The sequence below is a fragment of the Bradyrhizobium sp. LCT2 genome (assembly GCF_009931255.1).
Taxonomy (GTDB): Bacteria; Pseudomonadota; Alphaproteobacteria; order Rhizobiales; family Xanthobacteraceae; genus Bradyrhizobium; species Bradyrhizobium diazoefficiens.
On the sequence record NZ_CP034432.1, the window covers coordinates 1485324 to 1716009 of the forward strand.

Here is a 230686-nt window from a genome sequence, read left to right on the forward strand (position 1 = left end):
GCTGATCTCGTCGGACTTCGCGCCGGTGCAGGGTTTCGTGCTGACCATGGCGGTCATGTACGTGCTGCTCAATCTGGTGATCGACATTTTGTACGGCGTGATCGATCCGCGCGTCAGGTTGGAGGGCTAAATCATGAGCTCCGTTGCGCCTGCGGTTGAACCGGTCGGTCCCGCCCGTACCTCGGGACTGGTCGCGATCCTCGAACAGACCCGCTACGTTCTCGGCGAAAACAAGGTCACGGGTTTTGCTTTCGCGCTGCTGATCGTGATCCTGATCGCGGCGATCTTCGGTCCCTATGTGGTGCCGTATGATCCGCTCGCCTCCGACACCGCCGCGGCGTTGAAAGCGCCATCGGCCGCGCACTGGTTCGGGACCGATCAGCTCGGCCGCGACATCTTCAGCCGCGTCGTCGTGGCGACGCGGCTCGATACGTTCATCGCGGTCGCCTCCGTCGTGCTGGTGTTCCTGATGGGCGGCCTCGCCGGTATCGCAGCGGGCTACTTTGGCGGCTGGACCGACCGCATCGTCGGCCGCATCGCCGACACCATCATGGCGTTTCCGCTATTCGTGCTGGCGATGGGCATCGTCGCGGCGCTCGGCAACACGGTGCAGAACATCATTCTTGCGACCGCGATCGTGAACTTCCCGCTCTATGCCCGCGTCGCGCGTGCCGAGGCCAATGTCCGCCGCAATGCCGGCTTCGTGCAGGCCGCGCGCCTGTCCGGCAACGGTGAATTCCGCATCCTGCTGGTGCACATCCTGCCCAACATCATGCCGATCATGATCGTGCAGATGTCGCTGACCATGGGCTACGCCATCCTCAATGCCGCCGGCCTGTCCTTCATCGGCCTCGGTGTCCGCCCGCCGACTGCCGAATGGGGCATCATGGTCGCGGAAGGCGCGGGCTTCATGGTCTCTGGCGAATGGTGGATCGCACTGTTCCCCGGCCTTGCTTTGATGATCGCCGTGTTCTGCTTCAACCTCCTCGGCGACGGCCTCCGCGACATCGTCGATCCGCAGCGGAGGACGTAGGTGATGGTTCCTTCACCTCCAAATTCCCCGTCGAAATTGTCCAATGAATCCAACGCCCTTCTACTGTGCATGGGGTTGTTTTCGACCTTTTTGAGTGACGGGAGCCATCCATGACCGCCCAGCCGCTCCTCGACGTCCAGGACCTCACGGTCGAATTCACCACCCGCCGCGGCATCGTGAAGGCGGTGCAGCACGTCAACATCTCCGTCGCCAAGGGCGAGACGCTGGCCATCGTCGGCGAGTCCGGCTCCGGCAAGTCGGTGACGTCCTATGCGGTGATGCGCATCCTCGACCGGGCGGGGCGGATCGCCGACGGCTCGGTGATGTTCTCCGGCATCGACGTGAAGGCTGCGACCGAAGACCAGATGCGCGACCTGCGCGGCCGCGAAGTCTCGATGATCTTCCAGAACCCGCGCGCTGCACTGAACCCGATCCGCAAGGTCGGCGACCAGATCGAGGACGTGCTGCGCACCCATGTGCAGCAGGCCCAGGTCGCCGATCACGGTGAGAAGGCGATCGAGGCGCTGGAGCAGGTCAAGATCGCCCGCCCGCGCGAGCGCTACCACGCCTATCCGTTCGAACTGTCCGGCGGCATGTGCCAGCGCGTCGTCATCGCGCTGGCGCTGGCCTGCAACCCGCAGCTCCTCATCGCGGACGAGCCGACCACGGGCCTCGACGTCACCACCCAGAAGGCGGTGATGGATTTGATCGTCGAGCTGACCAGGCGCCGCGCGATGTCGACCATCCTGATCACGCATGATCTGGGTTTGGCCGCCGCCTATTGCGACCGCGTCGTGGTGATGGAGAAGGGCCGCGTGGTCGAGACCGCCGCGGCCGCCGATATCTTCGCCAATCCGCAGCACCCCTATACGAAGAAGCTGATGCGCGCGACGCCGCGGCTCGGCGTGAGCTTGCGGGATCTGTTGCCGGAGGAGGAGGGGGCTTCCTTCGCCTCTCCCCGCGTGCGGGGAGAGGCCGACGCGCAAAGCGCGGCGGTGAGGGGGACTCTCCAAGCACCGTGCTCGCGGAGACTCCCCCTCACCCCAACCCTCTCAGCGCGAGCGAAGCTCGTCGCGACCCCGCAAGCGGGGAGAGGGGGAAGAGCGAACAGCCTCTCCTTCTCATCGAAAAGCTCGTGAAAGAGTATCCCCGCCAGGGCGCCACGGCCACGCTCGGCAAATTGTTCGGCCGCAAGCCGCCGGTGGAGCCGGATGTATTCCGCGCCGTCGACGGCATCAGCTTCTCGATCGGCCATGGCGAGAGCGTCGGGCTCGTCGGCGAATCCGGCTGCGGCAAATCGACCACCTCGATGATGGTGATGCGGCTCCTGGAGCAGACCTCCGGCCTGATCCAGTTCGACGGCGAGGACATCGGCGGCATCGCGCCGGCCTCGTTTGCCCGGCTGCCTCAGCGCAGCCGCATCCAGATGGTGTTCCAGGACCCGACCGACAGCCTCAATCCGCGCTTCACCGCCGCGCGCGCCATCGCCGACCCGATCATGCAGCTCGGCGACGTCAGGGGCCGCGACGCGCTGCGCGCCCGTTGCGAGGAGCTGGCCACCATGGTCGGCCTGCCGCACAATCTGCTGGATCGGTTCCCGCACCAATTGTCCGGGGGCCAGAAGGCCCGTGTCGGCATCGCCCGGGCGATTGCCCTGCACCCGAAACTCGTCATCCTGGACGAGCCGACCGCGGCGCTCGACGTCTCGGTCCAGGCCGTGGTCCTCAATCTGCTCCAGGACCTCAAGGCGCGGCTAGGTATGAGCTATCTGTTCGTCTCGCATGATTTGAACGTAGTGCGCTTGCTGTGCGATCGTGTCATTGTGATGCGGACGGGTCGAATCGTCGAGGAAGGCTCTTCCGAGAGGGTTTTGAGCGATCCGCAGGACGACTACACCAAGGAGCTGCTGACGGCGATCCCGCATCCGCCGTTGCCGGTACACTGATTGTTTGGGAGCGTGATGGCCGAGCCGCTGGACGACTATATCGACGCTGTTTCCAAAGCGCTGGCACTGCCGGTCGAGGAAGCCTGGAGGCCGGCGGTTCGCGCCAATCTCGAAGTGTCGCTGCGGCTCGCCCGCCTCGTCGACGAATTCGCGCTGCCGGACGAGACCGAGCCGGCGCCCATCTTCTCCGTCTGACGTCGCCATGACCACCAAGCCAGAGATGAGTGCTGTCGATATCGCCAAAGCGGTGGCTGGCGGCAAGATGTCCGCCCTCGCTGCCACCGAAGCCGCGCTTGCGCGCATCAAGCAGCACGACACCATCCTCAATTCCTTCACCGACGTCACCGCCGAGCGCGCCCTTGCGAAAGCGCATGCGATCGACGCCGACATTGCCGCCGGCAAGGAGGTCGGCCCGCTCGCCGGCGTGCCCTTCGCGGTGAAGAATCTGTTCGATGTCGCGGGCCTCTCGACCCGTGCCGGCTCGAAGATCAACCGCGACCTCGCGCCCGCCAAGCGCGACGCCACCTTGATCGAGCGGCTGGAAGCGGCCGGCGCGGTTCTGGTCGGCGCGCTCAACATGGGCGAGTACGCCTACGACTTCACCGGCGAGAACATTCACGACGGTCCATCGCGCAATCCGCACGACACGACGCGCATGAGCGGCGGCTCCTCCGGCGGCTCCGGCAGCGCCGTCGGCGGCGCGCTAGTGCCGATCGCGCTGGGCTCGGACACCAACGGCTCGATTCGCGTACCGTCCTCGTTCTGCGGCATCTTTGGCCTGAAGCCGACCTATGGCCGGCTGTCGCGGGCGCGGTCGTTTCCGTTCGTCGCGAGCTTCGATCATCTCGGCCCGTTCGCGCGCTCCGTCACCGATCTCGCGCTCGCCTACGATGCGATGCAGGGGCCGGATGCGGGCGATGCCGCCTGCACCACACGCGGTCTGGAGCCGACGGTGCCGCTGCTCGCCAATCCGGTCTCGGACCTGCGTATCGCGATCGCCGGCGGTTACTTCCAGAAGAACGTGTTTGCCGAGGCGGTCGAAGCCGTCAGCCGCGTCGCCAAGGCGCTCGGCGCGACGCAAATCGTGGATGTGCCCGAAGCCGCGCGTGCCCGCGCGGCGGCTTACGTCATCTCCACCACCGAAGGTGCCTCGCTGCATCTCGACCGCCTGCGCAAGCGCCCGAACGATTTCGACCCCGCCGTGCGCGACCGCCTGATCGCGGGCGCCATGGTGCCCGCGCCGCTGGTGGATCGCGCGCAAAAATTCCGCCGCTGGTATCGCGCGCAGTTTTCCGAAATCTTCAAATCGGTCGACGTGCTGCTGGCGCCGGCGACGCCGTGCACTGCGCCAAAGCTCGGGCAGGTGAATTTCAATCTCGACGGCGTCGAACTGCCGGTGCGCGCCAATATCGGCATCCACACCCAGCCGATCTCCTTCATCGGCCTGCCCGTGGTCGCGGTGCCGGTGCCGCTCGAGCCGCTGCCGATCGGCGTGCAGATCATCGCCGCGCCCTGGCGCGAGGACATCGCGTTGCGCGTCGCGCATACGTTGGAACGGATGGGCGTTGTCGCAGCGCCAGCCCCGAGAGGATTCTGAGATGGAGATCGATCTCCCAGAGGTGATCGCGGAAGTCAAAGCCGCATTCGATCGTTATGAGCAGGCCCTAGTCACCAACGACGTAACCGTGCTCAGCGAGCTGTTCCGCAACGATCCCCGCACGCTGCGCTACGGCATCGGCGAGAACCTCTATGGCTATGAGGCGATCTCCGGCTTCCGCGCCGGCCGCTCGCCGGTCGGCCTCAACCGTCGCACCGCGAAAACCGTCATCAGCAGCTATGGCCGCGACACGGCCGTCGCCTCCACCCTGTTCTATCGCGACACGGCGCCCGGCAAGGTCGGCCGGCAGATGCAGACCTGGATTCGCTTCCCGGAGGGCTGGCGCGTCGTCGCCGCCCATGTCAGCATCATCGACGAGTCGAAAGAGACCTGATCGAATGACGCTTGACGACCTTCCGCAGGGAACTCTGCCGGCCGAGCCGGTGGTGCCCCGCGTCGACCGGGCTCTGCCGTCGGTGCAGAAGGTCACGCGCGCCGAGGAGCTGCGCCTTCAGCTCGCCGACGAGATCGTGCGCGGAGCCCTGGCTCCCGGCTCGCCGCTGGACGAGACCGACATCGCGCGGCGTTTCAACGTCTCGCGCACGCCGGTGCGCGAGGCCCTGCGCCAGCTGGTGGCGAGCGGCCTCGTCGAGGCCCGGCCGCATCGCGGCGCGGTGGTGGCGCAGCCGTCGATCGAACGGCTGAAGAGCATGTTCGAGGCGATGGCGGAGCTGGAGGCGCTGTGCGCCGGCCTTGCGGCCGAGCGCATGTCCGCCGCCGAACGCCACGGCCTGGAGGCCATCCACGAAGAGCTGCGTGTCCTCAGCTACACCGGCAATCCCGATCGCTTCCACGAGGTCAACGAGCGCTTCCACAACGCGATCTATGCCGGCTCGCAGAACGGCTACATCGCCGAGATCACGCTGGGGACCCGCGTCCGCGTGCAGCCGTTCCGCCGTGCCCAGTTCCGCAACCTCGGCCGTCTCGCCAAATCGCAAGCGGAGCACGACAGCGTCGTCGTCGCCATCATGCGCGGCGACAAGCAGGGCGCCGCCGCCGCCATGCGCGCGCATATCGAGCTGGTGCGCGGGGAGTATGAAATCTACGCGGTGTCGGTGTAGGCGACGCGCACTCCGTGCCGTAGGGTGGGCAAAGGCGCAAAGCGCCGTGCCCACCACCTGGCTGGTGGTAATGGTGGGCACGCTACGCTTTGCCCACCCTACGAGAGCTACGCCGTGGCCGCCTCCGCCATATACGCGCGCCAACCGCCGTAGCTTGTGATGTCTCGCGCTTCGCCGAGCACTTCCGGCTCGACGAGAAAGCCCTTCACGCTGCGGCCGTCGGCGAGCCTGATGGTGCCGATCGCCATCGGCGCCGGAATCGCGTTGACGAACTTGCCGAACGCAGCCGCAGAAAGCGACCAGATCTCCAGCTCGATGGCCGCGCCTTTGCCGGCTGCGACGCGCAGCATGCCCGGCTTCGGTGGTGTGGTCGGAAGCGCATAGAGTTTGTAGTCCGCCGCCGTCCTGGTCGCCTCGATCAGCTTTCCGTTCAGCGCCTTCAGCTCGCCGTTCAGCGCCATGCCGGACAGATGCGCGCCGACGACGGCGATCGGAATCTCGTCGATGCCGCCTGCGGCAAGCGGCGCGAGCGCGGGTTGCGCGACGCCCTTCGCGCCGACGCTCAGCCTGGTATCCGCATGGAACACGCGGCCGATGCTCGCAAGCAGCGCATCGCGGCCGGCCGGCGCCAGCAGCGTGATCCCGAACGGGATGCCGTCGGCGCGCATCGATGCCGGCACGGCGAGGCCGCAGAGGTCGAGCAGGTTGACGAAATTGGTGTAGGTGCCGAGCCGGCTGTTGAGCTCGATCGGGTTGGCCAGCACCTGCGCGGTCGTATACGCGGTCGGCGCCGTCGGCAGCACCAGCGCATCGATATTGGCAAAGGTGCGCTCGGCGATCTTGCGCAGGCCCTGCAGGCGATAGAGCGCGGAGAAGGTGTCCGCCGCCGTCAGCCGCGCACCGGCCGCGGTGATCTCGCGCGTCACCGGATGGATCATATCGGGCGCGGACGCCAGCAGGTTCTTGATCACGAGATAGCGCTCGGCAACCCAGGGCCCTTCGTAGAGCAGTCGCGCCGTCTCGTAGAACGGCTCGAGGTCGAATTCGACCAGCGTCGCGCCGAGCGCAGTCCAGCGCTTCAGCGCCTCGCCATAAGCGGCTTCCGCCTTCTTGTCGCCGAAGAAGATCAGCTGCCCGTTGCGCGGCACGCCGAGGCGCAGGTTTGCGGGGAACGGCGTCAGCGCGCCGAGCGGCCGGTCGCGCGAGAATGGATCGGCCTGGTCAGGTCCCGCCATCACGGAGAGTGCGAGTGCAGCATCGTCCACCGTCAAGGCGAATACCGAGATGCAGTCGAGCGTGCGGCAGGCAGGCACGAGTCCCGCGGTCGAGATCATGCCGAGGCTTGGCTTCAGCCCGACGATGTTGTTGAGCATGGCCGGCACGCGGCCGCTGCCGGCGGTGTCGGTGCCGAGCGTCAGCGGCACCAGCCCGGCGCCGAGGGCGGTCGCCGAGCCCGAGCTGGAGCCACCGGGAATCAGATCCTCGCGAATCGAATTTTTGGGAATGCCGTAGGGCGAGCGTACGCCGACGAGGCCGGTTGCGAACTGGTCGAGATTGGTCTTGCCGATGATGATGGCGCCGGCCGCGCGCAGGCGCTCCACCGCGGTCGAGTCATGGGTCGGTGTGTAGGAGAAGGCGGGGCAGGCCGCCGTGGTCGGAAAGCCCAGCGCGTCGATGTTGTCCTTCACCGCGACCGGGACGCCATAGAGCGGCATGCTGGCGGCATCCGGGCGCGCGGCAAGCTTTTCAGCTTCCGCGATCGCGTCCTTCTCGTCGCGCAGGCTGATGAAGACGGCGGGATCGTTGTGGTCGCGGATGCGCTGGTAGCTGCGCGCGATCGTCTGTGCCGGCGTGAGCGTGCCCGCGCGATGCGCGGCCACAATCGCGGCGATCGTTTCAGGCTGTTCAGCCCCCATTTTCAGCCCTCATGGCGACAAAACTCCGGCAACATGTCCTCACCCGGATTGAAGCAAGCGATGTGCCATTGTGTACAGAATCCGGGCAGCGCGGCTGCTCCGGATATTATCGGGAGATCAGTAGGTTGGGGGATATTTCGGCGGCCGGGCGGGGCATCGCGCCAACGCCTTGTTCCGGGCATTTGCGCAAATTTTGGGCAGTCTGGATCAGGTGAAGCCAGCGAGGATCTGGAGCAGCCGCTCCCGGTTCTCCTTGCCGATCTTCGCCTCGACATGGCGCTCGTGCTCGTCGGCGAGCCGCTTGAACTTCGCCAGCGCCGTCTCGCCCTGGGCGGTGAGGTGCAGGGCGTGGGAGCGCCGGTCCGCCTTCGACTTGACCCGTTTCACCAGCTTGCGGTGTTCGAGGCTGTCGAGCAGATGCACAAGCCGGGCGCGCTCGATGCCGAGGCGCTTGGCCACCGCCATCTGCGACAGGCCCGGATTGGCGCCGATTACCGTCAGCACCGAATATTGCGTCGGCCGGATGTCGACCCCGCCCAGCGTCTTGATGAAGTCCTGAAAGATCCAGATCTGGAAACGCCGCACCGCGTAGCCGGCGTGTCCGACCAGCGCGTCGAGCCCTATCTCGTCCGCGTCGTTCCGCCGCGCCGCGCCGTTGCCGGCGCGTTTGCGTGGGGAAGTTTGGGCTACCGTGGCTGTCACGTCGCGTCTCCTGCCATGCATCCCTTGTAGCGCCTCGGACGGCCGTGCGGAAGATTGTTGTTGACGACAACAATTGTCGTGCCCAACATTATGGCCAAGGCAGAATGGCCAAGGCAGTCCGGAACGAGGCTGCGGCCGATCCGGACATCCGGGCGGAGGAGGAAACACATGACAGCCGCCTTACGCGGTGACGCGTCAAGTCTGTTCGCAGCGCCCAAGACGATCGCCGAGCATCGCGCCGACGGCAGCATCGTGCTGCGCTCGCCGGAGCCGTTGCACGACAGCGCGCGCTGCATCGGCGACTGGCTGGAGCAATGGGCGCGGCAGACGCCCGATGCGATCTTCCTCGCCGAGCGCGGCAATGCCGAAGCGCCATGGACCACGGTCACCTACGCGCAGGCATTGCGGCAGGTGCGTGGCGCGGCGTCATGGATCCTGTCGCAAGGCCTCAGCGCCGAACGCCCGCTCGTGATCCTCTCCGACAACAGTATCGACCATGCGCTGCTCGCGCTTGCGGCGCAGCATGTCGGTGTGCCCTCCGCCGCGATCTCGCCGGCCTATTCGCTGATGTCCAGGGATTTCGACAAGCTCAAGAGCATGATCGCGCTGCTCGAGCCGGGCGCGATCTACGTCTCCGCGACGAAGCCGTTCGCGGCGGCGCTGGCCGCGATCGGGCCGCTGCACAAGGCGCAGATCATCAGCGGCAACGGCGCTGACGCCGACGCACTCGCCTTCAGCGCCGTTGCGGCAACGCCCGAAATTGCCGACGTCGCAAAAGCCTTTGCCGCGGTGACGCCGGACACGATCGCAAAATTCCTGTTCACGTCAGGCTCGACCGGCACGCCGAAAGCCGTCATCAACACCCAGCGCATGCTGACCTCGAGCCAGCAGGCCAAGGCGCAGACCTGGACCTTCCTCGAACAGGCTGGCAGCGATCTCGTCATTCTCGACTGGCTGCCCTGGAGCCACACCTTCGGCGCCAACCACAATTTCAACCTGGTGCTGCGCAACGGCGGCTCACTCTATATCGACGGCGGCAAGCCTGCGCCCGGTCTCTTTGCGACGTCGCTCGCGAACCTGAAAAGCGTGATGCCGACGGTCTATTTCAACGTGCCGCGCGGCTTCGACATGCTGATCGCGGCATTGCGCGGTGACGAAGCGTTGCGCCGCCGCTTCTTCAGCGAGGTGAAGTTCGCCTTCTACGCGGGCGCAGCGCTGCCGCAGAACCTGTGGGACGCGCTCGAACAATTGTCCGTCGAAACCGTCGGCCGCCCGCTGCCGATGGTGTCGGCCTGGGGCTCGACGGAAACCTCGCCGCTGGCGACCGACTGCCATTTCCTCGCCGAGCGCTCCGGCAATATCGGCGTGCCGATACCCGGTACCGAGCTGAAGCTCGTCACCTCCGGCGACAAGCTGGAAGTGCGCGTGCGCGGCCCCAACGTCACGCCGGGTTACTGGAAGGCGCCCGAGCTGACCAGGCAGGCGTTTGACGACGAGGGCTTCTATCTCATCGGGGATGCGGTGAAGCTTGCTGATAGCGCGCGGCCGGAGCGCGGCCTGTTCTTCGACGGGCGTGTCGCGGAGGACTTCAAGCTCAATTCCGGCACCTGGGTCAGCGTCGGCACGCTGCGGCTCGCCGGCATCGCCGCGCTGGCGCCGCTCGCGCAGGACATCGTCGTCGCCGGTCATGGCGGCGACGAGGTGCGCTTCCTGGTGTTCCCGAACATCCCGGCGTGCCGTGGGCATGCCGGTTTGCCGGAGACGGCCGATGTGAATGATGTGCTGGCACATGACAAGATCAGGGGTGCGATCGCTCAGGGGCTTGCGAAGCTGAAGCAGCAGGGCGCCAATTCCTCCGGCCACGCCACGCGCGCGCTGCTGCTCGCCGAACCGCCATCGGTCGACGGCGGCGAGATCACCGACAAGGGCTACATCAACCAGCGCGCGGTGCTGACGCGACGCGCGGAGGCGGTGGCGCGGCTGAATGACGATGCGGCGGGGGAATGGATTGGCTGCGTCGGGTGAATTGACCCCGGAGGCGGCGCCTCATCGAGACGATGACGCAACCGCGTAATAGCGCAGTCCAGGTCGTCTCGCTATCATTCCGGGGCGCGCCTCTTGGCGCGAACCCGGAATCCATTTCACCGCAGGGGCTGTTGCACGATGGATTTCGGGTTCGCGCTACGCGCGCCCCGGAATGACGAGCTTGGCGCGAGACAGAGTGCCAATAGGCCAGCCAACCTGCCGCAATATCCTGCTCGATTCTTTTGTTGCCTAAGCAACTAATTTGTGCGAACCGTTCCGGACAAGGATGACGGTGGACGAACCGCCGCGTCTGATCTCGGAGGAAACGATGCTCGGCAGGAATGGTGCCGCGGGCAAATGCCGGCGCATGCCTGAAAGCGGCGATGCGGCGCGCTTCACGCGCGGTGCGTCAGGCGGTGCTGCCGCCCGTCACCGCGCCGAGATTTTCGTGCAGCCGGCGGAGCAGATCGATCAGCACCTCGCGCTCGTCCTTGCTCAGGCAGGACAGCAGGCGCCGTTCGCGCTCGAACGCTGCGACGATCACCTTGTCATGGGTGGCGCGTCCTCTCGCCGTCAGCGCGATCGAATGGGTGCGACCGTCATTCGGGTCGGTGCGGATCGACACCAGCCCGCGCTTCTCGAGGCCGGCAAGCGTCCGGCTCACCGGCCCCTTGTCGAAGCCGATGACGTGGCAGATGCGCGAGGCGGGAATGCCGGGCTCGATCGCCAGCAGCGACATGATCCGCCATTCCGTGACGTTGACGCCGAACTCGCGCTGGTAGAACGCGGTCGCGCTGTTCGAGAGCTTGTTGGCGATGAAGGTGATGAAGGCCGGGACGTAACGATCGAGATCAAGCGTCGGGCCGGTCTCGGCGGGCGCGGGCTTTTGGCGGGCTCTGGTCGAGGACGGCGGCATATCGGGCTTCTGACTCGCGTGGTGCCCGAAGACCTAAGGGCAAGCGCGGCCCTTTCACAAGATCAAAATGAGGGAGGACTTCCATGAGCGTACCCGGCTCCGCCGCATCAGGCGTCCCGCATCTCGACGTCGATCCCTTCGACATGAATTTTTTTGCCGACCCCTATCCCACGCACGAGCTGCTGCGGGAGGCGGGGCCGGTGGTCTATCTCGACAAGTGGAACGTCTATGGCGTGGCGCGCTATGCCGAGGTCCACGCCGTGCTGAACGATCCCGCGACGTTCTGCTCCAGCCGCGGCGTCGGCCTCTCCGATTTCAAGAAGGAGACGCCGTGGCGGCCGCCGAGCCTGATCCTCGAGGCCGATCCGCCCGCGCACACCCTGACCCGCGCCGTGCTGTCAAAGGTGCTGTCGCCGACGGTGATGAAGCAGGTGCGCGACCGCTTTGCCGCGGCGGCCGAGGGGCGGGTGGACGCGTTGATCGAAAAGCGCAGCTTCGATGCGATCGCCGACCTCGCCGAGGCCTATCCGCTCTCGATCTTCCCGGATGCGCTCGGGCTGAAATCCGAGGGGCGCGAGCATCTGATTCCCTACGCGAGCGTCGTGTTCAACGCGTTCGGGCCGCCCAACCAGTTGCGCCAGGAGGCGATCGCGCGCTCGACGCCTCATCAGGCCTATGTCGCCGAGCAATGCCAGCGCGAGAACCTCGCGCCCGGCGGCTTCGGCGCCTGCATTCATGCCCAGGTCGACGAGGGCGCGATCACCGCAACTGAAGCGCCGCTGCTGGTGCGCTCGCTGCTCTCGGCCGGCCTCGACACCACCGTCAACGGCATCGGCGCGGCCGTCTATTGCCTCGCTCGCTTTCCGGAGCAATGGCAGCGCCTGCGCGGCGATCTCTCGCTCGCGCGCAGCGCCTTCGAGGAAGCGGTTCGTTTCGAAAGCCCGGTGCAGACCTTCTTCCGCACCACCACACGTGAGGTCGAACTGTCGGGCGCGACGATCGGCGAAGGTGAGAAGGTGCTGATGTTCCTTGCCGCCGCCAATCGCGATCCGCGCCGCTGGGACAAGCCCGACAGCTATGACGTCACCCGCCGCTCGTCCGGCCATGTCGGATTCGGCTCCGGCATCCACATGTGCGTCGGCCAGCTCGTCGCGCGCCTCGAAGGCGAAGTGATGCTGACGGCGCTGGCGCGGCGCATCGCGAAGATCGAGATCACGGGCGAGCCGAAACGCCGCTTCAACAACACGCTACGCGGGCTCGACAGCCTGCCTGTGACCATCACCCCGGCCTGACGAGGAGCCTCGATGCCTGCCATTACTTTCATCCATGCCGACGGCAAGTCCGACCGTGTCGAGACCTCGGGCGGCGAGAGCGCCATGCAGGCCGCGACCCGCCATGGCCTCGACGGTATCCTGGCCGAGTGCGGCGGCAATGCCATGTGCGCGACCTGCCACGTCTATGTCGATGAAGCCTGGCTCGCGCGCCTGACCGCGATGGCAGATGACGAAGACGCGCTGCTCGACGGCACCGCCACCGAGCGACTGCCGAACAGCCGGCTGTCCTGCCAGATCATGATCACGCCCGCGCTCGACGGGCTCGTGCTGAGACTGCCGGAACGACAGGTCTGAATTCCAAACGTGCCGGCGACGACCGGCGCGACACACATAAGGGGAGGGAACGATGAAACACCTGAAATGGACGCTCGCGCTGGCCGCAAGCCTCGTGAGCGGCGCAGCAAGCGGCGAAATCTCCGACAACGTCGTGCGCATCGGCGTGCTCAACGACATCTCCGGCATCTTCCAGGACACCAACGGCATGGGCTCGGTCGAAGCCGCGCGCATGGCGGCCGAGGATTTCAACGGCGGGGGTAAGAACATCAAGGTCGAGATCGTCTATGCCGACCACCAGAACAAGGCCGATGTCGGCAATGCGATTGCGCGCAAATGGCTCGATGTCGAGGGCGTCGATGCCATCGTCGACGTGCCGAATTCTGCGGTCGGCCTCTCCATCAACACGCTGCTGCGCGACAGCCGCATGACTTTCCTGGCGTCGTCCACGGCGAGCTCGGATCTCACCGGCAAGGCCTGCTCGCCCAACACCATCCAGTGGGTCAACGACACCTGGGCGACCGGCAACACCACGGCGGCCGCGATGGTGTCGCGCGGCGGCAAGGACTGGTACTTCCTCACGGTCGATTTCGCGCTCGGCAAGGGTATCGAGGCCGAAGCGCAGAAATATATCGAGGCGCATGGCGGCAAAGTGATCGGCTCCTCCAAGCACCCGCTCGGCACGTCTGACTTTGCCTCCTTCCTGTTGCAGGCGCAGAGCTCGAAGGCGCAGGTGATTGGCCTTGCCAATGCCGGCGGCGACACCATCAATGTGGTGAAGCAGGCCGCCGAGTTCGGCATTCAGCAAAGCGGGCAGAAGCTCGTCGCCTTCCTGCTCTTCATCAACGACGTCCACGGCATGGGCATCAAGGTCGCGCAGGGGCTCCAGCTCATGGAAGCCTTCTACTGGGACATGAACGACGACACCCGCGCGTTTGCCAAGCGCTTCGGTGCGCGGCCGGGGATGAACGGCAAGATGCCGAGCGGCAACCAGGCCGGCGTCTATGCCTCCACGCTCGCTTATCTCAACGCGGTTGCCGCCACCGGCAGCGACAATGCGAAGGACGCCGTGCCCGAGATGAAGAAGTTCAGGGGCAAGGACAAACTATTCGGCGACACCGCCATCCGTCAGGACGGCCGCGTCGTGCATCCCATGTATCTGTTCGAGGTGAAGAGGCCGGAGGAGTCAAAATACCCTTACGACTATTACAAGCTGGTCTCGACGATTCCGGCGGAGCAGGCGTTTCGCCCGCTTGCGGAGGGCGGTTGCGAGTTGGTGAAGTAGCTGACGTGAGTACGCTCTCCCTTCACCTCTCCCCGCTTGCGGGGAGAGGTCGGATCGCTCTTGCGATCCGGGTGAGGGGGTACAAGTCTCTCGGAGATCTCATGCGTGGAGAGGGGCCCCTCACCCCGACCCTCTCCCCGTAAGAACGGGGAGAGGGAGAAGAGGCGTCCCTACACCACCTTACTACTCCCCTGCGTAATCAGCCTCGCCGCGCGCTGATCTCGCGCGTAGATCCAGAGCCAACTCAGGGCGACGCTGAGGCGGTGGCGGAGGCCGATCAGGAAGTAGATGTGGGCGATGCCCCAGATCCACCACGCGATGGTGCCGCGCAGCTTGATGCGGCCGAAATCGATCACCGCGAGGCGCTTGCCGATCTGCGCAAGGCTGCCAGAGTGCTTGTAGCGGAACGCTCCCTTCGTCTCTCCGCGCAGGCGCGCCTTGACGGTCTCGGCGACGTGCCGCCCCTGCTGTTTGGCGGCGGGCGCGATTCCGGGCACCGGCTTGCCCTCCCAGGCACTGATCGTCACGGTGTCGCCGATGGCAAAGATCTCGGGATGGCCGGGGATCGTCAGGTCGGCCTCGACCTGCACACGGCCGGCGCGATCGGCCGGCACGCCTAGCCATTCGGCGGCGGGCGAGGCGCGCACGCCCGCGGCCCAGATCTTGGTCTTCGCGTCCAGGCGCGTGCCGCCATAGACCACGCCGTCGCGGTCGATCTCGGTGACGGGCTGGCCGAGCACGACCTCGACGCCGATCTTCTCCAGCGACGCCTGTGCATAGGCCGAGAGCTCGTCGGCGAAGCCTGCGAGCACGCGCGGCCCCGCCTCGATCAGCACCACGCGCGCCTTGGTCGTATCGATGTTGCGGAAATCTTCCGGCAGGGTGTGATGCGCCATTTCGGCGATGGTGCCGGCGAGCTCGACGCCGGTGGGGCCGGCGCCGACGATGACGAAGGTCAGCCGCGCCGCGCGCCGGGCAGGATCGGTCTCGCGCTCGGCGCGCTCGAACGCCACCAGGATGTGACGGCGCAAGGTGGTCGCGTCTTCCAGCGTCTTCAGGCCGGGCGCGAACTGCTCCCACTCGTCATGGCCGAAATAGGCGTGACGCGCGCCGGTGGCGAGCACCAGCGTGTCGAACGGCACCTCGCTGCCGTCGTCGATCAGCACGCAGCGCCTGTTAGCATCGACGCCGCTGACCGTCGCAAACAGCGTCGTTACCTCGCGCCGGTCGCGCATGAGATGGCGGACCGGCCAGGCGATCTCGCTGGTCGCAAGCGATGCGGTCGCGACCTGGTAGAGCAGCGGCTGGAACAGATGATGGTTGCGGCGGTCGATCAGCGTGATGTCGACCGGGCGCCCGCCAGCCGGTAGGTCGCCTCCAGCCCGCCGAAGCCGGCGCCGACGATGACGACACGATGGGGTGTGGTGGTCATGATGCGCCCTCGACTCTTGCTGCTTCTCCGCTTCATTTAAGTGCGGAAAGTGACCCGCGGTCCAATAGCCGTCATCAATCGCGGAATAGGCTGGCGCATCGTCATGCCGCGAAAAAGCGCCGCAGCCTCCACCGAAGTGAGTAGAATTATATTTCTTGCCATCGCCGATGGGGGCGAAATATGGTGCAGGGACGGGCGCTGAGCCATTGGCGGCTCGACAGATTTTGCGTTCAATAGAGACAGGCCCGGGGCGGCGATCACCCCGTTTCCGGGATCAATAATAAGGAGGGGAGTGGTTATGAGGACGGCATTCTGGCTGGCGGGCGCAGCGGCGCTGGTGCTGGCAAATCCGGCATTCGCCGGCGACACCATCAAGATCGGTTTCGTCTCGACCTTCAGCGGCCCGACCGCCGTGATCGGCAATGACATGCGCAACTCGTTCGAGCTGGCGCTGGATCATCTCGGCCGCAAGATGGACGGCAAGCCGGTCGAGGTGATCTACGAGGACGACGGCCAGAAGCCCGATGTCGGCAAGCAGAAGACCGAGAAGCTGGTGCAGTCCGACAAGGTCGATTTCATCGTCGGCTATATCTGGTCGAACGTGCTGCTGGCTTCCTTGAAGACCGCGGTGGACTCGCAGACCTTCCTGATCTCGGCCAATGCCGGCCCGTCGCAGCTCGCCGGCGAGCTCTGCTCACCTTACGTGTTCTCCACCTCCTGGCAGAACGACCAGACGCCGCAGGCCATGGGCCTCTACATGAACCAGAAGGGCGTCAAGAGCGTCTTCCTGATCGGGCCGAACTACGCGGCCGGCAAGGACATGCTCGCGGGCCTCAAGAACACCTTCAAGGGTGAGATCAAGGGCGAGGAATACACGGTCTGGCCGAGCCAGCTCGACTTCTCCGCCGAGCTCTCCAAGGCCCGCGCTTCCGGCGCCGAGTCGATCTTCGTGTTCTACCCCGGTGCCGCCGGCGTGCAGTTCCTCAATCAATATACCCAGGCCGGCCTGAAGAGCACGATGCCGCTCTACACCGCCTTTACCGTCGACGAGCTGTCGTTGCCGCTCCAGAAGGAGAACGCGTTAGGGGTTCCCGGCGCGCAGCAGTGGGTGAACGACCTGCCCAACGAGCAGAACAAGCGCTTCGTCGCCGACTACCGCAAGAAGTACCCCAATCTGCGTCCGACCTATTACGGCGCCCAGACCTACGACGCCGCCCAGCTCATCAACAGCGCCGTCGTCGCGGTGAAGGGCGACACCAGCAAGAAGGACGCGATGAAGGCCGAGATGGAGAAGGCCAACTTCAAGTCGCTGCGCGGTGCGTTCAAGTACGGCAACAACCACATCCCGGTGCAGAGCTTCTATCTCCAGGACGTGGTCAAGGACGCCGATGGCCAGCTCGCGCTGAAGACGGTCGCCACCATCGTCGAGAACGACCAGGATCGCTTCCATCAGAAGTGCGCGATGAAGTGAGCTGGTTGGGCGAGCTCTCTCCTCTCCCTCTCCCCGTTCTTACGGGGAGAGGGGCGGGGTGAGGGGCTGTCTCCGCGAGGACGGAGCGAGTCGAATTCCTCGAAATTCCCCACATCGTATTGCGAGCGCAGCCAGAGCCTTTCCGCGGAGGGATTCTGGATTGCTTCGCTGCGCTGGCAACGACGTATTGAGAGAGTGGTGCTCCCGATTGTCATGTCTCTCGCGGAGACTCCCCCTCACCCGGAATCCGCGCTACGCGCGAATTCCGGCCTCTCCCCGCGAGCGGGGAGAGGTGAAGAGCTACACCCGCGGCATGCTCGCGGGCCGCACTTCGCGCGATTGCGCCGCGAGCCTGATCCCGGCATTGGCCGCGCCGAAGCCCTGATAATCCCTTCGTTCGACGATCTCGAAGAAGAAGCGCTCGTCGAAGATGTGGGTGTAGACCTGGAAGAACTCGCCGTCGCCCTCGCGGTCGTAGAGGATGTGGTTGGCGCGCAGCTGCGCCATCAGGTCGGGCGCGAGGTCGTATTTGGCTTCGATGTCGTCGTAGTAATTGTCGGGAATATCCAGAAAGCCCGCGCCGCGGGCGCGCATCGCTGCGACCGCTGCAAAGATGTCTCGGCACGCAAACGCGACGTGCTGCACGCCTGAGCCGAAGAACTCCGAGATGAAGCGGGCCGGCAGGGTGCGGTTGGCGGAGGAGCCGTTGAGCACGAAACGCAGGCTCTGGTCGCCGTTGATGACGGCCTGGCTCTGCACGAGGCCCCTGGGATCGGCGATCTCCATCTGCGGCAGGCGCTTGAGGTCGAGGATGCCGGTGTAGAACAGCAGCCAGGACAGCATCTCGTCATAGGGCATCGACTGCGCGATATGGTCGACGGCGAGCAGCGCGTCCGCGCTCGCCTCGCTCGCAACCGGTTCGAAATCGGTGTCCCAGTTCTTGCCGGCCTGGTCGAGGAAATAAAGCAGGCTGCCGCCGACGCCGTGGATCGCGGGAATCTCCAGCTCGCCCGGCCCGACCGGCTGATAGAAGGTGCGCGCCTTCAATGCTTCGGCGCGCTGCATGGCAAGGCCCGCATTGTCGACGTCGAGCGCGATGGCGCAGACGCCGGGGCCGTGCGTGACGTAGTGCGAATGCGCAAAGCCGTCGGTCTCGCAATTGATGACGAGCTCGACCTTGCCCTGCGACCAGCGCTCCACCGCCTTGCTGCGATGCTCGCCGGTCTTGCGGAATCCGAGCTGCGACAACAGGCGGGCGAGTTCGCCGGCCTTGGTCTCGTTGACGGCAAACTCGATGAAGCCGGTGCCGTGACTTTTGGCCTTCGGCGCCAGTGGTTCGCTGACGAGCTTCGGCCAATCCGGTGCAAGCTGGTCCTCCAGCAGGATCAGCGACCGCAGGCCGTCGATGGCGGTCTGGGCGGCCGAGCCGGCGCGGAACTGGTCGTTGAAAATCTCCAGCGACAGCGGTCCGGCATAGCCGGTCGCCGCGACCGCCGCCATGAATTCGCCGACCGGCAGATCGCCCTGGCCGGGGAACGAGCGGAAGTGCCGGCTCCAGGACAAGATGTCGAGCTCGAGCTTTGGTGCGTCGGCGAGCTGCACCAGAAAGATCTTGTCGCCGGGGATCGAGGCCATTGCGCGGACCGGAAAGCCCGGGGCGAGTGCATGAAAACTGTCGAGGATGACGCCGATCGCGGGATGATCGGCGCGCCGCACGATCTCCCAGGCATCGCGGTAGTCGTTGACGTGCCGTCCCCAGGCCAACGCCTCGTAGCCGACGCGCAAGCCCCGCTTGGCCGCGCGATCGCCGAGCTCGCGAAAATCGTCCGCGGCGCGGTCGATGCCGCCGAGCGAGTTGGGGGAGACGTTGGAGCAGATCAGCAGCAGGTCGGTGCCGAGCTCCTGCATCAAGTCGAACTTGCGCTCGGCGCGGGCAAAGTTGCGCGCGCGCTGCGGCTCCGGCATGCCCTCGAAATCGCGGAACGGCTGGAACGCGCAGATCTTGAGGTTGAGATCGCGGCAGAGCTTTGCGATGTCGCGCGGGCCCGCGCCGAACGACAGCAGGTCGTTCTCGAAGATCTCGACCTCGTCGAAGCCGGCGGCTGCGATGGCGCGCAGCTTTTCGTCCAGCGCCCCTGAGAGAGAGACGGTCGCGATCGAGCGCTTGTTCATGCTGCTGTCTCCTCCATGGCTCCCCCGAGGAAGAGCTGGCCGATGCGGGGATCGTTCAGGATGCGCTTCGCGCCGTCGACCATGCGGGTCTGGCCGAGCTCGAGCACGATGCCGATATCGGAGATCTCCAGCGCCGAGCGCGCGTTCTGTTCGATCATCAGGATAGTGACGCCGCGGTCGCGCAGGTTCTTGAGGATGTCGAAGGTCTGCTGCACCATCAGCGGCGACAGGCCGATCGAGGGCTCGTCGATCAGCACGAGCTTCGGCTCGAGCAGCAGCGAGCGGGCGATCTCGAGCTGCTTCTGCTCGCCGCCCGAGAGCGTCGATGCCTGCTGTGCCGACTTGCGACGGAGCGCCGGAAACAGGTCGAGTGCCGCCTCGATCCGCTTGGGCAGGTCGAGACCCTTTCCGGCGGCGACGCCGCCGAGCTCGACATTGTGGCGCACCGACCGCTCGGGGAAGATGTTGCGGCCCTGCGGAACGTAGCAGATACCGGCATTGAGCAGCGCGCGCTGGCTTAAGTTCGTGACGTCGCGACCGGCAAAACTGACCTTGCCCTCGCGCAGCTTGAGCAGGCCGAAGATCGCCTTGAACACGGTCGACTTACCGGCGCCGTTGGGGCCGATGATGGTGGTGATGGTGGCCTGCGGAACGGAAAACGTCGTGCCGTTCAGGATCGTCATCTTGCCGTAGCCGCCGACGAGATTGTGAACCGAGAGGATCGGGTCGCTCATGGCTCGTGCCCTCAATGTCCCAGATAAGCTTCGATCACGGCCGGGTTCTTGCGGACCTCGTCCGGCCGTCCCATCGCCAGCACCTTGCCTTCCGCCATCACCATCACGCGTGAGCACAGCGACATCACGAACTCCATGTTGTGCTCGATCACGACGAAGGTCGCGTTCTTCTCGCGGTTGATCGCGACCAGCCGGTCCTTCAGGTCCGCCAGCATCGACGGGTTGACGCCGCCGGCGGGCTCGTCGAGCAGCACGAGGCGCGGTCCGCCCATGAAAGCCATGGCGGCATCGAGCAGCTTCTGCTGGCCGTAGGAGAGGCCGCCGGCAGGTTCAGCCGCGAGGTGATCGAGCTTGAAGAAGCCGATCATCTGGTTGGCGGCCTCCGTCAGCCCGGCATCGGAGCGGCCGACCAGGCGCGAGGCCATGTTGCCCTGGTGCTCCTGTCCCGCGAGGATCAAATTCTCGCGCACCGACAGTTTTGGAAACACCTGCAAGAGCTGGAAGGTGCGGCTGACACCGAGCTTGTTGAGCTCGGAGGGGCGCATCCCCGTGACCACCTTGCCGTCGAGCTTCACTTCGCCGCCGGTCGGCGTGAGCTGGCCGAGAATGCAGTTGAATAGCGTGGACTTGCCGCAGCCGTTCGGTCCGATCAGACCGAGGATCTCGCCCTCGCGCACGTCGAAGCTGACGTCGGCGACGGCGCTGATGCCGCCAAAATTCTTCTTGATGTTGGTGACTTCGAGGACCGCAGTCATTGCACCGTCTCCAGCCGGGATTTTGCCACGGCGCGCAGCGCGGAGGCCGCCTTGGTGCGGCGCTCGGCGAGATGGCGGTCGAGGATTCCCAAAATGCCGGTCGGCGACCAGATCAGCAGCAGCATCACCGCGATCGCATAGAGCATCAGGTAATACCCTTCCGTGAAGCGCAGCCATTCCGGCAGCAGCACCGCGATCATCGCGCCCAGGAAGGGGCCGAAATAGAAGCCGGCGCCGCCGACGATCACCATCATCAGGAGATCGAGCGAGAGCGACAGGTTGAACGGCACCGGATCGATATATTGCGTCAGCGGCGCGTAGAGCGCGCCGGCAACGCCGCCAAGCGCCGAGCCGATCGCAAACGCCATCAGCGTGTAGCGCCTTGTGTCGATGCCGAGCGATTGCGCGCGCAGCGGGTTTTCGCGCAGCGCCATGAAGGCGCGGCCCCAGGGCGAGCGGATCAGCCACCACACCGCGAGCGAGACGATCGCGAGCGAGCCGAGGCAGACATAGTAGAAGGGCAGCGGCTTGTTGGTCGCGATTCCGAAGAAATGCGGGCGCGGAATGTTGGAGATGCCGTAGATGCCGCCCGTCAGCCAGCTCTCGTTGCGGAACACGAGGAAGGCCAATGTCGAGAAGGCGAGCGTGACGAAAGCGAGGTAGTGGTGCTGCACGCGCAGCGCGGGATAGCCGAGCACCCAGCCGACGCCGAAGCTCAAGACGATCGCAACCAGGATCGCGACCGGCAGCGGCCAGCCATGGGTGGTCATGATCGCCGCCGCATAGGCGCCGATGCCGACGAAGGCGCCCTGGGCAAGCGAGACCTGGCCGGCATAGCCGAGCGTGAGGTTGAGGCCCATCGCGGCGATGGTCATCACCGCCCACTGGCTCAGGATGAACAGGCCGTAGCGGTTGAAGTTCATGGGGACGATGATCAGGCCGGCGATGACGATGAGGCCGAGCGCGATTTTCAGGGGTTTGCCAAATCCCTTCATACCGTGCGCTCCTCGGCGCGGCCGAGCAGTCCTTGCGGCCGGAACAGGATGACGACGATCAGGAAGATCAGCGGCACGGCAGCGCGGTATTGCGTCGAGACGTAGCTTGCCGCGAGATTGTCGAGCACGCCGATCAACAGGCCGCCCGCGATCGCGCCGCGCACCTGGTTGAAGCCGCCGACGATCGCCGCGATGAAGGCGGCCTGGCCCAGCACCTCGCCGGACGAGAATTTCGCGAGGTAGATTGGCGTGATCAGCAGCGAGGCCAGCGCGACCAGGAAGGCGTTGATCAGGAAGGTCAGGAGGATCATGCGCTCCACGGGCACGCCGATGATGCGCGCCACCGTCGGGTTCTGCGCCGCCGCCTGCATCTGGTGGCCGAGCGAGGTGCGGTTGAGGAGCGAGGTCAGGCCGAAGACTGCAAGAATGGCGACGACGAGGACGCCGATGCTTTGCAGCGAGACGGCGTGGCCGAGGATGGAGATATCGCCGGTCGGCACGATCGAGGGGAAGGGCGAGGCCTCCGCGCTGAAGAACTGCTTCACCGATTCCTTGATGCCGATCGCCAGCGCCATGGTCGCGATCGCCAGCGGCAGCACGCCATGGCGCATCATCGGATCGACCAGCAGCATCTTGAAGGCGAGGCCGAGCAGGATCATCGAGAGCAAGATGCCGAGGATGATCGCGAGCCAGAACGGCGCGCCGGCATGCATCGTCGCGAGCATCAGGAACGCCGGCAGCATCACGAACTCGCCCTGCGCGAAATTGATGGTCTGCGAGGTTTGCCACAGCAGCGTGAAGCCGACCGCGACCAGCGCATAGATGGCGCCGGTGGCAAGTCCTGCGACCAGAAGATCGAACAGATTGGACATTTTCCCCTCTCTCCTCTCCCTCTCCCCGCTTGCGGGGAGAGGGTCGGGGTGAGGGGGAGTCTCCGCGAAGTCAGTGACAGTTGGACTCGCGGAAGCTACCCGCCGCGCTTCGCGCGTCGGCCTCTCCCCGCGTGCGGGGAGAGGCAAAGAAGCCTCACTTCACCTTCGGCAGCACCTGCTTCACCACCTGCTTGCCTTCGACCACTTCGACCAGAAAACTCTGGCGGTCGATGTCGCCGGTCTCGCTGAAGGTGACGTCCATCAGGATGCCCGGCTCGTCGGCGGCCTTGATGGTCAGGCCGTGCAGCGTGTCGGCGAACGCCTTGGAATCGACCTTGCCCATCTTTTCGGTGGTGGCCTTCACCATGTAGACGGCGAGGTAGCCCTTCAGGCCGTTGTGGTCCGGCACGTAATTGTACTTCTTGGAAAACTTCTCGCGGAACGCCTTGATCAGGTCGACCGGTGCGTCCGTGGTGAGGCCGACATGGCCGCGCGCGCCGTTGGCGGCGTCGCCGGCAAGCTCGATCACCTTCTGGCCGATCAGCGTGGTCTCGCCCATCAGCGGCGCGGTGACGCCCTGGCGCTTCAGCTCTTTCAGGATGCGCGCGCTCTCTTCCTCGTTGAGATAGACGAATACGGCGTCGGGATTGGCAGACTTGATCTTGCCGACGTCGGCGGCGAAGTCGGCCTGGCCTGCTTCGGTGGAGAGATCGGCGACGACCTTGGAGCCGAGCCGGTCGAGCTCCTTCACGACGACGTCGCGTCCGCCGCGGCCGAAGTCGTTGTTGACCCAGACCACCGCGACCGACTTCGCCTTCATCTCGTCGTGGATGTATTTCGCGACCTTCGGCATCGAGGATTGCTGGCCGAACGAGGTGCGGAACAGGAACTTGTTGCCGGCTTGCGTCAGCTCGGCGGCTTCGCCGCCCATGATCTGCGCGATGCCGGCTTCGGCCGCGAGCGGTGCGGTGACCTTCACCGAGCCGGAATAGCCGGGTCCGAGCAGCACATAGGGCTCGGCATCGAGTGCCTTCTGCACTTGCGCGCGGGCAACGCCCGGATTGGATTGCGAGTCGGCATGGGTGACCTCGAGCTTGCGGCCGAGCACGCCGCCCTTGGCGTTGATCTCCTCGATCGCGAGGTCGATGCCGTTCTTCCAGTTGGTGCCGACGGTGGCGCCGCCGCCCGACAGCTCGGCGACGTCGGCGAGCTTGATCGCCTGTGCGTGGACGCTGGTTGCAGTCGCGAAGGCAAGCAGGGCGCCTGCCAGAATAGTCGATTTCATCGTCTCTCCTCCCGTTCCCTCTGATGTTGTTGTCCGCGGCCTTGTGTCCGGCCGCTTCGGTTACGCTGCGTGATAGGCTGAGCTTCGTGCCGCCATCACCTCGTCAAAAGCCTCTCCCATGACTTCGGTCGATGGGGCAAGGCCGGTGAACAGTTCGAAAGCGTCGGCGGCCTGGTAGATCGCAAGCTCCCGCCCGGTCATGATCTTCGCGCCGCGCTCCTGCGCCGCGGCCAGCAGCGGCGTGATCAGCGGCGAATAGACGGCGTCGGCCACCCAGAGCTTCTCGTGCAGCAGCGCAGCCGGAACAGGCATGCCGCGGTTCGGCAGCATGCCGACCGGCGTGCCGTTGACGAGGCCGGTCGCGCCGTCGAGCGCGTCCTCGACGCTTTTCGCGACCCTGGCGCCGCCATGCTTGGCAAGCAGTGCGGCAAGTTTTTCGGCCCGCGCCGGTTCGGAGTCGAAGATGCGGAGGTCGGCGACCTCAAGGCTCGCCAGTGCGAAGGCGATCGCCTTGCCGACGCCGCCCGTGCCGATCACGGCAACCGCATTTCCAGACGGCGCCAGCAGCGGCGCCACCGCGCGCGCAAAGCCGGTGGTGTCGGTGTTGTGGCCGGTCAGGCGGCCGTCCCTGACAACGACGGTGTTGACCGCGCCCATCGCGGCGGCGCCCGGCGCCAGTGCGTCGAGCAGTGGGACCACCGCTTCCTTGTAAGGATAGGTCACGTTGACGCCGGCAAAGCCGAGCCGCCGCACGCCTTCGAGCATCAGCCTCAGTCCGGCCGCGTCGGCGCCTGCGACCTCGATCAGCTGGTAGTGACCGCGCAGGCCGAGCGCCTCGGCGGCGCGCTCATGCATGGCGGGGGAAGCGGAATGCGCGATCGGCGCGCCGATCAGGCCGGTGAGGAGTTTCTTGCTGGCGGCGTATCCGCGCTTCGACATGGTTCGCTATCGTCTCGTTGGGAGCGTTCGGTCCCGGCCATTAGCGGGGAAACCTGCGCAATTCCAAGGGGGCTTCCGCGTACGACGATAGCCTTTCCGTCGCCTAACACAATTACCCTTATGCCCCGCAAACCTAACATCATGTTATTTCTTCCGTCCGCGTGCAGGCGCAGCCCTGCCGTTGCCGCGGGACGGCTCGACCGCGCGCATCTCGGCGCGCAGGGATTCGATGAAATACTCGACGTGAAGCGACAGCGGTGCGCCGCGCTTCACCGCGATATAGGTGTCGAACCGCGTCGGCTCGGTGATCTTGAGCAGCTCGATGCCGGGATAGCCGCCATGGGCCACCGTGAACTGGTCGATGACGGCGATGCCGAGCCCCGCTTTCACCAGCGCGCAGACCGTGGTGCCGAAGCGCGCGCGGATGGTGATGTTGTACTCGAGCCGGTTGCGCGCAAAGATCCCGGCCATGATCCGGCCGTAGGGATCGTTCGGATCGATGCCGATCAGCGGGTAGCGGGTGATCTCGGCCGCCGACACCTGCTTGCGGCCGGCGAGCTCGTGGCCGGGCGGCACGATGCAATAGAGCTCGCCCGAGGCGAGCGGCAGGAAGTCGAGCCCGGAATGCTCGAGCCGGTAGCTCATCGCCACGCACTCGCCGCGGCCGAGCAGGAGATAGTCGATGGCCTCCTCGAGCTTGAGGATGTTGATGTCGATGCCGAGATCGGGATAGCGGCGCCGGACGCGCTCGATCGCGCGCGGCACCATCACCTGCGAGATGCTCGGCACCGAGCCGATGCGCAATTCCGACAGGCCGCCGCGGCCGATCTTGGAGATGATCTCGGAGAGGTCGTCGACCTTCTTGTAGACGCCGTTGATCTGCTCGAAGATGTTCTCGGCTTCCGGCGTCGGGAAGTAGCGGCCGTTCTGGCGCTGGAAGAAGCGGATGCCGAGCGAGCGCTCGGTGTATTTGACGAGGCGGCTGATCCCCGGCGCCGAGACGTTGAGCAGCTTCGCCGCACCGCCAATGGTGCCCGTCACCATCACGGCACGGATCACTTCAACCTGGCGCAGCGTCATCATGTCCCGGGCTTCCGAAAGAGGATCGTGCGGCGATCATCTCACGAGAGAAGCGAGGTCAGCCAGCGGCAAATGGCGAGCCATGGCAGCGCAGCGAGCGATTCCCATGCCCTCCAGGGAGGGTAAGGGCGCCGCTCATTCGCTGACGATGATGGCGGAGTAATTTCGCGGTTGGCGTGTTTCGACTAAAATCTGCGCGTTCAAATGGAAGGGCGGCGGCGTCGCGCGATCTGTTGCATCGGCGTCGCTAGCTCGCCGGCCCTTCGGGCGATACGCTGTTCGCGAACTCGGCGCGCTCGCTCTGTAGCACCTCGCGCGCGAACTCGATGATCCTCTGCTTGTTTGCCGTTTCACGGACGGCGAAAAACACGCGGTTCAATTCCAGGCCGAGCACGCTGTTGAGGGCGATGTTCTCGTCGTCCATCGTGGTTTTCCCGCTTTGTACGTCACAGGTGTAACTTGACGTCCCTTCTTCCACAAGTAGATTAAAGCTTCGGAGCAGGCGGATACCGGAGAACTACGGAAGCAGCGAATTGAGGCAGCCCCCAAATACGTGCTATAGCGGACGACGAGGGTCAGGAAACGCACCGATGTCCGCCGTCGATTATGGCCGGGAAGCGCTCGACTTCATCGAAGGCCTGGGTGTCTATCGCAAGGTACCGGACGCCATGAGCGCGCTTGAAGCGGCCTTCGGCCGTTTCGGCTTCGAAACTATCATTGTGACGGGATTGCCGAATCCCGATCAGCGGTTTGCGCAGATGGTGCTCGCCAAGCGCTGGCCGGCGGGATGGTTCAATCTCTACACTCAGAACAACTATGACCGCTTCGATCCCGTGGTGCGGCTGTGCCGGCAATCGGTCAATCCGTTCGAGTGGTCGGAGGCGCCCTATGATGCCGAGCTCGAGCCGAGCGCGGCCGAGGTGATGAACCGCGCCGGCGATTTTCGCATGTCGCGCGGCTTCATCGTGCCGATCCACGGGCTCACCGGCTATGAAGCCGCGGTGTCGCTCGGCGGCGTCCATCTCGACCTCAATCCCCGCAGCAAGCCGGCGCTGCACCTGATGGCGATGTATGGCTTCGACCACATTCGCCGTCTGCTCGAGCCGACGCCGTATCCGTCGACGCGTCTCACCCCGCGCGAGCGCGAGGTGATCTCCTGGGCCTCGCAGGGCAAGTCGGCCTGGGAGATCGGCGAGATCCTGCACATCACGCAGCGCACCGCCGAAGAGCATCTTGCAACTGCTGCGCGCAAGCTCGGCGCGGTCAACCGTACGCATGCGGTTGCGCTGGCGATTCGCCACAAGATCATCAATCCCTAAGCGACGTACTGGGAAATTTCCCAATATCGAACCTGCCTCTTTTCGCAGAGGCTGCCCCCCATTGAGGCTGAATGGGGGTTTCCATGATTCACGCAATTTCCGCGGTCAATCGCCACTTATACGAGGACGTAATCGAGCAGCATTTCCGGCTGCGTCATGACATCTTTGTCGAGGAGCGGCACTGGGAGACGCTGCGCAGGCCGGATGGCCGCGAGGTCGATTCCTATGACGACGAGGATACCGTCTATCTGCTTGCGCTGGAGGGACGACGCGTCGTCGGCGGCCATCGGCTCTACCCCACGACCAAGCCCTCGATGATGAGCGAGGTCTTCCCGCATCTGGCGGCGGTTCGCGGCTGCCCCTCGGATCCGCTGATATGGGAATGGTCGCGCTACTTCGTCGTCCGCGATCGCCGCGACGGCGCGCTCAACCTGCAACTGATGGCGGCGGTGCAGGAGTTCTGCCTCGACCAGGGAATCGCGCAGGTCAGCGCGATCATGGAAACCTGGTGGTTGCCGCGCTTCCACGAGGCCGGCTTCGTCGTGACGCCGCTCGGCCTGCCGGCTCTGGTCGAGAACGCCTGGACCATGGCGGCCACCGTCGACATTCGTCGCCAGACGCTCGATGTCCTGCAGGATCGCATCGGCATGCCTTCCATCGTGCAACAGGACGGCCCGCGTCTGGACGCCGTCGCCCGTGCCAACCTTTGCGGCCTCGCTGCCGCGCAACGAAAGAGCGCCTGAAATGTCGAATATGATGCGGGACAGCCAGATCATGGCGCAAATCAAGGACGAGAATCTCGGCTACATGTCCGACATGGCGCTCGAGCTGGCGCAGATGGCGGACGACTCCGGACTGACGACGCTTGCCTATCTGTTCCGGATGGCCGCACTGGAGGCCTCGACGGCAAACAGCGTGCTCGCCGAGCCGGACGATCTTCCCCGGCAGATGACGTCGCACTAGACGCAACCTTCTTCACTTCCTTCATTCTGACGACGTCCTCACCCTCTCCCCGGCCTACCCGGGGGGAGGGTGATCGTTTGGGTGCGGCAGGTTGCCCCATGCTGCGCGGCAGCCTTCTTGCATCGCAGGACAGGTTTCGGCCGTGTGCGCCGGGATGCAACAAAGTGCATGTTTGGTGTCAAATCGCTCTTGCCTCTGAACGATACTGCCATTACCCATTTTTCGGCCTTGAAGAGGCAGGGGGAGCTCTTTCACTGATGGCGACCGTGTTCGAACATCGGCGCGACGCTGCGTGCGCCTGAAAGAGTCTTGATGCTGCTCGTCGTCGAACAGTTTTTGAACGGATTGCAGTTCGGCCTGCTGCTGTTCCTGCTCGCCGCCGGCCTGACGCTGGTGTTCGGGATCATGGATCTCGTCAACCTCGCGCACGGCTCGCTCTACATGATGGGCGCCTATTTCGCCGCGACCTTCGCGGCCTGGACCGGCAGCTTCCTGCTCGGTGCGCTGATGGCGCTCGGCGCAACGCTCGTGCTCGGCATCGTGCTCGAGATGACGGCGCTGCGGCATCTCTACGGCCGCGACCATCTCGACCACGTGCTCGCGACCTTCGGCCTGATCCTGTTCTTCAATGAAGCCGTGCGGCTGATCTGGGGCCCGGCAGGCCTGGCGCTGCCGCTGCCGGCCTGGCTCACCGTGCCGGTGCCGATCCTGCCCGGCATTCACTATCCCGCCTATCGCCTCGCCATCATCGTGGTGGCGCTGATGGTCGCGCTGCTGCTCTATCTCGGCGTGATGCGCACCCGCATCGGCATGCTGATCCGGGCCGGCGCCTCCAACCGCGAGATGATCGGCGCGCTCGGCATCAACATCAAGCTGCTCTACACGCTGGTGTTCGGTCTCGGTGCCGCGCTCGCCGGCCTTGCCGGCCTGATGCAGGCGCCGATCCTCACCGTGCAGATCGGCATGGGCGAGAACATCCTGATCCTGGCCTTCGTCATCATCGTGATCGGCGGCATCGGCTCGATCCGCGGCGCGTTCCTGGCCGCGATCTTCGTCGGCATGATCGACACGCTCGGCCGCGCCTTCCTGCCGAACCTGCTGCGGCAGGTGCTCAGCGGCGCCGCTGCCTCCACCGCCGCGCCCGCGCTGTCGTCCATGCTGATCTATCTTGTGATGGCGATCGTGCTGGTGGTGCGGCCGGAGGGGCTGTTTCCGGCCAACCGTCGATGAAGGCTTTCACGGTGAGCAAGGCCGTCACGGCCCTGATGCTGGCGGGCCTCGTGCTGCTGCCGCTCTATTCGCAAGCATCCGGCAACGTCTTCATCCTGACGCTGTTCACCCGCATCGTCATCCTGGCGCTGGCCGCCGCGAGCCTCAACCTCATCATGGGTTTTGGCGGCATGATGAGCTTTGGCCACGCCGCCTATCTCGGCATCGGCGGCTACGCCGTCGGCATGCTCGCGCAGGAAGGCGTAGGTTCCGGCTTCATCCAGTTTCCAGTCGCGCTGGCGGCCTCCGCGATCTACGCGCTGGTGATCGGCGCGCTCTCTTTGCGCACCCGCGGCGTCTATTTCATCATGATCACGCTGGCCTTTGCGCAGATGGCCTATTACGTCGCCTCGGGGCTGGCGCGTTACGGCGGCGACGACGGCCTCACCGTCTACAAGCGCAGCGACTTCTCCGGGCTGATCAATCTCGGCAATCGCGTGCAGTTCTATTATCTCTGCCTCGCCTGTCTTCTCGGCGTCCTGTTCCTGATCTGGCGCATCGTCAATTCGCGCTTCGGTCTCGTCGTGCAGGGCCTGCGCTCCAACGAGCAGCGCATGCAGGCGATCGGCTTTCCCGCCAAGCGCTATCAGTTGGTCTGCTTCGTCATCTCCGGCATGATGTGCGGACTTGCCGGCGCGCTGCTCGCCAACAACACCGACTTCATCAGCCCGGCCGTGATGTACTGGACGCGTTCCGGCGACCTCATGGTGATGGTGATCCTCGGCGGCATGGGTACGCTGTTCGGCCCGGTGATGGGCGCGGTGGTGTTCCTGCTGCTGGAGGAGTTCCTGTCGCAGATCACCGAATATTGGGCGCTGATCATGGGGCCGCTACTGCTGCTGATCGTGCTGTTCGGGCGCGGCGGCATCATGGGCATGCTCGGGAGGGCTGGCCGTGGCTGAACCCTTGCTCCGCGTCGAGAAGCTGGTGCGCCGCTTCGGCGGCATCGTTGCAACGGACAACGTCTCGCTCGACGTCGCGGCCGGCGAGCTGCACGCCATCATCGGCCCGAACGGCGCCGGCAAGACCACGCTGATCAGCCAGCTCACCGGGCATCTCGAACCGCATTCCGGCAGCGTCTCGCTCGGCGGGCGCGACATCACCTACCTGCCGGCCTATCGCCGCTGCGCGCTGGGGCTGGCGCGGTCGTTCCAGATCACCTCGCTGCTGCTCGACTTCACCGCCGCCGACAACGTCGCGCTGGCGGCGCAGGCCCATGCCGGCACCTCGTTCCGCTTCTTCGCCAGCGCGCGCAAGGAAAAGGGCCTGCGCGACGCCGCCCATTCCGCGCTCGATCGCGTCGGCCTGTTGCATCGCGCCGACGTCGTGGTGTCGAGGCTCAGCCATGGCGAGCGCCGCGAGCTGGAGCTTGCGGTCGCGCTGGCCAGCAAGCCGAAATTACTCCTGCTCGACGAGCCCATGGCCGGCCTCGGCGTCACCGAATCCCAGCGCATGGTCAAGTTGCTCCAGGAGCTGCGCAGGGAGGTCTCGATCGTGCTGGTCGAGCACGACATGCCGGCGGTGTTCGCGCTGGCCGACCGCATCTCGGTGCTGGTCTATGGCCGCGTCATCGCCTCGGGCGATCCGGCGGCGATCCGCGCCAACGAGGACGTCAGGCGCGCCTATCTCGGCGACCAGCATGTGGTGACGCACCATGGCTGACCTGCTGCTCGACGTTGACGGCATCGAGACCTGCTACGGCCTCTCCCAGGTGTTGTTCGGCCTGTCGCTGTCGATCAAGCCGGGCGAGATGGTCTCGCTGATGGGCCGCAACGGTATGGGCAAGACTACGACCATCCGCTCCATCATGGGCCTGACACCGGCGCGCGCCGGGAGCATCCGTTTTGCGGGCTCCGAGGTGCGAACGCAGCCGTCCTACAGGATCGCAAAACTCGGCGTCGGCCTGGTGCCCGAGGGACGCCAGATCTTCCCGAACCTCACCGTGCGCGAAAACCTGGTCGCGGCGGCGGCCGACCGCTTCGGCAGCAGCAATCCCTGGACGCTCGCGGCCATCTACGTGATGTTCCCGCGCCTCGCCGAACGCGCGTCGAACATGGGCAACCAGCTCTCCGGCGGCGAGCAGCAGATGCTGGCGATCGGCCGCGCGCTGATGACCAATCCGAAGCTCCTCATTCTGGACGAAGCGACCGAGGGCCTTGCGCCATTGATCCGCGAAGAAATCTGGAACTGCCTGTCGCTGCTCAAGAGCCGGGGCCAGTCGATCCTGGTCGTCGACAAGAACGTCGATCACCTCGCCCGCATCTGCGATCGCCACTTCATCATCGAGCGCGGCAAGACGGTGTGGAGCGGCACGTCGGATCAGCTGATGGCCGAGCCGGATCTGCAGCACAAATATCTGGGGATCTAGCGAGCTCGGCGAGGTGAGGGGCAGAGCGCTCCCGCCCATCTCTCGGTGTCGTCCTGGCGAAGGCCAGGACCCATACCGCGAGGTCTATCTATTTCATGCGGTATCAGTTCCGAACCGGCAGTCTTCGCCAAACCCCTCCCTGGGGTAATGGGTCCTGGCTTTCGCCAGGACGATGCCGGGGAGAAAGCATCGCACCTCGATCACCAATAAATCCCATGCCGGTGCAGCTCGCGGATCACGCGGGCCTCGGTGGACGGCTGGCGGCGCTTTGGCTTCGCCGTTTCGGTCGTGCTGGCCACCGGTGCGGCAGTGAACTGAGTGGGGGGCGTGGCAACCGGGGCGGTCGCGACCGGTGCGGCTGCTGTCGGCGGCGTCGTAGCAGTGATTGCGGCTGGCGGTGTTGAGGTCGGCGCGGTCGTCGCCGTCTGCAGATTTGGCGCCTGCGTTGCCGCCGGAGCCTGCGTCGTCTGCGCCGGCACGGTTGCCGTCGCGGCCGGCGGCTCGGTGGCCTGCTGGTTCGAATTGGTTGCCGCAAGGCTCAGGCTCCGCGGACCACCGGCATAGGCCTCGGTTGCGACCAGCGACATCACGGCGATCAGGATCAGCTTGCGCATGAGAACCCCCGTTATCTGGCCAATATGTCTTACCCAATTCGCACGCGCCGGCGCCTAACGCGACAGGTGGTGCGTGCCGATTTCGATCAGGGTGGCCCGGCAGGACAAGCGATAGATCAGACTGAACAATCGACCCAACATGACCGAACTCCGTTGTTGATCATCGGCAGGGACTCTAGACCCCGTGTCTTTCCGGCTGTTTTCGAGGGGGGAGGAAAATGGCTTCGTCGGATGGTGGGGAGATGTCGTCGGAACAGGCGGGACGAAGTCGCCTCACAGCGGCGTGAGCCGTGCGCTATGGTGCTCCCCAAGGCCGCCCGTCGAGAGGGGTGTCAGAACATCTCGAAATATTCGCGGTGCTCCCAGTCGGTGACCTCGGCGAGGAAGCGGTCGATCTCGGCGTTCTTGATGTGGGTGTAGTAGTCGACGAACTCCGCACCGAACTTCTCGCGGAAGAACGGATCCTCCTTCAGCGCCGCAACCGCATCGCGCAGTGACTTCGGCAGCAGCGGCGCCTTGGTTTCGTAGGGCGTGTCGGCCGACGGGCCGGGATCGAGCTTGCGATCGACGCCGTCGAGGCCGGAGAGGATTTGCGAGGCCATGTAGAGATAGGGATTGGCAGCCGGCTCGCCGATGCGGTTCTCAAGGCGCGTGGCGGCATCGCCGGCAGCCCCGAGCACGCGGATCATCACGCCGCGATTGTCGCGGCCCCAGATCGCGCGGTCGGGCGCCAGCGAATAGGAGCGGTAGCGCTTGTAGCCGTTGATGGTCGGGGTGGTGAACACGGCGGACGCGCGGGCGTGGTCGAGCAGGCCGGCAAGGTAGGCGCGGCCGAACGCGCTGAGCGGCTCGCCGCCTGCCTGCGCCATGAACTGGTTTTCGCCGCTGGTGCGCGAGACGATCGACTGGTGCAGATGCCAGCCGCTCGCGAACAGGTTCGGCAGTTTGGGGCGGCACATGAAAGTGGCGTGATAGCCGTGGCGCCGCGCGATCTGCTTCACGGCCGAGCGGAACAGCACCATGTTGTCGGCGGGCTCGAGGCCCTTCCTCGGCGCGAAGGTGAACTCGCACTGGCTTGGCCCGAACTCGACCTCGACCGAGCGCAAGGGCAGGCCGAGTGCGACGACGTCGCGGCGCAGGATCTCCAGCACCGGCTCCATCTGATCGAAGCGCTGCTCGGTGAGGTACTGGTAGCCGTGGCTGAGCAGGCTCACCGAGGGCGGCGTCCCGGGCTGGCCGGCGTCCTCCGCACGCATATGCGGATCGTCGAGCTTGAAGATGTGGAACTCGACCTCGAGCCCGGCGACGAAATCGTGGCCGCGGCCAGCAAGCTCATCGAGCACCTTGCGATAAAGCCCGCGCGTTGCGAACGGCACGGGGCGGCCGTCATTGAAATGGAGATCGCACAGCACCCAGCCCGTGGTCGGCGCCCATGGCAGCACGCGGAAGGTGGTGGGATCGGCAACCATCAGCACGTCGGCTGCGCCCTCCATCTCCTTCATGCCGAACCCGCCGCCCGATGTGAACACCGGGAACACCGTGCGGTGCGAGGTGTCCTTGGCGAGCATGGTGGTGGTGATGGAGCAGCCGCTCTCCAGCGAGGCGATCGCCTCCGCGGCGATGATGGTCTTGCCGCGCAGGATGCCGTGCTGGTCGGGGAAGGCGAGGCGGATGACCTCGAGGTTCTTCTCCTCGACGATGCGGCGCATGCGTTGCGCCGCGTCCTTCTGTTCATCCGACCACAGCGCATGACGCGCGACGAAAGTCACTGCTATTGCTCCCCGATAGCTGTCGTTCCGGGATGGTCCGAAGGACCAGACCCGGAACCTCGAGATTCTCAGGTGCGCAAGTGCGCACCATAGTACGATGCTATCGCATCGCCCCGGAATGACGATGCCCCAAAAATCACTCCGCCGCCGTCAGCCGATGCACCTTGCCGTCGATCTCCTTCGGCACCGGCGCGGTCCACGGCGCGCCGCGGCGGCGCTTGACGTCGACTTCCATCCAGTAGGTCTCCCAGCCCCGCGTCGGCCCGATGCCGTCCATGGTCGCCGGTCCCTGGATGCTGCGCGCGTTGGCCTCGTCGAGGAACAGCATCGGCTTCTCGCCGCCGCCGACCTTCTCGATCTCCTGCCGCAGCAGGCGGCGGTATTGCACGATTGCCTTGTCGCTCTGGCCGAGGTGCTCCTTGGTGCGGTCCTGGATCGCGCCCATCGACTCCACCGCCCACTGGTCGTGGACGTTGATGTCGTTGCCCATGCCGGTATAGGTCGCGGTCTGCTGCTCGTGCGGATCGAAACCGTAGTCGTTGCCGCTGTTTTTGCGCGATTTGTAGTCGGGCAGCTCATAGAGCTCGAGCCGCTGGTCGCGCATCTTCTGCTTGTCGACCGGATTCGAATAGCTGGTGAAGATCGCGTACCAGTAGCAGTTCTCGTCATCGATAGGCACGTGCCACTGCGTGATCGTCATCTCCGTGCTCATGGGGATGACGAAGCCGTGCGGGAACAGCTGGTTGGTGACGCGCACATGGGTGCGCTCCTCGTCGATCTCGCGCAGCGCTATCAGCCGGAGGCCGTATTCGGTGTGCTCGACATTGATGATCGGACGGTCGTATTCGCGCAGGATCTTCGTCATCGGCAGGTCGCTGCCCGCGGAGGCGCCGCGGAACTGCTTGCCGTAGGCGGTGGAGGTGTCCTCGTCCTCGAAGAAGCGATGCAGGTAGGATGCGTGCGCGGGATCGATCCCGACCTCGAGCGCCTGGAGCCAGTTGCAGGCCATGTGGCCCTTGAACGCGAACGTGTGAGTATCAGGCGCGACGAAGCAGTCGATCTCGGGGAATGCAGGCGGCTCACCCTCGCCGAGATAAGCCCAGAGGATGCCGCTCTTCTCCACGACCGGATACGAGCGCTGGCGGATGTTCTGGCAGAGCTTTGAATCCTTCGGCTCTGCCGGCGTCTCGATGCACTGGCCGGTGGCGTCGAACAGCCAGCCGTGGAAGGCGCAGCGCAGGCCGCCATGCTCGAGCCGCCCGAAGGCGAGGTCGGCGCCGCGATGCGCGCAGTGGCGATCGATCAGGCCGTAGCGCCCTCGCTCGTCGCGGAACAGCACGAGGTTTTCGCCGAGCAGTCGTACGGGGCGGATCGGTCGCGCGCCTTCCAGCTCGTCGACCAGCGCCGCCGGCTGCCAGTAGCTCCGCATCAGCTTTCCGCAGAGGTCCTTGGGCCCGGTGCGGGTGATCAGGTCGTTCTGCTCCTGGCTCATCATGGCGAGTGCATCCCATATCTCGGAGTGGCGTTTGTTCGCCTATTGAACGAATGGGCGAATTATGACATGCCTAGGATCGGCAGCAAGCACTATTTTGCAGGAAAGTCCCGGCGCCATGCCCAAGCTGAAGCGAAGCGAGACCGATGAGCGTGCGACGGATTTCGTCGAAAGCCTCGATCGCGGCCTGCGCCTGCTTCAGTGCTTCGGCTCGACGGTCGGCCCGATGACCTTGAGCGATCTCGCCCGCGCCGCCGATCTTCCGCGCGCCACCGCCAGGCGGATGCTGTTCACGCTCCAGCGCGGCGGCTTCGTCGGTGGTGACGGCAAGCTGTTCACGTTGACGCCGCACGTGCTGACCCTTGCCGCATCGTATCTGCGGTCCAATCAGCTCGTCACGGTCCTGCAACCGGTGCTCGATCGCGCCGCGACCGCGGCGAACGAAATCTCGTCCCTCGCAGTGCTCGATGGCGACGACGTCGTGTTCGTCGCGCGCAGCAGTCCGGGGCGGATGTTTTCAGGCGGACTCGAGATCGGCTATCGCCTGCCGGCCTTCTGCACGTCGGTCGGCCGCGCCATGCTCGGCCAGCTCGACGATGCCGAACTTGCTGTGCGGCTGAAGGCGATGACGCGCGAAGTCCTGACGCCGCAGACGGTGGCCGATCCCAAGGCGCTGCTCGCGCGCATCACGGCCGACCGCGCGCAGGGCTATTCGCTGGTCGACCGCGAGGCGGAGCCGCATTTCCGCTCGATCTCGGTTCCCGTGCGGCGCTATGATGGCGTGATCGTCGCCGCCATCAACATGGGCGCCCATGTCGACCGCGTGCCGGCGCAGGAGCTGATCGACCGCTTCCTGCCGCTGCTGCGCGAGGGCGCCGAAGCAGTGCGTTCGCAGTTGCTGTAACTACAGCGCACTTCGCTCTTCCTGCCTGGCAGGCTATAATGCGCGCGGCACAAGAGAACAGGGAGGATGCCATGCAACATACCATGGTTCCCAGTGATCGCGTGGAGCACGTCGCCGTCTACGGGCGCGACGGCACGAAGCTCGGCACGATCGAGCGGCTGATGCTCGACAAGGTCAGCGGAATGGTCGCCTATGCCGTGATCAAGACCGGCGGGCTGCTCGGTGCTCATCACCATTATCCGGTGCAGTGGAGCGCGCTGAAATACGATCGCGGCCGTCAGGCGTTCCAGGTCGAGCTGACAATGGACGAGTTCAGCAGCGGTCCATGCGAGTTCGATGGCGACGAGTTCGATTGGGGCGACCGCTCGCGGTCCTACCCGCATCCGAATTACTGGTCGGTCTAGAGAGCAGGACGGGTTCGCAGCCGCATCGCTCTTGCGGGCTCAATTGAGCTTGCCGCGCCCGCCGAGCGGCATCCGAAGCAACCGTCTGGCCTATCCCGGCAGCGACTCTTCGCCGACCTTGGGCCAATAGGTTCCAAAGCTCCAGAGGCCGCCCTCGGGATCGCGCGCCGCGAAATCGCGGCTGCCATAATCGGTGTTGTAGGGCTCCATTTCGATCGTCGCACCGGACGCCTTCACCTTCTCATAGAGTGCGTCGGGATCATCGACAGCCAGATAAATGGCATCCGTACGGTGGCCGCCGATGTCGCCGACCCGCTTTGCGTACGCATCATCGCGATGCGCACCGAGCATGAGGATCGACGATCCAAATGCCAATTCGGCGTGAACGACCGTGCCCTCCTTGCGATAGACCACGCGCTCGGCGAAGCCGACAACGTTTTTCAGCCAGGCGATCATCGCCTCCGGATCCTTGCAGCGCATGGTGTGGTACAGGCGCGGCGCTTCATAGCCATTCTGCTGGTTCATGAAATTCTCCAGGAAATTATCCAGGTCTTTTGCAACACCGACCCTAGTTCGGATCGCGCCAGCCGGGCTTGAACAAATGGGACCGGACGCTACCCCCCGCCGTCCCGCATCAGGCGTGGATCCGCAAGATCGAGCCGCGCGGCCCATCCGGTCGGCGTCTCGCCGCTGAGTAACCGGAAGTCGCGGGCAAGATGCGCCTGGTCGGCATAGCCGGCGTCTGCCGCGACGGCTGCCCAGCCGCCTGTCCCGTCCGTGCGGGCCAGTGAGCAGGCCCGATGAAAGCGCAGCATCTGGGCCATTGTCTTCGGCGGAACGCCGATCTCGTTGTGGAAGCGGCGCGTGAGATGCTTGCGGCTCCAGCCTATGTCGGTGGCAAGCTCGGTGATCCGGACCGCGCCTGCCCGTCGCCAGAGCGTATCGAGGGCGAAGGCGATCGCCGGCGAGGGCTCATGCACGGCGCGACGATGCACGAAGTCTTCCACGATCTCAAATCGTCGCTGCCATCCGACCGCCTCGGCAACCCTGGCGCGGAGGTTCTCGCCATCCCGTCCCAGAATGTCGTCCAGACCGACCATGCGCGCGGTCAGATCCGGCACTTCTCCTCCGAAGAAGCGATACGCTCCAAGCGGGGTGAAATCGACCTGAACGCATTCGGCGCGGCCATCGGATTCGATCAGGACCGGTCCGGGAAAGAGGCCCGCCGCGAAACTCGGCTGAGCGTCGGCAACATCCGGCTCGCGCCCAAGCGCAATGCGGAAGGGTGTCCCCAAATTCACGAGAAGAGGCAGCGCAAGCGGCGCTGCGTGCCGGAAGCCGGCCAACCCGACGCCGCGCTCGCGATAGAACGAGATGCTGGAGACCAGCCGCGCAAGGCGTGGCGAGGCGGGCCGACGGATGACATCGGGGTTTGCGGCAGCGTCCATCGCGCGCAGCATAGCGCCGCAGCGGTGCCCCTCCAAGTGGACGGCGCGCCCCGCCTTGCCCGTGTGGTGGCTAGCGGTTGCGCATCCAGTCGGCGAGGCCGGACAGCGCCTTGTCGAGGTCCTGCCGCGCGGCAGCGTCCGTGACCGTCTCCTCCAGCGCGCCGCGCATGCAGGTGAGCCACGCATCGCGTTCGGCATCGCCGATGGCAAAGCCGATGTGACGCTGGCGCAGCCGTGGGTGTCCCTTGTCGACGGAATAGAGTCTTGGGCCGCCGGTCCATTCGGTGAGATAGCGCTTCAGCACGTCCCTGATCAGGCCGAGATCGGCTGCATGCATGGCGCGGATGACTTGCGCCTCCGGCAGCGTATCCATCCGTTCGTAGAAGCGATCGACCAGAAGGTCGATCGTGGCACTGCCGCCGATCCGCTCGAACATGGAGATTGCGACGTCGCTATCGGTCATCATTTGTCTCGAGGCTTGCTTGCTGGTCGTTGATACAGTGTTGCCGGAGGTCGCGCAAAATCCTTGCTGTCGTCCCGGACAAGCGCAGCGAAGCGGAGCGCTGATCCGGGACCCATAACCACAGGGGGTAGTTTTGCGATGACTCGTGGTTACCAGCTCGCGCAACAACTTCTCCCTGGGGGTATGGGTCCCGGATCGGCGCGCGCTTGTGGCGCGCTTGTCCGGGACGACAGTGGAGTGTGTAGCTGTAGCGAGCTCGAAACGACCTACAGCGCCACGCTGCGCAGACCAAAGCTGCGCGCTTCGTTCTGGAGCACCGGGCGCACCGCGTCGATCAGGCGCGCGGCGGCGGCATCGACGGAGAGGCCCGCCGTGTCCACCACCGCCGTCGCACGCGAGTACAGCGGCTCGCGGCTCAAGAGGATGTTGCGCAGCTCGGCCATCGCGGAGCGGTCGTCCGCCATCGGGCGCAGGTCGCCCTGGCGGCGGACGCGAGCCATGTGCTCCTCGGGCTCGGCCTTCAGCCAGATCGTGTAGAACGACGACAGGATCTGGTCGAAGGTCAAAGGCTCGGAGACGATGCCGCCGCCGGTCGCCAGCACCATCAGCTCGTTGCGCGCGAGCAGCTGTTGCAGCGCCGCCTGCTCCATGCGGCGAAAGCCTTCCTGGCCGTACAGCGCGATGATCTCGGCGACCGAGAGGCCGTTCTGCTGCTCGACCTCCTTGTTTAGCTCGACGAAGCTCCAGCCGACCTTCTTCGCCAGGATCTTGCCGAGCGTGGACTTGCCGGCGCCGCGCAGGCCGATCAGCGCGATGCCGCAGAACGGCGCGCGCCGCGGCGCGGATGCGCTGCCGCCGGCGAGCACGTCCTTGGCCTGCGCGATCTGCGCGGGCGTCGCCTTGCGCAGGAGATCGCGAAACATCTGCCAGTCCGGCGTCGGATCGGCGCTGGGCAGCAGATCTTCGAGATGCGCGCCCATCGCGTCGGAGACGCGGCGGAGCAGCACGATCGAGACATTGCCCTTGCCGCTTTCGAGCTGCGCGATGTAGCGCTCCGAGATTCCTGATACCTTGGCGAGCACTTTGCGCGACATGCCGCGCAGTGCGCGCGTGGTGCGCACACGCTGGCCGAGCTGTTCGAGGAAGCGGGATTCAGCGTCGGGACTGTCGGTCATGAGCCTTCTTTACAGATGTCCTGCGGCGCGTTTTAATGAAACATAATGCCTGCTGGCATTGACAGCAAGCCGCCGCGGTGTCTTTCTATGAATTATAATTCTAAATTCAGGGGAGAAGTCCGTGAGCGAGGGATCCTATAACGCGGTGACCTGGCTGCTCGACCGTAACGTCGAGGAGGGGCGCGGCAACAAGCTCGCCTTCGACGACACCGTCTCGCGGCTGACCTATGGCGAGCTCCAGCGCGAGAGCCGCCGCGCCGCCAACATGCTGCGCCGTCTCGGCGTCCGCCGCGAGGAGCGCGTGGCGATGATCATGCTCGATACGGTCGATTTCCCGATCGTGTTCCTGGGCGCGATCCGCGCCGGCATCGTGCCGGTGCCGCTCAACACGCTGCTGACCGCGGACCAGTACGCCTACATCCTCGCCGACTGCCGTGCCCGCGTGCTGTTCGTTTCCGAAGCGCTCTATCCCGTCATCAGGGACGTCGTCGGCCGCATGCCGGATCTCGAGCATGTCGTCGTCTCCGGCGCCAAGCAGAATGGCCACAAGCAGCTCGCCGAGGAGCTCGCTGATGAGAGCGACCAGTTCACCACCGCCGCGACTCATCCGGACGAGCCGGCATTCTGGCTGTATTCGTCCGGCTCGACCGGCATGCCCAAGGGCGTGCGCCATCTGCATTCGAACTTGCAGGCGACTGCGGACACCTACGCCAGGCAGGTGCTCGGCATTCGCGAGAGCGACGTCTGCCTCTCCGCCGCAAAGCTGTTTTTCGCCTATGGTCTCGGCAATGCGCTGACCTTCCCGATGTCGGTCGGCGCAACCGTCGTGCTGAACAGCGAGCGCCCGACTCCGGCGCGCATGTTCGACCTGATGAACCGCTATAACCCGTCGATCTTCTACGGCGTGCCGACCTTGTTCGCGGCGATGCTCAACGACGAGACGATGAAGAGCGAGCGTGGCGGAAAGAGCTTGCGCATCTGCACCTCGGCCGGTGAGGCATTGCCCGAGTCTGTGGGCAACAGCTGGAAGGCGCGCTTCGGCGTCGACATTCTCGACGGCGTCGGCTCGACCGAGCTCTTGCACATCTTCCTGTCGAATGCGCCCGGCGACATCAAATACGGCTCCTCCGGCAAGCCGGTGCCGGGCTATGCGGTGCGGCTCGTCAACGAGGCCGGCCAGGACGTCGCCGACGGCGAGGTCGGCGAGCTGCTGGTCGATGCGCCCTCCGCCGGCGAAGGCTATTGGAACCAGCGCCACAAGAGTCGCCGCACCTTCGAGGGCCCGTGGACCCGGACCGGCGACAAATATGTCCGCGACGCCGAGGGCCGCTACACCTTTTGCGGCCGTGCCGACGACATGTTCAAGGTCTCCGGCATCTGGGTCTCGCCGTTCGAGGTCGAGAGCGCGTTGATCACGCACCCGGCGGTGCTGGAAGCCGCCGTCGTGCCCGAGGCCGATCCGGAAGGCCTCTTGAAGCCGAAAGCCTTCGTCGTGCTGCGTCAGGGCGCGAAGACCGCGAACTTGCAGGAGATGCTGAAGGAGCACGTCAAGCAGAAGATCGGCCCGTGGAAATATCCGCGCTGGATCGACGTGGTGGACTCGCTGCCGAAAACGGCGACGGGGAAGATCCAGCGGTTCAAGCTGCGGGAAGGGGCGAATTGATTGGCTTCGTCATTCCGGGGCGCGCGAAGCGCGAACCCGGAATCTCGATCCGCAGACTGCAATCTCGGGATTCCGGATCAACTCGCTTTGCGAGTTGTCCGGAAATGACGGAATGAATGGAACCGACAGCATGACCAACCTCACCCCCACGGGCTTCCTCAGCGTCAGTGGCGCCAGCCTCGAATATAAATGGCTCGCGCCGCAATCAGCGGAGGCGCCGACCATCGTCATGCTGCACGAAGGTCTCGGCTCGGTCGGGCTCTGGGGCGACTTCCCGGAACAGCTTCGAGAGGCGACCGGTGCCGGCATCTTCGTCTATTCGCGTGCGGGCTACGGGCAGTCGAGCCCGGTCGCGCTGCCGCGGCCGCTGGATTACATGCACCGCGAGGCGCTGGAGGTGCTTCCGAAACTGCTCGATGCGATCGGCTTCAGGCGCGGCCTCCTGCTCGGCCATTCCGACGGTGCCTCGATCGCGACGATCTACGCCGGCGCGCACCAGGATCATCGCCTGAACGGCCTCGTGCTGATCGCGCCGCATTTCATCGTCGAGGACATCTCGGTGAAATCCATCGCCGCGATCAAGACCGCCTATGAGACCACCGATCTCAAGCCGAAGCTCGCGCGCTGGCACAAGGACGTCGACAACGCCTTCTACGGTTGGAACGGCGCCTGGCTCGATCGGAAATTTCGCGACTGGGACATCTCCGAATACCTCGCCTATATCCGCGTCCCTGTCATGGTCCTGCAAGGCGTGGACGACCAATATGGCACACTGCACCAGGTCGAAATCGCGCAGGAAGAGTGTTATTGTCCGGTAGATTTGAAAATTATTTCAGGCGCGGGCCATTCCCCGCATCGTGAAGCGCCGGGGGCGACGCTTGACGCAATTGAGCAATTTGCAAAGGCGGCCCTGCGCGACGATCAGGGACTTCAGGGACGCGCCGCATGATGTTGCGGAGGCGCACCTCGCATGAGTGCGCCGCCGAATGCGAGCGGCCCGCTGCCGTGGCCGCAATGGGCCTATGTGCCGGGCGAGGCCGGGCTCGATGCCGACTACGAGACGCTCGCCATGGCCAAGGCGCTGGTGCCTTCGGCGTTTCGCGGCCATGTGCCGGCGCGCCATCCGGCGCTGCGCTACGGGCTCGCGCTCAACGACCGCGGCTATTTCTGGGAAGCGCAGGAGGTGCTGGAGGCGGTGTGGGCCGCAGCGCCCCAAGGCGGCCGCGAGCGCATTCTGCTGCGGGCCTGCATCCGCATCGCCAATGCGAATTTGCGGCTGCGCATGCAAAGGTCGCATTCGGCGGCACGGCTGTTTGGCGATGCGCTGGCGGAGCTGCGCGCGCTGAGCTCGCGCAAGGCGGCGGCCGGCGACGGCTTTGTCGAGAGCTTTCCCATTGCTGCGCTGACGGCCTTGCTCCAGGCCAAGCTCGGTCGTCCCCAGCTCTCCAAGGCCGACTGGATCGCACTCGGCGCCATCGTGCGTCCTAGACACTGGCATGAAACAAAGTGCATGTATTGGCTGTTAAGGACTAGACGCGCTCTGAAATATGCACTATTGTGCATCTAACGGTAAAACCAAGACGAACTCAAGGGTGGCCCATGGCCGGGGAAGATCGGCGCCTCGCAGGCGGCGCGACATTCATCGATTTCCAGACCGAACCGTCCCGCTACAAGCACTGGAAGCTCGCGGTCGACGGCGACGTCGCGACCCTGACCATGGACGTCGACGAGAACGGCGGCCTGTTCGAGGGCTATCTGCTCAAGCTCAATTCCTACGACCTCGGCGTCGACATCGAGCTTGCCGATGCGATCCAGCGGCTGCGCTTCGAGCATCCGGAGGTGAAGGTCGTGGTGATGCGCTCGGCCAAGAACCGGGTGTTCTGCGCCGGCGCCAACATCCGCATGCTCGCGGGCTCGACCCACGCCCACAAGGTCAATTTCTGCAAGTTCACCAACGAGACCCGCAACGGCATGGAGGATTCGTCCGAGAATTCCGGCCAGCGCTTCATCACCGTGGTGAACGGCTCGGCCGCGGGCGGCGGCTATGAGCTTGCGCTCGCGACCGACCACATCATCCTCGCCGACGACGGTGCCTCTTCGGTGGCGCTGCCCGAAGTGCCGCTGCTCGCGGTGCTGCCGGGCACCGGCGGCCTCACCCGCGTCGTCGACAAGCGCAAGGTGCGCCGCGACCATGCCGACTTCTTCTGCACCATCGAGGAAGGCGTGAAAGGCAAGCGTGCCGTGCAGTGGCGTCTCGTCGACGAGATCGCGCCGAACTCCAAGCTGGAAGGCAAGATCACCGAGCGCGTCAAGGAATTTTCCGCGGCCTCCAGGCGCAGCGGCAGCGGCAAGGGCATTGCGCTGACGCCGCTCAGGCGCATCATCGACGAGACCAGCCTACGCTACGGCTTCGTCACCGTCGACGTCGATCGTGCCGCCCGCATCGCCACCATCTCGATCAAGGCGCCGGAGGCGGCGCCGCCGGCCGACATCGACGGCATGATGGCGCAGGGCGCCTCGTTCTGGCCGCTCCAGGTTGCGCGCGAGCTCGACGATGCGATCCTGCATCTGCGCATCAACGAGCTCGAGATCGCCATGCTGGTGTTCAAGAGCCATGGCGACCGCGCCCATGTGCTCGCATCCGATGCCTTCCTTGAAGCCAACAAGGCGCACTGGCTGGTCAACGAGATCAGGCATTACTGGAAGCGCGTGCTCAAGCGTATCGACGTCACCTCGCGCACGCTGGTGACGCTGGTCGAGCCCGGCTCCTGCTTTGCCGGCACGCTCGCCGAGCTCGTCTTCGCCGCCGACCGTTCCTACATGCTGATCGGCACCCGCCAGGGCGACAACCGCCCGCCGCCCTCGATCGAGCTCTCCCCGATGAATTTCGGCCCGTATCCGATGAGCCATGGTTTGACGCGGCTTCAGTCTCGCTTCCAGGCCGACCCGGCCGATCTGGAACGCGCCGAAGCCACCATCGGCACGAGCCTGGACGCCGAAGAGGCCGAGGAGCTCGGCCTCGTCACCTTCGCGCTCGACGACATCGACTGGGACGACGAGGTCCGCGTGTTTCTGGAGGAGCGCGCCAGCTTCTCGCCCGACAGCCTCACCGGCATGGAAGCGAGCCTGCGCTTCGTCGGCCCGGAGACGATGGAATCAAAGATCTTCGCGCGCCTCACTGCCTGGCAGAACTGGATCTTCCAGCGCCCGAACGCGGTCGGCGAGGAGGGCGCGCTCCGCCGTTACGGCAGCGGCCAGAAGCCGAAATTCGATATGACAAGAGTTTAGGGAGAAGCACGGCCATGAACATGAACATCATGAACGTCGACTACTCGACCAAGATTCCGAACAACGTCAACCTCGCCGAAGACCGCCAGGTGCTGAAGGCACTCGAAGGCTGGCATCCCGGCTACATGGACTGGTGGAGCGACATGGGGCCGGAAGGCTTCCAGGAGTCGCTGGTCTATTTGCGCACCGCTTATTCCGTCGATCCGCGCGGCTGGGCCAAGTTCGACTATGTCCGCATGCCCGAATATCGCTGGGGCATCCTGCTTGCGCCGCAGGAGGAAAACCGCGTCGTTCCGTTCGGCGAGCATTATGGCGAGCCGGCCTGGCAGGAAGTGCCGGGCGAGCATCGCGCCATGCTGCGCCGCCTGATCGTGATCCAGGGCGACACCGAGCCCGCCTCGGTCGAGCAGCAGCGCCATCTCGGCAAGACGGCGCCCTCGCTCTACGACATGCGCAACCTGTTCCAGGTCAACGTGGAAGAGGGCCGTCACCTCTGGGCGATGGTGTATCTGCTCCAGAAATATTTCGGCCGCGACGGCCGCGAGGAGGCCGACGATCTGCTCCGCCGCCGCTCCGGCGATGCGGACGCGCCGCGTATGCTGGGTGCCTTCAACGAGGCGACGCCGGACTGGCTGTCGTTCTTCATGTTCACCTACTTCACCGACCGCGACGGCAAGATGCAGCTGCACAGCCTCGCGCAGTCGGGCTTCGATCCCTTGTCGCGCACCTGCCGCTTCATGCTGACCGAAGAAGCGCACCACATGTTCGTCGGCGAGACCGGCATCACCCGCGTCGTGCAGCGCACCTGCGATGCGATGCGCGGAGCCGGCATCACCGATCCCACCGACATCGCAAAAGTCCGCGCGCTCGGCGTCATTGATCTTCCGACCATCCAGAAGAAGCTGAACCTGCACTACACGCTGTCGCTCGACCTGTTCGGCTCGGAGGTCTCGACCAACGCGGCCAACGCCTTCAATGCCGGCATCAAGGGCCGCTATCACGAGACCCAGATCGAGGACGATCACCAGCTCAAGAACGCCACCTATCCGGTGCTGAAGTTCATCAACGGCGAGATCAAGCTGGTCGACGAGCCGGCGCTGACTGCGCTCAACATGCGCCTGCGCGACGATTATAGCCAGGATTGCGTCAAGGGCATGCTGCGCTGGAACAAGGTGATCTCGACCGCGGGCTACGACTTCAAGCTGACCTTGCCCAACGTCGCCTTCCACCGCCACATCGGCGAGTTCAAGGACGTCCATGCGACGCCCGATGGCATTTTGATCGACGATGCGACCTGGGCGAAGCGCAAGGACGAGTGGCTGCCTTCGACAGCCGACGGCGACTTCATCACCTCGCTGATGCAGCCCGTCACCGAAACCGGCAAGTTCGCCTCCTGGATCTCGCCGCCGAAAGTCGGCATCGACAACAAGCCCGGCGATTTCGAGTACGTGAAGATCGAGTCGTAGGCGCGGCCTCATACTCAGCTGTCGTCCCGGACAAGCAAACGCCTGGCAACGCATAGCGTTGCCAGGCGTTTGTGTAGATCCGGGACCCATAACCCCAGGGAGAGGTCGTAGCGCGAGCAGCCAACCACGAGCCTTCGCCAAACCACTCCCTGTGGTTATGGATCCCGGATCTGCGCTCGCTTTGCTCGCTTGTCCGGGACGACACTAAATATGAGGTGAGGGCGTCGCGTCTATCAACCAGCGCACTCGCTCTCTTAGTCCCCCGGGTTCAGCTACCCCGCGATCTCCAGCCCGGCATTGGCGTAGACCACGCCGCCGTCGACGGCGATGGTGTTGCCGACCACGTAATCGCCCGCACGCGAGGCGAGATAGATCGCGACCCCTGCCATGTCCTCGTCGGTTCCGATGCGCCGCGCCGGAATGCGCTTGGCGACGTCGTCCGCATGGTCGCGCGCGGCCCGGTTCATGTCGGACTTGAACGCGCCCGGCGCGATCGCGGTGACGTTGATGTTGTCCTTGATCAGTTTCGTCGCCATGCGCCGGGTCAGATGGATCACGGCGGCCTTGCTGGCGGCGTAGGAATAGGTCTCGCTCGGATTGACGAAGATGCCGTCGACCGAGGCGATGTTGATGACCTTGGCCGGATGTTCCGCGCTTGCCGCCGCGCGCAGCGGCTTCGCCAGCGCCTTGGTCAGGAAGAACAGCGACTTGACGTTCAGGTCCATCACCTTGTCCCAGCCGCTTTCCGGGAATTCGTCGAACTCAGCGCCCCAGGCGGCGCCGGCATTGTTGACGAGGATGTCGAGCTTCGGCTCCAGCTTGATGATTTCGCCGGCGAGCTTGTCGCAGCCTTCGACGGTCGAGATGTCGATCGGCAGCGCGATGCACTCGCCGTCATAGAGAGCCGAGAGCTCTTTCGCCGTCGCCTCGCACGGGCCGGCCTTGCGCGCGGTGATGTAGACCTTCGCCGCGCCTTGCGCGAGGAAGCCCGCCGCGATCATCTTGCCGATGCCGCGCGAGCCGCCGGTCACGAGTGCGATGCGGCCTTTGAGCGAGAACAGATCGTTGAACATGGTACCTCCCTTTGGTGGTGCTCGTTTTGGGCGGGGAGGGGGAGGGAGTCAATCTTGTCGTCGACCTGGCCTTCGCCAGGACGACGGCAGAGATTGCGGTGACAGCGGTGGACGACAGAAACTTAAGCCGCCGCAATCCGGCGAAAGCCGTTCCACATCGCGGTCGCGGCGCCCGAGGTCAGCACCGGCAGGATCCGCGTGTCCTGGTAGTTGCCGTTGAGCGAGATGCGCGGCAGCGCGGTCATGTGGCCGGCGTTCTCGGCGAACAGCATGCCGGGCCGCGTCGTCACCGCGGTCTTGAAGCCGGCCGATGCGGCCAGCGCAAATTCGCGCATCCCGGCCGCCTCGCGGTCGCCATAGGGATAGGCGAAGTGCAGCACGGGACGCTCCAGCACCCGCTCGATCCGCGTGCGGCTCACCGCCATCTCCTGCGCGGCGATCTCCTCGCTCTGCCTGGCGAGATTGCAATGGCTGATGGAGTGCGCGCCGATCGTGACCAGCGGGTCTGCGGCCAGCTGCTTCACCCCGTCCCAGGACAGGCAGAGGGTGTGGCACAGCGCTTCCATGTCGACGCCGTGCCTGGCGCAGAGCGCTGCGATCTCGCGCGCGAGATCGTGCTCGCCCGGCAGCGCGCGCAGCCAGTCATGCAGGCGGTCGAACGCCGCCTGTTTCGCGGCAGGCGTCGTCGCGTCGAGCCGGAGCGCGGAATTGCCGATCTGCACCTCGATCTGCTCGGCCCTGGCGATCACGGCTTCCAGCGCGGTCCACCACAGCCGCCCCGTGCCCTCGGCGAAATCGCTGGCGACGTAGACCGCCAAAGGCGCGTCAAATTCGCGCAGCACCGGCAGCGCATAGTCCAGATTATCGCGATAGCCGTCGTCGAGGGTGAAGGCGGCGAAGCGGCGGGTGAACCTGCCCTGCACCAGCCGCTCATGCAGATCGTCCATGCTGACGATGTCGATGTCGCGCGAGCGCAGATGGCTCAGCGTCGCGCGCAGGAAATCCGGAGTGACTTCGAGATGTCGGTTCGGCTGGAACGTGGCCTCGCGAGCCGGCCGCACGTGGTGCAGCATGAAAATGGCGCCGACGCCCGACAAAAGCGGGCGCAACAGGTGGTGCGCCCCGCTGAAATAGAGTGCTCCCAGCCCGGCGCGGATGACGTTGTTACGAAGTTGTTTCATGACCCGCTGGCGGACTCTGGCATTCCGTCCTCAACTTACGGAAGAACCCTTGAAGAAAAAGTTATTCCAATTGTCCACGCAAAGGCCTTGCGAGGGCCGCCATTTCCGGTTTGACAGCCTGCCAAGGGTTTGTTTTGTCTCCGGTTCCAGAGTTCGGGTCGTCGAATGCAGAAGCTTTTCAGGTGGGCCAGCAAATGGTGGCCAGGGCTGATCCCCCTGGCCGTCATGTGGGGATTTGCGGCCTGGAATAACACCTTACCGGTCGAGGCGGACCTGTCCGCCCGCAGCTCGGCGGCGCTCAAGGAGACCGTTCTGGACAAGACCCGGATCGCGGTGGACGGCCGCGATGTCAGCCTGGCCGCGGACGCCTTTTCCGAGGAAGGGCGCCGGGACGCGGTAATGGCGGTCGAGATCGTCCCGGGCGTGCGCCTGGTCGATGACCGGACCCGCCTCGTTGCCGAGGCAAAACCCTTCGTCTGGAACGCCGAGCGTGACGTGGTGCGGGTGACGCTGTCGGGCTCCGCGCCCTTGCCGTCGATCAAGGCCCGCCTGACGGAGGCGGCACGCAAGGAGGTCGGCGGCGTCGAGGTCGCCGATCAGATGGGGCTGGCACGTGGCGCGCCGCCGCGCTTCGAGGCCGCCGCGATGCTGCTGCTCGACCAGATCGGCAAGCTCAAGGACGGCAAGATCACGATCTCCGACACCAAGATCAACCTGTCGGGCATGGCGCGCGATCTCGGCGGACGCGAGGCGATCGCGGCTGCGCTGAAGAACTTGCCGGAAGGGTTCTTGATCGCCGCCAACGACATCAAGGCGCCGCCCTATATCTTCCAGGCCTACAAGGATCCGGTTGCCGCGACCGTGACGCTGACCGGCTATGTTCCCGACAACAACGTCCACGCGGCGATCGCAACCAGCGCGTCGCGAAAATTCTTCAACGAGAAGGTCGTCGACAATCTCAAGCCCAGCCTCGGCGCCCCCGGCGCCTTCAACCCCGCCGTGGTCGCAGCGCTCGGGGCGCTGTCGCGGCTGTCGACCGGCACGCTCGTGGTGTCCGATCGCGAGGTGAAGCTGTCGGGCGATGCGCTCTATGAAGGCGCCGGCAACGACATCCGCGCGGGCCTTGGCAAGGACTTCCCGAAAAACTGGCAGTACAAGCCGGAAATCACGGTGAAGCCCGCGGCAGGCCCGGTCGACGGCACCGTCTGCCAGCAATTGTTCTCCGAGCTCCTGAATAAGGGCAAGATCCGCTTCGCCACCAAGCGCGCCGACATTGATCCGGACTCTGCGGGAATTCTCGACCATCTGATCGAGACGGCGCTGCGCTGCCCCACCACCAATATCGACGTCGCTGGGCACACCGATGCCGACGGTGAGGACGCGTTCAACCAGGCACTCTCGGAGAAGCGCGCGCAGGCGGTGATCGACTATCTGGTCAAGGCCGGCCTGCCCGCCAGCCGCTTCACCGCGATCGGCTACGGCAGCACGCAGCCCGTCGCCGGCAACGACACCGACGACGGCAAGGCGCAGAACCGCCGCATCGAATTTCTGGTGAGGTGACGATGCCCTATCTCGTTTCGTTCCATCTGGGCTGGCTGATCGGATCGCTGGTGCTGGGCTTTTGCATGGGCTGGATCTCGGTGGTCCAGCGCGGCAACGGCACCTCGAAGGTCACCGCGCGCTGGCTCGCCGCGCTCGCCGTAGCGCTGGTCGCGGCCTCGCTCGCGCATGTGGTCCCCGGCCGCTTCGGCTACTGGCTCGACCTCGGCCTCATCATGTTCGCCTGCTACCTGGTCGGCTGCACCATCGGCGCCTGGTTGCGCGACCGGGTGGTCTCGCGGAGCCAGCCGGCGGCTTGAGTCCTTGGTTCGCGTGAGGCCATCGCTCTCTCGCTCCCTCCCCCCTTGCGGGGGAGGGAGCGTACCGCCATCGGCGCGCTAGGCGAGGCTCATCCCATCAGTTCCAGATCCAACATTGCGATAACAGCCTGATCGGAGTGCGTAATCGCCGAGCGATGAAACTACGCTTGACATTAATACGTACGTACGTATTATTTTGCTCATGCCAAAGCCTTCGCTCAAAGACGCCATCCTCGACGCCGGCCTCAAGGTCATGTTCCGAACCGGCTATCACGGCACCAGCGTGCGCGACGTCACCGCTGCGGCGGGCGCGCCGCAGGGGTCCTTCACCAACCATTTCCGCTCCAAGGAAGCGTTCGCTTCGGAGGTGCTCGACCGCTACTTCGACGTCACCAGGGGGCTGGTCGCAGAAGCGCTTGAGGACACGACGCTGACGCCGCGCGCGCGCCTCAAGCGCTATCTCGACATCATCACCGGCCGGCTCGAGGCCGACGGTTATGGTCGTGGGTGTCTGATCGGCGATCTCAGCCTGGAGGCGACCGGCAGCAGCGAAATGCTGCGTACGCGCCTGACCGAGATTTTTGCCGAATGGCGCGTGCCGTTCGCGGCCTGCATCGCCGAGGCTCAGGCGCGCGGCGAGATCGCATCCGATTTCGAGCACGGGGAGCTTGCCGACTTCCTGCTCGCGTCCTGGCAGGGCGCGATCCTGCGCATGAAGGTCGATCGCAATCCGAAAGCGCTCGAACGTTTCAAGACCATCGCATTTCAGACCGTGTTCAAGGAGCTGACATGAGCAAGCCAATCGAGATCGAGATTCGCAGAGCGCCCGTGCTGGGAAGCAGCATGGCTTACCGCGAGACGGGTGCGCAGGATGCGCCGGTCGTGCTGTTCCTGCACGGCAACCCGACCTCGTCGCACATCTGGCGCAACATCCTGCCGTTGGTGTCACCGGTCGCGCATTGCATTGCGCCCGATCTCATCGGCTTCGGCCAATCCGGTAAGCCTGACATCGCCTACCGCTTCTTCGACCATGTCCGCTATCTCGATGCGTTCATCGAACAGCGCGGCGTCACATCGGCCTATCTCGTCGCGCAGGACTGGGGCACGGCGCTCGCATTTCATCTCGCCGCGCGCCGGCCGGATTTCGTACGCGGATTAGCCTTCATGGAATTCATCCGCCCGATGCCGACCTGGCAGGATTTCCACCATACCGAGGTCGCGGAGGAGCAAGATCATGCCGAGGCGGCGAGGGCGGTCTTTCGCAAGTTCAGGACGCCGGGCGAGGGTGAGGCTATGATCCTCGAGGCGAATGCGTTCGTCGAGCGCGTTCTGCCCGGCGGAATCGTCCGCAAGCTCAGCGACGAAGAGATGGCGCCCTATCGCACGCCGTTCCCGACGCCTGAGAGCCGTCGCCCCGTTCTTGCGTTTCCCCGCGAACTGCCGATCGCAGGCGAGCCTGCCGATGTCTATGAGGCGCTCCAATCCGCCCATGCGACGCTGGCCGCATCTTCCTATCCGAAACTGCTGTTCACGGGCGAACCGGGCGCGCTCGTCTCGCCGGAATTTGCCGAGCGGTTTGCGGCCTCGCTGACGCGTTGCGCGTTGATCCGGCTCGGCGCGGGATTGCACTATCTGCAGGAGGACCACGCTGACGCAATCGGCCGATCGGTGGCCGGCTGGATCGCCGGCATCGAAGCGGTGCGTCCGCAGCTCGCCGCGTGAGGAGGATGAGATGTCGGATGTGACGATCGTCTATTGCCGTCTCTGCGGCTACGAGAAGCGTGCGAAGGAAGCCGCCGCAGCGCTGCGCCGGCAACTGGCGCTGGAGGCGGATCTCGTGGCTGGCAAGGGCGGCGTCTTTCAGGTCAAGCTCGGCGACAGGATTGTCGCCAGCCGCAGCAAGGGCCATTTTCCCGGCACCGACGAAATCGTCGCAGCCGTCACCGCGGCGCGGCATTGATCCGGGGAGGCACGCAGATGCCGGTCGTCTGGAACGAAGATCCGGCGGCAATCGACTGGAACGAGCTTTCCGCGCTCTACCGCACCGCACCGCTCGGCAACAAGACACCAGCCGATCTCGCGCTCGTGTTCGGCAACAGCATGTTCTGTGCCTTCGCTTACGACCAAGGCCGGCTGGTTGGTGCCGGCCGAGCGCTGGCGGACGGCCGCGACTGCGCCTACCTCTGTGATGTCGCGGTGCGCCCGGACTGTCAGGGGCAAGGCCTCGGCCGCGAGATCATCGAGCGGCTGCTGGCGCGATGCCGCGGACATCGCAAAATCATCCTCTATGCGGTGCCTGGCAAAGAGGGCTTTTATGAGCGTCTCGGCTTCCGCCGGATGACGACGGCCATGGCGATTTTCGACGACCAGGCCAGTGCCTATCAGCGCGGCTATCTGACCGCCCCTTAAGCTACTGTTGCGCCGCACCTGTTTGGTGCATCGGAAAATCCGTCCAGAACGACCCCGTCGCCCCTCTTTCAACAGCCGGGCGCGGCCCATAGATTGACGTCGGCTTAAAACGTGACGGAACATTGCGCGGCCGAAATCATCAAAACTTCATGGCGTCTGCGCAGGATTGCCATGGAGATTCGCGTCAGCCTTGCCGCCGAAAGCGCCAAACCGTGCATCCAGAGCCCGCAACCCTGCCTAAAATATTGAAGGCACGTGATTTTGTTCGAATTGGCGAATTCCACTCCGCCCCAAAACGCGCTAGTGGAGGGTTAGGGGGCATGCGCGATGCCGGAGCCGGCGGCGAGGGTTCGTTGAGTGCCTGTGCGTCGTTTGCCTGTTCGCCGGCCGTCCTGGCCGCTGAAGCGTTGTTCGAGGTCTAGATGCTGGAAGCCATACGCAGGGCGATGACGTTTCTGCGCCAGAAGCAAGTCCTGCATAAGCTTGGAGTTGTGATCAGCGTCGCGGTCATCGGCATCGCTTGCTATGTGCTCTACCACATGCTGCGCGGCATCGACTTCAACGAGGTGATCGAGGCGATCAAGAGCACCGAGCCGAGCCAGATTGCGATGGCGGCGCTGTTCGTGGCCGCGGGCTATTTCACCCTGACCTTCTACGACCTGTTCGCCGTGCGTGCGATCGGCCACGCCCATGTGCCTTACCGCATCAATGCGCTCGCCGCCTTCACCAGCTATTCGATCGGCCACAATGTCGGCGCCAGCGTCTTCACCGGCGGCGCGGTACGCTACCGCATCTATTCGGCCTATGGGCTGAACGCGATCGATGTCGCAAAGATCTGCTTCCTCGCCGGCCTGACCTTCTGGCTCGGCAATGCCGCCGTGCTGGGCCTCGGCATCTCCTACCATCCGGAGGCGGCGGCCTCGATCGACCAGCTTCCGCCCTGGCTGAACCGGACGCTGGCGCTGATGATCATCGTGGGACTGGTCGGCTATGTGGTCTGGGTTTGGACCCAGCCGCGGGTGGTCGGCCGCGGGCCCTGGACCGTGGTGCTGCCGGGCGGACCGCTGACGCTGCTCCAGATCGCGATCGGCATCATCGATCTCGGATTCTGCGCGCTCGCGATGTACGTGCTGGTCCCGGACGAGCCCAATCTCGGCTTCGTCGTGGTTGCCGTGATCTTCGTCTCGGCCACCCTGCTCGGCTTTGCCAGCCACTCGCCCGGCGGCCTCGGCGTGTTCGACGCCGCCATGCTGGTCGGCCTCTGGCAGATGGACCGGGAGGAACTCCTGGGCGGCATGCTCCTGTTCCGTGTCCTCTATTATCTGTCCCCCTTCGTCATATCTGTAATCTTGCTGACGTTTCGCGAAGTTATAATCGGCGCCCGATCGAAGCGTTTGCAGCAGGCGGCGCTCAAGCTCGACCCCGGCCCGGCGCGTGAAGCCGCCTATGTGAGAGAGCGCAGCGACGGCACCGCCTGACGGCGTCAAGCCTCTAGGACCAAGCCTTTAGGACAAAGCCTTTAGGACAAAGCCGTTAGGACAAGCCCCTAGGAGAAGCCCGCCCCGATGGCGATCGACGCCCCATCTTCTCCCACCGCGCAGCCCTGGTCCGACCGGCTGCGGCACTCGACGATCATCCTGATCGCCGCGGCGCTGGCGCTGTCGGTCGTGGTCTCGCTCGGCGAATTGTCGGTGTTGCACGCCGTTGCCGTGTTCCTCTGCATCGCCGCTGCGGCGCTGATCCCCTGGCGGCTGCACGACACCGCCGCCTCGCGCGACGATGTCAGGCGCATCAACCCGGTCGAGAGCGCCGCGGTGGCCGCGGTCGTCGCCGGCATGCCGGATCCGGCGGTGCTGCTCGACCGTGCCGGCCGTGTCATCCATCTCAACGCGGCCGCCGCCCAGCTTGCGCCGGCGCTGCGCAGGAACGAGCTCGCCCAGTTCGCGCTGCGCTCGCCGGAGATCATCACCGCGCTGCGCGAGTCGATCGCGACCACCGAGCCGCGGCGCGCGACCTATCTCGACCATGTCCCGGTCGATCGCTGGATGGAGCTGATCATCACGCCGGTGCCGGTGCCGACCACCTTCGGCGGCGCCGACAAATGCATGCTGATGACCTTCCACGACCAGACGCCGCTGCGCCGGGTCGAGGAGATGCGCGCCGACTTCGTCGCCAATGCCAGCCACGAGCTGCGCACGCCGCTCGCCGCGCTGTCGGGCTTCATCGACACGCTCCAGGGCCAGGCCAAGGACGACCCCAAGGCGCGCGAGCGCTTCCTCGGCATCATGCACAACCAGGCCACCCGCATGGCGCGCCTGATCGACGATTTGCTTTCGCTGTCGCGGGTCGAGCTGTCGGCCCATGTGCGCCCCGACACCCTGGTCGACCTGCTGCCGATCATCCGCCAGGTCGCCGACGGGCTCGAGCCGCTGGCGCGCGAGCGCCAGGTCGAGGTCGAGATCCATCTGCCGGAGCCGCCGGTGATGATCGCGGGCGACCGCGAGGAGCTGCTCCGCCTGTTCGAGAACCTGATCGAGAACGCGCTCAAATACGGCGCCTCGGGCGGACGCGTCATCGTGTCACTGACCTCAGGCGCCGCCACTGATGGAACTCAGGAAATCCGGGTCATGGTCCGGGATTTCGGCCCCGGCATCGCGCCTGAGCACCTGCCGCGGCTGACCGAGCGGTTCTACAGGGTCGATGTCGGCGACAGCCGCTTGCAGGGCGGGACCGGGCTCGGATTATCGCTGGTGAAACATATTCTTAACCGGCATCGCGGCCGGCTTTTGATCGAAAGCGTGCCCAAACAGGGCGCCACTTTCACCGCCTGTTTTCCCCAGATCAGGCCCCCGGTGACAGTCTGAAATTCAAGCGATTTCAATCGCTTGGGGCTGTCATCCGACTGTCACGAAACCTTCGTAAAAGCACAGCCGACCGCTCCTAAAGGGGCGGCACGGGGAGCGCGATCGGGCGCGGATGGCGCTTCGCTCCCCTGTATGGAGACCAGCATGAATTTCCTCAAAACGATCGTCGCTGCCGGCTTGGTCGCCGCATCGACGACGGCAGCCTTTGCTGCCGATATCACCGGCGCCGGCGCGACGTTCCCGTTCCCGATCTATTCCAAGTGGGCTGACGCCTACAAGAAAGAGACCGGCAACGGTCTGAACTACCAGTCGATCGGCTCGGGCGGCGGCATCAAGCAGATCCAGGCCAAGACCGTGACCTTCGGCGCCAGCGACGCGCCGCTCAAGGCCGAGCAGCTCGAGAAGGACGGCCTCGTCCAGTGGCCGATGGTGATGGGCGCCATCGTTCCGGTCGTCAACATCGAGGGCGTGAAGCCGGGCGAGATGGTGTTCGACGGCGAGACGCTCGCCAGCATCTATCTCGGCAAGATCACCAAGTGGGACGATGCCGCGATCAAGAAGCTCAATCCGAGCCTGAAGCTGCCCTCGGAGGCGATCACCGTCGTCCGCCGCTCCGACGGTTCGGGCACCACCTTCAACTTCACCAACTACCTCTCCAAGGCCAGCGCGGACTGGAAGAGCAAGGTCGGCGAGGGCACGGCCGTCGAGTGGCCGGTCGGCGTCGGCGCCAAGGGCAACGAGGGCGTGTCCGGCAACATCGGCCAGACCAAGAACTCGATCGGTTACGTCGAGTACGCCTATGCCAAGCAGAACAAGCTGACCTACACCGGTCTCGTCAACAAGGCCGGCAAGCCGGTGCAGCCGACCGTCGAGGCCTTCCAGGCAGCCGCCTCGAACGCCGACTGGGCCAAGGCGCCCGGCTACTACGTCATCCTGACCGACCAGCCCGGCGAGAAGTCCTGGCCGATCACGGCGGCGACCTTCATCCTCATGCACAAGGATGCCACCGACAAGGCGGCCTCGCAGGAAGCCATCAAGTTCTTCCGCTGGGCCTTCAAGAACGGCGGCAAGGCGGCTGAGGAGCTCGACTACATCCCGATGCCCGAGGGCGTCGTGACCCTGATCGAGAAGACCTGGGCTGCCGAGATCAAGAGCTAAGCGCTGCTGTCCCGGCCTGGGTGCCGGGATCTCAAAAGACCTCCGCTCCGGATCGGCCCCGTGCCGCATCCGGAGCGCAAGACCAACAACAAGCGTATATAACGGGTACAGGGGATCGGCGTGGCAGAGATGGCCGTTCAGAGCGATGTAATCGACGACGCTGGACCGTACGATCGCGCCAAGGCCTTGAGCGCGTTCAAGCTCGGCGACGTTACCTTCTACTGGATCACGCGGCTCTCCGCGATCTCGGTGCTGCTGATCCTCGGCGGCATCATCGTTTCGCTGATCGTCGGCGCTTTCCCGGCGATCAAGGAATACGGCTTCTCCTTCCTGTGGACGCAGCGCTGGGCGCCGTCGGCGGATCCGCCCGTGCTCGGCGCGCTCGGGCCGATGTACGGCACGCTCGTCACCTCGTTCATCGCGATGCTGATTGCCATTCCCGTCGGCCTCGGCATTGCGATCTTCCTCACCGAGCTCTGTCCGCAATGGCTGCGCCGCCCGATCGGCATGGCGATCGAGCTGCTCGCCGGCATTCCCTCGATCATCTACGGCATGTGGGGCTTCTTCGTGCTGGGCCCGTTCCTGGCCAACACCTTCCAGCCCTTCATGATCAAGATCTTCGACGGCGTTCCTGTCTTGGGCGCGATCTTCGCGGGTCCCCCGTCCTATCTCAGCCTGTTCAACGCCGCGCTGATCCTCGCCATCATGGTGCTGCCCTTCATCACCTCGATCTCGGTCGACGTGTTCAAGACGGTGCCGCCGGTGCTGAAGGAGGCCGCCTACGGCGTCGGCTGCACCACCTGGGAAGTCGTGCGCAGCGTGGTGATCCCCTACACCCGCGTCGGCGTCATCGGCGGCGTCATGCTGGCGCTGGGCCGCGCGCTCGGCGAGACCATGGCGGTGACGTTCATCATCGGCAACTCGTTCCGCATCTCCTCCTCGATCTTCGCGCCGGGCACCACGATCTCGGCGGCGATCGCATCCGAGTTTGCCGAGAGCGACGGCCTGCACCAGTCCGGCCTGATCCTGCTCGGCCTTCTGCTGTTCGTGCTGACGTTCTTCGTGCTCGCAGCGGCACGGCTGATGCTGATGCGGCTGGAAAAGAAGGCGGGGAACTAACGCCATGAACCCGATCTATTCACGCCGCCGCCGCAAGGACATCGTCGTTCGCGGACTCTGCATCGCCGCCGCCGCCTTCGGCGTCACCTGGCTTGCGCTGATCCTGATCACGCTGCTTTACAACGGCATCGCCGGTCTGAACCTCGAGATTTTCGTGGCAGACACGCCGCCGCCGGGCTCGACCGAAGGCGGCCTGCGCAACGCCATCGTCGGTTCGATCATCATGACCGTGCTCGGCGTCGGCATTGGCGCGCCGCTCGGCCTGTTCGCCGGCACCTATCTCGCCGAATACGGCCGCAACGACCGCCTGACCTCGGTGATCCGCTTCATCAACGACATCCTGCTCTCGGCGCCCTCGATCATCATCGGCCTGTTCATCTACGGCGCGGTGGTGGTGCCGATGCGCGGCTTCTCGGCGATCGCAGGCAGCCTCGCGCTCGCCGTCATCGTCATCCCGGTGGTGCTGCGCACGACCGAGGACATGCTGCTGCTGGTGCCGAACGCGCTGCGCGAGGCGGCGTCCGCGCTCGGCCTGCCGCGCTCGCTGGTGATCAAGCGGATCGCCTATCGTGCCGCCCGCTCCGGCCTCATCACCGGCGTGTTGCTAGCCACCGCCCGCGTCGCCGGCGAGACCGCGCCGCTGCTCTTCACCGCGCTGTCGAACCAGTTCTTCAGTCTTGGCCTGAACAAGACGATGGCGAACCTGCCGGTCACCATCAACAACTTCGTCCAGAGCCCCTACGCCTATTGGAAGCAGCTCGCCTGGAGCGGCGCGCTGCTGATCACGATTACCGTGCTTGCCCTGAATATTGGCGCGCGCATCCTTGGCGCCGAGAGGACCGCAAAATGAGTGAGCTTTCCGTATCGATGAGCGCGGCCGGTGGGCTGCCCCAGGCGCCGCTGCTGCCGGAAGCGCCGGCCAAGGTGACGGTGCGCAACCTCAACTTCTATTACGGCGAGCACCACGCGCTGAAGAACATCAACCTGACGCTCGGCACCAACCGCGTCACCGCGTTCATCGGCCCGTCCGGCTGCGGCAAGTCAACCCTGCTGCGCATCTTCAACCGGATGTACGACCTCTATCCGGGGCAGCGCGCCACCGGCCAGCTCATGCTCGACCAGACCAACATCCTCGACGGCAAGCTCGACCTCAACCTGCTGCGCGCCCGCGTCGGCATGGTGTTCCAGAAGCCGACGCCGTTCCCGATGACGATCTACGAAAACATCGCCTTCGGCATCCGCCTCTACGAGAAGATCTCGAAGTCCGAGATGGACGACCGCGTCGAGAAGGCGCTGCGCGGCGGCGCGCTGTGGAACGAGGTCAAGGATAAGCTCAACGCCTCCGGCCTGTCGCTCTCCGGCGGCCAGCAGCAGCGCCTCTGCATCGCCCGCACCGTCGCGGTGCGGCCCGAGGTGATCCTGTTCGACGAGCCCTGCTCGGCGCTCGACCCGATCTCGACCGCCAAGGTCGAGGAGCTGATCCAGGAATTGTCCGAGAACTACACGATCGCGATCGTCACCCACAACATGCAGCAGGCGGCGCGCGTCTCCGACAAGACCGCGTTCATGTATCTCGGCGAGCTGATCGAGTTCGACGACACCAGCAAGATCTTCACGTCGCCGAGCGACCGGCGCACGCAGGATTACATCACCGGCCGGTTCGGCTGAGGAGACGGGACATGGGTTCTGAACATACCGCAAAGGCCTTCGACACCGACCTCCAGGAGCTCACCCGGCTCGTCGCCGAGATGGGCGGGATCGCCGAGCGCATGATCGTCGATTCCGTCGACGCGCTGATCCGCCGAGACGTCGCGCTCGGCCAGCGCGTCGTCGCCACCGACACCGAGCTCGACGCGCTGCAGAAGCGCATCGAGGAGCGCGCCGTGCTCACCATCGCCCGCCGCCAGCCGATGGCGGTCGATCTGCGCGAGATCGTCGGCGCCATGCGCGTTGCGACCGATCTCGAGCGCATCGGCGACCTCGCCAAGAACATGGGCAAGCGCGTCGCGGCGCTGGAGACGGATTTTCATCCGCTCAAGCTGTTCCGCGGCCTCGAGCACATGACCGACCTCGTGCAGCAGCAGGTCAAGTCGGTGCTGGACGCCTATGCCGCGCATGATCTGCCGGCGGCGATGGCGGTGTGGAAGGGCGACGAGGAAGTCGACGCCATCTGCACCTCGCTGTTCCGCGAGCTCCTCACCTACATGATGGAGGATCCGCGCAACATCTCGTTCTGCATCCATCTGATGTTCTGCGCCAAGAACATCGAGCGGATCGGCGACCACGCCACCAACATCGCCGAGACCGTGTTCTACATGATCGAGGGCCAGGCGATCACCGACAAGCGGCCGAAGGGCGACATGACGACCTTCGCCACGACGGTCCCGAATACCTGAAGACTTAAGGAGCGACGACACCATGGGCGCACGCATTATGGTGGTTGAGGACGAGGAAGCTCTCACCGAGCTTCTCCGCTACAACCTCGAAGGCGACGGCTATGATGTGGAGACGGTGATGCGCGGCGACGACGCCGACACCCGCCTCAAGGAACACATCCCCGATCTGATCGTACTCGACTGGATGCTGCCGGGACTGTCAGGCATCGAGCTGTGCCGCCGGCTGCGGACCCGGCCCGAGACCAAGCAGCTCCCGATCATCATGCTCACCGCGCGCGGCGAGGAGAGCGAGCGGGTGCGGGGTCTTGCGACCGGCGCCGACGACTACATCGTCAAGCCGTTCTCGGTGCCGGAGCTCCTGGCGCGCGTGAAGGGCCTGCTGCGGCGCGCAAGCCCGGAGCGGCTCGCAACGGTGCTGGCCTATGGCGACATCGAGCTCGATCGCGACAAGCGCCGCGTCGCGCGCTCGGGCCGGCCGATCGACCTCGGCCCGACCGAATATCGCCTCTTGGAGTTCTTCCTGGAGCATCCCGGCCGCGTGTTCTCGCGCGAGCAGCTGCTCGACAGCGTCTGGGGCCGCGACATCTACATCGACGAGCGCACCGTCGACGTCCACATCGGCCGCCTGCGCAAGCTGCTCAATCTCGGCCGCGAGCAGGATCCCATCCGCACCGTCCGCGGAGCCGGCTACGCGCTGGATGATCGCTTTGCGAAGGCGGAGCAGACGTAAGCTAGGGGCGAGTTGGTTTGGCGAGCTGTCGCCACGATATCGGTGTCGTCCCGGCGAAGGCCGGGACCCATAACCCCAGGGCGCAATTGTTTGCGCGACAAGGGTAACTCCGTGTCCCCGTAACCACATCTGCTGGTGGTTATGGGTCCCGGCCTTCGCCGGGACGACATCGGAGTGTGTCGATCCGTCATCGCGTGACGGCGCCGTCTTTGCAATCAGCTAGAGCGACAAACTCACCGCGAGGGCTTCGCCGGTGCGCGCCGGCGATCCGCGGCGGGCTGATATGCCACGCGCGAGTGCTGCGCGCAGTAGGGCAGGCCCGACAGCGCCCTGCCGCCGCAGAAGAAGAAATCCGGGCTCGAGGGATCGCCGACCGGCCAGTGGCAGGTCGCCTCGTTCAGCTCCAGCAGCGACAGCCGCTGGCTCATCGGCACCACGTTGTCGTAGGTGACCGGTTCGGCCTCCACCTCGACCTCGAAGGCCTGCGCCAGCGCGGTGTTGCCGCGCGCAATGGGGCGGCTCACCCGCATCATGTGCTGCGCGGGGCGCGCCTTGCGCGGCCGCGGAGCCGCCGATGAGGGGCTCTTGGCGCGGCCGGATAGGCCGAGCCTGTGTACCTTGCCGATCACGGCATTGCGGGTCACGTTCCCGAGCTCGGCTGCGATCTGGCTGGCCGATAATCCGGCCTCCCAGAGCTTTTTCAACTGCTCGACGCGATCGTCGGACCAGGTCAAAACCGTCATTGCACCCTTTCCCTCGCCGTGCGGCTGCCATCCTGGCGCCTCGCGGCGAATGCCTAAGCCTCGAAAAACCCGTGCCGTCAGAATCCCTTAAGGCTCGCCGGGCGCGCCGATAACGCCCGAACGTCTACGCCGGTACATGAGGACTTAGAGGATCAGAAACACTGCACGAGATGTCGTATCTGACAAGCCAAACGCTACAATATGGCGTGACTCACGCGCAAGAGTCCGCCGACTCGCTTCCACATGTTCCGTGGCGAAAACCCCGCAATTTCGGCTCCGCAAGACTACGGATTCAGCGTTTCGCGAGGCTTTCGGGCGGCATTGACACCGGTTTCACCAGGCATAAGATAGTGTCACGTGCCGCCCTTAAAAGGCGGCACGTTTCGTTTTCCGGGCCGGTCAATGGTGCGCTGCGTGAGCGTGTTCAGGCCGTCCGCAACATCAAGTGATCGTCATGACTAACAGCGCAGCGCCGCATTTGCTTCCCGTTTTCGCCAGATCCGACCTCGGTTTCGAGCGCGGCGAAGGCTGCTGGCTGATTGCGACCAATGGCGATCGCTATCTCGATTTTACCTCGGGCGTCGCCGTGAACGCGCTCGGCCATGCCCATCCCGCGCTGGTCAAGGCGCTGCAGGAGCAGGCCACAAAACTCTGGCACATGTCGAACCTGTTCCAGAGTCCGGACGGCGAGAAGCTCGCTGCGCGCCTGTGCAATGAAAGCTTCGCGGACTTCGTGTTCTTCTGCAATTCCGGCGCCGAGGCGCTGGAAGGTGTGATCAAGCTGGTCCGCCATCATCACTTCTCCAAGGGGCATCCGGAACGTTACCGCATCATCACCTTCGAAGGCGCCTTCCATGGCCGCACGCTGGCGACGCTGGCTGCGACGGGATCTGCAAAATATCTCGAAGGTTTTGGTCCGCCGATGGATGGCTTCGACCAGGTCCCGCATGGCGACATCGAGGCCGCGAAGAAGGCAATCGGTCCGCAGACCGCCGGCATCCTGATCGAGCCGATTCAGGGCGAGGGCGGCGTGCGTTCCGCAACGCCTGCGTTCCTCAAGGCATTGCGCCAGCTTTGCGACGAGAAGGGCCTGCTGCTCGCCTTCGACGAGGTGCAGACCGGCATGGGCCGCACCGGCGATCTGTTCGCGCATCGGCGTACCGGCGTCACACCTGACGTGATGTCGCTGGCCAAGGCGCTCGGCGGCGGCTTCCCGATCGGTGCGATCCTGGCCACCGCGGACGCGGCGGCCGGCATGGGTCCCGGCTCGCACGGATCGACCTTCGGCGGCAATCCGCTCGCGATCTCGGCTGCGAATGCCGTGCTCGACGTCATGCTGAAGCCCGGCTTCTTCGATCACGTGCAGAAGATGTCGCTGCTGCTCAAGCAGAAGCTCGCCTCCGTGATCGACCGTCATGGCGATGTCGTCAGCGAGGTGCGCGGCGAGGGCCTCCTGATCGGCATCAAGGCCGTGGTGCCATCAGGCGATCTCGTCGCGGCGCTGCGCAACGAGAAGCTGCTCACGGTCGGCGCCGGCGACAATGTCGTGCGTTTCCTGCCGCCCTTGATCGTCACCGAAGCCGAGATCGAGGACAGCGTCGGGCGGCTCGAACGCGCCTGCGCCGCGATCTCGTCCAGTCAGACCAAGCGGGCGGCAAGCTGATGAGCAAGTCGCCGAAGCACTTCCTCGATATCAACGAGCTCCCGCTGTCGGAGCTCAAGAGCATGCTCGATGCCTCCTCCGCCATGAAGGCGAAGCAGAAGGCGCATCAGCCGGTGAGGCCGCTCGAAGGCAAGACGCTGGCGATGATCTTCGAGCGCCCGTCGACCCGCACGCGGGTGTCGTTCGACGTCGCCATGCGCCAGCTCGGCGGCGAGCCCATCATGCTCACCGGCGCCGAGATGCAACTCGGCCGCGGCGAGACCATCGCCGACACCGCGCGCGTGCTGTCGCGCTATGTCGATGCCATCATGATCCGCATCCTCAACCACGACGCCCTGCTCGAGCTTGCGGCCAACGCGACCGTGCCCGTCATCAACGGCCTGACCCGGCGCTCGCATCCCTGCCAGGTGATGGCCGACCTTCTGACCTATCAGGAGCACCGCGGCCCGATCGAGGGCCGGACGGTGGCCTGGACCGGCGATGACAACAACGTGCTGGCGTCCTGGGCGCATGCCGCGGAGCGCTTCAAGTTTCAGCTCAACGTCGCAACGCCTCCGGAGCTTGCGCCGAAGAAGGCGATGCGCGACTGGATCAAGGCTTCAGGCGCGCCGATCATGCTCGGCACCGATCCGGAAGCCGCCGTGCGCGGCGCCGATTGTGTCGTCACCGACACCTGGGTGTCGATGGGCGACAAGGAAGGCGAGCACCGCCACAACGTGCTCAAGCCCTACCAGGTCAATGCCAAGCTGATGTCGCTGGCCAAGCCCGACGCGCTGTTCATGCACTGCCTGCCCGCCCATCGCGGCGAGGAGGTCACCGACGAGGTGATCGACGGCCCGCAATCGGTCGTGTTCGACGAGGCCGAAAACCGCCTGCACGCGCAGAAGGGCATTCTGGCCTGGTGTTTTGACGCGGTGAAGTAAGTTTGGGGTAGGCTTGGCGGCCGCCTCGCATGCAACTGTCGTCCTGGCGAACGCCAGGACGACGCGGAGGTTGCCGTCCTTGCATACGTCCATTCTGCATTGCCGGATGCAGCCGGAACCCCTTCCATTTCCCACCCACCGACCCCAGATAGACGGCCATGGATTCCCAATCCCCTGACATGAAAACCAGGCCAGAAGGCCCGGTTCGCGCACCATCAGCGGTTCCGATCGACGACGCCGTGCTGCCCTACGAGGTCGACGCGCTCGACGTGCGCGGCCGGCTGGTGCGGCTCGGTCCGGCGCTCGACGACATCCTGACCAAGCACGATTATCCCGCGCCCGTCGGCAAGCTGCTCGGCGAGGCCATCGTGCTGACGACGCTGCTCGGCTCGGCGCTGAAATTCGAGGGTCGCTTCATCCTCCAGGCCCAGACCGACGGCCCGGTGTCGTTCCTGGTGGTGGACTACAAGGCGCCGGACCAGCTTCGCGCCTATGCCCGATTTGACGCCTCGCGCCTGGGCACGGCGAAGGATTCCGGCGCGCTGCTCGGCCGCGGCCATCTCGCCATGACCATCGACCAGGGCCCCGACATGAGCCGCTACCAGGGTCTGGTCGCGCTCGACGGCGGCAGCCTCGAAGACGCCGCCCACGAATATTTCCTGCGCTCCGAGCAGATCCCGACGCGCGTGCGTCTTGCGGTCGGCGAGGAGTGGCGCTCGAACGACGGCGGCAGGCATCGCTGGCGCGCCGGCGGCATGTTGATGCAGTTTCTGCCGAAGGCGCCGGAGCGCGCGCGGCAGGCGGACTTGCATCCCGGCGATGCGCCCGAGGGCGCCGAAGTGCACGCCGTCGCCGAAGATGACGCCTGGGTCGAGGCGCGCTCGCTGGTCGAGACCGTCGAGGACGTCGAGCTGATCGATCCGGAACTGTCCGGCGAGCGGCTGCTCTACCGCCTCTTCCACGAGCGTGGCGTGCGCGTATTCAAGCCGCTGGTCCTGAAGGCGCAATGCTCCTGCTCGCGCGATGCGGTCGCCGCGATGCTGAAGAGCTTCTCGCCGGACGATCGCGCCGCGATGGTCAAGGACGACAAGGTCGTTGTCACCTGCGAGTTCTGCTCGTCGGTGTACGATTTCACGCCCGATGAGGCGGGCGTGGAGGGCGCGTAACTCTATCCTCCGTCATTGCCAGCGCAGCGAAGCAATCCAGAGTCTTTCCGCAGTGGCCGTCTGGATTGCTTCGCTGCGCTCACAATGACGACGGGGAAGCAGCCTGCCAAGTGCTCGGACATCGTAGGGTGGGCAAAGCGTAAGCGTGCCCACCATCTTTCTGCGTCACCACCGAAATGGTGGGCCCGCTTCGCTTTGCCCACCCCACGGCCCCGCCCCTAGTTCAACACCCGCTTGTTGTCCGGGCTATCCAGCGAAAACGTCGGCACGTCGATCTCGAAGCGTTCGCCGCTTTCGCTGACCATCTGGTAGCGGCCGGTCATGAAGCCGGAGGCGGTCGAGAGCGGCACGCCGGAGGTGTATTCGAAGCGCTCGCCGGGGGCCAGGGTCGGCTGCTCGCCGACCACGCCCTCGCCCTTCACCTCCTGCTGGCGGCCGGTGGCGTCGGTGATGATCCAGTGCCGCGTCTTGAGCTGCACGGTCTCCTCGCCCGAATTGGTGATGACGATGGTGTAGGACCAGAAGTAGCGGGAGCGGTCGGCCGACGACTGTTCCGGAACAAAGTTCGGCTCGACGGTCACTTCGATCTGGCGGGTCACGGCGCGGTACATGGCTGCCATCATAACGAAAACCCGGCCGGGAACCAAACGCCGCAAGCGGCTTTCGCGACATCGTCCCGCCAGAATTCGCGGAGAAAGACACCCCAAAGAAAGACACCCTTATGTGATCCGGCCGCTTTGCGAGACGACGGCCGGACCGGTACAATCCTTATAACGTCGCGATTTGTGTGAGGGTTTCCAGGCCCCGATGACCATTGCGGACCAAGTGACGGGATCGACGATCGCGGGGGCCAAGCCTGCGGATGCAAAGCCGCGTGCGGCCGCGCCGGCCATCTCGCTGCCCGCCATCGGCGAGCGCGAGCTCCGGCTCGACCTGTTCCGCGGCCTCGCGCTGTGGCTGATCTTCATCGACCATCTGCCGTCGAGTCTTTTGACCTGGTTCACGATCCGCAATTACGGCTTCAGCGACGCCACCGAGATCTTCATCTTCATCTCCGGCTACACCGCCGCCTTCGTCTACGGCCGCGCGATGCTGGAGAGCGGCGTCGTCATCGCCACCGCGCGCATCATGCGCCGGGTCTGGCAGATCTATGTTGCCCACGTCTTCCTGTTCACGATCTTCCTCGCCGAGATCTCCTACGTCGCGACCAGCTTCGAGAACCCGCTCTACACTGAAGAGATGGGCATCATGGACTTTCTCAAGCAGCCCGACGTCACCATCGTGCAGGCGCTGCTGTTGCGCTTCCGTCCCGTCAACATGGACGTGCTGCCGCTCTACATCGTGCTGATGTTGGCGCTGCCTTTGATCCTGTGGTCGATGAAGTGGAAGCCCGATGTCACGCTCGGCCTCTCGGTCGTGCTCTACGCGGTCACCTGGGAATACGACCTCTACTTCTCCGCCTATCCGAACGGCTTCTGGGCGTTCAATCCGCTGGCCTGGCAATTGCTGTTCGTCTTCGGTGCATGGTGTGCGCTCGGAGGTGCGCGGCGCATGTCGCGTATTCTGGCTTCACCGGTGACGATGTGGATCGCGATCGCCTATATCGTCGCGGCGTTCTACGTGACCCTGACCTGGTATGTGCCGCAGCTCTCGCATCTGATGCCGAAGCGGCTCGAGCAGTGGATGTATCCGATCGACAAGACCGACCTCGACGTGCTGCGCTTCACGCATTTCCTGGCGCTGGCAGCGCTCACCGTGCGCTTCCTGCCGCGCGACTGGCCGGGCCTGAAATCGCCCTGGCTGCGGCCGCTGATCCTGTGCGGCTCGCATTCCCTGGAGATCTTCTGCCTCGGCGTCTTCCTGGCCTTCGCCGGTCATTTCATCCTGGCCGAGGTCTCCGGCGGCGCCGTCATGCATGCGGTGATTAGTCTCTCCGGAATCCTGATCATGTGGGGCGTGGCCTGGGTGATTTCGTGGTACAAGCGCGTAGCTGACAAGAGCGGTGCGAAAACCAAGAACGCCGTCGGCAACGCCGATCTGGCGGGAGGGGGCTGATGAAGGCGAAGGTTCTCCTGAGCCTGATCCTGCTATGCGGTGGCCTCGCCGCGCCGTCGGCGCGCGCGGAGGATGCTGCGCCGCCCGCTCCGGCCGCGCCCGCAGCCTGCGAATTGCCGTCCTATCTGCTCACCAGCGAAAGCCAGCTTCCCAAGGTCGCCGACGCCATCAAGGCCGGCAAACCGCTCGAAATCCTGGTCATCGGCAGCCGTTCGACCACGATTCCGGCCTCCGAGGACGCTTCCTATCCGGCACGCATGCAGGCCATTTTGAAGGACAAGCTGTCGCCATCGGAAGTTGTGCACGTCTCCGTAGAAATACAGAGCAAGAAGACGGCAGAGGAGGCGGCCGCCAGCTTCGTTAAGCTGATGGAAGCAAAAAGGCCTACTTTGGTGATCTGGCAGACCGGGACCGTGGATGCTATCCGAGCAATCGATCCCGACGATTTTCGCGGTGCGGTGACCGGAGGGGTTTCCGCATTGCAAAATGCAGGGGCTGACGTCGTGTTGATGAACTTGCAGTACAGCCCGCGTACCGAAACCATGATCTCGGTGCCGCCCTATCTCGACAATATGCGGGTGGTGGCACAGGAGCACGATATCCCGCTGTTCGACCGTTTCGCGATCATGCGGCAGTGGAATGATCAGGGTCAGTTCGACCTGTTCAGCCCGTCCCGCGGGCCTGAGCTCGCGAAACAGGTCCACGATTGCCTTGGCCGGGCGTTGGCACAGTTCGTGATCGACGCAGCCCATCTGGGGCCGGCCCAGCAGCAAAATTGAGGTCTAGTGTTAATGAGTTCTATCCGCCCTTTTTGCCTGACGTCATGGCTGGCTGCACCCGTGGCGGCGGCGCTGCTGTTGCTGACTCCTGTTTCGCAGTCGCGCGCGCAGGCGCAGGCCGCGCAGGCAACGCCCGCGCCCGCGCAGGCCGCTAATCCCGCTCCGGCATCGCCCTCCCAGACCACCGTCGCCGCGACGTCTCCCGAACAGCGCGGCATCACCGCGCGCGCCATCGACAAGGTGAAGCAGGTCGCGAAATCCGCCGGTGACGTCTTCAACCGCGTCCCCTGCCTGCCGCCGAAGGGCGGCGCGAAGGCGATGGGGTCGCTGCCGCATGTCGCAAGCAAGCTCGTCGCCGGCAAGCCTGTCGTGATCGTCGCGTTCGGCTCGTCGTCGACCGCCGGCTACGGCGCAAGCTCGCCCGATTTCAATTATCCGAACCGTCTTGCGGCGCAGTTGCGCCGGCAATATCCGACCGCGGACATCACCGTCATCAATGCCGGCGTCGGCGGCGAGGACGCGCCCGAGATGATGAAGCGCCTCCAGAAGGAGGTGATCGACGTGCATCCGGACATGGTGATCTGGCAGGTCGGCACCAACGCCGTGCTGCGCAATCTCGATCCCGGCGACACCGCCAAGATGGTCGAGGACGGCATCGCCCGCATCCAGGCCGCCGGCGGTGCCGATATCGTGCTGGTCGATCCGCAATATTCGCCGGCCGTCAACCAGCGCAAGGAGAGTGCCGGCAAGATGGTGAAGCTGCTCGGCAAGGTCGCTGAGCTCCGTCACGTCGGCATCTTCCCGCGCTTCGAGGTGATGCGCGACTGGCACGAGAATCAATCGATCCCGGTCGAGAGCTTCGTGATCGCCGACGGCCTGCATATGAACGATTGGGGCTATGCCTGCTTCGCCCAGCTCCTCGGCGACGACATCATCCGCTCCGTCGGCCAGATCAAGCTCGGGGTCAACGTGCCCGGGGACGTGCGGGCGTACCGGCCGATGTAGTTCGGCTGCGTAGCCGTAGGGTGGGCAAAGGCGCGCTCTTCGCGCGCCGTGCCCACCATCTATCGCCAGCTCGGTGGTGAATGGTGGGCACGCTTCGCTTTGCCCACCGTACGAGAGCTCGATCGCCTCACGCCTTCTCCAGCGCCGCCGTCAGGTCCTCGATCAGATCGTCCGCATGCTCCAGCCCCGCGGAGAAGCGGATGAAGCCCTCGCTGATGCCGAGCGCGGCGCGGTCTTCCGGCTTCAGGCGCTGATGCGTCGTGGTTGCCGGATGGGTGACGAGGCTCTTGGCGTCGCCGAGATTGTTCGAGATCTTCGCAAGCTTGAGCTCGTTGAGCACGCGGAACGCGGCCGCCTTGCCGCCCTTGACCTCGAAGCCGACCAGCGTCGAGCCGCCGCGCATCTGCTTCTTCACCAGCGCTGCCTGCGGATGATCGGCGCGGCCGGGATAGATCAATCGCGAGATCTTCGGATGGCCGGCCAGCACTTCCGCAACGCGTGCCGCGGTGTCGGTCTGCGCGCGCACGCGCACGGCCAGCGTCTCCAGGCCCTTGAGCAAGACCCAGGCGTTGAACGGCGAGATCGACGGCCCGGTCTGGCGCATGAAATTGTGGAGGTGCTCGGCGACGAAGGCTTCCGACGACAGGATGATGCCGCCGAGGCAGCGGCCCTGGCCGTCGATGTGCTTGGTCGCGGAATAGACCACGACGTCGGCGCCGAGCGCGAGCGGGCTCTGCCAGATCGGCGTCGCAAACACGTTGTCGACGACGAGCCGCGCGCCGCCCTTGTGCGCGATCTCGGCGATGCCGGGGATGTCGAGCACGTCGAGCGTCGGATTGGTCGGGCTCTCCAGGAAGAACGTCTTGGTGTTCGGCCGCAAGGCCCGCTGCCACTGGTCGAGATCGAGGCCGTCGACCAGCGTGGTCTCGATGCCGTAGCGCGGCAACAGATCCTGAATGACGTAGAGGCACGAGCCGAACAGCGCGCGGGAGGCGACCACGTGGTCGCCGGTCTTCAGCGGCGCCAGGATCGCGGTCGTCACCGCGGCCATGCCGGTCGCCGCCGAACGCGCCGCTTCGGCGCCTTCTAGCTCGATCATGCGGCGCTCGAACATCGAGATGGTCGGGTTCGAATAACGCGAATAGATGAAGCCGGGATCCTCGCCCTTGAACCGCGCCTCGCACTCCTCGGCGCTGTTGTAGACGTAGCCCTGGGTCAGGAACAGCGCCTCCGACGTCTCGCCGAATTGCGAGCGCAGGGTGCCGGAATGGACCAGGCGGGTTTCGGGACGGTAAGTGGCAGGCGACTTCGACATAGGTACCTCCGACATGACCGTCTCGTCGAAAACGGTCACAAAAAAACCGGCCTGGATATATCCACGGGCCGGGATCACAGAGGTCCCCGGCCTGTTTAGCGACTTATTTAACGTGGCTGCAAGCCGGCCGGCTCAAATCACCACGGGATAAGTGATGCTCATATTCCGCAATGGCCTTTCCGTCAAGGCGTCCATCGGATAGCCGTAAAAGGCTAGTATTTCCCGCACGTCCGGATGCGTTTGACCCCTGACGAGGACCCCCGGTTGAGCTTCACGATCGCCGCCGACGCCAATGGTATCCTGCCCGACCGCATGATCGCGGCGATGGCGGAGGCGGGCCTCATCCTGCCCGCATACGATTTCGTCGAAAGCCAGATCCAGCCGGCGAGCCTCGACCTCCGCCTCGGTGACATCGCCTATCGCGTCCGCGCCAGCTTCCTGCCTGGTCCCGGCGCCACGGTGGCCGAGCGCATCGACGAATTGAAGCTGCACGAGTTCAGCCTTGCCGACGGCGCGGTGCTGGAAACCAACTGCGTCTACATCGTGCCGCTGCTCGAGAGCCTGGCGCTGCCGCCGGAGATCGTCGCGGCTGCGAACCCCAAGAGCTCCACCGGCCGCCTCGATGTCTTCACCCGCGTGATCGCCGACGGTACCCGCCGCTTCGACATGATCGGTGCCGGCTATCACGGCCCGCTCTATGCCGAGATCAGCCCGAAGACATTTCCGGTCCTGGTGCGCGAGGGCTCGCGCCTGTCGCAGGTGCGCTTCCGCACCGGTGACGCCATCCTCAATGCCGACGAGCTCGATGCGCTGCATGCGTCCGAGCGCCTCGTCGACATCGACGATGCCGATCTGTCCGGCGGCGTCGCCGTCTCCGTCGATCTCTCCGGCGAGAAGGCGAGCGGCTTCGTCGGCTACCGCGCCAAGCGCCACACCGGCGTCGTCGACGTCGATCGCCGCTCCGGCTATTCCGTCGAGGACTTCTGGGAGCCGATCTCGGCCCGGCCCGACGGCAGCCTGATCCTCGATCCCGGCGAGTTCTACATCCTCGCCTCGAAAGAGGCCGTGCAGGTGCCACCCGACTTTGCAGCCGAGATGGTGCCGTTCGATCCGCTGGTCGGCGAATTCCGCGTGCACTATGCCGGCTTCTTCGATCCCGGCTTCGGCTATGCCGGTGCCGGCGGGTTGGGATCGCGCGCCGTGCTGGAGGTGCGCTCGCGCGAGGTGCCGTTCATCCTCGAGCACGGCCAGATCGTCGGCCGCCTCGTCTACGAGAAGATGCTCGCCCGCCCCGACGCGATGTACGGGCAGCGCATCGGCTCGAACTACCAGGCGCAGGGATTGAAGCTCTCGAAACATTTTCGGGTGTAGCGACATCTCCAACTGTCATGCCCCGGCTCGACCGGGGCATCCAGTACGCCGCGGCGTCTCGATTCAATCATAACTGCCTCTGGAATACTGGATCGCCCGGTCTTCGCCGGGCGATGACACCGAGTCTGTGGCTGGTTGCGCCGCCCCAGCCGCGATGACACACTCCCGTAAAACAACAAGCCGGGAGCGAACATGACCGCCGCAGCTGACTCCGCGCAGGAAGCCCAATGGAAGCGCTGGCGCGCGGTCGCCGATCTCTATCACGCCTATTTCACCGGCCTTATCCTCACCGTTGTCACGCGGCGCGGCACCGCGGATGCCGCGGAGTTCGTCTTCCGCGTGTTCCGCCGCCAGCAGCAGGAGCGTTTCCTGCCGGGGCTTGAGAAGCTCGGCCTCAGCCATCTGCCGCCGGCGGTCGCTGCTGCGCAATATCACTACCTCTCCAACTGGATCGGCGGCGTGCATGTCGAATACATGTACGAGAGCGACACCAAGGCCTGGATCCGCTATCCGCCGCCGCGCTGGATCTGGAAGGGCACCGCGATCTGCGGCGTGCCGGGCGAGGTCTCGCGCGCGATGCTGCGCGGCTGGCACGCCAACAACGGGGTTGCGCTCGGAGATCTTCGCCTCGGCTTCGTCTGCACCAAGCAGAGCGTCGACGGCCAGGACGGGCTCGAAGGCTATTATCATCAATACGACCATCCGCTCGAACTCGACCAGCGCCTGGTGTTCGCGCGGCATCTGGAAGCGCCGCTGTTCGATGCGAAGGCCGCGCCGGCGCTGCCGGTCGCGAGCTGGCCGAAGCCGCGGCTTGAAAAAGCCTATCGCAACTATGCGATGGAATATGTCCGCACCGCCGCGCCCGTGATGGTGCAGCTGTTCGGCCCGGAGGACGCCGGTTATCTGCTGCATCTCACCGGCAAGCTGATCGGGATGCAGTATTTCGACGAGGCCGCGGCCGCACTCGCGACGAGCCGCGGCGGCGCGAGGGAATTCGCATCGTTCCTGAACGCGCTGTTCGCTGCGCAGGATGATGCCGCCGAGACGGCGCAGTCCGAAGGCGCCTTCGAAATCCGACAGCAGAGCTGGAAGCTGATGGACGACGTCGCTGACTATCATCGTGCCTGCGCCAAGGTGCTGGAGGGATTGTTCGAGGGATTGGCTGCCGGCTGCGGCCGGCATATCGGCGTCCACATGCTCCCGGCCGCAGGCGGCCGTCCGCCGCTGGTCTGGACGATCGCGTAATTCCACCCACTGAAATGCGCTGCCGCAGGGCACGCCTGCATCAGGCGCAGGAGGAATCGGCAATTGCCGTGCTAACAAGCCTCTCGCCGCGCTTTCTGCGCGAAGAAATTCATTGGCACACCTAGTCATTGCCGCGCCGCAAATGGCGCTCGTGCCCGGGAGAGGACATGTCCGACATCGCCGAAATCCCGGTCGATGAACAAGAGCGCCCGCTGCCGCCGCCTCCGCGGCCGGTGAGGAGCTCGCTGACTGACGGGCCGATCCTGCGCACGCTGCTCGGGCTTGCCTGGCCGAACGTGATCGCGCTCTCGGCCGGCACCTGCACGGTGATCGCGGAGACCTCCTATATCGGCCGGCTCGGCGTCGAGGCGCTGGCCGCGATGGCGCTGGTGTTTCCGACCGTGATCCTGACCATGACGATGTCGGGCGGAGCGATGGGTGGTGCGGTGGCCTCCGCCATCGCACGCGCGCTCGGCGCCGGCGACCGCGAGCGCGCCGGCACGCTCGCCGCGCATGCGCTGCTGATCGGCGTCACGTTCGGTCTCGTCTTCATGCTGGGCATGCTGATCTTCGGGCCCAAGGTGCTCGAGATGCTCGGCGGCCGCGGCGATGTGCTGACGCACGCGATCGCCTACACGCAGGTGTTTTTCGGCGGCGCCGTGCTGCCCTGGCTGCTCAACACCATGGCGGGCGTGCTGCGCGGCACAGGCAATATGAGGCTGCCCTCGTTCCTGATCCTCAACTCCGCGGCCTGGCAGATCGTGCTCGGCGGCACGCTGGGTCTCGGACTTGGACCGGTGCCGCAGTTCGGCATGCGCGGCGTCGCGGCCGGCGCGCTGATCGCCTATTGCATGAACATCGGCGTCATGGGCTGGTACCTGTTCTCAGGCCGCGCGCGCGTCGTCCCGAAGCTGCGCGGCCTGCGCATCCAGTGGGCCATGTTCTTCGACATCCTGAAGGTCGGCGCCATCGCCTGCTTCTCGCCGCTGCAATCGGTGCTGACGATCTCGATCTTCACCCACATGCTGGCGAAGTTCGGTACCGCGATCCTCGCCGGCTACGGCATCGGTGCGCGGCTCGAATTCCTGCTGACCTCGATCGCGTTCTCGTTCGGCATCGCCTCGGTGCCGATGGTCGGCATGGCCGTCGGCGCCGGCCGCATCGCGCGCGCCCGGCGCATTGCCTGGATCGCGGGTGCGAGCGCATTCGTCGCCGTCGGTGCGCCGGCGTGCCTCGTCGCGCTGTTCCCCGATCTCTGGGTCAACATCTTCACCGACAGCGCGACCGTCCGCGCGGCCAGTCACCAATATCTGTCGACGGTGGCGCCGTTCTACGCCTTCATCGGCCTTGCCTCGACGATGTACTTCTCCTCGCAAGGCGCGGCCAAGGTGATCGGCCCGGTGCTGGCGCAGACCGCGCGGCTGATCTACATCTCGGCGACCGGCTGGTGGCTGTCGACACATGAGGCGACCGCGCAGAGCTTCTTCTGGCTGGCCGCGAGCTCGATGGTCGTGCTCGGCCTGCTGTCGTGCTCCAGCGTGGTGCTGACGCGCTGGGGACCGCGCAAGAACAAGCCCGCGATCAGGCCGGCTCTCTCAGGCGTCGCGGATTAGCGATGCTTGTGGCGGCGATGGCCGCCACCGCCGCCGACATTGGCGAGCCGCATCAGCTGCGGGATCATCGCCATCATGTCGCCGCCACTGGTGCCGCCGAGCATGCCCATGATGTCGCCGCTGCCCATGCCGCCGAGCCCCGTTGGCATATAGCCGCCTCCGCCCATCGGGGTGTAGCCGCCATAATTGGGCGCACCAAAGCCGCCGCCGAGATTGCTGCCGCCGAGGCCACCGCCGCCCATCATGCCGCCGAAGCCGCCACCACCATTCTCCATCATGCGGCTCATCATCGGGCCCATGGTCTGCATCAGCATGGCGAAGCGGCGCTTGCCCATCTTCGCCTTCATCATCTCCAGCATCGGCGCCATCTGGGTCATCATGTCCTCGCCGCCGGCGCCTCCGCCGCCACCGAAGCCCGCGAGCTGCGCCTCCGCCGGCGTGCTCGCGACCGAGAACAGCAGCAGCACGGCGGCTGCCTGGCAGATCACGTTGTCCGCACCTCTCATGGCATGCTCCTCGCGTGCGTGGCTTCGCCGGAAGAGCGGAGCCAACCGGACGCACGCGGCCATGGTTACGGCCGAGGAGGCGAGGGCTCTGTGAGAAAAGTCACAGAGGTCAGTTAGACCGCCGATGGAAACGCCTTGTGCATGGCGGCCACGGCTTCCTTCGTCTGCCCCTGGACATACGGCGCAAGCTCGTTCGGCAGCATGTCGATGATCCAGACCAGGCGGCACCGCGCATCGCCCTCGGCGATCACCTGCACCGAGGCGCTGTAGTGCTTCAGCCGCTCGTTGTTGATGGCATAGACGAGGCGCTGCCGCGCATCATTGCAATCGACCAGCACCTCGCGCGCGACGGAGCCGTTGGCGAAGGTGACGATGCGTGCATCGCCATCGAGCGTGCAGGCCGTGACGAAGCCCGGCACCAGCCGCTGATGCAGCGCGCCGAAATCGCGCACCGCGTCCCAGACCTCGCGCGCAGGGGCGTTGAGGGGAATGTCGTTGTGGATGGAGGCCATAAGGAGTCCTTGGTTGAAGGGGGCGTAGGGTGGGCAAAGGCGCGCTCTTCGCGCGCCGTGCCCACCATTCATCGGCACCGTCGCACGTGGCACCCTACGAATGCTCGTGCGTGGGGCGCCTGCTCACACGCAAACCGCCTCGACATTGTTGCCGTCCGGATCGATCAGAAACGCCGCATAATAGGTCGGGCTGTAGTCCTTGCGCGGGCCCGCGCCGCCATTGTCGCGTCCGCCGCTCTTGAGCCCCTCGCTGTGGAACGCCTTGACCGCATCATGATTCCCGGCGCGGAACGCGATATGCGCGCCGTCGGCCTTCCGCCCCTTGTTCAGGTGCAGCCACAGCGCCGGCGCGCCCTTCGGCCCGAAGCCGGCATAGCCGTCGCCGCTCGAGCACAGGACGTAGCCGAGCGGCGCCAGCACCGCGGTGTAGAAGCGCGTGGCGGCATCGAGATCGGCTACGCGAAGTCCGATGTGGTCGTACATGTTCGTCTCCATTGCAAAGCGCGCCGCGCGTGGCGCACGCCGGAGACGAACCTAGTCAATTGAAGGCAAGCCGCTCTTGGAGAATCTTGCGCATCTCGCGGAACGGTTGGATCGCGATGCTAGACCGGGTAGCGCCATTTCAAGGCGCGGCGCAGCAGCAGGATAATGACGGTCAGGATGCCTACGAGCGGCCAGAAGAGCCATGGAATCGGTCCCTGATGCCCGAGATGGACCATGTACAGGACCAAGCCGAGCAATGTCATTGTGAGCGTCGCGGCCGACCAGTACAGCGGCGAGCGCAGCATTCCGGTTGCGGCATGCTCGCTGGCTTGTTCGTGAACTCGCCTCGTAACCCAGACGAAGAGCGCGAAAACGCCGATGGTCAAAACCAATCCCATGGCGGCGCCCGGCTAGTTCGCCGGTGCCTCCGCCTGCCAGCGGACCACCCGTCTCAGGTGATAGACCTGCACCCACATGTTCGTTCCAATCACGCTGATCGTCGCGACGATCAGGGCTGTGAGCTTCTGCGGTGCATGAAGGGCGAGGACGAGCAGGAACATGGAAAGGGCCGCCGTGACGCCGAAGCTGAACCAGAGCCCAACGAGGCGTGGTGCAAACCAGGCCGGCTGACCGTCAGTGTCCCACTGCATCGGAATCCTGCGCAAGCTGATCTGGCGGCCGTAATAGACGGCACAGCCCGCGATGAAGGCGAGGCCGACGACAAGCGCGATCAGCGTGGCCGCAATCACGTCACTCGAGGTACTGTCCATCTGCCGGCTCGCCGCCTTGAAGGCGCAAAATCGCCCTTCGGTTGTAATAACGCGCGATGTGCCGCAAGCGCCAGTGCATCGCACCCGTCTGGTCAACAGACTGTTACCCTGCGATGCGGCCGGTGTGTCTCAGTTGAGGACGAGGCGTTCCCCGAAGATCCTGCGCTCGCCCTTCGACGCCTGCCGGAACTTCGTCGGCGACACGCCGGCGGCGCGATGGAAGGTGCGGACGAAATTGGAGAGATCGCCGAAGCCGACGTCATAGGCGATGTCGGTGACCGCGATGTCGTCCTCGGTGAGCAGGCGCGCGGCGTGCCGCAGCCGCGAGCGCACCAGATATTGATGCGGGGTGACGCCGAGCACGGCCGAGAACAGCCGCAGGAAATGGAATGGGCTCAGTCCCGCGTGCCGCGCGGCCTGTTCAAGGTCGACCTCGGCATGCGAGTTGGCGTCGATCCACAGCGCGGCTTCGACTGCGCGGCGGCGGTCGCGTGCGGTGGGCGTGGCCGGCTTGCGCGCCTTGCCCGAGACGACGTCGACGAAACGGCCGGCGAGGATCTGGCCGATCTCGTCGAGGCCCAGGTCGCTGTTGCCATCTGCCGCCGTCTGGGCGAGCTCGCCCAGCACCATCAGCTCGGGCAACGGCGGTGTCGCGCCGACCTTCCAGATCTCGTGCCGTCCCCCGAGGGCATCGACCAGGTCCTCGCTGAAGAAGAAGCCCAGGCAGATGTCGCCGCTGACATGCTCATGCGTGCAGGTGTATTCCTCGCCGGGGGCGCCGACCAGGATCGAGCCTGCCACCAGTTCGAAGAAGCCGGCGCGGCAATGGCAGCCGAAACTGCCGGAGCGGACATAGGCGATGGAATGCCCGGTGCGGCACTCCGCGAACGGCGTGTCGTCCGGCCCCGCATCGCAGCGGAACTCGGAGACCGTGATCGAGCGTGTCGTCAGCAGCGTGGTCGCATCCATCCCGCCTATCTAGGCACGATCCGGACAAGTGTGTAGCGGTTGTCCGACAAGATCGTGCCCAAAAAAACAAAGCCAAGATGCGATTGCGATCGCGCCTTAGCTGGGCCTCGGCGGGGCAACGGGCAGCAACACCTCGAACAGCGTCTTGCTGGCGACGGGATGGGCACCCTCGAGCGCCAGCAGCCGCCGCTTGGAGATCACCCCGCCATAGGGCGAGAGACGGTCTGTGTAGTTGCCGGCCTCCAGCACCCGGTGGCAGGGCACGATCAGCGTGTAGGGATTCTTCGCGACCGCCTGCGCCACCGAATGCGCCGCGCCGGAGGCCCCCAGCGCCTTGGCGATCTCGTGATAGGTGCGCGTCTCCCCGCGCGGGATCGTGCAGGTGTACTCGTAGACCCGCCGGTTGAAGCCGGGCACGCCGCCGGCATCCAGGCTGACGTCGGAAAAATCGGGATTGCTGCCCTGCAGCAGGCCCACGATGCCCTCGATCGCAAGCTCGGCATTCAGCGGAGGCTGCTGCTCGCGCGCACCGGGATGGACTGCGAAAATCCGGCGGCGGGTGTCGATCTCCCGCGCCTCCGGCAATTGCACGGCCACCACGCCGGTGCTGCTCCAGATGATGCCGCAGCGCCCGATCGCCGTGTCGAATATCGTATAGCCACGCCCCACCATGCACACGCCCCACTCAGTGCACGTCACTCCCCCGACAGCTTGATCATAACACCGCCACAATCCGGCGCACCCAAAATCTTGCGAGGACGTTAACAACCGTCCGGCTAGGTGCGCCAAACCGCTTGGCGAGACGCGCCGTCTCGGCTAATCAGGACGGGCGTGAGCAGCGCATCCGCGGGCGTAGTTCAATGGTAGAACGGCAGCTTCCCAATCTTTTGTGAAGCCTCTCCACCGTTCCACATAGTGCCCGTAAACCCCTTGTTTTACAGTGGTTTCCGCGACTCGACCCTCATATACTTCGGCATGGTTATCCGCCTCAATCCACGTGAAAGGCGTGCCAAATCGTGCCAATTCTTGGACTCACAGATCTCACCGTTCAGTCACTGAAGCCGGGTCTTTACATGGACCGGAAGACGCCAGCTTTTGGCTTGCGCGTCGGCAAGCGTCGCAAGACCTGGATCGTCCTCAAAGAGCCCAACCGCACCAAAATCCGGCTCGGTCACTATCCTGATCTGAAGCTTGCAGAAGCGCGCCGCCGCGCCTTTGTCGCGCTCGGCACTCCCGTCGGGGAGAAGGAAATCAGCATCGAGTTCGAGCAAGCAAAGCTCGTATTCATCGAGGAGAATTACAAAGGCAAAGCCGAGCGTACGAAATCTGAGACGCTCCGGCTTCTCAATCGCTTGAAATTTAGATGCACTCTCGCTGACCTCGACGATGCGGCGATTGAGCGCGAGCTCGGAAAACTCGCCGACGTACCAAGTGAGCAGCTTCACGCATTCCGCGCGCTCCGGACGATGCTCCGGTGGTGCACAAAACCTCCTCACCGCTACATCAAGCGCAGTCCGCTCGAAGGCTATCCGGCTCCTGGCAATGACAAGAAACGCAGCCGCATCCTGAACGACGACGAACTCAGAAAAATCTGGCAAGCATGTGAGGGCTTCTTCGGCGACATGGTCCGCCTCATCGTCTTGTGGGGATGTCGGAACGGCGAAGTAGGACGACTGCAGCGCGCCTGGCGAAACGGGCGTGTGCTCACGATCCCGGGTGAATTCACGAAGAACGGACGGGCGCACGCTATTCCGATCCTTCCGATGGCGCGCGCGATTCTCGATCGGCAGGAAAAGCTGGGTGACAATTGGCGAGACAAGAACACTGATTACTTCTTCCCCGGTCACATTAAGGGTACGCACTTCAACGACGGTTCGTGGGGAAAGTTGAAAAAGGAGCTCGACAAGAAATCGGGCGTAACCGGATGGCAAGTGCGGGACCTGCGTCGGACATTTCGCTCGACGCTCGCGCGCGTAGGTGTCTCGCGTGAGGTTGCCGAGATCATGCTCAACCACGTAACCGGAGGTGGCAAAACCGATCTCGATGAAATATATGACAGATACGATTACCTAGCTGAGAAGCGCGCTGCGCTGCAAAAACACGAAGCTCACCTGAAAAAGTTGCTCAAATCTACGTCAATTTAAGATAGCATCGCTCGTCGGCTGACTAACAGCCGTCGCGACGGCTCCAACCCTACGGAGTCTAGCGATGTCTGCTAAATCAGTGGTCACATTCAAACGTCTGCGTTCAGATTTTGGAATTCCTTATAGTCGTACTCACCTTGACCGCTTGGAGAAGGCGAAAAGATTTCCGCAGAGCTTTAAGCTCTCGAACTATCGCGGTTCGCCACGTGTCTGGTGGTCGCATGAGGTTTCTGAATATCTGGAGAGATGCGCGAAGGCCAGGTCCGACGCTCCGAAGTAAGAGGAGCGGGCGGTCAGATAAGGCCAGTTTCCAACGCTGACCCAATGCTGATCGCCTCCTCTCGGGAGGACATCAGATGCTCGCGAATTCGCAGCTACTCCGAACACTCATAGGTATGGCGGGCCTCTTCGTCGCCTTCGTCGGTACGATGTACATCGTGATGCCTTGGTGGTTCGAAAGCACTCGAACGACAGGCTACGTCATAACCGGTGTTGGCGTACTTATGTGGCTTCAGGCCATACCCGTACTCAAGGCTTCTGAAAGAACCGAATTGAAGCAGAAATTCCTCGAGGAGCTCAATCGAAGGAAATAGTCCGCATGACTAATATGGGCCTTCTTCGATGTTTGATCGGTATGGCCGGTGTACCAATCTGTTTTGTAGGGCTCGTCGGCGTTTGGGCAAGTTGGATAGATAGCAAAAGTCAGGCAGGGCCACTCGCCCTCGCAATCGTCGGCGCGCTGATGTGGCTTCAGGCGGTGCCCGTTTTGAGAGCGTCAGAACGAGCTGAAATGAAACAGCGATTCCTTGATGAATTGAATCGAAGGAAATAGCCATGCCTATTGCGGAAGATAGGTGTTTGACTTGTGGCACTCGTTATCGACCCGGTAATCTCGACACGAGTGTTTCTTCCTGCGAGGCGATTGACCCAGACGGTACGTTCTTTGGCATGCCGTATTGGTTCTGCTCTGTTGATTGCTACAAGAAGGCTGTGAGCAAATACATCAAAGACAAGCGGTACGGTTTCGACAAAACTCCCGGCGATGATGAAGCCTGCCAGGCTGCCATCAAAGATGCATACGCGGAGCTCATGGTGGAAATGAGTGGCGGCTTAATTGCCAACTTGTTCAACCGAAAACTGCGTATGTCTGAATCAGAATTTATCCAGGCTCACATAAAGCCAACGGTCGACACTTTCTACTCACTTCAAAGCGATCAGATATTCAACGCTGAAATAGAGCTACAGCAGCATCTGAATGCCGAATGGATGCACCAGATCGATCAAGACATAGCCCAGCGTGAAAATGAGCGAGCCAAACTCCATGAGCAGTTCGACAAAGACTGGCAGAAGCTAAAGCAGAAAAAAGCGAAGGAGGAGGCTGAGCAAGAAGCCAAGCGACAAGAAGAAGAACGCTGGCAGCCGAAACCATTTAAGCTATGAGTGAAGCGAGGTTCTCAGGTCACTGGATTGTCGCCGGCCAGGGCCTCGGCAAATCAAATCTCCTGCTTCACATGATTTCGGAAGATATTCCAACGGATGCCTCGGTTATCGTCGTCGATCCCAAAGGCGATCTTACTAACTCCATCAGAAATCTCGCTCTCGGCAATCTCCTCGTCACCCTTGATCCGACGTTCGTTCCATTCGCCATCAATCCGCTTGACGTGCCTAAGACGGATACGAAACGTGCCGTAGATCAAATCGAGTACATATTCGGTGCAATCCTCGGTACCGGCATCACACCCAAACAACAAGCGCTCCTGCGATCACTCCTGCGCGCCTGTATCCTGTGTATCCCGAACGCGACACTTCTCACCGTCCAGGATCTTCTGATTAGAGGCCCAGAATCCCAACGCTCTCACTTCCAGTCTCTTCCACCTGATCTTCAGTACCTCTTCGATACGAGTAAGAACGGGGGTTGGAGCACATACGACTCGACCCGGAATGAGCTGAATTGGCGGGTCCAGCTTCTTCTTGAGATCGACATTATCAGGACGATGTTTTCGGCTCCCAAGACGCGGTTCAACATCGCGGAATCTATGGACGACGGCGATATCGTTTTGATCGACAACTCGTGGGACAAACTCCACATCGAGGGATCAAAATTTCTCGGTCGCTACATCATGGCTCAGATATGGGCGGCGGCCACCGCACGCTCATCGAGACCCCGCCATGAGAAAAGACCGGTCTACGTCTATGTCGATGAGGCGGACACTATCATCGACAGCACCGTAGCGGAGATTATCTTTCGTTGCAGATCGCAGAACATCGGTCTTATCCTCGCCCACCAATCGTCCTCGCAAATCAAAGATCCGGCCGTCCTGAGTGCGTTGGAGAGCTGCGCAATCAAAATGGTCAACGTCGATGCGGAGGCAAAATACTTCAGCAAACTGCTCCACATCCCGGAGGAGCGTATGAATATGCTCCCACGAGGTCAGTTTGCTATGCATGTACGCGGCGAGCAGCCTGAGATCGTCGAGATCCCGCACGCCGAGAGTCCTCTTAGAGCCATGTCACCAGGTGAGCGGCACGAACATCGAGAACGCATGCAACTCCTATATGGTGTTGAACCGCAAGAATTGCCTTCAGAGGCGCCGTCGCGCCCTGCCACCGAACCAACGGAAATTGTACAATCCACCACAACGGACAAACCTCGTTCAGTCTCAAAGCCTATTCCCAGCGAACCGCCTACCGACGAAGACAACAAGCCGTCTCCGTGGGGACGTTGATAACGAAAATTTCATCAGTGGGTGTGAGCCCCACATAGCGCCCCACCGCGCGCCATCGTGCTTCTAGGACCTCCGTAGTCGCCGACTTACTAGCCGCCGAAGGCGGATTTATCTTCGGCACTATGAAATCTATTAAGCCAGACGTACCCGGCGATCTCGAAATTTTAAAAGCTATCGGGCGGCACAGTCTTTTGCTGCCGGACGACCTTTGCGCGATCACCAATCGCTCGTACTCTTCGATCATCTTCCGCACCAAGAAGCTCAAAGATCACGGCTACATCCGCTGGACTGACACGCAGGACAAGCACCACGCCGCGTGGCTCAGCTTTCCCAAAGCGTTCCAACTCACAAATAGAGGTGTCGGCAAGCTCATGGAAATGGGCTGCGACTACCGCGTCCCCGAACCGTCAAAGCAGTTTCTTCATCAGCTCACCGAAAGCCAGGTCGCCGCCTCCTTTGAAATCGGAGCGCGTGAGCGCCTCGTCACGCGCGAGCAAATTCTGAGTAACCCGAGCACGCCGAAAACGGCCAGCGACCATTTCCGGGTCGCCTTTCACTTCAAGGGCAAGGAGTACAACTACAAGCTCAAGCCCGACATCGGGCCGATCGGGATCAAATATCCGGACCGTACCTATCGCTTCCTGGTCGTAGAGGTCGATCTCGCTTCCGAGCCGCTGATCACCGCGAACCGCGACCGACAGGCCATCGAGACCAAGATTAGTGCGTACGCCAACGTCCTCGAGCAGCGCACCTACCATGCGCAGTTTGGCCTACCGAACCTCACCGTCCTTTTCACCTCAACAACGCAGACTCGCGTCAACAGCATCATCGATCTCTGCGGTCAGATGGCGGGCAAGTTCTCAAACCGATTTGGCGTGCAAGTGGTGCCCACCATCACTTCGGGCGTCAAACCTCCCAAGCCAGGATATGCCGTCCTCCTGCCTTGGCTCCAACACGGCGGCAAAACCCTGAACATAGGAGAACCATAGTGGATAGACTGAAGCGCATAACGGAGTTGGTTGCGCAGAAGACCGCAATCGACACCGAACTCAAAACTCTCAAGGAGCAGATCGCCCAAGAGGCCGCGGCCCTCAAGAAAGTGAGGAAGCCGCGTCAAAAGAAGGAGCAACAGAATGTCTGACATTCTCTGGTGCCCCGTTTGCCGCAAAGCCGTTCTCGAAGAACCCCGTATCTTTTTTGCCCAGCGATGTGAGGATTGCGGTGGTCTCTTGGAAGCAGAACAAGAGCGTGCTGAAGTCGATTTCAAGGAGATCGACATCGGCTATGTGCCGGAAGAGGAGGAGGTGTACGAGGACGAAGAGGCCGACGAAGAAGCGGAAGACCAAGAAGACTCAGATGAAGCAGAAACTGAAGGCGAAGCTGAATAGTGTGGTGAGCCGCGCTAATGCGGCTCTACTGTTCTTCTGTAAAGCGCGTGCATTCTAACGAATGATCCTCGGGCGACGCGTCTGAGAATTACCCAAAGCTCTGTTTCGCGTTGTAAGGATTGAGTTAGAATAACAGCATGTCAGAAGAAATCGGAGTGATGGCTCGAACGAGCTGGCGCAGAGCATTGGGTTTAGCCTGGGCTCTGTTATTTCCTGCTACGGCGCTTCTTGTGCTGCTCTCAATGAGTATGACGAATAATTACCACTATGCGGCGATCGATCTCTTTGTCGACAGCCTTCCGTTTTTGTTGCTGGTCGGAGCAGTATCAGGGATCAGAAAACCACGGTCCTCATGGCTCGTCCTTCTACCGGTGCCTAGCATAATATACTTGTTTGCACCCATCGTATTTTCTCTCTTCACCTGAAGATTGCCCGACGAGCACCATTCACGCTAATAGGTGAAAGTCAGCAAATTGAAAACCGTGCGTCATTGGCGGTGAAGCATAAACCTCAAGGGCATTTTCGCCGAGGCCAAGAGCGCTTTGCCCGGCTGTCGAAGTTTGATGCAAGTTGCTCAGCTCGGCTAAGGTCGTTGCCGCAGCGATTTGCAGCGGTTGATCGATCTTCGCCGTCGAATCGCCCGGAGGGCCGGCAGCGAAATGAAAGTGCTCTACTCCGTAAATTATTGCGATCGGATCATGGCTGCCTTTTAGGTATAAGTCTGTTTCAGTGCCGATCGTTCTCCAGTACCACAGCGATTGCGGGCCCGGGAGATACAAGGTGTCAGTACCCAGTCCGCCATCGATGACTACGGGGTGACTCCCAGCAGAAGTCTGCATAGTCCAATGAAAATTGTCATTGCCGGCTCCACCGAGCACAAAATCGTCTTGTGACGAGATTGTCACGTTGTCCTCCTGATTCGTGCCAGGTATTGTTTGGTTTCGGCTAACTCCTGCTGTCCAAAAGGCTCCAGTTCTAAGAGCAGCTGCGTCAGGCGTGCCGTAGAATGCGCCGCTCTCATCATTTGCGTGCTCCGCTAAGAGACGCGTGTCCAAAAAGTAACTATCCATCTTGTGGGCTGGATTGTCGGAAGGCAACAAGACCGGCGATCTAGAATTAGTTTGGAAAGGCGAGGTCGATTCAGTCGCACTATCAATCAAAATGTCTGTTCCGTATCGCGGCCCAAGGACGAACCGACCGAGGTCTAGAGCTGGATCATTGGTGTGTTCGAAGTTCACAAGATGATGAGGGTCAATTGGCTTTGAGTCCGACCCCGGGTTAGCCCACGTGTACCCGTCGATCTTTGCTGCAGTAATCCCCGTATACTTTAGAGACAACGCGTCCTGGACCATCGATCCGCCGAGACTATGGCCGGCAAACAACAGGTGTTGAATGCCGTGGCTGCTGATGTAGTCGCTCAGTGATGAGATGAGCGGCAGGAAATAGGAAAAATAATTTGCGGGCGTGGGCCAGTTAATACGAGCGCCAAAATCGTCTGTACCCTTGAAAGCGACGGCCAGAGTGTCCACCCCATCAACCAGTCCTTCGAGCACGAGAGCATCTGCGTGCCCGTGCGGGATCGTCACGTCATACACCCCATCAGAAAACGCAAACGTCACACCCCCGGCCGGCTGAAGATGGAGATCGGTGGCCGACACCGCATGCCAATTGCGACCGATTGCTGCCGCCGCTGATTTACCGTACGCCTCGTTGGCCAGTTCTGCCATCTCTACGACGAGATTGCCGTCAGTCAGGTTTACGGGCGACTGGCTGGGCGGTGTATAGGTCACCTGCGCAGATCCAGACGCGTCCGCGGAGAGTTGAAACCCGCCGCCAACGTATGAACCAGATAAATGGATTGTGGGAGCGTTGACCCCGTTCGAAACGGTCAATGCGTTGTTTGTCGGATCAAACGCGAGCGTGCTGCCACTGTATTGCAGACCGGAGAAGTCAATCTTGTCTCCGGTCGTAAATCCCGACAGGGTGCCCGTGAACGAGGCGCCAATTCCAAGTTGCAGAATCCCGTTTGCTCCGGCGCCAAAAGTCGTGTTTTCCGAGAATGAAGTTCCTATGAATAGGGTGCCCCCATTTCTAATCTCCGCGGTACCCGAACCGCTGATGGAATCCAGGTTACTAATTTGAATAGTTCCTCCATCGGCTACGAGATGACCCGAATTTGTGATGGTGCCGCTTGTGGAGAAGAGGTCGACGCTAGAACCTTGGCCGAGCGCTTCAATCGTCCCCACATTTGTGAATGACGATGTCGCGCCAAAATTGCCTCCGATTGTGATGATGCTTCCGCCAAGCGCTTCGATGATCCCGTAGTTGGTGAATGACGCAGGACCGTTGACAGGGGCGATATTGAAAGAGATCTCGGCGTCATTGATTGCGTCGATTGTCCCCGAATTGGTGCTCGTGCCAGTCGGCTGAAAATAACCCACTACGTGAGGAGAAAAGGTCGGTGTTGGCCCTCCGAAAAAGTCAATAACACCTGTGTTGTTCAGAGCGCCGAATACGGCCAGATCAGAATAGACGTGAATGGTCCCGTTGTTCGTATCGGTTCCAAAAAAGTCCAGATCAAAGTCACCAATGACGATCTCTAACGTGGCTCCAGCAGCCATCGTCAAACTGTGTACTGTCCGAGAGAGTGAACTTTCTACCGTGTATGTCCCACTAGCATCAATTAGTGCGTCGTCCGATGAACTCGGCACCGTTGCCGTGCTCCAATTCGATGCATCGTCAAAATTGCCCCCGACACCAGACTTCCAATGAATCGCTGTCATGTGGCACTCCCGCCATTTGGGCTGTTGGCTAAGGCAACCGTACTTTCACCGCGGCATCGCGCTGCAGTTTATGGTTGTCCTGACCTGCCAAATTTTCTGCTCCGTATGCATGCCCGATAAAAGATCCCTTCCGTGCGCGCGACTTGTCGAAGATTGCAGCATGGCTCGATGCCGTGCTCACCAGCCGCGTGAGCATCTCAGATAGAGATCAAACGACCCGTTCCTATTCACGCCGCTAGGTCATCACTCATAAGTTGTGACGTTCGCGTAACGCAGTCGGACGAAAACAAAAGGTCATTACTATTGGCCGGGTGCCGGGGTGCATTCAGGTTTTAGTATCGGGATTGCCTGAAAAGCGACAACAAGATTGGGCCCGATACTGGCGCTCGACCCTGGATCCTGGAACCAAATGACCGTCGACAACGTATTCGAGTAGTGAGCAGAGCTCGACCACATATTGTAATCTTCGCCAAGGCTTTCGAACCACCCTTCCAGCTTAAAAACCTGTCTAGTTGGGACAGACTCTATTGTCCTGTTGACGTTGCTGTCGCCCGGCTGATCGGGAATGACCTGTATTGGCGAGCCGCCCTGCAACTTCGAGAGAGAGAAGCTGTTACTGAGACTTGCGCTTTTGCTGTTTGTAATCAGGATCTGCATGCACGGTTGAACCGTTAGGTTCCAGGCGTTAGCCGCAACCTGCATTCCCTCGATCGGAAGTGGTGATTGATTTCGATTGATGGTGCTCAAGATTTGGTTGAAATAATAGCTCTTCTGGCTCGGGTCTAAGCATTCGTTGTACAATGAACATCTCGCGATGTCCTGTCGGTGTATCCAATGTCGATATAGAAAGCGAGCGTAGGTCTGCCGCTTTTCCTCGATGTCCCCTTTCGGGTTTGTAATCTTGTCTCGCATTGCCGGCGGAATGGCATTGAGCGGCAGCGGGAGATTTATCCAGTACAGATAGTCATCGAATTCTCGCGCATCCTGGGCGATGATTTCATCCTTTGTTGGTGGACGTGGCGGCTGTTCTCTTCCCACCCGGTTCTTCCGTATCAGACCTTGAAGCGGGGGAATTCGTGGGCCGAGCGCATCCATGACTGCCTTGGCTCGATTTTCATCGTCCTTGCATCCTTGTGGACATTGGTTCAAACCGTTAATGAGTTTGTAGGTCCGATCCATCTCGTGCTCGACATTCTCACGCAGCAAGTCCAGATCCTCCGACCTCATCCTGTGAACAGATTCGAAGAAATACTGGGGGCTGCCGCCATCCTTTGTAAGATCGGTCGTCATATCCAGGATCTCGGATCGCATGCTCTGCAAGCGCGCGTAGTATCGAAGTGCGGCCTGGAGCGCAGTTGAGATTTCGTCAGGAGGTGCGCCCTGAAACTCTACGAGCGCGGAGTACGGATAGACGACCATGTAAATTGGTTCAGGGCCCTCCCAAGCTTCCTGTGGCAGCTCCTTAATTTTAGTGTTCAGTTCATCCAGGTTTGTCGGAAGCGATTTGATGCGACCACCATGTTGAACTAGGTTAATAGCCAGGTTCTTGCTTTTTTGTTCGTCAGCAATCAGTTGATAAATTGAGCCATCAAACGATGCGGTAAAGCCAAAGGCTCCGCCAGTCGTGTGTACTGAGGTCTCGAGTTGCTGCCTTTTCGTGGCGTCTGTCTCATGGATTGTCAGTAAGGCGTAAAAATCGGCACCAAAATTGATCGTTGCGATAAATCCGTCGCCACACCTCTCGCGGAACGCTTTCTTGTCGTTCTTTATCTTCGCAGCTTCAGGCGTAAGCGTAATCAAGCTAAAGCTCGGTGGTTGGTGCTCGTTCGAATGGCCGGAGCCTGCGTTGGGGTCCTCTTTGCTCGCGACAGCGCCATTTTCAGAAGGCGCGGGCGTAGTGCTTGGCACTACGTACAATGCGCCATTCCCAACTGAAGCGTGGCTAATAAGTAGAAAGTTCTTGCTGTAATAGTGTGAGAAAGTATTCCCGGTAAGGCTAGAATTTCCAGTCCCCCCGATATCGAAAAAGTAGCCGCCACCCGCAATTGTGAACGTCGTATTCAGGGTAACGTCTCGCGTTTCTTCGTCGGTAGCTTCCTGCAGATTGAACGCGACCGTTTCATAACGATCTCTCTGGGTCTTGAAGTCGACACACGTGGAATGAACCTTTTTGTTCAGGAACACATCCCAGCTCTGACCAAGCTGAGCTCCCTCGCTTCCAGGGTATGCGATGTAAATCTGTCCAAGAGGTGTGAGAGGAGGAGGGGCAGATCGGAGTTGCCGAAGTGGTTGAGCAACCTTTTGAGAGTAATTGGCTTCCCACGCCCGAGCGTCAGACCAAAGGTGACTGGCGGAAGTGGCAAGTAGCGCTGCCCGCAGAACCGTACTCCAATGCATGTTCCGGCTCCTCTAGTATGAATTTTCAGGTACTACATTTCCATCATTTCTCAATTCGATGTGACGTGCGATGAGGCGGTAGCCTGGCGGCCCGGTGAGTTGCGCGAGACGCGATGGCTCTAGTATGCCACCTCGAGAGAGATGCGAGCAGCAATGCAAGAGGCAATAGTCGGGTCACAAGTCCAACTATGGTGTTGTAGTTTTGATCGTTTCGGTCGAGTGCATTTGCCCACATGGCCACATGTGCCTTTATATATATTGGTGCAATCATTGTTAGACTCGCTTGTGCAAGCGTATTCGTAACCCACCTCGCTTGTCTTATACTCACAGCAGCAATTGTTTGGACCGCAGCCGTCGTGAGCAAGGACTGTGCGAGGTGCGGCAAGAACGATGGCGATGATGCATCGCTTGAGCGCCTTCATGAAATCCTCCCGAGAAGGGTGTGGTGTGCATTCATCAAGGATGGCGACGACTCTCAGACCGAGCTATGAGGACGTAGCAGATCGCTGCGGTCGCTCAGCAAGAGCTGCCGCTTCCAATGTCCGTCCGTCTAGATGTATGGCTCAGCAGCAGGGGCGATCAATACAACGCGCTATAACTGCTCCAATCGCTTTAGGTGTGCGTTCAATTCTGCAAGAACTTCGATGAGTCCAATTCGCAATGTCTGCAGTAGTTGGCTAGTAGCCGAGCAATACGAGATAGGGCCAGTTGTCACCCGATCGCTGCATCAATTGCATTAACTTGACTTAAGCCGCAGGAAAGCAAAACTTGGCGCCGTCTCTGCGGTGCCAGCCGATGGCATCGACGCTGCTAGTTCAAATAGCGGCGGACACGGAACACCGGCCGCTTTGTGGGCAGCTGTCAGCGCTTAATTGCGCTATTCCAGTTTAACGCTCGTTGATGTCGAGAGACAAGACGCAAGCGCATGTCCGAGAGGTACTCCTTCCGCATTAGCTGACGTTCAGGTTGAGTGACCGAAAGAACGTGAGTGCCAAAGCCGCCGCATCGAATGAGCGACGACCATTTCCGGCTCTTGGCCCGGACCGGATCAAATAGCTGCTCGCCTCGAATACTCTCAGTCGCAATCGCAAAATTAGGTTGAGTGTTGCTCTAATGCGACTGTAGAGCGAGTCCAATTCGCATAACGTGGGCCTCAGAATCGCAGCGAACGGGGCAAAACATGAAGTTTCCTCGCGCATCGACAAGACAGGCCTTTGTCCTAGGCCTCGTACTGAGCGTCGGCGGCTGCGGCACTTATGTGCCGGAATTGCGCGAGTTTCCAAACTATACGCAGGCTGACACGCAGAACATGATCGATGCGATTGTGCAAAGCGTGCGATGCGAACTTAGCCATGCGATCACTGCTGTAGTCGGCAACGACATATCCGAGGCGCGACTGCGACAGAGTAGGCGCACCTACTCGGACTTCCTCGGCGGTTGGGGTGCCGAGGTCGCGCTCACCTTTACTGTCGTCGAGAAAACCTCAGGAGCGCCTTCGGTTCTTTGGACGCCCCCGTCGCCAGCAGCATCCGTGTTCACGCTCAGCACCGGAGTGTCGGGTTCGGCGCAGGCAACGCGCATCGAGAAGATGAACTTCTTCTACACCGTCGCCGAACTCTATGGCCTCCCGTGCAAGGGCAGCGACATCCGGTACGATTCGTTCCTCATTCAGAACGATCTCAAGATCGCCGATCTTCTGCTTGGTCGCATCGGACCAGCCTCGCTTGGCACAGTGCACACTCCAGGTGCCGGCCAAAAGAACGTACTATCGCACGAGATCAGCTTTCAGATCATTACCAGCGGTAACGCTACGCCGATGCTGAAGCTGGTGCGGGCGACGATAAACCCGTCGGGTCCGCTCTTTAGTGTGAGCCGCGATCGCACACATGATCTCTTGATCACCTTCGGACCGATCGCAGGCGGCGGCAAGTCGCTGATCGCGATCGCGGAGCAGTCCCATTTCAGCTCGCAGATCACGAGCGGCGTGACCACTGGATTCCGTTCGACGCTCGCACCCTAAATAGACGTCCTCAGCGGACGTCGCGAACCGAGGAGGAGACTGGGTTATGGCAAAGAGGAAGAAAGCGGCAACAAAAAAGAGGGCCGTAACGAAGAAGCGGGCAACGGGAGCAAGTGCGGCGCCCAAAATAACTGCGAAAATGCATTCGGCAGCGTTCGAGCGCCTCGTTGCGCATGCGCACAAGTTCGAGAAATCTCCGGTCTGTTACAAAGAGTACCCGGACGGTTCGGCCCAAGTATGCAAGTTAATGCCGGACGGCACCTATGGCGATTGCCAACGCTACGACCTTCGTCCGGTACCCGGTCCGCGATGCGGATAATTCGAGCAATTAGGCAGTTCCCAGGCGCTCAACTGAGGCTCAATCGCATTCTGGCCCGGCGCAGGAATTCAGGATACATTGCAAGTCTAACAGGGCACCCGTTAAAGTAATCTGGCCACGCTGGAGGTTTCCGCATGACCGAAGCAAACGAGGAGTTCCTAGGTGAGGTAGAGGGCTATGAGGGCTGGTACGACGCTGCTTCTGGACGTTGGTACGGCTTGCTCAACTTCTGCAAGTTCTTAACGCTCGCAGCTGCACTGGCGTCCGTCGTGGTCTCAGCCGTGATGGACAAGGAATTTTTTGGCGGATATGGGCGGTGGATTCTCGTGGGCATTGCTATCGTAACTGCTGCAGCGAACGAAGTACTGGGGCAACTCAAGGTCCGCGAGATGGAAGATCTACGCGAGAGAGGCCGCATCGAAGCGGCGAGAATTGGAATATATGCCCGGCAGCGGGTGGCGGAACTTGAAGGCGACCCCGCAGCACTATCGAAGGTCAAGGATGAAATCCGCGAGCTGCTGCATAGACTTGAACTGAGCCAGCATGGTGGTGCGGTTCTAATCGACAGTCCCAATAAAACCCCATAATGGACGAGGCCACCTTCGCGAATTGCGCGAGTGACCCAATCTTATAGTCTGCCCGCGCGGTGTGATCCGTCCTCATGCGGTGTCGAGGCAGCCGTCGGTTGAGTGCAGGCACATCGGTTACCTTGTAGAAGTTTCGACTTAATCTGACGGCAAGGTTTGAACTGGCAGGGGAATGGAGCTGCGGGCGAGCAGGAGCGCTCACCCAAAGGGCGCTCCCGCGCAGCCCGCAGCGTCTCACAGGAGACATTACCATGACCCAGGAACAGAAGGTCATTCGCGCGAAAGTCGGCATGCTGGAATTGGCCAAGCAGCTCGGCAACGTCAGCCAGGCTTGCCGGATGATGGGCTATAGCCGCGACAGCTTCTACCGGTTCAAGGAACTGTACGAGAAGGGCGGCGAGCTGGCGCTGATTGAGATTAGCCGCAAGAAACCGGTCCTGAAGAACCGAGTCGCGCCGGAGGTCGAGGCAGCCGTCGTTGAGCTGGCGATCGACCAGCCGGCCTGGGGGCAGGTGCGGGTCAGCAATGAGCTCAGGAGCCGCGGCCTGTCGATCTCCCCGTTCGGCGTGCGGGCGGTGTGGCTGCGTCACGACCTCGCCAACGTCAAGAAGCGGCTGACGGCGCTGGAGGCCAAGATGGCCCAGGACGGCCTGGTGCTGACCGAGGCCCAGCTCGTTGCGTTGGAAAAGGCCAAGTCCGAGAAGGAGGCGCACGGCGAGTTCGAGAGCGAGTGCCCGGCTATTGCGGTGCGCAGGACACCTTCTATGTCGGCAACATGAAGGGGGTCGGGCGGATCTATCAGCAGACCTTCATTGACACCTACAGCAAGGTGGCGTTCGCCAAGCTGTATGATCGCAAGACGCCGATCACGGCGGCCGAACTGTTGAATGATCGCGTGGTGCCGTTCTTCGATGTGCGGGGCATCCCACTGAACCGGATCCTGACCGACCGCGGCACCGAGTATTGCGGCAATCCGGAGCATCACGAATACGAGCTCTACCTCGCCGTCGAAGACATCGATCACACCCGCACCAAGACGAGGAGCCCACAGACCAACGGCATTGTCGAGCGCTTCCACCGCACCGTGCTCGAGGAGCTCTATCGCGTCGTGTTCCGCAAGAAGATCTATCCGAGCATCACTGCCTTGCAGAGCGATCTCGATGAGTGGATCGCTGCCTACAATGAGGTGCGCCCGCATCAGGGGCGCTGGTGCTACGGCAAGACGCCGATGCAAACCTTGCTTGACGCAAGTGCTCTGTCGAGAGAGAAATTGTTGCCGGCTGCGTGAGGTCGGACATGAAACCTTTGTCGGACACCTGCCGCGACAAAGCACTCACTGTCAGCTCAAGTCCCTTCTTTTACAGTTACCTTCACTGACCTTTGGTCCGGACATGCAGCTGTTCGAGTTCGTGTTCAAGCGGAGTTTCTCTTAGTAGAGTTGCCGCCGACCGAGTGGTGCTCGAAATCGCATTGGATGCGTCTGCCCTCAACAACTTTCAACGAAGCTCTTTCCGATCGCTTGCGCCTGCTCGCGCAGACGTCCGAGTTCATGCGCTGCACTGGACAAAAAGGCCCGCGGGATGCGGGCCTCAGTTCTTTTGGAGTCCTAGATGAAGTCTAAATTGTTGGAAGAGCCGCAGATGCGGCCGTTTCTCCGAACGTAGCCATGGCAGCAGCCTTTGCAGTGGCCGTGTCCGCATACATTTTTCTCAAATTCACGGTCCCAGAATCAGTCGGCACCTTAATCGGATCGCATCCCTTCGCCTGCAGATCGTTTATAGCACTAGTTATCGTGGTGAGAGCGGCATCGAACGGCTTGGAAATCGCATTACCGGTGCTGCCGGCGCTATTCGCTAGCTGCTGTTTGAACAAGTCCACGGCGTGCTGAATTTCGGCTTTCATCGACGCGGCGAGAGCTTGCCCCTTAGACTGCAAAGCACTTCCTCGATCCTTCGCGCTCTGTATGTTTCCTTTAACGTTGATAACGGTAAATTGTGGAAGCCCAATAACCCAGCGCACTCGCTGCATCGTAAATGTGGGTATCCCTACTACAAAATGCTGCGTCTTCATCGTAACCGATGGAATGTCGTAGTATATATCTTGGCGCTGCATGTAGGTTTCGGGCACACTAATGATGATATCGTGCCATCTCACCGTAAAGTTGATCACTTCGGGATACTGTCCGACTTTCTTATCAACCATTCTGACGGCTGGAATATCAAATGCGATGTGCTGGCGCACCGATGTAATTTCAGGAAGGTCGAAGGAGATGTCTTTGTTTTCGATCGTAACGCTCGGCACGTCAAAGATTATCTCTTCATCTTTCCAGTCAACCTTGAAGTCAATGCCAATCGTAGCTCCGAAGGCGTCTGGATCGTCCGTGTCGTCTTTGATCGACTGTCCTTCGTCTTGAAGAGCTTTGATCTGGGGCGCATACTTGGCTTTGATTGCTTCAATCTGGTCATTAAGCGCTTTTGATGGATCGTCAGCCATGTGAGTTCTCCCTTGAATCGCTGCGTCCGAAAACTCTGTCTTAGTGCGCGAGAAGTAGCGGTTAAGTCGTTTTGGCGTCAGCCATTCGAATGTCGAAGAAAATTTGTCGACGACGTACGGAGCAAACATAAGTCACACCTGCGAACAAGAATGTGCCTAGGCAAAAAGCGATCCTCGCTTCTCACCTTGCTCTTGTGCAGCAAATGTCGGACCCGTCTGAGTAGCGAGGGCTAGTGCCAACGCTACTAACCGCAAACAAGGCTCGCGGGATAACTCGCCACGTGCGTCGCTCCAAGCAACGGGTGGCGACTTTTGATCATTGAGCCACCACTACCAGAAATTGCGATACCAGCATGGATTGAATGCACCCGCAAGAGTGCGGGGCCGTTTAGAATGCTCGGAGACGGGGAATTGACCTTAGGCACTCGATGACAGCCGCTGCAACGCTTCGACCGAACTCATAATGCTCGGACCAAAGGCCACCTCGGCGTCGTTGAATACGAAATGTCTTGGCTCATCCACGGCTTGCGAAGCAGCGGCCTTCTTTCGTTTCGACTAATCAAGATGCCGGCGTCAGCGTTCTTACCGGTCAAACGGGACGCCGAAGTGCTCGTCGACCTCGTCACGCACTTCCGCAACAACGGCGGAGATTTATTAGGAGGTACCCCAACAGGAGTATCTCGTTCCGCGAACAGCGGAGGCACCGATGTTGACGTGAACGAGGCTGCTGTGTGCTGAGACTGACGCCGAGACCCTCAATACGTTTTGCGATCTCTTGCACCTGCACGCGCAGGCATCTAGGCACCAACTGGCCTATGTCTTCCTTGGCTTTGGTCGACTAGAGTTGGCTCGCTGCGCCTCGATGGCCACAACGGCATCGAAGCGACCTCGTCAATTTTGCTGAGAGCGAATGAGGAAGCTAGGGCAATTACCCTAAACCTTGTCACTCCTGAAAAAACATGAGTCCTAGCGCCGCCGCATCAAAAAGCCCCATTCGGCGGTCCTCACTCATCCAAGGTTTGCGGGGCGGCGGAACATATTGCTGAAAGGCCGGAATGTGCTTTGCGATCAGCTCGGCGAGACTGTGCTTATTCGGGCATCCGTAGCCCTCGAACGCACGTCGGACCTGCTCGCGCGAATACGCGAACACTCGAATGCCGCGATCATTCGCGAGTTTAACAATCGAGGTATTGAGATTGCGGATACGTCGCGCCCGCTGCGTTCCTTGTTCGGATGTGTCCTGAATGACGAGAGCATCGGGCGCGTGTCGATCGAAAACTGTTGTGATGCGAAGGAGACAGGTGTTGTTCTTTTGAGGCCCGCGTGTTTCGCGTATCCCCCAATCAAATGGCAATAAGTGCCCTTCGAACACGATGAAAGCGAGGCCACGTGTGTTTAGATAGACAGAGAGGACGAGCGCATGTCGACGAAGCGCCCTCATACGGCTGTTTCAACGCGCTTAGCTTCTATTCGTTTCAGTAGCTGTTCGAGAAAATCAAGCTTCAGGCGCGCCGCGTTGGACGCGTTACCCTGAAGCTCATCATAGAGCTCGCCAGCTCGTGCAAGGATGGCTCGACGTAGCTCCGACAGGAGGCCCGGGAACAGCTCCAGTGCAGGGATATTGAAGATCATCATGCATATAAGCACCGCATCGAGGCTCGGCCTCCGCTTCGACCCTTCAATTCGAGATATGGCAGTTCGACTCTTTATGCCGATTAGAAATGCGAGCTCCTGCTGGGTTAGCCCCCAGCGACGACGGTGCGGACGAAGGTATGATTGGTGTCGGTGATGCATAGATTACGCAGCCGGTCAGCAAGATGACAGGCACGCGTACTATGATTCCCTTGATCGTGGTCTCGCTCGAGACACGGAAAAGTGCCGACTCGGCACCTAATACAAAACTGCGCCCCTCATTATATCTATCGTGGCTATCAGAAAGTATGCCTTATCCGGCATGAAGATCGGGTGGAGATGGGGACTTGGGGATGTGGCGGAGCGGCGCCGCAAGCCAAATATTCTAATACTTCAGTTCGCTTGCGCCGCTCAAGAGATGTGTCGTTGAGGTGGCTAGGATGTCCCCGAAGTCCCCACATCCCCCTCGGGCTCGATCGACGACGGACCGATAACGGGATTCACTCCGTATCGCCGACCTAATATTTCCACCTTTTGTTTCTCGGCCATGGGCACAACGTACACTCCGTGGGATTTATAAGTCTGAAGGTTCAGCTTCTTGCGGAGGATGCTTCCGATCCAGCGATTGCTGAGTGGCCTTTCATATTCGGCACCGTAGCGTTGGATCATACCCGTGGTGACGTCAGCAACCGGTACGACCAGTCTGTTGGAAGACAACATCTGTTCCATAAGGACCTCCAGGACTTGAGCCTCCATGAGCAGGCCACGCTCGGCGACGATCAGATCTTGGGCACGCTTCGCTGCGCTTCGAAGCGCGCCCTGGAGCCGTGGATCGCTGACGACGCTCAGTAGCGGTAGCATGATTTGATTGATGCGCGGCTCCAGCGTCGGATCTACGAGAGACGGGTCGAGCTTGATCTCGTGCCGTCTGCGAAAACGGTATAGGAGCAGCTTGTTCCGCAGCTCGCGCGCTTCGTCTTTGAAGGTCGGCGGGAGATTGATGGGGATATCATCGCGGAGCGGCCGCGCGCCGGTTTCTTCGGTGATGAAGCGGCTCTCCAATGCGCGGTCCTCGTAGCGTCCTCGCGTCGCAACGATCTTGGGTCCAAAGACATGGAATGCTTGCGGGTTGAACTCGCGTTGGCGGTTCATGACGGTGCGCAGGACGGGCATGCCGCGCACGTTGCCGTTATTGAGGATCTTGACGATCTCCGAGCGCTCGTCGCTGAAGCGGAAATCGGCCTCGTCGAAGATGAGCGTTCCACGGAAAGCGTCGAGCGTGTGGAAGATAGGCGAGACCGTCGAGGCGCCGCTTGCGAAGAACGGCTTATAGCAAAGCGACCCGATCGTAAGGAGCGACCGCGTCTTGCCCGTCCCGAAATCGCCCCGAAGGCGAAGGTACGGCAGGTCATTGAATGCGTCGTACACCCAGCTCAGGATCACATAGTGACCAGCGACCTGCTCGAACGTCTGGCTGAGATCGGCATAGCGGTGGATGAACGCGATCACCTCAGAGACGAGTTCCTGCTCGCCTCCATAGGAGCGCGGCTCCGACGGCAGTAGGACAACCTCGTTCTTGATCAGATTGTTGTTGGGCGAGAACGGGACCAATTGGTGCCCGCCCGGCACGTCTACGTGCTTAGCGAGGGTCCAGCGACCCGCTGCCGACGTCGCAAGCAACGTGGTGCGATGCTCAGGCCTATATATTAATTCAACGATGGTGCCGTCTTCGAGCACATCGGAGACTGTCGGTCTGACATGTCGCTGCTCGATCGACCCTCTGCGGTTGGCGCCAGCATCATTCATGCATCGAACGATCGCCGATTATATCGAACTCGGCGAGGCCCGGTGCTGTCTCTGGCGGGCACATTGACGAGCCTTGGTCACAACACCTCCCCTGTTTAGGCTGGGTGCTTATGGAAGGCATAACAATTCACATCGGCTGGGAATATTTCGTCGGGCTCTTGAGCGCTCTAATCGCGATGGCTTGGTATTCCAACGGCCGATTTACGGCGCTCGAGACGTCGATGGACTGGGTCAAGAATATGCTGATCGACTTGAAGAAGGCGATTGATGACGCAAACGCTAAGGCGCGTAGCGATTCATCAAAAGACAGAGCTGAGGCACGTAAGCCGCTCAAGCAACAAACGCTGTGGTGAAATGCGCTAAAGATGGAGACGTTCTCTTGCGTCGCTTCACGAGTGTAATCCGTTAGCCGTAGGCGCAGAGGAGATGATCCTCCCTTTCTCGGTGCGGGCTAAGATTACCCTCTGGGTGCGAGGAGGAGGTAGCTCTATGCGAAACTCAAACGGAATACGATGTCGGGTTGTGTCCTGACCATGCCTATGGCTAGTTTTGAACTCGACATGATTTTCTATTGGAATAGCGCCGTATATTTGCAATTCGCTTGGTGTACCAACGATTTTGTCTACGGTGTTCAATAGTATGGCTCGTTTTTGCGAGAAACTCAAATTATGCAACGTATTGCGTGCTTCGTCGGCAAAGAGTTCAAGTTCTTCCTTTTGAGGCAGTACTGGCTTCTTTTCGACTAAAGTGTCCCCCTTTGAATTTGATATCTGTAGCTCCACGGCGGCGATCCTGTCTTTGATGGGCTGTGTATATTCTCGCAGCTGCTCTATTGTAAAAAGTCCGGCGCCATACGCTCTGTTGTGTCGCCCGAGCTGCTCGCCCAGCGAGGCGAGCTCGTTTTCCAAGGGTCTCACATCGCTGGTTGAATTGGCTGCCTTATCTTGCTTTGAATCAATCCATCGCTCTACTTGCGACAGCATCAATTCCGGAGAGCTCATCAGATCGACAATTTTGTCCCACACAAGTTGGTCGCCGATCCGCGCGTTTATGCCTCGCTCTTTGCAGACACCGCGCAATGGAAAACTAAGAACTCTGTCGCTGCATCGGTAGTAAAGGTGCTTTCCGAGCAGTACACCTTCCCCGGTTCTTGAGCGTCCGCAGACGCACCGAATCCTCCCAGCGAGCAGGTATTCATTCTTCTTATTCCTCTTTGAGAGCGCGTAGTTCGCATCGAGTTGTGCCCGGGCGCGTTCAAACAGTGCTCTATCAATGATCGACGGCACAGTGACGATGACCCATTCTGTCCTGGGCCGCGTTCTCCGGCTGCTTTTCTTTATTTTTCGGTACGTGTCTTTCTTTAGCGGGTGCTCGGGCGCAACAGCATAAGTGCTCCCCCAGTGTGCTTCGCCGATGTAGGCCTCGTTTCGGAGAAGCGTGCTGAGTGTGCTCGTGTTCCAAACGCCGCGTGCACTCTTTCGGGGTCGAATTTTTATCTCCTGGAGGCGACGCACGACTTGCCGGAGCGTCAGACGTTCGTTAGCGACCCACTCAAACACCATCCTTACGACGCGTGCCTCCGCGTGGAGCAATTCAAGATAGCCGTGTCGGTCGCCCTGATTGGGGATATAGATATAGCCGTACGGCGCCTCACTAAGGAGAATGTGCCCGTCCTTAACCTTGCGAAGCTTGCCGAGCCGAAATCGTTCCGCGATCTTTGCTCTTTCGTATTCTGCGAATAGGCCCCGAACGCCGTGCAGGATTTTTTCTTCGCTATTTTTGGGCGCCGAGACGGTGACAAATAGCACCTCGATGTGCCGATCCCTCAATTCATCCATTACGAGTTCTTGATACGAGTACCTCCTTGCCAATCTGTCTGGGTCGTAAATTAGAACCGCTTGCCAGAGTTTCTTAGTGACGTCAGCCCGCAACTGGTCAAGTGACGGTCTTGCAAGGATGTCCCCGCTCCAACCGTCGTCGATATATTCCCGGACAATGGTGAGATTGTTTAGCGCGGCGAATTCGCGAAGCACTCGCAGTTGCGTCTCGACAGTACCGTCCTCTTCCTGTCGCGCTGTCGAAACCCTCGCATATGTTGCAATCAGCTTTGTGCTTGGTGCCAATTCTTCGTGGTTCATATAGATATAAGTTTACTACCGACCCTCGGTAGGAGTCGAATCGGTTGGTGCAAGGCGGTGACGAACTGTAGAGCGCGTCCTCAGGACTTCGTCAAAGAGGAGATCAAAAGCCTTATCGAGGCGCTTTTTTTGCTCGCATAGGTACTCATCTAATTGATATTGAACTTGAGGTTCGGTCGGTTCGCTCATCCCGGGATCATGTACTCCCGACAGTTAGGAGGCTAGGAGGCGGAAAAAGCCGAGCATGCACAATCTCCCCTCCACACTAGAACGTAAGGCGCAGCTTCGCCTACGCCCTGTCCCCAGTCTCTCGATCGCGCCACATTTCCTCAGAAGTACGATGAGGTCTGCCGATATCGATGGATCGTAGATTTGCTTGGGCGATCTCCATCAGCAACGGTGTCGCTTCAGCGACAAAACTAAAGATCCGACTGGCCAACACCTGAAAGCTTGGTGTGCTGCCACCCTTTTTTCCGAACAGTTTGGATATCTTCTCTCGATCCTCTTTCGGATACTGGGTGATGTTGTCGAATAGCAATTCAAGTAGACGCCCGGGTCGGGCCTTCTCCCAATAATCGTCAGGGGCGGTTCGTAGCCGCTCGGGAGCCAAGGGGAGAAGGCTCATGATTTCCGCGTCGATTGATTTGTCGTCCAGCCAGCCGGGAGGCGTCGGTGTAAAAAGATTGAAATCGTCGCCATACACGGATCGAGTCGTTCCTCGCTGCCATGGGCGATTTGCATGGACGATAAAGCGATTGCGATAGAACCGTAGCTGGTAGTAGAGCCATAGCATTGCGTCCCTTGCAGCGGTCCAAACTGGTTCGAGCGTCCCGTTGGGATTCTGATCGAGGTAGTCGACCAGTTCGCGGAATGGGTGTTGCTTTGGACATGGAATATTACCAACTGCAATAGCTTGCATCGCCCACTGATCCAGCAGTATGCCCCCAAAAATGTAGAGGCTTTCCATGTCGAGCTTCATGTGCTCAGTGATATCGCCGGACTGTCTCATGACCGCTTGCACTTCCTCTGGGTAGGACGTGCCCGCTGGCAAATCTTTCGGCATCAAGTGATTCTCTTGATGCGCCAAATCTGTTAGTTGCTCTCGGCCCGAACAAAGCCGTTCATAAATGCGCCGACAATCCTGCAACGCTGACAGGACATGCGCATTGTGATTGAAAAAAGCATAGGCCCCAGAGGGAGGCTTTAGACCGTCGAACACGCAGGAGCTGAGCGCCTTTACCGCCTGTTCTGCTCGCGTAATGACGTCTTGCAGCGATTCATCCATAACATGAGCCTACCAAACGAATTGATCCGAGCGTCCTCACCTATGTCCGCCGATCCAGCCTACGATAGTAACGCTTGATAGGAGCCCGACCTGTGGTGTCGGTCCACGTGAAGCAATCTGCCAGATCATCGATGGACTGAAGAACACCGAGCAGTGCGTGCGCGTTGAACGGAGTTCCAGCCCCGGTCTCGTAGTGACTGACGAAATTGGTGACGATCGATGGGACGTGCGTACTCCTAATGTCGTTGATTTGCGCGGGCGTCAGAACGCATCGGTTGGCCGCCTGATAGAGATCGATGGCGTCTGTGATTGCATCTATGTAGGTAGACAGGGTTCGTTTATCGCCGCGTGTCGCGTAATCCGGGGGGCACGGGATTTCAAGCTTCGAGATAATCTGTCCGAGCTTGTATTCGAGATACTGGCGGAGGAAGGGCGACCCAAGATCGATTTGCCCCGCGCTCAGCTGGCTGTGCGCGAGCACCTTCAAACGGTCTGCCTCTTGGGCCGAGATCATAACGCGGCCAACCGGCGGCATCCCCTGGAGCTTTTGGTGTTGCCAGTCCTTCGTTCCGTTCTGCCTGTCGAAGTATTTTTCTAATGCGGAGTCGTGGCTAAGTATGATGAACTGTAAGCCGTTCGGATTCGCTGGCTGCTGTAGCTTCGTTCGGATTGCCTCCATGAGGCTGAATTGGTGACCGGCATCGAAGCTTGACGTCACGTCGTCCAGGATTACAAAACGCGGTGCCCCGTTGTACCGGGTTGCTGCTGCGAGAAAGATCGATGCGGCTACGGCGTTCCGGTAGCTCTCTGAAAGCACGGCCTTCGCATTGATATTGCTCTGACCGTGGAAATTCGCCAGTGTAAGATCGACGTTTTCGCTTCCGGTGGCTCGTTGGAGTGTCGGCCTCACATCGGGGCCGCCACGGACGAGTGAACCGAAGAGACTTTGGTATTCCGTCTCGCACGCAGCGATCCGCGCATTCGCGAGGCCTGTCTCAGCCGTACCGAAAGCGGCGACAGCGGACGTAATGAATGTGCGCCATCGTTCGCGCCGCGCAAGCGATTTCTTCCAGATACTCAATGCATCAGTCGATTTGTCGTATGCCGAGATCGCGTCGCAAAACTGTCTGACGTTTGCGATCGTTCGTCCCACCGCCACGAGTGACGGAGGAAGAGTTCTCTGGATTTGGGTGAGCTCGGTTTGTGCACTGGTTAGAGCCGTCGCGCGCCGGGCCTCCAGTTCATCGAGCCGGTTGAGAGCGGCCGTTAGCTCTGTAGTCGCAAGTGAATGATTGCGAGCTGCTTGAACGATTCCGGCCTGGATGCGATCCGGAGCGGCCACCGCAAGCGCTCCGGCGGATTCCAGCTTTCCGAGCCGATCCAGATTGGCAGACGTTAGAATAGCCTTTTCTAGTGTGTCGTTCGCTGCGTCCGCGGCCGCGTACTGCGCGATGCGATCCTGCAAATGCGCTTGAAGGGTTCTCGGTAGGTCTGTCGTATCGCATACCGGGCATCGCTTCGGGTCGGTCCAGCTCGCGTCACTCACGACAGATCGAGCCTTTTCGTATAGTTCGCGCAGCAGGGGACTACCCGCCTTCGTGAGAGCCGTGTCTCGATCGGATGCTGCCGTTTGAAGCGTAGCGGGCTCCCCTGCCTCAGAAGCAGCGGGTGCAAGGCCTTCTAGATCGGCGATAGTTCGCTGGAGCTCAGTTTGGCGTGTGCGGGCGGCGCCCCCCTCTTCCTGCTCAATCAGCTTTTCGCATGCGGCCAAGTCGACTTCCCGCACATCGAGAGCACCCACAACCGGTTTTAGGATTTCGATACCCTGTAAAGCCGACGAGACCGATTTGCAGAGCGTTTCAACATCGGAAAGATCGGCAGCGGTCTGCCCGGTGACCTCGTTGTACGCGGCAAGCGCACGCGTGGAAGCCTGCCCGGCTTCCCGGCTATGTGAAGCGATCTGCGCTTCAATCGTCCTGATTTCGAGGTCCGTATTGAGGGAGCGCGTATCGGCAGCGCCTTCAAGGGATTGGCGAAGATTCGAGTAATTGCTCAGACCGACTAGCGATGCGAATGAGCGTCCTCGTTGCAGGGCCGACGCATCGATGAACTCCGAAAATTTCGAGTAGTCGACGAGTACAAAATCCTCACGTAGGCCTTTGAGAAAGGAGTCTGGATCGGCGTATCCGGTGGGTGAGCTGACAGTGCGGGCGCCGGTCCTAGTGCGCTCAACTTTGATTTGGATCTTGGCTGAAGCGTCATCGGGCTCGAACGAGAGCACGATGGCCGCATGACCTGCGGGATGAAAGCGGTTCACTACGTACGAGTCAGGCCGCTCCGCGGCTTGGAGTCCTTCAAGTCTCGGCACGGTCCCGAATATAGCGAAATGAATAGCTTCAAATATCGATGTTTTGCCGACGCCGTTCGGCGCAGAGATTGAGTTGACTGCGTCAGGCTTCAACTTAATGACGAGTGGATCACCGTCATTGTTGATCCCCCGGAAGCCCTCTATTGAAATCTCGCAGAGATAGTATCTCGTCATGATATACCGGCATCTTCATCGGGCAGCGCATCAAGAGCAGCAGCGACGGCGGTGTTGAAACTGGTTCGTCGAGCTCGTGCCCGGTCGGGATTACCGTCTCCCGTGAGGGTCTCTAACGTGCTAAAAAAGATCGCGGCGCACTCGGGATCGAGTTGCTCCACATGGGCCTTGAAAGCGGCCACGTTCTCATCAAACGACTTTACGGGATCAAATTCGAAGGTCATAGCCAACACGTGGTGATTGTGTATGGCTCATTGTTCGCTCAAGGTGGTGACTTGGTCAAGAGGGGCGTTTGCCAATACCCCATTTCTAGTAGTCCCAAGTCTCGTGACGCACCGGCAATCTGTTGAGCACATCACGGCGAGATTGCCACTTCGGCATGAACTGGTCCATCAACGCTACAAAACGCGCATTGTGCGTAGGTTCGAGCAGATGAATCATCTCATGAACGATAATGTATTCGAGGCATTCCCTCGGTTTTTTGGCCAGATCAGTGTTTAGTCGGATTGACCGGGCGCGATGATTGCAGCTTCCCCATTTCGTCTTCATTCGCTGGAGAAAGAAACGCTGCACCTTTGCCCGCAGCAGTCGTTGCCATTTTTCGATCAATGGTGACACGGCAGCACGGAGCTGCTCGCGATACCAGTCTTCCAGGATGGCCTGCCGCCGAGCCGTGTCCGTACCCCGGCGCACGCGGAGAACTATGCGGCCGTGGAAGAGCTCTACAGAAGGTGGCTCGTCGGCTTCAACTACTTTCAGGAGATAGCGTTTCCCCCAAAGGTAATGACTTTCCCGATCAATGTATTCGCGGGGAGTCTCCCGTTCTTGCTCCTGCAGCTTGCGCTGTTGCTTCTTAATCCAAGGCAATTTTGCAATTGCAAAGACGCGCACTGTATCGAGGCTCATGCGCTCAGGGGCCGCAATGCGCACCCGTCCCGTCGGCGGAAGTACACTCAAGTGAACGTTTCTGATGTCCTTCCGGACAACGTCCACGCCAATGTCACCGAGTTGAATTCGTGACCGCATCAGTATTCTGGTTGAACTTTAATAATGAGAAAAATCCGCTCGACTTCTGCGTGGTCGTTGCCTAGCAGCGGAAAAAGCGCGGCCTTAATGACGTTCTCCTTGGCCTGATTGCCTCGAAAGGCGTTTGGCCTCACGCGTCGAACCGTCTCGTCGATCTTGAGCGCCAGTGCCTCGTCCTTTTTGAGATTATTGTACAACGCGCGCTTACCCGGCGTATTCAGCTTCTCAGGCGTATCATCTCCTTTTCCAGCCTGTACCTGTTTGGCAAGCTCCGCGATCCGCTTCAAGAACTCCTCGTAGCCGATCCGCAATGACTTCAGGTCGGCGAGAATTTCCGTCAGCAGAGCGGACATCCTGTCATAAAACGCGGGGTCGTTGAGGTGCTCCTTTATGATCTTGCTGCGCACGTTGTTAGCGATGGTCTCCGCCACGGCGTCTTTGTTGCCTTTAATCCCGGTGGGGAGATTGTTGATGGCATCGGCAATGCCGCTTTTCACGATCAAATCGAGAAGTCCGATCTCGCCGAAGTTAGAAATTGTTCGCGCCTCATCGGCCTCAATATAGGTATCGATGAGGTGGCGCATATCCGCCTCGTACGCCTTAAGATCAATTGTCTCTCCGCTCGCCTGACGAACTATTTCGCGCAGCTTTAGATAGCGAATGACGTCCTTCTTGATGCCCGTGATCTGGCTGTCGCTGTATCCGGCGTGCGGTAAGTCGTCGGCAATATTTGCGAAGGCACGCACCAGAGCGGCGGTCGATTTGTACAAAGCGACGCGTTGGGGTTCGTGCTCCTTTAGGTCGTCGACGATTTCCGTGTTGCCGCAAAAATAGTGGATGTGCTCCAGCTCGCCCCTGGGCGGTTGCACCGGCTCGCACAGGAGCGAAAGGGCTTCCAAGGCTTGATCGAGGCGCTCCCGCCCTTTCTTGAGGCGATCTTGCAATAGCACCTCTGGGCTAGTGCCGCCGTCACTGTGGTCGAGCTCAGAGGTATAGACCGCCATCGCGCCCTGGACCTTCTTGAACAAGTCTTTGTAGTCCACGATGTAGCCGAAGGTCTTGTCCTCGCCGTCGAGGCGGTTCGTACGGCATATGGCCTGGAATAGCCCGTGATCCTGCATCGATTTGTCGATGTAGAGATAAGTGCAGCTCGGCGCATCGAAGCCGGTGAGAAGCTTGTCCACGACAATGAGCAACCGCATGTTCGCTGGTTCCTCAATGAATTTCTTTTTGACCTGGTCTTCGTAGGTTTCGGTCTTGGTCTTTCCTGGCTTGGCGACTACCTCTTTGAGGAGCGCAGTGTACGTATTGAAAAGAAACTGCTTCTCGGTTTCCGTATTCGCGCCGGTCTCTTCCAGCGTCACATTCCCCGCCTGGGGATTATACGACGTTACAATCGCGCACCGGCCTTTGAAGACGGTCTTTTGGAACAGCTCGAAATATTTCGCTGCCTCATAAATGCTCGATGCTACGAGGATCGCATTCCCGCGCGAGCTGGCGAGTCGCGGCTTCACGCCGAAATCGAAGACGACATCCTCGACTACACGCTCCATGCGTGAGCGCGAACTCAGCACTTTTTGCATCGTGCCCCACTGTTCGCGCAATGCGGCTTTCTGCCAGTCGTTTAAGCCTTTTGTTTTTGCCTCAAACCAGGCGTCTACCTTCTTTTGGGAGCCAAGCTCCTGAGGAATGTCGCGCGCTTCATACACGAGATCGAGAACGACCTCATCCTCGACCGCCTCGCCAAACTTATAGGTGTGAATGTACGTCCCGAAGACCTCGAGACTGGTCTGCTTGTCCTGCTTGAGAAGAGGCGTGCCGGTGAAGCCGATGAAGACGGCTCCAGGCAAGAGTGCCTTCATCGTCTTATGCAGTTTCCCACTCTGGGTTCGATGGCACTCGTCGACGAAGATAAACAACTCGCCGACAGCAGGGCTTGCCTGCTTTTTTAGTTCCTCAATGAAAGCATCAAAATCTCCCACGTCCTTCTTTCCGAACTTGTGGATCAAGGAGCACAGCAAGCGCGGCTTTGCCTGCCCCAGCTGGACCATCAAATCGTGTCCGCTGCTGGTACGGTAAATTTCCTCTCCCGTGGCGGTAAACACGCGCTCGATCTGTTTGTCGAGTTCGTCCCGGTCGGTGAGGATGAGCACACGGGCGTTTGGTTTGTTCTCCAAAATCCATTTGGCAAGGAGCACCATGACGATGCTTTTGCCGCTACCTTGCGTGTGCCAGATGATGCCGCCCTCGTAGGCGTTGAGGCGTTTCTGCGCCTCCTTAATGCCGATGTATTGATGTACCCTCGGCAGTTTCTTCTGGCCGCCATCGAAGAGCACAAAGTCGTGCAACAGCTCGATCAGCCGCTCCTTGCGACACATCTTGAGGAGGTATTTATCTAGCTTGAAGCGGGTGTTGTCCGCCTCATCCTCTTTCCATTTGAGGAAATACTTTTCTTCTGTACCGATTGTTCCGTAGCGCAAACCTTCGGAATCGTTGCCCGCGAAGACGATCTGCACCGTGCTAAAGAACCACTCGTGGAACTCCGGCTGCTGATTTGAGAGCAGTTGTCGAATGCCGTCGCCAACGGAAACGTAGCTGTTCTTGAGCTCAATGACGGCCACCGCGATGCCGTTGATATAGAGCACGAGATCGGGTCGCCGCTCGTAGTTGCCGCCCAAGGTCACTTCCTCGGCAATGGCAAAATCGTTCTTTCCCGGTTCTGCCCAATTGATGAGTTTGACCTTCGCATAAGGCTGGCCCGCCTGCGTTTGGACGTCCACCCCGTAGCGCAGGAGGCTGTAAACAGCTTTGTTGTTTTCGTAGAGGCTCCGGTTCGGGTTCTCGGCTTCGGTCTTGAGTAGGTAAATCGCTCGAGTGATTTGCTCTGGCGAATAATCACACTTCGCGAGGTAATCCTTGAGCGCTCCTTCCTCGATGTTGCTGTTGCCCGGGCGGTCGGACCAATCACCCTCGTAGCGATAATCAAGTTCGTTGCGGAACAGGGCTATGACCCGATTCTGCGTCGTTCGCTCTGATTTTCCGATGACGCTCATACGAGTCTGGTTCTTCCGGTTAATAATTCCCGCGTCATAGCCTGCTTGAGCGCAATCGTCTTCTCCCGGCGCTGCTCCAACGCCGCTAGTTCGTTGTCCATCTCCATCAGCACCTCGGCGATCGCGGTCTGTTCGGTAAGGGTCGGAAGGTGCACTTCAAGTCGCGCCAAATTGCGCGCGCTAATGTGCACGATCGCATCCCCCTGACCCAGCCGCGCTTTCTGAGTCGCAATGGTTGAATGGTTCATCAGATAGCCGAGATATTCGGAACTTTGATCGCTTGGCCTAAAAATGACTATGTCGCCCCCGGCGTACGCTTCCTCGTCCCAGAGAAATGCGACGCATTTGCCGATTTCCTCCGCTGTCTCGCCTGAGCCGGCAAACAGCAGATCGCCTTTCTCAAGGCGTTGGCTTTTTTTGGCCGTCTCCGGAGTGATGAAGGAGGCAAAGGTTTTGATATGGTCGTCGTGATACGTGTAGATTTCACCGTAACGAACGCAGGGCAGTCCGTCAGCGGTGACCTCATCCTTCTTAATGCCACTGCCTTTAAGAAACTCACCAACATCGCCAAGCGTCGTCACCTCCCACTCGCCGTGGAAGCCGGGGAGGCGGGTTTGGCCCGTGAGGAGTTGCTGCATGGCGGCTTGTTTGACGTGGCGCTTCTTGATGATGAGCTGGTCCAGCCCGCCCAACAGCGCGTCCACATCCGTCAATGCCTCCGCAATTGCGCGTTGTTCGTTTTCTTCGGGGAACGGAACGGCGATTAGAGCGATTCGACCAGTGTTAAGGTTTAACTGGTCATTCCCGGCGGCAATAACTTCACGAAGGCGCTTGATCTGAGAATTGAGAAAATAGCAAAGAAACGTCTTTTCTCCACCGCTCTGATTTACCAAGGCCGCGATTCCATCGTTCGCGCAGCATGTAATGGAGAGCACTTTCGAAACACCGAGCGTTTTTGCGCCGCTGTTCACTATCACGAGTGTTCCCTGTTGCAGCGTTCGGCTGTGCTTTGCTCCTTCCTCCGTGAGCTTCGTGGCCGTATCAGTGATGAATACCTGGCTGGTCGGGATATTTGTGAGCGATCCAACGGTTAGCCACGGAATGAAACCTCCGTTAAAGTATCGTGGGTCGCCCGCCGGTCTTGGTGAACCCCCCCGGACTACCGTGCCCAAATCGCCGAGCCGCTTAACGTCCCAATCGTTCGGAATCGCTCCCACGTCTGTCTGCTTGTAGCTGAGCTTCACTTCCATACCGCACCCATCTTCTTAAGGTGCCCGTCCACGCGGGCGGCGAGGGCAGCCACTTCGTCGGTAAGTTGCGGAAGCGGTGTGGCATAGCGTTCAGCGAGCTCCCGGATGCGACCGGTGAGTGCTTGGGAGACGCGATCCAGCTCCCCTTGCACCGCGGCGGCCAGTCTGCTTAGCCACTTGTCGTCGACCACGAGCGCTTTAATTTCGTCCTCGGTCAGCTTCGGGTATTTAGCGTCCAGCTTGGCATCGAGGGCCTCCCGTGCGGCTTTCAATCGACCTTTTGCATCGGCTTGTTTGTCGATCAGCGCTGCGTAGTTTTCGAGGGCCTTGCATTCATCGGCGAACTCTAGGTCTTTGCCGATCTCTTTTAGCCGCGCTTTAAGCGCCTTGGCAGTGATCTTCTGCTTGTCGCCCTCGCCTTCGATGACTTCCGCCAGCAGCCCATCCTCGCCGCCTTGCTCCTCTTTCTGCTCATCTAACTGCTGCTCAAGCGCAGCGAGTTCAGTATCGGTCGCCTCGATAGCTTTCTGCTCGGCTGCAAAATAACGAGCGATGAGAACCGCCGCTGGAACGAGGTCGGATTTGAACCGACGTTTGCCCTTGTTGTAGTCATGCGTCTCAGGCCAGACTAGTTTGCCGTCCTTATTTTTGACCTTAAGAATTTCACGAGGTTGAGCGCCTGCCTTCCAGCCATCGTCGGCAATGAGGTAGCAATCGTCCTGCATGGTCTCGGCCCAGTAGTTCATCATGTGCTGATAAACATCGTAGGCATCGAGCAACGGCGCAGCTCGGAACGTGGCGAGCAAGTCTTCGGCGACGGTTTCGATGAGCGCCTTCGGGTGCCCTCCCTGGTTAAACCCTCTGAGTAACGGGACATTGTTCTTCTTCCACTTGGCGAAGAACTTCGTCACCGAGTCGTTGAATGCGGTGAACTCGGCATGGTCGAAAATGGCGGCTTTGACTTCGGCAATGGGAACCTTGAGTTGGGTGTAGCCTGACCGATTGGCTTTTTTGAACAACGTGGCACGAACGGCAGGAAAGACTTTCCAATATTTCTCCAGTCCATCAATGTCGCGGTTCGGAATGCCGCCGCGCAGATGGCCGTCGATGTCCTGCAGGTCCTCCGGCTCGGTGCTGTCGATGTAGCGCGGCAGGTTGAGATTGTAGCCGTTCTTTGGATCGCTAATTTCAGCAACGGGCACGAGACGAGAGTAGCGCGGCAGCTCGACTTGTCTGGTAAAAATGTCGACGATCTTGTGGATGTCCTGCTCGCGGAGGCGGTTCTTGTTGCCATCTTTAATGAAACCCTTGGATGCGTCGATCATAAAGATGCTTTTGCGAGCGCTCGCGCCTTCCTTGTCGAGCACGACGATACATGCGGGAATGCCAGTGCCATAGAATAGGTTCGCTGGTAGGCCAATGATGCCCCTGATAACGCCGCGCTGGATAAGATTGCGGCGAATGTCGGCCTCGGCATTGCCTCGGAAGAGAACACCGTGCGGAAGGATGCACGCGCCTTTGCCGGTGCTTTTGAGCGACCGCACGATGTGTAGAAGGTAGGCGTAATCACCCTGTTTGCCCGGCGGGACGCCGTAATGCTGAAAGCGCTGCCAAGGGTCGTGCTCGGCATCGAGGCCCGTGCTCCAGCGCTTGTCGCTAAAGGGCGGATTGGCGACGACGTAGTCGAAGGTCTTGAGCGCGTCGCCATCGAGAAAGAGCGGACTGGCTATGGTGTTCCCTTGCTTGATGTCCGCCGTGGCGTAATCGTGCAGGATCATGTTCATGCGCGCAAGGCCAGCGGTAGCGTTGTCCTTCTCCTGGCCATACAGAGTGACCTTCACGTCTTTGCCGCCGTGACGGGCTTCGTCGCCGATCTTCAAAAGCAGCGAGCCCGAACCGCAGGTGGGGTCGTAGACGGTGGTGTCGTTGGTAGTCTTGGCGTGACGGATACCGAGAATTTGCGCGATGGTCCGGCTCACTTCGGCGGGGGTATAGAACTGCCCCTTACTCTTGCCACTCTCGGTGGCGAAGTGGCGCATTAGGTATTCGTATGCATCGCCGAGGAGGTCGTCGCCGTCGGCGCGATTTTTGGAAAAGTCGAGAGCGGGGTTCTCAAAGATGGCGATGAGATTGGTGAGGCGCTCGACCATCTCCTTGCCGCTGCCGAGCTTGTTGGGATCAGCGAAGTCCGGCATGTCGGACAGCTTGTTCGCCTGGGCAAGCGGACCGAGGATCTTCTTGTTGATCTGGTCGCCGATGTCGCTTTTGCCCTTGAGCGCCACCATATCGGCAAAGCTTGCCCCCTTGGGAATTGTAATGGGTGCGTAAGGCTGGCCAGCGTAGCGGTCACTGATGTATTTCACGAATAATAAGACGAGCACGTAATCTTTGTACTGGCTAGCATCCATGCCGCCGCGCAGCTCGTCGCAGGAAGCCCAGAGCGAAGAGTAGAGTTCGGATTTTTTGAGTGCCATGCTTTAACGGACGCTAGGTCGGATTTGCGGGAGTATTGATTGTCGTTGCCGTTCCCCGTGCTTGATCATCCTATCACACGGTGGCCACCATTTCTGAGTTCCTAAATTGATTCATGATCTTACGCAACGATCCATCGTATGTTCTAACCCGAGAAGAGAGCAAGAAAAACCCTCGCCTTGAGGCGAGGGTGATGGACAAAGATGTCCGAGAAAAACCCGCACTGATCGGGTGCCCAACCGCGTGAGCGGTCCAGCAGGCCTTCCGATGGTCCCCGCAACGGCACCCCTCCTGCTGGAGCATCAACCCGCTGCGTCTAGATGGGAGGCGGTCACTTCTTGCTTTATTCAGTACTCGCTGGAAAGCATCAGAGTCAGCACACGCGTGGTTCGCTTTGGGTCGCTCGGATCTTCTGAACCGTGCTGCATATCCACGTCGTAGTAGTCGATCTTCCAAAAGAACTTCCGACCTACCAGGTCGAAGCTTCCGAAGTCGTGCTCGCCGTGCGGGTCGTTCTCCTGGGTAAATCCGGAGAAATCCGCCACCTGGCGAAGCGCCTCGGCCTTGACGCACTCGGGTAGCTCTGCGATCCCGATTGTCATCATCACCTTGCCGCCGCAGAAGGTGCGTCGAAAGGTGTCGTTGAGAAGGGCGATACTATTCATCATCGCGCTCCTCCGCGTCCTCGCTTCTGTAGGGTGCCATGTGACGAGCGCCACAGTGCGGACAATCGTCGTCACATTGTGCGGACCACACATCGGTCCACTCGCGGTCGCATTCTGCGCAGTGGTAATAGTTGCGGACTTGCATGCGCCGACCTCCTAGATCAAGTCGGCGAGCACAAGCGCGGAAACGAGCGTCTGACCGCCACACGCCTCGCAGAAGCCCTGGTCTTGATCGGGTTCCATATCGGCGGTGTGGTCGCACCCTTCCGTCATGCAGATGGCGGGACACCCGCTGTTGAGGAGAGCCGCCAGCAGAAGATCGTCGAGGTTTTGGAAGCCTCTCTGGTCGCAGAGGGTCATCAGCTTCTGAGCTTTCTGGGAAAGAGCAATGTTGGACATCGTGTCCTCCTCGCTACGGGCACCCGAACCATTCGGGTGCTCGATCGCGAGGCGGACGCCGAGCGTCCATCACCGGGCGGGATTTAGAGTACATGCCCAATCGACCGTATGGACGCTCGTCGCGATGCCTCCGCCTCGCCACCGAGACCCGGACATGCATGCAGGTCCCGGATCGCGGGGCGGAACGTCGAAAGATCAAACTCTGAGGTCATACTGGCCGGTAAAGCCGGATCGGTGGAGAGGCGAACTCGTGTCAGATCGGCACGAGAAGCTGGAAGCGCGAGAGCCTCGGTGCCAGCCGAGGCTCTGTTATCCGAATCCCTCTACTCAGTTTTTTTGACTTTGGTTGGACCGTGCGTAGCTCGTCATTGAAGACGCGGCGCGGCATCTTGATTGCGAATAATATTAGGTCGACCTAACAACAATGTGAAGCCTGCGCCCGGCGCAACATCACGCATCACCCGTGCACGTAGCAGCACATAGCAGTCGTGTTCTGAAATTCGGTTTGCGTATAAGTGGGTGTCCTCTTCAACGAGGACACAAATGACGATCAGCTCAACACTCTACAGCAGCCGGACAGACGAGTGGCCCACGCCACGATCCTTCTTTAACGAACTGAACGCGGAGTTCAGGTTCACGCTTGATCCGTGCGCGTCCGAAGCTAATACGACCTGTCCCATCTTCTTCACCAAGGAAGAAAATGGCCTCATGCAGGATTGGAAAAATCATCGCGTCTTTTGCAATCCGCCGTACGGCAAGACAATGCGCGAGTGGGCCAGGAAGTGCTATCAGGCGTCGCGGGAGGGAGCGCTCGTTGTCCTGCTTGCGCATGCGCGTACGGACACGAGATGGTTTCATGAATGGGTCTACGACAAAGCGCATGAAATACGTTTTGTGCGTGGTCGTTTGAAATTTGGTGATGGCCGCCAATCAGCACCGTTTCCATCAATGATCGCCGTGTTTCTGCCTGGGAAGTGCGCGCTACCATCCTGACTGGAGGTGGTCTCGCATCAAGTTCGTAACGACTGAATCGACTGCACCCGCAGCGGCGAGTTCTGCGGCCATTGTCGCGGCTAGCCCGAATTGAGCGGAGACGGGAGGTCGTGACCCCGGGTCACGGGGCGAACGTGACATCGAAATACGGGACACCGTCTCGGGAAATGTATGACCGGGCGTGAAGATGTGCCTCATGCCTTCAGGAATTACGCGCTTTGCTCGCACGGACCATCGCAACGGCGACCGGACCTTTGGGGTCAAGGACGAGGACCGCTTTTCACATGTCTACATCATCGGCAAGACGGGGACCGGCAAGTCGACGTTGCTCGAAACGATGGTGCTCCAGGATATAGCGCGTGGACACGGACTTGCCCTCATCGATCCTCACGGCGATTTAGTGGAGCGTGTCGCGGCTCAAGTGCCGGCGAGACGCGCGTCGGAGGTGATTTATCTGAACGCCGGTGATCCTTCGCAGCCCTATGGATACAATCCGTTACGTCGCGTTCGAGAGGATCGGATTGCTCTTGCCGCTTCCGGCTTCATCGAGGTCTTTAAGAAGATGTGGCCGGAAGCATGGGGCGTGCGCATGGAGCACATCTTGCGCAATGTCCTCATGGCGCTTTTGGAGCAGCCGCATGCGACGATGCACGATGTGCTGCGCATCTTGTCGGATCGAAAGTTCCGTGCGGGGATTGCGCGACAGGTAAAGAATGAGACCGTTCGCAACTTTTTCCTGAACGAATTCGAGCGCTTTTCTTTCGGCTATCGCGCCGACGGCACGGCGCCGATCCAGAACAAAGTCGGCGCCTTTCTTTCAGATCCGGTGCTCAATCGGCTCCTAACCGCTCCGGAGCGCGATCTGCATGTCCGGCGGATCATGGATGAGGGCAGGGTGCTGCTGGTCAACCTGGCCAAGGGACGGATTGGCGAGGACAGCTCCTCGTTGTTGGGTGGGTTGCTGGTCACCACGCTCGGACTCGCCTCCTTCAGCCGAGCGGAGTTGCTGGCGCGCGATCGGCGGGACTTTTTCGTCTACGTTGATGAGTTTCAGAACTTTACGACGCTCGCTGTGGCGAACATGTTCGCAGAGCTCCGCAAGTATCGGGTCGGCTTCACGGTCGCCCATCAATATCTTCACCAGCTTGAACCGGAAGTCCGCCATGCGGTGCTCGGAAATGCTGGGACGATTATCTCTTTCAGAGTTGGTTCGGAGGACGCGACGTACTTGGTACGGGAATTTCAGGATCGATTTGACGAAGTCGATCTGTTGCAGCTGCCGAACTATCGCATCTATCTGAAGCTGATGATCGACGGAGTGCCGTCGAGGCCATTCAGCGCGACCACGGTCGCACCGGAAGCTGATTTCAGGTGCGATACGTCAATCGACACGGGATGACGAAGGGCGGAGACATATAGAGCGATGGAACGCGTAGGCTACGGCGTGAAGAACGAGAAATAGCCGGGCACGGGGAGGCCAATCTGTTCCCAAAATCCTGGCCACCTATTCGCCTCACCGGTGCAACGGCAGCCGGAGTTTGTGCACTCCATCCAGTCATAGATTGCGACGAGCCGAGCTTGCCATTTGTATGCCGTTTTTGGATTTAGTGTCACGGCCGTCGCCCCTACCAGCCGCGTGCAATCGTTTGGGAGGCATGCTGCTACGGGCGACGGTAGATTGGGTTGATACGTAAACTGTTCATGGGCTTCCCTGATCTCGAATTCGACGATTCCCCTTGGCGGGCAAATATTGGGTGAAGGGTCTGGGTCCCCGCCTACTCGTAAAACAACTCGATTGGTCTTTGCGGTGCCCGCCCAGGGAATCGGGGTCCCCTCGTGACTCAGCTGCTCCACGGACACATTTTTAGGTTCGTGTCTCAAAAGCGTGATCCCGAAAAAGTTGTGCTGCTGTTCGACCAACTTGCGTGTGTCAATCAGCCGTTGAGGTTTCTTGGCGAGAGCCGACCAGCAGCCAAGTGTTACTAGCAACGATAATATTGCTATGGCGAACGGCTTAACGACCACATGCCCTCGAAACATTCTTCTAATCCTTCTCAGTAATTGGGATCGGCAGGCAACAACTTGAACCAGAGGAAATCCACGGCCAATAAACCGCGAGCATCTCATAACCGCGACACTGCGACAACCAGTGGGTGTCTTATTGCAAAGCAGCATCTGTTGCAGCGCTTCGAGGTTTCGTGAACTGCTTAGCCAGCAGCTGAGTTGCCCTAGTTTCAACGCGTTCGGTCTGCTGAGGGCAAACCGCCGCTACGAGGTCGCCCCCCATTGCAGAAGTCCTATGAAGCGGGAAATAAGATGCGTTCGGGCCGCGCTACGCCTGATCGTCGGACGGCTCGCCGGACGAAAGGATTTCTTGGGTTCGTTAGAACCCAGAAAGTCAGGCCGGGAATGGTGCCGACGGCGAAGTGACGAAGTCATTGGCCTTGCTTGAAATTCCGAGCTTCATCCCCACGAACAGAGGTACTGAGACGGCATGAGGGGATGTATCGAGGGATGTGCCTAGTGGCTCTAGCTATTGGTTGGACGAAGTAGCCGCAAGGTCTGATGACACGGGTGACGAAGCAGTGTCTTCCGTTGACCCTGTTGATGTCGATGTGAAGACTGAATCCGTTGATGCGTCTGCTGTAGTCGTAGCGGTACTAACTGTACTTTCCGCAACGGTGGTCGTTGCAAACATATCCAGCGTTGCCTGTTCCTGCGGCTCCATAACTGACTCTTTCGGCGTGCCGCGCACGCGAAGCGCTTCGTATTCGTCGGAAGTGATCTTGAATTCGTGGACATTTCCCCGAGCATCGTGGCAAACCGTCCATGCTTGCTCCCCTACGATATTCGCCACTGTGCTCGAAGAGCTCGTGTCTTCGATATGAGCTGATGCAGTGTCGTACATCGGACCGACGTAAGATTGATCGCAATGCAGGTGCACCTCAACGAGTCCCGAAGGGGGAGTCGCTACACTTGCGTTTGCAGGAGACGGATTATCTGTTGGCGCAGTGGTCTCTGCGTTGTTTGATTCACTGTCTGTTGCAGGAACTGCTGGTTCGGTGTCAGCGGGTGTGTCAGTCGTCGTCGCCTCATTCCCGGAGAGTGCCGTGTCAGAGGAAGATGCGACCGGGTCGGTAGAAGTTCCGTCACTTTGCGCGTGCACCTGCTGAATTTTCAGAATGCTAACAACCAAGAGCGCCGCGACAGCGAGAATGCTTAGGATAGAGAGAGATGTTTTGCTAGTGTGCATACAACATTGTTATAGCTGATAATTGAGCTACCCACGCCGCATCAAGTACAGGGCCGATACCCATACCGCCGCTATTAAGTAATCAATCGAATTCATACATCAGTGTTAGTCGCGACAACATAAAATTAGTCGAGCTCCTTTCTTGCCGCCCCCATCGACCTCGTTATTGCGATAAAGCTCGAAACCAAGGCAATCACGATAAAAAGGAGTTCGACATACCCTTTCGTTAGAAAGGTTAGGACCAGCGCACAAACAGCGATTGTTCTAATGAGCCAATTTGGTTGGCGATGCACAAAAGAAGTAATTTCCTCCCACCATGTATTTTTCGTCTTCATAACGTTAAATTATACGAATAAACGTAATCAACTACCGCGCCTTATAGCTAGCAATAACTGATCGCGCGAGTTGGATGGTGGCCTGTGCCAGCTGAATAATTCCCGACTGGGATGGCGAAGTGAGCGATGTAGCCGAAGACTGAAACAGCTTTCCGCCATACGATTGCGCGTAGTTGCTCGCAAAGTTGGTAATTACGGAGCCTGGAGCGCCATTCCTCGAAATCTTAGACAGAGTTCGTTCAGTTACATTCGATATGCTGCCTCGCTGCAATTTGGTCGCCATCTGTTTAGCGAGCGAGTTTGATACAAAAGGAATGGGAAGGTTGCCGACCGTGAGTTGAGCGCCTGCCGCGATAGCTCCAGCGCTGTTGGCCTCCTTGAAGTCAAATGAACTTCGCTTACCGTTCGCGATCTCTCCCATCTGCTGAGAAACATTTCCCCACGTACCAGCAATGGCAGCCATCGGCACCGGCGCGACTAATGTTGCTGGGGCAAAAAAGCCGTACACAATTGCAGCTGAAATATCACCAGCATACACTTCCATGCTACTGTTCCGACCCGAGGCATAGTCATATGCTCGCTGTGCTGCCAAGGTGTAAGTAACTTCGTCAGCTGCGCAGCTAACACATTGCCGACCATTTGGGTCTTTCCCTGTAATAGGGTTGTCATTCGCGTATCCATAGCTATTCAACGCTTGCGGATTTGAAAGTGCATTTTTCCCATCTTTGGTCAGACCAATCTCCCAAAAAACAGGATCTTGTGAGATGAACTGCCCCTGAGCGGGAGAATAGTATCGGGCCTGCAAGTAATCTAATCCGCTGTCATCTGTGAACTGGCCAATGAACTTTCGTTTCTCGTTGGTCGAGGTAGCGACTGAGACGCGCGTAGCCCCGTAGGGGTAGTAATCCAGGGTCTGAACTAGCGTGCCGCTTTCATTCGTCACCACGTTCGTGCTGCCTAGGTGATCTGGATGCACATAGCGCGTCTGAGCAGTACCCGTTGCGGTACCGCTGGCAAGCTGGCGATCTACGGTGGCGAGCAGCGTGTCACTGTTGAAGAGGTACTCGGTAGTGGTCGCATATTTCGCGCCGCTCACGGTCGACGACGCGACGCTGTACCACTTGAAAGGATACAAAGTCGTGGTCGAAGTTCCGGTTTGTAGAACGCGAGACCCGAACGCATCGTAGCCGTAGGTGGTAGTAGCGCCACCCGCGAACAGCGAGATGAGGCGGTTGGCGTAATCGTATGTGTAAGTGGTCGTAGCAGTGCCGTTGCCTGAGGACGTGAGATTTCCATTGTTGTCGTATGCGTAGGCCGTGTTCCCTATCTGCGTCGCGGCATGCGGATTTGAGTAACCAGCGGTGCCTGCATAGGCGTATGTTGAGCTGGCACCACCGCTAAAGAGGCTCAGGATATCGCCGAGTGCGTCGTACCCGAACTGCTGACGATATGGGGTCGAAGTCGCGGCCGTCGTAGAAGCGGAGAGCAATCGATTGAGTGCGTCATATGAATATGAGAGCACGGCGCTTGTGCTTGCATTAGCGTAATTGGTCAGCTGAGTGATGTTGCCGACCGGGTCGTACGTGTATGCGAAATTCTGGATCTTCGAGCCGCCCTTGCCATATGTCTTCATCTGGCTCAGTCGATACACAGCATTGGTGTCATACGATCGGGTCGTCGAAGCTCCGCTTCCAAATATCATGGTCTTAATCTGGTCGGCTGGCGAATAGTCGATACTGCTCACGATATCGCTGAATGACCCGCCGGAAGCCTTGCGCTGTACGCGCGTCGGATAGCCGGGGCGACCGTACGTCACGTTGACTTGCGTACTGTTGGGATATGTAAGGCCCGTCACATTCCCCTGCCGGTCGTACGCGTACTGCATGTTGTATTTGCCGCCGAGGATAGTCGTCGTGGCGGAAGTCACGCGGCCGAGGATATCGTAGGCGTTCGTCGTCGTGGCCGAGGTCGAGGAAGCGGAGCAGAGATACCCGATGCCGTTAGTACAGTTGTCGTATGTAAGCGTGACCTCAGTTCCGGCTTGGCCGGTGTAGTCCTCAGTGAGCATGCGGCTCAGCGCATCGTAAGTCCTATTGATGACCTGGCTCTTCGGATCGGTCTGTGAAGTATTATTCCCCGCGTCGTCGTATGTGTACGTCCACGTGCCGAAGGTTGCATCAGCAGGCGCGTGAAGATCTTGCGCGCTGATGCGGCGACTGAGGCCATCGTAAGTGAAGTGACGCACGTTGCCGGAGGCGTCGGTCGTCGTGGCGAGATTGTTGAGCGTATCGTATTCGTACGTCGTGGTCGCAATAGCCGATCCATGCTCTACAACATTTGCGAGGTTGCTGAACGCATCGGACCAGTAATCCTTCACATTGCCATTGGGATCGGTCGTCGTCGTGGTCCATTTGCTGTATGCATTTGTCGTCGTGCCGACCGCATTAGCGGCGTTCAGTATGCGCTGGAGAGCGTCATAGGTGTAGGTGGTGAAGAGCACAGATGTCGTTGTGGCTGACGTGGACGAGGCGCCTGACGAGAAGTACGGGAGGCTCACCGATGCGAGCAATCCAGCGGGATTGTACGTGCGATCGGATGCGATGTATGTCCCGGCTGTTTGTGATGCTTTTCGTTCATGGACCAGCCGATTGAGGCCGTCGAAGTATTGATACGAATCGGTCGAGCTTGCGACTTGCACGTAATCGAGGCGTTTGACGTACGAGAGGGTTGACGTGCTGTCGACATATGTGAGCTCAGTTGTGGTCGCATAGGCGGTCGGGGTGCTGGTCGACGATACGGCGACTGCCGTCAATCTACCGAGGCCGTCGAATATATTTCTCGTCAGCGAGCTATTGGGATCGCTCGATTGTTTCACCTTGCCGTTGGAGTAGTTGTAGTAGGCATTTGTTTTTTGGATGAGAGCATTGGTCGTCGTTGCAGGGAAAAGATTGTAGCTGTCATAGACGTACGACGTCGCGTTGCCGTTGCGGTCGGTCGATGTAGCGACAAGACCATACGAATTGTATGTTTTTGTCGAACTCGCGTACGTGGTACCGCTAATCCAATCGTCTTGCTTTGTATTATTGCCGAGACTGACTTGCCCGAACGGAAGAGAGTCGTAGTAATACTTAGTGTCGCTCGATGTTGCAGAGACCGTAGATGTGGCTACTAGTGGAGCAATGCTATTGATTGTCCACGTGCCACCTGATGTGAAAGTCCAAATATCGGCTCCACCAGACGTCGAATATGTCCCGCCACTTGCAGATAGAGCTCCAATCGGAGCAGATATGATTACAACTCCTGATCCGCCGCTGCCTCCAGCATGCCCGGCAGCTGTGGTGGCAGTTCCTCCGCCACCTCCTCCGGTGCCATCAGTGCCATTTGATCCACTTACAGCGTACTGACCGGCGCCCCCGCCGCCCAATCCACCGGTGCCAGATGTAGCGGTGCCTCCGCCGCCTCCACCGCCTCCGTATCCGGTGGAGGCACCGGAGATGGATGATGTGATCCCGTCACCACCATTGCCGCCGTTACTTCCTGATGTTCCATTTGCGCCTGATGTACTTGCTCCGCCGCCCCCGCCGCCACCTGCACCACCGGATGCGACGCTCGCGCCACCATTATGCCCCTGGCCTGATGTTCCGGAGCCGCCGGAGGCGCCACTTTGATTACCCGTCCCTCCACCAGAACCCCCGGATGCTCCAGCCTGTTGATTACCTCCACCACCACCGCCGCCAATGGCGGTTAAGTTGTCAAAAACTGAACTGCCGCCTGCTGATCCCGGATTGTTTGCACCCGAGGCCCCGCCAGATCCGCCTGCACCTACCGTCACAGTGTATGCCTGTGCCGTTACGACATGGGATGAGTCTGTAATGACGCCACCAGCACCACCACCGCCGGAAGACCCGCCGTTTCCGATACCACCACCGCCGCCGCCTCCAGCTACAACCAAGACATTGACTGTTGTCGATGAGAGAGGAGTGCTGTTTGAAGCGAAAGAGTTAACCCATCCGCGCGTTCTTTCTACAACGGCGCTCAGGTTGGTCGAGGTTGCGTATGCGTAAGAGTAGCTTGTGAAGCGCTGATCTGCACCGATGTCTGTAAAAGTCCCGTCAGCGTTACCTATTACTTCGCCGTAGTCATACTGCAACAAAAGATCATCAGTCGTGGACGAATATATGAATGTCGATGCCTTATCGCGGTGAGAACCGTCTGACGAAAAATCCTGGGTTAGCTGCGAAGCTAGACCAACAAATGTACTACTTGCATGGCTCGTCGTATTCCAGCGATAGTATGAGCGCTGTTGAAGAATATTTGAGAGATTGAAAACATCTCTGCGGTACATGTGATTGATCTGGCCATAGCCGTCGTTCTGTTCGCCGGTTGTCGTCGCAACACCATCGCCCTGGTTGTAATAGATCGTCGTGATCGAATCCGGAGCAGTTGTGGTCGCGACGGCAAAACCTGCAAATTTGCGATCTCGAACATTGGCTGGAAGATACATCTTCCCGCCCGCATAAGAGTATGTTGTTGTGGCAGTGTTGCCACGACCATCGTTCGTAACGCTTTGCGTAACGACCAGAAGCGAAACGGGTAAGTTTTGATTCGTGCCGAGCTGCCCTGACGGTGTGTATGTGACGTTCGTTGAGCCACCTTTCGTATTCGTAACGGTACTGAGAACGTCTTGAGCCATTTGGCCGTTGCCGGTCCAATTGGCATATTCGTTGTAGGTGAAATCTTGCTCGCCGTGCCATCCGGTGACAACATTTGCGGTAGCAATGTTTCCCGGAGTGTAGTTGGTACTTGTCGCCCATCCGTTGCCGGTATTGAGATAGACAACGTGAACATTCGCCAGCTCAGGAAACGGAGCAAACATGAACGACGGCGTCCCGGTAACATAACCATTGTATCCGCGGACCATGTCCGGAAGACCATCGCCGTTGATGTCGACAAAGCGGATACCCCGGTCATAGTAACGAGTATAACTAGGTGAATACCCGGTACCGCTGGCCTGGAAGAGTGTACTCGTCGCAATCGTCCAATTTGGATCAGCAGCAGCCCATCCATTGCCAGTGTTCAATTGAACATATGTGTTGCTTGTATCGGATGAGAGCCAGTCGTCCAGTCCATCACCGTTAATGTCAATTAGTTGAGATGCTGTCGGTGTGGGCGCCGTCGTGGGAAACGACTGTGCAGGAGCAAAAACCGTCGTCGTAGATACCCAGGCCGAACCGTCACCTAAATAGGAGGTTGCGCTTTGCCACGCCGGAAGATTGGTCTCGTAGTCCGGCAGGCCATCGCCGTTTACATCACCAAAGAGACCGCCTGAGAGGATGAAGCTGCTATTCTGAGTAGCGAAAATCGGAATGGTCGAATTCGTGGTCGTGCCAGCCCACGTGCCGCCCCATGTGCAGCCAGCCATCACGGAGGAACTATTTATACTTACACTCTGTACGGTCTGTTCAAATCCGGTACGAACATCCTGCCACCCACGCACAACGTCTGGCTTTCCATCACCATTGATATCAACGAAGCGGGTTCCGCGTTCGACCGGAGAAACGGTACTAGGTGGATACGCGGCCCAGTATTCCGGTGCCGCAACGATGCCACATGATGAGCTCTGTGCATGAACCGAATTGTCAAAGCCGTTCTGGTACATATCTATCGCTTCATTCCGGCCCTGACCCATGGGATCGGCTGGAATGTACGCTTGATTGACTAGCGAGCCTTGACTTATGAAGCTGGCCGATGAAGTCGCGTATGTAAAGGTCGTCACCGGGAGTGATGTCGGTACGCCGCTTTCGTCATAGCCTTGTTGCTGAACGCTCGTGAGCAGCGATCGAAAGCCGTTACTGCCCGCACCATATCCAAGCAGATACTTGCGAACGACTGAACCGTTCACGAAGGCATCGATTTCAGAGATGCGTTTTGTCAGCGTCGATAAGAATCCTGATATATAACTCGCGCGCGTATCGGGACGGGCGGTGGTCGTAAAGCTGATGGCAAATATGCCGTCTGTCGATCCGTTGCCCGTATAGATGATTTGATAAGGATAAAGCTGATTGTTGTCTCTGTTGTATGTGTATTTTATGTAGTTGCCGTTGGTGTCGCGGATTTCCTGCAACATCCACTTGAAAGTGTTGGTGGATGCGCCAGCACCTGTGTCATACATCCGACCCGAGTCATCGGCGCCGAACGTGTATTTATTCCCTTTCTTGTCGTACATAACCCACGAGTTGTTCGTGAACGAGTACGAATTGAACTGGCCGCCGTCATCAATTCTTGCCGCATACGAATTGTTCGGCATGTTCGACGACTGAGTACCGGAAGAACCTTTGATTTCCATCGCTAGCTCTTGCCAATCGCTGCTGGTGCCACCATGGGTCCAGCCGAGAGTATTTGATCCGCCGGTCGTCGTTGTGACGGTACCGAACCCGTGCGATTCGTTGGGACCGGAGCCGCACTGCTCCGTTATTTGTGACGCTTCGGGAGAATTCGGCGAGAGGGATTGACCGAAGTCGTAGTAAAGATTGTCGTCAATGATGGAGTTATTGTAGATCGTCGTGATCGATAGTGACGGATTGCCGTTCGGACCACTCGCAAAGGCAATGGTACCGAAAGGACTGGAGATATCGGTCCCGGTGTATGATACGGCCGACCCAAGGCTTCCGTGCGCCGAGGCAAAGTTAATTACGACATTGTTCGTTCCGGACGTCGGATTGATGAGATACCAAGTGGCATTCCCATTCCCAGGAGACGAAGTCGCAAGGGCCATCGTAACGCCTGCGTACGTCACACTCGAAACATCATACGAGGCAACTACGTGGACCAGGAGGAGAGTTGAGGTCGAGCTAACGGTCTTTGAGAAAGTGACGGAGCTCGCGCTTGTACATTGCGCATAACCCGTCGTGCCGTTAGTCCCCGTTTCAATTGATGGATTAGTGGTACTCGCGTTTGTGGTAATTGGCGTTGTGCTCGCTACCAATTCTCCATCGATCGATGACGCATATACTGCATTGCTGCCGTATAGTTCTTGCGAACCGGTTTTGTTGAGACGTTGAATGTACGGGATGGAAAGCGACCAGCCGTAGCCGACGATCCCATCAGAAGCATTTTGACTGTTGTACTGAAGTGAGACGTCCGGCTGTAGGCCGTTGCGACCCGGCGGTATGTCTAGTGGAAGTTTTTGTGTGAACGCGCCGCTCGCTCCGTCTATTCGAGATTGCTGGATTGTCTCGCCCAAAACGGAGGCATTCGGTATCGTTGGCGATCCGTCGCCAAACGTAGCATACGCAGCACGCGCCGGAGTGAGAACGATCGTTGCAAGCGTCAGGATCGAAATTACTTTCGATTGGACTGACCCTAGTTTCCAACGGAAATTGTTCACAAAGAAGATTGCTGACACCTGCACAATAGCATGTGCGCGGTCGGCGCTGCTGCTTGGAAGCGGGCTACTGTGGATAGCTGTGACGCTTGATCGGTGTTTCCGCGTTCGCGAGCATGCCGCGCGACCCTCCGTTACACTGCCAATTCCTTGCGGACGGCAGCGGCCGAATTGCCAACCTTGTCGACAGCCCTTTGCAGCTCGTCTTCGATACTCCCAACTCCTTGGTCCAGTACTTGACCTCGTATTCCTCATGCATGTTGATCTTGCTGCGGTCGGGCTGGTCCTTCTTCGTCAGGTTATCCATGAGGTTTCTCCTCCCGTACGAAACACACGCACCGTTGTCTGACCTGTTCCTGGTAGGCGGCAATCGCTCGGTTGGCGAGCATCAACTTCCTGCGTTCACCCGTGCGAAGCTGCTGCTGTATCGCATCGAGAAGGACGTTTGCAGACGCATCTCGGTCCCCGAGCTCCCCTGATCGCTCCAGGAAACTCCACGCAATGAAGAAGGAGTCTTCAACAACACAGGACGAGAGCTGCAAACGTAGCGCCGGCGACGCCGTTCCTTATTTGCTGCTAAGACCTTTGAAGGAGCTGGCCCTCAGCAAGCCTTCGGACGTTATGTCGCGGTATTCAACATCAGCGAAGAACTTCGGCTCAACCCACGTCGCCTTAGGCTTCTTGATCGGTTGGGTAAGTGTGGACTTCGGCGTGATGACCGTGTCGAGTTGCTTGCGGATCTGGCTCGAGACCGTGCGGGACCAGCCGGTGCCGACTTTTCCCATGTAAACGAGCTCTTTTCCTTCCTGTTTGCCGAGGTAGAGCGCGGCAACACCAGTCGGGTCCTTGATGAAGCCGACCACCGGGAATTTGCCCTTGTGTACACTTTTGACCTTAAGCCACGCTTCAGTCCGCTCGGAACGGTACGGCGCATCGGCTCGCTTCGAGATAATCCCTTCGTATTTCAGTTTGGCAGCATGTTCGAAAAACTGCTGCCCTTCGCCGACTAGGTGCTCACTATAAAGTACAGGCGCTTCGAGCCCGTGGGTGTCGAACAGCTCCTTCAAGATTCGTTTGCGCTCAACCTGCGGCATTTTGCGAAGGTCTGTGCCGTCGAGCCAGAGGAGGTCGAACGCATAATACAACAAACGGTCCTGGTCGCCCCTGGCGAGGTCTGCTTGCAGCTCGGAGAAATTGGTGCGTCCTTCATGGACGACCACAACTTCCCCGTCGATGATCGCCTGACCTGGGATGTCGAAGGCACCGGCGATGACGCAGAAGCGCTTGATCCAGTTTAGACCAGTACGGGTGAACGCCTTGGCCTCGCCGTGATCGACGTGAAGCTGGATACGATAGCCGTCATACTTGATTTCATGGAGCCAGCGGTCCCCCGAAGGCGCCTTACTCTTGAGGGTGGCAAGCTGAGGTTTGACGAACCCCGGCATCGCCGAATGTGCTTTGGTACGCTTTGTCACCTACGAACTCAACTAAGTCACCTCTACTTAACAAGCTTAGGTATGGATGCGGGAAAAATTGGCAACTCCTTGCCCAGGAAGCGCTCGGGGAAATAACGATGACGGAGCACTGAGGGCCATGCGCGATTAGCGACGCCCTAGCCGATACTGTGCGGCTTGTTCCAGAAGAACTCCCGATTGCCTTGAGCGGCTTCTGCATATTGGTCGATTGCAACCATGATGGCCTGAACGTGCATCGCGCACCAACCCTCAAACGGAGCGAGGCGGCGGACGTGAGCTAACGCCTTCACAAACTCGGAATGATCTTCGCTGTCTGAAAAGTATAACGGCCGCTCATTCACCATTTCCGGCCTCCCAACACCTTACCCTTCACCGGGCCGGGCTCCGCCTTTTTCAACTCATCGCGCTGGAGGCAAAGTCGCTCCACCTTCTCCATCATGCGCTGCAGCAGGATCTCGGCCGAGGCGGTTGCTATACCCGCTCGCTGGAGCTGGAGAATTTCTTTGCGCTGGCGGCCTATCTGCACGCGCATGTGCTCGATCTCCGAGCGGATGAATTCGAGGGTCGGCATTCTTGGCTCAAATAGGTGGCGTATTGCGATAAGAACAAATAGAGAACATAGAGTCAATCCGTCCGCACAGGAAATAGGGACACCATGTCGGACTATGACCTTCGAGAATCACTAAGCTGAATGTTGCTTAACTGACTTCCGACTGAAGCCGGTCGTGGATCTTCTCGAGATGCTCATAAAAGGGCGTTAGATTTTTCTCCGTGTGATTGATTGTCACCGCGGCTGAACGCGGTAATTTGTCAGCGAGGATTTTGTCCCACACGTCGACAAACTCGATGAGCTGTTGGAAAAATGGTCGCGTCTCCCGTTCTGCGAGCCACATCTTGTCGCGGAAAGTGTCGATCATCTGCCGGTAGCGCGGCATTAACACTTCGCGGAAAGTCTGGTTTTCGTCCTGCACGTTCGTCGTGATAGCCGATATGTGAGGGTCGGACGCGGCTTCAAGTCGTTCCCGACCTGTGCGGAGCATGTCCTCGGTGTGTGCGTCGTCCAGCGCCGTTTGCAATTTCACCCGAAGCTCGCTCCTGGCACGTAGCTCCTTATGCGCAGCAAGGAGCGGCCCGTAGAACTGTTCGAGCTGCTGCTTCTTGAACGCGACGCGCCGATTCGCGGCTTCCCGCCGGTTCGTCATAATCTGCGTCACGAACACGCCAATTACGCCGCCAACGCCGAACGCACCAAAAATTGAAAGGAAAAGCCCCACGCAGTACCTCACCGAAATGGTGCATCATAGCGCAGCACGGCAACCCGCGCTTGGCTGGGTAGGAACCTGGGTGGCACTTGATCTAAGCCAGGAAAGCAAAGCAACGTCAGCAGCTTAAGTCACTTCGAGTAAGCGATCAGAGACGCGCCAATCTCAAGCCTAGTCCCAATTCGGAGACTCTCCCGGCTGCCACTCAATGTACGATCGCCAATCATCAGGCAGCGCTTCGGCAAAGCTAATTTGCTTTGGGTATTTTCCATAAACAGCCTGTAGTTCGTTGCAGCTGCAGAACTTATCAACGATCGCCTCTTTTGCCTCACGGGACGTCTTCCTTCTGCGGACGTCATTGTGAATAAGGAACTCAATCGTCTCGTGCACAATCACCTGATTGAAGGTCCAACGCGACGTAGCGATCTTCGGGTTTCTGCTTGCTATGAACGGTCCTGGGTGTCCGGGCAGACCGGTGGGATGATATGAACCGCCCGCTCCATAATTTGTGACGTGAACCTTGAGCAAGTAAGGCGGATGACGTTTCATCCTCGCGAAGAAGGCCTTAAACAGTTCTTGCGATTGCGAGCCCCATGTGTCGCGTAGTTCGTCCATCGAACTGCTCGGCTCGAGGTCGTGTACGATCGCCTCTCGCAATTCTTCGTCGGCAAAAAATCGCTCTCCTCCATTAACGCGATCGACCAACAAGGGTGGGACCCGGAAATTGTAATTGTTGCTCCCAAGTTGAGTTATAAGCCAATGCACATATACGAGTTCATCGTCGATGATGCGGTCGATTATGTAAGATGTCGGTCTTGTGTGCGCCATGCTCTCGCTCAGATCTGCGCCAAAGCGCTGTAAGAACGCCATTGCGGCAAACGAATATAGTGGGCGGCCGAACGGGCGAAAACCGACTCCAAGAAAAACGAAGGGCGGCCCGGAGGCCGCCCTGAAGTTCACTCGGATCGCTTCTTTGCAGCGACCTGCTCACTCCCAGGATGGAGCTTGCCCTTGAGGATCTCGTTGATGCGGCCTTGGTTAACACGGTAGATAGCCGCTATCGCGTGCTGGAACTGACCGCGCCAACGGCGAAGCCAAATATCCACAGCGTCCTCGAAGGTGAGCCTCGACATTGCAATTTTCCTTACGTCGGGGCCGGGCTTCGATTGACTTCGAAGGCACCACGTGATGACCTTCAGCGTCACTGAAATCGTGAGCCTAGCCCGCAGGGGTTGGGATACATGAGGAACCGGGTGAGCTTTGGTAGGTGAGCCCGGTTTTTCATGAGCGCGCGAATCTCCGCGTGCCGGACGGGATTGTAGATGCGGTGGTCTCGGATTCGCGAGTCCGAATCGAGTTATCCCACTATCCCACAAGCGAAATCAGGATCTTCCCCTCCCGAAAAACGCTCGCAGCGCCTAAGCCGAGATTGCAAAAACCGACCTTGTTTGCTCTAACTGTCTTGTCTGTGATCCCTCGCCGCCGTGCCAAAATCGTGCCACGCCGATTTGATCGGGTCCGAAAAGACAAGCAATCTCAAGAGATTGCGGGCGTAGTTCAATGGTAGAACGGCAGCTTCCCAAGCTGCATACGAGGGTTCGATTCCCTTCGCCCGCTCCATCCTGCTTCGCGCGAAGGCGCTTCGCAGGATTTCCATTCTTCGGCAACGCGATGCAGGATGCCCTTCGAAGCTTTAGCGGAGAAGGGTGCTAACCTGGCAAGCTCCGCAAAAATTCGACGATCGCTGCGTTCACCTCCGCGGGCCGTTCCTGCTGCGTCCAGTGTCCACAGCCCGGCAGGATCTTGATCTCGCGCAGCTGCGGCACGAATTGCTTCATGTTGGCGAGGTGCTCGGCGGCGCCGGGGAAGGCGATGACCATGTCGTGGTCGCCGGCGATGAAGAGCGAGGGCACCACCACCTTCACGCCCTCGAAGGCCCCCATCAGCTCCCAGTTGCGGTCGATGTTGCGGTAGTAGTTGAGCGGCCCGCGAAACCCGCTGCGGGCAAATTCGGCGCTGTAATAGTCGAGGTCGGTGGCGCTCAGCCACGACGGCAGCGGCACCTGCACCTTCGGCAACATGCCGTCCTTGCGGGAGACCATGCCGACGCCAACGGTTCTGCCGGCGCGCTCGGCGTTGGCGCGGATCGCCGCCGCCCCTTCGCCGGAACCGCCAAAGAGCATGGCGCCGAGCGTTGCGCGCGGATCCCGTTCGAACTCCGCTTCGGCGACCCCCGGCTCCTGGAAATACAGCTGGTAGAACTGCGCATCTGCCGTCTGCGGCATGACACTCGTCGGCCGCGCCTCGCTTCGCGGCCGATAGGGCACGCTGAGGATCGCGGCGGCGCGGAAGCGATCGGGCCGCAGGCGCGCCGTGTGCCAGGCGATCGTCGCGCCCCAGTCATGCCCGACGATGACGGCGTCCTTCACCTCGAGGGCGTCGAGTACGCCGACAAGATCGCCGACCATGTGGAGGATCGTGTACTGGTCGATCGCCTCGGGCCGGTCGCTCTTGCCGTAGCCGCGCATGTCGGGCGCGACCGCGTGGTAGCCGGCCGCCGCCAGCGCCTCGAGCTGATGCCGCCAGGAGTACCAGCCTTCCGGAAAGCCGTGGCAGAGCAGCACCATCGGCCCCTTGCCCTGCTCGGCGACGTTGAGGCTGATACCGTTGGCCTTGATCGTCCGTTGCGTTGGCTCGCCCATCTCGTCGCCTCCGGATCATTTGTGATTGGGGCGCATCCTAACCGACCCTACGAGCTCTGCGAAGATTCTAATATATTAGACTGCCGCTCACGGCGTTCGCCTCCGTCCGCGCTAAGCTCCCTCTCACCCTGATGGGTGGTGCGGTCTGTGGCCGGGCAATGTTCGGATGAAGACCATGGACCAGCAGAAACTCGACCGTGCGATCGGTCGTCGCTTGAAGACCCTGAGGACGCAGGCGGGCATGACGTTGAACGAACTTGCAGGCCGCTCCGGCGTCAGCCGGGCCATGATCGGGCGGGTGGAGCGGGCGCAGAGCAGTGCGACGGCGGCGCTGCTCAACAAGCTCTGTGCGGCGCTCGACGTCACGCTGAGCGACGTCGTCGCGCTCGCGGAGAAGCCGCCGGAGCGGCTGATGCGGCTTGCCGACCAGCCGCATTGGCGTGATCCCGACAGCGGCTACCGCAGGCGCCATGCCTCGCCGCCGGATGCGGCAAGCGGCATCGAGATCATCGTCGTCGACCTGCCGGCCGGCGCGCGCGTCTCCTACAGCCCTTGGGGCCGCAACGCCTTCACCCAGCAGCTCCTGATGCTGGAGGGCGCGGTCTGCGTGCATATCGACGCCAAGACGGTTCGCCTGCGCGATGGCGACTGTCTCGACTTCGACGTGATGCGTGCGGTGACCTTCGAGAACGAAACCAGACAGGACGCGCGCTACGTCATCATCACGCGGCGCGGCACTTCTTACGGGAAAATGTGATGTCGCTGATCGTGCGGGACGCCACGCTGGAGGATGCCGAAGATATTTTGGCCATCTACAACCATGCCGCGATCAACACCACGGCGGTCTGGACCGACGGCCCGGTTGATCTCGAGTCGCGGCGCGCGTGGATCCGCGCGCGATGGGACGCCGGCTATCCCGTTCTGGTCGCCATGAAGGGCAGGGATGTGGTTGGCTTCGCGTCCTTCGGCGATTTCCGTCCCTGGCCCGGCTATCGCCACACGGTCGAGAATTCCGTCTATGTCGACGAGCGGCATCATCGCGCGGGCATCGGCCGCGGCCTGATGGTTGCGCTGATCGAGCGTGCCACGGCGCTGAACAAGCACACGATGGTCGCCGCGATCGAGGCGTCGAATTCCGCCTCGATCGCGCTGCACGCCTCGTTCGGCTTTGCCGAGGTCGGCCGCATGCCCGAGGTCGGCTGCAAGTTCGGCCGCTGGCTCGATATGGTCCTCATGCAGATGCGGCTTTCCAGCGGAGTGAGGCCGTGACGATGCAGATCCGCGCCGGCGACACTTTCGATCCGCGCGTCGTCGCACTGCTCGATCATCATGTCGCGGCGGCGCGGGCGCAGACCGCGCCCGGCAGCGCCCATGCGCTCGATCTGGCGGGCCTTCGCGCGAGCGACGTCGCGTTCTGGACCGGCTGGGACGGCGAGACGCTGGTCGTCACCGGCGCGCTGAAGACGCTTTCGGCCACCCATGGCGAGGTCAAGTCGATGCACACGCTGCAGACCACGCGGCGGCGCGGCTTTGGTCGCGAGATGCTCCGCCACATCATCAGTGAAGCCCGCGCGCGGGGCTTGACGCGGCTCAGCCTCGAGACCGGCTCGTGGGACTATTTCAAGCCGGCCCACGCGCTGTACCAGGCGCATGGCTTCGTCCTCTGCGGCCCGTTCGAGGGCTATGTCGAGGACCGCAACAGCCTGTTTCTGACGCTGGATCTGAGCGGCCGCTGAGCTCTCCGGCCGACTGCCGCAGTGCAACCGGGGGCCGAAAATTCTTTCGTGCCCCTCAAAATGAGTTGCGCACCTCAAAAAACCTCTGCTAGCCTTCAGCCATGGCCGATACACTCACCGCCACCGCGCTGACGTTGAAGGACATCGCCCGCGAGGCGGGTGTCAGTCTCGCGACGGTGGATCGTGTGCTGCACAACCGCCCGGGCGTGAGGCCCGATACGGTCCGGCGCGTCAAGGCGGCGATCGAGCGCAACGCGTTCCAGCCGCACGTGGCCGCCGCAGAGCTCGCCCGCGGCCGCGCCCGCCGCTTTGCCTTCGTGATGCCGTCCGGGCCGAACCCGTTCATGCAGCAGATCGAGGCCTATCTCGGCGAGATGTCGGCCTGGCTCTCGGCCCGCCGCCTCGGTGTCGAGATGGTCGCAACCGACGTGTTCGATCATTCCATGCTCGCAGCCTCGCTCGAGGCGCTGTCGGGCGATTACGACGGCGTCGCCGTGGTGGCGCTGGATCATCCCGGCGTCCGCGCCGCGATCAACGATCTCGTCGATGCCGGCACCAAGGTGGTGACGCTGGTCTCGGACGTGCCGTCGTCGCGGCGCCACCATTATGTCGGCATCGACAACATCGCGGCGGGGCGCACCGCCGGCGCGCTGGTCGGGCGGCTGGTCGGTCAGCGCTCCGGCAAGGTCGCGATCGTCGCGGGCTCGCAGGGCCTGCGCGACCATGCCGAGCGCATCTTCGGCTTCAATCAGGTGATGGCGGCGGAATTCCCTGGCCTCAGCGTGCTGCCGGTGCTGGAAGGGCGCGACGAGGACGAACGTTCGGAACAGGTTCTGGCCCGGCTGCTCGGCAGGCATGCTGACATTGTCGGCCTTTATAATGTCGGCGCGGGCACACAAGGTGTCGCCAAGGCGTTGAGCGATGCCGGCCGCGACAAGCAGGTGGTGTTCGTCGGGCACGACGTCACGGCGCTGACGCGCCGGCTGCTGTTGCAGGGCGTGATGGATGCCGCGATCTCGCAGAATCCGGGACATGAGGCGCGCGCCGCCGTGCGCGTGCTGCTCGCGCTCGCCCGCGGCGAGCCCATCCTGCACGAACAGGAGAAGATCAGGATCGACATCGTGATGCGGGACAATCTGCCTTAGCGGCAGCGGATTTCGAACGGCCCGTTGCGGGCAACGCGACGCAAGATCGCACACGGCGACAGGCGAAAGGGAGGACGGCGTGTATCTCGGATTGGACATCGGCACGTCCGGTGTGAAGGCGGTGCTCGTGAACGATGCCGGCGCGGTTGTCGCGACGGCGGCGCGCGAGCTTGCGCTGTCGCATCCGGCGCCGCTGTGGTCCGAGCAGGATCCCGACACCTGGGTCGATGCGGCGACCGGTGCGGTCGATGATCTCGCATCCCGCCATCCGCGCGAAGTCGCGCGGGTCGCCGGCATCGGACTGTCCGGCCAGATGCATGGCGCGACGCTGCTCGGCGAGGATGGGCGGCCGCTGCGCCCCGCCATCCTCTGGAACGACGGCCGCTCGCAGGCCGAATGCGTCGCACTGGAGCGGCGCTGTCCGTCGCTGCACACGATCGCCGGCAATCTCGCGATGCCCGGCTTCACCGCGCCGAAGCTGCTCTGGGTCGCGCGGCATGAGCCAAAGATCTTCGCGCGTGTCGCAAAGGTGCTGCTGCCGAAGGCCTATGTCCGCTATCGGCTGACCGGCGAGATGGTCGAGGACATGTCGGACGCGGCCGGCACGCTGTGGCTCGATGTCGGCCAGCGCCGCTGGTCGGCCGTGCTGCTTCATGCGACCGGCCTCGATCTCCACCACATGCCGCGCCTCGTCGAGGGCAGCGCGGTGAGCGCGTTGCTCGCGCCGGAATTCGCGCAGCGCTGGGGTATGGCAAAGGATGTCGTGGTCGCGGGCGGCGCCGGCGATAATGCCGCCAGCGCGATCGGGCTTGGCGCGATCGCGCCCGGCGATGCGTTTCTGTCACTGGGAACGTCAGGTGTGATGTTCCGTGTCACCGACCGCTTTGCGCCGGCGCCGGCTTCAGCCGTGCATGCGTTCTGCCACGCGCTACCCGGCCTGTGGCACCAGATGGGGGTGATGCTGTCGGCGGCGGCCTCGCTCGCCTGGCTCGCGAGCGTGATGGAGACGCCGGCCGCCGCGTTGCTGGCGCCGCTCGGCGAGCGCGTCGATGGGCCGAGCCCGATAAGATTCCTGCCATATCTCGACGGCGAGCGCACGCCGCACAACGACGCCGCCGCCAGCGGCGCCTTCGTCGGTCTGCGCGGCGCGACCGGGCGCGGCCAGATCGTGCAGGCCGTGCTCGAAGGCGTCGCCTTTGCCGCGCGCGACAATCTGGCGGCACTGAGCGCGGCGAGCGGGCCGATCGTGGAAGTCGATCTCGTCGGCGGTGGCTCGCGCTCGCCGCTCTGGGCCCAGATATGCGCCGACGTGCTCGGCATTACCGTCCATCGCGTCGAGGAAGGCGAGGTGGGTGCCGCGCTCGGCGCCGCGCGGCTCGGCCGCCTTGCCGCCACCGGTGACGATCCTGCTGAAGTTTGCACGCGCCCGCGTCGGCTCGCGAGTTTCGCACCCCGCGCATCCGTGACCGCCGCCTATGACGAGGCCTATCGCCGCTGGCGCGCGCTTTATCCCGCGTTGAAGGAGTCCGCTTAAGTGAACGTGTCAGCCAAATTCTTCGAGGAAAGCACGCCTGTCGCCTTCGCCGGCCAAGATGCCGGACCAGCGCCCGCCTTCCGCTGGTACGACAAGGACCGCCTCGTCCATGGCCGCCGGCTCGAGGATCACCTGCGCTTTGCGGTCTGCTACTGGCACTCCTTCTGCTGGCCGGGCGGCGATCCCTTCGGCGGCGAGACGTTCCTGCGACCCTGGCATCACGGCACCGATGCGATGGCGCTGGCGCGGGCCAAGGCGGATGTCGCTTTCGAGCTGTTCCGGCTGCTGGACGTGCCCTTCTTCACCTTCCACGACGTCGATGCGGCGCCGGAGGGGGCTTCGCTCGCGGAGTCGGTCGCCAACCTCAACGCGATCGCCGATCTGTTCGAAGCGAAGATGGCCTCGGCCAAAGTCCGGCTGCTCTGGGGCACCGCCAATCTGTTCACGCATCGCCGCTACATGGCGGGCGCCGCGACCAATCCGGACCCTGACATCTTCACTTATGCCGCCGGCCAGGTCCGCGCCGCGCTGGAGGTGACGCACCGGCTCGGCGGCCAGAACTACGTGCTGTGGGGCGGCCGCGAGGGCTACGAGACGCTGCTCAACACCGATCTCAAGCGCGAGCTCGACCAGCTCGGCCGCTTCGTCTCGCTCGTCGTCGAGCACAAGCACAAGATCGGCTTCAAGGGCCCGATCCTGATCGAGCCGAAGCCGAAGGAGCCGACCAAGCATCAATATGATTTCGACGTCGCCACCTGTTACGGCTTCCTCGCGCGCTACGACCTCCTCAAGGACGTCAAGCTCAACATCGAGCAGAACCACGCCATCCTCGCCGGCCATTCCTTCCATCACGAGGTTGCGCTCGCCGAGGCGCTCGGTGTCTTCGGCTCGCTCGACGTCAACCGCGGCGACGATCTGCTCGGCTGGGACACCGACCAGTTCGCGATGAACGTGCCGGAGCTGGCGCTGGTGTTCCACGAGATCCTGAACCGCGGCGGCTTCACGTCTGGCGGGCTCAATTTCGACGCCAAGATCCGGCGCCAGTCGATCGACCCCGACGATCTGATCCACGCCCATGTCGGCTCGATGGATGCCTGCGCGCGCGCCTTCCTTGCCGCCGCCGACATGCTTGATGCCGGCGCCCTCACCGCGCCGCTCGACAAGCGCTACGAAGGATGGGCCGGCCCCGAGGGCCGCGCCATTCTCGGCGGCCAGCGCTCGCTCGCCGATCTCGCCGATCGTGCGCTCGGCCCCGGTTTCGACCCGCAGCCACGCTCGGGACGGCAGGAATATCTGGAATCCCTCGTCAACCGCTATGTCTGAGGAAGGCCGCTGATGACAAGTGCTGAGGCAACACCGGTGCTCCAACTCTCCGGCATCGGCAAGGAGTTCGGCGCGATCCGCGCGCTGCATGACGTCGACATGCAGGTCTTCCCCGGCGAGGTGGTCGGCCTGATGGGCGACAACGGCGCGGGCAAGTCGACGCTGGTCAAGATCATCGCCGGCAATTTCCGCCCCAGCCATGGCGAGATCCGCTTTGCCGGCAGCGCGGTTCATTTCAACCGGCCCGTCGATGCCCGCACGGTCGGGATCGAGGTCGTCTATCAGGATCTTGCGCTGGCCGACAATCTGACCGCGGCCGCCAACGTCTTCCTCGGCCGCGAGCTGAAGCGAAAATTCGGCCCGTTCGCCTTGCTCGACCACAAGGCGATGGCGGCGCGCGCGCTGGAATTGTTCGGCGAGTTGCGCTCGGAGACGCGCCCCGACGACCTCGTCAAGCAGATGTCGGGCGGCCAGCGCCAGGCGGTCGCGATCGCGCGGACGCGGCTCTCCAATGCACGGCTGGTGATGATGGACGAGCCGACCGCCGCGATCTCGGTCCGCCAGGTCGAGCAGGTGCTGAGCCTGATCCACCGGCTCAAGGAGCAGGGCGTCGCCGTGATGCTGATCTCGCACCGCATGCCCGACGTGTTCGCCGTGTGCGACCGCGTGATCGTCATGCGCCGCGGCGAGAAGCGGGCCGACAAGGCGATTCAGGCGACGTCCCCCGAGGAAGTCACTGCCCTCATCACCGGCGCGAAGGAGGCGGCGTGATGGCCATGCCCCTGGAATCCCCGATCACCTTCTCCAATGTCGGCAAGATCAAGTGGTGGCAGCGCGGCATCTTCGCCTCCCAGACCGGCTACGTGCTGCTCGCGCTGGCCGTGCTGCTGGTGATCATGCATTTCGCCAGCCCGTATTTCTTCACCCAGGGCAACATGCAGAACGTGGCGAAGAATTTTTCCTTCATCGCCATCGCCACCCTCGGCGTCACCTTCGTGATCATCACCGGCGGCATCGATCTCTCGGTCGGCTCGATGATGTGCTTCTCGGCCATGATCACCTCGATGGTCATGACCGAGCTGTCGACGCCGGGCGGGCTCGGCGCCTCGCTCTTCGTGCACATGGCGGCCGACGGCAAGACGGTGCTGGCCAATGTCCCCGGCCTGATCCTGCTGATCTCCGTCGTCGCGGGCCTTGGCGTCGCGCTGATCGCCGGTCTCGTCAACGGCTTCTGCATCGCGGTGCTGGGCCTGTCGCCGTTCGTGACCACGCTCGGCATGCTCTCGATCGTGCGCGGGCTCGGCTATGTCGTCTCCAACGGGCGCGGCAGCTTTCCTGGCGGGCCGGACGCCGATTACTTCTACGCGCTCACCTCGGGCGACGTGCTCGGCGTGCCCGTACCGTTCATCTATCTCGTGATCCTTGCGCTGGCGATGGCGGTGGTGCTGCACCACACCTCGTTCGGCCGCCACGTCTTCGCGCTCGGCGGCAACGAGAAGGCGGCCGAACTGACCGGCATCCCGGTCGTGCGCGTGAAGATCGAGGTCTATGTGCTCTGCGCGCTCGCCGCTGGCCTCCAGGGCATCATCATCTCCGGCTGGCTCGGATCGGCACCCGCCAACATGGCGACCTCCTACGAGCTCAACGTGATCGCGGCGGCCGTCATCGGCGGCGCCAACCTTGCCGGCGGCATCGGCGGGCCGCTGGGGGCCATTGTCGGCTGCGTGCTGCTGGAAGTGATCCGCAACGGTCTCGTGCTGGCACAGGTCAGCTCCTACTGGCAGCAGACGCTGGTGGGCGTGATCATCATCCTGGCCGTGCTGGTCGATCGTGTGCGCTCGCGGATGATCTGAAAGTGACGTCGTTCGGGAGGACCACGAAAATGCCGCCTGTCCGCTTCCCGGACGAACTTGAGAGGACAGGCGCCAAAGAAGGGTGGAGGAGACGATGAGGAAACTTCTTCTTGCGGGCATCGCTGTCGCGCTGATGGCGACGCCGGCGTTCGCTGCGAACTATCGCTTCGTGATCGTGCCCAAGGCGATGAACAATCCGTTCTTCGATTTTGCGCGCGACGGCTGTCTGAAGCGCGCCAAGGAACTCGGCAATATCGAGTGCGTCTACAAAGGGCCGGTCGAGCACGAGCCGGCGACGCAGGCGCAGATCATCCAGGACTTCGTCACCCAGAAGGTCGACGGTCTCGCCATCTCGGTCGCCGACGTCGCGGCCATGACCAAGTCGATCGAGGCGGCGACCGCGGCGGGCATCCCCGTCATCACCTTCGATGCCGATGCACCGGGATCCAAGCGCATCGCCTATATCGGCACCAACAACAAGGAATTCGGCGTCGCGCTCGGCAAGCAACTCGTGAAGATGCGGCCTGACGGCGGAAAGTACGCGATGGTCTCGGGCGGCCCCGGTGCCAAGAACCTTGCCGAGCGCGTCGATGGCGTCCGCGAGGCGCTGAAGGGCTCGAAATGGACCGAGGTCGCGGGCTCGCCGACCTTCTGCAACGACGATCCGGCACTCGCGGTCCAGCAGATGACGGATATGCGCACCGCAACGCCCGATCTTGCCGCCATCGTTCCCATCGGCGGCTGGCCGATGTTTGCCCCCGAAGGCTTCAAGGCTTTCGCCAGCAGGAACAAGAAGGACATCGATTCCGGCAAGTTCACGCTGGTCGTTGCCGATACGCTGAAGATGCAGCTCGAATTGCTGCGCGACGGCTATGCCAATGCGCTGGTCGGCCAGCGACCGTTCGAGATGGGCGAGAAGGCGATGGACACGCTGCTCGCCATCAAGAAGGGCGAGAAGGTGCCGGAGATCGTCTATACCGGCCTCGATCTCGTCACCAAGGACAACGTTGCGCAGATGCTGAAGTAGGAGCGCCGCCAGCCCCGCACTCCTGCTCCTGCGTGCCTCTCCCGCTTGCGGTTTCCGCAAGCGGGAGAGATGATTTGGACTGCCGGAAGGAAATTTGGAATGAAACGGTCGCGGCTCGGCTCTCTCGACGTCACCTCAATCGGCCTCGGCTCCGCCCCTCTCGGCGGATTGTTCACCCCCGTCAGCGATGCCGATGCGCAAGCGACGCTCGAGCGGGGTTGGTCGGCCGGCATCCGCTTCTACGACACCGCGCCGCTCTACGGCTTTGGCCTGGCGGAACGGCGGCTCGGCGCATTCCTGCGGCAACAGCCGCGTGACTCCTACGTCATCTCGACCAAGGTCGGCCGCCTGCTGCGCTCGGGCGATGGCGCTGCCGCCGAGGACGAACATTACAAGAGCACGCCGCGCGAACGGCCGGTGTTCGATTTCAGTTACGACGGCGTGATGCGCTCGGTGGAGGAGAGTCTGGCTCGCCTCGGGCTCGACCGCGTCGATGTCCTGCTCGTGCATGATCCCGACGATCATTATGACGACGCCGTCGCCGGCGCCTTCCGCGCGCTCCAGCGCCTGCGCACGGAGGGCACGGTCAAGGCGATCGGCGCCGGCATGAACCAGTCGGAAATGCTGGTCCGTTTTGCCGAAACCGTGCCGGTGGACTGCTTCCTGCTCGCCGGCCGCTACACGCTGCTCGACCAGGGCGCGCTGGATGCGCTGTTTCCTGTCTGCCAGGCAAAGAACATCGGCATCCTGCTCGGCGGCATCTACAACAGCGGCATTCTGGCCAACCCGCACACCGGCGCGAAGTTCAACTATCAGGACGCCGACGCGGCGCTGATCGCGCGGGCGCTCGAGCTCGACGAGCTCTGCCGCAGGCACGGCACCGAGCTGAAGGCCGCCGCGCTTCAATTCTGCATGGCCCATCCGGCCGTGACGGTCGCCGTGCTGGGCGCGCGCAATGCCGGCGAGGTCGCCGACAACATCGCGATGTGGCAGGCGCCGGTGCCGCCGGCCTTCTGGCAGGAGCTGCGTGCGCGGAAGCTCGTCGACGCGCGGGCGCCGCTGCCGGGTGGAGTGTAGGGCATGGTGATCGACGCCCATCAGCATTTCTGGGATCCGGCGCGCGCCGACTATCCCTGGATGGAGGCGCCCGAACTCGCGCCGATCCGCCGTGCCTTCGGCCCCGCCGATCTCGCGCCGCTGTTGAAGGCGAATGGCATCGACGCGAGCATCGTGGTGCAGTGCCGCTCGGCGCTGGAGGAGACCGAGGAATTCTTGCGCATCGCGCATGCGACGCCCTCTGTCGTCGGCGTCGTCGGCTGGGTCGATCTGACCGATGGCGCGCTTGGGGACACGCTCGACCGGCTGCGCGCCGCGCCGGGCGGCGACAAGCTGGTCGGCATCCGCCACCAGGTCCACGACGAGGCCGATCCAGATTGGCTGCTCCGCGAGGACGTCCGGCGCGGGCTTGCCGCATTGTTCGTCCGCGATCTCACTTACGACTTCCTCGTCCGCACCCGCGAATTGCCGGCGGCGATCGCAACCGCGCAGGCCTTTCCCAACGCGCGCTTCGTGCTCGACCATGCCGCCAAGCCGCCGATCGCTTCCGGCGGAAGCGCCGAATGGGCTGATCGCATCAAGGCGCTCGCCGCTTGCGGCAATGTCTGGTGCAAGATCTCCGGGCTCGCGACGGAAGCGGTCTGGAGCGACTGGGACGCGGATCGGCTGTTGCCGTTCGTCCAGCACGCCGCGACATGTTTCGGTGAGGATCGTTTGATCTTCGGCTCCGACTGGCCGGTGTGCCTGCTTGCGGGAAGCTATGCCGAGATCAAGGGCGCGCTGGAGGCGTGTTTGGCGAGGCTCGGGCCGGGCGTGCGGGACAAGGCGTTCGGGGTGAATGCGAAGGCTGCGTATCGGCTAGCGATTGCTTAAGCCGAGCTCGCGCCCCAACCAAGGTGTCGTCCCGGCCTAGTGCGCAATTGCGCACGGGGGGCCGGGACCCATAACCCCAAGGGAGTAGTCTGGCGAAGACTAGTCGTTCGGTACTCCCACCGCGCGCAGTCCGAGAGATCACGCGGTATGGGTCCCGGCCTGCGCGGGGACGACGACGGAGCTTGAGGCTGCGCTCGCCCCTCACGCGCCCGCGGGCACCTGGTCCAGGAATCCCGTGATGCTTCTGATGCGCCCGTCCTTCAGCACGGCGAAATCGGTGCCCTTGATCGGGCTGTCGGCGCCATCGGGGCCGAGGCCCCAGCTGAAGCGGAGATGATCGCCGTAGCCGTTGGGCTCGCCGAGCAGCTTGAACTTGAAATCGGGAAAGCGCTGTTGCACGCCTGATATCAGCGCGTCGATGCCGTCCTGGCCGTCGCCCTTCATCAGCGGATCGACATAGCTCGCATCCGCCGTCCAGTTCTGGCTCAGCAGCTCGCGCCGGCGGCTTGTCGTGCGCTCGTTCCAGAGCTCGATGTAGTGGCGGGCAATGGTGACGTGGTCGGTCATGGTGCTCTCCTTCGATGACGCCGTGTTCGGCTGATCGTCACTATCGAAGGTTCGCGCACGCCGATCGATTACCTCTGAGGTCATCGGCGTGCGCAAAAAAAATGAAGCGCGATGATGTTCTCATCGCGCTTCAGTCGCATGCGAATTGTTCGCGAAGATTACTTCGCGGCTGTGACCATGATCTCGACGGTGTATTGCGGCGCGGCCAGCTTGGCCTCGACGGTGGCGCGGGCCGGGGTATTGCCGGGGGAGACCCAGGCGTCCCACACCGCGTTCATCTCGCCAAACGTCTTCATGTCGGTGATGTAGATCGTGGCCGAGAGCAGCTTCGACTTGTCGGTGCCGGCCTTGGCGAGATGGCCGTCGATCGTCGCCAGGATGTCCTGGGTCTGCTTCGTCACGCTTTCGCCGGCGGCTTTGCTCGCGACGACACCGGCGAGATAGACGGTGTTGCCGTGCACGACGACCTGGCTCATGCGCGGGCCGGTTTCAAAACGCTGAATGCTCATTTGGGATCTCCTGGTGGAATGGCGGCCCTGTCTAGCCCAGCACCTCGCGCTCAGCCACCCCAGGCACGCATGCGTTGCCAGGCACGCATGCGTTGCCAGGCACGCATGCGTTGCCCGTGGCGCATGCGTCGTGGGCGTTGCACGCGTTCCCTACGGAAACTGACTGAAGAACGTCCAGATCGTCTCGGCGCCGTCGATGTCGCTGTTCTGAGGCCCGAGCAGGCTGGTTGCGACCTTGGGGAAGCGGGCATCCGGCGCGAAGCCGGGCATGCGATGGCCGCCATGGTTGACGCGATAGAGCACGACGTCGTGCCCCCTGGGGCAGCGCGAGGAGATCCGCGTGACCGTGGACTGGTCCGCGGGTGCCCTGTCGGGCATTTCAGTCAGATTGGCATCATCGGTCTCGCAGCCGTTGAGCTTGCGCCAGAAGGCAAACGTCTCTTCGGTCGACCAGAACCCGTCCGCGGCAAAATAGCTCGATCCGCGTCCGCCCTCGTAGGGCACCAGCGGGTCGGCCGTGCCGTTCATGATCAGCATCGGCAGCGGCCGCGACGGATGGCACGTGACCGCGGCTTCGTCGGTGAGGTTCATGATCACGCTCGCGCCTGCCGTAAACAGATCGGCGCGGGCGCAAGCAAGCGTCATCGCCATGGCGCCGCCATTGGAGATGCCGGCGACGTAGACGCGGCCAGGGTCGGCCGTGCCGTTCGTCACCAGTTTCTCGACGAGCTTGGCGATGAAGGCGACGTCGTCGGTGCCCTCGGGCGGGCCTCGGAGCGCGGGTCCCGCCTTCGTCCTCGCATCGGCCCAGGCATGGTTGAGCCCATCCGGAAAGACCACCGCGAAACCTTCGCGCTTTGCGACCTGCGGCCACGCCGTCCGCGCGACCATGTCGGCGCCGCGCTGCGTCTTGCCATGCAGCACGACCACCAGCGGGACAAGTCGCTTGGCCGGCAGTTGCACGTGTAGGACGCATCACGCCGTTGACGTCGATGGTGTCGGCGGACGCAGCCGGGGCGGTGGCGAAGCCCGCGAGAAGCGCCCCGATATGCATCCACCGCCGCACGATCTAGCCTACCGCCTTCGCCGCCGCACGGCCCGCATTGCGGCCCGAGAACAGGCAGCCACCGAGGAAAGTGCCTTCGAGGGAGCGATAGCCGTGCACGCCGCCGCCGCCGAAGCCCGCGGCTTCGCCGACCGCATAGAGGCCGGGAATGATACTGCCCTCGCTGCCGAACACGCGCGAGTCGAGATCGGTCTCGAAGCCGCCGAGCGTCTTGCGGGTGAGAATGTTGAGCTTGACCGCGATCAGCGGTCCGTGTGCGGGATCGAGGATGCGATGCGGGGAGGCGGTGCGGATCAGCTTGTCGCCGATATAGCGGCGCGCATTGTGGATGTTCATCACCTGCGCGTCCTTGACGTAGGGATTGGCGATCTCGCGGTCGCGCGCCTCGATCTGCATCTTGATGTGCTCGAGCCTGAGGAGGTCGCTGCCGGCAAGCTTGTTCATCGCCGCAACGAGATCGTCGATCTTGTCGCGCACGATGAAGTCGACACCATGGCTTTTGAATGCTTCCACCGGCGCCGGCGCGCCCTTGTTGGTGGCGCGGCGCAGCGTCATGCGCCAGCTCTTGCCGGTGAGGTCAGGGTTCTGCTCCGAGCCCGACAGCGCGAACTCCTTCTTGATGATGCTCTGGGTCAGGATGAACCAGGAATAATCATGGCCCGTCGACATGATGTATTTGAGCTGGCCGAGCGTGTCGGAGCCGGGGAACAGCGGCGCCGGCAAACGCGTGCCGGTGGCGTCGAACCACATGGACGAGGGCCCCGGCAGGATGCGGATGCCGTGGCGCGGCCAGATCGGTGACCAGTTCTGGATGCCCTCGACATAGTGCCACATGCGATCGCGGTTGATCAGCCGCGCACCCGCCTGCTCCGTGATGCCGATCATGCGGCCGTCGACGTGTTCGGGCACGCCCGAGATCATGAATTTTGGCGGCTCGCCGAGCCGCTTGGGCCAGTTCTGCCGCACCAGCTCGTGATTGCCGCCGATGCCGCCGGAGGCGACGATCACGGCCTGCGCCTTCAGTGCAAACTCCCCGACGACATTGCGCGAGGAGCTCTTGCCGCGCTCGACATTGTCGGGCGCGAGAACGGCGCCGCTGACGCCATCCACCGTGCCATTGGTGATGGACAACGCGTCGACGCGGTGGCGGAATTTGAAGATCAAGCGGCCGCTCTTCATCGCCTCGCGCGCGCGGCGCTCGAACGGCTCGACGATGCCGGGCCCGGTTCCCCAGGTGACGTGGAAGCGCGGCACCGAATTGCCGTGGCCCATCGCGTCATAGCCGCCGCGCTCGGCCCAGCCGACCACGGGGAAGATGCGATGTCCCATCGCGTGCAGCCAGTCGCGCTTCTCGCCGGCCGCGAAGGCCACATAGGCCTCGGCCCATTTGCGCGGCCAGTGATCCTCGTCGCGGTCGAAGCCGGCGGTTCCGAGCCAGTCCTGCATTGCGAGATCGAAGGAATCCTTGATACCGAGCCGGCGCTGCTCGGGCGAATTGACCAGGAATAGTCCGCCGAACGACCAGAACGCCTGGCCACCGACCGACTGCTCGCCTTCCTGGTCGACCACGATCACGCGCTTGCCCGCATCCGCGATCTCGGTTGCGGCCACGAGGCCCGATAGTCCGGCGCCGACAACGATGACGTCTGTCTCTTCAGCCATGCGCGTCCCCCTCCATAGGTTCCCCCCTGTAGTTGCCCGGATTGAAGCCAGCGGTTCTAACTGAGATCAAGGGTGTGGCGCGTAAGACATCATTAACTTGTTCCACTTTGGGATAGAGCCCGGCCAAGTGCAGCGCGGACGCAACACTGGATTTGAATTTGTTTTGAGTCAGCCGGCCTGCCTAGACAAAACCTTGGTTACGACGGACGCTAGCCGTGCATCACCACCTGACACGCAGATTCGAATTCGACTGGGGCGGGGGACAATGAAGTTTCTGACGGGGTTGCTGGCGGCGGTTGTGCTCATCGCTTGCATGGGGGCTTCTCACGCGGTGGTTCGCATCGCGGATGACCGCGGCGGCCGGATCGGAACCTACGTCGACAAATACCAGGACCTGCGGCAGTCCGGCGAAACCGTCATCATCGACGGCCTCTGCGCCTCCGCCTGCACCATCGTCCTCGGCGCCATCCCGCACGACCGCATCTGCGTGACCTCGAGCGCGACGCTCGGCTTCCATGCCGCCTGGGATTTCGGCGCCAATGGCCGCGCCGTCACCAATTCCGAAGCAACCCAGATGCTTTACGCAATGTATCCCTCGCAGGTGAGGCGCTGGATCAGCCAGCGCGGGGGCCTGACCCCGCACATGCTTTTCCTGAGGGGCAAGCAGCTTCAGGCCATGTACAAGCCCTGCTACATGGACGCGCAGGCCTCGGCGATCAAACCGACCCGCCGGTCTCTCCCGCAATCGGACCAGCTCGAGTCCGCCCGGGGCCAGCTCCTGCACTGACATCCTCGGCACGACGGGTTTGCTTTAGCCCGCCAGCGGCGCCTTGCCCGCAGGCGGGCTAAAGCTTATCTCAAAGCTAGGGAACCGGGGCTTTCGCCCCGATCGTTGTCATGGCTCAACCAGTGCGCCCGGCCGATCCGTTACAGGACAATTCGCCCAATGCCGGCCGGACGCCGTCTGTGCTGCTGTTGGCTGGCACAGGTGTCGGCGGCCTGGTCGTGATCGGCGCGCTGGCGCTGTGGTTCCACTATGGCACCCAGGTGTTCTTCGAAATGATCAGGACCGGCTTCATTGCCTGCTTCTGACCCCCGACAGGAAGTCTTCCGCCCATGAGCTCCGCCACCCGCCCGCTGGTGATCGCGACCGCCTTCGCCGCAAGCCTGATCGTCGGGCTGCTGATCATGTTCTGGGCCATGGGCGGGGTCGGCAAGGTGGCGCAACCGGCTGCGATCGGCGGCCCGTTCCAGCTCACCGACCAGAACGGCAAGGCCGTCACCGACAAGAGCCTGAAGGGCAAGCCGACCCTGATCTTCTTCGGCTACACCCATTGCCCCGACGTCTGCCCGACCTCGCTGTTCGAGATCTCGGAAGTGCTGCGCGCGATGGGCAAGGACGCCGACAAGGTCAACGCCATCTTCATCTCGGTCGACCCCGAGCGGGACACGCCGGCGACGATGAAGAACTATCTGTCGAGCTTCGATCCGCATCTCGAGGGCCTCAGCGGCGATCCCGCCGAGATCGCCAAGGTGATCACGTCCTACCGGGTCTACGCCAAGAAGGTCCCGACCAAGGACGGCGACTACACCATGGACCACACCGCGCTGATCTATCTGATGGACCGCGACGGCCGCTTCGTCTCGCCGTTCAACCTCAAGCGGACGCCGGAAGAGGCCGCGGCGGACCTAAAGCGTTATCTGTAGTTTGGTGGATCGGTCGGGCCGCGTCCTCTCGGGGATTGTCCCTCCGCGGAGACACCCTCTCCCCGACCCCCTCCCGCAAGCGGGAGAGGGAGCGCACCTTCACCCTGACCGCAATCGGCGCTCGCGTTCCCGGGCGGATGGTCTATAAGGCCCTCCGATCCCAACGAAATTCGTTCATTTCCGGCCGATGGCTCCATCGCAACAGGCGAAATCGTCCAAATCTGCCCGTGGCTTGCTGACAGGGCTGGCCGTCGGCGCCTGCCTGTTCGCCGGCCTGCCCGGCGCGACGGCGCAGGCCCCGGCCAAGCAGCCTCCGGCGGCGCCCCAGGTCACCCCGCAGGTCGCGCCCCAGGCGGCCCCGCAGGCCGTGCCCGGCTTCTGGGACCCGCGGCGGCGGCCGGAGCGGCCGGACCTGTCGCGCCTGACCGTGATCCGCTTTTTGACCGAGACCGACTATCCGCCGTTCAACTACACCGGCGCCGACGGCAATCCGGCCGGCTTCAACGTCGATCTCGCCCGCGCGCTCTGCGAGGAGATCAAGGTCACCTGCACGGTGCAGATGCGCCGCTTCGAGACCCTGGTCGACGCGCTCACCTCGAACCGGGGCGATGCCATCATCGCCTCGATGGCGGTGAGCCCGCAGCTCCGGGCCCGCGTCGACTTCTCCGATCCCTATTACCGCGTGCCGGCGCGCTTTGCCTCGCGCAAGGATGCGGTGATGCCGGAAATCCGCCCGGAATATCTCGAGGGCAAGAAGGTGGGCGTGATCGGCGGCTCCGCGCATGAAGCCTATCTCAAGGCGATGTTCACCGACGCCGAGCTGCACCCCTATCCCAACGACGACGCGATGCGCGCCGCGCTTCGCAAGGGCGAGGTCGACTTCATTTTCGGCGACGCCATCTCGCTCGCCTTCTGGATCAACGGCACGGATTCGGGCGATTGCTGCGCCTTCTCCGGCGGTCCCTTCGTTGAGAGCCGCTTTTTCGGTGAAGGCATCGGCATCGCCGTGCGCAAGGGCAACGACGTGCTGCGCCAGGCCCTGAACTGGGCCCTGTTCCGCGTCTGGGAAAAAGGCCGCTACACCGACCTGTGGCTGCGGTATTTTTCGGTGAGCCCGTTCTAACCATCGATCGTCATTCCGGGGCGCGCGAAGCGCGAACCCGGAATCTCGAGATTCCGGGTTCGATGCTGCGCATCGCCCCGGAATGACGATCAAGACCATTTTTGCATTCTGCCGGGAAATCGCTATTTTCCGCGGCCCGGAGGCCCCTGATGTCCGTTATCGATCTTGCCGCGAATCCGAGCGACCTGCGTGCGCTCGCCGAACAATCCAACGCCTGGCCGTTCGAGCAGGCGAAGGCCATTGTCGCGCGGCTGAACAAAAGCCCGAAGGACGAGGTGCTGTTCGAGACCGGCTACGGCCCCTCGGGCCTGCCGCATATCGGCACGTTCGGCGAGGTCGCGCGCACCTCGATGGTGCGCCATGCCTTCCGCGTGCTGACCGAGGACAAGATCAAGACGCGTCTGCTCGCCTTCTCCGACGACATGGACGGGTTTCGGAAGGTGCCGGACAACGTCCCCAACAAGGAGATGCTGGCTGCGCATCTCGGCAAGCCGCTGACGCGCGTGCCGGATCCGTTCTCCAACGAATATCCGTCGTTCGGGCACCACAACAACGCCCGCCTGCGCGCCTTCCTCGATCATTTCGGCTTCGACTACGAGTTCGCGAGCTCGACCGACTATTATACGTCCGGCCGTTTCGACGCGACGCTGCTGAAGATGCTCGCCGCCTACGACAAGGTCATGGCGATCATCCTGCCGACGCTGGGGCCGGACCGCCGCGCGACTTATTCGCCGTTCCTGCCCATCAGCAAGACCACCGGAATCGTGCTCCAGGTGCCGATGATCCGCCGCGATGTCGCGGCCGGCACGGTGACCTATGTCGATCCGGATACCAACCAGGAAGTCGAGACGCCTGTCACCGGCGGCAACGTCAAGTGCCAGTGGAAGGCCGACTGGGCGATGCGCTGGGTTGCGCTCGGTGTCGACTACGAGATGGCCGGCAAGGACCTGATCGATTCCGTGAAGCTCTCGGGCGCGATCGCCCGGGCGCTCGGCGCCACGCCGCCCGAAGGCTTCAACTACGAGCTCTTCCTCGACGAGCAAGGCCAGAAGATCTCGAAGTCGAAGGGCAACGGCCTCACCATCGACGAATGGCTGCGCTACGCCTCGCCGGAATCGCTGTCGCTGTTCATGTATCGCGAGCCGAAGGCGGCCAAGCGGCTGTATTTCGACGTCATCCCGCGCAACGTGGACGACTACCAGCAGTTCATCGACGGCTTTGCGAAGCAGGATGGCAAGCAGCAGCTCGGCAATCCGGTCTGGCACATCCACAACGGCCATCCGCCGAAGGGCGACATGCCCGTCACCTTCCAGCTTCTCTTGACGCTGGTGTCGTCGTCGAATGCGGAGAATGCCGAGACGCTGTGGGGCTTCATCGGCCGCTATCGCCCCGGCGTGAGCCCCAAGACGCATCCCAAGCTCGATGCGATGGTCGGCTACGCCATCAACTACTACCGCGATTTCGTGGCGCCGACGAAGCAGTTCCGCGTGCCGACCGAGACCGAGCGCGCCGCGCTGCAGGATCTGCGCGATGCGCTGTCGCAGCTTCCGCAGGAATCCTCGGCCGAGGACATCCAGAACGTCGTCTACGAGATCGGTCGCCGCGAGCCGTTCCTCGACCAGGTCAAGAAGGGCAAGGACGGCCGTCCGGGCGTGACGCTCGACTGGTTCAACATGCTCTACCAGGTGCTGCTCGGCCAGGAGAAGGGCCCGCGCTTCGGCTCCTTCGTTGCGGTGTACGGTGTGCAGAACGCGGTCAACATGATCGACGGCGCGCTGGCGCGGAGCGCGTGAGGCAGGTAGCGAGGCGCGGCCCTAAAGCGGCTCGCCCGCCTTGGTCGTGAATTTGTAGACGCCATCCGGCCCGAGCACGGCGTGCATGTCGACGTCGGGATAGCTGATCACGTCGTCCGGCGTGCGATCGCCGATCACGAGCAGCCTGACGTCGCGCGTGGTGCGATTGACGAAGCGGTGCGCATCGCCGCTGCCGGCGGGGAAGCCGGCGCACATACCCGTCGTCAGCACCTGCGCGCCGGAATCGGTCTCGAGCACCACTTCGCCCTCGATCACGAAGACGAACTCGTCCTGGCGCGAATGCGCGTGACGGAACGAGGATTGCCCGCCCGGAATGATCCGGGTCAGGTTGACGCCGAAATTCTTCAGCCCCGCATGCTCGCCGAGCCGGCGGTTGTAGCGCATCTGGTTCGCGGCGCGGTGCAGCTGCGGATAGCCGGTGAAATTGCTCTCGCTGACGTCCTCCGGATCGAATGCGGGGAGTCTCGGTTCCGATGGTGTGGTCATTTCGCTTTCTCGGTCAGGCCGGGAATCGGCACGGCGCCCGCCGCGCAGAACCTCCGCAGCATCGCAGTAGGGCGCGTGTTCCCCGGCAGTATTGGCTGAAATTGCGGCGTCAGCCCGCTCGCGCGGCCTGCGCAAACTGCAAGGGCGTGATGCCGTAGCAGCGCCTGAAATGCTTGTTGAGCGCGGCCTGGTCGCAGAATCCCGCCGCCAGCGCGCTGTCGGCCAGCGAATGGCCACGCCTCAAGAAATGGCAGGCCGCGTTGAGCCTGATGTGGACGAGATAGGAGTGCGGGGTGAGGCCAACCGTGCGCTTGAACAGCCCGATCAGCTGGAAACTGGTGAGGCCTGCGAGGCCGGCAAGCTGGTCCAGGCTCAGATTTTCGGCATGGCGCTCCCGCATCAGGGCGATCAACCGCGACACGACGGCGTCGCGGCCGGCAGGGATCTTGCTGCGGCGTCCGTCACCATAGCGCTCGAACAGACGGCCGAAGGCATCGGCGACCAGCTCGTCGGCCAAAAGGTCGTCCTGTTCGGTTTCCAGCACCCGGTGCAACCGGTCGAAGCGCCCGATCAGATCGCCGTCGTCGAGCATGCTCTCCTGGAGGTGGGGCAGGGGGTCCGTGCCGAAGCGCCGCGCGAGGTCGCCGATTGCAGGCTGGGCGAGATAGAAGGCGCGATAGCGCCATCGTCCGCTATCGCCCATCCGGGCCGACTGCCGCTCGTCCGGATTGGAGACGAACAGCGTGGCGGCGCCGACCTTTCGCACGACATTGCGGTTGCGGATTTCGGCGCCGCCGGACTCCGTTACCGCGATCACATAGGCATCATGGGTGTGCGAACCGTAGTCGTGGTGGCGGAAATCGGCGCGCAGCAGGCTCATGCCGGGAATCCGCCGGCTGTGCCAATAGCTCGTGTGGTTGCCAGTGTGCCGGCGCGCCATCGTCGGTCCGTGTGCTCCGTCTCTCGCACATCATGACGCGACGGGCGGTCCTGGACGAGAGGCAAAATCGGGATGGGAGCGTTGCCGCAATTTCAGCCAATACGGCGCCGGGTGTGTTCCCGCAAGACTCGGCCTTGCAGGCTTCGGAGAGAAGGATGATCGCTCGCATCTGGCGTGCGGCGGCCGCGCGCGACAAGGCCGCCCTCTATCAGCATCACTTTGCAACCCGGGTGGTGCCGCACCTTGAGGCCATCGACGGCTTTTCCGGCGCCTCGCTGTTGCGCCGCGAGGTGGAGGGGGGCACCGAAGTGCTGGCGCTGACGCTGTGGCAGGGCCTCGACAGCATCCGCGCCTTCACGGGATCCGATCCCGACAAGGCCGTCGTCGATCCTGAGGCGCAGGCCATGCTGACGGCCTTCGATGCAACGGCCGCCAACTACGAGGTCGTCGTGGACATCAGACAGAACGTCCGAGGTGCCGAGGCTGCGCCTCAGGTCGAGCGTAGCACGTAACGCCGGTTGTCCTTCTGCACCGGCCGCGCGTTCATCGGATAGAGCTTTGCGAAGGCCGCGACGTCGGCGGCCGAGACCTGGATCGGGGTGGTCAGCAGCAGCCATTCGACCACTTCCGAGCAGGGCGGCGTCGTCAGCGAGCCGGGATAGCGGAAGTAGCTGAGCCTCGTTGGCAGCATGGCGAGGGGATCGATGCTCGCGTCGGCTTTCACCGCGGGGCCTTCCGCCGCCGGCATGGTCTTGACGATCTTGCCGAAGGCCGCGTTCGGCTTGCCCTCGGCCATCAGCACGCCGACCACGGCGAGCCCGCCGGCATCGTTGCGATGGACGAAATGCGCCTCCATCGGAAAATTCTTGCCGCCGATCATGTGCTCGCTCGGCCGGTGGAAGTGCACCTGGAGCAGCTTGTATTTGACGTCGCCGAGCGTGAGCGTGCTGCCTTCGGCGAAGTTGAGCTGGATCGTGTGCCCGTTGTTGACGATGGTGTCGGCGCTCTTGCCCCAATTCAGCTTCAACGTCGGCAATTGCGACTTGATCGTCGCCTCGATGTCGATCGGCGATTGTTGCAGGCCGACCGCGCAGGCCTTGTTGGCCGCGTCGAGATCGCCCCATTTGGCAGGGGCTCCGGCGCCTTCATAGCTCCAATGCACGCCTTCGGCGGCGAAGGCCGGCTTGCAGACCGGACAAAGCGCAAGACCCGCGAGGGCCTTCAATGCGTGACGGCGATTCATCATATTCCCCCAAGATGAATTAGATCGGCGATGCGCGCGCAACCTAGGCGAGAGGCGCGGTGAGTCGCAATGGCCGTCGCGCGTTGAATTTATTGGCTCGCCCACACGATCCTTGCGACCCACGCGAGCTCACCCGCCGCGATCGTGCGCTCGGCCTGCGAGGCATCGAGCGGCAGCAAGTCCAGCGCCTTGGCCGTGCGGCGCTTCAACGTTGCGACCGTCACCTCGCCCGCCTTGGTCGTCACCACGACACGATCCCCCTTGCGGATCGGCGTGCCGGGTGAGACCAGGATGACGTCGCCGTTGCGATAGGTCGGGGCAAGCGCATCGCCGGCAATCTCCAGCGCAAACGTCTGGCTGTCCTCGGCGGTGGGAAGCGCGAGCTCGGTCCAGCCCTTGCCGGACGGAAGGCCGGACTCGTCGAAAGCGCCGCTCGCGCCCGCCTGTGCGAGCCCGAGCAGCGGCACCGAGCGGCTGTTGCCGGTTTCGTCGCTGATCAACCCGGCAAAGACATCGATTGAGGCGCCGGCCGCCGCCAGTGCCTTTGCGATCGATTCGGTCGAGGGCCAGCGCTCGCGGCCGTCCGAGGTGACGCGCTTGGACCGGTTGAAAGTGGTGGGGTCGAGCCCTGCCCGCTTGGCGAGGCCGGACGGAGACAGCCCGGCGCGCGCCGCCAGCCGATCCAGCGCGACCCAGATCTGGTCGTGAGTCAGTATCCTCTGCGCTTTGGCCTGTCTGACCATGGAAGGTCCAGCCCGTCGCAACTCAGGAAAACTGTCCTCAAATCAACCGGTTTTCCGATTTTCGCGCAAGAGGCGACGGCGGACGCGCTTTCAAGCGAAGCGGATACCGGTTCGCGTCAAGAATACGCGTCAAAACAAGAATTTAGAGCCCGTTCCGATTTCATCGGAATGGAATAGGCTCTAAGTCTTGAGTTCGGAAGGGGCCGCCTTTACGGTCGCGCCGGGTTTTGAGACCCGCAAGAGACGAAAAACCCCAAGAGACTCAACGAGCTGACTCAAAGAGCAAACAGGGCTCCACATCAGGTGGTCAACAAGATCTACAAAATCTGTCCGGCCTCGGCCTGGCGCGAGGCGGAACGGCAGGGCGTGTACCGCGGCAGCGCGGACGACGCGCGCGACGGCTTCATCCATTTCTCGACGGCCGCCCAGGTTCCCGAGACCTTGCGCAAGCATTATTTCGGGCAGCGCGCGCTGTTCCTGGTCGAGGTCGACGGCGATGCGCTCGGCAGCGAATTGCGCTGGGAGCGCTCGCGCAATGACGAGCTGTTTCCGCATCTCTATGGCGAGCTCGATTTCGGCGCGGTCATCTCGGTGGTGAACCTCAACATGCGCTCGGACGGCGGCCACGACATGCCGGAGCTTGCCCCGTGATTCGCGCCTTCGATGCTCTTTCGCTGCCGGTGCTGCGCTGGCTCGATCCGGAGGATGCGCATCGCCTGGCGATCCAGGGCCTGCGCTTCCTGCCGCCGGTCAAGCCGCGCGCTGACGATCCCAAGCTCGCGGTGCGCGCCTTCGGGCTCAACTTTCCCAACCCGATCGGCATGGCCGCGGGCTTCGACAAGAGCGCGGAGGTGCCGGATGCGCTGCTGCGCCTCGGCTTCGGCTTCGTCGAGATCGGCTCGGTGACGCCCAAGCCGCAAAGCGGCAATCCGCGGCCGCGGCTGTTCCGGCTCGAGCGCGACGAGGCCGTCATCAACCGCATGGGCTTCAACAATGACGGCGCGGATGTCGCGCTGCGCAGGCTCGCCGCGCGCGCGCAGCACGGCGGCATCGTCGGCGTCAATGTCGGCGCCAACAAGGATTCGCCGGACCGCGTTGGGGACTACGTCAAGCTGATCGAGGCCTTTGCGCCGGTCGCGAGCTATTTCACGATCAACGTCTCCTCGCCGAACACGCCGGGCCTGCGCAACTTGCAGGAAGGCGCGCTGCTCGACGACCTCCTCGCAAGGGTGATCGACGCGCGCGAGCGGGTGCGCCAGAAGGCCGGCGACACGCCGGTGCTGCTGAAGATCGCGCCGGATTTGAGCCTTGCCCAGCTCGACGACGTCGTGCAGGTCGCGCGCTCGCGCCGGGTCGACGGCATGATCGTGTCGAATACGACGATCGCACGGCCGAGCACGCTGCGCGAGGAAATGCGGGCGAAGGAGCAGGGCGGCCTGTCCGGCCGGCCGCTGTTCCGCCTGTCGACGCGCATGGTCGCGGAGACCTATGTGCGCGTCGAGGGCGCGTTCCCGCTGGTCGGCGTCGGCGGTGTCGATTCCGGCGGCGCCGCGCTGACGAAAATCCGCGCCGGCGCGAGCCTGATCCAGCTCTATTCGTCGCTGGTCTACAAGGGCCTCGGCCTCGTCGAGGAGATCAAGCGCGACCTCACCTCGACATTGCTGCGCACGGGCCGGGATTCGCTCTCCGACATCGTCGGCGCGGATGCTGCGACGCTGACGGCGGAAGACTGGCCGGGGATGTGAGGCGCCGTTCTTCGCCTCTCCCCGCTTGCGGGGAGAGGCGAAGAGAAAGCCGCTCCATCCGGGCCACGATTGTTCTACGATTTCGGAAACGTCGCCCCATACAGCGCCGGATAGCGCGCGCCCTGCAGGCCGCCGCGCGCGACATAGAAGGCGATCAGCGCGCACCATAGCCCGGCATTGCCGAGGGATTGCAGCGCCCACCAGGTGAAGAGGAAGATCGCCAGCGAGGCCAGCATGAGATTGCGCATCTCGCGGGCCCAGGTGGCGCCGATATAGATCCCGTCGAAGCCGAAGGCGAACACGCCGGGCACCGGCGCGAGCACGATGAAGGGCAGGAAGTCGCGCGCGGCCCGGCGAACGTCTTCGCTCGCGGTCATGACATTGATCAGCGCCGTCCCGAACAGCGCGAACAGCACCGCGACCACCAGCGCGAAGCCGAGCCCCCACGCGAGCACCAGCCGGGTCGAATCCGCAAAACCCCTTGCATCGCGTGCGCCAAAGGTGCGGCCGCAGAGCTGCTGGGCCGCGTTCGCAAGACCGTCGAGGAAGAAGGCGCTGACCAGCAGGAAATTGTTGAGCACGGAATTCGCGGCCAGCGTGACATCGCCGGCGCGCGCGCCCTTCGCGGTAAAGAACAGGAACACGGCGATCAGCGCCGCGGTGCGGATCATGATGTCGGAGTTCACCGCCAGCATCCGCATCAGCTTGGCCCGGTCGAACAAGGTGGCGCGAGGCACGCCAAAGCCGCCGTCCACATGGCGGCGGCAGACGATCACGCCGAGCGCGAAGCCGATGGTCTCCGAGAGCAGCGCGGCGATCGCAGCGCCCGCGATGCCGGTGTCGTAGACCAGCACCAGCAGGATCGTCGCCGCCATGTTGACGAGATTGATGACGATCTGAAGCAGCAGCGCCGGATTGGCGCGGGCCTGCCCCACCAGCCAGCCGAGGATGACATAGTTGGCGAAGGCCAGCGGCGACGACCAGATCCGGATCATGAAATAGGTCTTGGCGGCGCGCGTGACGCCTTCGCTGCCGCCCATCAGGTCGAACAGCACGGCCGCCAGCGGCAGTTGCAGCGCGATCAGAGCAGCCCCGATCAGGCCCGCGACGATGAAGCCGCGCATCAGGATCGCGGTCAGCTCGCGCGTCTCGCCGGCGCCGAGCGCCTGCGCGGTGAAGGCGAGCGTGCTCATGCGCAGGAAGCCGAACAGCCAGAACAGGCAGTCGAAGATGACGGAGGCCATCGCCACGCCGCCGAGCAGCGCGGCATCGTCGAGCCGCCCGATCGCCGTGGTCGAGACCACCCCGATCAGCGGCGTGGTGAGGTTCGCAACCATCGCCGGACCCGCGATGGCGAAGACCTGGCGGGAGCCGATCTTGAGGGGAACGGGCGCGTGCATGTCAGAACACGAGCACCATGCCGTCTTCGGCGGCGAGATGCTCGATATCGACGAGGCGCGACAGCATGTCGTCGCTCATGTGGGTGAGGACGAGGCGTTTGGCGCCGATCGCGGGCAGATGCTGTTCCAAGGTCTTCAGGCTGAGATGGTTCTTGACCACCTTCTCGTACATATAGGCTTCCGCGATGAAAAGGTCCGCGCCATGCGCCAGCGGAATGAGCGTTTCCGTCCACTCGGTGTCGGCGCTGTAGGCGAGCGTGCGGCCCTCGGTCTCGACGCGGTAGGCGAGGAACGGGCCGCCGGATTCGCCGTGCACGACCGGGTAGGGCGTCACCGTCACCGCGCCGAAATTGCGCCTTTGCCCGGGCGCGAGCTCGACGACGGAGAGCTCGAAGCGCTGCTTGGTCTTCGAGGAATGCTCGAACAAAACCTCCATCACCTCGCGCAGCCGTGTCTCGATGCCTTGCGGGCCCGCGATCGTCAGCGGTCGCGTTCGCCGCGAGAACTGCGCGTCGAGCAGGACAAACGGCAGGCCTGCAAAATGGTCGCCGTGGAAATGCGTGATCAGGATCAGATCGATGTCGTTGCGGTCGATCTCGAGTCGCTTCAGCGCCGGCAGGGCCGACGCGCCGCAGTCGATCAGGAAGTTGGCCTCGCGCCCCGCAACGTGGAAGCAGGTGTTGAGCCTGCCGCCCGAGCCGAAGGCGTCGCCGCAGCCGACAAAGCGTAATTGCATCGGCTGAGGGCTCCCCGAGCTTGACCCGGATTTAGCGGCGCGGCGCGCCGAAGACGCGCGACAGCAGCCAGATCGGAATCACGATGACCGCGCCGAGCAGGAAGTAGCGCCACAGCCAGTTCACGGCATCGAAGCCGAGATCCCACAGCCGCTGGAACAAGAGGCGAATGCTGTAGATGATATTCCAGGGATCGAAGCCGATCGCCGCCAGCACGACGCCCACCAGGATCGAGAGCAGGACGAGGCGAAACGCGACCGCCAGCGGCGAGCCGCCGAGAAAGCGGTTCAGGCCATCACTGCGGCCGGCCGGCAAATCTCTGACGTCTTGGACCATCGCAAAAAACTCCTCGCGGGATTCGACCCGATTATAAGTCACGGCGGGGCACATGGGGAACCCGTAACCGGCCGTCAATCAGCTTACCGCATTTTAATTTCGGCAGCGCGCCAGCGATTTGGGTGCACGCCGGCGGCTGGGCTCACCTCTCCCGCTTGCGGGAGAGGTCGGCGCGTCCGGCGATGCGAAGCATCGTCCCGAGCGCCGGTGAGGGCTCTGTCCTCTTGGGGAATCCCGATGAGGGGACACCCTCACCCCAACCTCTCCCGCAAGCGGGAGAGGGGGCGCACCTTCGCCTTGGCGACAATCGAGCCTCGTCTCAGCACGCTTCAAGCCTCAACCTCCGCCGCTTCCGCCTTCAGCATCTTTTCCAGGGTTTCCAGCCGGTCGGCCTCCCGCGGCGGCTTGTCCCACCGCAGTCGGCTGATGCGGGGAAAGCGCATCGCGACGCCTGATTTGTGCCGCGGCGAGCGCTGCAGCCCTTCGAACGCGACCTCCAGCACCAGCCCCTTGTCGCCCTCGTGCACGACATGGCGCACCGGGCCGAACTTTTCCGTGGTGTTGCGGCGGACGAAGCGGTCGATCTGGAGTAGTTCCTCGTCGGTGAAGCCGAAATAGGCCTTTCCCACCGGTACCAGCTCGTCGCCGGTCTCACCTTCGGTCCAGACGCCAAACGTGTAATCGGAATAATAGGACGAGCGCTTGCCGTGGCCGCGCTGCGCGTACATCAGCACGGCATCGATGATGTGTGGGTCGCGCTTCCACTTCCACCATTGGCCCTTCGGCCGGCCGGGCAGATAAGGCGCATCGCGCCGCTTCAGCATCACGCCCTCGACGGCGTCGGCATCCTCGCCGGCGCCGGCACTTGCGGGGTCGGCGCGCGCGGCGGTCAGCGCCTCCCAGCTCGCGAAGGGCACGATGGGCGACAGATCGATGCGGGGATCGCCGAGCTTAGTGATGAATGTTTCCAGCCGTTCCCGCCGCTCCGTGAACGGCAATTCACGCAAATCGTTCTCATCGTCGCCGAGCAGATCGTAGGCGCGCAGATGGATCGGGAATTCCTTGATCAGCTTTGGCGAGACCGCCTTGCGATTGAGCCGCTGCTGGAGAACGTTGAAGCTCTGCACGCGGCCCTCGCGCAGGATCAGAAGCTCGCCGTCGATCGCGCCCGGCAGGCGCAGCGACGGCACGAGATCCGGAAAGCTCCCCGTGATGTCCTCGCCGGTGCGCGAATAGAGCCGGGCAGTGACGTGGCCGCGGTCGTCGCGGCCCGCAACCGCCTGCACGCGGATGCCGTCCCATTTCCATTCGGCGATGTAGTCGGCGGGATCGAGCGCGACGAAATCGGTATCGTCGATCGCATGCGCGAGCATCACCGGGCGGAACGGCGCGGGATCGCGATTGACCGGCTTTTCGCCGCGGCCTTCCAGCCAGGCGAACAGGTCGAGATAGGGTGGCGCGAGCCCCGGCCAGATCAGCTCGACCTCATGCGGGTCCTTGTCGCCGAGCGCCGCCGCGGCGGTCTTCGCCAGCCGCGCGGAAATGCCGATGCGAAGCGCGCCGGTGACGAGCTTCAGTAGCGCCCAGCGGCCGGTCTCATCGAGCTCGTCGAGCCAGCGTTCGAGCTGTTTTGGCAGCTCGGTCTTGCCGAGGGTGCGGAGCGTGGTGACGACTTCGGTGAGGGTTGGGGGAGGTGGGTTGTTGTGGTTGCTTGGGTGGAGCGCATCGCTGGCATCTCGCCCGCGGTACCCCCCTCCCTGACCCTCCCCCGCAAGGGGGGAGGGAACGGTGAGGCTCGTGCCTCCATCACTTTGGGAATCGCTATTAGTTGTTGTGCTCGCTGACAGCGCCGCGTACTGCTGCGCTCCCTCCCCCCTTGTGGGGGAGGGCGGGGGAGAGGGGTGGCCCGGAAAAGATTCGTCGCTGCTTGCGCTGCGCTTCGGCCACATCAGCGCCACCGTCTCCGAGAGATCGCCGACATAATCGTAACTCAACCCGAACAGCACCTCGTCCGTGCGCGACGCGATCAGGTCGCGGATCAGCGCCGGCTTGGCGTGCTTGAAGCTGAGCGCGCCGGTCAGTGCCGCCAGCGCGTAGCCGCGATCGGGATCGCCGACCTCGCGGAAATAGCCGGTGATCAGCCGCAGCTTGTTGTTGCGCCCGGGCTCGTAGGCGAGACGGTCGAGGAGTTCGGCGAAGCGGTTCATGCTTCGGCCTCGTCGGCAATCGGCGTCTCGCTCTCCTCCTCATCGCCATAGCCGACCAGATCGAGCGGCTGCGCCCTCAGGCCGCGCGATTGGCACCAATGCACCAGCGCGTCTTCCTGGCCGTGGGTGACCCAGATCTCGCCGGCGCCGGTCGCCGCGATCGTGGCGGTGAGGCCGTCCCAGTCGGCGTGGTCGGAAATCACGAGCGGCAATTCGACGCCGCGCTGCCGCGCGCGGGCGCGCACGCGCATCCACCCTGAGGCGAAGGCGGTGACGGGATCGGGAAAACGGCGCGTCCAGATATCTGATGTCGCTGACGGCGGTGCCAGCGTGATGGTGCCGGCGAGCGCCGCCTTCTTCACGCCCATCACCGGCCTGAGATCGCCAAGTGCGATCCCGCGGCTCTGGTAGTAATGCGTGATCGTCTCCATGGCGCCATGCAGATAGATCGGTGCGTCATAGCCGGCCTGCCGCAGCAGCGCGATCACGCGTTGCGCCTTGCCAAGCGAATAGGCGCCGACGAGATGCGCGCGTTCGGGAAACAGCGCGACCGAGGCGAGCAGCTTCTTCACTTCATCGGCCGCATCGCCATGCCGGAACACCGGCAGGCCGAACGTCGCCTCGGTGATGAAGACGTCGCAGGGCACCAGCTCGAACGGCGCGCAGGTCGGATCTCGCGCGTCCTTGTAGTCGCCGGAGGCGACGATGCAGGTGTCTTTGCATGTCACCGCGATCTGCGCCGAGCCCAGCACATGCCCGGCCGGGTGGAATTTCACGCTGACATCGCCGAGCCGGATCTCCTCGCCGTAACGGATGGCTTGCGTCGAGCCGGCGAAATTCTCGCCATAGCGCAGCCGCATCATGTCGAGCGTTTCCTGCGTCGCCAGCACCGCGCCATGGCCGGCGCGGGCATGGTCGGAATGGCCGTGGGTGATCAAAGCCCGCTCGACCGGGCGCACGGGATCGATGTGGAAGCCGCCGGGCTTGCAGCACAGGCCGGCAGCAGCTGGCAACAGGATGTCTTGCGGGCGCATGACTGGTATATAGGCTGCCTCACCGCATCTTCGAGTCACCACCCGCTTCGCTTCCTGGTTCCCAATGCCGCTCCGCCTGTTTCTGACCTCCGGCGATCTCATGGCCGACCGCCGTTTCGAATTCGCGCGCGACCTCCAGCTCAAGGGCGATCTGCCTGCCGCCGCCGATCTCCTGGAGCAGGCGATCGAGCTCGCACCGAATTTCGCCTCGGCCTGGTTCACGCTCGGCGAGATCCGGCAGCAACTCGGCGAGCGCGACAAGGCCATCGCGGCCTTTCGCAAATCGCGGGAGTCCGATCCGGGGGATCAGCATGGTGCCGGCCTGCATCTGATACGGCTCGGCGACGCGCAGATGACGGAGATGCCCAAGGCTTATGTGCAGGCCCTGTTCGATCAGTACGCGCCGCGTTTCGAAGACGTGCTGATCAACGATCTCGGCTATCGCGCCCCGGCGCTGATCTTCAAGGCGGTGCTGGCCGCGCGCGTTGCCGCGAAGAAGCCGGCTTTCTTCAAGCGCACCATCGATCTCGGTTGCGGCACTGGGCTTGCGGCCGCCGCCTTCGCCAAGCAGGTCGATCATTTCATCGGTATCGACCTGTCGCCCGGCATGATCAGGGTGGCGCGCGCGACCGAGCTCTATGCCGAGCTCGAGGTCGCCGACATGATCGAGGGCCTGCGCAGCAAGGGCGATGGATGCGCGAACCTCGTCGTGGCCGCGGACGCGTTCGTCTATCTCTCCGATCTCGCGCCGGTGTTGGCCGAAGCCGGGCGCGTGCTTGCAGCGGGCGGCGTGCTTGCCTTCACGCTGGAGACGCATGACGGCAGCGGCATCGTTCTCGGCGAAGGCCTGCGCTATGCCCATTCGGCGGAATATGTGCGGCGCGCGATTGCGCAAGCCGGACTGAAGCTCCTCACCCTGGAGCCGGGCTCTCCGCGCAACGAGAACAACGAGCCGGTGCGCGGCCTCGTCGTCGTCGCCGAGAAAACTTGAGTCTAGGCGCTAAACGCCCCGCGATTTGAGCGTCATTGCGTCGCAAAGCGACGACTTCGGACTTGCGAGCCGTGCTGCGATGCCAGCACAATGCGCGCGCCAGGGAGAAACAAATAATGACCAAGAATCCATCGCGGCGCGATTTCAGCGCCGCCGCGCTCGCCACCATCGCCGCATCCACCTTGCCCGCGCCATATGTCTGGGCCGCGGAGAAGAAATACGATGCGGGCGCCAGCGACACCGAGATCAAGATCGGGCAGACCGTGCCGCATTCCGGCCCCGGCTCGCTCTACGGCGTGCTCGGGCGCGTCGGCGAGGCCTATTTCCAGATGCTGAACGAGAAGGGCGGCATCAACGGGCGCAAGATCAAGTTTCTCACCATGGACGACGCCTACAGCGCGCCGAAATGCGTCGAGGCGACGCGGCGCCTGGTCGAGCAGGAGGAGGTGCTGGCGCTCTACGGCTCGCTCGGCACCGCGCCGCAGACCGCCGTGCACAAATACCTGAACTCCAAGGGCGTGCCGCAGCTGCTGCTCAACACCGGCGCGTCGAAGTGGAACAATCCGAAAGAGTTCAAATGGACGATGGCGGGCCTGCCGCTCTATCCGACCGAGGCGCGCATCCTGGCGCGGCATGTCGTCAGCGTGAAGCCGAACGCCAAGATCGGCATCCTCTACCAGAACGACGATTTTGGCCGCGACTTCCTCGGTCCCTTCAAGAAGGTGCTGACTGACGCCGGCGGCACCGCGCAGGTGATCATGGAGCAGACCTACGATCTCACCGAGCCGACCGTCGATTCCCAGCTCATCAATCTCTCGAAGTCGGGCGCCGACGTGTTCTACAACATCTCCACCGGCAAGGCGTCGTCGCAGTCGATCCGGAAAGTGGCCGAGCTCGGCTGGAAGCCGCTGCAACTGTTGTCCGCGGGCTCGACCGGCCGCTCGATTCTGAACGCCGCGGGCCTCGAGAACGCCGCCGGCATCGTCGCCATCCGCTACAACAAGGAGGTCGGCCTGCCCAAATGGGAGAAGGACCCCGACGTGATGGCGTTCGAGGAGCTGCGCAAGAAGTACACGCCGGCCATCGACCCCGACAACACCATCGCCTTCGCCGGCTACGGCCAGGCCGTCACTATGGGCGAGATCCTGCGCCGCTGCGGCGATGATCTCACGCGTGCCAACGTGCTGAAGCAGGCCTCGACTCTTGCCGGCTTCCACTCGCCCTACTTCCTCGAGGGCGTCACCTACAGCTACACGCCCGAGGACTACACGCCGATGAAGACGCTCTTCATCTCCACCTTCACCGGCAAGGATTGGGATATCTCCGACAAGCCGATGTCGGAGTAGGAAACGGGCAGGACGTCGTAGGGTGGGCAAAGGCGCCCTTGCGCCGGGCCCACCATCTCTCCAGGTACCCATACGCGAAGGGTGGGCACGCTACGCTTTGCCCACCCTACGAGACCTCCCTCCACCCCTCGACGAACCCGCCCCCACGGCTTACCTGTGATGCCGTGCCGCCCCGCATCCACAAAATCCCGGCCGAGCCGGCCGCGCCGCTGCCCGACCGTTTCGAGGCGTGGTTCGCGGCGCGCGGCTGGTCGCCGCGCGCGCATCAACTGGCGCTGCTGGAGAAGGCGCGCGAGGACCGCTCCGCGCTGCTGATCGCGCCGACCGGCGCCGGCAAGACGCTGGCGGGATTTCTGCCGACGCTGGTGGAGTTGTCTTCTTTCTCTTCTCCCTCCCCCCTTGTGGGGGAGGGGCGGGGAGGGGGTGGCCACAAGCACCGTTCGTGGCTCCACCCCCCTCCCGGCAGCCTGCGGCTGCCGACCTCCCCCACAAGGGGGGAGGTGACAACAACAGCCTCGTCTCCACCGGCCGCAGCGTGCAGCGTAGCGCTGGCCTCCACACGCTCTACATCTCGCCGCTCAAGGCGCTCGCCGTCGACATCGCGCGCAACCTGGAGCGACCGATCGCCGAGATGGCGCTGCCGATCAAGGTCGAGACCCGCACCGGCGACACGCCGGTGTCGCGGCGGCAGCGGCAGCGGCGCTATCCGCCTGATATCCTGCTGACGACGCCGGAGCAGCTCGCCCTTCTGCTCTCCTCCGACGACGCCCCGTTCCTGTTCTCCTCCTTGAAGCGCATCGTGCTGGACGAGCTGCACGCGCTGGTGACGTCCAAGCGCGGCGATCTGCTCTCGCTCGGGCTGGCGCGGTTGTGGCGGCTGGCGCCGCAGATCCGCGCGATCGGATTGTCGGCGACCGTGGCCGAGCCGGACCAGCTCGCGCGCTTCCTGGTGCCGCAGCCCGGCGGCAAGGAAGTGGCCGCCGACATCGTGATCGCCGGCGGTGCCGCGCCGCCGCTGGTCGAGATGCTCGATACGCGCGAGCGGCTGCCCTGGGCCGGCCACGGCGCGCGTCACGCGCTCAGCGAGGTCTATGAGCTGATCAAGGCGAACAAGACCACGCTGGTCTTCGTCAACACCCGCAGCCAGGCGGAGATGTTGTTCCAGGATCTCTGGCGCATGAACGACGACGGGCTCGCGATCGCGCTGCATCACGGCTCGCTCGACGTCGCCCAGCGCCGCAAGGTCGAGGACGCGATGTCGGCAGGTAAGCTGCGCGCCGTGGTCTGCACCTCCTCGCTCGACCTCGGCGTCGACTGGGGCGACGTCGATCTCGTCGTCAATATCGGCGCGCCCAAGGGCTCGTCACGCCTGATGCAGCGCATCGGCCGCGCCAACCACCGCCTCGACGAGGCCTCGCGCGCGGTGCTGGTGCCGGCCAACCGTTTCGAGGTGCTGGAGTGTCGCGTCGCGATCGATGCCATCGCCGAGAATGCGCAGGACACGCCGCCGCTGCGAACAGGCGCGCTCGACGTGCTGGCCCAGCATGTGCTCGGCTGCGCCTGCGGCGAGCCGTTTCTCTCCGACGAGCTCTATGACGAGGTGCGCACCGCCGCGCCTTACGCCGATCTCGCGCGGCGGGATTTCGACGACGTCGTCGATTTCGTCGCCTCCGGCGGCTATGCGCTGAAGACCTACGAGCGCTTCGCCCGCATCAGGCAGGATAAGCAGGGACGCTGGCGCGTCGCCAATCCAAAGGTGCGGCAGAGCTATCGTCTCAATGTCGGCACCATCGTCGAGGAGCCGATGCTGAAGGTGCGGTTGGTGCGTTCCCGCTCCACCAGCAGCGGTTCGACCGGCGCGATCGCGCGCGGCGGCCGCGTGCTCGGCGAGATCGAGGAATATTTTATCGAGGGGCTGACCGCCGGCGACACCTTTGTGTTCGGCGGCGAGGTCGTGCGCTACGAGGCGCTCGCCGAGGATCAGGTCTATGTTTCCCGCGCCAACGACAAGGATCCGAAGGTGCCGTCCTATATGGGCGGCAAGTTCCCGCTCTCGACCTATCTGGCGGAGCGTGTGCGCCGCCTGCTCGACGACAGGCGCGCATGGAACGGTCTGCCGGAGCAGGTGCGCGACTGGCTGTCGTTGCAGAAGGACGTCTCGCGCGTGCCGGGTGTCCGCGAGCTTCTGGTCGAGACCTTTCCACGCGGCAACAAGCATTATCTGATCTGCTATCCCTTCGAAGGGCGCCTCGCGCACCAGACGCTCGGCATGCTCTTGACGCGTCGTCTGGAGCGTGCCCGCGCCCGGCCGCTCGGCTTTGTCGCCAACGAATATGCGGTGGCGATCTGGGGGCTGGGCGACGCCTCCTTCATGGTCCGCAACGGCGAGCTCAATCTCGACGCGCTGTTCAACCCCGACATGCTGGGGGACGATCTCGAAGCATGGCTGGCCGAATCCGCGCTGATGAAGCGCACCTTCCGCAACTGCGCGCTGATCTCCGGCCTGATCGAGCGCCGCTTCACCAATGAGGACAAGAGCCGCCGCCAGGTGCTGTTCTCGACCGATCTCGTCTACGACGTCCTGCGCAAGCATCAGGCCGATCACGTCCTCTTGCGCGCCGCCCGCGCCGATGCCGCCACCGGGCTGCTCGACCTGCGCCGTCTCGGCGGCATGCTGGCCCGCATCCAGGGCCGCATCACCCACCGGGAACTCGACCACGTCTCCCCGCTCGCCGTCCCCGTGATGCTGGAAATCGGCCGCGAGTCAGTCTATGGCGAGGCTGCAGACGAGCTCCTGGCCGAGGCCGCCGACGAGCTGGTCAAAGAGGCGATGGGATAAGAGCAGGTTTTGACGTGACGGCAGGCGCGCTGGTTTCAGGAGATGTCGAGGACATGCGCGTTTCCAGAGTCACCATCAGCGATGTGACGTTCGCCGCCGATCTCTCCGGCGCCCTGTTCTGGGAAGAGCAGCGCCTGCTCGTCGTCTCCGACCTGCATCTCGAAAAAGGCTCGAGCTTCGCCAGCCGCGGCGTGCTGCTGCCGCCTTACGATACGATCGCGACACTCGGCCGGCTCGCTGCTGTCATCTCCCGCCATGATCCGCGCACCGTCATCGCGCTTGGCGACAGTTTTCACGATCGCACCGCGCATGAGCGCCTCTCCGCGGAGGATCGCGACGCCGTTGCCGCACTCCAATCCGGTCGCGACTGGATCTGGATCTCCGGCAACCACGATCCGATGCTGCCGCGCGATCTTGGCGGCACCGTCGCCGACGAGGTCGCGATCGGCCCGATCACGTTCCGCCACGAGCCGACCGGCGCGCATGGCGAGATCGCCGGCCATCTCCATCCCAAGGCCCGCGTCTCCGCGCGCGGCCGTTCGATGGAGCGCCGCTGCTTCGCCAGCGACGGGATGCGCGCCGTGATGCCTGCCTTCGGCGCCTATGCCGGCGGCCTCAGCGTCCGCGACGCGGCGTTTGCAAAGATCTTCCCGAAGAACGGTTTTGTCGCCCATCTGCTCGGCGACCGCCGCGTGCATGCGATTGCCGCGTCGCGGTGTTATTGAGCGTAGCGTACTGAACACACGCTGCGCGCCACGTGCACAACTGCACTCCCTCCCCCACAAGGGGGGAGGGAACAGACCGACCTCGTGGCGACTAGGCCGCCTTCGCCTGCACGTTATCGCAGAACTCCGCGAGTCGATCCGCGAGCCGCAGCGTTGCCGGGCTCGCATCCGGCGCAGCCATCAGCGCCACCTCGGTCTTGTTGATTGGCGCAAAGCCGTCCTTCGCGGTCAGCACGCGATGATCGGCCTGGATCGACATTTCGGACAGGATGCTCAGCCCCATGCCGGCGGCGACCGCGGCCTGGATGCCGGCGAGGCTCGATGACGTGTAGGCCATGTGCCAGGTGCGGCCCGCGCTCTCCAGCGCGTGGATGGCGCCGGCGCGATAGAGGCAGCCCAGCGGAAAGCCGATCAGCGGCACCGACGGCGCGCCCGCGTCGATCGGATGGCTCTTGCTGGTGACCCAGTGCACCCGCTCCGGCCACACCGCGATCGCGCCCTTCTCGCCGGCCTCGCGCTTGTAAAGCGCCAGATCAAGCTCGCCGCGTTCGAGATCGCGGGCGAGGTTCTTGCTCTGGTCGGCGCGGACGTCGAGCCGCAGGCCGGGATGCGAGCGCGAGAACGTCGCCAGCAATTTCGCCAGGCGATAGGCCGCAAAATCCTCGGGAATGCCGAGCCGGATCGCGCCTTCGCTGTCGGGCTGGCTCAGCACGTCGCGCGCCTCTTCCGCAAGCGAGAGCAGCCGCCGGGCGTAGGACAGCAACCGCTCGCCGGCTTCGGTGGGACGCACGTCCTTGCCGTCGCGGTGCAGGAGCACCTGGCCGACATCCTCCTCCAGCCGCTTGATCTGCTGGCTGACGGTCGATTGCGTGCGGTGGACGCGCTCGCCGGCGCGGGTGAAGCCACCGGCCTCGACGACCGAGACGAAGCTGCGCAGAAGCTCGAGATCGAGCATGGGCCCCTCCATTCGAAAATCCACTGATTGGAAGTTAATCATTTAATTTCCAAATGGCAAGCGGCCTCCCTAGATCGAGGGCCAGAAGAAAACATCCGAGAATGCCCTCATGTCGCTCGCCCCCTCGATTCCCGTTCCCCGCAGCCGCTTCAACACGCTGCCGCTCGCCATCGGCCTGTTCTGCCTGCTCTGGAGCTATGCCTTCGTCGCCGGCAAGATCGGCGTCACCCATTGCCCGCCGCTGATCCTGCTCGCCGCGCGCTTCTCGCTCGCCGGCATTTTGATCCTCGGTGCGACGCTGATCCGCGGCGACAGCTGGTCCTTGTCCTGGCGCGATGCCGCGATCTTCGCCGTGCTCGGCATCGCCAACAACGCGCTCTATCTCGGCCTCGGCTACACCGGCCTGCAATCGGTCTCCGCGGGGCTCGGCGGCCTGATCGTGTCGGCCAATCCGGTGTTCACCGCGGCGCTCGCTGCATTGTTGCTCGGCGAAGGCATGACCTGGCGCAAGGCGGGCGGTCTCCTGCTCGGCGTCATCGGCGTGACGGCAATCGTCTGGCACCGCCTGTCGGTCGGCACCGATTCATGGCACGGCATCGTCTTCACGCTTGCCTCGCTTGCCTCCATCGTCCTCGGCACGATCCTGTTCAAGCTGCTCGCGCCGAAGGGGAGCCTGTGGATCGGCAACGGCGTGCAGAATCTCGCAGCGGGCATCGTGCTGACGCCGGTCGCGCTCACCTTCGCCGACGTCCACGCGATCGATGTCACCCCAAGCCTGATCGGCGCCTTCGCCTTCCTCGTGCTCGGCGGCTCGATCCTGGCCTACCGGCTCTGGTTTCATCTCCTGAAAGTGTGTGGCGCCACCGCTGCCAGCGCCTATCATTTCCTGATGCCGCCGCTCGGCATGCTGTTCGCCTTCCTCGTGCTCGGCGAGCATGTCGAGGCCCGCGACCTGCTCGGCATCATCCCGGTCGCACTCGGCATCTATCTGGTGACCCGGCCGGCCAAGTCGCCTTCGTCAAAGCCGCTTCCGTCAAAGGCCGCATCGTAAGGAAGGTTCATCATGCCCATCTCCATCACCCTGATCGGCGGCCCGACCGCGCTGATCGAGATCGACGGCTTCCGTCTCCTCACCGACCCGACCTTCGATGCGCCAGGCGCGTACCAGCTGCCGCATGTGAAGCTGGAGAAGACGATCGGGCCCGCGTTGACAGCCGATATGATCGGTCCGGTCGATGCGGTCCTGCTCAGCCACGACCAGCATTCGGACAATCTCGACAATTCCGGTCGCGAGTTTCTCAAACATGCGAAGCGCGTGCTGACGACAGAGGCCGGCGCCAGGCGCCTCGGCGGCCATGCCGAAGGCCTTGCGCCCTGGGCGACCTCGCATGTGAAGGATCGTGACGGCAATTCACTGACCATCACCGCGACGCCGGCGCGTCACGGTCCTGCCGGCATCGAGCCGCTGTCGGGCGATGTCATCGGCTTCGTGGTGTCCTCAAACCGCAAGGACACAAGCGCGGTCTATATCAGTGGCGACACCACCTGGTTCGACGGCGTTGCCGAGGTCGCCCGCCGCTTCAAATGCCGCGTGGTGCTGCCCTTTGCCGGCGCTGCGCAGACGCGCGGGCCGTTCCATCTCACCATGGACACCAACGACACCATCGAGACCGCACGGGCCTTTCCCGATGCGATGATCGTGCCGCTGCATACCGAAGGCTGGGCGCATTTCCGCCAGAACAGCGAGGACCTGCGCAAGACGTTCGACGTGCTCGGTTTCGGGACGCGATTGCGATTGCTGGAGCCGGGCGTGCCGACGGTGGTGGAAGCGCCGTGATGGGGGTCGTCATTCCGGGGCGACGCGAAGCGTCGAGCCCGGAATCCATTGCGCCACCTACTCCGCCGATCGATGGATTCCGGGCTCGCGCTACGCGCGCCCCGGAATGTCAGTCTCAATCCTTCCGGAACACGATCGATGCCATCCACCCCGTCATCAGCGCCATTGCCGCGGTGGCGAGGCCATAGATCAGGCCGTTCTGTCGCGCGGTCGTCGCGACGAACTGCTCGAAACCGACCTTGACGATCTCGAAGGCGGTTTCGGTCCTGCCGATGAATGCGCCGCCCGCGAACAGCTTGATCTCGACCTCATAGGTGCCGATCGGCACCTCCGCCGGCAGCGGAATCCCGGTGCGGAACAGCGTCGGCGTCAGGAACGTCACGGCGCTCGCATCCTCGCGATAGAGGCCGCGCTGGGTGCGCAGGCGGATGAAGGCGGAGCGGAATGCGTCGTTCGGCACCACGTCGGCATAATCGCCGCTGACGCGCTGGGTCAGCCGCACGTTGTTCAGCCCGATCTGCTGCCGCCGTGCGATGTCGGGCGAGGTGATGACGTCGAACGGACGGTTGGCGAACAGCGCCAGATAGCTCGGCACCTGCAGGAATTGCCGGTAGTCGGTGTTGATCCAGATGCCGAAGGTGCGTTCTTTCCGCCGTGTCACCATGTCGGCGTGCGGGCCCATCACGGTGACCACGAGGTCGTAAGCCGTGCGGTCCGCGGGCGTCGTGGCGTCCTTCTCGACCGAGCCGAACAGCACCAGCTCCTCGCCGGAATAATTCGGCGTCACCGTGACGCGGTGGTTGGAGACCGACACGATCAGCCGCTCGGCCCGCGCGGCGCTACCGAGCAGCAGGACGAGAACGATTGCGAGCAGCGCGCGAATCATCCGCTCACTCCGAGCTCACGGATGGTGAAGAGATCCTCCGGCCGGATCACCAGCTCGATCGCAAAGCGGACGCCGACCGAGAGGATCAAGAGGCCCAGCAGCAAACGAAGCTGCTCGCCGCGGATCTTCTGGCCGGCACGTGCGCCGAACTGCGCGCCGGTGACGCCGCCGACCATCAGGATCAGCGCCAGGACGGCATCGACGAGGTGGTTGGTCACCGCATGCAGCATGGTTGCGAACAGCATGGTGACCAGGGTCAGGACCATCGACGTCCCGATCACCGTCGAGGTCGGCACTCGCAGCAGGTAGATCATGATCGGCACCAGGATGAAGCCGCCGCCGATGCCCATGATGGCGCCGATAAAGCCGATCATGGTGCCGACGATCAAGACGGGGATCACCGAGAGATAGATCTTCGAGCGCTTGAACCGCATCTTCAGCGGCAGGCCATGGATCCAGTTGTGCGTGCGCCGCGGCGGCACCGTGCCGCGCCGCGTCCGCATCAGGGCGCGCAGGCCTTCGGAGAACATCAGGCTGCCGACGGTGGTGAGCAGCACGACGTAGGACAGCGCGATCATCAGATCGAGCTGGCCGAGCGCGCGGAGCTGCGTGAAGGTCCATACCCCCAAAGCGGTGCCGGTCACGCCGCCGCAGAGCAACACGCTCGCCAGCGCCGGATCGATCGCGCGCCGCCGCCAGTAAGAGATCGCGCCGGAAAAGGAGGACGCCGCGATGTGGCTCGCGACCGAGGCGACCGCGACCGCCGGCGTGATGCCGATGAAGATCAGCAGCGGCGTCATCAGGAAGCCGCCGCCGATCCCGAACATGCCGGAGACGAAGCCGACCGCAGCGCCCATCGCCAGCACCAGGAAGACGTTGACCGGAAGATCGGCGATCGGAAGGTAGAGCTGCATTGAACCACGCACCGGCCAGACGGATCGATTGCCGCGTCCCTCAATAGCGGAATTCGCTGTCGAGCGGATCAGGAATTTTTGGCGTGGTGAATGATGGCGAGGAGAGTGTGAACTAGGCTCGATCGTTGCGACAACAAAGGTGCGCTCCCTCCCCCGCTTGCGGGGGAGGGTTGGGGAGAGGGTGTCTCCGCAGTGAGACTCCCCAAGAGGATAAAGCCCTCACCCGGCGCTCTTGCGAGCGCCGACCTCTCCCGCAAGCGGGAGAGGTGCACCGAGCCCGTGGCCCGCTTGGTTCAATCTAATGCTATGCGGCTCAGTGCGCCGCTGACGCCGACCGCTTCGTCGCGACCGGCTTCGGCGCGGGCTTGGCGTTCGCCTGCGGCGCGCTGTCCCAGCCGCCGTTCGGGGCTGGGACGTTGACGGCATCGTCGGGCTGCGGTTCGGCGCTGAAAGTCTGGATCGCGAGCTTGGCGGCGGCGAGCGATTGCGGATCGAGGCGCTTGGCGACGTCGTCGCGCTTGCCGGCGGCGTCCGCATCGCCCTGGGCGGCTGCCAGGCTGAACCATTTGTAGGACTCGGCGAGGTTCTGCTCGACGCCGATGCCGCGGGCATAGAGGATGCCGAGATTGAACTGGCTGTCGGCGACGCCGCGGTCGGCCGCTTTCCTGAACCACTGCGCCGCGCTTTTGTAATTGGCGCCGCGTCCGCCGCCGTCGGCATCGAGCACAGCGAGATTGTGCATCGCCTTGGCGTTGCCGCGCTCGGCGGCCTGCGTGTAGTAGCGGCGGGCGATGTCGGCGTCCTTCTTCACCCCGAGGCCCTTTTCGTAGAGCGTGCCGAGGCGGAAGGTTGCGGGCATCACGCCGGCCTGCGCCGCGCGGTCGTACCATTTCGCAGCTTCGTCGTAGTTTGCAGCGACGCCCTTGCCTTCGGCAAAGCGCACGGCGATCTCGTAGGCGGCAGTGGCATCGCCCTTCATCGCGGCGGTGCGCAAGCCAGGGCCGCCGATAGCGTCGGGCAGTTTCTCGCTCGGCGGCACCTGGACGAGGCCAAGCCGCGCGCGGCTGGCCCCCGACAGCGCGCCGGTGACGTCGCTGGCGGCAGGCGGCACGGCCGCCGGAGCGGGCGGAATTTCAACCGAGGCCGAGCTGCCGGAACTGGGCGTGGAAGCCGGCGCGGCATTGTTCTGGGATTGCCGTCCGATCGGCGTCGGCGAGGTCATCGAGGGCGTGACCTGCTCGGGTATGGCGGGCTTGGTCTCGACCAGGGGCGGCGAAGCTTGCGGCGCGGGCTCGCTCACCGAATTCTCCATCGCCTGCGGCGCCGGCGGCGTGCTGCCGCCATCGAGCAGGTTCATCGCCATCTTGAAGGTGCCGAGCACGATCACGACCACGCTCGCGCCGACCAGCAGCGAGCGGATCTTCGAGGTGATGGTCGAGGCGCCTTCCTGGCCCTTGTCCTTGGCGCGGGCGATTGCGGCTTTGGCGCCACGGGCCGGCTTCTCGGGCGGCTGCGCGGCGGCGGCCTGAGCGGCGCGGCGCGCAGCCGCGATAAAGCTCGACGACGACACCGGCTCTTTCGGAGCCGTGGGAATTCCGCTGATCGCGCTCTCGGACGCGGCAATGCGCTCCGACGGCGTGGCGACGCGTCCGCCCGGCCGCGTGCCAGGCTCGAGCGGATGATCCGGCGGCAATTCCGGCGCCAACGCGGCGCGGGCGGGCGCCGTATGCGGCTCCAGGATTTCACTGATCGCGCGCGGCGGCAAGGGTGGTGCGGCTTGCGGTGCCGTCGGCGCCATCGGGACCGGCGGCGGAGCGGCAGGTGCCGCGGCGGCGTGGAATTCGCGCGGCGCGGCCACGAAGGCGGAATGCGCCGGCTGCTGCATGGCGGCCGGATTCGGCAGCTCAGGCTTCGGATCGTATTTCGGCTGCTGTGCTTGCTGCCGAGCTTCGCGCGCCATCGGCGCGGGCTCCATGGGCGCAGCCATCGGCATCGGCATCGGCTGCGGCGCAGGGGCCGGCGGCGCGGTGCGCACCGCGCGCAGATCGCCCTCGATCATCGAGAGGCGATCGACGACGTGGCCGAGCGCGCTGTGAACGGCTTCGAGCGAGTCCTGGGTGCTGCGGTTGGTTTCGGCCTGGCTGAAGCGAATGTCGGAGAGCTCGCGCTTGACGAGATCGACCATGCCGGAATCGGGGGACGGCGCCGAACTGCGGCTCTCGGCGAGCGCGGAATAGGTCGCCTGCTGCCGTTCGAGATGGCGCAGGATGTCGTGCAGCCCGTCCTCGACGCGGCTGAGATTGGTGTTGCGCGGATCGGAGGCAGCTTCGATCCGCTCCAGCAGATAGGAGACGCGCTGTTCGAGATGCGCAAAGGTCGAGGCCGAATCGCTGCCGACCTGCATACGGTCGAAACGATCCGACAGCGCACGGATTGCGGCCTCGAGGTGCTCGGTGCTCTCGGCGGGCTGAGGTCGCTCGCGCGTCTCCAGCGCGGCGGTGAGTGCCGCGATGCGCTGCTCGAGCACGGCAAAGCTGTCGCCCGGGCCGGACGAGCGGGTGATCTGGTCGACCTTGGACGACAACAGCTGCACGTCCTCGGACAGCCGTGCCAGCGCTTCGTTGGAGGCGACGTTGGAGACGATGCCGCGCAGCGCCGAGATCGCGCCTTCGAGCTGGCGTACCGTGGACGGATCGTCATTGGCGCGCAGGATCAGATCGAGCTTGGCGCCGAGATTGCGGATCGCCTCGTCATAGCCGGTGAGCTGCTCGGCCGGCGTCAGCGTGCGCAGCACCTGCTTGATGTCGGACAGCGCGTGCTCGATGCCTGACAGAACCTGGCCGTCGGTGCCGGACGAGCGGGTCTCGTCGATGCGACGGTGCAACGAACGGATTTCGTTTTCGATCGATTCGATCGCGCGGCGCGGCATCGCCTCGGTGATGGCGTGGCGGATCTCCGCGAGCTCGCTGCGGAAAGCGTTGATCGCCTGCTCGGTATTGTCGGGGCGCTGGAGCGACTCGATCTGGCTCGTGATCTTGAGCAGATGGCGCTCGAGCGACGAGAAATCCGGCCCCGGCTGCGGTGGCGGCGGAGCGTAGGCAGGCGCGGGTGGCGCCATCGGCGCGGCGAAAGGAGCTGCCGCGGGCGCAATCGACGGCGCGGCGCGCGGCGGCATCTGCCTGGGCGCAAAGCCGTCGAGCTCGCTCTGCCGCGCCGTGATCTCGGCGACGGCAACGTCGAACGAGGCGGGGCTCAGCGGCGGCGAACTGCGATAGACCTGCGCGGCCGCGCGCTCGACCGCATCGGCCTGGCGCTGGCGCGTCTCGACGGGTGCGGGCCGCGGAGCCTGAGGCGGCTGCGGTTGCAGCTGCTGCGGCTTTGAGATTTGCGACAGGCGCGCATCGAGCCGCGAGATCGCGTCGTTGAGCTGGCGTGCGACGCCCTGCTCGCGCGAGACCTCTTGTCGTGAAGAGTCCTGGCGAGGGGTGGGCTTCGAAATCCGTTCGATCTGCTGGGTGATCGCGTCGAGCCGCTGGTGGATGTCGGCGACTTCGCGGCTTTCCGGACTCGGTACCTGGTTCGGCATGTGTTGCGGACGCTGCTCGTAAGGTCCGCGAAAGTTTGGCGGGGCAGTTTCGCCGAGCGTGGAGTTCAGCCAATCGTTGAGTGACATGCCGGCTCTGCGCGCAGCAGCTTCGGCCCGCTCCCGGACGGAGGGATCGATGCCGTCAACACTCCACGATACGCGCGAATTCATGACTCTGTCCGGTTCCGACTTCGGCGCCCCACCCGGCGACTCCAGCCTTCCCACGCGTGCCGGTTGCAAAGACAATCGGATTTGGCGCGGGTCGTCTGCCTCGAAAACCGACTTTTGTCTGTTACGGTAAATAACGGGTTAAGGAACGCAGGCCCGGTGTCTTAAAGTTGGGCGGCGGGAACCCAATGAACTGAACCTCAGCTTTCGCCGCATAGTCGGAGCGCTCCCTCCCCCGCCTGCGGGGGAGGGCTGGGGAGAGGGTGCTTCCGCAATCGAGGATCCCCAAGAGGAGAAGGCCCTCACCCGCGCCTTCGGCGCGACCTCCCCCGCAAGCGGGAGAGGTGACGGGGACCGCCGAGGCCGATCTAGCCCTCAGCCCTTCCCCTCGCGCTTGCCGTCCTCCAGCGGCAGCACCGTGCCCTTGCCGCTCATCGTCGACAGCGCCTCGAGTGTCTCTTCGCAAAAGTCGGCCACCATCTGCTCGTGGCGGGCGCCGAGGCGGAGCAGGAGCAGGTTGCCGAGATCGAGCCGGCCCTCCGCCGTGCCGTCCGGAAATCGCTTTTTCAGAATCCGCTCATAGTTGGCGTGGCGGTCGCGGTGGTGCTCCAGCCGGGCCATCAGGTCGGTGCGAAGCGGTTCGATATCGATGCTGTCGAGCGCATGCAGCCGCACCAGCAGATCGTCCTTGGTCGAGGCTGGAGTGCTTGGCCGCGCGGCCCAGTGCCGCAGCGCTGTTCTCCCCTCGGGGGTGAGCGTATAAACCAGCTTGTTGGGCTTGCCTGTCTGCACGACCTCGCGGCCCTGGATGTAGCCGCGGTCGCGCAGCTTGGAGAGCTCGCGATAGATCTGCTGATGGTCGGCCTTCCAGAAGAAGCCGATCGAGGAATCGAACGTCTTGGCCAGCTCGTAGCCCGTCATCGGACGTTCCGTCAGGCATGCGAGGATTGCGTCGCCCAGTGCCATGACACCGGCCTCCCTTCTTCGACCTTGACCAACCAGCTTGACTTTATGCGCATCTGCGCATATGCGTCAATGTGCATATGAGGCAGCTTCGGAGCGGGCCAAAGACCCGCCCCGAAGATCAAGCAAAATCAACCTCTTCGCTACTGTGCATGGGGTTGTTTTCGCTTTTTTTCCCAGGCCTTTAGGGAGGCGCCCGAGAATGACTGGCCTCGATTCCTGGTACGGCTACATGAAGTCCCATGACCGCAAGGCGCTCTGGGACCTGCTCCATCCCGATGCCGTGTTCGAAAGCCCTGTGGTGCATTCGCCCCAGCGCGGCCGCGACGTCACCTTCAAATATCTGTCGAGCGCCGAGAAGGTCCTCGGCGGTCCCGGCTTCGCCTATGTCGGCGAGTGGACGAGCGCCAATGGCGCCGTGCTCGAATTCAAGAACGTCATCGACGGCATCGAGATCAACGGCGTCGACATCATCACTTTCGATTCCGAGGGACGCATCACGCATTTCAAGGTGATGGTGCGTCCGCTCAAGGCGATCAACATGCTGCACCGCCTGATGGCGGAGCAGCTTGCCGCCCCATCATGACCCTGCCCTGAGGTTGCAGAAGCAGCTAAGCTTGCTGGCAAAGGCTGCGCCGCAGGAATCACGCGAACATCGTCACTTCAAGCCCCAATGACTTCAAGGTACCTGCCGGGAGACCATCATGCCGATCTATAAAGCCCCCGTCGAAGACGTGAATTTCCTGCTCAACGACGTCTTCCAGATCGATCGTTACGACAATCTGCCCGGCTTCTCCGATGCGTCCAGCGACGTGCGCGAGGCGATCCTGGGCGAAGCCGCCAAGCTCGCCGAAGAGGTGCTCCAGCCGCTCAACCGCGTCGGCGATCTCGAAGGCTGCAAGCGCGCCGATGACGGCAGTGTCACCACGCCGAAGGGCTTCAAGGACGCGTTCAAGCAGGTCGCCGAGGGCGGCTGGCTTGGTCTGTCGGCTCCGACCGAGTTCGGCGGGCAGGGCCTGCCGGTGACGCTCTCCCAGGCGGTCAACGAATTCCAGATCTCCGCCAACATGGCGTTCTCGATGTATGGCGGCCTCACCATGGGGGCGACCGCAGCCCTGATCGTGCACGGCAGCCCCGAGCAGAAGAAGACCTATGTGCCGAAGATGGTGGCGGGCGAATGGACCGGCACCATGAACCTGACCGAGCCGCATTGCGGCACCGATCTCGGCATGCTCCGCACCAAGGCGGTGCGCCAGCCCGACGGCAGCTTCAAGATCACGGGCACCAAGATCTTCATCTCCGCTGGTGAGCACGACCTTGCCGACAACATCATCCACCTCGTGCTCGCCCGCATTGAGGGCGCGCCTAGCGGCATCAAGGGCGTGTCGCTGTTCGTGGTGCCGAAATTCCTGGTGAATGCCGATGGTTCGGTCGGCGCACGCAACGGCGTGGTCTGCGGCTCGATCGAACACAAGATGGGCATCCACGGCAATTCCACCTGCGTGATGAACTACGATAGCGCCACCGGCTGGCTGATCGGCGAAGAGAACAAGGGCATGCAGGGCATGTTCGTGATGATGAACGAGGCCCGTCTCGGCGTCGCCGTGCAGGGTCTCGCGCAATCCGAGGTCGCCTATCAGAACGCCGTCGCCTATGCCCGCGAGCGCATCCAGGGCCGTTCGCTGACCGGCACCAAGGCGCCGGACAAGCCGGCCGATCCGATCATCGTGCATCCCGACGTGCGCCGCACGCTGCTGTCGATCCGCGCCTTCAACGAGGCCGCGCGCGCCTTCGTGATGTGGACCGCGCTGAAGAGCGACGTTGCTCACCGGTCGGAGGATGCCAAGGACCGTCAGGCCGCCGACGACCATATGGGCCTGATGACGCCGGTGCTGAAGGGCTTCCTCACCGACTACGGCTTCGCCAACGCTGTCCAGGCGCAGCAGATGTATGGCGGCCACGGCTACATCGCCGAGCAGGGCATGGAGCAGTTCGTGCGCGATGCGCGTATTGCGATGATCTATGAAGGCGCCAACGGCATCCAGGCGCTCGACCTCGTCGGCCGCAAGCTGCCGCGCGACGGCGGCCGCGCCATCATGGCCTTCTTCGGCGAGGTCATGACCTTCGCCAAGGAGAACGGCGGCGACGAGGCGCTAAAACCCTTCATCACCCCGCTCTCGGCTTCGCTCGGCCATCTCCAGCAGGCCACCACCTGGCTGATGCAGAATGCGATGATGAAGCCGGACAATGCGGGTGCTGCCGCAACCGATTACCTGCATCTCTTCGGCTTCGTCGCGCTCGGCTACATGTGGGCGAAGATGGCCAAGGTGACCAATGCCAAGATTGCCGAGAGCGGGGCGACGCCCTATCTCTCGACCAAGCTCGTCACCGGCCGCTTCTTCATGGAGCGGATGTTGCCGGAGACCGCGGCCAATCTCGCGCGCATCCAGTCGGGCTGCGCCACCATCATGGAACTGCCGGCAGAAGCGTTCTGAGCATTTTCGCTTCACCAATAATGCCGATCGCGTCGCGGTCGTAACCAATAGCTGCAATCAGGAGGCTCCCATGGCAGATGCCTACATCTACGACCACGTCCGAACCCCGCGCGGCCGCGGCAAGGCGGACGGCGCGCTGCACGAAGTTACCGCGCTGGCGCTCGCCGCGGTGCCGTTGAAGGCGCTGAAGGACCGCAACAATCTGCCGGAAGATTGTGTCGACGACGTCGTGCTCGGCGTGGTCGATCCCGTCGGTGAAGCAGGCAGCGACATCGCGCGTTTCGCCGCGCTGAAGGCGGGCCTCGGCGAAGCCGTGCCAGGCGTGCAGATCAGCCGCTTCTGCGCCTCCGGTCTCGATGCCGTGAACTTTGCGGCCGCGCAGGTGATGAGCGGCCAGCATGAGCTCGTCATCGGCGGCGGTGCCGAATCGATGAGCCGCGTCGGCATCGGCGCCTCCGGCGGCGCCTGGCCGATGGATCCCTCGATGGCGGTGCCCGCCTATTTCATGCCGCAGGGCGTCTCGGCCGATCTGATCGCGACGAAGTACGGCTTCTCGCGTGACGACGTCGACGCTTACGCCGTGCAGAGCCAGCAGCGCGCCGGCAAGGCCTGGGACGAAGGCCGCTTCAACAAGTCGGTCGTGCCGGTGAAGGACATCAACGGCCTCACCATCCTCGCCAAGGACGAGCACATGCGTCCTTCGACGACGATGCAGTCGCTGGCGCAGCTTCAGCCGGCGTTCACGATGATGGCGCAGATGGGCGGCTTCGACGGCGTCGCGGTGCAGTCGCACCCCGAAATCGAGCGCGTCAATTACGTGCACCACGCCGGCAACTCGTCGGGCATCGTCGACGGCGCCGGCGCCGTGCTGCTCGGCAGCAAGGACGCGGGCAGCAAATACGGCCTGAAGCCGCGCGCAAAAATCCGCGCGTTTGCGAACATCGGCTCCGAGCCCGCGATGATGCTGACCGGTCCGGTCGACGTCACCGAGAAGCTGTTCGCGCGCTCCGGCATGAAGAAGTCGGACATCGACCTGTTCGAGCTCAACGAGGCCTTCGCCTCGGTCGTGCTGCGCTACATCCAGGCCTTCGATATCGACAACGCCAAGATCAACGTCAACGGCGGCGCGATCGCGCTCGGCCATCCGCTTGGCGCGACCGGTGCGATGATCCTCGGCACCGTGCTCGACGAGCTCGAGCGCACCAACAAGTCCACTGCCCTTGTGACGCTGTGCATCGGCGGCGGCATGGGCACCGCGACCATCATCGAGCGCGTCTAAGGCGAAGGGGAGCAACCAACATGGCTTACAAGAATTTCAAGGTTGAAACCGACGCCGACGGCATCGCGCTCGTCACCTGGGACATCCCGGGCCGTTCGATGAACGTGCTCGACGAGACCTCGACCAGCGAGCTCGACGCGATCGTGAAGGCGACCACGGCTGACGCTGCGGTGAAGGGCGTCGTCATCACCTCGGCCAAGGAGGCGTTCTGCGCCGGCGCCGATCTGTCGATGCTCGAGGGCATGAACCAGGCCTACGCCAAGGTCTTCAGGGAGCAGGGCGAGACCGCCGCGAACCAGATGCTGTTCGAGCAGAGCCGGCGCTTCTCGCAGGTGCTGCGCTCGATCGAGACCTCCGGCAAGCCGTGGGCGGCCGCGATCAACGGCCTCGCGCTCGGCGGCGGTTTCGAGATCACGCTGTGCTGCCACTATCGCGTGGCGGCGGAAAATCCCAAGACGCGCCTCGGCCTGCCCGAGGTCAAGGTCGGCCTGTTCCCCGGCGCCGGAGGCACGCAGCGCGTGCCGCGCTTGGTGCCGCCGCAGGACGCGATGACCATTCTGCTCAAGGGCGATCCGGTCACGGTCGAGAAGGCCAAGGCACTCAATCTGATCCACGCCATCGTTCCGGCCGCTGATCTTATCAAGGCCGCGAAAGACTGGATCAAGGGCGGCGGTAAGGCCGTCGCGCCCTGGGACGAGAAGGGCTTCAAGCTGCCCGGCGGTCCGGTGTTCTCCAAGGCCGGCATGATGATGTTCCCGGCCGGCAACGCGATCTATCGCCGCGAGACCTACGACAACTATCCGGCCGCGCGCGCGATCATGAGCTGCGTCTATGAAGGCCTGCAGCTGCCGATCGACGCCGCGCTGCGGGTCGAGTCGCGCTACTTCACCTCGGTGCTGCGCTCCAAGGAAGCGGCCGCGATGATCCGCAGCCTGTTCCTGTCGATGCAGGAGCTCAACAAGGGCGCGCGCCGTCCGAAGGACGTGCCCGCAACCAAGGTGAAGAAGATCGCTGTGATCGGCGCCGGCTTCATGGGCGCGAGCGTCGGCTACGTCTCCGCGCGTGCCGGCCTCGACGTGGTCCTGATCGATCGCGACCAGGAAAGCGCCGACAAGGGCAAGGCGCATGCGCAGAAGGTGATCGAGGAGCAGATCAAGAAGGGCCGCGCCAAGCCCACGGATGCCGAAGCGCTGCTCGCGCGCATCACGCCGACGGCCGACTATGCAGCTCTGAAGGACGTCGACCTCGTCATCGAGGCCGTGTTCGAGGACCGCAAGGTCAAGGCGGAGACGTTCGCCAAGGCGCAGGAATATCTGAAGCCGGACGTGATCTTCGCGTCGAACACCTCGACGCTGCCGATCACCTCGCTCGCGGAAGCCTTCAAGGACCAGGGCAAGTTCGTCGGCATCCATTTCTTCTCGCCGGTCGAGAAGATGATGCTGGTCGAGATCATCCTCGGCAAGAACACCGGCGATGTCGCGCTCGCGACCGCGCTCGACTATGTCCGGCAGATCGGCAAGACGCCGATCGTGGTCAACGACAGCCGTGGCTTCTTCGCCAACCGTTGCGTCGGCCGCTACGTCGCCGAAGGCAACGAGATGTTCCTGGAAGGCGTGCCGCCGGCGATGATCGAGAACTGCGCCAAGATGGCCGGCATGCCGGTCGGCCCGCTCTCGCTGTCGGACGAAGTGGCGCTCGACCTCGGCCTCAAGATCATGAAGGCGACCGAAGCCGATCTCGGTCCGAACGCCATCAACCCCGATCAGAAGAAGCTGATGGTGGAGATGGTCGAGAAGCAGGGCCGACTCGGCCGCAAGAACAGCAAGGGCTTCTACGACTATCCCGAGAAGGGCAAGGGTCAGAAGAGCCTGTGGCCGGGCCTCTCGGCGCTCCAGCCGAAGCAGCTCGACCCCGACACGCTCGACGTCGAGGAACTGAAGCAGCGCTTCCTGGTGGTGCAGGCGGTGGAAGCCGCGCGCACGGTGGAGGACCACGTCATCACCGATCCGCGCGAAGCGGATGTCGGCTCGATCCTCGGCTTCGGCTTCGCGCCGTTCACCGGCGGCACGCTGTCCTACATCGACTTCATGGGCACGAAGAAGTTCGTCGAGCTCTGCCACAAGCTGGAAGCGAAATACGGCTCGCGCTTCACGCCGCCGAAGCTTCTTGAGGAGATGGCGGCGAAGGGCGAAACCTTCTACGGCCGCTTCGCGCCGAAGAAGGCGGCGGCCTGATCACCCAAGGCCATTTGAGAACAAAGGCCGGATCGTCGATCCGGCCTTTTTGTTTGGGGAGACGTCATCACGGTTGCGTCAGGAGGTTCCCGATCTGTGGAACCGGTCACAGAATTCGCGTAGGAACCGTGCCAGAGTCCCCGCTGCCGCGGTGTCGCGCAATTGTCATAGGCGCGCCAAAGCGGCGCCGTTCTTTTGCTCGGCCCTGGCACTAGTCTTGCTGCGGGTCAGGGTCACGAACCCGGTTGGGACGCTTGCCGATCCATCGGCGAGTTGAAGAGAAAATAAGAAAGTGTCCTTGATGAACTCCTTGGTGCTGCGGAAGACCGCGCTTGGCCGCGATCTCACCGCGAAATACACCGTTGCGCCCGCGAATGGTCGCCTGTCGCCGCAACAAAAGCCGGCGCGCCTGCGCCGCAAGGGCCCGGTGCTTTGGGCAGCCTTGGCGTTACTTGTGCTCGCGGTGGATTTTCTGCTCGCCTGTCTCGCCTGGCTCGCCGTCGATTTCGTCATGGGATGAGACGTGGCGCGCGTGCAGCACATAGGCTGCCGCGAAATAGGCGAGCTGGCAGACGGCAAGACAGATGGCAATGACGATCACGCCCGCCATCATCCCGAATTCGTAAGCGCGCAGAATTATCGCCGAGAACACTGCGATCAACGGTGAGATCACAACCAGCGCCCAGATCTTGAAAACGCAACCTGTCGCGATTCCCACCAACGCACTTGCGACGATCAGGACGAAGGCAATCGTCAAGTTCAACTCCGATGAGAGCCCAAAAAATCTTCAAACAATTCAGCCAAGCTCGCCCGCTTTGCGAGTGCTGACAAGACAGCACTACTTACGTTTGGCGAACAGGAGTTCATAAGTCAAACTAAGGTACGATGATCCGGCGCAATGGGTTCGCTCCCGCGCCGCCCGGCAGCATAAAAAGAAAGGCCGAATCGTCGGTCCGGCCTTTCGCTGCCTGCGTCTTGCGAGCGCTTACTTTGCCTGCGCGAGGCCTTCCTTCCTCAGCGCCTCCTGCACCTGCGGCCGTGCCGCGACGCGGGTCTTGTAGGCGGTGAGGTTGGGCATCGCCGAAAGATCAAACTTCATCCGGTCGGCCCAGGTCAGCATCGTGAAGAGATAGCCGTCGGCAACCGTGAACTGCTTGCCCATCAGGTAGTCGCGGCCGGCGAGCTGGCTGTCGATGTATTTCAGCTTGCCCATGACGCGGTCCTTGAAGAACGCCTTGGCCTCGTCGTTCAGCGCCGGCGCGAACATCGGGCCGAAGCTCTTGTGCACCTCCGAGGTGAGGAAGTTCAGCCATTCGAGCAGCTTGTAGCGCTCGGCGCTGCCGTGGGCCGGCGCCAGCGCCTTGGCAGAAGCCTGGTCGGCGATCATCTGGACAATCACCGGGCCTTCGGTCACGATCTCACCGCTGTCGAGCCCCAGCGCAGGGACCTGCCCCTTGGGGTTCAGCTTCAGATAATCCTCACCATTTTCGAGCTTCTTGGCCCGGATATCGACCTTGACCAGCTCGTAGGGCAGGCCGGCTTCGAGGAGTGCGATGTGGGGGGACAGGGAGCAGGCGCCGGGCGAGTAATAGAGTTTCATGGAATTTCCTCCTCTTGTTGCTTGGCTTGGGCGAATGAACGCCTACATGCAGCTGCATGCAATAGTCAAGATTGATGCAGGTGCATCGAGTAGGGTAAGAGACGGGCGACGAGTTTGAGCGGGACCATGAAACGCAAGCCATCGACCGAGGCAACCGCCGCCTGGATCCGCCTGATGCGGGTGCAGAGCCGCGTGCTCGACTGCGTCGAGCAGGACCTGAAGAAGGCGGGGTTCCCGCCGCTGGCTTGGTATGATGCGCTGCTCGAACTGTCCCGCGCGCCCTCCGGCGAGTTGCGGCCGGTGGAACTCGAACGGCAGATGCTGATCCCGCAATACTCCACCTCGCGCCTGATCGACCGCCTGGTCGATGAGGGCCTTGCCTCGCGGCGCGAATGCAAGATCGACAAGCGCGGACAGTTCGTCGAGATCACGGAAGCCGGCCGCGAGTTGCAGAAGCGGATGTGGAGTGCCTATTCCGCTGCGATCGAGAAATATGTCGGCTCGAAGCTGTCCGATGCCGATGCCGTCAAGCTCAGCGGCCTGCTCGACCGGCTGGGCTGCTCGTGCGGCGAGATGAAGCTTCCGCCCGTCGCCAACGTCAACGAAAGCACGCCGCCGCGATGATCGCGCGGCAAACCAGCACGTCCGCGCGCCCGTCGGTTCGCGGACCATCCCTGTCACCCGCGCATTCGGTCGAAGCGCTTTTGATTAGAGTTTGATATGGCGCGAGACCAGATCGATATGACGCCGTTGCAATCGCGCGACGAGCTCGTTGCGTGGTTCGAGGAAGGCTGCAAGGACCCGTCCGAATTCCGCATGGGCACCGAGCACGAGAAGACGCCTTTCACGCTCGAGGGGCACCGCCCGGTGCCTTACGAAGGCGCACGCGGCATCGGCGCGCTGCTCGAGGGCATGAAGCTCCTGCTCGGCTGGGAGCCGATCATGGAGAAGGGCAACATCATCGGCCTCTACGACGTCACCGGCGGCGGCGCGATCTCGCTCGAGCCGGGCGGACAGTTCGAGCTTTCCGGTGCGCCGGTCGAGAACGTGCACCAGACCCAGAGCGAGCTGATGGCGCATCTGGCGCAGGTGCGCGAGATCGCAGCGCCGCTCGGCATCGGCTTCCTCGGGCTCGGCATGACGCCGTCCTGGTCGCGCGCCGACATCCCGGTGATGCCCAAGGGCCGCTACAAGATCATGACCAACTACATGCCGAAGGTCGGCCAGTACGGCCTCGATATGATGTACCGGACCTGTACGGTGCAGACCAATCTCGACTTCTCCTCCGAAGCCGACATGGTCAAGAAGCTGCGTGTGTCGCTCGCGCTCCAGCCGGTCGCGACCGCGCTGTTCGCAAATTCGCCGTTCACCGAAGGCAAGCCGAACGGATTCCTCTCCTTCCGCTCCGAGATCTGGCGCGACACGGACAATGCGCGCGCGGGCATGATGCCCTGGGCGTTCGAGGACGGCATGGGCTTCGAGCGCTATGTCGACTACGCGCTCGACGTGCCCATGTATTTCGTCAAGCGCGGCGAAGACTACATCGACGTCTCGGGCTCCTCGTTCCGCGCCTTCTTCGACGGCCGCAACAACAATCTTCCCGGCGAGCGGCCGACATTGTCGGACTGGGCCAACCATCTCTCGACGATCTTCCCGGAAGTGCGGCTGAAGCGCTATCTCGAGATGCGCGGCTCCGACGGCGGACCGTGGGGCCGTCTGCCGGCGCTGCCGGCGTTCTGGGTCGGGCTGCTCTATGACGATGTGTCGCTCGATGCCGCCTGGGACATGGTGAAGCACTGGAGCGCGCATGAGCGCCAGGCCCTGCGCGACGACGTGCCGCGCTTCGGCTTCAAGGCGCGGATCAAGGACCGCTATCTGTTCGAGATCGCCAAGGAATGCCTCGTTCTGGCACATGCCGGCCTGCGCCGGCGCGGCCGGATCGACCAGCTCGGCCGCGACGAAACGCGGCATTTGGAGCCGCTCGACCGCATTATCGATTCCGGCCGCACGCCGGCCGAGGAAATGCTCGAGAAGTTCAACGGCCCCTGGAAGGGCTCCGTGGAACCGGCCTACGCGGAGTACGCGTTCTAGACCAACAGGCCAACGACCGGGACTTAAGCCGTTCATCGCCCATACAGGTTTGCGGCGATCAAATGACCGGCTGAAAAAACCTGAGCGTCGTCAATAACTCGAAAGCTGTTCTGATGGGGAAGGGCCGCCTGTCCGTCATGGCAAGGGTCTTGGCAAGCGTCGTGGCATGCGCCGCGCTGCTCTCGCTCGTGCTTGCGAGCTGGCCTGCGCGCGCCCAGACGGCATTCGACCGGCCCGGCGGCGACTATTTCAGCACGCCGGTCACATCGGGCGACCCCGAGGATTGCGCGCTGCTGTGCGAGCGCGACCGCCGTTGCCGCTCGTGGAGCTTCAGCTATCCCGACATCGACGGCGCCGCGGCGGTGTGCTGGCTCAAGAACACGGTGCCGCCGCGCGTGCCGGGCAATTGCTGCATCTCCGGTGTGCGCGGCGCCGGCGTGATCGAGCCGCGCGTCGAAGGCGTGGAGACCTCGATCGACCGCCCCGGTGGCGACCTGCGCAATTTTGAGCTCAAGGACGGCGAAGGCGAGGAGGCTTGCAAGGCCGCCTGCACCGCCGACAACAAATGCCGCGCCTTCACCTATGCCCGCCCCGGCTACACCGGCCGCGAGGCACGCTGCTTCCTGAAAAAGGAAATCAAGCCACCGCGCCGCAAGGCGGGGTTCACGTCGGGCGTGGTGCGGTAGGATTTAGCTAACGTCGAATACACGGTCGTCATGCCCGGGCTTGTCCCGGGCATCCACGTCGTTTCTCCATCGCGGCTGCGCGTGGATGGCCGGGTCAAGCCCGGCCATGACGTGGCGAGGCATCTCACTCCGCCGCAATGACCGTGAGCTCCGGCCACAGCGCCTTCCATCGCGCGGCCTTCGCCGCGTAATTGGCAATGGAAAAATTCTGTGCCCGATTGGGCCGCACGATCAATCGCGCGACGTCGTCGAACCCGTGCGGCGCATAGACGTCGAAGCTCCCGCCCGCGGGTTGGATACCGAGCTGGGTATTCTCCGTCAGGAAGCGGTCGATGCCGTCGGTTGAACGCGTCAACGGCGAATAGGGCAGGCCGTGCTTGTCGGGGTACCACAGATGCACGCGCGCCTGATTGCGGATCTCGACCTTGACGCCGAGATGCGCCAGCCGTGCCTGCAGCTTGCGGATCACCGCGTCTTCCGCCTCCCACGACGTATCGGGATCGAAATAGAACACGTCGTAGTCGGCGATGCCGTGATCGACGGCGCGGCCCGTGAGCACGTTCCACACCGTCTGCACCAGGCAACCTGCGACCAGCCACGCATCCGGAAGGGCGAGCCGCGCGAGTTCGCCGATGATCGTAACGTTGACGGGATTTCTCAGCGCGAGCGCGAGGAATTCGTCGCGGTTCATCGTGAGGTGAGGAGACTTCCGGTCAATGCACCGCTGTGAAGAACCGCGCGAGGCGGAAACCGGACAGCCAGGTCCACACCGGCTGGCCGCGCATGCCGAGATCCCAGGAGCCGAGCACGGCATCCGCGCGCCCGACCAGATTGTCGATCGGCAGCAGGCCGACGCCGCCGGAGCGCAGCGGCACGCGGCTGTCGGCGGAGTTGTCTCTGTTATCGCCGAGCACGAAGAGATGTCCGGCCGGCACCGTCACCTCCGGCGTGTTGTCGAGCGGGCCGTTGTCGCGCATCTTGAAGATCAGGTGCGAGACGCCGTTCGGCAGCGTCTCGACATAGCGGTAGGCAGGCTCGCTGCCGCCATTGTCGTCCTCGGCGGCGCCGATGCCGTCGGGCTTGAGCTCGGCGGGCCGGTCGTTGATGAAGAGCTGGCCCTGCCGCATCTGGATGCGGTCGCCGGGCAGACCCACCACGCGCTTGACCCAGGCCTGCGAGCGATCGCCGGGCCAGCGGAACACCACGACGTCGCCCTGCTTCGGCGTCTCCGCGAACACGCGGCCGCTCTCGGGCAGGTTGATCTGGATCGGCAGCGAGGAGGTGCCGTAGCCGTAGGGGAATTTCGAGGCGAGCAGGGCGTCGCCGATCAGCAGCGTCGGCTCCATAGAGCCCGACGGCACGTAGAACGGCTCGGCGAGCGCGCCCTTGGCGATGAACACCGCGGCGACGATGCCGGCGAGTTGCACCAGTTGCCCGCCCCAGCCGCTGCTCTTCCGCTTGGTGGTGGTCGCAGTCATCTTCTCAACACTCATGCGCCTGTTCCACCCACCGTAATGCGTTCCATCAGAAGCGACGGCTGGCCGACGCCAACCGGCACGCCCTGGCCGTTCTTGCCGCAGGTGCCGATGCCGGTATCGAGCGCGAGATCGTTGCCGATCATGCGGATGCGATGCAGGTCGGTCGGCCCGTTGCCGATCAGCATGGCGCCCTTCAGCGGGGCGCCGATCTTGCCGTTCTCGATCTTGTAGGCCTCGGTGCACTGAAACACGTATTTGCCCGAGGTGATGTCGACCTGGCCGCCGCCGAAATTCGCGGCGAAGACGCCGTTCTTCACCGACGCCAGGATCTCGGCCGGATCGCGATCGCCCGCGAGCATGTAGGTGTTGGTCATGCGCGGCATCGGCACATGGGCATAGCCCTGGCGGCGGCCGTTGCCGGTCGGCTTCATGTTCATCAGCCGCGCGTTCTGGCGGTCCTGCATGTAGCCGACCAGGATGCCGTCCTCGATCAGCACGGTGCGATTGGTCGGCGTGCCCTCGTCGTCGATCGAGAGCGAGCCGCGGCGCGAGGCAATAGTGCCGTCGTCGACCACGGTGACGCCCTTGGCCGCGACCTGCCGGCCCATCAGGCCGGCAAAGGCCGAGGTCCTCTTGCGGTTGAAGTCGCCTTCGAGCCCGTGGCCGACCGCTTCATGCAGCATCACGCCGGGCCAGCCTGCGCCAAGCACGACGTCCATCTCGCCGGCGGGGGCGGGAATTGATTCCAGGTTGACCAGCGCCTCGCGCAGCGCGCCGTCGGCGGCGTCGCGCCAGTTCTTGCTCTCGATGAATTCGGCATAGCCGGCGCGGCCGCCATAGCCCTTGCTGCCGCTCTCCTGGCGGTCGCCCTGGCCGGCGACGACGGAGACGTTGACACGCACCAGCGGGCGGATGTCGCGATAGCTCTCGCCGTCGGGCCGCAGGATCTCGACCACCTGCCAGGTTGCGCCCAGGCTGACGCTGACCTGCCGCACCCGCGGATCCTTGTCGCGCAGATAGGCGTCGATCTCGGCGAGCAGCTTGACCTTGGTCTCGAAGCCCGGCGCATCGAGCGGGTTGTCGTCGCCATAGAGCCGCACATTGGTATGCGGGGGAGGGGCCGAAAAGCTGCCGGAGTAGCCGCCGCGCACGGCCGCCACCGCGTCGGCGGCGCGAATCAGCGCCGGCAGCGACACGTCGGAGGAATGGGCGTAGCCGACCGCGTCGTCCTTGACGGCGCGCAGGCCAAAACCCTGGGAGGTGTCGTAGGTCGCCTGCTTCAGCCGCCCATTGTCGAACATCAGCGCTTCGGTCTGGCTGTACTCCAGGAACAGCTCGCCGTCGTCGGCGCCGGCAAGCCCGCGCGCGACCTCGTGGCGAACCTGGTCGCGGTCGAGATTGGCGCGGTCGAGCAGGGAGGTTGTGGCGGGATTGGTCATGTGTCCGTCCATTATCTGGAGATGTGGGGCAAGATAATGGTTTCAGACCAGTTCCGCGAGGGCGCGAAGCCTCACATTACGGAAACAATAGGTCCAGCTGCCTACGGCAGCTTGTCGTACCCCTCACCCAGTCCGTTCAGGCTGAGCGGGAAGCCGATGCCTTCTTCCGGCGTCTCGAAAATGATGAAGGTCGCGGTCTTGGCGGTGCGGAGCTGGCCGAGCAGCTTGTCGTCCATGACGACCTCGGCGACGCAGCCATTGGGCAGGCAGCGGACGAAGCCGGCGCGGCCGACGTCCTGATTGTCGAGCTTCAGCCCGAGGCCGGAGGGTAGCAGGACGCCCAGGGGGGCGACCACGCGCATCAGGCGGCTCTTCTGGTCGGCGGTCTTGAGCACGATCACGGTCAGGCCGGCATTGGAGCGGTCTTCGGCCACGACGCTCTGGATCAGGGCGCATTGCTCGGCCTGGGCGCCCGGCGGGGTGTCGCAGCGAATCTGCCAGTCGCCATGGACGGAGCGCACCGCGCCCTGCGCATGGGCGAGGCTGGGTAAAGCAAGGAGAAGGGCGGCGGCCAGAAGGCCGATCAGCGCGTTGAGGCTGCTATCCGGCCTTGCCATGCATCTCGAAAGCCCCATCGGGGTCGGTCCCTCTGCTCGCTTGGGTCGCTTGCGCGGGTGGACTGATACGGAAATGACGGCGTCTTGAAGGCAATTCCCAAGCAAATTCCGCGCCGCCGAGGTCGCCGCCGCCGGCACGAATCAGGTTCCTGTGCGGCCGTTCGCCAGTGCCTACAACGGGCAATTCCGCTGTCAAGCCGCAGCATCCCGGGAAACGGTATTTTTGTCTGATGTTACTAGGAAATATCTTGCGGGTGATCGCTGGCAGATGGGGTTCAAGACTGCATTGCGATAGATCAAGAATTATGGTTTGAGAAGCTTGATTTCGGCGTTCTAGCGATCTGGCCCCAATTCCTCTTAGAGGTATTCTTGAGTGGCGGTTTGTCAGACGGACGGATCGAATAAGCGTTTCCCGGAAATAGGGGGACGCACCTGGGGTGATTTCGTAAGGGGAGCGCGAACGGCATGAGGATGTCGAAGGGCCGGGTAGGCCGGCATTTGCTGGGATTGGCCGTAGCTGGTCTGACACTGGCGACGGGCAGCGCGGCATTTGCCGAGCTTGGGCAGCCGGCGCCATGGGAGTGGACGCTCCAGCAGTCCGGCTCGCCGGTGATGGACAATATCGTCTGGTTCCACAACTTCCTGTTCGTGCTCATCGCGCTGATTACGCTGTTCGTTCTGGCGCTGCTGGTGGTCGTGGTCATCAAGTTCAACGCGAGGGCCAATCCGGTGCCGTCGCGGACCACCCACAACACGCTGATCGAGGTGGCCTGGACGCTGGTTCCGGTGCTGATCCTGGTCGGCATCTCGGTGCCGTCGTTCCGCCTGCTGTTCCTGGAGCTCGACGTGCCGAAGGCGGACCTGACCATCAAGGCGACCGGCAAGCAGTGGTACTGGTCCTACGCCTATCCCGACAACGGCAAGTTCGAGTTCGACTCGCTGATGGCCCAGGACAAGCAGCCCCGCCTGCTCGGCGTCGACAACGAGATGGTGGTGCCGGTCAACAAGGTGATTCGTGTTCAGGTGACCGGTGCGGACGTCATCCACGCCTTCGCGCTGCCGGCGTTCGGCGTCAAGATCGACGCCATTCCGGGGCGACTGAACGAAACCTGGTTCAAGGCCGCCAAGACCGGCATGTTCTACGGCCAATGCTCGGAGCTCTGCGGCAAGGATCACGCCTTCATGCCGATCGCGATTCGCGTCGTGGAAGACAAGGAATTCGCCTCCTGGGTCGAAACGGCGAAGAAGAAGTTTGCGAGCGGCGGCACCGGCACCTACGCCTCCGCGGCCGGCCCGACGCAGTAGGCGTCGGGTAAAGGCTCGAGGGGACTGAAAGCGACATAAAGGGCGGGACCTCCAAAGGTCCGATTGGGACGCAAGGCAGGATTTGAAAATGGCAACCAGCGCAGCGGCACACGGCGATCACGCGCAAGACCACGGACATGACGAGCACGCCCATCCGACCGGATGGAGACGCTACGTCTATTCGACCAACCACAAGGACATCGGCACGATGTACCTGATCTTCGCGGTCATCGCCGGCGTCATCGGTGCCGCGATGTCGATCGCGATCCGTGCCGAGCTGATGTATCCGGGCGTGCAGATCTTCCACGAGACGCACACTTACAACGTCTTCGTGACCTCCCACGGCCTGATCATGATCTTCTTCATGGTCATGCCGGCGATGATCGGCGGCTTCGGCAACTGGTTCGTGCCACTGATGATCGGCGCGCCCGACATGGCGTTCCCGCGCATGAACAACATCTCGTTCTGGCTGCTGCCGGCCTCGTTCGGGCTGCTGCTGATGTCGACCTTCGTCGAGGGTGAGCCGGGCGCCAACGGCGTCGGCGCCGGCTGGACCATGTATGTGCCGCTGTCGAGCTCGGGTCATCCCGGCCCGGCCGTCGACTTCGCGATCCTGTCGCTCCATCTGGCGGGCGCCTCGTCGATCCTCGGCGCCATCAACTTCATCACCACGATCTTCAACATGCGCGCGCCGGGCATGACCCTGCACAAGATGCCGCTGTTCGTGTGGTCGATCCTGGTGACGGTGTTCCTGCTGCTGTTGTCGCTGCCGGTGCTTGCCGGTGCGATCACCATGCTGCTCACCGACCGCAATTTCGGCACGACCTTCTTCGCGCCCGACGGCGGCGGCGACCCCGTGCTGTTCCAGCACCTGTTCTGGTTCTTCGGCCATCCCGAAGTGTACATCCTGATCCTGCCCGGCTTCGGCATGATCAGCCAGATCGTCTCCACCTTCTCGCGCAAGCCCGTGTTCGGCTATCTCGGCATGGCCTACGCCATGGTCGCGATCGGCGGCATCGGCTTCGTGGTGTGGGCGCACCACATGTACACGGTCGGCATGTCGTCGGCGACGCAGGCCTATTTCGTCGCGGCGACGATGGTGATCGCGGTTCCGACCGGCGTGAAGATCTTCTCGTGGATCGCCACGATGTGGGGCGGCTCGATCGAATTCCGCGCGCCGATGATCTGGGCCGTGGGCTTCATCTTCCTGTTCACGGTCGGTGGCGTCACCGGCGTCGTGCTGGCGAATGCCGGCGTCGACCGCGTGCTCCAGGAGACCTACTACGTCGTCGCGCACTTCCACTACGTGCTGTCGCTCGGTGCGGTGTTCGCGATCTTCGCCGGCTGGTACTACTGGTTCCCGAAGATGACGGGCTACATGTACAATGAGACGCTGGCGAAGGCGCACTTCTGGGTCACCTTCATCGGCGTGAACCTGGTGTTCTTCCCGCAGCACTTCCTCGGCCTGTCGGGCATGCCGCGCCGCTACGTCGACTATCCCGACGCGTTCGCGGGCTGGAATCTGGTCTCGTCGGTCGGCTCCTACATTTCCGGCTTCGGCGTCCTGATCTTCCTCTATTGCGTGATCGATGCCTTTGCGAAAAAGGTGCCGGCTGGCGACAATCCGTGGGGTGCCGGCGCGACCACGCTGGAGTGGACGCTGCCCTCGCCGCCGCCCTTCCATCAGTTCGAAGTGCTGCCCCGCGTGCAGTAAGCGATCACCCGCGGCGCCCATGACGGGCGCCGCGGCTCCATAACGAAGCGAGTTGATTTAGTGTCCGTCCTCGACCAGAACGCCGTCGACATCAATCCCCGCATCTCCGAAGCGGAGGTGGGCGACTACATTGCGCTGCTCAAGCCGCGGGTGATGTCGCTGGTGATCTTCACCGCGCTGGTCGGAATGGCGATGGCGCCCGGGCATTTCCACCCGGTGCTGGCGATCACCTCGCTGCTCTGCATCGCCGTCGGCGCAGGCGCCTCCGGGGCGCTCAACATGGCGCTCGAAGGCGATATCGACGCCAAGATGTCGCGCACGGCGAACCGGCCGATTCCGCGTGGCCGCATCACCCGTCCCGAGGCGATGACGTTCGGCATGACGCTCGCCTTCTTCTCGGTGATGACGCTCGGCATCCTCGTCAACTGGATCGCGGGCGCGCTGCTCGCCTTCACCATCTTCTTCTACGTCGTGATCTACACGATGTGGCTGAAGCGCTGGACCGCGCAGAACATCGTGATCGGCGGCGCCGCCGGCGCGTTGCCGCCGGTGGTGGCCTGGGCCGCGGTAACAGGCACGGTCGACGTCGAGCCGCTGCTTCTCTTCGCCATCATCTTCTTCTGGACCCCGCCGCATTTCTGGGCGCTGGCGCTGTTCCGCTCGGACGATTACGCGCGCGCCGGCATTCCGATGCTGCCCAACGTCGCCGGTCCCGATGCGACCCGCCTCCAGATCCTGCTCTACACGATCGTGCTGATCGCGGTGGCCGCCGCGCCCTGGGCGCTCGGCTATTTCGACGCCGTCTACGGTGTCGTCTCGCTGATCCTCGGCGCCGGCATGCTGGTGCTCGCGATCAACGTCTATATGCGCCGCGAGCGCAGCCAGTCGTTGCGCGCCACGCGAAAACTGTTCGCCTTCTCCATCCTTTACCTGTTCGCGCTGTTTGCGACCCTGCTGGCCGAGGTCGTGTTCCGGGCGCTTGCTCCGATGGCAGGGGGCGCATGATCGCGGTGGCGGACAAACCCGAGCCAGATGGAATCGTCCTCACCGAGGCGCAGAAGAAGAGCCGCCGTCAGCGCTCGATCGCGATCGCGCTCGCGCTCGGCGTGCTCGTGGTGCTGTTCTTCGCCGTCACCATGGTCAAGGGACCGGCAGTTCTAGTCCGGCCGATGTAGGGAAAATGGATCACGAGCCGACCATATCGCGGGATCAGAGCCGGACGGCCAGGAAAGGCGTCGGTAAGGGCCTCGGTCGTGACGTGCTGGTCGCCTCGATCTGCGGCGGCGTGGTGGCGCTGATGGTCGGCGCCTCCTACGCGGCGGTGCCGTTCTACAACTGGTTCTGCCGCGCTACCGGTTTCAACGGCACGACCCAGGTCGCGACCGCCGCGCCGACCACCGGTCCGATCGCGCGGAAGATCGCGGTGCGCTTCGATTCCAACGTCGCGCCCGGTCTGCCCTGGAAGTTCGAGCCGGAGCAGAGCGAGATCGAGGTCAATATCGGCCAGGTCACGACCGTCTTCTACACCGTGACCAACCAGGCCGCGCGCACCACTGCCGGCCAGGCCGCCTACAACGTCGCGCCGCTGACGGTCGGGTCCTACTTCCAGAAGATCAACTGCTTCTGCTTCACCGAGCAGACCATGGCGCCCGGTGAGAAGCGCGAGATGCCGGTCGTGTTCTACGTCGATCCGTCGATCGCCGACGACCGCGAGAACGACGGGCTCAGCACGATCACGCTGTCCTACACGTTCTACCCGGTGAAAGATCCGGCGGTGAAGCCGCTCGCGTCCGGGGAAGGCGACAAACGCAAGGGAAATCTCTGACCGCCGGGCTCACGCTCTGGGGGTTGGACACAAGGGGATAAGTGCCGGACAGGCACGGGATTGAGGAGAGAGACCGCAAATGGCTACCGCGCAAGGCAAGCATCACGACTATCATCTGGTCGATCCCTCTCCCTGGCCGGCGGTCGGTTCGCTCTCGGCCTTCATCATGGCGGTCGGCGCGATCGCCTGGATGCACCACATGTTCTCGGCCGCGCCGATCGTGTTCGGCGTCGGCACCGTCGGCGTGCTCTACACCATGGCGAGCTGGTGGGGCGACGTGATCAAGGAAGCCCAGTACAAGGGCGACCATACCCGCGTCGTGCAGCTCCATCACCGCTACGGCATGATTCTGTTCATCGCCTCCGAGGTGATGTTCTTCGTCGCCTGGTTCTGGGCCTATTTCAACGCGGCGCTGTTTCCGGCCGACGCTGTCCACGCCACCCGCGATGCCGTGTTCGGCTGCGGCCTCGGCACCGCGGCCGGCGCCTGCGCGGTCCCCGGCACCTGGCCGCCCCACGGCATCGAGACCTTCGATCCCTGGCATTTGCCGCTCCTGAACACGCTGATCCTGCTCACCTCGGGCACCACGGTGACCTGGGCGCACCATGCGTTGCTCGAGAACGATCGTCAGGGCCTGAAATACGGCCTGATCCTCACCGTCGTGCTCGGCGCGCTCTTCACCTGCGTGCAGGCCTATGAGTACAGCCATGCGGCGTTCTCGTTCGCCGGCAACGTCTATGGCGCGACCTTCTTCATGGCGACCGGTTTCCACGGCTTCCACGTGCTGGTCGGCACCATCTTCCTGCTGGTCTGCCTGTTCCGTGCCTATGCCGGCCACTTCACGCCGAAGCAGCATCTCGGCTTCGAGTTCGCCGCCTGGTACTGGCACTTCGTCGACGTGGTCTGGCTGTTCCTGTTCCTCTGCATCTATGTGTGGGGACACGGCGCCGAGACCATGGCCCACGGCGCGCACTGAGCAGCTTTGGATCGATCAGAAAGGGCGGCCGCAGGGCCGCCCTTTCGCTTTTGCGCCGCCGGAAGTTTCGGCGGAAACTGTGATAGAGTCCGCCATCATGAATGACACCGCCGGTCCACCCAAGTCCGAAACCACCGTCCTGCAAAGCGCGATGCGCGGGCTGGCCTGCAAATGCCCGCGCTGCGGCCAGGGCAAGCTCTATGCGGGCTTCCTGACGCTCGCACCCTCCTGCGACCGCTGCGGCCTCGACTATGCCTTCATCGACACCGGCGATGGCCCGGCGATCTTCATCATCATGCTCGCCGGTGGGATCGTCGTTGCGTGCGCGCTGATCGTCGAGGTCAAGTACCAGCCGCCGTACTGGCTGCATGCCGTGCTGTGGCTGCCGCTGATCCTCGCCACCACGCTCTTGCCGCTGCGCGCGATGAAGTCGTTGCTGATCGCGCTGCAATTCCACCACAAGGCAGCGCCGGGCCGGCTGGTCGACCGCGCGAAATGAACGCGACTGCGCGCAAGCCTCGCGTGGCCGGCTTTGCGCTGTTCACGCTTCTCCTGACGGCCGCCTTCGTTGCCCTCGGCGTCTGGCAATTGCAGCGCCGGACCGCCAAGCACGCGCTGATCGCAGCACTCACCGAGCGTCTGGCGGCGGCACCCATCGCGCTGCCGCCGCCCGCACAATGGGCTGCGCTGAATCCCGCGCGCGACGAATTCCGCCGTGTCAGCTTCACCGCGACCTACGCCGCCTCGCCCGATGCGATGGTCTATTCATCCGGCTCGGCCGTACGCAAGGACGCTTCCGGTCCCGGCACCTGGGCCTTCCTGCCGGCGCGGCTTCCGAGCGGCGAGATGGTCGTGATCGATGCCGGCTTCGTCGAGAACACGATGCAGGATCGCAGCGTCGAGGATCGCGCGGTGAAGAAGCTCGTGACCGGGCAGCCGGTCACGCTCACCGGCTATCTGCGCTTTCCCGAGCCGCCGGGCTGGCTGACGCCGGCGGAGAGCCGCGACAAGCGGCTCTGGTTCGTGCGCGATCATGTGGCGATCGCGAGCGCGCTCGGCTGGGGCACGGTTGCGCCGTTCTACATCGATCTGGAGCAGCCCGCGCCCGAAAATGGCATCCCGCGTCCGGGTCCGCTCGACGTGCATCTGAAGGACGATCACCTGCAATACGCCGTCACCTGGTTCGCGCTTGCAGGCGCGGTGCTGATCGCGTTCGGCGTCTGGGTGAGGGGACGTCGCCCGGGCTGAATCTTCCGTAGGTTCCCGCGAGGAACCCGGTATCACCCGGGGTTTACCATTCAGCGCGTATTCACGAGTGTGGTCCTAAGCCGCATGCAAAATTTCGCGGCAGACAGGATTGCGGCGTGAGCGATTTCGATCAGATGGGAATTGTCGTCGATTGGGTGGATGCCTGCCGGAAGGGCGACCTCACGACGCTGCTCGACCTCTATGCGGACGACGCCCAGGTCGAATGCACGTGCAACGGCACGCAGCGTTATCGCGGCCGAGACGAGCTCGAAACCTACTGGGGGCCGCGGCTCAGCGCATTCTCATCGGCCGGCTTCGGTCTCGAGGAGATCCATCCCGTGCCTGATGGCGTCGATCTCGAATATTCCGTCGCAGGCGCGCTGCGCATTTACGCCTCGTTTCGCTTCAGTGCGGAAGGCAAAATCGACAGCACGCTGTGCGCGCCGGCGCGACAGAACGCGCATCACGGCTGCGCGTGCTAGCTTTGCGCCGGCTCGTCGCGCGTCCTTTGCACGGGCAGACGGCAGCGCACATAGGTTCGTTCATCCGCGCGCAGCAATGACAGCGATCCGCTGAGCGCGCGCACGCGCTCGTGCATGCCGGTCAGACCCCGGCCGAACACGTTGCCCTCGAGAAATCCCCCGCCGTCGTCGGAGATCTCGATGGCGAGCGCGTCGCCTGAAATGGCCGCCTGCACATGGGCATTGCGTGCTGCGGCATGGCGCAGCACATTGGTCAGCGCCTCCTGGATCACGCGATAGACGGTCTGGGCCAGCGGCCCGTCGAGCCCGTTGAGACCAGGATCGACCGTGGCGGTCAGCCCGATATGCGGGGCCTGCTTGCGAAAGTTCCGGAGCAGCGTCTGCACGCTGGTTTCCAGCCCCAATTCCTCGATATAGAGCGGCCGCAGCCGGTCGAGGATGCGGCGGTTGGTCTGCTGGAGCGCTTCGACCGATTGCAGCACCTCCTGCGCCGTATTGCCGAGATGTCCCACCGGCGGCGAAGCCTCGATCAGGGCGATCGTGCCGGCGCGGATGCTGAACAGCAGCGGGCCGAGCTCGTCGTGCAGCTCGCGGGCGAGATCGCGCCGCTCGTCGTCCTGGAGCGACACCAGGCGGTGCAGCAGGTCGCGATTGTCCTGGCTTAGTCGCGCGAGCGTCGCCGCCAGCGCATTGGCCTCCTCGCAGCTCTGCCGGATCTCCGGCGGCCCTGCCACCGGGATCGGCGTCGCATAATCGCCGCGCCGTATTCGCGTGAGGCCTGCGCCCAGATTTTGCAGGGGGCGCAGTGCCGATTCCGCGAAGAGATAGGCGATCGTTCCGGTCAGCACCGTCAGCACGGCGATGAGGCTCGTCAGCGCCAGAAAACCGATCCATTTCTCGAACAGGTCGGCCGACAGGTCGGGCAGGAACACGAGATCGCCGACCCGCTTGCCGTCGATGATCAGCGGGGACGCTGCGTCCATGTCCGGGATGGTGAGCAGGTCGATGAACCATTGCGGCACGCTATGCGGCTTGCGCGGACCGGCCGTTGGCGAGGGCTCGGGACCCGCTTCGACAGGACGGAATTGGATATCGGAGGAGGTGCCCAAAGAATGGACAAAGGCGTCGAGCGTCTGCCGCGGATTGTCCGAGGCGCGCAGGGTGTTGTTGAGCGCCGCGGCGACCGCTCGGGCCGAATGTCGCCCCAATTCGTTCTCGTCGGCCAGCTGGCCGGTCGCAAAGCTCTGGAGCAGCACGCCGCCCATGACCAGCGCGGCGAGGAAGCTCACGCCGAGCGGAAGAAACAGTTGGGTTCTGAACGACAGGTGTTGCCACATTAGTTCAATTCTAACGCGTCCCGGCGGATTTCTCTCTTTCCATTTGTTCCCGCCGGTCTATGAGTTGAAAAACCAGAGAGCGCGCGATGCAAGATACCGCCAAGCCGGCGACCAGGGTCCTGATCGTCGACGACCATCCTGTGGTGCTGTCGGGTTGCCGCACCCTGTTCGCATCCGACCATTCGATCCGCATCGACGAGGCGACGGACGCCAAATCCGGCCATCGCGCCTATATCAGCAAGCGGCCCGACGTCACCGTGATCGACATCAGCCTGCCCGATGTCTCCGGCTTCGAGCTGATGCGGCGGATCCGCAAGGACGATCCTGATGCCAAGATCATCATGTTCAGCATGAACGACGATCCGGCTTTCGTGGTGCGGGCGGTCGAGCTCGGGGCGCAGGGCTATGTCTCCAAGGGCGATGATCCCCGGATCCTGCTGAAAGCGGTGCGCAAGGTGGTCGCGGGCGACAATTTCATCTCGCCGCAGCTGGCGGAGGCCGTGACGTTCTCCGGTGCCGCGATCAAGGCCAATCCGGCCTCGCAGATGACGCCGCGGGAGCTCGAGATCCTCCGCCTGCTCGGGCGCGGCGACAAGATCGTCGAGGTCGCCGAGGCGCTTGGGATCTCCTACAAGACGGTCGCCAACACCACCTCCCTGCTCAAGCAGAAGTTGGGGGCCAAGAACCATTCCGACCTGATCCGGATTGCGGTGGAAATCGGCATGAACTGACGTCCCGCCCGCGACCGAACCGGCTGCTCCAGGATGCAGCGGTTCGGCCGACGGATCGGCGACTCCGCCGGCCGGGCAATGCGTGGCCGACGGCGGACGCTATCCGCCGACACAATGGACTGCGGCTGCGTTCGTTCCTGCCGCGATCAAGGGTTCAGGAAGAAATGGCAAAGCCGGCCTTGTGGCCAGTATGCGGACGGGTATGCGGCGTTCATACGCGTCGGGAAAAACAGGAACATTTGTCGTCGCGCCCGGTTTTCGCCCTTGACGGTCTGAGGACAGGCGACGAAAGCTTGCGCGAGCAGTTTTAGCGGGCAGGCGCCCCGGACGAGCCAAACCGGTCTGCACATATCAACGACAGACCTTCCAAGAGAGGGCTGCGGCATTGCCGCAGCCCTTTTCGTTGCAAAGGGTGCGGGCGGGAAGCGGTTTCCCGATGCCGCAAAACACTTTATGGTGGCCCAAAGCCTCTGGCTGTTAATCAGGAATATCGTGAAATCAAAGGCTTACGGATCAAGCTTCGGCTTGGCCGGCCTTTGGAGGGCAGTTTGACTCGTTATATCTCGACCCGGGGCGAGGCCCCCGAACTCGGCTTCTGCGACGTGATGCTGACCGGGCTTGCCCGCGACGGTGGCCTGTATGTGCCGGCGACATGGCCGCAGCTCTCGGCTGACACGATCGCCGGCTTCTTCGGCCGCCCGTATTGGGAGGTCGCCGTCGACGTGATCCGTCCCTTCGCGGGAGGCGAGATCACGGACGCCGAGCTCGGCCGGATGGCGAACGAGGCCTACGCCACCTTCCGCCATCCCGCGGTGGTGCCGCTGCGCCAGATGTCGCCGCACCAGTTCGTGCTGGAGCTGTTCCACGGCCCGACGCTCGCCTTCAAGGACGTGGCGATGCAGCTCATCTCGCGGCTGATGGACCATGTGCTCGCCAAGCGCGGCCAGCGCACCACCATCGTGGTCGCAACCTCCGGCGACACCGGCGGCGCTGCGGTCGAAGCCTTCGCGGGGCTGGAGAACGTCGATCTCATCGTACTGTTCCCGCACGGCCGCATCTCCGAGGTGCAGCGGCGGATGATGACGACGACGGGCGCGGCCAACGTGCATGCGCTCGCCATCGAAGGCACGTTCGACGACTGCCAGGCCCTCGTGAAGGGAATGTTCAACAACCATCGCTTCCGCGATGCGACCTCGCTGTCCGGCGTCAATTCCATCAACTGGGCGCGTATCGTTGCCCAGGTGGTCTATTACTTCACCTCCGCCGTTGCCGCCGGTGCGCCGGCGCGCGCGGTGGACTTCGTCGTGCCGACCGGCAATTTCGGCGACATCTTTGCCGGCTACGTCGCCAAGCGCATGGGTCTGCCGGTGCGGACCCTGCGCATCGCCGCCAACGTCAACGACATCCTGGCGCGGACGCTGAAGACCGGCATCTACGAGGTGCGCGAGGTGCACGCCACGGCGTCGCCGTCGATGGACATCCAGATCTCCTCGAACTTCGAGCGGCTGCTGTTCGAAGCCGGCCGGCGCGATGCGGCCGGTGTGCGCCGTCTCATGGATTCGCTGAAGCAGTCCGGGCGCTTCGTGCTGCCCGATGCGACGCTCGCCGCGATCCGCGAGGAGTTCGACGCCGGGCGCGCCGACGAGACCGAAACCGCGGCCGCGATCCGCGCCGCCTGGCGTGAGGCGGGCGAGCTGGTCGATCCCCATACTGCGGTCGCGCTCGCGGTCGCCGATCGCGACACCACCGACACCACGGTGCCCAGCATCGTGCTCTCCACCGCGCATCCGGCCAAATTCCCCGACGCGGTCGAAGCGGCCTGCGGCCAGCGGCCGCAACTGCCGGCCTGGCTCGACGGCCTCATGACCAAATCCGAACACATGAAGGTGATGAACAACGATCAGGCCGAGGTCGAGCGGTTCGTGCTGTCGGTCAGCCGTGCCGCAAAACAGGGAGTTGCCGGATGAGCGTCGAGATCTCCAAGCTTGCGTCCGGCCTCACCGTCGTCACCGACAAGATGCCCCATCTCGAGACTGCGGCGCTCGGGGTCTGGGCCGGCGTCGGCGGACGCGACGAGAAGCCCAACGAGCACGGTATCTCGCATCTGCTGGAGCACATGGCGTTCAAGGGCACGACGAAGCGCTCGTCGCGCGAGATCGTCGAGGAAATCGAGGCGGTCGGCGGCGACCTCAATGCCGGCACCTCGACCGAGACCACGTCCTATTATGCGCGGGTGCTGAAGGCCGACGTGCCGCTGGCGCTCGACGTGCTCGCCGACATCCTGGCCAATCCCGCCTTCGAGCCCGACGAGCTGGAGCGCGAGAAGAACGTCATCGTGCAGGAGATCGGTGCCGCGCAGGACACGCCCGACGACGTCGTGTTCGAGCATCTCAACGAGCTCTGCTATCCCGACCAGCCGATGGGCCGCTCGCTGCTCGGCACCGCCAAGACGCTGCGCGCCTTCAACCGCGACATGCTGCGCGGCTATCTGTCGACGCATTATCGCGGGCCCGACATGGTGGTGGCGGCCGCCGGCGCGGTCGATCACAGCCAAGTGGTCGCCGAGGCCGAGAAGCGCTTTGCGAGCTTCGAGGGGACGCCGGGCCCGAAGCCGCAGGCCGCCCAGTTCGGCAAGGGCGGCGCCAAGGTCGTGCATCGCGAGCTCGAGCAGGCGCATCTGACGCTGGCGCTGGAAGGTGTGCCGCAGAACGATCTGTCGCTGTTCTCGCTCCAGGTCTTCACCAACATCCTCGGCGGCGGAATGTCGTCGCGGCTGTTCCAGGAGGTGCGCGAGAAGCGCGGCCTCTGCTACTCGATCTACAGCTTCCACGCGCCCTATACCGATACCGGCTTCTTCGGCCTCTACACCGGTACCGATCCGGCCGATGCGCCGGAGATGATGGAAGTCGTGGTCGACGTCATGAATGATTCGGTGGAGACCCTGACCGAGGCCGAGATTGCACGGGCCAAGGCGCAGATGAAGGCGGGCCTCCTGATGGCGCTGGAGAGCTGCTCCTCCCGTGCCGAGCAGCTCGCCCGCCACGTCCTGGCCTATGGCCGGCCGCAGACGGTGCAGGAGCTGGTGGCCCGGATCGACGCCGTCAGCGTCGAATCGACCCGGGACGCGGCGCGTGCACTGCTTTCGCGCAGCCGCCCTGCGGTTGTCGCATTAGGCAGTGGCAGGGGTCTGGACACGGCGGTGTCTTTTGCGGAAGGATTGACCCGGGCACGTGCCAAGGCGCGACTGCATTAGGAGCCGCGCGTGGGCTGATCCGCCCCGGGAAGCATCACCATGGCCCTCTTTCGCCTGCCATCCAGTGGACCCGCCGCCCTCGCGCCGCGCGGCAACGGGCTTTTGCTGCGTGCACCGCAGATGTCGGACTTCCTGCAATGGGCTCACTTGCGCGAGTCCAGCCGCGATTACCTGACGCCCTGGGAGCCGATCTGGCCGTCGGACGATCTGACGCGCTCCGGCTTTCGCCGCCGCCTGCGCCGCTATTCCGAGGATATCGCCGCGGACCGTTCCTACCCCTTTCTGATCTTCCGTGAGCTCGACGGCGCCATGGTCGGCGGCATCACGCTCGCCAATGTCCGGCGCGGCATCGTCCAGGCCGGCACCATCGGCTATTGGGTCGGCCAGCCCCACGCCCATCGCGGCTACATGACGGCAGCGCTGCGGGTGCTGCTGCCGACGCTGTTCGGCGAACTCAACCTGCACCGGGTCGAGGCTGCCTGCATCCCCACCAATGCACCGTCGATCCGGGTGCTGGAGAAGTGCGGCTTCTCCCGGGAAGGGCTGGCGCGCCGCTATCTCTGCATCAACGGGGTCTGGCAGGACCATTTGCTGTTCGGTCTGCTGCACGAGGATTTCCGCGGCTGAGCCGGTCGGTTCGTACGGCCAAAGTCTCCGGCGTCCTGCCTTTTGCTGCCTTGGGTTCGCCGATTTTGGCGATATAACGCGGCGGGAAGGCTGGCGATCGGCCGGATTGTTGTCATGGAGTATGGGCGTTGATGTTGCACGAGCTTCGGTCATCGCGGAATGCGTTGCGGCGGGGGACAGCGGTCGCGCTGGCGTTGTCGGTTGCGTTCGCGTCCGTCTCGCCGGTGGCGGCCCAGTCGTTGAGCGACCGCTTCAAGAGCCTGTTCGGCGGCAAGTCCGACGAGCCGGCCCAGCCCAAGCCGGCGCCTGCGCCCGGACAGCCGGCCGACGACGATGTCGATTGCCCGCAGGTCACGGTGCGCGCCGGCGCCTCTACCTATGCGGTCGGAGCCACCGGCAAGCCGGCCGTCGGCAATGAGGTCCGCTTCCAGGCCACCATCACCAAGATGGCGCGTGAATGCGTGCGCAACGGCGGCGACATCACGGCCCGGATCGGCGTCCAGGGCCGCGTCATCGCCGGTCCCGCCGGCGCGCCTGCTAGCGTCGAGGTTCCGCTGCGCGTCGCGGTGGTGCAGGGCGGCGTCGGCGAGAAGGTAATCGCCTCGAAGGCCTATCGGACCACGGTCGGGATGTCGGAAGGCGGCAGCGTGCCCTTCACCTTCGTCGCCGAAGATCTGTCCTATCCGATCCCGTCGGCCGCGACCGCCGATTCCTACGTCTTCTACGTCGGCTTCGACCCGCAGGCGCTGTCGCCCGAGCCGAAGGCAAAGCCGAAGAAGAAGTAGGGTCTCGATCTCGGCTGGCACCGCAATTTCAGCTGTCATCACCCGCGAAAGCGGGTGATCCAGTATTCCAGAGACGTCAGCGGTCTACGGAAGGGCCGCGGCGTACTGGATGCCCCGCCTTCGCGGGGCATGACATCCAATTTGCGGCCACGGCGCCCGACAAACAAAAAAGCCGGCGCTCATCGCGCCGGCTTTTTGATTGATGAGGCGTTCGCACTCAGTTCAGCTTCTGCCGAACTTCGCTGATGCTCTTGGCGAGCAGGTCGTCGGCGACCTGGCCCTTGACCGACTGCGACAGGATCGTGGAGGCGGCCTGGACGGCGGCTTCCGCGGCTGCGGCACGGACATCGGCCACCGCCTGGGCCTCGGCGAGCGCGATCTTGCTCTCCGCGGTCTTGGTTCTGCGGGCCACGAAGTCTTCCATCTTCGCCTTGGCCTCGGTCGCGATGCGCTCGGCTTCGACCTTGGCGTTGGCGATGATGTCGGCAGCCTCGCGCTCGGCCGTGGCACTGCGCGCCTTGTAGTCGGCGAGCACCTTGGCCGCCTCCTGCTTGAGGCGCGTCGCGTCGTCGAGCTCGGCCTTGATGCGCGCGGCGCGATGGTCGAGCGCGGTCATCGCAGACTTGAAGACCCCGAGATAGCCGAACACGACCATCAGGATCACGAAGGCGATGGCGACCCAGGTTTCAGGATCGAAGAACATCTCGATTAACCTTTCAGGGACGCATCGACCGCGGCATTCACTGACGCGGCATCGGGAACGACGCCGGTGAGCTGCTGCACGATCTGGCCTGCCGCATCGGCCGCGATGCCGCGGACGTTGCTCATGGCGGCTGTGCGGGTCGAGGCGATGGTCTTCTCCGCCCCGGCGAGCTTGGCCGCCAGCTGCTCTTCCAGGGCCTTGCGCTCGGCTTCCGCCTGCGCATTCGCCTTGTCGCGGGATTCATTGCCGATCGCCTGCGCCCGCGAACGCGCCGAAGCGAGTTCGCTTTCATAGGCCTTCAGCGCCGCGTCGGACTGGTCCCTCAGCGTCTGCGCCTCGGCGAGGTCACCCTCGATCTTGTTCTGACGCGCTTCGATCGCCCCGCCGACCTTCGGCAGAGCGAGCTTGGACACGATCACGTAAAGCACGACGAAGAAGATCGCGAGCGACACCAGCTGCGAAGCATAAGTGCTGCTCTCGAACGGCGGAAAGCCACCACCGTGACCGCCTTCGGCCCCGGTGTGGGCGCCCGCCGCTGGACCCTTCGCCCCGCCATGACTCTCAGCCATGGAGTACTCCTGTTGCTGTCATGCGCGCCGCTTCGGTCGAAGCGGCGCGAAGAACGTCGTCCTCAGAGCGGAACGAACAGCAGCAGCAGCGCGATCAGCAGCGAGAAAATGCCGAGCGCTTCGGTCACGGCGAAGCCGAAGATCAGGTTGCCGAACTGGCCCTGAGCGGCCGAGGGGTTGCGAACGGCCGCGGCGAGGTAGTTGCCGAAGATCACGCCCACGCCGACGCCCGCACCGCCCATGCCGATGCATGCGATGCCCGCGCCGATAAGTTTTGCTGCTGCCGGATCCATTTTAGACTCCTTGGAAGAAAGATTGGGTTGTGGGTGGAAATTCCCCGGACCGCTCAGTGTCCCGGATGAATGGCGTCGTTGAGGTAGATGCAGGTCAGGATCGCAAACACATAGGCTTGCAGGAACGCGACCAGAATCTCGAGGGCGTACAGCGCGACCGTGAGCGCCAGCGGCAGCACGCCGCCGACCCAGCCGAGGGCGCCGAGCGAGAAGCCGAGCATGGCGACGAAGCCCGCGAACACCTTCAGCGCGATGTGGCCGGCCAGCATGTTGGCGAAGAGACGGACGCTGTGGGAGACCGGCCGCAGGAAGAACGACAGGATCTCGATGAACATCACCAGCGGCAGGATGTAACCGGGGACGCCGTGGGGCACGAAGATCGAGAAGAATTTCAGGCCGTTCTTGGCAACGCCGTAGATCAGGACCGTGAAGAAGACCAGCAGCGCCAGGGCTGCCGTCACAATCAGATGGCTCGAGATCGTGAAGGTATAGGGAATGATGCCGATCAGGTTCGAGACGCAGATGAACATGAACAGCGAGAAGATCAGCGGGAAGAACTTCATGCCTTCCGAGCCGGCGGTCGAACGGATGGTCGACGCGACGAACTCGTAGGAGATCTCGGCGACCGACTGAAGGCGCCCGGGAACCAGCTGCGCGCCGCTGGCAAGCATCAGCAGCGAGATGATCGCCACGGCGATCAGCATGTAGAGCGATGAATTGGTGAAGGCGATCGTCTGATGGCCGATATGGCCGATCGTGAAGAGAGGCTCGATGTTGAACTGGTGGATCGGGTCGATTTTCATCAGCGCGGCATCTCTTGGTCTGCCGGGCAATGCCGGCGGGTCTCGGTCTGCCGGCCGGGCCGGCCCGTACCGGCAAAGCCGGCACGATCATTCCTCTCCTGAGCGGATCGCTTAAGAACCACCGCGCCTGTTTTGACCTGCCCCTGCCGTTCTCACCACATTCACCACGCCGGCGACGAAGCCCAGCAGCAGGAACACGATAAATCCGAAAGGCGACGTCGACAGCAAGCGGTCGAAACCCCAGCCAATCCCCGCTCCGACGACGACCCCGGCGACCAACTCCGAAGATAACCGGAAACCAAGCGCCATCGCCGAGGCTCTGGCCGCTCTGTCTCCATCGTCACCTGCGGGTTGCTCGGTCTTGACGTGGCGGCCGCGAAGTTCGGACAACCGCTGATCAAGATTTCCGAGCCGTTCGGAAAGCGCAGCTTCCTCGGGCGATCTATCGCGATCTCCATTCTCGCCGTGTCCCGTGCCCTGTGTCATGCAACGAAGACCCGAAACGCCGCGGCTGAATGGAAATTACGCCCGCCACCCTCAAAAGCCGCGCGGACCATACTGATGGCCCATAATCAAGTCAAGCCAAGTCACGATTGCGTCGCTTTCCGTTATGTGTCTGATTTATTTGACGATATCGGCGCACGCGGCAGCGCTGCACACAGCGTGACGCCGCACCGCAGCAGCTCCTCTCATGATCGGTGGATGCGGTCGCCATTTCGCCGTGCTGCCGGGATCAAACGGGCGGCCGTAATCGTTGATTCCGGGCGAGTGTTTTTGGCGGCGGATGGCCTTGCCGGGGTGTAGAATTGCAGATGTGCCACCTGCGCGGCGTGGCGGAGAGTGCGATGAGACCAGCGACGTCGTCCACAACATCATGGCTTTCGGCAGCGGCGCTGGCCGCGGTGATGGCCAGCAGCGGCGGTCTCGTTGCCGCGCAATCCGCGCCCGACGGCGAAAACGGCCGCTACAGCATGACGCCGATCCCCGATGGCGTGCTGCGGCTCGACACCCGCACCGGCACGGTGTCGACCTGCACCAAGAACGGCGCCGGCTGGGCCTGCTACGCGGTGCCCGACGAGCGTGCCGCGCTCGACGCCGAGATCGGCCGGCTCCAGACCGAAGTCGAGAAGCTGAAGGGACAGCTCGCGGCGGGACCGACCGTGTCGGGCAAGATCGACGAGGCGCTGCCGAAATCCGACCCGCTCAAGAAAGCCGATCCGAAGGTCGCCGAGGGCGACCGCAAGATCGAGATCCCGCTGCCAAGCGACCAGGACGTCGATCGTGTGATGTCGTTCCTGGAAAAGGCCTGGCGTCGGCTGATCGACATGGCCAACCGCGTGCAGAAGGACGTGTCGGGGAGGATCTGAGTTTGTCGTCCTGGCGAAAGCCAGGACCCATACGGCGCGGCCTCTCGGTTCATTCTCGAAGCGCGTTGCCACCTTTTGCCGTCACGCGCATTCGGGGTAATGGGTCCTGGCTTTCGCCAGGACGACGTTACGAGAGAACCTCCATGACATCAGCCAGATCCGTAACCCGCTCGGCGCCATCCTCGGTGCAAGCCACCATTATCTCATCGTCGCTGCTCACCGTACAGACGCAGGGGCGCGGCTTCACTGATCTCACCAGCGAAGCTATGAAATTCATCAATGAGGCTCACGCGCGCGAAGGCGCGCTGACGCTGTTCATCCGTCACACCTCGGCGTCCCTGACGATCCAGGAGAACGCCGATCCGTCCGTCCTCGTCGATCTCACCACCGCGCTATCCAGGCTCGCGCCGGAGAACGCCGGCTGGACCCACGACACCGAGGGGCCGGACGACATGCCCGGACATATCAAGACCATGCTGACGCAGACTTCGCTTCAGGTCCCGGTCCTGGACGGCAGGCTCGCGCTTGGCACCTGGCAGGCGATCTATCTGATCGAGCATCGCGCCCGCCCGCACCGGCGCGAGGTGGTGCTGCAATTCATCGGCGCCAATCAGTAGGCAGAAAACAAAACCGGCCGCGGAGACCGCGGCCGGTTGGTGTTGGTTGATCGGTGCTTGCGATCAGGTCGCCTTGATGTCCACGTCCTTGGTCTCGGGCAGGAACAGGAAGCCGATCACGACGGTGATGGACGCGAAGATGACCGGATACCAGAGACCCGCGTAGATGTCGCCGGTCGAGGCCACGATGGCGAAGGCGGTCGCCGGCAACAGGCCGCCGAACCAGCCGTTGCCGATGTGGTAGGGCAGCGACATCGAGGTGTAGCGGATGCGGGTCGGGAACAGTTCGACCAGCATCGCGGCGATCGGGCCGTACACCATGGTGACGAAGATCACGAGGATGAACAGCAGTCCGATGGTCGCGGCCACCTGCGGACGGAAGATGTCGAACGGATGCGCCATCTTCACGATGCCGGCGTCGCCGGTCTTCGGGTAGCCGGCGGCCTGCACGGCGGCGAGAACCGCAGGATTGCTGTCCTTGGCGTTCGTGTAGGCAACTTCCTTGCCGTTGACCATCACCTTCACGCCGGAGCCGGCCGCACCCGATGTCGTCGAGTACTTGACCGACGACTGGGCGAGGAAGGCGCGTGCGGTGTCGCAGGGCGCGGTGAAGACGCGGGTGCCGACCGGGTTGAACAGGTCGCCGCAGCCTGCGGGATCGGCCACCACCTCGACCTTGGTCTGCTCGATGGCCTTTTCCAGCGCCGGGTTGGCGTTGGAGGTGATCATCTTGAAGATCGGGAAGAAGGTCAGTGCCGCGATCAGGCAGCCGCCGAGGATGATCGGCTTGCGGCCGATCTTGTCGGAGAGCATGCCGAACACGATGAAGAAGCCGGTGCCGAGCAGCAGCGACCAAGCGATCAGGAGGTTGGCGGTGTAGCCGTCGACCTTCAGGATCGATTGCAGGAAGAACAGCGCGTAGAACTGGCCGGTGTACCAGACCACGCCCTGGCCCATCACGCCGCCGAGCAGCGCGAGCAGCACCAGCTTGCCGTTCTGCCAGTTGCCGAAGGCTTCCGTCAGCGGCGCCTTCGAACTCTTCCCCTCGTCCTTCATCTTCTGGAAGATCGGCGATTCGTTGAGGCGGAGCCGGATCCAGACCGAGATGCCGAGCAGCAGCACCGAGACCAGGAACGGGATGCGCCAGCCCCAGGCCGCGAAGTCGGCTTCGCCGATCGCGGAGCGGGTGAACAGGATCACCAGCAGCGACAGGAACAGGCCGAGCGTTGCCGTGGTCTGGATGAAGGAGGTGTAGTAGCCGCGCTTGCCGTTGGGGGCATGCTCCGCGACATAGGTCGCCGCACCGCCATATTCACCGCCGAGCGCGAGACCCTGGGCAAGGCGCAGCGCGATCAGGATGATCGGGGCCGCGATGCCGATCGTCGCCGCATTCGGCAGCAGGCCGACGATGAAGGTCGACAGACCCATGATCAGGATGGTGACGAGGAAGGTGTATTTCCGGCCGACGATGTCGCCGATGCGGCCGAACACGATCGCGCCGAACGGGCGCACCAGGAAGCCCGCGGCGAATGCCAGCAGCGCGAAGATATCGCGGGTTGCCGGCGGGTAGGCCGAGAAGAACTGCGCGCCGATAATGCTGGCCAGCGAGCCGTAAAGGTAAAAATCGTACCACTCGAAGACGGTACCCAGCGAGGAGGCGAGAATGACGAACCGTTCGTCCTTCGTCATCCCTCCCACGCCAGCTTGAGACACAGCCATTGTCGACATGTTGAGTCGCTCCCCGAAAAATGCGTTTCCTCGCGCCCCAGACGCCCGGTCATGCCGGATCAACCCAGGTCTTGGCTCCAAGGTAACATCGGCGTGAAACCCGCCCCAATACGACTTTCGGCCTTGCGCGCTGACGCGCGCCTGACGGCGCGGTATCGGGCGCCGCTGCGCAGCCGCGAAGACTTCCGGATTAACCCCTTTGCAGCAAAGGGATAATGTGCACTTGCATGCCACGGCCGGTCAGGGAAGAATTGGCCAGCCGTGGCATCGACTCGCCAGCCGGTAGCGAATGACAGCAAGAGAACGATGAACGCTCCCTCGACCCATCTCGTCATTGCCGATGATCATCCCCTGTTCCGCGATGCGCTGCGGCAGGCGGTGGCGAGCGTCCTGACCTCGGCCAGGATCGACGAGGCCGGATCGTTCGAGGATCTGACCAAGCTGCTGGAGCAGACCTCCGACGTCGACCTGATCCTGCTCGATCTCTCGATGCCCGGGATCTCCGGCTTTTCCGGCCTGATCTATCTGCGCGCGCAATATCCGGCGATCCCGGTGGTGATCGTCTCGGCCTCCGACGACAGCGCCACGATCCGCCGTTCGCTTGATTTCGGCGCCTCCGGTTTCATCCCCAAGCGTTTCGGCGTCGAGACGCTGCGCGACGCCATCCTCAAGGTGATGGAGGGGGACGTCTGGGTTCCCGCCGACACCGACCTGTCGGCCGCCACGGACCCCGACATGACGCGCCTGCGCGACCGCCTGGTGACGCTGACGCCGCAGCAGGTGCGGGTGCTGATGATGCTGTCGGAAGGGCTGCTCAACAAGCAGATCGCCTACGAGCTCGGCGTCTCCGAGGCGACCATCAAGGCGCATGTCTCGGCGATCCTGCAGAAGCTCGGGGTCGAGAGCCGGACCCAGGCCGTGATTGCGGCGGCGAGGATCGCCGGCGGCCAGTGGAAGCAGGGCACGTCGACGGGGTGAGCCCGCTACAGTGTGGCCAGGAGCGCGCTGGCCGCCCTGATATCCACCGTCTCGGAACCTTCGACGAAGCCTTCGAGCGCCGCCTGGAGCAATAGCTTTGCGTCCTCGCGGCCGTGCCGTTCGGCAAGCAGCTGCACAAGATCAATCGCCGCTCGCAGCTCCCAGGCTTTCGCAGCCTTGCCCCGGCTGAGCTCCAGCGACTGCATGAGGCAGGTCTCCGCTTCCCCGGTTTTCGGCTCCGGGAGCGACAGCAACACCTTGGCCCTCATGCGCAGCAATTCGGGCATATAGAGATGATCGCCGCCTTGTTCGACGAGGCGGATCGCATCGTCGACCAGGTGCGCGCTCTGCTCGACCTGCCCCAGTGCCAACAAGCCCTGGACCAGCGCGATGTTGAATGTCGTGGTAAGCAGCTCGTAACCGGCATCGTGAAGCTCGAGCAGGCAGGCCCTTATCGTCTCGACGCCGCCTGCGGCGTCGCCGCGCCGGATCGCCAGCTCGCCTTTGACGCCGCGGCCGACCGAGAGATAAGGGCCCATCGAACGCGAGGTGGCATGCGCGATGAAGTGGTCGATGCTCTCTTCCGCATCGTCGAGCTCGCCGCTCCAGAGATCGATCGAGACCAGCCATATCAGCGCGATGCAGAGCGTGATCGGATGGTCCATCTGCGCGGCCTCGGTGATCGTCCGTCGCGCCAGCTGCCGCGCATCCCCGGGCCGGCCCTGCAGCCAAAGCTCTCGCGCGAGCGAGATGCCGGCCCGGTTGCGGTGATCGAAGCCATGGACCGTGCTGGTCCGTTCGGTACCCGGACCCTGCCAGGCAGCCTCCAGCATGTTCAGTGCGTCGCGGTGCTCGCCGGCCAGATGCAGCGAGACACCCAGGAGCGAATGGGCCAGTCCGAGGGACGCGGCATCGCCCAGCGTTTCGGCGACTGTGAGGCTCTGCCGTGCGTAACCAAGCGCGGCATCGAACTGCCCCATCCGCTCGTGGAAGATATGCATGCGGCCGAGCAGCTGAAGCTGGTTCGGCGCGTCGCCGCGCGCCTCCGCGATCGCAAGGCTTCTGCTCAATGCGCCGCGCGCCGCTTCGCTGCCGCCGCGCGTGAACATCAGGGTCAGTCCCAGGGCGGCCTGGATGTGCATTTCCTCGGCGCCGCCGCGCGTGGACGGATCGATCGCCAGCAGCGCCCGTTCCGACCAGCGCCGGCATTCGATCAGCAGTGACATTGCGAGAAAGATGGGAGCTGCCGCGGCGGCGAGCGCAATGCCGATGCCCGCCTCGCCGTTCGCGCCAAAGCACCAGTCCAGCGCGGCGCGCACATTGTGGAGCGCGGAGAAATGGATCGCGCGTTCGTCGGCGCTCGGTACCGTCACCCATGTCATGCCAGCCTGCTCGAGCCATCGCCGGTAATAGGTCGCGTGGCGGGCGGCGAGCGCCGCGTCGTCAGGCTCGATTTCGAGCAGATAGGCGCGCGTCGTGTCGAGCAGGCGGTAGCGCATCATGGCGCCGATCGGTCGCGGTGCGACCATCGACTTGGCGACGAGGCTGTCGATGGCGTCGAACAGGCGGGCGCGGTCGACACGGTCGTCCGGCACGACCTCGAGCGCCGCGTCGATGGTGAAATGGCCAGCGAAGACCGCGAGCCTGCGCAGCACGAGGCGCTCGGTGCCGGACAGCAGCCCGTAGCTCCAGTCCAGCGTCGCCTGCAATGTCTTTTGCCGCGGCGGCGCAGTGCGCTGACCTTGCCAGAGCAGATTGAGGCGCTCGTCGAGCAGCGCCGCCGTCTGCTCCAGGCCGTAGGCTTCGACCCGGCCGGCGGCGAGCTCGATCGCCAGGGCCATGCCGTCGAGCCTGCGGCAGATGCCCGCGACGATCGCCGCATTGCCGTCGTCGAGCGCGATCTGCGCGCCGCCGGCGGTCGCCCGTTCGAGGAACAGCTGAAGCGCGGGATAGGTCTGCGCGACGGCCGCCGTCAGTCCGGCATCGTCAGGCGGAACGGCAAGCGGCGCCAATCGATAGACCTGCTCGCCCTCGACGCGCAGGGCTTCGCGGCTCGTGGCCAGGATATGGACATGCGGCGCGGCGTGGAAGATCTCCGCCGCCAGCGGCGCTGCGGCGGCGATGACGTGCTCGCAATTGTCGAGGATCAGCAGCATCCTCTTGTCCCGGAGATGCGCGAGCAGCGCGGGCAGCGGGTCGTCAGTCTGGGCTGGCAGACCCAGCATCAGCAGGATCGAGGTGATCACGAGATCGGGATCGCTGAGCGCGGCAAGATCAACAAAGTGCGCGGCGTCGGCGAAGGTCTCGAGCAGGTCGTGAGCGACCGCCACCGCAACGGCGGTCTTGCCGACGCCGCCCGGGCCGACGATCGTGACGAAATGCGAGGTAATGAGCTTGTCCGAGATGGCCGCGACCACTTCGTCGCGTCCGACCATCCGCTGCAGCCGGTTCGGCAGTTTCACGGGCGGCAGTTCCATACGCGGTGCGGGGCGCCGCTCTGCCGGAACATCCGTTTGCGAGATCGGCGCCACGAAGCAATAGCCGCGGCCGGAGAGCGTGGTGATGTAGCGGGCGCCGTCCTTGCCGTCGCCGAGGACCTTGCGAAGCGCTGCGACATGAAAGCGCAGATTGGCCTCCTCGACGGCCATGCCGGGCCACACCAGCGCCATCAGGTCCCACTTGCTGACGACCTCGTTCGGCCGCGACATCAGCGCGATCAGCGTGTCGAAGGCTTTCGTGCCGAGCGGCAGCGCGACGCCGTCGCGCGTCACGAGCCTTTCATGCGGCGTCACGGTGAATGGCCCGAACGACAGGGGTCCTGCCGCAGGCGCAGTCGGCTCAGTCATGGCGAGATATTGGTCCTTGCGAATGGACCGGATAGCCAGATGATCGCGATCCGGCAAGGCCGCTCACGCATCGGCGTCAGACCGCGCATGCAGGCCTCATGAGGCACGCAGGCGGAGATCTCACAATTTCTCACAAGTCCAAACGGGTGTCCTGCGACAGCCGCTGCTAGTCAGTTGCGCGACGGCAAGGAGACCTTTCATGACCCAAGCGGCGAAATTGCTCTACACGGCCCGAACCCACACCGGCGGTGGCCGGCAGGACGGCATGTCCCGCAGCTCGGACGGCCGCCTCGATGTGCGGCTCTCTCCGCCGGGCGGCGCCGGCATCGGCACCAACCCCGAACAGCTTTTCGCGGCCGGCTGGTCTGCCTGCTTCGAAGGCGCCATGGAGATCGCGGCGGCCAAGCGGAAGATCACGCTTCCCAGGAAATGCGCGATCGATGCGGAGATCGACCTCCTTCTCGATGAGGGCGCTTACGCCCTCCGGGCCCGCCTCAATGTCAGCCTGCCGGGCCTCGATCGCGAGGTCGCACGCGACATCGTCGATGAGGCGCACCAGACCTGTCCCTATTCCAAGGCCGTCCGCGGCAACATCGACGTCGCGATCGCGTTGATCTGACGAACCACCTCCGACCATCAACAAGGTAGCACCATCATGAAGCAGCTCATCGACCAGCATCGCCGCAAGTTTTTTGGCGTCGCCGCCGGAACCGTTGCCGCCGGTCTTGGCGTGATCGAACTCGCCCGCGCTGAAACGGAAGCGCCGCGATCCCTCGCATCGAATGCGTCCTTTGGCACGATCAAGCAGATCGATGCCGGCGTCCTCAATGTCGGCTATGCCGAGGCTGGCCCGTCGAACGGTCCCGTCGCGATCCTGCTGCACGGCTGGCCCTACGACATTCATGCCTTCGTCGATGTCGCGCCGATCCTGGCAAAGGCCGGCTATCGCGTGATCATTCCTTATCTGCGCGGCTACGGCACGACGCACTTCCTCTCCAGCGAGACGCCGCGCAATGGCGAGCCGGCCGCAATGGCCGTCGACATCATCGCGCTGATGGACAAGCTCGACATCAAGAAGGCGGTCGTCGCCGGCTTCGACTGGGGTGCGCGCACCGCCGACATCATCGCCGCGCTGTGGCCGGAGCGCTGCCGCGCGCTGGTGTCGGTCAGCGGCTATCTGATCTCCAGCCAGGCTGCCGGCAGCGCGCCGCTGCCGCCGTCGGCCGAGCTGCAATGGTGGTATCAGTTCTATTTCGCGACCGAGCGCGGCCGCGCCGGATACGAGAAGTACACGCACGATTTCGCAAAGCTGATCTGGAAGCTCGCCTCGCCGCAGTGGAAGTTCGACGACGCCACCTTCGACCGCAGCGCCGCGGCGCTCGACAACAAGGATCACGTCGCGATCACGATCCACAATTACCGCTGGCGGCTCGGGCTCGCCAAGGGCGAAGCGAAATACGAGGAGCTTGAAAAGAAGCTCACGGCGGCCCCGCTGATCATCGTGCCGACGATCACGATGGAAGGCGACGCCAACGGTGCGCCGCACCCCGACCCCAGCGTCTATGCCAAGAAATTCTCCGGCCGGTACGACTATCGCCTGATCACCGGCGGCGTCGGCCACAATCTGCCGCAGGAGGCACCGCAGGCCTTTGCCAAGGCCGTCATCGATGCCGACGGCGCCTGAGGATCCGCCAGCACCTCGGTCCGGCCGGGCCGGACCGAGGTTCATCCGTTGATCCCAGCTTGATGAAACGTCATGACGCCAACTGAACCTGCAAAGAAAAGATTCTCCTTCCCCACGGTGATCGTGCTTGCCGCGCTTCTTCTGGTCGTTCTCCTGACCTGTGTGCCGTACCTCGTCTCGATCGCGCTCGCGGAGGGCCCCGCGACAGCAGATGCCTCGCCAATCTTCGGGGTCACGATTCCCGCGGGCTACAGGCAATGGGAGCTGGTCGCGCCGGCCGAAGAGGCCGCGCCGCTCGACGAGCTTCGCGCGGTCGTCGGCAACCAGGTGGCAGTCGACGCCTATCAAGCCGGAAAGCTTCCGTTCCCGGATGGCACCATTCTGGTCAAGCGCGCCTGGAAGCGGAAACGGTCACCGGAATTCGCATCCGCGACGATTCCCGGCGCTGCCACCACGATCCAGGTGATGGTCAAGAATTCCAGGAAATATGCCTCAACCGGCGGCTGGGGCTTTGGCCGCTTCGTCAACGGCAAGCCGGTCGACGAGGCCCAGCACCGCACCTGCTTCGCCTGCCACGACGCTCGCGCGAAGGGGCACGATTATGTCTTCACGCGGCTTGCGCCCTGAGTTGCGACGGCGTGCCTGGCATACGCCAACGGGCTTCTCTCACTCCGCCGCCACCATCTGCTGCGTGCGCCACTGGCCGAGCAGGGCGCGCAGCGAGGCCGGCTTCACCGGCTTGTTCAGCACCGCGATCTTCTCGTCGCGCGCCGCCAGCTGCACGGCGGGGCTGCGGTCGGCGGTGATCAGGATCGCAGGGATGGCGTCGCCGAAGCGGCGGCGGATGTCGCGGATCGCGGCGATGCCGTTGCCGCGATCGAGGTGATAGTCGACCAGCAGCCCGGTGACGCGCTTGCCCGCAACTTCGATCGCCGCGATCGCGCCTTCGGGATCCGCGACCGCGATCACCTCGGCGTCCCAGGCCTTCAACAGCGTGCGCATGCCGTCGAGGATCGCCGCATCGTTCTCGATGCAGACGATCAGCGCGCCCGCGATCGGCGTACGCGCCAGCGGCGTCGCGCTGGTCACCGCGGCGGTGAGGGTGATCGCCTTCGCCGTCGGCACCGTCACCGAGAATACCGAGCCACCGCCCACATTGGCGTCGATGGCGATGCCGTGGTTGAGCACGCGCGCCAGCCGTTCGACGATCGACAGGCCAAGGCCGAGGCCGCGCGCGATCCGCGCGCCCTGCTCGAGGCGGTGGAACTCCTTGAAGATCTCGCCGCGCTTGACCGTGGGGATGCCGACGCCGGTGTCGTAGACGCAGATCTTGAGCGAGGCGCCGCGGCGGCGACAGCCGACCAGCACGCGGCCGCGCGGGGTGTATTTGATCGCGTTGGAGATCAGGTTCTGGAGCAGGCGCCGCAGCAGGAGTCGGTCCGACTCGACCGGCAGCGAGCAGGGCACGAAGGTGAGATCGAGGCCCTTGGCGCGCGCGATCGGTGCGAACTCGATCTCCAGCGAGCGCATCAGATCGGCCATCTTGAAGCTCGAGATCGAGGTCGCCATCGCGCCGGCGTCGAGCCTGGAGATGTCGAGCAGCGCGCCGAGGATCTCCTCGATGGCCTGCAGCGATTCGTCGATGTTCTCGACCAGCCGGGTCTCCTCGCCGCTGTGCTGGCGTTCGACCAGGCTGGTGACATAGAGCCGCGCCGCGTTGAGCGGCTGGAGAATGTCGTGACTGGCGGCGGCGAGGAAGCGTGTCTTGGAGATGCTGGCGTCTTCCGCCGTGCTCTTGGCCAGCGCCAGCTCGGAGTTCAGCCGGGTCAGCTCTTCCGTGCGGTCGCGTACGCGCTTTTCCAGCGTCGCGTTGGCGCGCTCCAGTGCTTCCGCGGCCTCGAAGGTGGGCGTGACGTCGGTGAAGGTGATGACGAAGCCGCTGCCGGGCATGCGGTTGGTGAGCACCTCGATCACCATATGGCGGTCCGGCAGGCGCTCGAGATAGGGCTCGCTGTCGATGGTATAGGCGGCAAGCCGCCGTTCCAGCATGGCCTCGCGCTCGATCGGGTCGGCCGGATTGCTCACGTCCATGAATTCCAGGATTTCGCGAAGCGGCGTGCCGAACTGGATGAAATGCGGGGGAACGTTGAGGAGATCGCCGAACTGACGGTTGGAGCAGATCAGCTGCAGGTCGGCGTCGAACACCGCGATGCCCTGGCGCACATGGTTGAGCGCGGTCTGCAGGATCTCGCGGTTGAAATGCAGCGCCGCATGGGAATCGTCGAGCAGCTTCAGCGCGGCTTTGGCGGAGACCGTCCGCTTGCGCAGCAGCAGCGACATCACGAGGCGCGAGGACGCAGCTCCGATCGAGGAGGCGATCAGGTGCTCGGCGTGCTGGAGCAGCTCGAAATCGGCGGGCGCCGCCGGCTCGAGCCGCACATTGCGACGGGCCGAGAAGGCCTCGAACGAATGCCGGGCGCGGTCGGGCCCGAGATATTGCGCGACCGTGGTCTGGATGTCCTGCACGGTGACGGTGGTGCGCCAGCGGCGGAAATTCGGGGAGATCGGCGCGAGCGTGTTGGGCACGAACAGATCGGCCTGCACCAGCTCGATGGACGAAGGCCGCCGTGCCAGCGACAGCAGCACATAGGTGAGGATGTTGAGCGACAGCGACCAGATGACGCCATGCATCAGCGGCGGCAGGTCGGCGCCGAACAACGCCTGCGGCCGCAGCACCTCGATCCCGAACGGGCCGTGCTGGAGCAGCAGGATGCCTGCGGTCGAGGAATCCATGAAGCTCGGAATGAACAGCGTGTAGAGCCACACCGCGAAGCCGACCAGCATGCCGCCGATCGCGCCGCGCGCGGTCGCCCGCCGCCACAGCAGCCCACCGAAGAAGCTCGGCGCGAGCTGGGCGATGGCGGCAAAGGACAAGAGGCCGATCGCTGCGAGCTGGGTATTGCCGAGCGCGCGGTAGTAGAAATAGGCCATCACCATGATGGCGAAGATCGCGAGCCGCCGCGAGCGCAGCAGGAAGTCGCTGAAATCGGCGCCGCCGGTGCGCCCCTCCGGCCGCCGTTGCAGCACCAGCGGCACCACGAGGTCGTTGGAGACCATGATGGAAAGCGCGACGCATTCGACGATCACCATCGCGGTCGCCGCTGACAGGCCGCCGACGAAGATGGCGACGCTGAGCAGATCCGCGCCGCCCGCCATCGGCAGCGCCAGCACGTACATATCAGGATCGGCCGTGCCGAACGGAAAGCTGACGAGGCCGGCGATCGCGATCGGGATCACGAACAGATTGATGGCGACGAGATAGAGCGGGAACAGCCAGCGCGCGCGGCCGACCTCGGCATCGGAGGAATTCTCCACCACGCTGACATGGAACTGGCGCGGCAGCAGCATGACCGCGCACAGCGACAGCAGCGTCATGGTCAGGAAGTTGCCGATCGACGGCGAGTAGTTGATGGCGCGCACCGCCTCCGGCGTCTTCATCGCGCGCTCGATCAATTCATGCGGCGAGAACATCCAGAATGTGACGAAGATGCCGGCGGCGAGAAAGGCGACCAGCTTGACGATGGATTCGGTCGCGACCGCCAGCATCAGGCCGTGCTGGTGCTCGGTGGCGTCGGTCTGCCGCGTGCCGAACAGCACGGCGAAGGCCGCCATCGCCAGCGTCACCATCAACGCCATGTCGCCAAGGATCGGGATGTGGGAGAAGGCCTGATCCTCGCTCAGGATCGTCTCCAGCGAGGAGGCGACCGCCTTGAGCTGGAGCGCGATGTAGGGCACCGAGCCGATGATGGCGATCAGCGCCACGGTCGCCGCCACCGCCTGGCTCTTGCCGTAGCGGGCGCCGATGAAGTCGGCGATCGAGGTGATGTTGTGGGCCTTGGCGAGCTGGATCACGCGGCGCAGCACGCCGGCGCCGAGGCCGATCATCAGGATCGGGCCGACATAGATGGCGAGGAAGTCGGTCGAGGTGCGGGTGGCGAAGCCAACCGAGCCGAAGAAGGTCCAGGAGGTGCAGTAGATCGCCAGCGACAGCGGATAGATCAGGCCGGAGGCGCGGCCTGGCCCGGCCGGCGAGCGGCGGTCGCCGTGGCTCGCCACCAGGAACAGGAAGCCGATATAGCCAAAGGCGGCGGCAATCACGCCCCAGTCGTGCAGCATGGCGAGCGTGCTTCTCCCTGGGCGCGACGGCGCCCGGTCTCATTTTCCCTGCAAATCTAGCGCGTTGGACGAGGCGAGGCGACAGCGAAATGCCCGGAAGGGGCGGGAACTGGCGTCGTCGTTAAGCCGTAGGGCGAGCTGCCTGCTCTCCCTCGCCCCGCTTGCGGGGAGAGGGTGGGGTGAGGGGGGCTCTCCGCGGGGACGGTGGCAGCTGGACTCGCGGAGACTCCCCCTCACCCGGATCGCATCTGGCGATGCGATCCGGCCTCTCCCCGCAAGCGGGAAGAGGCGAAGAAAAACCTACTCCGCCGCCAGCGACTTTTGCTTGAGCGGCAGGCCGAGGCGGTCCCACACTTGCAACAGGGCTTCGGCGAGTTGATCGATCAGGCCGTCGTCGTGATAGGGCGAGGGCGTGATGCGCAGGCGCTCGGAGCCCTTGGCGACGGTCGGATAGTTGATCGGCTGGATGTAGATGCCGTGCTCTTCGAGCAGGAGGTCGGAGGCCTGCTTGCACTTCTCGGCATCGCCGATGAACAGCGGCACGATGTGGGTGTCGCTCGACATCACCGGGAGACCGGCGGCGTTGAGGATCGCTTTGACCCGGGCGGCGCGGTCCTGGTGGCGCTCGCGCTCCCAGCTCGAGGTCTTCAGGTGCTTGATCGCGGCGGTCGCGGCCGAGCAGATCGCCGGCGGCAGCGCGGTGGTGAAGATGAAGCCCGGCGCATAGGAGCGCACGGCGTCGATGATCTGGCCGTTGGCGGCGATATAGCCGCCGAGGCAACCGAACGCCTTGGCCAGCGTGCCTTCGAGAATGTCGATGCGATGCATGACGCCGTCACGCTCGGCGATGCCGCCGCCGCGCGGGCCGTACATGCCGACCGCGTGGACTTCGTCGACATAGGTCATCGCGTTATATTTCTCGGCGAGATCGCAGATCTTGGCGAGCGGAGCGACGTCGCCGTCCATGGAATAGAGGCTCTCGCAGGCGATCAGCTTCGGCCGGTTTGGGCCGGCAGCCTTCAACAGCGCTTCGAGATCGGCGAGGTCGTTGTGACGGAACACGACGCGCTCGCAGCCGGACTGGCGGATGCCCTCGATCATCGAATTGTGGTTGAGCTCGTCCGACAGGATCAGGCAGTTCGGAATGAGCTTTGCGATGGTCGCGATGCCGGTCTGGTTCGAGACGTAGCCCGAAGTGAACAGCAGCGCGGCTTCCTTGCCGTGGAGATCGGCGAGCTCGGCCTCGAGCTGCACCAGCGGATGGTGCGTGCCGGCGATGTTGCGGGTGCCGCCCGCGCCGGTGCCGACGCGCGTCGCGGTCTCGACCATGGCGCCGACGACCTTCGGATGCTGACCCATGCCGAGATAGTCGTTGGAGCACCAGATCACGACGTCGCGCTTGCCCTTGGGCGAATGCCAGATCGCGTGCGGAAATCGGCCCGCCATGCGTTCGAGATCGGCGAACACGCGGTAGCGCCGCTCAGTGTGGAGGCGATCGAGGGCGGAATTGAAGAACTGGCTGTAATCCATCGGCAAACCTGCAACGGAACCTGACCAAGGGGCGCATCTTCTTAGAGCTTTTCCAGCTCCAATGTCTATGCGCTATCCCACATTTGGCCCTGGAGGGCATTTGGGCAAAATGCCCTATCGTGCGATTTGAAACTTGATCCCGATCAAAGAACTCACCGGCTTGTGTAATGCTGCTTTGCGGTAAGTACCGGGAGGGGCCGACATGGCAGCCTGGGGCTGCCTGGGCTCGGCAACACAATTCAGCAGATTATCATTCGAAAGGACCCTCCCATGAAGCGCGTGATGATCCTCAACGGTCCCAACCTCAACATGCTCGGCATCCGCGAGCCGCACATCTACGGCACCACGACGCTCGCAGAGGTCAATGCGAGCTGCGAGGAAGCCGCCGCGAAGCTCGGGCTCAAGCTCGCCTTCCACCAGTCCAACCATGAAGGCGTGCTGGTCGACCTGATCCAGTCGGCGCGGCAGGACGCCGATGCGATCGTCATCAACCCGGCCGGCCTGTCCTTCACCTCGGTCTCGATCATGGACGCGATCAAGACATTCGAAGGCCCGGTGCTGGAAGTCCACATCTCCAACATCCACGCCCGTGACGAATATCACCGGCACTCCAAGATCTCGATCGTGGCGACCGGCGTGATCTGCGGGCTGGGGCCGTTCGGCTACATCGCGGCGCTGCACGCGATTGCGAATATGAAGTGAAATGCTGCCGCAGCGACGGTCTGCTCCCTCGCTCCGCCTGCGGGGAGAGGGTTGGGGTGAGGGGGAGTCCCCACACGGACGGTGACAGTCGGACTCGTGGAGAGTCCCCCTCGCCCGGGATCCGCGCTACGCGCGAATTCCGGCCTCTCCCCGCAGGCGGGGAGAGGCGAAAAAAATCACGTCGTCCGAAACTGCAGCACGCCGTCCTTGGTCTCCGCCGTCAGCCGGCCCTCGACGATCATGTAGTTGACGTGGGCGACCAGTTCGCCGGCGGCAAAACCCATCTGGTGTTCGTCCAGCACGTGCTTGTTGAACACCACGGGCACCAAGGCGCGCGAGGTCTGCGGCACCTCGCGGCAGGCTTCCGCGATCAGGCGGCAGCGCTCCTCGTGGTGGTCAGCGAGCTGCTTGATGCGGGTCTTGAGCCCGTAGAACGGCACGCCGTGGCCGGGCAGCACCAGCAAATCATAGGGTAGCGTCGTGGTGAGGCTGGCGAGCGAAGCCAGATATTCGCCGAGCGAGTTCTGGTCGGGCTCGACCGCCCACACGCTCACATTCGGCGAGATCTTGCTCAGCACCTGGTCGGCGGAGAGGAACAGCTTGTCGTCGGCGCAATACAGCATCACCTGGTCGAGCGCATGGCCGCCGCCGGTGATCACCTTGAAGCGGCGCGTGCCGATCACGACCTCGTCGCCATGCGAGATGCGGCGGTAGGACGGCGGCAGCACCGAGACGCGCTTGAGATAGTCCTGGCCGCGGCCGAGCAGCTTTTCGGTGAGCGACTCGTCCATGCCGTGGCGGCGGAAGAACAGCCGCTGCGCTTCGCGCCGCTCCTCGGTGCCGCGATTCTGGTGATAGACCGATTGCAGATATTCGACCTGCGACATCACCAGCGGGCAGTTGAACCGCTCGACGATCCACCCCGCAAGCCCGACATGATCGGGGTGGGAGTGAGTGACGATCAGGCGCGTGATGTTGACGCCCTTGAGCGGGCCGTCGAACAGCTTCGTCCAGGCCTCGATCGTCTCCTCGTTGCCGAAGCCGGCGTCGACCATGGCGTAACCGTCGCCGTCGGCGAGCAGGTAGATGTTCACATGGTTGAGGCGGAACGGCAGCTTCAGCCGCGCCCACAACACGCCGGGCTTCACCTCCACGACCTCGTCGGGGCCGGGATGCTGGTCCCAGGGATAACGCAGGGCCTCCGCGGAGGACTGCACGGTGTCGGTCTTCGCGTTCATGCTACCGACTTAAACCCGCCGGGCGCGCCGCGCCAGCCGAAAAAGGACGCGAGGGTGGCTCGCATAGCGGTCATTCCGGGCCGGATTTTTCCGTGACCCGGATGGAGCGCGGCCCAAAAATACCGGTCATTCCGGGGCGCGCGTGAGCGCGAACCCGGAATCTGGAGGTCGTCGCGCGAGATTCCGGGTTCGGCGCTAAGCGTCGCCCCGGAATGACAATCAGGCCGCCCGCATGCTGTTGAGGAACGCGTCGATCTCTCCGCGCAGCAGGTCGGCCTCGCGGCGCAGTGCGTCGGAGGCGCCCAGCACTTCGCTCGCCGCAGCGCCGGCTTCGGCGGAGGCGGTGGAGACGCCGACGATGTTGCTGGAAACCTCGCTGGTGCCGCCAGCGGCATGCTGGATGTTGCGCGCGATCTCGCGGGTCGCCGCGCCCTGTTCCTCTACAGCCGCAGCAATCGTCGTGGTGACGTCGTTGATCTCGCCGATGATCCGGCCGATGCCCTGGATGGCGCCGACCGCCGAAGTCGTCACGTCCTGCATGCTGGCGATCTGGGTGCGGATCTCCTCGGTCGCCTTCGCGGTCTGGCTCGCGAGGCTCTTCACCTCGGAGGCGACCACCGCGAAGCCGCGGCCGGCCTCGCCCGCGCGTGCCGCCTCGATGGTGGCGTTGAGCGCGAGCAGATTGGTCTGCGAGGCGATGGTCTGGATCAAATCGACCACGACGCTGATGCGGCTCGCGCTGTCGGCGAGGCTCTGCACCGTGGCGTCGGTCGCGCCGGCTTCGTCCACGGCCTTCTTGGCGATCCCGGCCGAGGTGACCACCTGGCGGCTGATTTCGGCGATCGAGGACGACAGCTGCTCGGTGCCTGACGACACGGTCTGCACGTTGACCGAGGTCTCTTCGGCCGCGGAGGCGACCGCGTTGACCAGCGCGTTCGACTGGTCGGCGGTGGTCGACATGCTCTGCGCGGTCGATTGCATCGAATTGGCGGACTGCGCCAGATTGTCGAGCGCGGAGCGCACCGTGCTTTCGAATTCGGCGATCTTCGCCTCGATGCGAGCGGCACGCTCGGCCTTGGCGACGCGGTCCTTGTCCTGTTCGCTGGCGAGCGCGCGGGCCTCGACCATGCTATCGCGGAACACGGTCAGCGTGTCGGTCATCGTGCCGATCTCGTCATTGTGCTTGGTACGCGCGATCTCGGTGTCGAGATCGCCGGCCGAGAGCGACTGCATGGCGCGCTGGAGGCCGGTGATCCGGCGCAGGATGTTGCGGCCGACATAGAGCCAGACGAACAGCGCCGAGCCGACCAGCATCAGCGCGCCCAGCGCCAGCATGACCGACGTCGCGAGCGAGATCTCCTGCCGCGCCTGGAAGGTCGACGCGTTGGTCTCCTTCTGCACGCCGTCGACGAGCTGCTGCACGCTGATGCCGAGGCCGACATTGAGCTTGCGGGTCTCGTCCAGGATGGTCTGGCCGTAGTCGATGGAGTCGAGCTCTTTCTCGCGCAGATTGAACACGCCGGTCTTGCCGGTGCCGAGCGCGAGCAGCTTTTCCGCCGTCGCGCGCAGCATCTTGTTGCCCTCATTGTCCGACAGCAGATCGAGGTTCGACCGCAGGCGTCCTTGTGCCGTCTTGAATTCCTTCTGGATGTCATCGAGCTTGTCGCTCGTGTTCGCCGACAGCGCCGCGCTCATGTCGGCGGCTGCGAGATTGCCGCTGGCGACGACGTTGCCGAGCTGGCCGACGGTTTGCGCGGCTTCGGTGGCATCTTCGGCCGACAGGTTGGCCGAGCCGAGAATGGCGTTGACCCGGGTCTGCGCGTCCAGCATCGCCGGACTGGCCGCGCCCACGAAGGCGCCCTGGGCGCTGCGCAGCGCGTCATATTGCTTGTCATGGAGAGCGGCAATGTCCAGCCGTTCGCGGGCGGCCTTGGCCAGGCTCTGGGCCGCCTCGTTGATGCTCTTCATCGTCTCGCTGAGTCCGGAGACGACGGCCTTGTCGCCGCCAAGCTCGATGATCTCGTTGAGTTTCTGCTGCGTCTGCTCCTGCAATTCCCTGAGCTTCTTGGTGCGCTCGTTCAGGGCGTCCTCGCTTTGAGCCGCAAGCAGGGCAGGTCCCTGTGCCGCAAGGCTCGCGCTCAGGGCCGACAATTGCAGGCTGGCGGCGAGGCGCGGAATGTCCCGCCCGCTCAGTTCATTCATGCGCCCGCCGAGATTCTGCAGCGCCAGGCCGGCGCCGGCCGCGATCACGAGGCCCATGCCCGCGATCACCGCGAAGGCCGTGAACAGGCTGCCGCGCACGCCCCATGTCGGCATCTTGAAACGAGGTCTCAAACGGCCAAGCAAACGGCCAACGCCCAGACGGATCGCCATCGAACTTCCCCCACGCTCTTGCTTCTGTTTTGTGGCGGGCAGTATCGGCGGGGCCGGTTAAAAAAATCGCAATTGGTGCAATTGCTTGCGCTGGTTCCGCAGGGCGAAAAAAGAAGGGCCGGCAACGGGGCCGGCCCTTCGTCAGGATAAGGTTTTGCTAACCGATCAGTAGCGCGCGACCGTCGAATTGGCCCAGTTGAAGCGATAGTTGACGCCCGCCTTGAAGGTGTGGTCGTCGGTGGTGAAGTTGCCGGTGCCCGCCAGCGGGCCCGCGGTGAAGTGCGCGTCGCCGAAATTGTAGTACTGGTACTCGGCCTTGGCCGACCAGCTCGGCGCGAACATGTATTCGAGGCCGGCGCCGACGGTGTAGCCGTTGCGATGATCGCCATCGATGATGAAGCCGGTCGGCACGCCGCCGACGGTGACCTTCTCGTTGTTGTCCGAATAGGCGTAGCCGCCCTTCACGTAGAGGAGGCCCGGACCCCAGGTGTAGCCGACGCGGCCGGTGATCGAGCCGAGGCCGCGCTGGTCGTTGGTGTAGGCGACGCCGCCCGGAAACACCGCGCCGACGCTGCCGGAGAGCCAGGAATACTGGCCCTCGACGCCGACCACGAAGTTCGGGTTGAACTGCCAGTCGGCACCGACCTGCACGCCGCCGAGGAAACGGCCGTTGCCGTTGTTGCCGGTGGAGAGGCCGTTGAAATTGTTGTCGCTGGAGAACGCGCCGCCGACATGGGCGCCGAGATAGAATCCCGTCCAGTTGTAGATCGGCGCGACATAGGCCGGCGCGGGCGCCTTGTAGTAGTTGCGGTTGCCGAGATCGGCGCCGACGGCCGGCGCAGCGGCGCCCACCACGAGCAGCGCGACGGTCGCAAACAGAATCTTCTTCATAGTCCAAACTCCAACACTTAGGTCCCCGGCAGGCGCGCTTTCCGCGCCGTCGTTGGTTTTGCAGATAGCTCGCTTTTGACGAAAATGCTGTCACATCCGTGGCACAGCGGCAGCCAACCTAACGTATTGGGCTGCAAATGATTTTCGTGCTTAATGGCGACTTAAGAAATGCTGAAGGAAGGCTTAACTTGGCCTCTTCCCGGTAACTTGCGTGCGGTTCTTGTTAACCAAGACGCCGCCGTGCTTCATCGCGCATCTGCGCGCGGAATGCCGCGCGCTTTGCCGGCCGGTCTTCCTCGCGCACGTCGTGGCGATCGAAGATGTCGAACTTCTCCAGGATTGGATAGCGCTCGCTCGCCATCGCGAGCACGCGCAGCACCTTGGTCGCTGACGGCGTCGGGCCGCTGACCTCCCAGCGCCGGATGGTGTCGGCGCCGCCGTTCTCCGGCAATCCGCACAGCCTGGCCATGTCGGCCGCAGTGAGCTTGCGCTCGAGGGCATCGGAAAGGTCGGCGCGGAGTTGCTTCAGTTCGGGGCCGGTCATGTCAATCGCGTTCAGGGGAGCTGCTTATGGCAATGCACTAGCGCTGATTCGGGTCCATCCGAAGGCAGCGAGCGCAGCCCCCGGGCTCCGGTACCTTTGTGTGCGCACGGAGTTATGAACGGAGTGCCCATGGAAATCTTCCGGCGAATGAACAGATGACACAGCGGGGCCCTAGCGATGAAGGGATCAGCCATGACAACCGTCAAACTCGCCATTGCCGCGCTCATCACGACCGGACTGCTTGCCGCGCCGTTCGCGGCTGAGGCGAAGAAGCACCGCTCGAGCCGATATTACAGCACCAGTGTGGTGGCCCCGGCCTATGGCAGCGCCGGATTGCCGGCGACGCAGGGCAGGCCCGCTTACGGATCGTCCGGACAGACGGTCGGCACGGTCACGGCGCCGTCGATCGGAACGTACAACTGGCCGTCGGTCGGCGTGACCAATTCGGTCCCGACCTGGAGCAATACCAACCCGCGGTGATGAGCGATTGCATCGCCCGTCAGCTCTCCGCGCCGCCCTTCTCAATGCCGAACACAAGGCAGGTCGTCGTCGCGTGCGCGAGCAGCCGGCCCTTCGTATCGGTGATGCGCGCTTCGGCGGTCGCGACGCGGCGGCCGGCGTTCAGTACGCGGCCTTCGCTGCGGATCACGCCGCTGGCCTCGCTCATGCCGCGCACGAACGAAATCTTGAATTCCAGCGTCGTGTAGCCGGTCCCGCCGGGCAGGGTGGTCTGCACCGCCAGCCCCATTGCGGAATCCAGCAATATCGCGGCGTAGCCGCCATGGACCGAGCCGATCGGGTTGTAGTGACGCAGGCCCGGCACGCTATGAATCACGACAATTCCAGGTTCGGCCCTGCAGTCGAACGGCTCGACCGTCTGCATGATCGGCGGTTCGGGCAATTCCCCGGAGAAGATCGCGCGGACAAAATCAAGCCCAGACATCGATGCCATCACGTCGATGGGCACGACACCGTATTCGATGGCCGGTTTGCCGACTTTGTCGTCCACCATCGAGCGCCTCCAGATCTTATGAAATGATATATATCATATAATAAGGGATGGAAAAGAGCCAGAAGGCGCACCTCAGGCGCCACGGCCACCCTGTTGCCCGATCACGCAGCGCCATCCCGCGAGGCGCTCGGCCGGATGCTGGTTCATCCATTCGGCAAGCTGCGGCGCACCCATCATGCAGGACTGCATCGAAACGTCGGCGAAGTCCGATGTGGTGACGATCTGCTCGTGACAATTGGCGGGAGAGGCGAGGCTGCAAAGCACGGCAATGATCTTGATCACGACAGATGTTCCACGTTGCCGCCGGCGGCGCGCCCGATCGTGGTCGTGTCGTGCCGCTCGCTGACCGGATCAGCGGGCGGGAAGATGCTGTCATAGATCGCGCGTGCCTCCTGGATGAGGCGCAATCGTTCGCGCTCGGATCTCGAGACAAATTGAATAACCTGGCCCATGTTTGGCTCCGAAGAGTTTGGCGACCATCATCAGATGATGGAAATCATTCCAAACCGATGTGGGGTGCGGCCCGGCACTTTGCAGCTGTGCGGGCGGTCACGGGGAATAAAAAGCGCGTGACCGCGCCGTTGCGGCAGATGCGGTTCGATTCGGTCCAATCGTCTTTGGGGGCGAGCCGGATACCGTTTGCGTCACGCCGCCGGCGCGCACTCCTTCCGTCCCGGCACTGCCGCGAGCAGCTCGCGCGTATAGGCGTGCTCGGGCGCGGCGAACAGCTGCGCGGTCGGTTTCAGCTCGACGATCGCGCCGCGCTGCATCACCGCGATGCGGTCGCAGATCTGGGCGGCGACGCGCAGGTCGTGGGTGATGAACAGCATCGAGAGGCCAAGGCGCGCCTTGAGGTCTTCGAGCAGCCGCAGGACTTGCGCCTGCACAGAGACGTCGAGCGCGGAGACAGCCTCGTCGGCAACGATGATCTCGGGCTCGAGCGCGAGCGCGCGGGCGATGCCGATGCGCTGGCGCTGGCCGCCCGAGAATTCATGCGGATAGCGTTCGAGCGCGCCGGCATCCAGGCCCACCATCTTCAGGAGATCGCGAGCGCGCTCGAAGGCGACCTTCGGATCGGTGCCGGCCGCGATCGGGCCGTCGGCGATGATGTGGCCGATCTTGCGGCGCGGATTGAGCGAAGCGAACGGATCCTGGAAGATCATCTGGATGCGATGGCGCTCGGTGCGCAGCGCCTTGCCCGTGAGCGAGGTGAGATCGGTCTCGCCGATCCGCACCGTGCCGCGGTCGGCTTCGATCAGCCGCATCACGAGGCGCGCCACCGACGATTTGCCCGAGCCGGATTCGCCGACGAGGCCGAGCGTCTCGCCCTTGAGGATGTTGAAGTTGACCGCGCGCGCTGCATCGACGCGGCGGTCCTCGCGAAACCAGCCCCCTGATGTGACGTAGGTCTTGTCCAGCCCGATCACCTCGACGGCCCTGGCCTGGTCGTCGAGGGGCTCGCGCGCCGGCGGATCCATCGACGGCACGGCCGCGAGCAGCGCCTTGGTGTAGTCGTGCTGCGGCTCGTTGAAGACGGTCGCCGCCGGGCCTTCCTCGACCACCTTGCCATGCCGGAGCACCACGACCTGGTCGGCAATGTCGGCGACCACGCCGAAATCATGGGTGATGAACATCACCGCCATGTTGCGGTTGCGCTGGAGGTTGCGGATCAACTTCAGGATCTGCGCCTGCGTGGTGACGTCGAGCGCGGTGGTCGGCTCGTCCGCGACCAGCACCGCCGGCTCGAGCGCGAGCGCCATCGCGATCATGGCGCGCTGGCGCTGGCCGCCGGAGAGCTGGTGCGGATAGGCGCGGACGATGCGCTCAGGGTCGGGCAGGCCGACCTCGCGTGCCAGCGCCAGCGCTCTTGCGCGCCGCTCCTTCGGCGTGAGCAGGCCGTGGGCCTCGAACATCTCGGCCATCTGGTCGCCGATCCGCATCAAGGGATTGAGCGCGGTCATCGGCTCCTGGAAGATCATCGCGAAGCGGCGCCCGCGCAGATCGCGCCAGCCGTCGTCATCCAGCTTGAGCAGGTCGCGGCCCTCGAACTGGATCTCGCCGGAAGTGACGTTGACCGTATCCGGCAGCAGGCCCATCAGCGCATGCGCGCACATCGACTTGCCGGAGCCGGATTCGCCGACGACGCAGACGATCTTGCCGGGCCGAAGGTCGAGCGAGACGCCGTCGACGGCGAAGGCACGCTCGGCACCCTTGGGCAGTGCGATCTGCAGGTTCTTGATGGAGACGGCGGGCGGGGCGGTCATCATCAGCGTCCCTCCCGCGACAGGCGCGGATTGAGCGCGTCGTTGAGGCCCTCGCCGATCAGGTTGAGGCCAAGCACCGAGATCAGGATGGCGACGCCGGGAAACACCGTGATCCACCAGGCCTGGCGGATCACGGTGCGGCCGGCGCCGACCATGTAGCCCCAGGAGAT

At 63.1% G+C, this 230686-nt stretch carries 212 protein-coding genes, 1 tRNA gene, 6 pseudogenes and 1 riboswitch (2 of these 220 only partly in view); of the genes and pseudogenes, 117 read left to right on the plus strand and 102 right to left on the minus strand.

Features of this window, described 5'->3' with window-relative positions:
• The 7 genes and pseudogenes from EI171_RS07610 to EI171_RS07640 form a co-directional block, all read left to right on the plus strand.
• Positions 1-130, plus strand: partial view of an ABC transporter permease gene (locus EI171_RS07610; protein WP_161532983.1) — the end only. Its footprint begins 884 nt before the window's first position; 130 of the gene's 1014 nt are visible here — the last part of the coding sequence; the start codon falls outside the window, past its left edge; it ends in the stop codon at positions 128-130.
• Positions 131-133: 3 nt separating this feature from the next.
• The gene (locus tag EI171_RS07615; protein ID WP_161532984.1) at positions 134-1033 is read left to right on the plus strand and encodes an ABC transporter permease; all 900 of its coding nucleotides are present in this window, start codon (positions 134-136) and stop codon (positions 1031-1033) included.
• A 110-nt stretch (positions 1034-1143) separates the two neighbouring features.
• Positions 1144-2978, plus strand: a pseudogene (locus EI171_RS07620) (dipeptide ABC transporter ATP-binding protein).
• 15 nt (positions 2979-2993) lie between these two features.
• A complete protein-coding gene (locus EI171_RS07625) occupies positions 2994-3173 on the plus strand; it encodes a DUF4089 domain-containing protein (protein WP_161532985.1) in 180 nt (59 codons plus the stop codon).
• A 7-nt stretch (positions 3174-3180) separates the two neighbouring features.
• On the plus strand, positions 3181-4575 hold the full coding sequence (locus EI171_RS07630) for an AtzE family amidohydrolase (RefSeq protein WP_161532986.1): 1395 nt from the start codon (positions 3181-3183) through the stop codon (positions 4573-4575).
• 1 nt (position 4576) lies between these two features.
• Positions 4577-4969: an oxalurate catabolism protein HpxZ gene (gene hpxZ / locus EI171_RS07635; RefSeq protein WP_161532987.1), complete on the plus strand. Its 393-nt coding sequence runs from the start codon at positions 4577-4579 to the stop codon at positions 4967-4969.
• Between the two features lie 4 nt (positions 4970-4973).
• Positions 4974-5696 (plus strand): GntR family transcriptional regulator, encoded by a 723-nt coding sequence (locus tag EI171_RS07640; RefSeq protein ID WP_161532988.1) that lies wholly within the window; start codon positions 4974-4976, stop codon positions 5694-5696.
• A 107-nt stretch (positions 5697-5803) separates the two neighbouring features.
• Here the strand turns inward: EI171_RS07640 and atzF are convergent, their stop codons facing one another.
• Positions 5804-7612 (minus strand): allophanate hydrolase, encoded by a 1809-nt coding sequence (gene atzF, locus EI171_RS07645; RefSeq protein WP_011083864.1) that lies wholly within the window; start codon positions 7610-7612, stop codon positions 5804-5806.
• Between the two features lie 207 nt (positions 7613-7819).
• Positions 7820-8335, minus strand: a complete 516-nt coding sequence (locus EI171_RS07650) for a MarR family winged helix-turn-helix transcriptional regulator (protein WP_011083865.1) — start codon at positions 8333-8335, stop codon at positions 7820-7822.
• Between the two features lie 147 nt (positions 8336-8482).
• Here EI171_RS07650 and EI171_RS07655 point away from each other — a divergent pair, with 147 nt between their 5' ends.
• On the plus strand, positions 8483-10339 hold the full coding sequence (locus EI171_RS07655) for a feruloyl-CoA synthase (RefSeq protein ID WP_161532989.1): 1857 nt from the start codon (positions 8483-8485) through the stop codon (positions 10337-10339).
• A gap of 409 nt (positions 10340-10748) precedes the next feature.
• Here the strand turns inward: EI171_RS07655 and EI171_RS07660 are convergent, their stop codons facing one another.
• Positions 10749-11255, minus strand: coding sequence for a MarR family winged helix-turn-helix transcriptional regulator (locus EI171_RS07660; RefSeq protein ID WP_161532990.1), 507 nt, complete (start codon positions 11253-11255; stop codon positions 10749-10751).
• Between the two features lie 83 nt (positions 11256-11338).
• Here EI171_RS07660 and EI171_RS07665 point away from each other — a divergent pair, with 83 nt between their 5' ends.
• Genes EI171_RS07665 through EI171_RS07675 form a run of 3 tightly spaced genes read left to right on the plus strand, consistent with a single transcriptional unit; the run spans position 11339 to position 14147 of the window.
• Positions 11339-12547, plus strand: coding sequence for a cytochrome P450 (locus EI171_RS07665; protein ID WP_161532991.1), 1209 nt, complete (start codon positions 11339-11341; stop codon positions 12545-12547).
• A gap of 12 nt (positions 12548-12559) precedes the next feature.
• Positions 12560-12883 carry a 2Fe-2S iron-sulfur cluster-binding protein gene (locus EI171_RS07670; RefSeq protein ID WP_161532992.1) on the plus strand — a complete coding sequence of 108 codons (324 nt, stop codon included), beginning with the start codon at positions 12560-12562 and terminating at the stop codon, positions 12881-12883.
• A 52-nt stretch (positions 12884-12935) separates the two neighbouring features.
• Positions 12936-14147, plus strand: a complete 1212-nt coding sequence (locus tag EI171_RS07675) for an ABC transporter substrate-binding protein (protein WP_028172707.1) — start codon at positions 12936-12938, stop codon at positions 14145-14147.
• A gap of 170 nt (positions 14148-14317) precedes the next feature.
• On the opposite strand, the pseudogene EI171_RS07680 reads toward EI171_RS07675, so the two are convergent.
• A pseudogene (locus EI171_RS07680) lies at positions 14318-15579 on the minus strand (NAD(P)/FAD-dependent oxidoreductase).
• A gap of 298 nt (positions 15580-15877) precedes the next feature.
• On the opposite strand from EI171_RS07680, the gene EI171_RS07685 reads away from it, so the two are divergent.
• Positions 15878-17050 carry an ABC transporter substrate-binding protein gene (locus EI171_RS07685; protein WP_028172709.1) on the plus strand — a complete coding sequence of 391 codons (1173 nt, stop codon included), beginning with the start codon at positions 15878-15880 and terminating at the stop codon, positions 17048-17050.
• Positions 17051-17350: 300 nt separating this feature from the next.
• Here EI171_RS07685 and EI171_RS07690 read toward each other — a convergent pair whose 3' ends face one another.
• From EI171_RS07690 to EI171_RS44595, 9 genes are all read right to left on the minus strand, one after another.
• Positions 17351-19222: a bifunctional sugar phosphate isomerase/epimerase/4-hydroxyphenylpyruvate dioxygenase family protein gene (locus EI171_RS07690; RefSeq protein ID WP_161532993.1), complete on the minus strand. Its 1872-nt coding sequence runs from the start codon at positions 19220-19222 to the stop codon at positions 17351-17353.
• A complete protein-coding gene (locus tag EI171_RS07695) occupies positions 19219-19956 on the minus strand; it encodes an ABC transporter ATP-binding protein (RefSeq protein WP_161532994.1) in 738 nt (245 codons plus the stop codon). Before EI171_RS07695 ends, EI171_RS07690 begins: the two co-directional genes overlap by 4 nt.
• A gap of 11 nt (positions 19957-19967) precedes the next feature.
• Complete coding sequence (locus EI171_RS07700; RefSeq protein WP_161532995.1) at positions 19968-20711, minus strand: ABC transporter ATP-binding protein; 744 nt, start codon at positions 20709-20711, stop codon at positions 19968-19970.
• The gene (locus EI171_RS07705; protein WP_161532996.1) at positions 20708-21706 is read right to left on the minus strand and encodes a branched-chain amino acid ABC transporter permease; all 999 of its coding nucleotides are present in this window, start codon (positions 21704-21706) and stop codon (positions 20708-20710) included. The genes EI171_RS07700 and EI171_RS07705 overlap by 4 nt, the downstream gene beginning before the upstream one ends.
• The gene (locus tag EI171_RS07710) at positions 21703-22578 is read right to left on the minus strand and encodes a branched-chain amino acid ABC transporter permease (protein WP_161532997.1); all 876 of its coding nucleotides are present in this window, start codon (positions 22576-22578) and stop codon (positions 21703-21705) included. The genes EI171_RS07705 and EI171_RS07710 overlap by 4 nt, the downstream gene beginning before the upstream one ends.
• A 154-nt stretch (positions 22579-22732) precedes the next feature.
• Complete coding sequence (locus EI171_RS07715) at positions 22733-23863, minus strand: ABC transporter substrate-binding protein (protein WP_011083878.1); 1131 nt, start codon at positions 23861-23863, stop codon at positions 22733-22735.
• A 60-nt stretch (positions 23864-23923) separates the two neighbouring features.
• Positions 23924-24802 (minus strand): shikimate dehydrogenase, encoded by an 879-nt coding sequence (locus EI171_RS07720; RefSeq protein WP_011083879.1) that lies wholly within the window; start codon positions 24800-24802, stop codon positions 23924-23926.
• A 144-nt stretch (positions 24803-24946) separates the two neighbouring features.
• Positions 24947-25885 carry a LysR family transcriptional regulator gene (locus tag EI171_RS07725; protein ID WP_161532998.1) on the minus strand — a complete coding sequence of 313 codons (939 nt, stop codon included), beginning with the start codon at positions 25883-25885 and terminating at the stop codon, positions 24947-24949.
• Between the two features lie 244 nt (positions 25886-26129).
• Complete coding sequence (locus tag EI171_RS44595; protein ID WP_165448134.1) at positions 26130-26306, minus strand: hypothetical protein; 177 nt, start codon at positions 26304-26306, stop codon at positions 26130-26132.
• Between the two features lie 166 nt (positions 26307-26472).
• Between EI171_RS44595 and EI171_RS07730 the strand changes: the two genes are divergently transcribed.
• The 7 genes from EI171_RS07730 to EI171_RS07760 all read left to right on the plus strand — a co-directional run bounded on the left by EI171_RS07730 (position 26473) and on the right by EI171_RS07760 (position 31801).
• On the plus strand, positions 26473-27201 hold the full coding sequence (locus tag EI171_RS07730) for a LuxR family transcriptional regulator (protein ID WP_028172714.1): 729 nt from the start codon (positions 26473-26475) through the stop codon (positions 27199-27201).
• Between the two features lie 83 nt (positions 27202-27284).
• The gene (locus tag EI171_RS07735) at positions 27285-27944 is read left to right on the plus strand and encodes an acyl-homoserine-lactone synthase (protein ID WP_202633110.1); all 660 of its coding nucleotides are present in this window, start codon (positions 27285-27287) and stop codon (positions 27942-27944) included.
• A 1-nt stretch (position 27945) separates the two neighbouring features.
• Positions 27946-28164: a hypothetical protein gene (locus EI171_RS07740; RefSeq protein WP_060909418.1), complete on the plus strand. Its 219-nt coding sequence runs from the start codon at positions 27946-27948 to the stop codon at positions 28162-28164.
• 312 nt (positions 28165-28476) lie between these two features.
• On the plus strand, positions 28477-29394 hold the full coding sequence (locus tag EI171_RS07745) for a branched-chain amino acid ABC transporter permease (RefSeq protein ID WP_161533000.1): 918 nt from the start codon (positions 28477-28479) through the stop codon (positions 29392-29394).
• Positions 29391-30335, plus strand: coding sequence for a branched-chain amino acid ABC transporter permease (locus EI171_RS07750; protein ID WP_011083885.1), 945 nt, complete (start codon positions 29391-29393; stop codon positions 30333-30335). The genes EI171_RS07745 and EI171_RS07750 overlap by 4 nt, the downstream gene beginning before the upstream one ends.
• Positions 30328-31095 (plus strand): ABC transporter ATP-binding protein, encoded by a 768-nt coding sequence (locus EI171_RS07755; protein WP_161533001.1) that lies wholly within the window; start codon positions 30328-30330, stop codon positions 31093-31095. Before EI171_RS07750 ends, EI171_RS07755 begins: the two co-directional genes overlap by 8 nt.
• Complete coding sequence (locus tag EI171_RS07760; protein WP_161533002.1) at positions 31088-31801, plus strand: ABC transporter ATP-binding protein; 714 nt, start codon at positions 31088-31090, stop codon at positions 31799-31801. The genes EI171_RS07755 and EI171_RS07760 overlap by 8 nt, the downstream gene beginning before the upstream one ends.
• A gap of 200 nt (positions 31802-32001) precedes the next feature.
• Here the strand turns inward: EI171_RS07760 and EI171_RS07765 are convergent, their stop codons facing one another.
• The 3 genes from EI171_RS07765 to EI171_RS07775 form a co-directional block, all read right to left on the minus strand.
• Positions 32002-32415 carry a hypothetical protein gene (locus EI171_RS07765; RefSeq protein WP_161533003.1) on the minus strand — a complete coding sequence of 138 codons (414 nt, stop codon included), beginning with the start codon at positions 32413-32415 and terminating at the stop codon, positions 32002-32004.
• A gap of 332 nt (positions 32416-32747) precedes the next feature.
• Entirely contained in the window at positions 32748-34184 is a 1437-nt protein-coding gene (locus EI171_RS07770; protein WP_011083889.1) for a glutamine synthetase family protein, read from the minus strand.
• Positions 34185-34320: 136 nt separating this feature from the next.
• Positions 34321-35679, minus strand: coding sequence for an aromatic ring-hydroxylating dioxygenase subunit alpha (locus EI171_RS07775; protein ID WP_161533004.1), 1359 nt, complete (start codon positions 35677-35679; stop codon positions 34321-34323).
• A 115-nt stretch (positions 35680-35794) separates the two neighbouring features.
• Here EI171_RS07775 and EI171_RS07780 point away from each other — a divergent pair, with 115 nt between their 5' ends.
• A complete protein-coding gene (locus tag EI171_RS07780; RefSeq protein ID WP_060912778.1) occupies positions 35795-36580 on the plus strand; it encodes an IclR family transcriptional regulator C-terminal domain-containing protein in 786 nt (261 codons plus the stop codon).
• 71 nt (positions 36581-36651) lie between these two features.
• Positions 36652-36984: a PRC-barrel domain-containing protein gene (locus tag EI171_RS07785; protein ID WP_028172723.1), complete on the plus strand. Its 333-nt coding sequence runs from the start codon at positions 36652-36654 to the stop codon at positions 36982-36984.
• 90 nt (positions 36985-37074) lie between these two features.
• On the opposite strand, the gene EI171_RS07790 is transcribed toward EI171_RS07785, so the two are convergent.
• The 4 genes from EI171_RS07790 to EI171_RS07805 form a co-directional block, all read right to left on the minus strand.
• The gene (locus EI171_RS07790; RefSeq protein WP_161533005.1) at positions 37075-37509 is read right to left on the minus strand and encodes a VOC family protein; all 435 of its coding nucleotides are present in this window, start codon (positions 37507-37509) and stop codon (positions 37075-37077) included.
• An 89-nt stretch (positions 37510-37598) separates the two neighbouring features.
• Complete coding sequence (locus EI171_RS07795; RefSeq protein ID WP_246740462.1) at positions 37599-38444, minus strand: AraC family transcriptional regulator; 846 nt, start codon at positions 38442-38444, stop codon at positions 37599-37601.
• A 58-nt stretch (positions 38445-38502) separates the two neighbouring features.
• A complete protein-coding gene (locus EI171_RS07800) occupies positions 38503-38895 on the minus strand; it encodes a group II truncated hemoglobin (protein WP_161533006.1) in 393 nt (130 codons plus the stop codon).
• 266 nt (positions 38896-39161) lie between these two features.
• Complete coding sequence (locus tag EI171_RS07805; RefSeq protein ID WP_011083896.1) at positions 39162-40070, minus strand: helix-turn-helix transcriptional regulator; 909 nt, start codon at positions 40068-40070, stop codon at positions 39162-39164.
• A gap of 121 nt (positions 40071-40191) precedes the next feature.
• Between EI171_RS07805 and EI171_RS07810 the strand changes: the two genes are divergently transcribed.
• The 5 genes from EI171_RS07810 to boxB all read left to right on the plus strand — a co-directional run bounded on the left by EI171_RS07810 (position 40192) and on the right by boxB (position 46487).
• On the plus strand, positions 40192-41733 hold the full coding sequence (locus EI171_RS07810; protein ID WP_011083897.1) for a benzoate-CoA ligase family protein: 1542 nt from the start codon (positions 40192-40194) through the stop codon (positions 41731-41733).
• A gap of 130 nt (positions 41734-41863) precedes the next feature.
• Positions 41864-42682: an alpha/beta fold hydrolase gene (locus EI171_RS07815; RefSeq protein WP_202633111.1), complete on the plus strand. Its 819-nt coding sequence runs from the start codon at positions 41864-41866 to the stop codon at positions 42680-42682.
• Between the two features lie 21 nt (positions 42683-42703).
• Entirely contained in the window at positions 42704-43300 is a 597-nt protein-coding gene (locus EI171_RS07820; protein ID WP_246740463.1) for a DUF309 domain-containing protein, read from the plus strand.
• A gap of 32 nt (positions 43301-43332) precedes the next feature.
• Positions 43333-45021, plus strand: a complete 1689-nt coding sequence (boxC, locus tag EI171_RS07825; protein WP_161533008.1) for a 2,3-epoxybenzoyl-CoA dihydrolase — start codon at positions 43333-43335, stop codon at positions 45019-45021.
• A gap of 14 nt (positions 45022-45035) precedes the next feature.
• Positions 45036-46487, plus strand: a complete 1452-nt coding sequence (gene boxB, locus EI171_RS07830; RefSeq protein ID WP_161533009.1) for a benzoyl-CoA 2,3-epoxidase subunit BoxB — start codon at positions 45036-45038, stop codon at positions 46485-46487.
• Positions 46488-46759: 272 nt separating this feature from the next.
• Here boxB and EI171_RS07835 read toward each other — a convergent pair whose 3' ends face one another.
• Positions 46760-47560 (minus strand): SDR family NAD(P)-dependent oxidoreductase, encoded by an 801-nt coding sequence (locus tag EI171_RS07835; protein ID WP_060909410.1) that lies wholly within the window; start codon positions 47558-47560, stop codon positions 46760-46762.
• 122 nt (positions 47561-47682) lie between these two features.
• The gene (locus tag EI171_RS07840; RefSeq protein ID WP_161533010.1) at positions 47683-48741 is read right to left on the minus strand and encodes a polysaccharide deacetylase family protein; all 1059 of its coding nucleotides are present in this window, start codon (positions 48739-48741) and stop codon (positions 47683-47685) included.
• A 165-nt stretch (positions 48742-48906) separates the two neighbouring features.
• On the opposite strand from EI171_RS07840, the gene EI171_RS07845 reads away from it, so the two are divergent.
• The 14 genes from EI171_RS07845 to phoB all read left to right on the plus strand — a co-directional run bounded on the left by EI171_RS07845 (position 48907) and on the right by phoB (position 61276).
• Positions 48907-50301, plus strand: a complete 1395-nt coding sequence (locus tag EI171_RS07845) for an OmpA family protein (protein ID WP_060909408.1) — start codon at positions 48907-48909, stop codon at positions 50299-50301.
• Positions 50302-50303: 2 nt separating this feature from the next.
• Positions 50304-50600 carry a hypothetical protein gene (locus EI171_RS07850; protein ID WP_028172731.1) on the plus strand — a complete coding sequence of 99 codons (297 nt, stop codon included), beginning with the start codon at positions 50304-50306 and terminating at the stop codon, positions 50598-50600.
• 202 nt (positions 50601-50802) lie between these two features.
• Complete coding sequence (locus tag EI171_RS07855; RefSeq protein ID WP_161533011.1) at positions 50803-51393, plus strand: TetR/AcrR family transcriptional regulator; 591 nt, start codon at positions 50803-50805, stop codon at positions 51391-51393.
• On the plus strand, positions 51390-52322 hold the full coding sequence (locus tag EI171_RS07860) for a haloalkane dehalogenase (protein WP_161533012.1): 933 nt from the start codon (positions 51390-51392) through the stop codon (positions 52320-52322). Before EI171_RS07855 ends, EI171_RS07860 begins: the two co-directional genes overlap by 4 nt.
• 10 nt (positions 52323-52332) lie before the next feature.
• Complete coding sequence (locus EI171_RS07865) at positions 52333-52560, plus strand: SelT/SelW/SelH family protein (protein ID WP_161533013.1); 228 nt, start codon at positions 52333-52335, stop codon at positions 52558-52560.
• 17 nt (positions 52561-52577) lie between these two features.
• Positions 52578-53009: a GNAT family N-acetyltransferase gene (locus EI171_RS07870; RefSeq protein ID WP_028172735.1), complete on the plus strand. Its 432-nt coding sequence runs from the start codon at positions 52578-52580 to the stop codon at positions 53007-53009.
• Positions 53010-53431: 422 nt separating this feature from the next.
• A complete protein-coding gene (locus tag EI171_RS07875) occupies positions 53432-54487 on the plus strand; it encodes a lysylphosphatidylglycerol synthase domain-containing protein (protein WP_011083909.1) in 1056 nt (351 codons plus the stop codon).
• 87 nt (positions 54488-54574) lie between these two features.
• Positions 54575-55873: an ATP-binding protein gene (locus tag EI171_RS07880; RefSeq protein ID WP_011083910.1), complete on the plus strand. Its 1299-nt coding sequence runs from the start codon at positions 54575-54577 to the stop codon at positions 55871-55873.
• Between the two features lie 144 nt (positions 55874-56017).
• Positions 56018-57031: a phosphate ABC transporter substrate-binding protein PstS gene (pstS, locus tag EI171_RS07885; RefSeq protein ID WP_028172737.1), complete on the plus strand. Its 1014-nt coding sequence runs from the start codon at positions 56018-56020 to the stop codon at positions 57029-57031.
• A 129-nt stretch (positions 57032-57160) separates the two neighbouring features.
• Entirely contained in the window at positions 57161-58150 is a 990-nt protein-coding gene (gene pstC, locus EI171_RS07890) for a phosphate ABC transporter permease subunit PstC (RefSeq protein ID WP_028172738.1), read from the plus strand.
• Positions 58151-58154: 4 nt separating this feature from the next.
• Positions 58155-59000 carry a phosphate ABC transporter permease PstA gene (gene pstA / locus EI171_RS07895; RefSeq protein ID WP_011083913.1) on the plus strand — a complete coding sequence of 282 codons (846 nt, stop codon included), beginning with the start codon at positions 58155-58157 and terminating at the stop codon, positions 58998-59000.
• Positions 58997-59818: a phosphate ABC transporter ATP-binding protein PstB gene (pstB, locus tag EI171_RS07900; RefSeq protein WP_011083914.1), complete on the plus strand. Its 822-nt coding sequence runs from the start codon at positions 58997-58999 to the stop codon at positions 59816-59818. The genes pstA and pstB overlap by 4 nt, the downstream gene beginning before the upstream one ends.
• Positions 59819-59829: 11 nt before the next feature.
• Entirely contained in the window at positions 59830-60546 is a 717-nt protein-coding gene (gene phoU / locus EI171_RS07905) for a phosphate signaling complex protein PhoU (protein WP_011083915.1), read from the plus strand.
• A gap of 22 nt (positions 60547-60568) precedes the next feature.
• Positions 60569-61276: a phosphate regulon transcriptional regulator PhoB gene (gene phoB / locus EI171_RS07910; RefSeq protein WP_008143479.1), complete on the plus strand. Its 708-nt coding sequence runs from the start codon at positions 60569-60571 to the stop codon at positions 61274-61276.
• A gap of 233 nt (positions 61277-61509) precedes the next feature.
• Here the strand turns inward: phoB and EI171_RS07915 are convergent, their stop codons facing one another.
• Positions 61510-62019, minus strand: a complete 510-nt coding sequence (locus tag EI171_RS07915; RefSeq protein ID WP_011083916.1) for a GcrA family cell cycle regulator — start codon at positions 62017-62019, stop codon at positions 61510-61512.
• A 454-nt stretch (positions 62020-62473) separates the two neighbouring features.
• Here EI171_RS07915 and EI171_RS07920 point away from each other — a divergent pair, with 454 nt between their 5' ends.
• The 3 genes from EI171_RS07920 (at position 62474) to EI171_RS07930 (ending at position 65771) form a co-directional block, all read left to right on the plus strand.
• Positions 62474-63682 (plus strand): aspartate aminotransferase family protein, encoded by a 1209-nt coding sequence (locus EI171_RS07920; protein WP_161533014.1) that lies wholly within the window; start codon positions 62474-62476, stop codon positions 63680-63682.
• Positions 63682-64605: an ornithine carbamoyltransferase gene (gene argF / locus EI171_RS07925; RefSeq protein ID WP_011083918.1), complete on the plus strand. Its 924-nt coding sequence runs from the start codon at positions 63682-63684 to the stop codon at positions 64603-64605. Before EI171_RS07920 ends, argF begins: the two co-directional genes overlap by 1 nt.
• 158 nt (positions 64606-64763) lie before the next feature.
• Entirely contained in the window at positions 64764-65771 is a 1008-nt protein-coding gene (locus EI171_RS07930; protein WP_161533015.1) for an Hsp33 family molecular chaperone, read from the plus strand.
• Between the two features lie 218 nt (positions 65772-65989).
• Here EI171_RS07930 and apaG read toward each other — a convergent pair whose 3' ends face one another.
• Positions 65990-66382, minus strand: a complete 393-nt coding sequence (gene apaG / locus EI171_RS07935; RefSeq protein ID WP_028172741.1) for a Co2+/Mg2+ efflux protein ApaG — start codon at positions 66380-66382, stop codon at positions 65990-65992.
• Between the two features lie 196 nt (positions 66383-66578).
• Between apaG and EI171_RS07940 the strand changes: the two genes are divergently transcribed.
• Genes EI171_RS07940 through EI171_RS07950 form a run of 3 tightly spaced genes read left to right on the plus strand, consistent with a single transcriptional unit; the run spans position 66579 to position 69610 of the window.
• Positions 66579-67826, plus strand: a complete 1248-nt coding sequence (locus tag EI171_RS07940; protein ID WP_011083921.1) for an OpgC domain-containing protein — start codon at positions 66579-66581, stop codon at positions 67824-67826.
• Entirely contained in the window at positions 67826-68605 is a 780-nt protein-coding gene (locus EI171_RS07945; RefSeq protein ID WP_028172742.1) for a lipolytic enzyme, read from the plus strand. Before EI171_RS07940 ends, EI171_RS07945 begins: the two co-directional genes overlap by 1 nt.
• 12 nt (positions 68606-68617) lie before the next feature.
• Positions 68618-69610, plus strand: coding sequence for an SGNH/GDSL hydrolase family protein (locus tag EI171_RS07950; protein ID WP_161533016.1), 993 nt, complete (start codon positions 68618-68620; stop codon positions 69608-69610).
• Between the two features lie 127 nt (positions 69611-69737).
• On the opposite strand, the gene EI171_RS07955 is transcribed toward EI171_RS07950, so the two are convergent.
• Positions 69738-70925 carry an O-succinylhomoserine sulfhydrylase gene (locus EI171_RS07955; protein WP_161536937.1) on the minus strand — a complete coding sequence of 396 codons (1188 nt, stop codon included), beginning with the start codon at positions 70923-70925 and terminating at the stop codon, positions 69738-69740.
• A gap of 74 nt (positions 70926-70999) precedes the next feature.
• Positions 71000-71079, minus strand: a riboswitch (SAM riboswitch).
• Positions 71080-71159: 80 nt separating this feature from the next.
• Here EI171_RS07955 and EI171_RS07960 point away from each other — a divergent pair.
• The 3 genes from EI171_RS07960 to EI171_RS07970 all read left to right on the plus strand — a co-directional run bounded on the left by EI171_RS07960 (position 71160) and on the right by EI171_RS07970 (position 75154).
• A complete protein-coding gene (locus tag EI171_RS07960) occupies positions 71160-72296 on the plus strand; it encodes a 2'-deoxycytidine 5'-triphosphate deaminase (RefSeq protein ID WP_082755650.1) in 1137 nt (378 codons plus the stop codon).
• A 192-nt stretch (positions 72297-72488) separates the two neighbouring features.
• Positions 72489-73541 (plus strand): hypothetical protein, encoded by a 1053-nt coding sequence (locus tag EI171_RS07965; RefSeq protein WP_161533017.1) that lies wholly within the window; start codon positions 72489-72491, stop codon positions 73539-73541.
• A gap of 167 nt (positions 73542-73708) precedes the next feature.
• On the plus strand, positions 73709-75154 hold the full coding sequence (locus EI171_RS07970) for an MATE family efflux transporter (RefSeq protein ID WP_161533018.1): 1446 nt from the start codon (positions 73709-73711) through the stop codon (positions 75152-75154).
• Here the strand turns inward: EI171_RS07970 and EI171_RS07975 are convergent.
• The 7 genes from EI171_RS07975 to EI171_RS08005 form a co-directional block, all read right to left on the minus strand.
• Positions 75151-75660 (minus strand): hypothetical protein, encoded by a 510-nt coding sequence (locus EI171_RS07975; protein WP_161533019.1) that lies wholly within the window; start codon positions 75658-75660, stop codon positions 75151-75153. The genes EI171_RS07970 and EI171_RS07975 overlap by 4 nt on opposite strands.
• 113 nt (positions 75661-75773) lie before the next feature.
• Positions 75774-76172, minus strand: a complete 399-nt coding sequence (locus EI171_RS07980; RefSeq protein ID WP_161533020.1) for an SRPBCC family protein — start codon at positions 76170-76172, stop codon at positions 75774-75776.
• Between the two features lie 123 nt (positions 76173-76295).
• The gene (locus EI171_RS07985; protein WP_028172750.1) at positions 76296-76655 is read right to left on the minus strand and encodes a VOC family protein; all 360 of its coding nucleotides are present in this window, start codon (positions 76653-76655) and stop codon (positions 76296-76298) included.
• A gap of 119 nt (positions 76656-76774) precedes the next feature.
• Positions 76775-77053, minus strand: coding sequence for a hypothetical protein (locus EI171_RS07990; protein WP_011083930.1), 279 nt, complete (start codon positions 77051-77053; stop codon positions 76775-76777).
• A gap of 12 nt (positions 77054-77065) precedes the next feature.
• Positions 77066-77425, minus strand: a complete 360-nt coding sequence (locus tag EI171_RS07995) for a hypothetical protein (RefSeq protein ID WP_161533021.1) — start codon at positions 77423-77425, stop codon at positions 77066-77068.
• A 129-nt stretch (positions 77426-77554) separates the two neighbouring features.
• The gene (locus tag EI171_RS08000) at positions 77555-78394 is read right to left on the minus strand and encodes a helix-turn-helix transcriptional regulator (RefSeq protein WP_161533022.1); all 840 of its coding nucleotides are present in this window, start codon (positions 78392-78394) and stop codon (positions 77555-77557) included.
• Positions 78395-78490: 96 nt separating this feature from the next.
• Positions 78491-79066: a methylated-DNA--[protein]-cysteine S-methyltransferase gene (locus tag EI171_RS08005; protein ID WP_161533023.1), complete on the minus strand. Its 576-nt coding sequence runs from the start codon at positions 79064-79066 to the stop codon at positions 78491-78493.
• Between the two features lie 344 nt (positions 79067-79410).
• Here EI171_RS08005 and EI171_RS08010 point away from each other — a divergent pair, with 344 nt between their 5' ends.
• The 6 genes from EI171_RS08010 (at position 79411) to EI171_RS08040 (ending at position 84652) form a co-directional block, all read left to right on the plus strand.
• The gene (locus EI171_RS08010) at positions 79411-80538 is read left to right on the plus strand and encodes a site-specific integrase (protein WP_161533024.1); all 1128 of its coding nucleotides are present in this window, start codon (positions 79411-79413) and stop codon (positions 80536-80538) included.
• Between the two features lie 834 nt (positions 80539-81372).
• Positions 81373-81978: a hypothetical protein gene (locus EI171_RS08020; protein WP_161533026.1), complete on the plus strand. Its 606-nt coding sequence runs from the start codon at positions 81373-81375 to the stop codon at positions 81976-81978.
• Complete coding sequence (locus tag EI171_RS08025) at positions 81975-83264, plus strand: type IV secretory system conjugative DNA transfer family protein (protein WP_161533027.1); 1290 nt, start codon at positions 81975-81977, stop codon at positions 83262-83264. Before EI171_RS08020 ends, EI171_RS08025 begins: the two co-directional genes overlap by 4 nt.
• Before the next feature lie 122 nt (positions 83265-83386).
• Positions 83387-84253, plus strand: coding sequence for a hypothetical protein (locus tag EI171_RS08030; RefSeq protein WP_161533028.1), 867 nt, complete (start codon positions 83387-83389; stop codon positions 84251-84253).
• Positions 84253-84405 carry a hypothetical protein gene (locus EI171_RS08035; RefSeq protein ID WP_161533029.1) on the plus strand — a complete coding sequence of 51 codons (153 nt, stop codon included), beginning with the start codon at positions 84253-84255 and terminating at the stop codon, positions 84403-84405. The genes EI171_RS08030 and EI171_RS08035 overlap by 1 nt, the downstream gene beginning before the upstream one ends.
• On the plus strand, positions 84398-84652 hold the full coding sequence (locus tag EI171_RS08040; RefSeq protein ID WP_161533030.1) for a hypothetical protein: 255 nt from the start codon (positions 84398-84400) through the stop codon (positions 84650-84652). Before EI171_RS08035 ends, EI171_RS08040 begins: the two co-directional genes overlap by 8 nt.
• 446 nt (positions 84653-85098) lie before the next feature.
• Here the strand turns inward: EI171_RS08040 and EI171_RS08045 are convergent, their stop codons facing one another.
• Together EI171_RS08045 and EI171_RS08050 are read right to left on the minus strand one after the other, a co-directional pair.
• Entirely contained in the window at positions 85099-87435 is a 2337-nt protein-coding gene (locus EI171_RS08045) for a hypothetical protein (RefSeq protein WP_161533031.1), read from the minus strand.
• A 300-nt stretch (positions 87436-87735) separates the two neighbouring features.
• Positions 87736-89619, minus strand: a complete 1884-nt coding sequence (locus EI171_RS08050) for a hypothetical protein (protein ID WP_161533032.1) — start codon at positions 89617-89619, stop codon at positions 87736-87738.
• 1393 nt (positions 89620-91012) lie between these two features.
• Between EI171_RS08050 and EI171_RS08055 the strand changes: the two genes are divergently transcribed.
• From EI171_RS08055 to EI171_RS08065, 3 genes and pseudogenes are all read left to right on the plus strand, one after another.
• Positions 91013-91852 (plus strand): hypothetical protein, encoded by an 840-nt coding sequence (locus tag EI171_RS08055; RefSeq protein ID WP_161533033.1) that lies wholly within the window; start codon positions 91013-91015, stop codon positions 91850-91852.
• A gap of 453 nt (positions 91853-92305) precedes the next feature.
• Entirely contained in the window at positions 92306-92758 is a 453-nt protein-coding gene (locus EI171_RS08060) for a hypothetical protein (protein WP_161533034.1), read from the plus strand.
• A 251-nt stretch (positions 92759-93009) separates the two neighbouring features.
• Positions 93010-94046 (plus strand): annotated as a pseudogene (locus EI171_RS08065) (IS481 family transposase).
• Positions 94047-94375: 329 nt separating this feature from the next.
• Here EI171_RS08065 and EI171_RS08070 read toward each other — a convergent pair.
• The 4 genes from EI171_RS08070 to EI171_RS08085 form a co-directional block, all read right to left on the minus strand.
• Positions 94376-95251 carry a hypothetical protein gene (locus EI171_RS08070; protein WP_161533035.1) on the minus strand — a complete coding sequence of 292 codons (876 nt, stop codon included), beginning with the start codon at positions 95249-95251 and terminating at the stop codon, positions 94376-94378.
• A 943-nt stretch (positions 95252-96194) separates the two neighbouring features.
• A complete protein-coding gene (locus EI171_RS08075; protein ID WP_161533036.1) occupies positions 96195-96692 on the minus strand; it encodes a crossover junction endodeoxyribonuclease RuvC in 498 nt (165 codons plus the stop codon).
• Positions 96689-97045: a helix-turn-helix transcriptional regulator gene (locus tag EI171_RS46640; protein ID WP_161533037.1), complete on the minus strand. Its 357-nt coding sequence runs from the start codon at positions 97043-97045 to the stop codon at positions 96689-96691. The genes EI171_RS08075 and EI171_RS46640 overlap by 4 nt, the downstream gene beginning before the upstream one ends.
• A gap of 273 nt (positions 97046-97318) precedes the next feature.
• Positions 97319-98689, minus strand: a complete 1371-nt coding sequence (locus EI171_RS08085) for a hypothetical protein (protein WP_161533038.1) — start codon at positions 98687-98689, stop codon at positions 97319-97321.
• 110 nt (positions 98690-98799) lie between these two features.
• On the opposite strand from EI171_RS08085, the gene EI171_RS08090 reads away from it, so the two are divergent.
• Positions 98800-99042, plus strand: coding sequence for a hypothetical protein (locus tag EI171_RS08090; protein ID WP_161533039.1), 243 nt, complete (start codon positions 98800-98802; stop codon positions 99040-99042).
• A gap of 36 nt (positions 99043-99078) precedes the next feature.
• Here the strand turns inward: EI171_RS08090 and EI171_RS08095 are convergent, their stop codons facing one another.
• The 10 genes from EI171_RS08095 to EI171_RS08140 form a co-directional block, all read right to left on the minus strand.
• A complete protein-coding gene (locus EI171_RS08095; protein WP_161533040.1) occupies positions 99079-100827 on the minus strand; it encodes a recombinase family protein in 1749 nt (582 codons plus the stop codon).
• 289 nt (positions 100828-101116) lie between these two features.
• Positions 101117-102112: a hypothetical protein gene (locus EI171_RS08100; RefSeq protein WP_161533041.1), complete on the minus strand. Its 996-nt coding sequence runs from the start codon at positions 102110-102112 to the stop codon at positions 101117-101119.
• A 40-nt stretch (positions 102113-102152) separates the two neighbouring features.
• Positions 102153-104654 (minus strand): AAA family ATPase, encoded by a 2502-nt coding sequence (locus tag EI171_RS08105; protein ID WP_161533042.1) that lies wholly within the window; start codon positions 104652-104654, stop codon positions 102153-102155.
• On the minus strand, positions 104651-104878 hold the full coding sequence (locus EI171_RS08110) for a hypothetical protein (protein ID WP_161533043.1): 228 nt from the start codon (positions 104876-104878) through the stop codon (positions 104651-104653). Before EI171_RS08110 ends, EI171_RS08105 begins: the two co-directional genes overlap by 4 nt.
• Before the next feature lie 85 nt (positions 104879-104963).
• Positions 104964-105611 (minus strand): M48 family metallopeptidase, encoded by a 648-nt coding sequence (locus EI171_RS08115; RefSeq protein WP_202633112.1) that lies wholly within the window; start codon positions 105609-105611, stop codon positions 104964-104966.
• Positions 105612-105679: 68 nt separating this feature from the next.
• Positions 105680-108733 (minus strand): type I restriction endonuclease subunit R, encoded by a 3054-nt coding sequence (locus tag EI171_RS08120; RefSeq protein WP_161533045.1) that lies wholly within the window; start codon positions 108731-108733, stop codon positions 105680-105682.
• Complete coding sequence (locus EI171_RS08125; RefSeq protein WP_161533046.1) at positions 108730-109983, minus strand: restriction endonuclease subunit S; 1254 nt, start codon at positions 109981-109983, stop codon at positions 108730-108732. The genes EI171_RS08120 and EI171_RS08125 overlap by 4 nt, the downstream gene beginning before the upstream one ends.
• Positions 109974-112457, minus strand: a complete 2484-nt coding sequence (locus tag EI171_RS08130) for a type I restriction-modification system subunit M (RefSeq protein ID WP_161533047.1) — start codon at positions 112455-112457, stop codon at positions 109974-109976. The genes EI171_RS08125 and EI171_RS08130 overlap by 10 nt, the downstream gene beginning before the upstream one ends.
• Positions 112458-112802: 345 nt before the next feature.
• Positions 112803-113120, minus strand: a complete 318-nt coding sequence (locus EI171_RS08135) for a DUF3768 domain-containing protein (protein ID WP_246740466.1) — start codon at positions 113118-113120, stop codon at positions 112803-112805.
• A gap of 156 nt (positions 113121-113276) precedes the next feature.
• Positions 113277-113519, minus strand: a complete 243-nt coding sequence (locus EI171_RS08140) for a hypothetical protein (RefSeq protein ID WP_161533049.1) — start codon at positions 113517-113519, stop codon at positions 113277-113279.
• 543 nt (positions 113520-114062) lie between these two features.
• Between EI171_RS08140 and EI171_RS08145 the strand changes: the two genes are divergently transcribed.
• On the plus strand, positions 114063-114512 hold the full coding sequence (locus EI171_RS08145; RefSeq protein WP_161533050.1) for a DNA N-6-adenine-methyltransferase: 450 nt from the start codon (positions 114063-114065) through the stop codon (positions 114510-114512).
• Between the two features lie 196 nt (positions 114513-114708).
• The gene (locus EI171_RS08150; protein WP_246740467.1) at positions 114709-115911 is read left to right on the plus strand and encodes a type IV secretory system conjugative DNA transfer family protein; all 1203 of its coding nucleotides are present in this window, start codon (positions 114709-114711) and stop codon (positions 115909-115911) included.
• A gap of 2220 nt (positions 115912-118131) precedes the next feature.
• On the opposite strand, the gene EI171_RS46520 is transcribed toward EI171_RS08150, so the two are convergent.
• From EI171_RS46520 to EI171_RS44600, 10 genes and pseudogenes are all read right to left on the minus strand, one after another.
• On the minus strand, positions 118132-124875 hold the full coding sequence (locus EI171_RS46520) for a glycine-rich domain-containing protein (RefSeq protein ID WP_305765015.1): 6744 nt from the start codon (positions 124873-124875) through the stop codon (positions 118132-118134).
• 201 nt (positions 124876-125076) lie between these two features.
• Positions 125077-125511, minus strand: a pseudogene (locus EI171_RS46645) (SpvB/TcaC N-terminal domain-containing protein); the annotation flags it as partial.
• Positions 125512-125618: 107 nt separating this feature from the next.
• Positions 125619-125791: pseudogene (locus EI171_RS08160) on the minus strand (DUF3606 domain-containing protein).
• On the minus strand, positions 125784-126026 hold the full coding sequence (locus tag EI171_RS45410; RefSeq protein WP_161533052.1) for a hypothetical protein: 243 nt from the start codon (positions 126024-126026) through the stop codon (positions 125784-125786). The pseudogene EI171_RS08160 and the gene EI171_RS45410 overlap by 8 nt, the downstream one beginning before the upstream one ends.
• 24 nt (positions 126027-126050) lie before the next feature.
• A complete protein-coding gene (gene ligD, locus EI171_RS08170; protein WP_246740468.1) occupies positions 126051-126959 on the minus strand; it encodes a non-homologous end-joining DNA ligase in 909 nt (302 codons plus the stop codon).
• Between the two features lie 137 nt (positions 126960-127096).
• Positions 127097-127303, minus strand: a complete 207-nt coding sequence (locus EI171_RS08175) for a hypothetical protein (RefSeq protein ID WP_161533053.1) — start codon at positions 127301-127303, stop codon at positions 127097-127099.
• Complete coding sequence (locus EI171_RS08180) at positions 127297-127530, minus strand: hypothetical protein (RefSeq protein ID WP_161533054.1); 234 nt, start codon at positions 127528-127530, stop codon at positions 127297-127299. The genes EI171_RS08175 and EI171_RS08180 overlap by 7 nt, the downstream gene beginning before the upstream one ends.
• A gap of 127 nt (positions 127531-127657) precedes the next feature.
• Positions 127658-128233 carry a hypothetical protein gene (locus EI171_RS08185; RefSeq protein WP_161533055.1) on the minus strand — a complete coding sequence of 192 codons (576 nt, stop codon included), beginning with the start codon at positions 128231-128233 and terminating at the stop codon, positions 127658-127660.
• A gap of 159 nt (positions 128234-128392) precedes the next feature.
• Positions 128393-129181, minus strand: coding sequence for a hypothetical protein (locus EI171_RS08190; protein WP_161533056.1), 789 nt, complete (start codon positions 129179-129181; stop codon positions 128393-128395).
• Positions 129178-129354, minus strand: a complete 177-nt coding sequence (locus tag EI171_RS44600; RefSeq protein ID WP_202633113.1) for a hypothetical protein — start codon at positions 129352-129354, stop codon at positions 129178-129180. The genes EI171_RS08190 and EI171_RS44600 overlap by 4 nt, the downstream gene beginning before the upstream one ends.
• A 413-nt stretch (positions 129355-129767) precedes the next feature.
• Here EI171_RS44600 and EI171_RS08195 point away from each other — a divergent pair.
• A tRNA-Gly gene (locus EI171_RS08195) sits at positions 129768-129841 on the plus strand.
• 89 nt (positions 129842-129930) lie between these two features.
• On the opposite strand, the gene EI171_RS08200 is transcribed toward EI171_RS08195, so the two are convergent.
• Positions 129931-130923: an alpha/beta fold hydrolase gene (locus EI171_RS08200; protein ID WP_161533057.1), complete on the minus strand. Its 993-nt coding sequence runs from the start codon at positions 130921-130923 to the stop codon at positions 129931-129933.
• A 175-nt stretch (positions 130924-131098) separates the two neighbouring features.
• On the opposite strand from EI171_RS08200, the gene EI171_RS08205 reads away from it, so the two are divergent.
• The 11 genes from EI171_RS08205 (at position 131099) to EI171_RS08255 (ending at position 141470) form a co-directional block, all read left to right on the plus strand.
• Positions 131099-131680, plus strand: a complete 582-nt coding sequence (locus EI171_RS08205; protein ID WP_063921603.1) for a helix-turn-helix domain-containing protein — start codon at positions 131099-131101, stop codon at positions 131678-131680.
• Entirely contained in the window at positions 131680-132192 is a 513-nt protein-coding gene (locus EI171_RS08210) for a GNAT family N-acetyltransferase (RefSeq protein WP_161533058.1), read from the plus strand. Before EI171_RS08205 ends, EI171_RS08210 begins: the two co-directional genes overlap by 1 nt.
• Positions 132193-132194: 2 nt before the next feature.
• A complete protein-coding gene (locus EI171_RS08215) occupies positions 132195-132659 on the plus strand; it encodes a GNAT family N-acetyltransferase (RefSeq protein ID WP_161536940.1) in 465 nt (154 codons plus the stop codon).
• 101 nt (positions 132660-132760) lie between these two features.
• Complete coding sequence (locus tag EI171_RS08220) at positions 132761-133804, plus strand: LacI family DNA-binding transcriptional regulator (protein ID WP_161533059.1); 1044 nt, start codon at positions 132761-132763, stop codon at positions 133802-133804.
• Between the two features lie 79 nt (positions 133805-133883).
• On the plus strand, positions 133884-135338 hold the full coding sequence (gene xylB / locus EI171_RS08225) for a xylulokinase (protein WP_161533060.1): 1455 nt from the start codon (positions 133884-133886) through the stop codon (positions 135336-135338).
• Positions 135339-136661 (plus strand): xylose isomerase, encoded by a 1323-nt coding sequence (gene xylA / locus EI171_RS08230; protein ID WP_161533061.1) that lies wholly within the window; start codon positions 135339-135341, stop codon positions 136659-136661.
• 12 nt (positions 136662-136673) lie between these two features.
• Positions 136674-137432 (plus strand): ATP-binding cassette domain-containing protein, encoded by a 759-nt coding sequence (locus EI171_RS08235; protein WP_011083940.1) that lies wholly within the window; start codon positions 136674-136676, stop codon positions 137430-137432.
• Positions 137432-138514, plus strand: coding sequence for an ABC transporter permease (locus tag EI171_RS08240; RefSeq protein WP_038965265.1), 1083 nt, complete (start codon positions 137432-137434; stop codon positions 138512-138514). The genes EI171_RS08235 and EI171_RS08240 overlap by 1 nt, the downstream gene beginning before the upstream one ends.
• A 94-nt stretch (positions 138515-138608) precedes the next feature.
• On the plus strand, positions 138609-139541 hold the full coding sequence (locus tag EI171_RS08245) for a sugar-binding protein (protein WP_028172796.1): 933 nt from the start codon (positions 138609-138611) through the stop codon (positions 139539-139541).
• Positions 139542-139640: 99 nt separating this feature from the next.
• On the plus strand, positions 139641-140618 hold the full coding sequence (locus tag EI171_RS08250; RefSeq protein WP_011083943.1) for an aldo/keto reductase: 978 nt from the start codon (positions 139641-139643) through the stop codon (positions 140616-140618).
• 3 nt (positions 140619-140621) lie between these two features.
• The gene (locus tag EI171_RS08255) at positions 140622-141470 is read left to right on the plus strand and encodes an amidohydrolase (RefSeq protein WP_028172797.1); all 849 of its coding nucleotides are present in this window, start codon (positions 140622-140624) and stop codon (positions 141468-141470) included.
• A 201-nt stretch (positions 141471-141671) separates the two neighbouring features.
• Here the strand turns inward: EI171_RS08255 and EI171_RS08260 are convergent, their stop codons facing one another.
• The 4 genes and pseudogenes from EI171_RS08260 to EI171_RS08275 form a co-directional block, all read right to left on the minus strand.
• Positions 141672-142037 (minus strand): nuclear transport factor 2 family protein, encoded by a 366-nt coding sequence (locus tag EI171_RS08260; protein WP_038965266.1) that lies wholly within the window; start codon positions 142035-142037, stop codon positions 141672-141674.
• A 158-nt stretch (positions 142038-142195) separates the two neighbouring features.
• On the minus strand, positions 142196-142546 hold the full coding sequence (locus EI171_RS08265) for a RidA family protein (protein WP_011083946.1): 351 nt from the start codon (positions 142544-142546) through the stop codon (positions 142196-142198).
• Positions 142547-142696: 150 nt separating this feature from the next.
• Positions 142697-143612: pseudogene (locus EI171_RS08270) on the minus strand (PHB depolymerase family esterase).
• Positions 143613-143615: 3 nt separating this feature from the next.
• The gene (locus tag EI171_RS08275; protein ID WP_161533062.1) at positions 143616-145274 is read right to left on the minus strand and encodes an FAD-binding dehydrogenase; all 1659 of its coding nucleotides are present in this window, start codon (positions 145272-145274) and stop codon (positions 143616-143618) included.
• Positions 145275-145539: 265 nt separating this feature from the next.
• Between EI171_RS08275 and EI171_RS08280 the strand changes: the two genes are divergently transcribed.
• The 5 genes from EI171_RS08280 (at position 145540) to EI171_RS08300 (ending at position 149897) form a co-directional block, all read left to right on the plus strand.
• Positions 145540-146061, plus strand: coding sequence for a hypothetical protein (locus tag EI171_RS08280; protein ID WP_028172800.1), 522 nt, complete (start codon positions 145540-145542; stop codon positions 146059-146061).
• Between the two features lie 110 nt (positions 146062-146171).
• Entirely contained in the window at positions 146172-146366 is a 195-nt protein-coding gene (locus tag EI171_RS08285) for a hypothetical protein (RefSeq protein ID WP_028172801.1), read from the plus strand.
• A gap of 24 nt (positions 146367-146390) precedes the next feature.
• The gene (locus EI171_RS08290; protein ID WP_011083950.1) at positions 146391-146981 is read left to right on the plus strand and encodes an SCO family protein; all 591 of its coding nucleotides are present in this window, start codon (positions 146391-146393) and stop codon (positions 146979-146981) included.
• A 187-nt stretch (positions 146982-147168) separates the two neighbouring features.
• Entirely contained in the window at positions 147169-148104 is a 936-nt protein-coding gene (locus EI171_RS08295; protein WP_161533063.1) for a transporter substrate-binding domain-containing protein, read from the plus strand.
• A 149-nt stretch (positions 148105-148253) separates the two neighbouring features.
• A complete protein-coding gene (locus EI171_RS08300; RefSeq protein WP_161533064.1) occupies positions 148254-149897 on the plus strand; it encodes a lysine--tRNA ligase in 1644 nt (547 codons plus the stop codon).
• 21 nt (positions 149898-149918) lie between these two features.
• Here EI171_RS08300 and EI171_RS08305 read toward each other — a convergent pair whose 3' ends face one another.
• The gene (locus EI171_RS08305; RefSeq protein WP_161533065.1) at positions 149919-150404 is read right to left on the minus strand and encodes a cupin domain-containing protein; all 486 of its coding nucleotides are present in this window, start codon (positions 150402-150404) and stop codon (positions 149919-149921) included.
• A gap of 109 nt (positions 150405-150513) precedes the next feature.
• Positions 150514-151284: an AraC family transcriptional regulator gene (locus EI171_RS08310; RefSeq protein WP_161533066.1), complete on the minus strand. Its 771-nt coding sequence runs from the start codon at positions 151282-151284 to the stop codon at positions 150514-150516.
• A gap of 215 nt (positions 151285-151499) precedes the next feature.
• Here EI171_RS08310 and EI171_RS08315 point away from each other — a divergent pair, with 215 nt between their 5' ends.
• A complete protein-coding gene (locus EI171_RS08315; RefSeq protein ID WP_161533067.1) occupies positions 151500-151856 on the plus strand; it encodes an antibiotic biosynthesis monooxygenase in 357 nt (118 codons plus the stop codon).
• Here EI171_RS08315 and EI171_RS08320 read toward each other — a convergent pair.
• Positions 151835-152587, minus strand: coding sequence for a carbonic anhydrase (locus EI171_RS08320; protein WP_161533068.1), 753 nt, complete (start codon positions 152585-152587; stop codon positions 151835-151837). The genes EI171_RS08315 and EI171_RS08320 overlap by 22 nt on opposite strands.
• Before the next feature lie 89 nt (positions 152588-152676).
• Entirely contained in the window at positions 152677-153330 is a 654-nt protein-coding gene (locus tag EI171_RS08325) for a helix-turn-helix transcriptional regulator (protein WP_011083957.1), read from the minus strand.
• A 303-nt stretch (positions 153331-153633) separates the two neighbouring features.
• Between EI171_RS08325 and EI171_RS08330 the strand changes: the two genes are divergently transcribed.
• Positions 153634-153981, plus strand: a complete 348-nt coding sequence (locus tag EI171_RS08330) for a DUF952 domain-containing protein (protein WP_011083958.1) — start codon at positions 153634-153636, stop codon at positions 153979-153981.
• On the plus strand, positions 153978-155075 hold the full coding sequence (locus EI171_RS08335; RefSeq protein WP_011083959.1) for a quinone-dependent dihydroorotate dehydrogenase: 1098 nt from the start codon (positions 153978-153980) through the stop codon (positions 155073-155075). Before EI171_RS08330 ends, EI171_RS08335 begins: the two co-directional genes overlap by 4 nt.
• A gap of 74 nt (positions 155076-155149) precedes the next feature.
• On the opposite strand, the gene EI171_RS08340 is transcribed toward EI171_RS08335, so the two are convergent.
• The 5 genes from EI171_RS08340 to EI171_RS08360 form a co-directional block, all read right to left on the minus strand.
• Positions 155150-156475, minus strand: coding sequence for an MATE family efflux transporter (locus EI171_RS08340; protein WP_161533069.1), 1326 nt, complete (start codon positions 156473-156475; stop codon positions 155150-155152).
• 1 nt (position 156476) lies between these two features.
• Positions 156477-157211 (minus strand): MBL fold metallo-hydrolase, encoded by a 735-nt coding sequence (locus tag EI171_RS08345; RefSeq protein WP_161533070.1) that lies wholly within the window; start codon positions 157209-157211, stop codon positions 156477-156479.
• 31 nt (positions 157212-157242) lie between these two features.
• Entirely contained in the window at positions 157243-157545 is a 303-nt protein-coding gene (locus EI171_RS08350; protein WP_028172810.1) for a DUF6460 domain-containing protein, read from the minus strand.
• A gap of 329 nt (positions 157546-157874) precedes the next feature.
• A complete protein-coding gene (locus tag EI171_RS08355) occupies positions 157875-159752 on the minus strand; it encodes an ATP-dependent DNA ligase (protein ID WP_011083963.1) in 1878 nt (625 codons plus the stop codon).
• Positions 159749-160786 carry a ligase-associated DNA damage response exonuclease gene (locus EI171_RS08360; RefSeq protein ID WP_161533071.1) on the minus strand — a complete coding sequence of 346 codons (1038 nt, stop codon included), beginning with the start codon at positions 160784-160786 and terminating at the stop codon, positions 159749-159751. The genes EI171_RS08355 and EI171_RS08360 overlap by 4 nt, the downstream gene beginning before the upstream one ends.
• A gap of 64 nt (positions 160787-160850) precedes the next feature.
• Here EI171_RS08360 and EI171_RS08365 point away from each other — a divergent pair, with 64 nt between their 5' ends.
• The 4 genes from EI171_RS08365 (at position 160851) to pdeM (ending at position 166687) form a co-directional block, all read left to right on the plus strand.
• The gene (locus EI171_RS08365; RefSeq protein ID WP_161533072.1) at positions 160851-161777 is read left to right on the plus strand and encodes a class I SAM-dependent methyltransferase; all 927 of its coding nucleotides are present in this window, start codon (positions 160851-160853) and stop codon (positions 161775-161777) included.
• Between the two features lie 116 nt (positions 161778-161893).
• Positions 161894-163123, plus strand: coding sequence for an ABC transporter substrate-binding protein (locus tag EI171_RS08370; protein ID WP_028172814.1), 1230 nt, complete (start codon positions 161894-161896; stop codon positions 163121-163123).
• A 229-nt stretch (positions 163124-163352) separates the two neighbouring features.
• Positions 163353-165962, plus strand: coding sequence for a ligase-associated DNA damage response DEXH box helicase (locus tag EI171_RS08375; protein WP_371740480.1), 2610 nt, complete (start codon positions 163353-163355; stop codon positions 165960-165962).
• Between the two features lie 53 nt (positions 165963-166015).
• Positions 166016-166687, plus strand: a complete 672-nt coding sequence (pdeM, locus tag EI171_RS08380; protein ID WP_202633114.1) for a ligase-associated DNA damage response endonuclease PdeM — start codon at positions 166016-166018, stop codon at positions 166685-166687.
• 91 nt (positions 166688-166778) lie between these two features.
• Here pdeM and EI171_RS08385 read toward each other — a convergent pair whose 3' ends face one another.
• The gene (locus tag EI171_RS08385) at positions 166779-167642 is read right to left on the minus strand and encodes a LysR family transcriptional regulator (protein ID WP_028172817.1); all 864 of its coding nucleotides are present in this window, start codon (positions 167640-167642) and stop codon (positions 166779-166781) included.
• Between the two features lie 109 nt (positions 167643-167751).
• Here EI171_RS08385 and EI171_RS08390 point away from each other — a divergent pair, with 109 nt between their 5' ends.
• On the plus strand, positions 167752-168693 hold the full coding sequence (locus EI171_RS08390; protein ID WP_161533074.1) for a DMT family transporter: 942 nt from the start codon (positions 167752-167754) through the stop codon (positions 168691-168693).
• Between the two features lie 12 nt (positions 168694-168705).
• Positions 168706-169479, plus strand: coding sequence for an MBL fold metallo-hydrolase (locus tag EI171_RS08395; RefSeq protein WP_161533075.1), 774 nt, complete (start codon positions 168706-168708; stop codon positions 169477-169479).
• A 115-nt stretch (positions 169480-169594) separates the two neighbouring features.
• Here EI171_RS08395 and EI171_RS08400 read toward each other — a convergent pair whose 3' ends face one another.
• The 4 genes from EI171_RS08400 to EI171_RS08415 all read right to left on the minus strand — a co-directional run bounded on the left by EI171_RS08400 (position 169595) and on the right by EI171_RS08415 (position 175999).
• Positions 169595-170365: a TIGR02186 family protein gene (locus EI171_RS08400; RefSeq protein WP_161533076.1), complete on the minus strand. Its 771-nt coding sequence runs from the start codon at positions 170363-170365 to the stop codon at positions 169595-169597.
• Positions 170362-171279 (minus strand): sulfite exporter TauE/SafE family protein, encoded by a 918-nt coding sequence (locus EI171_RS08405; protein WP_028172821.1) that lies wholly within the window; start codon positions 171277-171279, stop codon positions 170362-170364. The genes EI171_RS08400 and EI171_RS08405 overlap by 4 nt, the downstream gene beginning before the upstream one ends.
• A gap of 313 nt (positions 171280-171592) precedes the next feature.
• On the minus strand, positions 171593-175036 hold the full coding sequence (locus tag EI171_RS08410; RefSeq protein ID WP_161533077.1) for a tetratricopeptide repeat protein: 3444 nt from the start codon (positions 175034-175036) through the stop codon (positions 171593-171595).
• Between the two features lie 372 nt (positions 175037-175408).
• Positions 175409-175999, minus strand: coding sequence for a PadR family transcriptional regulator (locus tag EI171_RS08415; protein ID WP_161533078.1), 591 nt, complete (start codon positions 175997-175999; stop codon positions 175409-175411).
• A gap of 199 nt (positions 176000-176198) precedes the next feature.
• Here EI171_RS08415 and EI171_RS08420 point away from each other — a divergent pair, with 199 nt between their 5' ends.
• The 4 genes from EI171_RS08420 (at position 176199) to EI171_RS08435 (ending at position 182004) form a co-directional block, all read left to right on the plus strand.
• The gene (locus EI171_RS08420) at positions 176199-176582 is read left to right on the plus strand and encodes a nuclear transport factor 2 family protein (RefSeq protein ID WP_161533079.1); all 384 of its coding nucleotides are present in this window, start codon (positions 176199-176201) and stop codon (positions 176580-176582) included.
• A 118-nt stretch (positions 176583-176700) separates the two neighbouring features.
• Positions 176701-178491 (plus strand): acyl-CoA dehydrogenase C-terminal domain-containing protein, encoded by a 1791-nt coding sequence (locus EI171_RS08425; protein WP_161533080.1) that lies wholly within the window; start codon positions 176701-176703, stop codon positions 178489-178491.
• Between the two features lie 70 nt (positions 178492-178561).
• Entirely contained in the window at positions 178562-179770 is a 1209-nt protein-coding gene (locus EI171_RS08430) for an acetyl-CoA C-acetyltransferase (protein ID WP_011083978.1), read from the plus strand.
• A gap of 20 nt (positions 179771-179790) precedes the next feature.
• On the plus strand, positions 179791-182004 hold the full coding sequence (locus tag EI171_RS08435; RefSeq protein WP_161533081.1) for an FAD-dependent oxidoreductase: 2214 nt from the start codon (positions 179791-179793) through the stop codon (positions 182002-182004).
• Between the two features lie 448 nt (positions 182005-182452).
• Here the strand turns inward: EI171_RS08435 and EI171_RS08440 are convergent, their stop codons facing one another.
• Together EI171_RS08440 and gstA are read right to left on the minus strand one after the other, a co-directional pair.
• Positions 182453-182761 carry a hypothetical protein gene (locus EI171_RS08440; RefSeq protein WP_038965291.1) on the minus strand — a complete coding sequence of 103 codons (309 nt, stop codon included), beginning with the start codon at positions 182759-182761 and terminating at the stop codon, positions 182453-182455.
• A gap of 228 nt (positions 182762-182989) precedes the next feature.
• Complete coding sequence (gstA, locus tag EI171_RS08445) at positions 182990-183604, minus strand: glutathione transferase GstA (protein WP_011083981.1); 615 nt, start codon at positions 183602-183604, stop codon at positions 182990-182992.
• A 126-nt stretch (positions 183605-183730) separates the two neighbouring features.
• Here gstA and EI171_RS08450 point away from each other — a divergent pair, with 126 nt between their 5' ends.
• The 3 genes from EI171_RS08450 to EI171_RS08460 all read left to right on the plus strand — a co-directional run bounded on the left by EI171_RS08450 (position 183731) and on the right by EI171_RS08460 (position 186381).
• A complete protein-coding gene (locus tag EI171_RS08450; RefSeq protein WP_011083982.1) occupies positions 183731-184228 on the plus strand; it encodes a MarR family winged helix-turn-helix transcriptional regulator in 498 nt (165 codons plus the stop codon).
• Between the two features lie 96 nt (positions 184229-184324).
• Positions 184325-185695 carry a glutamate--cysteine ligase gene (locus tag EI171_RS08455; protein WP_161533082.1) on the plus strand — a complete coding sequence of 457 codons (1371 nt, stop codon included), beginning with the start codon at positions 184325-184327 and terminating at the stop codon, positions 185693-185695.
• 113 nt (positions 185696-185808) lie between these two features.
• Entirely contained in the window at positions 185809-186381 is a 573-nt protein-coding gene (locus EI171_RS08460; protein ID WP_028173708.1) for a PAN domain-containing protein, read from the plus strand.
• Positions 186382-186505: 124 nt separating this feature from the next.
• On the opposite strand, the gene EI171_RS08465 is transcribed toward EI171_RS08460, so the two are convergent.
• The 4 genes from EI171_RS08465 to EI171_RS08480 all read right to left on the minus strand — a co-directional run bounded on the left by EI171_RS08465 (position 186506) and on the right by EI171_RS08480 (position 189933).
• Positions 186506-187072: a nucleotidyltransferase family protein gene (locus tag EI171_RS08465; RefSeq protein WP_161533083.1), complete on the minus strand. Its 567-nt coding sequence runs from the start codon at positions 187070-187072 to the stop codon at positions 186506-186508.
• 22 nt (positions 187073-187094) lie between these two features.
• Entirely contained in the window at positions 187095-187874 is a 780-nt protein-coding gene (lepB, locus tag EI171_RS08470; RefSeq protein ID WP_011083986.1) for a signal peptidase I, read from the minus strand.
• Entirely contained in the window at positions 187871-189298 is a 1428-nt protein-coding gene (gene tldD, locus EI171_RS08475) for a metalloprotease TldD (RefSeq protein ID WP_161533084.1), read from the minus strand. Before tldD ends, lepB begins: the two co-directional genes overlap by 4 nt.
• 101 nt (positions 189299-189399) lie before the next feature.
• Complete coding sequence (locus tag EI171_RS08480) at positions 189400-189933, minus strand: invasion associated locus B family protein (RefSeq protein ID WP_028173706.1); 534 nt, start codon at positions 189931-189933, stop codon at positions 189400-189402.
• Between the two features lie 447 nt (positions 189934-190380).
• Between EI171_RS08480 and coxB the strand changes: the two genes are divergently transcribed.
• The 9 genes from coxB (at position 190381) to EI171_RS08525 (ending at position 197465) form a co-directional block, all read left to right on the plus strand.
• Positions 190381-191220, plus strand: coding sequence for a cytochrome c oxidase subunit II (gene coxB / locus EI171_RS08485; RefSeq protein WP_011083989.1), 840 nt, complete (start codon positions 190381-190383; stop codon positions 191218-191220).
• A gap of 88 nt (positions 191221-191308) precedes the next feature.
• Complete coding sequence (gene ctaD, locus EI171_RS08490; RefSeq protein WP_011083990.1) at positions 191309-192934, plus strand: cytochrome c oxidase subunit I; 1626 nt, start codon at positions 191309-191311, stop codon at positions 192932-192934.
• Between the two features lie 60 nt (positions 192935-192994).
• Positions 192995-193939, plus strand: a complete 945-nt coding sequence (locus tag EI171_RS08495) for a heme o synthase (protein ID WP_011083991.1) — start codon at positions 192995-192997, stop codon at positions 193937-193939.
• Positions 193936-194109 (plus strand): hypothetical protein, encoded by a 174-nt coding sequence (locus tag EI171_RS08500; RefSeq protein ID WP_011083992.1) that lies wholly within the window; start codon positions 193936-193938, stop codon positions 194107-194109. The genes EI171_RS08495 and EI171_RS08500 overlap by 4 nt, the downstream gene beginning before the upstream one ends.
• A 5-nt stretch (positions 194110-194114) precedes the next feature.
• Positions 194115-194759 carry a cytochrome c oxidase assembly protein gene (locus EI171_RS08505; RefSeq protein ID WP_161533086.1) on the plus strand — a complete coding sequence of 215 codons (645 nt, stop codon included), beginning with the start codon at positions 194115-194117 and terminating at the stop codon, positions 194757-194759.
• Positions 194760-194838: 79 nt separating this feature from the next.
• Positions 194839-195735, plus strand: a complete 897-nt coding sequence (locus EI171_RS08510; protein ID WP_011083994.1) for a cytochrome c oxidase subunit 3 — start codon at positions 194839-194841, stop codon at positions 195733-195735.
• Positions 195736-195832: 97 nt separating this feature from the next.
• Positions 195833-196234 (plus strand): DUF983 domain-containing protein, encoded by a 402-nt coding sequence (locus EI171_RS08515; RefSeq protein ID WP_011083995.1) that lies wholly within the window; start codon positions 195833-195835, stop codon positions 196232-196234.
• Positions 196231-196983, plus strand: a complete 753-nt coding sequence (locus EI171_RS08520; RefSeq protein ID WP_161533087.1) for an SURF1 family protein — start codon at positions 196231-196233, stop codon at positions 196981-196983. The genes EI171_RS08515 and EI171_RS08520 overlap by 4 nt, the downstream gene beginning before the upstream one ends.
• A gap of 116 nt (positions 196984-197099) precedes the next feature.
• Positions 197100-197465 carry a nuclear transport factor 2 family protein gene (locus EI171_RS08525; RefSeq protein ID WP_161533088.1) on the plus strand — a complete coding sequence of 122 codons (366 nt, stop codon included), beginning with the start codon at positions 197100-197102 and terminating at the stop codon, positions 197463-197465.
• On the opposite strand, the gene EI171_RS08530 is transcribed toward EI171_RS08525, so the two are convergent.
• Positions 197462-198802, minus strand: coding sequence for a histidine kinase (locus tag EI171_RS08530; RefSeq protein ID WP_161533089.1), 1341 nt, complete (start codon positions 198800-198802; stop codon positions 197462-197464). The two genes, EI171_RS08525 and EI171_RS08530, sit on opposite strands and share 4 nt — an antisense overlap.
• Positions 198803-198888: 86 nt before the next feature.
• Between EI171_RS08530 and EI171_RS08535 the strand changes: the two genes are divergently transcribed.
• From EI171_RS08535 to EI171_RS08555, 5 genes are all read left to right on the plus strand, one after another.
• Positions 198889-199533 (plus strand): response regulator transcription factor, encoded by a 645-nt coding sequence (locus EI171_RS08535; protein WP_008139927.1) that lies wholly within the window; start codon positions 198889-198891, stop codon positions 199531-199533.
• Between the two features lie 548 nt (positions 199534-200081).
• A complete protein-coding gene (thrC, locus tag EI171_RS08540) occupies positions 200082-201500 on the plus strand; it encodes a threonine synthase (protein ID WP_028173700.1) in 1419 nt (472 codons plus the stop codon).
• On the plus strand, positions 201497-202786 hold the full coding sequence (locus tag EI171_RS08545; protein ID WP_011084001.1) for a pitrilysin family protein: 1290 nt from the start codon (positions 201497-201499) through the stop codon (positions 202784-202786). Before thrC ends, EI171_RS08545 begins: the two co-directional genes overlap by 4 nt.
• Positions 202787-202825: 39 nt before the next feature.
• Positions 202826-203413: a GNAT family N-acetyltransferase gene (locus tag EI171_RS08550; RefSeq protein WP_011084002.1), complete on the plus strand. Its 588-nt coding sequence runs from the start codon at positions 202826-202828 to the stop codon at positions 203411-203413.
• Positions 203414-203544: 131 nt separating this feature from the next.
• The gene (locus EI171_RS08555; protein WP_161533090.1) at positions 203545-204198 is read left to right on the plus strand and encodes a hypothetical protein; all 654 of its coding nucleotides are present in this window, start codon (positions 203545-203547) and stop codon (positions 204196-204198) included.
• Between the two features lie 217 nt (positions 204199-204415).
• Here the strand turns inward: EI171_RS08555 and EI171_RS08560 are convergent, their stop codons facing one another.
• The 5 genes from EI171_RS08560 to EI171_RS08580 all read right to left on the minus strand — a co-directional run bounded on the left by EI171_RS08560 (position 204416) and on the right by EI171_RS08580 (position 207052).
• Positions 204416-204901: an ATP synthase subunit b 1 gene (locus EI171_RS08560; protein ID WP_011084004.1), complete on the minus strand. Its 486-nt coding sequence runs from the start codon at positions 204899-204901 to the stop codon at positions 204416-204418.
• A 5-nt stretch (positions 204902-204906) separates the two neighbouring features.
• Entirely contained in the window at positions 204907-205470 is a 564-nt protein-coding gene (locus EI171_RS08565) for an ATP synthase subunit b 2 (RefSeq protein WP_028173699.1), read from the minus strand.
• Positions 205471-205532: 62 nt separating this feature from the next.
• Positions 205533-205763 carry a F0F1 ATP synthase subunit C gene (locus EI171_RS08570; RefSeq protein ID WP_007599451.1) on the minus strand — a complete coding sequence of 77 codons (231 nt, stop codon included), beginning with the start codon at positions 205761-205763 and terminating at the stop codon, positions 205533-205535.
• 53 nt (positions 205764-205816) lie between these two features.
• Positions 205817-206566 carry a F0F1 ATP synthase subunit A gene (locus EI171_RS08575; protein WP_011084006.1) on the minus strand — a complete coding sequence of 250 codons (750 nt, stop codon included), beginning with the start codon at positions 206564-206566 and terminating at the stop codon, positions 205817-205819.
• Between the two features lie 111 nt (positions 206567-206677).
• Positions 206678-207052, minus strand: a complete 375-nt coding sequence (locus EI171_RS08580; RefSeq protein WP_028173698.1) for an AtpZ/AtpI family protein — start codon at positions 207050-207052, stop codon at positions 206678-206680.
• 75 nt (positions 207053-207127) lie between these two features.
• Between EI171_RS08580 and EI171_RS08585 the strand changes: the two genes are divergently transcribed.
• The 3 genes from EI171_RS08585 to EI171_RS08595 all read left to right on the plus strand — a co-directional run bounded on the left by EI171_RS08585 (position 207128) and on the right by EI171_RS08595 (position 208550).
• Positions 207128-207370: a hypothetical protein gene (locus EI171_RS08585; RefSeq protein WP_161533091.1), complete on the plus strand. Its 243-nt coding sequence runs from the start codon at positions 207128-207130 to the stop codon at positions 207368-207370.
• Positions 207371-207411: 41 nt separating this feature from the next.
• A complete protein-coding gene (locus tag EI171_RS08590) occupies positions 207412-207933 on the plus strand; it encodes a hypothetical protein (protein WP_161533092.1) in 522 nt (173 codons plus the stop codon).
• Positions 207934-208076: 143 nt separating this feature from the next.
• On the plus strand, positions 208077-208550 hold the full coding sequence (locus EI171_RS08595) for a secondary thiamine-phosphate synthase enzyme YjbQ (RefSeq protein ID WP_161533093.1): 474 nt from the start codon (positions 208077-208079) through the stop codon (positions 208548-208550).
• Positions 208551-208613: 63 nt separating this feature from the next.
• Here the strand turns inward: EI171_RS08595 and EI171_RS08600 are convergent, their stop codons facing one another.
• A complete protein-coding gene (locus tag EI171_RS08600; protein ID WP_202633115.1) occupies positions 208614-210239 on the minus strand; it encodes an MFS transporter in 1626 nt (541 codons plus the stop codon).
• Between the two features lie 345 nt (positions 210240-210584).
• On the opposite strand from EI171_RS08600, the gene EI171_RS08605 reads away from it, so the two are divergent.
• Positions 210585-211256: a response regulator transcription factor gene (locus EI171_RS08605; RefSeq protein ID WP_011084012.1), complete on the plus strand. Its 672-nt coding sequence runs from the start codon at positions 210585-210587 to the stop codon at positions 211254-211256.
• Between the two features lie 5 nt (positions 211257-211261).
• On the opposite strand, the gene EI171_RS08610 is transcribed toward EI171_RS08605, so the two are convergent.
• The gene (locus EI171_RS08610; protein ID WP_161533095.1) at positions 211262-214102 is read right to left on the minus strand and encodes a winged helix-turn-helix domain-containing protein; all 2841 of its coding nucleotides are present in this window, start codon (positions 214100-214102) and stop codon (positions 211262-211264) included.
• A 199-nt stretch (positions 214103-214301) separates the two neighbouring features.
• Between EI171_RS08610 and EI171_RS08615 the strand changes: the two genes are divergently transcribed.
• From EI171_RS08615 to EI171_RS08625, 3 genes are all read left to right on the plus strand, one after another.
• Positions 214302-214721, plus strand: a complete 420-nt coding sequence (locus EI171_RS08615) for an organic hydroperoxide resistance protein (RefSeq protein WP_161533096.1) — start codon at positions 214302-214304, stop codon at positions 214719-214721.
• A 36-nt stretch (positions 214722-214757) separates the two neighbouring features.
• Positions 214758-215786 (plus strand): alpha/beta fold hydrolase, encoded by a 1029-nt coding sequence (locus tag EI171_RS08620; protein WP_161533097.1) that lies wholly within the window; start codon positions 214758-214760, stop codon positions 215784-215786.
• Positions 215787-215858: 72 nt separating this feature from the next.
• A complete protein-coding gene (locus EI171_RS08625) occupies positions 215859-216413 on the plus strand; it encodes a cytochrome P460 family protein (protein ID WP_202633116.1) in 555 nt (184 codons plus the stop codon).
• Positions 216414-216452: 39 nt separating this feature from the next.
• Here the strand turns inward: EI171_RS08625 and EI171_RS08630 are convergent, their stop codons facing one another.
• Together EI171_RS08630 and hemA are read right to left on the minus strand one after the other, a co-directional pair.
• Positions 216453-219962, minus strand: coding sequence for a PAS domain-containing hybrid sensor histidine kinase/response regulator (locus tag EI171_RS08630; protein ID WP_060909344.1), 3510 nt, complete (start codon positions 219960-219962; stop codon positions 216453-216455).
• 300 nt (positions 219963-220262) lie between these two features.
• The gene (gene hemA, locus EI171_RS08635; RefSeq protein WP_060909343.1) at positions 220263-221492 is read right to left on the minus strand and encodes a 5-aminolevulinate synthase; all 1230 of its coding nucleotides are present in this window, start codon (positions 221490-221492) and stop codon (positions 220263-220265) included.
• 270 nt (positions 221493-221762) lie between these two features.
• Between hemA and aroQ the strand changes: the two genes are divergently transcribed.
• Positions 221763-222194 (plus strand): type II 3-dehydroquinate dehydratase, encoded by a 432-nt coding sequence (aroQ, locus tag EI171_RS08640; RefSeq protein ID WP_161533098.1) that lies wholly within the window; start codon positions 221763-221765, stop codon positions 222192-222194.
• Positions 222195-222370: 176 nt separating this feature from the next.
• Here aroQ and EI171_RS08645 read toward each other — a convergent pair whose 3' ends face one another.
• From EI171_RS08645 to EI171_RS08660, 4 genes are all read right to left on the minus strand, one after another.
• Entirely contained in the window at positions 222371-223432 is a 1062-nt protein-coding gene (locus EI171_RS08645; protein ID WP_161533099.1) for an MBL fold metallo-hydrolase, read from the minus strand.
• 219 nt (positions 223433-223651) lie between these two features.
• Positions 223652-225805 carry a methyl-accepting chemotaxis protein gene (locus EI171_RS08650; protein ID WP_161533100.1) on the minus strand — a complete coding sequence of 718 codons (2154 nt, stop codon included), beginning with the start codon at positions 225803-225805 and terminating at the stop codon, positions 223652-223654.
• Positions 225806-225970: 165 nt separating this feature from the next.
• Complete coding sequence (locus EI171_RS08655; RefSeq protein ID WP_161533101.1) at positions 225971-226696, minus strand: outer membrane protein; 726 nt, start codon at positions 226694-226696, stop codon at positions 225971-225973.
• A 223-nt stretch (positions 226697-226919) separates the two neighbouring features.
• On the minus strand, positions 226920-227240 hold the full coding sequence (locus EI171_RS08660; RefSeq protein ID WP_011084023.1) for a hypothetical protein: 321 nt from the start codon (positions 227238-227240) through the stop codon (positions 226920-226922).
• Between the two features lie 192 nt (positions 227241-227432).
• Here EI171_RS08660 and EI171_RS08665 point away from each other — a divergent pair, with 192 nt between their 5' ends.
• Positions 227433-227720: a hypothetical protein gene (locus tag EI171_RS08665; protein ID WP_028173687.1), complete on the plus strand. Its 288-nt coding sequence runs from the start codon at positions 227433-227435 to the stop codon at positions 227718-227720.
• A 19-nt stretch (positions 227721-227739) separates the two neighbouring features.
• Here EI171_RS08665 and EI171_RS08670 read toward each other — a convergent pair whose 3' ends face one another.
• The 5 genes from EI171_RS08670 to EI171_RS08685 all read right to left on the minus strand — a co-directional run.
• Positions 227740-228252, minus strand: coding sequence for a PaaI family thioesterase (locus EI171_RS08670; RefSeq protein ID WP_202633117.1), 513 nt, complete (start codon positions 228250-228252; stop codon positions 227740-227742).
• Between the two features lie 72 nt (positions 228253-228324).
• Complete coding sequence (locus EI171_RS08675) at positions 228325-228534, minus strand: hypothetical protein (RefSeq protein WP_161533102.1); 210 nt, start codon at positions 228532-228534, stop codon at positions 228325-228327.
• Positions 228531-228704: a hypothetical protein gene (locus tag EI171_RS44605; RefSeq protein WP_202633118.1), complete on the minus strand. Its 174-nt coding sequence runs from the start codon at positions 228702-228704 to the stop codon at positions 228531-228533. Before EI171_RS44605 ends, EI171_RS08675 begins: the two co-directional genes overlap by 4 nt.
• 192 nt (positions 228705-228896) lie before the next feature.
• Entirely contained in the window at positions 228897-230516 is a 1620-nt protein-coding gene (locus EI171_RS08680; RefSeq protein ID WP_161536943.1) for an ABC transporter ATP-binding protein, read from the minus strand.
• A 2-nt stretch (positions 230517-230518) separates the two neighbouring features.
• On the minus strand, positions 230519-230686 hold the final stretch of the coding sequence (locus EI171_RS08685) for an ABC transporter permease (RefSeq protein WP_161533103.1). 672 nt of this gene lie beyond the right edge of the window; the window shows 168 of its 840 coding nt (coding positions 673-840); its start codon lies off the right edge, out of view — the gene reads right to left on this strand; its stop codon occupies positions 230519-230521.

Coding starts and splice junctions, on each gene's coding strand:
- EI171_RS08630 (WP_060909344.1), bottom strand. CDS start 219,962: ATGCTGCACGACTGGGGCGTGATTGCCGCCGCCTTTGGCTATATCGGC.
- EI171_RS07965 (WP_161533017.1), top strand. CDS start 72,489: ATGACCGCCGCAGCTGACTCCGCGCAGGAAGCCCAATGGAAGCGCTGG.
- EI171_RS08345 (WP_161533070.1), bottom strand. CDS start 157,211: ATGCAATTACGCTTTGTCGGCTGCGGCGACGCCTTCGGCTCGGGCGGC.
- EI171_RS08415 (WP_161533078.1), bottom strand. CDS start 175,999: ATGGCACTGGGCGACGCAATCCTCGCATGCCTGACGGAACGTCCGATG.
- EI171_RS08620 (WP_161533097.1), top strand. CDS start 214,758: ATGAAGCAGCTCATCGACCAGCATCGCCGCAAGTTTTTTGGCGTCGCC.
- EI171_RS07940 (WP_011083921.1), top strand. CDS start 66,579: ATGACCATTGCGGACCAAGTGACGGGATCGACGATCGCGGGGGCCAAG.
- EI171_RS08235 (WP_011083940.1), top strand. CDS start 136,674: ATGACAAGTGCTGAGGCAACACCGGTGCTCCAACTCTCCGGCATCGGC.
- EI171_RS07975 (WP_161533019.1), bottom strand. CDS start 75,660: ATGAGAGGTGCGGACAACGTGATCTGCCAGGCAGCCGCCGTGCTGCTG.
- EI171_RS08615 (WP_161533096.1), top strand. CDS start 214,302: ATGACCCAAGCGGCGAAATTGCTCTACACGGCCCGAACCCACACCGGC.
- phoU (WP_011083915.1), top strand. CDS start 59,830: ATGGGTTCTGAACATACCGCAAAGGCCTTCGACACCGACCTCCAGGAG.
- EI171_RS08340 (WP_161533069.1), bottom strand. CDS start 156,475: ATGCACGCGCCCGTTCCCCTCAAGATCGGCTCCCGCCAGGTCTTCGCC.
- gstA (WP_011083981.1), bottom strand. CDS start 183,604: ATGAAACTCTATTACTCGCCCGGCGCCTGCTCCCTGTCCCCCCACATC.
- EI171_RS07945 (WP_028172742.1), top strand. CDS start 67,826: ATGAAGGCGAAGGTTCTCCTGAGCCTGATCCTGCTATGCGGTGGCCTC.
- EI171_RS08465 (WP_161533083.1), bottom strand. CDS start 187,072: ATGAACCGCGACGAATTCCTCGCGCTCGCGCTGAGAAATCCCGTCAAC.
- EI171_RS08660 (WP_011084023.1), bottom strand. CDS start 227,240: ATGACCGGCCCCGAACTGAAGCAACTCCGCGCCGACCTTTCCGATGCC.
- EI171_RS08070 (WP_161533035.1), bottom strand. CDS start 95,251: ATGGCTGACGATCCATCAAAAGCGCTTAATGACCAGATTGAAGCAATC.
- EI171_RS08530 (WP_161533089.1), bottom strand. CDS start 198,802: ATGTGGCAACACCTGTCGTTCAGAACCCAACTGTTTCTTCCGCTCGGC.
- EI171_RS08585 (WP_161533091.1), top strand. CDS start 207,128: ATGGCCCATAATCAAGTCAAGCCAAGTCACGATTGCGTCGCTTTCCGT.
- EI171_RS08545 (WP_011084001.1), top strand. CDS start 201,497: ATGAGCGTCGAGATCTCCAAGCTTGCGTCCGGCCTCACCGTCGTCACC.
- EI171_RS07960 (WP_082755650.1), top strand. CDS start 71,160: ATGCGTTTGACCCCTGACGAGGACCCCCGGTTGAGCTTCACGATCGCC.
- EI171_RS07795 (WP_246740462.1), bottom strand. CDS start 38,444: ATGCTGCGCGCGATGGACGCTGCCGCAAACCCCGATGTCATCCGTCGG.
- boxC (WP_161533008.1), top strand. CDS start 43,333: ATGGCCGGGGAAGATCGGCGCCTCGCAGGCGGCGCGACATTCATCGAT.
- EI171_RS44600 (WP_202633113.1), bottom strand. CDS start 129,354: ATGTCGAGGCTCACCTTCGAGGACGCTGTGGATATTTGGCTTCGCCGT.
- coxB (WP_011083989.1), top strand. CDS start 190,381: ATGAGGATGTCGAAGGGCCGGGTAGGCCGGCATTTGCTGGGATTGGCC.
- EI171_RS08030 (WP_161533028.1), top strand. CDS start 83,387: ATGAAATCTATTAAGCCAGACGTACCCGGCGATCTCGAAATTTTAAAA.
- argF (WP_011083918.1), top strand. CDS start 63,682: ATGAGCAAGTCGCCGAAGCACTTCCTCGATATCAACGAGCTCCCGCTG.
- EI171_RS08515 (WP_011083995.1), top strand. CDS start 195,833: ATGAATGACACCGCCGGTCCACCCAAGTCCGAAACCACCGTCCTGCAA.
- tldD (WP_161533084.1), bottom strand. CDS start 189,298: ATGACCAATCCCGCCACAACCTCCCTGCTCGACCGCGCCAATCTCGAC.
- EI171_RS08120 (WP_161533045.1), bottom strand. CDS start 108,733: ATGAGCGTCATCGGAAAATCAGAGCGAACGACGCAGAATCGGGTCATA.
- EI171_RS07865 (WP_161533013.1), top strand. CDS start 52,333: ATGTCGGATGTGACGATCGTCTATTGCCGTCTCTGCGGCTACGAGAAG.
- EI171_RS08180 (WP_161533054.1), bottom strand. CDS start 127,530: ATGCCGACCCTCGAATTCATCCGCTCGGAGATCGAGCACATGCGCGTG.
- EI171_RS07785 (WP_028172723.1), top strand. CDS start 36,652: ATGCAACATACCATGGTTCCCAGTGATCGCGTGGAGCACGTCGCCGTC.
- EI171_RS07820 (WP_246740463.1), top strand. CDS start 42,704: ATGAGTGCGCCGCCGAATGCGAGCGGCCCGCTGCCGTGGCCGCAATGG.
- EI171_RS07840 (WP_161533010.1), bottom strand. CDS start 48,741: ATGAAACAACTTCGTAACAACGTCATCCGCGCCGGGCTGGGAGCACTC.
- EI171_RS08365 (WP_161533072.1), top strand. CDS start 160,851: ATGCCGCTCCGCCTGTTTCTGACCTCCGGCGATCTCATGGCCGACCGC.
- EI171_RS07875 (WP_011083909.1), top strand. CDS start 53,432: ATGCTGGAAGCCATACGCAGGGCGATGACGTTTCTGCGCCAGAAGCAA.
- EI171_RS08285 (WP_028172801.1), top strand. CDS start 146,172: ATGGCTCAACCAGTGCGCCCGGCCGATCCGTTACAGGACAATTCGCCC.
- EI171_RS07915 (WP_011083916.1), bottom strand. CDS start 62,019: ATGACGGTTTTGACCTGGTCCGACGATCGCGTCGAGCAGTTGAAAAAG.
- pstC (WP_028172738.1), top strand. CDS start 57,161: ATGGCCGTTCAGAGCGATGTAATCGACGACGCTGGACCGTACGATCGC.
- EI171_RS08110 (WP_161533043.1), bottom strand. CDS start 104,878: ATGACCTTCGAATTTGATCCCGTAAAGTCGTTTGATGAGAACGTGGCC.
- EI171_RS08480 (WP_028173706.1), bottom strand. CDS start 189,933: ATGGGGCTTTCGAGATGCATGGCAAGGCCGGATAGCAGCCTCAACGCG.
- EI171_RS07675 (WP_028172707.1), top strand. CDS start 12,936: ATGAAACACCTGAAATGGACGCTCGCGCTGGCCGCAAGCCTCGTGAGC.
- EI171_RS07725 (WP_161532998.1), bottom strand. CDS start 25,885: ATGATGACGCTGCGCCAGGTTGAAGTGATCCGTGCCGTGATGGTGACG.
- EI171_RS08625 (WP_202633116.1), top strand. CDS start 215,859: ATGACGCCAACTGAACCTGCAAAGAAAAGATTCTCCTTCCCCACGGTG.
- EI171_RS08060 (WP_161533034.1), top strand. CDS start 92,306: ATGACCGAAGCAAACGAGGAGTTCCTAGGTGAGGTAGAGGGCTATGAG.
- EI171_RS07695 (WP_161532994.1), bottom strand. CDS start 19,956: ATGAGCGACCCGATCCTCTCGGTTCACAATCTCGTCGGCGGCTACGGC.
- EI171_RS07765 (WP_161533003.1), bottom strand. CDS start 32,415: ATGCGCAAGCTGATCCTGATCGCCGTGATGTCGCTGGTCGCAACCGAG.
- EI171_RS08420 (WP_161533079.1), top strand. CDS start 176,199: ATGACTGGCCTCGATTCCTGGTACGGCTACATGAAGTCCCATGACCGC.
- EI171_RS08265 (WP_011083946.1), bottom strand. CDS start 142,546: ATGAGCATTCAGCGTTTTGAAACCGGCCCGCGCATGAGCCAGGTCGTC.
- EI171_RS07665 (WP_161532991.1), top strand. CDS start 11,339: ATGAGCGTACCCGGCTCCGCCGCATCAGGCGTCCCGCATCTCGACGTC.
- EI171_RS08105 (WP_161533042.1), bottom strand. CDS start 104,654: ATGACGAGATACTATCTCTGCGAGATTTCAATAGAGGGCTTCCGGGGG.
- EI171_RS08280 (WP_028172800.1), top strand. CDS start 145,540: ATGAAGTTTCTGACGGGGTTGCTGGCGGCGGTTGTGCTCATCGCTTGC.
- EI171_RS08610 (WP_161533095.1), bottom strand. CDS start 214,102: ATGACTGAGCCGACTGCGCCTGCGGCAGGACCCCTGTCGTTCGGGCCA.
- EI171_RS07920 (WP_161533014.1), top strand. CDS start 62,474: ATGACTAACAGCGCAGCGCCGCATTTGCTTCCCGTTTTCGCCAGATCC.
- EI171_RS08460 (WP_028173708.1), top strand. CDS start 185,809: ATGGGGAAGGGCCGCCTGTCCGTCATGGCAAGGGTCTTGGCAAGCGTC.
- EI171_RS07685 (WP_028172709.1), top strand. CDS start 15,878: ATGAGGACGGCATTCTGGCTGGCGGGCGCAGCGGCGCTGGTGCTGGCA.
- boxB (WP_161533009.1), top strand. CDS start 45,036: ATGAACATGAACATCATGAACGTCGACTACTCGACCAAGATTCCGAAC.
- EI171_RS08290 (WP_011083950.1), top strand. CDS start 146,391: ATGAGCTCCGCCACCCGCCCGCTGGTGATCGCGACCGCCTTCGCCGCA.
- EI171_RS44605 (WP_202633118.1), bottom strand. CDS start 228,704: ATGGGCCAGGTTATTCAATTTGTCTCGAGATCCGAGCGCGAACGATTG.
- EI171_RS08535 (WP_008139927.1), top strand. CDS start 198,889: ATGCAAGATACCGCCAAGCCGGCGACCAGGGTCCTGATCGTCGACGAC.
- ctaD (WP_011083990.1), top strand. CDS start 191,309: ATGGCAACCAGCGCAGCGGCACACGGCGATCACGCGCAAGACCACGGA.
- EI171_RS08130 (WP_161533047.1), bottom strand. CDS start 112,457: ATGGCACTCAAAAAATCCGAACTCTACTCTTCGCTCTGGGCTTCCTGC.
- EI171_RS08645 (WP_161533099.1), bottom strand. CDS start 223,432: ATGAACGCGAAGACCGACACCGTGCAGTCCTCCGCGGAGGCCCTGCGT.
- EI171_RS07715 (WP_011083878.1), bottom strand. CDS start 23,863: ATGAAATCGACTATTCTGGCAGGCGCCCTGCTTGCCTTCGCGACTGCA.
- EI171_RS08095 (WP_161533040.1), bottom strand. CDS start 100,827: ATGAACCACGAAGAATTGGCACCAAGCACAAAGCTGATTGCAACATAT.
- EI171_RS08520 (WP_161533087.1), top strand. CDS start 196,231: ATGAACGCGACTGCGCGCAAGCCTCGCGTGGCCGGCTTTGCGCTGTTC.
- EI171_RS08555 (WP_161533090.1), top strand. CDS start 203,545: ATGTTGCACGAGCTTCGGTCATCGCGGAATGCGTTGCGGCGGGGGACA.
- EI171_RS07980 (WP_161533020.1), bottom strand. CDS start 76,172: ATGGCCTCCATCCACAACGACATTCCCCTCAACGCCCCTGCGCGCGAG.
- EI171_RS08360 (WP_161533071.1), bottom strand. CDS start 160,786: ATGCGCCCGCAAGACATCCTGTTGCCAGCTGCTGCCGGCCTGTGCTGC.
- hpxZ (WP_161532987.1), top strand. CDS start 4,577: ATGGAGATCGATCTCCCAGAGGTGATCGCGGAAGTCAAAGCCGCATTC.
- EI171_RS08580 (WP_028173698.1), bottom strand. CDS start 207,052: ATGACACAGGGCACGGGACACGGCGAGAATGGAGATCGCGATAGATCG.
- EI171_RS08125 (WP_161533046.1), bottom strand. CDS start 109,983: ATGGAAGTGAAGCTCAGCTACAAGCAGACAGACGTGGGAGCGATTCCG.
- EI171_RS08000 (WP_161533022.1), bottom strand. CDS start 78,394: ATGGATGCGACCACGCTGCTGACGACACGCTCGATCACGGTCTCCGAG.
- EI171_RS08100 (WP_161533041.1), bottom strand. CDS start 102,112: ATGGATGAATCGCTGCAAGACGTCATTACGCGAGCAGAACAGGCGGTA.
- EI171_RS08175 (WP_161533053.1), bottom strand. CDS start 127,303: ATGGTGAATGAGCGGCCGTTATACTTTTCAGACAGCGAAGATCATTCC.
- EI171_RS08315 (WP_161533067.1), top strand. CDS start 151,500: ATGATCGCTCGCATCTGGCGTGCGGCGGCCGCGCGCGACAAGGCCGCC.
- EI171_RS08220 (WP_161533059.1), top strand. CDS start 132,761: ATGGCCGATACACTCACCGCCACCGCGCTGACGTTGAAGGACATCGCC.
- hemA (WP_060909343.1), bottom strand. CDS start 221,492: ATGGATTACAGCCAGTTCTTCAATTCCGCCCTCGATCGCCTCCACACT.
- EI171_RS07990 (WP_011083930.1), bottom strand. CDS start 77,053: ATGGGATTGGTTTTGACCATCGGCGTTTTCGCGCTCTTCGTCTGGGTT.
- EI171_RS08455 (WP_161533082.1), top strand. CDS start 184,325: ATGGCGCGAGACCAGATCGATATGACGCCGTTGCAATCGCGCGACGAG.
- EI171_RS07805 (WP_011083896.1), bottom strand. CDS start 40,070: ATGACCGACAGTCCCGACGCTGAATCCCGCTTCCTCGAACAGCTCGGC.
- EI171_RS07950 (WP_161533016.1), top strand. CDS start 68,618: ATGAGTTCTATCCGCCCTTTTTGCCTGACGTCATGGCTGGCTGCACCC.
- EI171_RS08650 (WP_161533100.1), bottom strand. CDS start 225,805: ATGGCGATCCGTCTGGGCGTTGGCCGTTTGCTTGGCCGTTTGAGACCT.
- EI171_RS07775 (WP_161533004.1), bottom strand. CDS start 35,679: ATGATGAGCCAGGAGCAGAACGACCTGATCACCCGCACCGGGCCCAAG.
- EI171_RS08295 (WP_161533063.1), top strand. CDS start 147,169: ATGGCTCCATCGCAACAGGCGAAATCGTCCAAATCTGCCCGTGGCTTG.
- EI171_RS07735 (WP_202633110.1), top strand. CDS start 27,285: ATGATTCACGCAATTTCCGCGGTCAATCGCCACTTATACGAGGACGTA.
- EI171_RS08140 (WP_161533049.1), bottom strand. CDS start 113,519: ATGTCCAACATTGCTCTTTCCCAGAAAGCTCAGAAGCTGATGACCCTC.
- EI171_RS07710 (WP_161532997.1), bottom strand. CDS start 22,578: ATGTCCAATCTGTTCGATCTTCTGGTCGCAGGACTTGCCACCGGCGCC.
- EI171_RS08135 (WP_246740466.1), bottom strand. CDS start 113,120: ATGAATAGTATCGCCCTTCTCAACGACACCTTTCGACGCACCTTCTGC.
- EI171_RS07650 (WP_011083865.1), bottom strand. CDS start 8,335: ATGCATGGCAGGAGACGCGACGTGACAGCCACGGTAGCCCAAACTTCC.
- pstA (WP_011083913.1), top strand. CDS start 58,155: ATGAACCCGATCTATTCACGCCGCCGCCGCAAGGACATCGTCGTTCGC.
- EI171_RS08395 (WP_161533075.1), top strand. CDS start 168,706: ATGCCCATCTCCATCACCCTGATCGGCGGCCCGACCGCGCTGATCGAG.
- EI171_RS08655 (WP_161533101.1), bottom strand. CDS start 226,696: ATGAAGAAGATTCTGTTTGCGACCGTCGCGCTGCTCGTGGTGGGCGCC.
- EI171_RS07740 (WP_060909418.1), top strand. CDS start 27,946: ATGTCGAATATGATGCGGGACAGCCAGATCATGGCGCAAATCAAGGAC.
- EI171_RS08005 (WP_161533023.1), bottom strand. CDS start 79,066: ATGGTGGGGCGTGGCTATACGATATTCGACACGGCGATCGGGCGCTGC.
- EI171_RS08075 (WP_161533036.1), bottom strand. CDS start 96,692: ATGAGGGCGCTTCGTCGACATGCGCTCGTCCTCTCTGTCTATCTAAAC.
- EI171_RS08260 (WP_038965266.1), bottom strand. CDS start 142,037: ATGACCGACCACGTCACCATTGCCCGCCACTACATCGAGCTCTGGAAC.
- EI171_RS08200 (WP_161533057.1), bottom strand. CDS start 130,923: ATGGGCGAGCCAACGCAACGGACGATCAAGGCCAACGGTATCAGCCTC.
- EI171_RS07660 (WP_161532990.1), bottom strand. CDS start 11,255: ATGCCGCCGTCCTCGACCAGAGCCCGCCAAAAGCCCGCGCCCGCCGAG.
- EI171_RS08385 (WP_028172817.1), bottom strand. CDS start 167,642: ATGCTCGATCTCGAGCTTCTGCGCAGCTTCGTCTCGGTCGTCGAGGCC.
- EI171_RS08085 (WP_161533038.1), bottom strand. CDS start 98,689: ATGAATGATGCTGGCGCCAACCGCAGAGGGTCGATCGAGCAGCGACAT.
- pdeM (WP_202633114.1), top strand. CDS start 166,016: ATGCGCGTTTCCAGAGTCACCATCAGCGATGTGACGTTCGCCGCCGAT.
- phoB (WP_008143479.1), top strand. CDS start 60,569: ATGGGCGCACGCATTATGGTGGTTGAGGACGAGGAAGCTCTCACCGAG.
- EI171_RS07815 (WP_202633111.1), top strand. CDS start 41,864: ATGACCAACCTCACCCCCACGGGCTTCCTCAGCGTCAGTGGCGCCAGC.
- EI171_RS08570 (WP_007599451.1), bottom strand. CDS start 205,763: ATGGATCCGGCAGCAGCAAAACTTATCGGCGCGGGCATCGCATGCATC.
- pstS (WP_028172737.1), top strand. CDS start 56,018: ATGAATTTCCTCAAAACGATCGTCGCTGCCGGCTTGGTCGCCGCATCG.
- EI171_RS08590 (WP_161533092.1), top strand. CDS start 207,412: ATGAGACCAGCGACGTCGTCCACAACATCATGGCTTTCGGCAGCGGCG.
- EI171_RS08150 (WP_246740467.1), top strand. CDS start 114,709: ATGCCTTCAGGAATTACGCGCTTTGCTCGCACGGACCATCGCAACGGC.
- EI171_RS08500 (WP_011083992.1), top strand. CDS start 193,936: ATGATCGCGGTGGCGGACAAACCCGAGCCAGATGGAATCGTCCTCACC.
- EI171_RS07700 (WP_161532995.1), bottom strand. CDS start 20,711: ATGACTGCGGTCCTCGAAGTCACCAACATCAAGAAGAATTTTGGCGGC.
- EI171_RS07720 (WP_011083879.1), bottom strand. CDS start 24,802: ATGTCGAAGCGCGGATACGCCGCCAGCAAGAAACTCCTCACCGGCCTG.
- EI171_RS07870 (WP_028172735.1), top strand. CDS start 52,578: ATGCCGGTCGTCTGGAACGAAGATCCGGCGGCAATCGACTGGAACGAG.
- EI171_RS46640 (WP_161533037.1), bottom strand. CDS start 97,045: ATGCATCACCGACACCAATCATACCTTCGTCCGCACCGTCGTCGCTGG.
- EI171_RS07615 (WP_161532984.1), top strand. CDS start 134: ATGAGCTCCGTTGCGCCTGCGGTTGAACCGGTCGGTCCCGCCCGTACC.
- lepB (WP_011083986.1), bottom strand. CDS start 187,874: ATGAGTGTTGAGAAGATGACTGCGACCACCACCAAGCGGAAGAGCAGC.
- EI171_RS07690 (WP_161532993.1), bottom strand. CDS start 19,222: ATGAACAAGCGCTCGATCGCGACCGTCTCTCTCTCAGGGGCGCTGGAC.
- EI171_RS07625 (WP_161532985.1), top strand. CDS start 2,994: ATGGCCGAGCCGCTGGACGACTATATCGACGCTGTTTCCAAAGCGCTG.
- EI171_RS08560 (WP_011084004.1), bottom strand. CDS start 204,901: ATGTTCTTCGATCCTGAAACCTGGGTCGCCATCGCCTTCGTGATCCTG.
- EI171_RS07970 (WP_161533018.1), top strand. CDS start 73,709: ATGTCCGACATCGCCGAAATCCCGGTCGATGAACAAGAGCGCCCGCTG.
- EI171_RS07780 (WP_060912778.1), top strand. CDS start 35,795: ATGCCCAAGCTGAAGCGAAGCGAGACCGATGAGCGTGCGACGGATTTC.
- EI171_RS08355 (WP_011083963.1), bottom strand. CDS start 159,752: ATGAACCGCTTCGCCGAACTCCTCGACCGTCTCGCCTACGAGCCCGGG.
- EI171_RS08370 (WP_028172814.1), top strand. CDS start 161,894: ATGACCAAGAATCCATCGCGGCGCGATTTCAGCGCCGCCGCGCTCGCC.
- EI171_RS08680 (WP_161536943.1), bottom strand. CDS start 230,516: ATGACCGCCCCGCCCGCCGTCTCCATCAAGAACCTGCAGATCGCACTG.
- EI171_RS07640 (WP_161532988.1), top strand. CDS start 4,974: ATGACGCTTGACGACCTTCCGCAGGGAACTCTGCCGGCCGAGCCGGTG.
- EI171_RS08425 (WP_161533080.1), top strand. CDS start 176,701: ATGCCGATCTATAAAGCCCCCGTCGAAGACGTGAATTTCCTGCTCAAC.
- EI171_RS08145 (WP_161533050.1), top strand. CDS start 114,063: ATGACGATCAGCTCAACACTCTACAGCAGCCGGACAGACGAGTGGCCC.
- EI171_RS08215 (WP_161536940.1), top strand. CDS start 132,195: ATGCAGATCCGCGCCGGCGACACTTTCGATCCGCGCGTCGTCGCACTG.
- EI171_RS08390 (WP_161533074.1), top strand. CDS start 167,752: ATGTCGCTCGCCCCCTCGATTCCCGTTCCCCGCAGCCGCTTCAACACG.
- EI171_RS07670 (WP_161532992.1), top strand. CDS start 12,560: ATGCCTGCCATTACTTTCATCCATGCCGACGGCAAGTCCGACCGTGTC.
- EI171_RS08350 (WP_028172810.1), bottom strand. CDS start 157,545: ATGGTCCAAGACGTCAGAGATTTGCCGGCCGGCCGCAGTGATGGCCTG.
- EI171_RS08310 (WP_161533066.1), bottom strand. CDS start 151,284: ATGAGCCTGCTGCGCGCCGATTTCCGCCACCACGACTACGGTTCGCAC.
- EI171_RS08430 (WP_011083978.1), top strand. CDS start 178,562: ATGGCAGATGCCTACATCTACGACCACGTCCGAACCCCGCGCGGCCGC.
- EI171_RS08600 (WP_202633115.1), bottom strand. CDS start 210,239: ATGACGAAGGACGAACGGTTCGTCATTCTCGCCTCCTCGCTGGGTACC.
- EI171_RS07855 (WP_161533011.1), top strand. CDS start 50,803: ATGCCAAAGCCTTCGCTCAAAGACGCCATCCTCGACGCCGGCCTCAAG.
- atzF (WP_011083864.1), bottom strand. CDS start 7,612: ATGGGGGCTGAACAGCCTGAAACGATCGCCGCGATTGTGGCCGCGCAT.
- EI171_RS08210 (WP_161533058.1), top strand. CDS start 131,680: ATGTCGCTGATCGTGCGGGACGCCACGCTGGAGGATGCCGAAGATATT.
- EI171_RS07995 (WP_161533021.1), bottom strand. CDS start 77,425: ATGGACAGTACCTCGAGTGACGTGATTGCGGCCACGCTGATCGCGCTT.
- EI171_RS07800 (WP_161533006.1), bottom strand. CDS start 38,895: ATGACCGATAGCGACGTCGCAATCTCCATGTTCGAGCGGATCGGCGGC.
- EI171_RS07760 (WP_161533002.1), top strand. CDS start 31,088: ATGGCTGACCTGCTGCTCGACGTTGACGGCATCGAGACCTGCTACGGC.
- EI171_RS08020 (WP_161533026.1), top strand. CDS start 81,373: ATGCCTATTGCGGAAGATAGGTGTTTGACTTGTGGCACTCGTTATCGA.
- EI171_RS08090 (WP_161533039.1), top strand. CDS start 98,800: ATGGAAGGCATAACAATTCACATCGGCTGGGAATATTTCGTCGGGCTC.
- EI171_RS08665 (WP_028173687.1), top strand. CDS start 227,433: ATGACAACCGTCAAACTCGCCATTGCCGCGCTCATCACGACCGGACTG.
- EI171_RS08405 (WP_028172821.1), bottom strand. CDS start 171,279: ATGCAGCTCTACCTTCCGATCGCCGATCTTCCGGTCAACGTCTTCCTG.
- EI171_RS08045 (WP_161533031.1), bottom strand. CDS start 87,435: ATGACAGCGATTCATTGGAAGTCTGGTGTCGGGGGCAATTTTGACGAT.
- EI171_RS07705 (WP_161532996.1), bottom strand. CDS start 21,706: ATGAAGGGATTTGGCAAACCCCTGAAAATCGCGCTCGGCCTCATCGTC.
- EI171_RS07835 (WP_060909410.1), bottom strand. CDS start 47,560: ATGTTCAACGATCTGTTCTCGCTCAAAGGCCGCATCGCACTCGTGACC.
- EI171_RS08055 (WP_161533033.1), top strand. CDS start 91,013: ATGAAGTTTCCTCGCGCATCGACAAGACAGGCCTTTGTCCTAGGCCTC.
- EI171_RS08320 (WP_161533068.1), bottom strand. CDS start 152,587: ATGAATCGCCGTCACGCATTGAAGGCCCTCGCGGGTCTTGCGCTTTGT.
- EI171_RS08255 (WP_028172797.1), top strand. CDS start 140,622: ATGGTGATCGACGCCCATCAGCATTTCTGGGATCCGGCGCGCGCCGAC.
- EI171_RS08245 (WP_028172796.1), top strand. CDS start 138,609: ATGAGGAAACTTCTTCTTGCGGGCATCGCTGTCGCGCTGATGGCGACG.
- EI171_RS08325 (WP_011083957.1), bottom strand. CDS start 153,330: ATGGTCAGACAGGCCAAAGCGCAGAGGATACTGACTCACGACCAGATC.
- EI171_RS08670 (WP_202633117.1), bottom strand. CDS start 228,252: ATGGTGGACGACAAAGTCGGCAAACCGGCCATCGAATACGGTGTCGTG.
- EI171_RS08025 (WP_161533027.1), top strand. CDS start 81,975: ATGAGTGAAGCGAGGTTCTCAGGTCACTGGATTGTCGCCGGCCAGGGC.
- EI171_RS07745 (WP_161533000.1), top strand. CDS start 28,477: ATGCTGCTCGTCGTCGAACAGTTTTTGAACGGATTGCAGTTCGGCCTG.
- EI171_RS07845 (WP_060909408.1), top strand. CDS start 48,907: ATGCAGAAGCTTTTCAGGTGGGCCAGCAAATGGTGGCCAGGGCTGATC.
- EI171_RS08595 (WP_161533093.1), top strand. CDS start 208,077: ATGACATCAGCCAGATCCGTAACCCGCTCGGCGCCATCCTCGGTGCAA.
- EI171_RS07655 (WP_161532989.1), top strand. CDS start 8,483: ATGACAGCCGCCTTACGCGGTGACGCGTCAAGTCTGTTCGCAGCGCCC.
- EI171_RS08550 (WP_011084002.1), top strand. CDS start 202,826: ATGGCCCTCTTTCGCCTGCCATCCAGTGGACCCGCCGCCCTCGCGCCG.
- EI171_RS08240 (WP_038965265.1), top strand. CDS start 137,432: ATGGCCATGCCCCTGGAATCCCCGATCACCTTCTCCAATGTCGGCAAG.
- EI171_RS07630 (WP_161532986.1), top strand. CDS start 3,181: ATGACCACCAAGCCAGAGATGAGTGCTGTCGATATCGCCAAAGCGGTG.
- EI171_RS07880 (WP_011083910.1), top strand. CDS start 54,575: ATGGCGATCGACGCCCCATCTTCTCCCACCGCGCAGCCCTGGTCCGAC.
- pstB (WP_011083914.1), top strand. CDS start 58,997: ATGAGTGAGCTTTCCGTATCGATGAGCGCGGCCGGTGGGCTGCCCCAG.
- EI171_RS08300 (WP_161533064.1), top strand. CDS start 148,254: ATGTCCGTTATCGATCTTGCCGCGAATCCGAGCGACCTGCGTGCGCTC.
- EI171_RS08250 (WP_011083943.1), top strand. CDS start 139,641: ATGAAACGGTCGCGGCTCGGCTCTCTCGACGTCACCTCAATCGGCCTC.
- EI171_RS08510 (WP_011083994.1), top strand. CDS start 194,839: ATGGCTACCGCGCAAGGCAAGCATCACGACTATCATCTGGTCGATCCC.
- EI171_RS07930 (WP_161533015.1), top strand. CDS start 64,764: ATGGATTCCCAATCCCCTGACATGAAAACCAGGCCAGAAGGCCCGGTT.
- EI171_RS46520 (WP_305765015.1), bottom strand. CDS start 124,875: ATGGCCCTTGCGACTTCGTCTCCTGGGAATGGGAATGCCACTTGGTAT.
- EI171_RS08450 (WP_011083982.1), top strand. CDS start 183,731: ATGAAACGCAAGCCATCGACCGAGGCAACCGCCGCCTGGATCCGCCTG.
- EI171_RS08565 (WP_028173699.1), bottom strand. CDS start 205,470: ATGGCTGAGAGTCATGGCGGGGCGAAGGGTCCAGCGGCGGGCGCCCAC.
- EI171_RS08400 (WP_161533076.1), bottom strand. CDS start 170,365: ATGATTCGCGCGCTGCTCGCAATCGTTCTCGTCCTGCTGCTCGGTAGC.
- apaG (WP_028172741.1), bottom strand. CDS start 66,382: ATGTACCGCGCCGTGACCCGCCAGATCGAAGTGACCGTCGAGCCGAAC.
- EI171_RS07860 (WP_161533012.1), top strand. CDS start 51,390: ATGAGCAAGCCAATCGAGATCGAGATTCGCAGAGCGCCCGTGCTGGGA.
- EI171_RS08040 (WP_161533030.1), top strand. CDS start 84,398: ATGTCTGACATTCTCTGGTGCCCCGTTTGCCGCAAAGCCGTTCTCGAA.
- EI171_RS07850 (WP_028172731.1), top strand. CDS start 50,304: ATGCCCTATCTCGTTTCGTTCCATCTGGGCTGGCTGATCGGATCGCTG.
- EI171_RS07985 (WP_028172750.1), bottom strand. CDS start 76,655: ATGTACGACCACATCGGACTTCGCGTAGCCGATCTCGATGCCGCCACG.
- EI171_RS08505 (WP_161533086.1), top strand. CDS start 194,115: ATGGATCACGAGCCGACCATATCGCGGGATCAGAGCCGGACGGCCAGG.
- EI171_RS07750 (WP_011083885.1), top strand. CDS start 29,391: ATGAAGGCTTTCACGGTGAGCAAGGCCGTCACGGCCCTGATGCTGGCG.
- EI171_RS08275 (WP_161533062.1), bottom strand. CDS start 145,274: ATGGCTGAAGAGACAGACGTCATCGTTGTCGGCGCCGGACTATCGGGC.
- EI171_RS07730 (WP_028172714.1), top strand. CDS start 26,473: ATGTCCGCCGTCGATTATGGCCGGGAAGCGCTCGACTTCATCGAAGGC.
- EI171_RS08205 (WP_063921603.1), top strand. CDS start 131,099: ATGGACCAGCAGAAACTCGACCGTGCGATCGGTCGTCGCTTGAAGACC.
- EI171_RS08605 (WP_011084012.1), top strand. CDS start 210,585: ATGAACGCTCCCTCGACCCATCTCGTCATTGCCGATGATCATCCCCTG.
- EI171_RS44595 (WP_165448134.1), bottom strand. CDS start 26,306: ATGGACGACGAGAACATCGCCCTCAACAGCGTGCTCGGCCTGGAATTG.
- EI171_RS08575 (WP_011084006.1), bottom strand. CDS start 206,566: ATGAAAATCGACCCGATCCACCAGTTCAACATCGAGCCTCTCTTCACG.
- EI171_RS08435 (WP_161533081.1), top strand. CDS start 179,791: ATGGCTTACAAGAATTTCAAGGTTGAAACCGACGCCGACGGCATCGCG.
- aroQ (WP_161533098.1), top strand. CDS start 221,763: ATGAAGCGCGTGATGATCCTCAACGGTCCCAACCTCAACATGCTCGGC.
- EI171_RS08410 (WP_161533077.1), bottom strand. CDS start 175,036: ATGAATTCGCGCGTATCGTGGAGTGTTGACGGCATCGATCCCTCCGTC.
- EI171_RS08305 (WP_161533065.1), bottom strand. CDS start 150,404: ATGACCACACCATCGGAACCGAGACTCCCCGCATTCGATCCGGAGGAC.
- EI171_RS07790 (WP_161533005.1), bottom strand. CDS start 37,509: ATGAACCAGCAGAATGGCTATGAAGCGCCGCGCCTGTACCACACCATG.
- EI171_RS07955 (WP_161536937.1), bottom strand. CDS start 70,925: ATGTCGAAGTCGCCTGCCACTTACCGTCCCGAAACCCGCCTGGTCCAT.